Annotated in this window: 205 protein-coding genes (2 of these 205 only partly in view); 131 read left to right on the top strand and 74 right to left on the bottom strand. The window is 59.9% G+C overall.

The genetic code is table 11. The features are described 5' to 3' along the window. Positions 1-37, top strand: partial view of a Phenylacetic acid catabolic protein gene (locus AC1ROR_RS21095; protein WP_498590614.1) — the 3' end only. 725 nt of this gene lie to the left of the window's left edge; the window shows 37 of its 762 coding nt (coding positions 726-762); its start codon lies beyond the left edge, outside the window; its stop codon occupies positions 35-37. A gap of 16 nt (positions 38-53) precedes the next feature. Beyond that, positions 54-2111 carry a phenylacetic acid degradation bifunctional protein PaaZ gene (gene paaZ / locus AC1ROR_RS21090; RefSeq protein ID WP_498590613.1) on the top strand — a complete coding sequence of 686 codons (2058 nt, stop codon included), beginning with the start codon at positions 54-56 and terminating at the stop codon, positions 2109-2111. A 118-nt stretch (positions 2112-2229) separates the two neighbouring features. On the opposite strand, the gene AC1ROR_RS21085 is transcribed toward paaZ, so the two are convergent. The 4 genes from AC1ROR_RS21085 to paaG form a co-directional block, all read right to left on the bottom strand. Further along, positions 2230-2826, bottom strand: coding sequence for a TetR/AcrR family transcriptional regulator (locus AC1ROR_RS21085; RefSeq protein WP_003498136.1), 597 nt, complete (start codon positions 2824-2826; stop codon positions 2230-2232). A gap of 105 nt (positions 2827-2931) precedes the next feature. After that, entirely contained in the window at positions 2932-4242 is a 1311-nt protein-coding gene (gene paaK / locus AC1ROR_RS21080; RefSeq protein WP_003498138.1) for a phenylacetate--CoA ligase PaaK, read from the bottom strand. Positions 4243-4282: 40 nt separating this feature from the next. After that, positions 4283-4723, bottom strand: a complete 441-nt coding sequence (gene paaI / locus AC1ROR_RS21075) for a hydroxyphenylacetyl-CoA thioesterase PaaI (RefSeq protein WP_498590612.1) — start codon at positions 4721-4723, stop codon at positions 4283-4285. Further along, entirely contained in the window at positions 4720-5508 is a 789-nt protein-coding gene (paaG, locus tag AC1ROR_RS21070) for a 2-(1,2-epoxy-1,2-dihydrophenyl)acetyl-CoA isomerase PaaG (protein ID WP_498590611.1), read from the bottom strand. Before paaG ends, paaI begins: the two co-directional genes overlap by 4 nt. Before the next feature lie 101 nt (positions 5509-5609). Here paaG and paaN point away from each other — a divergent pair, with 101 nt between their 5' ends. From paaN to AC1ROR_RS21035, 7 genes are all read left to right on the top strand, one after another. Further along, the gene (paaN, locus tag AC1ROR_RS21065; RefSeq protein WP_498590610.1) at positions 5610-7274 is read left to right on the top strand and encodes a phenylacetic acid degradation protein PaaN; all 1665 of its coding nucleotides are present in this window, start codon (positions 5610-5612) and stop codon (positions 7272-7274) included. A gap of 44 nt (positions 7275-7318) precedes the next feature. After that, positions 7319-8467 (top strand): ABC transporter substrate-binding protein, encoded by a 1149-nt coding sequence (locus AC1ROR_RS21060; protein WP_035227468.1) that lies wholly within the window; start codon positions 7319-7321, stop codon positions 8465-8467. A gap of 72 nt (positions 8468-8539) precedes the next feature. Then, complete coding sequence (locus tag AC1ROR_RS21055; protein ID WP_003498144.1) at positions 8540-9412, top strand: branched-chain amino acid ABC transporter permease; 873 nt, start codon at positions 8540-8542, stop codon at positions 9410-9412. Positions 9413-9414: 2 nt separating this feature from the next. After that, on the top strand, positions 9415-10371 hold the full coding sequence (locus AC1ROR_RS21050) for a branched-chain amino acid ABC transporter permease (protein WP_498590609.1): 957 nt from the start codon (positions 9415-9417) through the stop codon (positions 10369-10371). Continuing rightward, the gene (locus AC1ROR_RS21045) at positions 10368-11153 is read left to right on the top strand and encodes an ABC transporter ATP-binding protein (RefSeq protein WP_003498148.1); all 786 of its coding nucleotides are present in this window, start codon (positions 10368-10370) and stop codon (positions 11151-11153) included. The genes AC1ROR_RS21050 and AC1ROR_RS21045 overlap by 4 nt, the downstream gene beginning before the upstream one ends. Further along, on the top strand, positions 11140-11841 hold the full coding sequence (locus AC1ROR_RS21040) for an ABC transporter ATP-binding protein (RefSeq protein ID WP_498590608.1): 702 nt from the start codon (positions 11140-11142) through the stop codon (positions 11839-11841). Before AC1ROR_RS21045 ends, AC1ROR_RS21040 begins: the two co-directional genes overlap by 14 nt. 4 nt (positions 11842-11845) lie before the next feature. Then, a complete protein-coding gene (locus AC1ROR_RS21035) occupies positions 11846-13891 on the top strand; it encodes a 3-hydroxyacyl-CoA dehydrogenase NAD-binding domain-containing protein (RefSeq protein ID WP_498590607.1) in 2046 nt (681 codons plus the stop codon). A gap of 55 nt (positions 13892-13946) precedes the next feature. Here the strand turns inward: AC1ROR_RS21035 and AC1ROR_RS21030 are convergent, their stop codons facing one another. Then, positions 13947-14399, bottom strand: coding sequence for a MarR family winged helix-turn-helix transcriptional regulator (locus AC1ROR_RS21030; RefSeq protein ID WP_498590606.1), 453 nt, complete (start codon positions 14397-14399; stop codon positions 13947-13949). Between the two features lie 156 nt (positions 14400-14555). Between AC1ROR_RS21030 and AC1ROR_RS21025 the strand changes: the two genes are divergently transcribed. Beyond that, complete coding sequence (locus AC1ROR_RS21025; protein ID WP_498590605.1) at positions 14556-15323, top strand: alpha/beta fold hydrolase; 768 nt, start codon at positions 14556-14558, stop codon at positions 15321-15323. A gap of 167 nt (positions 15324-15490) precedes the next feature. On the opposite strand, the gene AC1ROR_RS21020 is transcribed toward AC1ROR_RS21025, so the two are convergent. The 8 genes from AC1ROR_RS21020 to AC1ROR_RS20985 form a co-directional block, all read right to left on the bottom strand. Then, a complete protein-coding gene (locus AC1ROR_RS21020; RefSeq protein ID WP_498590604.1) occupies positions 15491-16297 on the bottom strand; it encodes an ABC transporter ATP-binding protein in 807 nt (268 codons plus the stop codon). Then, on the bottom strand, positions 16290-17294 hold the full coding sequence (locus AC1ROR_RS21015) for a FecCD family ABC transporter permease (protein WP_498590603.1): 1005 nt from the start codon (positions 17292-17294) through the stop codon (positions 16290-16292). Before AC1ROR_RS21015 ends, AC1ROR_RS21020 begins: the two co-directional genes overlap by 8 nt. Continuing rightward, positions 17291-18295, bottom strand: a complete 1005-nt coding sequence (locus AC1ROR_RS21010; RefSeq protein WP_498590637.1) for a FecCD family ABC transporter permease — start codon at positions 18293-18295, stop codon at positions 17291-17293. The genes AC1ROR_RS21015 and AC1ROR_RS21010 overlap by 4 nt, the downstream gene beginning before the upstream one ends. A gap of 14 nt (positions 18296-18309) precedes the next feature. Further along, a complete protein-coding gene (locus tag AC1ROR_RS21005) occupies positions 18310-19233 on the bottom strand; it encodes an ABC transporter substrate-binding protein (protein WP_498590602.1) in 924 nt (307 codons plus the stop codon). A 58-nt stretch (positions 19234-19291) separates the two neighbouring features. Further along, positions 19292-21436 (bottom strand): TonB-dependent receptor family protein, encoded by a 2145-nt coding sequence (locus tag AC1ROR_RS21000; protein ID WP_498590601.1) that lies wholly within the window; start codon positions 21434-21436, stop codon positions 19292-19294. Between the two features lie 280 nt (positions 21437-21716). Continuing rightward, on the bottom strand, positions 21717-22583 hold the full coding sequence (locus tag AC1ROR_RS20995; protein ID WP_309589151.1) for a MurR/RpiR family transcriptional regulator: 867 nt from the start codon (positions 22581-22583) through the stop codon (positions 21717-21719). A 171-nt stretch (positions 22584-22754) separates the two neighbouring features. Continuing rightward, a complete protein-coding gene (locus AC1ROR_RS20990) occupies positions 22755-24686 on the bottom strand; it encodes a DUF5054 domain-containing protein (protein ID WP_498590600.1) in 1932 nt (643 codons plus the stop codon). A gap of 11 nt (positions 24687-24697) precedes the next feature. After that, entirely contained in the window at positions 24698-25738 is a 1041-nt protein-coding gene (locus AC1ROR_RS20985) for a LacI family DNA-binding transcriptional regulator (RefSeq protein ID WP_498590599.1), read from the bottom strand. 286 nt (positions 25739-26024) lie between these two features. On the opposite strand from AC1ROR_RS20985, the gene AC1ROR_RS20980 reads away from it, so the two are divergent. The 17 genes from AC1ROR_RS20980 (at position 26025) to AC1ROR_RS20900 (ending at position 45966) form a co-directional block, all read left to right on the top strand. Then, positions 26025-27389, top strand: coding sequence for an extracellular solute-binding protein (locus tag AC1ROR_RS20980; RefSeq protein WP_080839433.1), 1365 nt, complete (start codon positions 26025-26027; stop codon positions 27387-27389). A gap of 83 nt (positions 27390-27472) precedes the next feature. After that, a complete protein-coding gene (locus AC1ROR_RS20975; RefSeq protein ID WP_080839436.1) occupies positions 27473-28381 on the top strand; it encodes a carbohydrate ABC transporter permease in 909 nt (302 codons plus the stop codon). Further along, complete coding sequence (locus AC1ROR_RS20970) at positions 28381-29211, top strand: carbohydrate ABC transporter permease (protein WP_142171635.1); 831 nt, start codon at positions 28381-28383, stop codon at positions 29209-29211. Before AC1ROR_RS20975 ends, AC1ROR_RS20970 begins: the two co-directional genes overlap by 1 nt. 15 nt (positions 29212-29226) lie before the next feature. Further along, positions 29227-30327 (top strand): ABC transporter ATP-binding protein, encoded by a 1101-nt coding sequence (locus AC1ROR_RS20965; protein ID WP_498590598.1) that lies wholly within the window; start codon positions 29227-29229, stop codon positions 30325-30327. Between the two features lie 13 nt (positions 30328-30340). After that, a complete protein-coding gene (locus AC1ROR_RS20960) occupies positions 30341-31741 on the top strand; it encodes a CehA/McbA family metallohydrolase (RefSeq protein WP_498590597.1) in 1401 nt (466 codons plus the stop codon). A gap of 420 nt (positions 31742-32161) precedes the next feature. Then, positions 32162-33496 carry an ABC transporter substrate-binding protein gene (locus tag AC1ROR_RS20955; RefSeq protein WP_498590596.1) on the top strand — a complete coding sequence of 445 codons (1335 nt, stop codon included), beginning with the start codon at positions 32162-32164 and terminating at the stop codon, positions 33494-33496. Between the two features lie 89 nt (positions 33497-33585). Further along, positions 33586-34458: a carbohydrate ABC transporter permease gene (locus tag AC1ROR_RS20950; RefSeq protein ID WP_498590595.1), complete on the top strand. Its 873-nt coding sequence runs from the start codon at positions 33586-33588 to the stop codon at positions 34456-34458. 1 nt (position 34459) lies between these two features. Beyond that, positions 34460-35287 carry a carbohydrate ABC transporter permease gene (locus AC1ROR_RS20945; protein WP_080839443.1) on the top strand — a complete coding sequence of 276 codons (828 nt, stop codon included), beginning with the start codon at positions 34460-34462 and terminating at the stop codon, positions 35285-35287. A 10-nt stretch (positions 35288-35297) separates the two neighbouring features. Then, positions 35298-36398: a nuclear transport factor 2 family protein gene (locus AC1ROR_RS20940; protein ID WP_080839444.1), complete on the top strand. Its 1101-nt coding sequence runs from the start codon at positions 35298-35300 to the stop codon at positions 36396-36398. Between the two features lie 3 nt (positions 36399-36401). Continuing rightward, positions 36402-37511, top strand: a complete 1110-nt coding sequence (locus tag AC1ROR_RS20935; protein ID WP_498590594.1) for an ABC transporter ATP-binding protein — start codon at positions 36402-36404, stop codon at positions 37509-37511. Between the two features lie 156 nt (positions 37512-37667). After that, entirely contained in the window at positions 37668-38978 is a 1311-nt protein-coding gene (gene hisD, locus AC1ROR_RS20930) for a histidinol dehydrogenase (protein WP_216331827.1), read from the top strand. After that, positions 38978-39742, top strand: a complete 765-nt coding sequence (locus tag AC1ROR_RS20925) for an SDR family NAD(P)-dependent oxidoreductase (RefSeq protein ID WP_498590593.1) — start codon at positions 38978-38980, stop codon at positions 39740-39742. The genes hisD and AC1ROR_RS20925 overlap by 1 nt, the downstream gene beginning before the upstream one ends. Continuing rightward, complete coding sequence (locus AC1ROR_RS20920; protein ID WP_080839453.1) at positions 39742-40770, top strand: LacI family DNA-binding transcriptional regulator; 1029 nt, start codon at positions 39742-39744, stop codon at positions 40768-40770. Before AC1ROR_RS20925 ends, AC1ROR_RS20920 begins: the two co-directional genes overlap by 1 nt. Positions 40771-40842: 72 nt before the next feature. Next, positions 40843-41814 carry a cupin domain-containing protein gene (locus AC1ROR_RS20915; protein ID WP_142171618.1) on the top strand — a complete coding sequence of 324 codons (972 nt, stop codon included), beginning with the start codon at positions 40843-40845 and terminating at the stop codon, positions 41812-41814. A gap of 101 nt (positions 41815-41915) precedes the next feature. Continuing rightward, on the top strand, positions 41916-42611 hold the full coding sequence (locus tag AC1ROR_RS20910) for an RraA family protein (RefSeq protein ID WP_498590592.1): 696 nt from the start codon (positions 41916-41918) through the stop codon (positions 42609-42611). Positions 42612-42637: 26 nt separating this feature from the next. Then, a complete protein-coding gene (locus AC1ROR_RS20905; protein ID WP_498590591.1) occupies positions 42638-43363 on the top strand; it encodes an alpha/beta fold hydrolase in 726 nt (241 codons plus the stop codon). 659 nt (positions 43364-44022) lie between these two features. Next, complete coding sequence (locus AC1ROR_RS20900; RefSeq protein WP_498590590.1) at positions 44023-45966, top strand: methyl-accepting chemotaxis protein; 1944 nt, start codon at positions 44023-44025, stop codon at positions 45964-45966. A gap of 125 nt (positions 45967-46091) precedes the next feature. Here AC1ROR_RS20900 and AC1ROR_RS20895 read toward each other — a convergent pair whose 3' ends face one another. Both AC1ROR_RS20895 and AC1ROR_RS20890 read right to left on the bottom strand, forming a co-directional pair. Continuing rightward, positions 46092-46697 (bottom strand): class I SAM-dependent methyltransferase, encoded by a 606-nt coding sequence (locus AC1ROR_RS20895; protein WP_498590636.1) that lies wholly within the window; start codon positions 46695-46697, stop codon positions 46092-46094. Positions 46698-46793: 96 nt separating this feature from the next. Next, entirely contained in the window at positions 46794-47774 is a 981-nt protein-coding gene (locus AC1ROR_RS20890; RefSeq protein ID WP_498590589.1) for an alpha/beta fold hydrolase, read from the bottom strand. Positions 47775-47961: 187 nt separating this feature from the next. Here AC1ROR_RS20890 and AC1ROR_RS20885 point away from each other — a divergent pair, with 187 nt between their 5' ends. After that, on the top strand, positions 47962-48402 hold the full coding sequence (locus tag AC1ROR_RS20885) for an RrF2 family transcriptional regulator (RefSeq protein WP_498590635.1): 441 nt from the start codon (positions 47962-47964) through the stop codon (positions 48400-48402). Positions 48403-48485: 83 nt separating this feature from the next. Here AC1ROR_RS20885 and AC1ROR_RS20880 read toward each other — a convergent pair whose 3' ends face one another. Together AC1ROR_RS20880 and AC1ROR_RS20875 are read right to left on the bottom strand one after the other, a co-directional pair. Continuing rightward, positions 48486-49610, bottom strand: a complete 1125-nt coding sequence (locus AC1ROR_RS20880; RefSeq protein WP_498590588.1) for a zinc-dependent alcohol dehydrogenase family protein — start codon at positions 49608-49610, stop codon at positions 48486-48488. A 96-nt stretch (positions 49611-49706) separates the two neighbouring features. Further along, positions 49707-50630 carry a LysR family transcriptional regulator gene (locus tag AC1ROR_RS20875; protein ID WP_498590587.1) on the bottom strand — a complete coding sequence of 308 codons (924 nt, stop codon included), beginning with the start codon at positions 50628-50630 and terminating at the stop codon, positions 49707-49709. A 158-nt stretch (positions 50631-50788) separates the two neighbouring features. Here AC1ROR_RS20875 and AC1ROR_RS20870 point away from each other — a divergent pair, with 158 nt between their 5' ends. The 3 genes from AC1ROR_RS20870 to AC1ROR_RS20860 all read left to right on the top strand — a co-directional run bounded on the left by AC1ROR_RS20870 (position 50789) and on the right by AC1ROR_RS20860 (position 53926). Further along, on the top strand, positions 50789-51970 hold the full coding sequence (locus tag AC1ROR_RS20870) for an MFS transporter (RefSeq protein WP_080839485.1): 1182 nt from the start codon (positions 50789-50791) through the stop codon (positions 51968-51970). A 65-nt stretch (positions 51971-52035) separates the two neighbouring features. Continuing rightward, a complete protein-coding gene (locus AC1ROR_RS20865) occupies positions 52036-53076 on the top strand; it encodes an LLM class oxidoreductase (protein WP_498590586.1) in 1041 nt (346 codons plus the stop codon). 16 nt (positions 53077-53092) lie between these two features. Beyond that, positions 53093-53926, top strand: coding sequence for an aldo/keto reductase (locus AC1ROR_RS20860; RefSeq protein WP_498590585.1), 834 nt, complete (start codon positions 53093-53095; stop codon positions 53924-53926). A 63-nt stretch (positions 53927-53989) separates the two neighbouring features. Here AC1ROR_RS20860 and AC1ROR_RS20855 read toward each other — a convergent pair whose 3' ends face one another. Beyond that, positions 53990-55126: an FAD-dependent oxidoreductase gene (locus AC1ROR_RS20855; protein WP_498590584.1), complete on the bottom strand. Its 1137-nt coding sequence runs from the start codon at positions 55124-55126 to the stop codon at positions 53990-53992. A gap of 86 nt (positions 55127-55212) precedes the next feature. Between AC1ROR_RS20855 and AC1ROR_RS20850 the strand changes: the two genes are divergently transcribed. After that, positions 55213-55656 carry a MarR family winged helix-turn-helix transcriptional regulator gene (locus AC1ROR_RS20850; protein ID WP_498590583.1) on the top strand — a complete coding sequence of 148 codons (444 nt, stop codon included), beginning with the start codon at positions 55213-55215 and terminating at the stop codon, positions 55654-55656. Between the two features lie 60 nt (positions 55657-55716). Here AC1ROR_RS20850 and AC1ROR_RS20845 read toward each other — a convergent pair whose 3' ends face one another. Continuing rightward, complete coding sequence (locus tag AC1ROR_RS20845; RefSeq protein WP_498590582.1) at positions 55717-56406, bottom strand: GntR family transcriptional regulator; 690 nt, start codon at positions 56404-56406, stop codon at positions 55717-55719. Positions 56407-56543: 137 nt separating this feature from the next. Here AC1ROR_RS20845 and AC1ROR_RS20840 point away from each other — a divergent pair, with 137 nt between their 5' ends. The 12 genes from AC1ROR_RS20840 to AC1ROR_RS20785 all read left to right on the top strand — a co-directional run bounded on the left by AC1ROR_RS20840 (position 56544) and on the right by AC1ROR_RS20785 (position 67869). After that, positions 56544-58721, top strand: coding sequence for a N,N-dimethylformamidase beta subunit family domain-containing protein (locus AC1ROR_RS20840; protein ID WP_498590581.1), 2178 nt, complete (start codon positions 56544-56546; stop codon positions 58719-58721). After that, positions 58714-59748, top strand: coding sequence for an Ldh family oxidoreductase (locus tag AC1ROR_RS20835; RefSeq protein ID WP_498590580.1), 1035 nt, complete (start codon positions 58714-58716; stop codon positions 59746-59748). The genes AC1ROR_RS20840 and AC1ROR_RS20835 overlap by 8 nt, the downstream gene beginning before the upstream one ends. Before the next feature lie 34 nt (positions 59749-59782). After that, positions 59783-60211: a GNAT family N-acetyltransferase gene (locus AC1ROR_RS20830; protein WP_035225993.1), complete on the top strand. Its 429-nt coding sequence runs from the start codon at positions 59783-59785 to the stop codon at positions 60209-60211. Positions 60212-60217: 6 nt separating this feature from the next. After that, positions 60218-61369, top strand: coding sequence for an N-methyl-L-tryptophan oxidase (gene solA / locus AC1ROR_RS20825; RefSeq protein WP_498590579.1), 1152 nt, complete (start codon positions 60218-60220; stop codon positions 61367-61369). 100 nt (positions 61370-61469) lie between these two features. Next, on the top strand, positions 61470-62477 hold the full coding sequence (gene lhpH / locus AC1ROR_RS20820; protein ID WP_498590578.1) for a trans-3-hydroxy-L-proline dehydratase: 1008 nt from the start codon (positions 61470-61472) through the stop codon (positions 62475-62477). After that, positions 62474-63394: a bifunctional Delta(1)-pyrroline-2-carboxylate/Delta(1)-piperideine-2-carboxylate reductase gene (lhpI, locus tag AC1ROR_RS20815; RefSeq protein ID WP_498590577.1), complete on the top strand. Its 921-nt coding sequence runs from the start codon at positions 62474-62476 to the stop codon at positions 63392-63394. Before lhpH ends, lhpI (AC1ROR_RS20815) begins: the two co-directional genes overlap by 4 nt. A gap of 141 nt (positions 63395-63535) precedes the next feature. After that, the gene (locus AC1ROR_RS20810; protein WP_498590576.1) at positions 63536-64357 is read left to right on the top strand and encodes a transporter substrate-binding domain-containing protein; all 822 of its coding nucleotides are present in this window, start codon (positions 63536-63538) and stop codon (positions 64355-64357) included. A gap of 195 nt (positions 64358-64552) precedes the next feature. Beyond that, entirely contained in the window at positions 64553-65215 is a 663-nt protein-coding gene (locus AC1ROR_RS20805) for an amino acid ABC transporter permease (protein WP_035225984.1), read from the top strand. A gap of 9 nt (positions 65216-65224) precedes the next feature. After that, on the top strand, positions 65225-65878 hold the full coding sequence (locus tag AC1ROR_RS20800; RefSeq protein ID WP_035225982.1) for an amino acid ABC transporter permease: 654 nt from the start codon (positions 65225-65227) through the stop codon (positions 65876-65878). Continuing rightward, positions 65875-66594, top strand: a complete 720-nt coding sequence (locus AC1ROR_RS20795) for an amino acid ABC transporter ATP-binding protein (RefSeq protein ID WP_035225980.1) — start codon at positions 65875-65877, stop codon at positions 66592-66594. Before AC1ROR_RS20800 ends, AC1ROR_RS20795 begins: the two co-directional genes overlap by 4 nt. Before the next feature lie 32 nt (positions 66595-66626). Next, complete coding sequence (locus AC1ROR_RS20790; protein WP_498590575.1) at positions 66627-67655, top strand: trans-3-hydroxy-L-proline dehydratase; 1029 nt, start codon at positions 66627-66629, stop codon at positions 67653-67655. Between the two features lie 10 nt (positions 67656-67665). After that, entirely contained in the window at positions 67666-67869 is a 204-nt protein-coding gene (locus AC1ROR_RS20785) for a tautomerase family protein (RefSeq protein ID WP_498590574.1), read from the top strand. A 521-nt stretch (positions 67870-68390) separates the two neighbouring features. On the opposite strand, the gene AC1ROR_RS20780 is transcribed toward AC1ROR_RS20785, so the two are convergent. Both AC1ROR_RS20780 and AC1ROR_RS20775 read right to left on the bottom strand, forming a co-directional pair. Beyond that, positions 68391-69383, bottom strand: a complete 993-nt coding sequence (locus tag AC1ROR_RS20780; protein WP_498590573.1) for a transketolase family protein — start codon at positions 69381-69383, stop codon at positions 68391-68393. A 1-nt stretch (position 69384) separates the two neighbouring features. Beyond that, the gene (locus AC1ROR_RS20775; protein WP_498590572.1) at positions 69385-70278 is read right to left on the bottom strand and encodes a transketolase; all 894 of its coding nucleotides are present in this window, start codon (positions 70276-70278) and stop codon (positions 69385-69387) included. Positions 70279-70475: 197 nt separating this feature from the next. Between AC1ROR_RS20775 and AC1ROR_RS20770 the strand changes: the two genes are divergently transcribed. Continuing rightward, positions 70476-71486, top strand: coding sequence for an amidohydrolase family protein (locus AC1ROR_RS20770; protein ID WP_035225969.1), 1011 nt, complete (start codon positions 70476-70478; stop codon positions 71484-71486). Next, positions 71483-71809: a NifU family protein gene (locus AC1ROR_RS20765; RefSeq protein ID WP_237681123.1), complete on the top strand. Its 327-nt coding sequence runs from the start codon at positions 71483-71485 to the stop codon at positions 71807-71809. Before AC1ROR_RS20770 ends, AC1ROR_RS20765 begins: the two co-directional genes overlap by 4 nt. Before the next feature lie 103 nt (positions 71810-71912). On the opposite strand, the gene AC1ROR_RS20760 is transcribed toward AC1ROR_RS20765, so the two are convergent. Next, complete coding sequence (locus AC1ROR_RS20760) at positions 71913-72980, bottom strand: SDR family oxidoreductase (protein WP_498590571.1); 1068 nt, start codon at positions 72978-72980, stop codon at positions 71913-71915. 109 nt (positions 72981-73089) lie between these two features. Here AC1ROR_RS20760 and AC1ROR_RS20755 point away from each other — a divergent pair, with 109 nt between their 5' ends. From AC1ROR_RS20755 to gabD, 11 genes are all read left to right on the top strand, one after another. Beyond that, a complete protein-coding gene (locus AC1ROR_RS20755) occupies positions 73090-74004 on the top strand; it encodes a LysR family transcriptional regulator (RefSeq protein WP_498590570.1) in 915 nt (304 codons plus the stop codon). Between the two features lie 164 nt (positions 74005-74168). Beyond that, positions 74169-74834, top strand: coding sequence for a TetR/AcrR family transcriptional regulator (locus tag AC1ROR_RS20750; protein WP_051796418.1), 666 nt, complete (start codon positions 74169-74171; stop codon positions 74832-74834). Continuing rightward, positions 74831-75775, top strand: coding sequence for a LysR family transcriptional regulator (locus AC1ROR_RS20745; RefSeq protein WP_498590569.1), 945 nt, complete (start codon positions 74831-74833; stop codon positions 75773-75775). The genes AC1ROR_RS20750 and AC1ROR_RS20745 overlap by 4 nt, the downstream gene beginning before the upstream one ends. 73 nt (positions 75776-75848) lie before the next feature. Beyond that, on the top strand, positions 75849-76631 hold the full coding sequence (locus tag AC1ROR_RS20740) for an SDR family NAD(P)-dependent oxidoreductase (protein ID WP_498590568.1): 783 nt from the start codon (positions 75849-75851) through the stop codon (positions 76629-76631). A gap of 120 nt (positions 76632-76751) precedes the next feature. Continuing rightward, a complete protein-coding gene (locus tag AC1ROR_RS20735; protein ID WP_142171576.1) occupies positions 76752-77516 on the top strand; it encodes an SDR family oxidoreductase in 765 nt (254 codons plus the stop codon). Between the two features lie 28 nt (positions 77517-77544). Beyond that, positions 77545-78480 (top strand): sugar ABC transporter substrate-binding protein, encoded by a 936-nt coding sequence (locus AC1ROR_RS20730; RefSeq protein WP_051796414.1) that lies wholly within the window; start codon positions 77545-77547, stop codon positions 78478-78480. A gap of 48 nt (positions 78481-78528) precedes the next feature. After that, entirely contained in the window at positions 78529-80067 is a 1539-nt protein-coding gene (locus AC1ROR_RS20725) for a sugar ABC transporter ATP-binding protein (RefSeq protein ID WP_308400324.1), read from the top strand. After that, positions 80064-81053, top strand: a complete 990-nt coding sequence (locus tag AC1ROR_RS20720; protein ID WP_035225951.1) for an ABC transporter permease — start codon at positions 80064-80066, stop codon at positions 81051-81053. The genes AC1ROR_RS20725 and AC1ROR_RS20720 overlap by 4 nt, the downstream gene beginning before the upstream one ends. Positions 81054-81174: 121 nt before the next feature. Further along, positions 81175-81963, top strand: coding sequence for an SDR family NAD(P)-dependent oxidoreductase (locus AC1ROR_RS20715; protein WP_498590567.1), 789 nt, complete (start codon positions 81175-81177; stop codon positions 81961-81963). A gap of 23 nt (positions 81964-81986) precedes the next feature. Next, positions 81987-82376 carry a cupin domain-containing protein gene (locus AC1ROR_RS20710; RefSeq protein ID WP_051796410.1) on the top strand — a complete coding sequence of 130 codons (390 nt, stop codon included), beginning with the start codon at positions 81987-81989 and terminating at the stop codon, positions 82374-82376. Positions 82377-82556: 180 nt separating this feature from the next. Further along, on the top strand, positions 82557-84008 hold the full coding sequence (gene gabD, locus AC1ROR_RS20705; protein ID WP_498590566.1) for an NADP-dependent succinate-semialdehyde dehydrogenase: 1452 nt from the start codon (positions 82557-82559) through the stop codon (positions 84006-84008). A gap of 204 nt (positions 84009-84212) precedes the next feature. Here gabD and AC1ROR_RS20700 read toward each other — a convergent pair whose 3' ends face one another. The 3 genes from AC1ROR_RS20700 to AC1ROR_RS20690 are packed head-to-tail and all read right to left on the bottom strand — an operon-like array spanning position 84213 to position 87039. Further along, entirely contained in the window at positions 84213-85187 is a 975-nt protein-coding gene (locus tag AC1ROR_RS20700) for a zinc-binding dehydrogenase (RefSeq protein ID WP_498590565.1), read from the bottom strand. A 10-nt stretch (positions 85188-85197) separates the two neighbouring features. Beyond that, positions 85198-85908: an SDR family NAD(P)-dependent oxidoreductase gene (locus AC1ROR_RS20695; RefSeq protein ID WP_498590564.1), complete on the bottom strand. Its 711-nt coding sequence runs from the start codon at positions 85906-85908 to the stop codon at positions 85198-85200. A gap of 33 nt (positions 85909-85941) precedes the next feature. Then, complete coding sequence (locus AC1ROR_RS20690; RefSeq protein WP_498590563.1) at positions 85942-87039, bottom strand: glycerol dehydrogenase; 1098 nt, start codon at positions 87037-87039, stop codon at positions 85942-85944. Between the two features lie 84 nt (positions 87040-87123). Here AC1ROR_RS20690 and AC1ROR_RS20685 point away from each other — a divergent pair, with 84 nt between their 5' ends. Then, positions 87124-87906 carry a shikimate dehydrogenase family protein gene (locus AC1ROR_RS20685; protein ID WP_498590562.1) on the top strand — a complete coding sequence of 261 codons (783 nt, stop codon included), beginning with the start codon at positions 87124-87126 and terminating at the stop codon, positions 87904-87906. 55 nt (positions 87907-87961) lie between these two features. On the opposite strand, the gene AC1ROR_RS20680 is transcribed toward AC1ROR_RS20685, so the two are convergent. From AC1ROR_RS20680 to AC1ROR_RS20660, 5 genes are all read right to left on the bottom strand, one after another. Continuing rightward, a complete protein-coding gene (locus AC1ROR_RS20680) occupies positions 87962-88960 on the bottom strand; it encodes an ABC transporter permease (RefSeq protein ID WP_051796405.1) in 999 nt (332 codons plus the stop codon). Then, a complete protein-coding gene (locus AC1ROR_RS20675; protein ID WP_498590561.1) occupies positions 88950-90443 on the bottom strand; it encodes a sugar ABC transporter ATP-binding protein in 1494 nt (497 codons plus the stop codon). Before AC1ROR_RS20675 ends, AC1ROR_RS20680 begins: the two co-directional genes overlap by 11 nt. 60 nt (positions 90444-90503) lie before the next feature. Beyond that, positions 90504-91745, bottom strand: a complete 1242-nt coding sequence (locus tag AC1ROR_RS20670; protein ID WP_498590560.1) for a sugar ABC transporter substrate-binding protein — start codon at positions 91743-91745, stop codon at positions 90504-90506. Between the two features lie 85 nt (positions 91746-91830). After that, entirely contained in the window at positions 91831-92820 is a 990-nt protein-coding gene (locus AC1ROR_RS20665; protein WP_498590559.1) for a transketolase family protein, read from the bottom strand. Position 92821: 1 nt separating this feature from the next. Then, positions 92822-93685, bottom strand: a complete 864-nt coding sequence (locus tag AC1ROR_RS20660) for a transketolase (protein ID WP_191856157.1) — start codon at positions 93683-93685, stop codon at positions 92822-92824. 102 nt (positions 93686-93787) lie between these two features. On the opposite strand from AC1ROR_RS20660, the gene AC1ROR_RS20655 reads away from it, so the two are divergent. Then, complete coding sequence (locus AC1ROR_RS20655; protein WP_498590558.1) at positions 93788-95284, top strand: aldehyde dehydrogenase; 1497 nt, start codon at positions 93788-93790, stop codon at positions 95282-95284. Between the two features lie 4 nt (positions 95285-95288). Here the strand turns inward: AC1ROR_RS20655 and AC1ROR_RS20650 are convergent, their stop codons facing one another. The 5 genes from AC1ROR_RS20650 to AC1ROR_RS20630 all read right to left on the bottom strand — a co-directional run bounded on the left by AC1ROR_RS20650 (position 95289) and on the right by AC1ROR_RS20630 (position 101379). Next, a complete protein-coding gene (locus AC1ROR_RS20650) occupies positions 95289-95972 on the bottom strand; it encodes a GntR family transcriptional regulator (RefSeq protein ID WP_142171553.1) in 684 nt (227 codons plus the stop codon). A 58-nt stretch (positions 95973-96030) separates the two neighbouring features. Then, the gene (locus AC1ROR_RS20645; protein WP_498590557.1) at positions 96031-97635 is read right to left on the bottom strand and encodes a GMC family oxidoreductase; all 1605 of its coding nucleotides are present in this window, start codon (positions 97633-97635) and stop codon (positions 96031-96033) included. 167 nt (positions 97636-97802) lie between these two features. Beyond that, positions 97803-99797 carry an iron ABC transporter permease gene (locus AC1ROR_RS20640; protein ID WP_498590556.1) on the bottom strand — a complete coding sequence of 665 codons (1995 nt, stop codon included), beginning with the start codon at positions 99795-99797 and terminating at the stop codon, positions 97803-97805. Next, on the bottom strand, positions 99794-100615 hold the full coding sequence (locus AC1ROR_RS20635) for an ABC transporter ATP-binding protein (RefSeq protein ID WP_498590555.1): 822 nt from the start codon (positions 100613-100615) through the stop codon (positions 99794-99796). The genes AC1ROR_RS20640 and AC1ROR_RS20635 overlap by 4 nt, the downstream gene beginning before the upstream one ends. Before the next feature lie 17 nt (positions 100616-100632). Next, positions 100633-101379 (bottom strand): AraC family ligand binding domain-containing protein, encoded by a 747-nt coding sequence (locus AC1ROR_RS20630; RefSeq protein WP_498590554.1) that lies wholly within the window; start codon positions 101377-101379, stop codon positions 100633-100635. 381 nt (positions 101380-101760) lie between these two features. Between AC1ROR_RS20630 and AC1ROR_RS20625 the strand changes: the two genes are divergently transcribed. The 9 genes from AC1ROR_RS20625 to nadE all read left to right on the top strand — a co-directional run bounded on the left by AC1ROR_RS20625 (position 101761) and on the right by nadE (position 114635). Next, entirely contained in the window at positions 101761-103863 is a 2103-nt protein-coding gene (locus tag AC1ROR_RS20625; protein WP_498590634.1) for a TonB-dependent siderophore receptor, read from the top strand. Then, the gene (locus tag AC1ROR_RS20620) at positions 103857-104732 is read left to right on the top strand and encodes an ABC transporter substrate-binding protein (protein WP_498590553.1); all 876 of its coding nucleotides are present in this window, start codon (positions 103857-103859) and stop codon (positions 104730-104732) included. Before AC1ROR_RS20625 ends, AC1ROR_RS20620 begins: the two co-directional genes overlap by 7 nt. Before the next feature lie 139 nt (positions 104733-104871). Further along, the gene (gene fhuF, locus AC1ROR_RS20615; RefSeq protein ID WP_498590633.1) at positions 104872-105486 is read left to right on the top strand and encodes a siderophore-iron reductase FhuF; all 615 of its coding nucleotides are present in this window, start codon (positions 104872-104874) and stop codon (positions 105484-105486) included. Positions 105487-105722: 236 nt separating this feature from the next. After that, positions 105723-108512 carry a bifunctional aconitate hydratase 2/2-methylisocitrate dehydratase gene (locus AC1ROR_RS20610; protein ID WP_498590552.1) on the top strand — a complete coding sequence of 930 codons (2790 nt, stop codon included), beginning with the start codon at positions 105723-105725 and terminating at the stop codon, positions 108510-108512. A 239-nt stretch (positions 108513-108751) separates the two neighbouring features. After that, the gene (locus tag AC1ROR_RS20605; protein ID WP_498590551.1) at positions 108752-109876 is read left to right on the top strand and encodes a hypothetical protein; all 1125 of its coding nucleotides are present in this window, start codon (positions 108752-108754) and stop codon (positions 109874-109876) included. Beyond that, positions 109876-111828 (top strand): asparagine synthase (glutamine-hydrolyzing), encoded by a 1953-nt coding sequence (asnB, locus tag AC1ROR_RS20600; RefSeq protein WP_498590550.1) that lies wholly within the window; start codon positions 109876-109878, stop codon positions 111826-111828. Before AC1ROR_RS20605 ends, asnB begins: the two co-directional genes overlap by 1 nt. Then, positions 111825-112088 (top strand): acyl carrier protein, encoded by a 264-nt coding sequence (locus AC1ROR_RS20595; RefSeq protein ID WP_035225903.1) that lies wholly within the window; start codon positions 111825-111827, stop codon positions 112086-112088. The genes asnB and AC1ROR_RS20595 overlap by 4 nt, the downstream gene beginning before the upstream one ends. 19 nt (positions 112089-112107) lie before the next feature. After that, positions 112108-113640: a class I adenylate-forming enzyme family protein gene (locus tag AC1ROR_RS20590; RefSeq protein WP_498590549.1), complete on the top strand. Its 1533-nt coding sequence runs from the start codon at positions 112108-112110 to the stop codon at positions 113638-113640. Beyond that, positions 113637-114635, top strand: coding sequence for an NAD(+) synthase (nadE, locus tag AC1ROR_RS20585; RefSeq protein WP_498590548.1), 999 nt, complete (start codon positions 113637-113639; stop codon positions 114633-114635). The genes AC1ROR_RS20590 and nadE overlap by 4 nt, the downstream gene beginning before the upstream one ends. 43 nt (positions 114636-114678) lie before the next feature. On the opposite strand, the gene AC1ROR_RS20580 is transcribed toward nadE, so the two are convergent. Genes AC1ROR_RS20580 through AC1ROR_RS20565 form a run of 4 tightly spaced genes read right to left on the bottom strand, consistent with a single transcriptional unit; the run spans position 114679 to position 119280 of the window. Then, complete coding sequence (locus tag AC1ROR_RS20580; protein ID WP_498590547.1) at positions 114679-115632, bottom strand: Csu type fimbrial protein; 954 nt, start codon at positions 115630-115632, stop codon at positions 114679-114681. Beyond that, positions 115629-118067 carry a fimbria/pilus outer membrane usher protein gene (locus AC1ROR_RS20575; protein WP_498590546.1) on the bottom strand — a complete coding sequence of 813 codons (2439 nt, stop codon included), beginning with the start codon at positions 118065-118067 and terminating at the stop codon, positions 115629-115631. Before AC1ROR_RS20575 ends, AC1ROR_RS20580 begins: the two co-directional genes overlap by 4 nt. Next, positions 118039-118758, bottom strand: coding sequence for a fimbrial biogenesis chaperone (locus AC1ROR_RS20570; RefSeq protein WP_498590545.1), 720 nt, complete (start codon positions 118756-118758; stop codon positions 118039-118041). The genes AC1ROR_RS20575 and AC1ROR_RS20570 overlap by 29 nt, the downstream gene beginning before the upstream one ends. 21 nt (positions 118759-118779) lie before the next feature. Beyond that, entirely contained in the window at positions 118780-119280 is a 501-nt protein-coding gene (locus AC1ROR_RS20565; RefSeq protein ID WP_142171531.1) for a Csu type fimbrial protein, read from the bottom strand. 482 nt (positions 119281-119762) lie between these two features. Here AC1ROR_RS20565 and AC1ROR_RS20560 point away from each other — a divergent pair, with 482 nt between their 5' ends. The 6 genes from AC1ROR_RS20560 to AC1ROR_RS20535 all read left to right on the top strand — a co-directional run bounded on the left by AC1ROR_RS20560 (position 119763) and on the right by AC1ROR_RS20535 (position 125425). Continuing rightward, positions 119763-120764 (top strand): LacI family DNA-binding transcriptional regulator, encoded by a 1002-nt coding sequence (locus AC1ROR_RS20560; RefSeq protein ID WP_498590632.1) that lies wholly within the window; start codon positions 119763-119765, stop codon positions 120762-120764. 171 nt (positions 120765-120935) lie between these two features. Beyond that, on the top strand, positions 120936-121970 hold the full coding sequence (locus tag AC1ROR_RS20555) for a sterol desaturase family protein (protein ID WP_498590544.1): 1035 nt from the start codon (positions 120936-120938) through the stop codon (positions 121968-121970). Positions 121971-121978: 8 nt separating this feature from the next. Next, complete coding sequence (locus AC1ROR_RS20550) at positions 121979-122290, top strand: Rieske (2Fe-2S) protein (protein ID WP_498590631.1); 312 nt, start codon at positions 121979-121981, stop codon at positions 122288-122290. A gap of 72 nt (positions 122291-122362) precedes the next feature. Beyond that, positions 122363-123307, top strand: a complete 945-nt coding sequence (locus AC1ROR_RS20545) for a substrate-binding domain-containing protein (RefSeq protein WP_498590543.1) — start codon at positions 122363-122365, stop codon at positions 123305-123307. 58 nt (positions 123308-123365) lie between these two features. Further along, a complete protein-coding gene (locus AC1ROR_RS20540; protein WP_498590542.1) occupies positions 123366-124571 on the top strand; it encodes an NAD(P)/FAD-dependent oxidoreductase in 1206 nt (401 codons plus the stop codon). Further along, positions 124571-125425: a sugar phosphate isomerase/epimerase gene (locus tag AC1ROR_RS20535; protein ID WP_498590541.1), complete on the top strand. Its 855-nt coding sequence runs from the start codon at positions 124571-124573 to the stop codon at positions 125423-125425. Before AC1ROR_RS20540 ends, AC1ROR_RS20535 begins: the two co-directional genes overlap by 1 nt. A gap of 91 nt (positions 125426-125516) precedes the next feature. On the opposite strand, the gene AC1ROR_RS20530 is transcribed toward AC1ROR_RS20535, so the two are convergent. After that, entirely contained in the window at positions 125517-125987 is a 471-nt protein-coding gene (locus tag AC1ROR_RS20530; protein WP_498590540.1) for a heme-degrading domain-containing protein, read from the bottom strand. 411 nt (positions 125988-126398) lie between these two features. On the opposite strand from AC1ROR_RS20530, the gene AC1ROR_RS20525 reads away from it, so the two are divergent. The 13 genes from AC1ROR_RS20525 (at position 126399) to AC1ROR_RS20465 (ending at position 144037) form a co-directional block, all read left to right on the top strand. After that, positions 126399-127445: a LacI family DNA-binding transcriptional regulator gene (locus tag AC1ROR_RS20525; protein WP_498590539.1), complete on the top strand. Its 1047-nt coding sequence runs from the start codon at positions 126399-126401 to the stop codon at positions 127443-127445. Then, entirely contained in the window at positions 127442-128455 is a 1014-nt protein-coding gene (locus AC1ROR_RS20520; RefSeq protein ID WP_498590538.1) for a Gfo/Idh/MocA family protein, read from the top strand. The genes AC1ROR_RS20525 and AC1ROR_RS20520 overlap by 4 nt, the downstream gene beginning before the upstream one ends. Continuing rightward, positions 128452-130065 carry an acyl CoA:acetate/3-ketoacid CoA transferase gene (locus tag AC1ROR_RS20515; protein ID WP_498590537.1) on the top strand — a complete coding sequence of 538 codons (1614 nt, stop codon included), beginning with the start codon at positions 128452-128454 and terminating at the stop codon, positions 130063-130065. Before AC1ROR_RS20520 ends, AC1ROR_RS20515 begins: the two co-directional genes overlap by 4 nt. Beyond that, a complete protein-coding gene (locus AC1ROR_RS20510; RefSeq protein ID WP_498590536.1) occupies positions 130058-130837 on the top strand; it encodes an enoyl-CoA hydratase/isomerase family protein in 780 nt (259 codons plus the stop codon). Before AC1ROR_RS20515 ends, AC1ROR_RS20510 begins: the two co-directional genes overlap by 8 nt. Then, on the top strand, positions 130837-132357 hold the full coding sequence (locus AC1ROR_RS20505; protein WP_498590535.1) for an aldehyde dehydrogenase family protein: 1521 nt from the start codon (positions 130837-130839) through the stop codon (positions 132355-132357). The genes AC1ROR_RS20510 and AC1ROR_RS20505 overlap by 1 nt, the downstream gene beginning before the upstream one ends. Before the next feature lie 83 nt (positions 132358-132440). Then, positions 132441-133682, top strand: coding sequence for an ABC transporter substrate-binding protein (locus AC1ROR_RS20500; protein WP_035225860.1), 1242 nt, complete (start codon positions 132441-132443; stop codon positions 133680-133682). A gap of 229 nt (positions 133683-133911) precedes the next feature. Next, positions 133912-134790, top strand: a complete 879-nt coding sequence (locus tag AC1ROR_RS20495; RefSeq protein ID WP_035225859.1) for a carbohydrate ABC transporter permease — start codon at positions 133912-133914, stop codon at positions 134788-134790. Beyond that, entirely contained in the window at positions 134790-135674 is an 885-nt protein-coding gene (locus AC1ROR_RS20490; protein ID WP_111817593.1) for a carbohydrate ABC transporter permease, read from the top strand. The genes AC1ROR_RS20495 and AC1ROR_RS20490 overlap by 1 nt, the downstream gene beginning before the upstream one ends. A gap of 3 nt (positions 135675-135677) precedes the next feature. Further along, on the top strand, positions 135678-136793 hold the full coding sequence (locus tag AC1ROR_RS20485; RefSeq protein WP_035225853.1) for an ABC transporter ATP-binding protein: 1116 nt from the start codon (positions 135678-135680) through the stop codon (positions 136791-136793). Between the two features lie 16 nt (positions 136794-136809). After that, entirely contained in the window at positions 136810-138315 is a 1506-nt protein-coding gene (locus tag AC1ROR_RS20480; protein ID WP_498590534.1) for an FAD-dependent oxidoreductase, read from the top strand. A gap of 95 nt (positions 138316-138410) precedes the next feature. Then, the gene (locus AC1ROR_RS20475) at positions 138411-140066 is read left to right on the top strand and encodes a GMC family oxidoreductase (protein WP_498590533.1); all 1656 of its coding nucleotides are present in this window, start codon (positions 138411-138413) and stop codon (positions 140064-140066) included. Positions 140067-140142: 76 nt separating this feature from the next. Next, on the top strand, positions 140143-142242 hold the full coding sequence (locus AC1ROR_RS20470) for an FAD-dependent oxidoreductase (RefSeq protein ID WP_080839581.1): 2100 nt from the start codon (positions 140143-140145) through the stop codon (positions 142240-142242). Positions 142243-142348: 106 nt separating this feature from the next. Continuing rightward, on the top strand, positions 142349-144037 hold the full coding sequence (locus AC1ROR_RS20465) for a dihydroxyacetone kinase family protein (RefSeq protein ID WP_498590532.1): 1689 nt from the start codon (positions 142349-142351) through the stop codon (positions 144035-144037). Between the two features lie 65 nt (positions 144038-144102). On the opposite strand, the gene AC1ROR_RS20460 is transcribed toward AC1ROR_RS20465, so the two are convergent. Next, complete coding sequence (locus AC1ROR_RS20460) at positions 144103-145329, bottom strand: MFS transporter (protein ID WP_498590531.1); 1227 nt, start codon at positions 145327-145329, stop codon at positions 144103-144105. 120 nt (positions 145330-145449) lie between these two features. Between AC1ROR_RS20460 and AC1ROR_RS20455 the strand changes: the two genes are divergently transcribed. Then, positions 145450-146043 carry a TetR/AcrR family transcriptional regulator gene (locus AC1ROR_RS20455; protein WP_191856153.1) on the top strand — a complete coding sequence of 198 codons (594 nt, stop codon included), beginning with the start codon at positions 145450-145452 and terminating at the stop codon, positions 146041-146043. A 17-nt stretch (positions 146044-146060) separates the two neighbouring features. Here the strand turns inward: AC1ROR_RS20455 and AC1ROR_RS20450 are convergent, their stop codons facing one another. Next, positions 146061-146381, bottom strand: a complete 321-nt coding sequence (locus tag AC1ROR_RS20450; protein WP_080839594.1) for a 4Fe-4S dicluster domain-containing protein — start codon at positions 146379-146381, stop codon at positions 146061-146063. After that, the gene (locus AC1ROR_RS20445; RefSeq protein WP_498590530.1) at positions 146381-147997 is read right to left on the bottom strand and encodes an FAD-dependent oxidoreductase; all 1617 of its coding nucleotides are present in this window, start codon (positions 147995-147997) and stop codon (positions 146381-146383) included. Before AC1ROR_RS20445 ends, AC1ROR_RS20450 begins: the two co-directional genes overlap by 1 nt. Positions 147998-148086: 89 nt before the next feature. On the opposite strand from AC1ROR_RS20445, the gene AC1ROR_RS20440 reads away from it, so the two are divergent. Further along, on the top strand, positions 148087-148893 hold the full coding sequence (locus tag AC1ROR_RS20440; RefSeq protein WP_035225834.1) for a phosphate/phosphite/phosphonate ABC transporter substrate-binding protein: 807 nt from the start codon (positions 148087-148089) through the stop codon (positions 148891-148893). Here the strand turns inward: AC1ROR_RS20440 and AC1ROR_RS20435 are convergent. Genes AC1ROR_RS20435 through AC1ROR_RS20415 form a run of 5 tightly spaced genes read right to left on the bottom strand, consistent with a single transcriptional unit; the run spans position 148875 to position 154235 of the window. Further along, entirely contained in the window at positions 148875-149849 is a 975-nt protein-coding gene (locus AC1ROR_RS20435; RefSeq protein ID WP_498590529.1) for an oligopeptide/dipeptide ABC transporter ATP-binding protein, read from the bottom strand. The genes AC1ROR_RS20440 and AC1ROR_RS20435 overlap by 19 nt on opposite strands. Continuing rightward, the gene (locus AC1ROR_RS20430; protein WP_498590528.1) at positions 149849-150823 is read right to left on the bottom strand and encodes an ABC transporter ATP-binding protein; all 975 of its coding nucleotides are present in this window, start codon (positions 150821-150823) and stop codon (positions 149849-149851) included. Before AC1ROR_RS20430 ends, AC1ROR_RS20435 begins: the two co-directional genes overlap by 1 nt. Further along, complete coding sequence (locus AC1ROR_RS20425) at positions 150820-151653, bottom strand: ABC transporter permease (RefSeq protein ID WP_035225830.1); 834 nt, start codon at positions 151651-151653, stop codon at positions 150820-150822. The genes AC1ROR_RS20430 and AC1ROR_RS20425 overlap by 4 nt, the downstream gene beginning before the upstream one ends. Further along, positions 151650-152630, bottom strand: coding sequence for an ABC transporter permease (locus AC1ROR_RS20420; RefSeq protein ID WP_498590527.1), 981 nt, complete (start codon positions 152628-152630; stop codon positions 151650-151652). Before AC1ROR_RS20420 ends, AC1ROR_RS20425 begins: the two co-directional genes overlap by 4 nt. A 42-nt stretch (positions 152631-152672) precedes the next feature. Continuing rightward, entirely contained in the window at positions 152673-154235 is a 1563-nt protein-coding gene (locus AC1ROR_RS20415; RefSeq protein ID WP_498590526.1) for an ABC transporter substrate-binding protein, read from the bottom strand. 245 nt (positions 154236-154480) lie between these two features. Here AC1ROR_RS20415 and AC1ROR_RS20410 point away from each other — a divergent pair, with 245 nt between their 5' ends. Then, positions 154481-155452 carry a fatty acid desaturase gene (locus AC1ROR_RS20410; protein WP_498590525.1) on the top strand — a complete coding sequence of 324 codons (972 nt, stop codon included), beginning with the start codon at positions 154481-154483 and terminating at the stop codon, positions 155450-155452. 123 nt (positions 155453-155575) lie between these two features. On the opposite strand, the gene AC1ROR_RS20405 is transcribed toward AC1ROR_RS20410, so the two are convergent. The 6 genes from AC1ROR_RS20405 to AC1ROR_RS20380 all read right to left on the bottom strand — a co-directional run bounded on the left by AC1ROR_RS20405 (position 155576) and on the right by AC1ROR_RS20380 (position 161643). Further along, positions 155576-156622, bottom strand: coding sequence for an isopenicillin N synthase family dioxygenase (locus AC1ROR_RS20405; RefSeq protein WP_498590524.1), 1047 nt, complete (start codon positions 156620-156622; stop codon positions 155576-155578). Between the two features lie 74 nt (positions 156623-156696). Continuing rightward, positions 156697-156885 (bottom strand): hypothetical protein, encoded by a 189-nt coding sequence (locus AC1ROR_RS20400; RefSeq protein ID WP_035225822.1) that lies wholly within the window; start codon positions 156883-156885, stop codon positions 156697-156699. Positions 156886-157207: 322 nt separating this feature from the next. Next, positions 157208-158281, bottom strand: coding sequence for an amino acid ABC transporter permease (locus AC1ROR_RS20395; RefSeq protein WP_498590523.1), 1074 nt, complete (start codon positions 158279-158281; stop codon positions 157208-157210). Continuing rightward, positions 158278-159456 (bottom strand): amino acid ABC transporter permease, encoded by a 1179-nt coding sequence (locus tag AC1ROR_RS20390; RefSeq protein ID WP_498590522.1) that lies wholly within the window; start codon positions 159454-159456, stop codon positions 158278-158280. The genes AC1ROR_RS20395 and AC1ROR_RS20390 overlap by 4 nt, the downstream gene beginning before the upstream one ends. A 19-nt stretch (positions 159457-159475) precedes the next feature. Further along, positions 159476-160507 (bottom strand): amino acid ABC transporter substrate-binding protein, encoded by a 1032-nt coding sequence (locus AC1ROR_RS20385; RefSeq protein ID WP_035225814.1) that lies wholly within the window; start codon positions 160505-160507, stop codon positions 159476-159478. A 251-nt stretch (positions 160508-160758) separates the two neighbouring features. Then, the gene (locus AC1ROR_RS20380) at positions 160759-161643 is read right to left on the bottom strand and encodes a LysR substrate-binding domain-containing protein (protein ID WP_498590521.1); all 885 of its coding nucleotides are present in this window, start codon (positions 161641-161643) and stop codon (positions 160759-160761) included. Between the two features lie 133 nt (positions 161644-161776). Between AC1ROR_RS20380 and AC1ROR_RS20375 the strand changes: the two genes are divergently transcribed. From AC1ROR_RS20375 to AC1ROR_RS20300, 16 genes are all read left to right on the top strand, one after another. Next, positions 161777-163327, top strand: a complete 1551-nt coding sequence (locus AC1ROR_RS20375; protein WP_498590520.1) for an ABC transporter substrate-binding protein — start codon at positions 161777-161779, stop codon at positions 163325-163327. Between the two features lie 23 nt (positions 163328-163350). Beyond that, complete coding sequence (locus AC1ROR_RS20370) at positions 163351-164232, top strand: dihydrodipicolinate synthase family protein (protein WP_498590519.1); 882 nt, start codon at positions 163351-163353, stop codon at positions 164230-164232. 41 nt (positions 164233-164273) lie between these two features. Beyond that, entirely contained in the window at positions 164274-165233 is a 960-nt protein-coding gene (locus AC1ROR_RS20365) for a nucleoside hydrolase (protein WP_082184976.1), read from the top strand. After that, positions 165230-166210 carry a nucleoside hydrolase gene (locus AC1ROR_RS20360; RefSeq protein ID WP_142171484.1) on the top strand — a complete coding sequence of 327 codons (981 nt, stop codon included), beginning with the start codon at positions 165230-165232 and terminating at the stop codon, positions 166208-166210. The genes AC1ROR_RS20365 and AC1ROR_RS20360 overlap by 4 nt, the downstream gene beginning before the upstream one ends. Continuing rightward, on the top strand, positions 166207-167181 hold the full coding sequence (locus AC1ROR_RS20355) for an ABC transporter permease (RefSeq protein ID WP_035225794.1): 975 nt from the start codon (positions 166207-166209) through the stop codon (positions 167179-167181). Before AC1ROR_RS20360 ends, AC1ROR_RS20355 begins: the two co-directional genes overlap by 4 nt. Then, positions 167181-168119: an ABC transporter permease gene (locus AC1ROR_RS20350; RefSeq protein ID WP_035225792.1), complete on the top strand. Its 939-nt coding sequence runs from the start codon at positions 167181-167183 to the stop codon at positions 168117-168119. Before AC1ROR_RS20355 ends, AC1ROR_RS20350 begins: the two co-directional genes overlap by 1 nt. 16 nt (positions 168120-168135) lie before the next feature. Continuing rightward, positions 168136-169941, top strand: coding sequence for an ABC transporter ATP-binding protein (locus tag AC1ROR_RS20345; protein WP_035226021.1), 1806 nt, complete (start codon positions 168136-168138; stop codon positions 169939-169941). Positions 169942-170060: 119 nt separating this feature from the next. Next, positions 170061-170519, top strand: a complete 459-nt coding sequence (locus tag AC1ROR_RS20340) for a DUF1801 domain-containing protein (RefSeq protein WP_498590518.1) — start codon at positions 170061-170063, stop codon at positions 170517-170519. 238 nt (positions 170520-170757) lie between these two features. Then, positions 170758-171795, top strand: coding sequence for an NAD(P)-dependent alcohol dehydrogenase (locus tag AC1ROR_RS20335; RefSeq protein WP_498590517.1), 1038 nt, complete (start codon positions 170758-170760; stop codon positions 171793-171795). Between the two features lie 375 nt (positions 171796-172170). Then, positions 172171-173055: an AraC family transcriptional regulator gene (locus AC1ROR_RS20330; RefSeq protein WP_080839634.1), complete on the top strand. Its 885-nt coding sequence runs from the start codon at positions 172171-172173 to the stop codon at positions 173053-173055. Positions 173056-173151: 96 nt separating this feature from the next. Further along, positions 173152-174063 carry an ABC transporter substrate-binding protein gene (locus tag AC1ROR_RS20325; RefSeq protein ID WP_080839637.1) on the top strand — a complete coding sequence of 304 codons (912 nt, stop codon included), beginning with the start codon at positions 173152-173154 and terminating at the stop codon, positions 174061-174063. Between the two features lie 71 nt (positions 174064-174134). After that, positions 174135-175637, top strand: coding sequence for a sugar ABC transporter ATP-binding protein (locus AC1ROR_RS20320; protein WP_498590516.1), 1503 nt, complete (start codon positions 174135-174137; stop codon positions 175635-175637). After that, positions 175627-176604: an ABC transporter permease gene (locus AC1ROR_RS20315; RefSeq protein WP_035225776.1), complete on the top strand. Its 978-nt coding sequence runs from the start codon at positions 175627-175629 to the stop codon at positions 176602-176604. The genes AC1ROR_RS20320 and AC1ROR_RS20315 overlap by 11 nt, the downstream gene beginning before the upstream one ends. Before the next feature lie 39 nt (positions 176605-176643). After that, positions 176644-177375 (top strand): SDR family oxidoreductase, encoded by a 732-nt coding sequence (locus AC1ROR_RS20310; RefSeq protein ID WP_225338407.1) that lies wholly within the window; start codon positions 176644-176646, stop codon positions 177373-177375. A 90-nt stretch (positions 177376-177465) separates the two neighbouring features. Next, positions 177466-179076: an FGGY-family carbohydrate kinase gene (locus AC1ROR_RS20305; RefSeq protein ID WP_498590515.1), complete on the top strand. Its 1611-nt coding sequence runs from the start codon at positions 177466-177468 to the stop codon at positions 179074-179076. Positions 179077-179133: 57 nt separating this feature from the next. Further along, entirely contained in the window at positions 179134-179859 is a 726-nt protein-coding gene (locus tag AC1ROR_RS20300) for an SDR family oxidoreductase (RefSeq protein WP_498590514.1), read from the top strand. 131 nt (positions 179860-179990) lie between these two features. Here AC1ROR_RS20300 and AC1ROR_RS20295 read toward each other — a convergent pair whose 3' ends face one another. Further along, positions 179991-180287 carry a PRC-barrel domain-containing protein gene (locus AC1ROR_RS20295; protein ID WP_080839645.1) on the bottom strand — a complete coding sequence of 99 codons (297 nt, stop codon included), beginning with the start codon at positions 180285-180287 and terminating at the stop codon, positions 179991-179993. 248 nt (positions 180288-180535) lie between these two features. Between AC1ROR_RS20295 and AC1ROR_RS20290 the strand changes: the two genes are divergently transcribed. The 4 genes from AC1ROR_RS20290 (at position 180536) to AC1ROR_RS20275 (ending at position 185454) form a co-directional block, all read left to right on the top strand. Beyond that, entirely contained in the window at positions 180536-181375 is an 840-nt protein-coding gene (locus AC1ROR_RS20290) for an inositol monophosphatase family protein (RefSeq protein ID WP_498590513.1), read from the top strand. Positions 181376-181428: 53 nt separating this feature from the next. Next, positions 181429-182037, top strand: coding sequence for a dual specificity protein phosphatase family protein (locus AC1ROR_RS20285; protein WP_498590512.1), 609 nt, complete (start codon positions 181429-181431; stop codon positions 182035-182037). Continuing rightward, entirely contained in the window at positions 182031-183713 is a 1683-nt protein-coding gene (locus AC1ROR_RS20280; protein ID WP_498590511.1) for a metallophosphoesterase family protein, read from the top strand. The genes AC1ROR_RS20285 and AC1ROR_RS20280 overlap by 7 nt, the downstream gene beginning before the upstream one ends. 97 nt (positions 183714-183810) lie before the next feature. Beyond that, positions 183811-185454: a Na/Pi cotransporter family protein gene (locus tag AC1ROR_RS20275; RefSeq protein ID WP_498590510.1), complete on the top strand. Its 1644-nt coding sequence runs from the start codon at positions 183811-183813 to the stop codon at positions 185452-185454. Between the two features lie 41 nt (positions 185455-185495). Here AC1ROR_RS20275 and AC1ROR_RS20270 read toward each other — a convergent pair whose 3' ends face one another. Next, a complete protein-coding gene (locus AC1ROR_RS20270; RefSeq protein ID WP_216331913.1) occupies positions 185496-186482 on the bottom strand; it encodes a LacI family DNA-binding transcriptional regulator in 987 nt (328 codons plus the stop codon). A 518-nt stretch (positions 186483-187000) separates the two neighbouring features. On the opposite strand from AC1ROR_RS20270, the gene AC1ROR_RS20265 reads away from it, so the two are divergent. From AC1ROR_RS20265 to AC1ROR_RS20235, 7 genes are all read left to right on the top strand, one after another. Then, positions 187001-188854 (top strand): ABC transporter permease, encoded by a 1854-nt coding sequence (locus AC1ROR_RS20265; protein WP_035226898.1) that lies wholly within the window; start codon positions 187001-187003, stop codon positions 188852-188854. Then, a complete protein-coding gene (locus AC1ROR_RS20260; RefSeq protein ID WP_142171470.1) occupies positions 188854-189987 on the top strand; it encodes an ABC transporter ATP-binding protein in 1134 nt (377 codons plus the stop codon). The genes AC1ROR_RS20265 and AC1ROR_RS20260 overlap by 1 nt, the downstream gene beginning before the upstream one ends. A 44-nt stretch (positions 189988-190031) precedes the next feature. Further along, positions 190032-191159: an ABC transporter substrate-binding protein gene (locus tag AC1ROR_RS20255; RefSeq protein WP_498590509.1), complete on the top strand. Its 1128-nt coding sequence runs from the start codon at positions 190032-190034 to the stop codon at positions 191157-191159. Positions 191160-191219: 60 nt separating this feature from the next. Beyond that, positions 191220-192320 (top strand): ABC transporter substrate-binding protein, encoded by a 1101-nt coding sequence (locus AC1ROR_RS20250; RefSeq protein ID WP_498590630.1) that lies wholly within the window; start codon positions 191220-191222, stop codon positions 192318-192320. 73 nt (positions 192321-192393) lie between these two features. Beyond that, positions 192394-193482, top strand: a complete 1089-nt coding sequence (locus tag AC1ROR_RS20245) for an ABC transporter substrate-binding protein (RefSeq protein ID WP_498590629.1) — start codon at positions 192394-192396, stop codon at positions 193480-193482. 59 nt (positions 193483-193541) lie between these two features. Beyond that, a complete protein-coding gene (locus tag AC1ROR_RS20240; RefSeq protein ID WP_498590508.1) occupies positions 193542-194459 on the top strand; it encodes an inositol monophosphatase family protein in 918 nt (305 codons plus the stop codon). Between the two features lie 49 nt (positions 194460-194508). Further along, on the top strand, positions 194509-195135 hold the full coding sequence (locus tag AC1ROR_RS20235; protein ID WP_498590507.1) for a dual specificity protein phosphatase family protein: 627 nt from the start codon (positions 194509-194511) through the stop codon (positions 195133-195135). Positions 195136-195361: 226 nt separating this feature from the next. Here AC1ROR_RS20235 and AC1ROR_RS20230 read toward each other — a convergent pair whose 3' ends face one another. The 4 genes from AC1ROR_RS20230 to AC1ROR_RS20215 form a co-directional block, all read right to left on the bottom strand. Next, complete coding sequence (locus tag AC1ROR_RS20230; protein ID WP_035226915.1) at positions 195362-196918, bottom strand: TerC family protein; 1557 nt, start codon at positions 196916-196918, stop codon at positions 195362-195364. A gap of 378 nt (positions 196919-197296) precedes the next feature. After that, the gene (locus tag AC1ROR_RS20225) at positions 197297-198313 is read right to left on the bottom strand and encodes a DUF1402 family protein (RefSeq protein ID WP_498590506.1); all 1017 of its coding nucleotides are present in this window, start codon (positions 198311-198313) and stop codon (positions 197297-197299) included. A gap of 131 nt (positions 198314-198444) precedes the next feature. Beyond that, the gene (locus tag AC1ROR_RS20220; protein ID WP_498590505.1) at positions 198445-199323 is read right to left on the bottom strand and encodes a hypothetical protein; all 879 of its coding nucleotides are present in this window, start codon (positions 199321-199323) and stop codon (positions 198445-198447) included. Continuing rightward, a complete protein-coding gene (locus AC1ROR_RS20215) occupies positions 199320-199502 on the bottom strand; it encodes a hypothetical protein (protein ID WP_142171461.1) in 183 nt (60 codons plus the stop codon). The genes AC1ROR_RS20220 and AC1ROR_RS20215 overlap by 4 nt, the downstream gene beginning before the upstream one ends. 35 nt (positions 199503-199537) lie before the next feature. On the opposite strand from AC1ROR_RS20215, the gene lhpI (AC1ROR_RS20210) reads away from it, so the two are divergent. Together lhpI (AC1ROR_RS20210) and AC1ROR_RS20205 are read left to right on the top strand one after the other, a co-directional pair. After that, positions 199538-200500: a bifunctional Delta(1)-pyrroline-2-carboxylate/Delta(1)-piperideine-2-carboxylate reductase gene (gene lhpI / locus AC1ROR_RS20210; RefSeq protein WP_498590504.1), complete on the top strand. Its 963-nt coding sequence runs from the start codon at positions 199538-199540 to the stop codon at positions 200498-200500. Positions 200501-200505: 5 nt separating this feature from the next. Further along, positions 200506-200901, top strand: coding sequence for a RidA family protein (locus AC1ROR_RS20205; RefSeq protein ID WP_498590503.1), 396 nt, complete (start codon positions 200506-200508; stop codon positions 200899-200901). Between the two features lie 74 nt (positions 200902-200975). On the opposite strand, the gene AC1ROR_RS20200 is transcribed toward AC1ROR_RS20205, so the two are convergent. Both AC1ROR_RS20200 and AC1ROR_RS20195 read right to left on the bottom strand, forming a co-directional pair. Next, positions 200976-201626, bottom strand: a complete 651-nt coding sequence (locus AC1ROR_RS20200) for an RraA family protein (protein WP_498590502.1) — start codon at positions 201624-201626, stop codon at positions 200976-200978. 61 nt (positions 201627-201687) lie between these two features. Further along, positions 201688-203007, bottom strand: coding sequence for an MFS transporter (locus AC1ROR_RS20195; RefSeq protein ID WP_498590501.1), 1320 nt, complete (start codon positions 203005-203007; stop codon positions 201688-201690). 548 nt (positions 203008-203555) lie between these two features. Between AC1ROR_RS20195 and AC1ROR_RS20190 the strand changes: the two genes are divergently transcribed. After that, on the top strand, positions 203556-204806 hold the full coding sequence (locus AC1ROR_RS20190) for a Zn-dependent hydrolase (protein ID WP_498590500.1): 1251 nt from the start codon (positions 203556-203558) through the stop codon (positions 204804-204806). A 53-nt stretch (positions 204807-204859) separates the two neighbouring features. On the opposite strand, the gene AC1ROR_RS20185 is transcribed toward AC1ROR_RS20190, so the two are convergent. The 5 genes from AC1ROR_RS20185 to AC1ROR_RS20165 all read right to left on the bottom strand — a co-directional run bounded on the left by AC1ROR_RS20185 (position 204860) and on the right by AC1ROR_RS20165 (position 210847). Next, the gene (locus AC1ROR_RS20185) at positions 204860-205819 is read right to left on the bottom strand and encodes a LysR family transcriptional regulator (protein ID WP_035226938.1); all 960 of its coding nucleotides are present in this window, start codon (positions 205817-205819) and stop codon (positions 204860-204862) included. Positions 205820-205925: 106 nt separating this feature from the next. Then, positions 205926-208007, bottom strand: coding sequence for a mechanosensitive ion channel family protein (locus AC1ROR_RS20180; RefSeq protein WP_498590499.1), 2082 nt, complete (start codon positions 208005-208007; stop codon positions 205926-205928). Then, positions 208004-208621 carry a ParB-like protein gene (locus AC1ROR_RS20175; RefSeq protein WP_498590498.1) on the bottom strand — a complete coding sequence of 206 codons (618 nt, stop codon included), beginning with the start codon at positions 208619-208621 and terminating at the stop codon, positions 208004-208006. Before AC1ROR_RS20175 ends, AC1ROR_RS20180 begins: the two co-directional genes overlap by 4 nt. After that, positions 208605-210236, bottom strand: a complete 1632-nt coding sequence (locus AC1ROR_RS20170) for a SulP family inorganic anion transporter (protein ID WP_498590497.1) — start codon at positions 210234-210236, stop codon at positions 208605-208607. Before AC1ROR_RS20170 ends, AC1ROR_RS20175 begins: the two co-directional genes overlap by 17 nt. A gap of 215 nt (positions 210237-210451) precedes the next feature. After that, positions 210452-210847 (bottom strand): (R)-mandelonitrile lyase, encoded by a 396-nt coding sequence (locus AC1ROR_RS20165; protein ID WP_498590496.1) that lies wholly within the window; start codon positions 210845-210847, stop codon positions 210452-210454. A 301-nt stretch (positions 210848-211148) separates the two neighbouring features. On the opposite strand from AC1ROR_RS20165, the gene AC1ROR_RS20160 reads away from it, so the two are divergent. The 11 genes from AC1ROR_RS20160 (at position 211149) to AC1ROR_RS20110 (ending at position 222814) form a co-directional block, all read left to right on the top strand. Then, positions 211149-212171: a substrate-binding domain-containing protein gene (locus AC1ROR_RS20160; protein WP_003522041.1), complete on the top strand. Its 1023-nt coding sequence runs from the start codon at positions 211149-211151 to the stop codon at positions 212169-212171. A 103-nt stretch (positions 212172-212274) separates the two neighbouring features. Continuing rightward, positions 212275-213768: a sugar ABC transporter ATP-binding protein gene (locus AC1ROR_RS20155; RefSeq protein WP_498590495.1), complete on the top strand. Its 1494-nt coding sequence runs from the start codon at positions 212275-212277 to the stop codon at positions 213766-213768. After that, on the top strand, positions 213765-214709 hold the full coding sequence (locus AC1ROR_RS20150; protein WP_498590494.1) for an ABC transporter permease: 945 nt from the start codon (positions 213765-213767) through the stop codon (positions 214707-214709). The genes AC1ROR_RS20155 and AC1ROR_RS20150 overlap by 4 nt, the downstream gene beginning before the upstream one ends. Position 214710: 1 nt before the next feature. Then, the gene (locus AC1ROR_RS20145) at positions 214711-215679 is read left to right on the top strand and encodes an ABC transporter permease (protein WP_498590493.1); all 969 of its coding nucleotides are present in this window, start codon (positions 214711-214713) and stop codon (positions 215677-215679) included. Positions 215680-215682: 3 nt separating this feature from the next. After that, positions 215683-216705, top strand: a complete 1023-nt coding sequence (locus AC1ROR_RS20140) for a LacI family DNA-binding transcriptional regulator (protein WP_020811084.1) — start codon at positions 215683-215685, stop codon at positions 216703-216705. 33 nt (positions 216706-216738) lie between these two features. Continuing rightward, positions 216739-217788 (top strand): sugar phosphate isomerase/epimerase family protein, encoded by a 1050-nt coding sequence (locus AC1ROR_RS20135; protein WP_498590492.1) that lies wholly within the window; start codon positions 216739-216741, stop codon positions 217786-217788. An 11-nt stretch (positions 217789-217799) separates the two neighbouring features. After that, positions 217800-218969 carry a Gfo/Idh/MocA family protein gene (locus AC1ROR_RS20130; protein WP_498590491.1) on the top strand — a complete coding sequence of 390 codons (1170 nt, stop codon included), beginning with the start codon at positions 217800-217802 and terminating at the stop codon, positions 218967-218969. 131 nt (positions 218970-219100) lie between these two features. After that, positions 219101-219955: a sugar phosphate isomerase/epimerase family protein gene (locus tag AC1ROR_RS20125; protein WP_035226965.1), complete on the top strand. Its 855-nt coding sequence runs from the start codon at positions 219101-219103 to the stop codon at positions 219953-219955. Between the two features lie 148 nt (positions 219956-220103). Next, positions 220104-221789: a GMC oxidoreductase gene (locus tag AC1ROR_RS20120; protein WP_035226967.1), complete on the top strand. Its 1686-nt coding sequence runs from the start codon at positions 220104-220106 to the stop codon at positions 221787-221789. Continuing rightward, positions 221789-222349, top strand: a complete 561-nt coding sequence (locus tag AC1ROR_RS20115; protein ID WP_498590490.1) for a gluconate 2-dehydrogenase subunit 3 family protein — start codon at positions 221789-221791, stop codon at positions 222347-222349. The genes AC1ROR_RS20120 and AC1ROR_RS20115 overlap by 1 nt, the downstream gene beginning before the upstream one ends. Before the next feature lie 69 nt (positions 222350-222418). Further along, a complete protein-coding gene (locus tag AC1ROR_RS20110) occupies positions 222419-222814 on the top strand; it encodes a c-type cytochrome (protein ID WP_498590489.1) in 396 nt (131 codons plus the stop codon). Between the two features lie 53 nt (positions 222815-222867). Here the strand turns inward: AC1ROR_RS20110 and AC1ROR_RS20105 are convergent, their stop codons facing one another. The 7 genes from AC1ROR_RS20105 to AC1ROR_RS20075 form a co-directional block, all read right to left on the bottom strand. Continuing rightward, complete coding sequence (locus AC1ROR_RS20105) at positions 222868-223218, bottom strand: DUF488 domain-containing protein (protein ID WP_498590488.1); 351 nt, start codon at positions 223216-223218, stop codon at positions 222868-222870. 255 nt (positions 223219-223473) lie between these two features. Continuing rightward, positions 223474-225387, bottom strand: a complete 1914-nt coding sequence (locus AC1ROR_RS20100; RefSeq protein ID WP_498590487.1) for a PhoX family protein — start codon at positions 225385-225387, stop codon at positions 223474-223476. Positions 225388-225514: 127 nt separating this feature from the next. Then, on the bottom strand, positions 225515-226228 hold the full coding sequence (locus AC1ROR_RS20095) for a 4'-phosphopantetheinyl transferase family protein (RefSeq protein WP_498590486.1): 714 nt from the start codon (positions 226226-226228) through the stop codon (positions 225515-225517). Positions 226229-226312: 84 nt separating this feature from the next. Then, complete coding sequence (gene dhbA / locus AC1ROR_RS20090) at positions 226313-227068, bottom strand: 2,3-dihydro-2,3-dihydroxybenzoate dehydrogenase (protein WP_498590485.1); 756 nt, start codon at positions 227066-227068, stop codon at positions 226313-226315. 13 nt (positions 227069-227081) lie between these two features. Then, the gene (locus AC1ROR_RS20085; protein ID WP_498590484.1) at positions 227082-227951 is read right to left on the bottom strand and encodes an isochorismatase; all 870 of its coding nucleotides are present in this window, start codon (positions 227949-227951) and stop codon (positions 227082-227084) included. 96 nt (positions 227952-228047) lie between these two features. Then, on the bottom strand, positions 228048-229673 hold the full coding sequence (locus AC1ROR_RS20080; protein WP_498590483.1) for a (2,3-dihydroxybenzoyl)adenylate synthase: 1626 nt from the start codon (positions 229671-229673) through the stop codon (positions 228048-228050). Between the two features lie 19 nt (positions 229674-229692). After that, positions 229693-230686: the 3' portion of an isochorismate synthase gene (locus AC1ROR_RS20075; RefSeq protein ID WP_498590482.1), read on the bottom strand. 182 nt of this gene lie beyond the right edge of the window; the window shows 994 of its 1176 coding nt (coding positions 183-1176); the start codon falls outside the window, past its right edge; the stop codon is at positions 229693-229695.

Here is a 230686-nt window from a genome sequence, read left to right as displayed (position 1 = left end):
CGTCGAGGCGCAATTGTCTGCGCTGAAACTGATCTGACAGGAAGGAAATGACTATGAACGTTCTGGCGTCCCGGCCTCGCCGGCTCGAAAGCTATGTCTGTGGCAGCTGGACCGCGGGGGCCAGGGAAGGGGTTCCGCTTCTTGACGCCTCGACCGGTGCGCCCGTCGCCTTCATCGATTCGAGCGGCATCGATTTTGCCAGCACCCTTGCCTATGGTCGGGAAAAGGCCGGTCCGGCGCTGCGTCGCATGTCCTTCCATGAACGGGCCGCGATGCTGAAGGCGCTTGGCCTGGCGCTGATGGACCGCAAGGAAGAATTTTACGCGCTTTCCGCCGCCACCGGTGCGACCCGTGCCGACAGCTGGGTCGATATTGACGGCGGCATCGGCACGTTGCTTTCCTACGCTTCCAAGGGCCGGCGCGAACTGCCCAATACGCGTGTGCTGCTCGATGGCGATGCCGAGGTTTTGTCGAAAGACGGCACTTTTTCCGCCCAGCATATTCTAAGCCCGCTTCAAGGCGTGGCGGTACACATCAACGCCTTCAATTTTCCCTGCTGGGGCATGCTGGAAAAGCTTGCCCCGACGCTGCTTGCCGGCATGCCGGCAATCGTCAAACCCGCTAGCCAGACGGCCTATCTGACGGAACTGATGGTGCGCCGGATGATTGAGACAGGCCTTTTGCCGGAAGGCGCCGTGCAGCTTATTGCCGGCTCGGTCGGCGATCTACTGGATCATGTCGAGGGTCAGGACGTCGTCACCTTCACCGGCTCGGCCTCCACCGGCCGTAAACTAAAGAGCCATCCTGCCGTTATCGGCAATTCCGTCCGCTTCACCATGGAAGCCGATAGCCTGAACGCTTCCGTGCTCGGCATCGATGCCGGGCCCGGAACCGAGGAATTCGATCTCTTCGTCAAGGAAGTTGCCCGTGAAATGACGTCGAAAGCCGGGCAAAAATGCACGGCCATCCGCCGTGTCATCGCGCCGCGCGCCCATTGTGATGCGCTGGTCGCGGCTTTGGGCGACCGGCTGGGCAAGACGGTGCTTGGCAATCCCACGGACGAAAACGTCCGCATGGGCCCGCTCGCCAGCCTCGACCAGCGCGACGAAGTGCGTGCCCGCATCCGCGATCTGCTCGGCGATGCGGAAATCGTTGCCGGTGATCCCCATATTCCGCGCATCGTTTCCGGTAATGCCGAGGCCGGCGCCTTTCTCAATCCGGTGCTGCTTTATTGCGACCGTCCCTTCGAGGCGAAGGCCGTGCATGACGTCGAGGCTTTCGGCCCGGTCAGCACCGTCATGCCCTATGACAGCGCCGAGGAGGCCGTTGATCTCGCGCGTCGTGGCAAGGGCAGTCTCGTCGCCTCGGTCTTCACCAATGATCCGGCCTTTGCGGAAGAGGTCGTGCTTGGCATGGCGCCGTTCCATGGCCGGGTGATGATCGGCAACCGCGTCAGCGCCAAGTCTTCCACTGGCCACGGTTCGCCGTTACCCGGCCTCGTCCATGGCGGTCCCGGCCGCGCCGGTGGCGGTGAGGAGCTTGGCGGCATGCGCGGCGTCAAACATTACATGCAGCGCACTGCCATACAGGGCTCGCCGACACTTCTTTCAGCCGTCACCGGCCGCTGGGTTGCCGGCGCGCAGACACAGACGGACGGCGAACATCCCTTCCGCAAGTCGCTGGCGGAGCTTCGCATCGGTGACCAGCTGGTCACCGCCGCCCGTCAGGTGACGCTGGAGGATATCGAACATTTCGCCAATTTTACCGGCGATACATTCTACGCACATATGGACGAGGAAGCGGCCAGGGCCAATCCGTTCTTCGAGGGACGCGTTGCCCACGGTTATCTGATCGTCTCCTTCGCGGCAGGCCTGTTCGTCGATCCCGCACCGGGTCCGGTGCTTGCCAATTACGGTGTCGACAATCTGCGCTTCCTCACGCCGGTCAATCCGGGGGACACGTTGCAGGTGCAGCTGACCTGCAAGGAAATCAATCCGCGCGTCGATGCCGAGCACGGGGAGGTGCGCTGGGACTGCAGGGTCACCAACCAGAATGATGTTGCCGTCGCCCAGTATGACGTTCTGACCATGGTGGCGAAAACGAGAAGCTGAACCTTCGGGCACGCCGAGGAGGCCTGATCTTGAGTGCGAGATTGGGCCTGTCGGATCAGGGAGGTGTGGGTGAAGGGCGTCTTGAGCCGCACGCCCTCGAAAAGAACGATGGTTAGCGTCAGCGCACGGCTTTGACGCCTTCGAGGATGAGCGTGGTTGCGATATCCGCATATTCGTCGCGCGTGACAGGGCCGTTCGGCCTGAACCACATATAGACCCAGTTCATCATGCCAAAGAGCGACATGGTCACTGGCATCAGCAATGGCCGGTCCCGGTTAAGGTCGGGGTTGACCTGCTGTATCACGCCGGAGAAGCGCTTGACGATGCGTCTTTCGATCGCCTGCAGCTCTGCAAGCTGTTCCTGCGACAGCGCGCTGGTGCCGTTGAGCTGCACCTTGTGTTCGTTATCGCGGCCTTCGTAGTTCTTCATGACGGCCTTCACGAGAAGGCGCAGGCGCTCCTGCGGCGCCACATCGCTACGATCCGCCGCTTCGATCGCGCCGTCGAGTTCCGTCAGGTGCGTGCGGACGATGTCGAAGATCAACGCGTCCTTGCCGGGATAATAGTGATAGAGAAGGGCCTTGGAGACATTGCTGTGCGAGGCGATCATCGACATGGAAGCCTTCTCCATGCCCACCTCGGCAAACACCGCCGCGGCACTCGTCAGAATGCCACGCTGTTTTTCCTCGAAATCAACTGCCCGCGTCCGTGCCATGGTCTTCCTGTTTCTGCTCATTCCCGGGTGATTGCCGTGGGAGGGTTGCCGCTCCTCCCTTTACACAGTCAACCCGGTGCCGGACTATTCCGGCTTTTCTTTCATTCATTCTTTCGGGCGGTTGTCCACCACCCGCTTCGCCTTGCCTTCCGAGCGCGCCACGCCACCGGGCTCATGCACCGAAATCTTCGTTGAAACGCCAACCACGCTCTTGATGTGGTGGGCAAGCTCTTTCGCAGATCCGGTACGTGCGCCCTCATCGGTCGCGTCCAGCGTACATTCGACGTGAACCGTCATGTTGTCCATACGGCCCGAACGGCTGAGTTCGATCTGGAAATGAGGGGCAAGGCCGCGACATTTCAGGATCTGTTCCTCGATCTGCGTGGGGAAAACATTGACGCCGCGCAGGATCATCATGTCGTCGGAACGCCCGGTTATCTTCTCCATGCGGCGCATGGACCGCGCCGTGCCGGGGAGAAGCCGTGTCAGGTCCCGCGTGCGGTAGCGCACGATCGGTAGGCCTTCCTTGGTCAGTGTCGTGAAGACCAGTTCGCCAAGTTCGCCATCCGGCAGCACGTCACCGGTCACCGGATCGATGATTTCGGGGTAGAAATGATCCTCCCAGATGTGCAGGCCGTCCTTCGTCTCGACGCATTCGTTGGCGACACCCGGCCCCATCACTTCCGAAAGACCGTAGATATCGACGGCGTGCATGTCGAAGGCTTGCTCAATCTCCTGCCGCATCGAATTGGTCCATGGTTCGGCACCGAAAATGCCGACAGCAAGAGAGCTTTCGCGCGGGTCGATGCCATGACGGCGGAACTCGTCGAGGATGGAGAGCATATAGGAAGGCGTGACCATGATGATGCGCGGCTTGAAATCCTGCATCAAGGTCACCTGGCGTTCTGTCATGCCGCCGGAGATCGGCACGACCGTGCAGCCGAGTTTCTCTGCGCCGTAATGCGCGCCGAGGCCGCCGGTGAACAGGCCATAACCATAGGCAACATGGACGATATCGCCGGCGCGGCCGCCCGAGGCGCGGATCGAACGGGCGACGACGGTTGCCCAGGTATCGATGTCCTTTGCGGTGTAGCCAACGACGGTCGGCTTGCCGGTGGTGCCGGAGGAGGCGTGGATGCGGGCGAGCTTTTCGCGCGGCACGGCGAACATGCCGAACGGATAGGTGTCGCGCAGGTCCTTCTTGGTGGTGAAAGGGAATTTAGCGAGATCCGACAATGTCTTCAGGTCTGAAGGGTGAACGCCCACCTCGTCGAAGCGCTGGCGGTAAAAGGGGGAATTCTCGTAGGCGTGGGTCAGCGACCACTTCATGCGCTCAAGCTGCAGCGCGGAAATCTCGTCGCGCGACGCCGTCTCGATCGTGTCGAGGTCGCCGGGGCGGGGGGAAAGGTCTTCCATTAAAATCTCCTCCGAGAATGCGGTGGTACCGGCGTCGGCTTTATTCCGGCAGATGGGTACCCTTGACTGTTCGCGAGTGGCCGCGGAATTCCGCGACGTGCTCGCCCTCCTGATTGGTGATGCGGATATCGTAGATCCCGGCCCGCCCGCGGCGTGACACCTCCCGTGCCGTCGCCGTCAGCCGGTCGCCCTTGAAGGCCGGTGCGATATAGGTCACCGAACAGTGCTGGGCGACCGTGCGCTGGTTATAGGTGTTGCAGGCAAAGGCGAAGGCCGAATCCGCCAGTGTGAAGATGTAACCGCCATGGCAGGTGCCGTGGCCATTTGTCATGGTTTCGGTAATCGTCATCGTGATCGTCGCCTCGCCGGGCGCGACCGCAAGAAGCTCCATGCCAAGATGGCGGGTGGCGTTGTCATCGTCCCACATGGCTTTGGCGCAGGCTTCGGCCAGCGCCTGCGGGGAAAGGCTGGCGGCGCTCATTTGCCTTTGAACTCCGGTTTGCGCTTTTCAAGGAAGGCGGCAACGCCTTCGGCATAATCGGCGCTGCGCCCGGCCTCGCGCTGCAAGTCGCGTTCGAGGTCGAGCTGCTGATCCAGCGAGTTCGTCGCAGCCGCCTGTATGGCGCGCTTCGTCATGCCAAGCCCTTTCGTTGGGCCTGCGGCTAGGCGGGTGGCGAGCGCGGATGCCTCTTCCAGCAACTTGTCGTCATCGACGGAGCGCCAGATCAGGCCCCAGTCGGCGGCGGTTTCGGCTGCAAGCGGTTCCGCGGTGAGCGTGAGCGCCTTGGCACGAGCCTCGCCGATCAGACGCGGCAGGCTCCAGGTGCCGCCGGAATCCGGCACGAGGCCGATCTTGGCGAAGGCCTGGATGAAGCGGGCGGAGCGGGCGGCGAGCGTGATATCGCAGGCAAAGGCGATATTGGCGCCAGCGCCGGCGGCGACGCCGTTCACGGCACAGATGACCGGCTTTTCCAGGCTGCGGATCAGGCGCAGCAACGGATTATAGAAGGTCTCGATGGTGTGGCCGAGGTCCGGCACGCCCTTCTTAGGGTCACGGTCGCCAAGGTCTTGCCCCGCGCAGAAACCGCGGCCGGCGCCGGTCAACAGGACGGCGCGGACATTCGCATCCGCATGGGCGCGCTCGAAACCGGCGCGTAGTGCAAGATGCATTTCCTCGTTGAAGGCATTGAGCCTATCCGGGCGGTTCAGCGTCAGGCTGAGAACGCCATCGGCAAACGCAGACAGAATAGTGTCTGAATCCGACATGTTTCCTCCCTGTCGCCCTTCCCAGCGGCGACCGTAAAAAAGTTCTTGCATAAACCGGCCGGTCAGTCAATTATAAAACAACAGACTGGGAGGAGTGGGACATGACCGGACTATTCGAGCGCCATCATCCGACGCTGCAAGCGGCGACAGATGCTGCGGTCAAGCGCGATTACTGGTCTGCTTATCCGGAAGTTCCAAGCGGCAAGATCTATGGCGAAACCGCCAAGGATGATGGTCTAGCCTCTTACAAGGCGCGCCTCGCGCAGCCGTTCCACCTGCCCGGACACCCGGCAGATAAAAGTCCTGTCGGTGTGGAAATCTCTCCCTTTGGCCCGGCGCTCGGCATTACCTATCCCCCCGCATCCCCTGATCTGCTGATTTCGGCGTCTCGCGCCGCCGCGTCGCAATGGGCATCCGCATCGCCGGAGGTGCGCACCGGCATCTGTCTCGAAATCCTGGCACGACTGAATGCCAGAAGCTTCGAGATGGCGAATGCCGTCATGCATACGACGGGCCAAGCCTTTGCCATGGCCTTTCAGGCCGGCGGCCCGCATGCCCAGGATCGTGGTCTTGAGGCGGTGGCTTATGCCTATGCCGAGATGAGCCGCACGCCTTTGCAGGCGATCTGGACGAAGCCGCAGGGCAGGGGCGAGCCGATCGTCATGGAGAAGCACTGGCGAATTTTTCCGCGCGGTATTTCACTGGTCATCGGCTGCAACACGTTTCCCACCTGGAACAGCTATCCCGGCCTTTTCGCCAGCCTTGCCACCGGCAATACGGTCATCGTCAAGCCGCACCCGGCTGCGATCCTGCCTCTGGCCATCACCGTCGAGATAGCCCGTCAGGTACTGGTGGAAGAGGGGTTTGCAGCCGACATCGTGCTGCTCGCCGCTGACGCGCCCGGCGCCGAGATTACGAGGGATCTCGTGCGGCATCCCGCCATCGCTATCATCGACTATACCGGTTCGAACAGTTTCGGCAGCTGGGTGCGCGAAAACGCCGGCAGCGCCGATGTCTATACCGAAGAGGCGGGCGTCAATTCCATCGTCATCGGCGCCACCGACAATTTTGCCGGCATGTGCGGCAATATCGCCTTTTCGCTGTCGCTCTATTCCGGCCAGATGTGCACGGCGCCACAGGATATTTTCGTGCCGCGCGGCGGCATCGAAACGAATGAGGGTCACAAGAGCTTCGAAGAGGTCGCATCCGGTATCGTCGCTGCCGTCGATGCCCTGCTTGCTGACCCGGCGCGTGCTGCCGGTATCTGCGGAGCGATCGCCAATCCCGACACGCTTGCCCGCATTGCGGCGGCCCGGTCGGTCGGCCGCGTGTTGCGCGAGTCCATGCCGGTCGAGGGACTTGAGGAGGCGCGCACTGCGACACCTCTGATTCTTGCCGTCGATGCGGCCGATACGGATGCTTATGGTGAGGAGCGCTTCGGCCCGATTGCCTTCGTCGTTGCTGTCGATAACGTGACCGAGGCCGTCAACCGCGCTGCTGAACTTGCGGAGCGTAAGGGGGCGATTACGGCGGCACTCTACGAAACAGACGAGGCACGAATTCTCGGCGCAGCCGACCGTTTCGCTGCCGCAGGCGTCAATCTTTCGGTCAATCTGACCGGCGGCGTCTATGTCAACCAGAGCGCCGCTTTCAGCGATTTCCACGTTACCGGTGCCAACCCTGCGGGCAATGCCAGCCTGACGGATGCGGCATTTGTTGCAAACCGGTTCCGCGTGGTGATGTGGCGCCGCCCTGTGGCGGCGTGAGAGGAATTTCGACTTAAACTTTTTCTTTGGGAGGAGAAATCAACATGAAATTTTTGACGACGACTGCGCTCGCAGCTTCGCTGGCCTTTGCCCTCGGCTTTGCCGCGCCCGCTTTGGCTGACATCAAGATCGGCGCCACCGTTTCGGAAACCGGCCCCGCATCGTTTTTGGGCGACCCGGAAGCCAAGACGCTGAAGATGCTCGTGGAAGAGATCAATGCGGCAGGTGGCGTCAATGGCGAGAAGCTGCAGCTTGTCATCTATGATGATGGCGGCGACCCGAACAAGGCCCGCACCTTTGCGACCCGCCTCGTCGAGGATGATGAAGTCGTTGCGGTCATCGGTGGCACCACGACCGGCACATCCATGGCCGTCATCCCGGTCCTTTCTGATGCCGAAGTTCCGTTCATCTCGCTTGCCGGCGCAATCGAAATCATCGATCCGGTCAAGCCCTTCGTCTTCAAGACGCCGCATACGGATCGCATGGCCTGCGCCAAGATTTTCGAGGACATGAAGAAGGCCGGCATCGCCAAGATCGGCCTGATCTCCGGCTCGGACGGTTTCGGCGCTTCCATGCGCAAGCAGTGCCTGGCGATCATCGGCGAATATGGCATCGAGGTTCTGGCCGACGAGACCTATGGCCCGACCGATGCCGACATGACGCCGCAGCTGACCAACATCAAGGGCAAGAATGGCATTCAGGCCGTGCTCAATCCCGGCTTCGGCCAGGGCCCGGCGATCGTCACGCGCAACTATGCGCAGCTTGCCGTCGGCCTGCCGCTCTACCAGTCGCACGGCGTCGCCTCGGACGGCTTTATCGAGCTTGCCGGTGCGCAGGCGGCGGAAGGTGTGCGCCTGCCGGGCACGGCGCTGCTTGTTGCGGGATTGCTTCCGGAAAGCGACCCGCAGCGCGCCGTCGTTGTTGCCTACAAACAAGCCTATGAGAAGGCGACCGGAAAGCCGGTCTCGACCTTCGGTGGCTATGCTCATGACGCCCTGCGCATTCTCGTTGATGCGATCAAGCGGGCTGGCAGCGCCGAGCCGTCGGCAATCCGTGATGCCATTGAAGGCACATCGGGTCTTGTCGGAACGACCGGTACGGTGACGATGTCGGCAACGGATCACCTTGGCCTCGATCTCTCAGCCTTTCGCATGCTGAAGATCGAAAACGGCGGTTGGAAAATCGTCGAATAACCGGACCGTGCCGCCGGTCTGCGCCATCAAGGCGCTGACCGGCGGGAACCGTCGCGCCAAGCGGAGGCCCCCATGCCCGAATTGCTGCAATTCCTTCTGTCCGGGATAACGGTTGGCGCCGTCTATGCGCTGGTCGCCCTCGGTTTCACGATTATCTACAACGCCTCCGACGTTGTGAACTTCGCCCAGGGTGAGTTCGTCATGCTGGGCGGCATGATCACGTTCTTCGCGCATGCCGCAGGCGTGCCGCTGCCGCTGGCTGCGCTCATCGCCATCGTGACGACGGCGGCGATTGGCGTTGCGCTCAACAAGCTGGCGATAGAGCCGGCACGCGGCGCGCCGGTCGTTTCGCTGATCATCATCACCATCGGCGCTTCGATTTTTATCAGAGGCGCCACGCAGCTCGTCTTCGACAAGCAGCTTCACCGTTTCCCCGCCTTTTCCGGCGACCAGCCGATTGCCATCGGCGGTGCGACCATCCTGCCGCAGAGCCTCTGGGTCATTGCCGGTGCGCTGGCCGTCTTCTTCTGTCTCTGGCTGTTCTTCACCCGCACGCTGATCGGCCGTGCGGTGCTGGCAACCGCCAATAACCGCGTCGCCGCGCAGCTTGTCGGCATCAACACCAATTATGTGATGACGCTCTCCTTCGCCATGTCCGCCGCCATCGGGGCGCTGGCCGGCGTGCTGGTGACGCCGATTACGCTGACGGGCTATGATGTCGGCCTTGCGCTGGCGCTGAAAGGTTTTGCCGCAGCCATGCTTGGCGGCATGGGCAACCCGAAGGGCGCGCTGGTCGGTGGCCTGCTGCTCGGTATTCTGGAAGCAATGACGGCTGGTTATATCAGCTCGCAATACAAGGATGCGGCTGCTTTCATCATCATCCTCGCCGTGCTTTTCGCCATGCCACAGGGGCTGTTTGGCCACAAGTCGACGGATCGGGTGTGACAATGCGGTTATCGAACAAGGCAACCACGCTTCTCATCCTCGCAGCAGTCATCGCGATTGCGCCGGTCTTTTTTCCGTCGTCCTATTATTTCCGTGTCGGCTCGCTGATTTTCGTCAACGGCCTTGCCGTGACGGGCCTCGTCATCCTCATCGGTTATGCCGGCCAGATCAGCCTCGGCCATGCGGGCTTTGCGGGTATCGGCGCCTATGCCTGCGCACTCGCGCCTGTCCATCTTGGCCTGCACCCGGCGCTTGCCGCCATCCTCGGCGCGCTTGTCTCTGCGGCCATCGCCTATCTTGTCGGTCGGCCGATCCTGCGCCTCAAGGGATATTATCTTGCCGTCGCCAGCCTCGGCTTCGGCATCCTTGTTTCGATGGTGCTTTCGAACGAGGCCAAATTGACCGGCGGGCCGGATGGCATGGCGGTGCCGGAGCTGGGCCTGCGCGCCATGCTGAAGGCAATCGGCATCGACCTGTCGAACACCGAGTTCTGGTATGCCTTTTCCGGAGTCGTGCTGGTGATCGGTGCCTGGCTGGCGCTCAATCTTTATCACAGCCCGACCGGGCGGGCGCTGCGGGCATTGCACGGCTCGGAAGTCGCCGCCCGCACGGTTGGCGTCGATGTTGCGCACCATAAGCTGGTCGCCTTCGTCATCTCCGCGGTCTATGCCTCGGTTTCCGGTTCGCTGCTGGCGCTGCAGAACAAGTTCATCACGCCGGATGTCGCGGGTTTCATGCACTCCATCGAAATGGTGACCATGACGGTGCTCGGCGGTGCCGGCTCGGTGCCGGGCGCCATTCTGGGTGCTGCGATCCTCACCACGCTGCCGCAGGTGCTGACGATCTTTCAGGAATATGAACAGCTCATGCTCGGCCTCGTTATGATGCTCGTGATGATCTTCATGCGCGAGGGCCTGCTGCCGTCCATCGCGCGCCGTCTCAGAGGGAGGGGAGAATGAGCCTGCTTCAGATAGAGGGTCTCGGCATCGATTTCGGCGGATTGCGCGCCGTCCAGGATGTCGGCTTTTCCCTGAAACCCGGTGAGATCGTCTCTGTCATCGGCCCGAACGGTGCTGGCAAGACGACCCTCTTCAACATGATCTCCGGCGTCTATGCCCCGACGCGCGGCCGTGTCCTGCTGGATGGTGAGGACGTTACCCGCATGTCACCGCACCTGCTCGCCCGCCGCGGCCTGTCGCGGACCTTTCAGAATTTGCAGATATTCCAGTCGATGAGCGTGCTCGAAAACGCCATTGTCGGCCATCATCTGCATGAGCGCGGTTCGGTCTTCGCCGATCTCTTCTCGCTGCCTGCCACGCGTCGCCGCAGCCGGGCGTCGGAGGAAAGTGCGCGGGCCCTGCTCGACCGGGTCGGTCTCGGCCGGGCCGCCGAACAGGAGGCGGGCTCACTCTCCTATGGTGCATTGAAACGCCTGGAGATCGCCCGCGCACTGGCGCTGAAACCCCGTGCGCTGCTGCTCGATGAACCGGCCGCCGGCTGCAACGCCGTCGAGACGGAGGAGATCGATCACCTTATCGCACAGGTCGCGGCCGAGGGCGTGTCGATCCTGCTGGTGGAGCACGACATGAAGATGGTCATGCGCATTTCCAACCATATCGTCGTGCTCGATCACGGTGAGAAGATCGCAGAGGGCGAACCGGCGGCGATTTCGCGCGATCCCCGTGTCGTCGAAGCCTATCTCGGCACCCAGGCAGCGGAGGTCCAGAATGCTGACGGTTGAGGGGCTGCGCTCCCGTTATGGCCGCATTGAGGTGTTGCACGGTATCGATCTCGACGTGGCGTCCGGGGAGATCGTCACCGTGGTCGGCGCTAATGGCGCCGGCAAGACAACGCTTTTGAAGTGCCTCTCCGGCATCCAGCCGGTCTCGGCAGGCTCGATACTGTTTCGCGGTGAAGCGCTGACAACCGTTCCGGCGCATACCCGTGTGAAACGCGGTCTCGCCCAATCGCCGGAAGGCCGCCAGATTTTCACAAACCTCACGGTGGAGGAAAATCTTCGGCTCGGCGCCTATCTCTTCGCCGACGACAAGGTGGAGCGCGACATGCAGGATGCCTTTGCGATGTTTCCGATCCTCAAGGAGAAGCGGAACCTTGCGGCGGGCGGCCTTTCCGGCGGCCAGCAGCAGATGCTGGCGATCGCCCGGGCGCTGATGGCACGCCCCTCCTGTCTGCTTCTGGACGAACCGAGCATGGGCCTTGCGCCCATCCTCGTCGCGCAAATCTTCGACGTGGTGAAGAGCATGAAGGTGCTCGGCGTCACCGTGCTTCTTGTCGAGCAGAACGCCTTTGGCGCGCTTTCCGTCGCCGATCGCGGTTATGTCATGGAGACCGGGCGTATAACCATGTCCGGCCCTGCCGCAGACCTGATTGCGGACGAACGCATCCGCGCCGCTTACCTGGGAATATGAGACAATGACCGTTACCATCGCCCGCGAAGACGCCATCGCAATCGTCACAGTCGACAATCCGCCCGTCAATGCGCTGTCGCAGGCGCTTCGCCAGGCGTTCGTCGACACGGTGGCGGAGCTGGACGCGGATGCGGGGGTGAAGGCCGTCGTGTTGCTCTGCGCTGGCCGCACCTTCATTGCCGGCGCTGATGTCAACGAGTTCGGCAAGCCGCCGTTGCCGCCGCATCTGCCGGCTGTGGTGGCGAGTATCGAAAACGCGAAAAAGCCCTGGGTCGCGGCGATTCACGGCAGCGCGCTTGGCGGCGGTCTCGAAGTGGCTCTCGGCTGCGCCTATCGGGTGGCGCTTTCCACCGCCAGTCTCGGTCTGCCTGAAGTCAAGCTTGGCATCATCCCCGGCGCGGGCGGTACTGTGCGCCTGCCGCGCCTGATCGGTGCCCCTGCCGCTGTCGATCTGGTGACAAGCGGTAACCCGGTCGGGGCGAAGAAGGCAAAAGACCGGGGCCTCATCGATGCCGTGATCGACGGCGAGCTTCGTGCAGGTGCAATTGCGTTTGCGAAGCGTGTCGCTGGAGACCCCCTTCCGCAGCCTATCTCCAGCCGTGCCGTGCCTGCCGTCGAAACCGGCTTTTGGGAAAGCGCTGAAAAAGCCGTGGCCGCCAAGGCCAGACGCGAGGTTGCCCCACTGCGCGCATTCGTCTCCATCCGCAAGGCGAGCGAGGCCGAATTCGCCGAGGCCATGGTCTTCGAGCGGGAGACTTTCCTGGAACTGCGCGGTTCTCCCCAGGCAGCCGCGCTGCGCCACGTCTTCTTCGCCGAGCGGGCTGCGCCACGTCCGCCTGAACTATCCGGCATTACGCCGCATGATATTGGCACCGCAGCCGTCATCGGCGGTGGCACCATGGGCGCTGGCATTGCCGCAGCGTTGCTTGACGGGGGCCTGCCCGTCACCCTCATCGAGCGCGATACGGCGGCGGTCGAGCGCGGGCTTGCAAATATCCGTGCTATTTTTGAAGGCTCGGTGAAACGCGGCCGTATCACACAGGACGTTGCGGACCAGCGCATGGCCGGTGTCACCGGCAGCGACGATTATGGCCTGCTTGCCGATACCGACCTCGTTATTGAGGCCGTATTCGAGGACCTTGCCGTCAAGCGCGCTGTGTTTGAAAAACTTTCCGATGTCTGCCGGCCGGATGCGGTGCTGGCGACAAACACCTCCTATCTCGATCCCATCGCGATCAGCGAAGGCGTCAGCCACCCCGAGCGTTTCCTCGGCCTGCATTTTTTCAGCCCAGCCCACGTCATGAAGCTGCTGGAGATCGTGCCGACGGCGGCAACCGCGCCGGAGGTTCTGGCCACCGGTTTCGCGCTCGCCCGCCTGCTCGGCAAGATCCCGGTTCGCGCCGGCATTTGCGATGGCTTCATCGGCAACCGCATTCTGAAGGTGACGCGTGCTCAGGCCGAACGGTTGCTGCTTTCCGGTGCAACGCCTTCGGCGGTCGATGCCGCCATGCGCGCCTTCGGCCTGCCGATGGGGCCTTTCGAGGCGCAGGATCTCGGTGGTCTCGACATTGCCGCCTTCCAGCGCAAGGCGGCGCGCGCGCGGGGTGAAACGCCTTTCGCGCCCGTGGCGGACCGGCTTTGCGCCATTGAGCGCTTTGGCCAGAAATCCGGCGGCGGCTGGTACGATTACCAGCCGGGCGACCGCGCAGCAAAACCGTCGGAAACCGTGGCTGCGATCATTGCCGAGGAGGCAGCCGGTCAGGTGCAGCGGGTTTGGGACGACGCCTCGATTGCCGATGCGATCATTCTGCCGATGGTCAACGAGGCGATGCGTATTCTGGAGGAGCATATCGCCCTGCGCTCCGCCGACATCGATCTCGTCAAGATCCATGGCTATGGCTTCCCGCGATGGCGCGGCGGACCGATGCTTTATGCCGTGGAGCGCGGTCTTGGCGAGGTCGTGGCCGTCCTCGACCGCCTGTCAGCCGAGGGCCTTGCGGAGCCCCCAAGCAATGGCCTGCGCCGAGCCGCTATTCAGTCAGCGACCTAGAGCCTGAACGTCTGCCACGGCAGGCAATGCGCCGGGCATTTGGATGCGCTTGCGTCTAGGGCTGCTCGGTGCCCGTGCGGGTAAGCCCGTCTCTCAGCGATTGAACCTTCTCGTTCAGATCGATCATCTGGGGTATGGTAAACCCGGAGCGGCGCAGCAGCGCATCCGTGAGGCAGCCGGTTTTCGGATGCAGTTCCGTTCCTTTCGGGGTCAGGAATACCTCGACCAGACGCTCGTCGGTCGTGCTACGCCGCCGTAAGAGGAAGCCGGCGGTCTCCAGCCGTTTCACCGCCGGTGTGATCGTGCTCGGCTCCAGGCCGAGCCTGTCGGCTATGGCGGATATCGTCAGGCCATCGCGTTCCCATAGGGCGCTGAGGGCAAGATACTGGGTATAGGTGACGCCGAGTGCATCGAGCATGGGTTTGTAGGCCCGGTTGATCGCAATCGCGGCGGAATAGATCGAGAAGCACAATTGGCTGTCCAGCGGCAGGGTTGGGGCGTCGGTCACGTCTCATCTCCAAAATTTTCTGCGAGTGTTTTCATTACATTATCACAGAAATCGTTATCGCGATAATAAAAATATGGACAGATAAAGTTTGATGCCGTACAAGATAATTATCGCGATAATGATTATTGCGAAATAAACAAAACAGGAGTTACGCACATGCTCAAGAATGTCCTGCTTGCCGCCGCCTCCATCGTTGTGGCCGCCACCGGCGCCTCCATCGCATCGGCGCAGAATGACGCCGCCGTCAAAAACATCGTCCTTGTCCACGGTGGTTTCGCCGATGGTTCCGGCTGGAAGGGCGTCTATGATATCCTGAAGAAGGATGGTTACACCGTCAGTATCGTCCAGAACCCGACCACCTCCCTTGCCGATGACGTTGCCGTCACCAAGCGCGCCATCGACCAGCTGAATGGCCCTGTTGTGCTCGTCGGCCATTCCTATGGCGGTGTTGTCATCAGCGAAGCCGGCACCCATGAGAAGGTCCAGTCGGTCGTCTACATCGCCGCTTTTGCCCCGGATAAGGGGGAGTCGGTTTCATCGCTGATCGCCAATCCGCCGGAAGGTGCTCCCGTTCCGCCGATCCTGCCTCCGGTGGATGGCTTCCTGTTCCTCGACAAGGCAAAATTTGCGGCTTCCTTTGCCGCCGACGTTGACCCGGAAACTGCTGCTTTCATGGCGGATTCCCAGGTTCCGTGGGGTGTTGAAGCCCTGGCTGGCGCCGTGACCGAGCCGGCCTGGAAGGCAAAGCCGAGCTTCTATCTGGTCGCTTCCGACGACCGCATGATCCCGCCGCCAGCCCAGCGCCTGATGGCAAAGCGCGCCGGTGCCGCCGTCACTGAAGTTCCCGGCAGCCATGCCGTCTATGTCTCCAACCCGCAAGCTGTTGCCGACATCATAGAAAAAGCGGCAAAAGCCAGGAACTGAGACGCGCAAAAGCGAAAGTGAAACGATAACCGGGGAGATGATCCCCGGTTTTCAGGCTGACGCCCCAAAGGAACCAGTCGCCAGCGGTGGTTTCAGGGTTAAGCCCCAAACCTCCCCCCAGAGTACAAAGCGAAGGCTTCGTGCACGGCGCACCGGCCCATTCCCGGTCAGCTATTCGATTTACTGCCGAGAGGCAGACACAGTGGCGTGCCATCGGCGGGATGCGGAATGACCATCGCCTCGACCCCAAAAATGGCGTTGATGAGGTGTGGGGTCAGCAGGGCGGAGGGGCTGCCTGTGGCGAGTATGCCGCCATTTGCAAGGGCAACCAGGTGGTCGGCATATTGTGCAGCGTGGTTGAGGTCATGCACAACCATGACGATCGTTCGGCCTTCGTCTGCGTTCAGCTTTCTCAGGAGGACGAGAATTTCCAGCTGATGGGCGATGTCGAGATAGGTCGTCGGCTCATCGAGCAGGAGGAGCGGAGTCTCCTGCGCCAGTGCCATGGCAATCCAGGCGCGCTGCCTTTGGCCGCCCGACAGCCGATCGAGTTCGCGCTCGGCAAGCTCAAGAAGGCCGGTGGAGGCCAGAGCCTGTTCGACAATCTCTTCGTCGTGCCGGCTTGGGCGCGACAGGATGCCTTTGTGCGGATGGCGACCGAAACGGCAGAGCTGTCTGACGGTCAGCCCATCCGGAGATACCGGGCTCTGCGGTAACAGGGTAAGCGATTGTGCAACCGTTCTTGCGGCCATCGTTCTGATTGGTTTGCCATCAAGATAGACCGTGCCGGAGGAGGGGTGAATGACACGCGCCAGCGTGCGCAGCAGTGTCGACTTGCCGCTGCCGTTTGCGCCGATCAGGGCCGTGATTTTCCCGTCCGGTATGGCGAGATCGACATCGTTCAATACAGGGGCGGCGGCATAGCCGACGGTGATTTTTTCGCAGTGAAGGCGTGTCGGGTGGGCATCAGCCATGGCGACCTGTCTCCTTGATCAATAGAAAGACAAGATAGGGACCGCCGATCACAGCGGCGACGATGCCGGCGGGAATTTCATTCGGCAGGGCGATCACCCGGCCGATCAGATCTGCTGAAGAAAGGGCAAGGGCGCCGACAAGGGCGCTTGCTGGCACAAGATGGCGTGCGCGGCTGCCGACGAGAATGCGTGCGGCATGCGGTGCGATGAGCCCCAGAAACCCCATGCTTCCCACAGCCGCGACGCCGCCGGCGCACAGGAGAACGGATATGAGGATCAGGCCGCCACGCAGGGCAGGTGGTGAAATTCCGATGCTGATCAGCGTATCGTCACCGAAGCCGCCGGCATCCAGCCGCAGCGCAGAGTAGATAACTGCCGGCAGGCAGGCGAGGAGCCAGAGCGAAAGGAAGAGCCCATCGCGTGCCGTGCTGCCATAGACGCTCCCCGCAAGCCAGACCATGGACTGGTCGGTGCGGGAAGGGTGGAGCACCATGATGTATTGCATCAGCGCCTGGGCAAGCATTCCGAGAGCGACGCCCGTCAGCGCGAGCGAGGCAACGCCAGCGAAGCGCCGGCCGATGAAAAGGAGCGCGGCCGCGCCGAACAGGGCGCCAGCGATCACGCCGAGCGGCACCGACCAGCTCACCCAGGCCGGTGGTGTCACGAGCCCGGCGAGAAAAGCGCCGAGACCCGCCCATTTGGTGATGCCGACGACATCCGGGGAGGCGAGTGGATTGCGCAGCGCACCCTGCAGGAAAACGCCGGCGAGGCCGAAAGAGAGACCTGCCAGAAGGGAGACGGCAATCCGCGGCAGACGGTATTGCATCACGATGAAGGCGTTTTTACCGCCGCCGAGCGCGTCAAGAACCTCGCGAAAACCGAGCGTGACGGCACCCGCCATGATGCCCAGAAGAGCGATGGCCGCAAGCAGCAGAAAAAGGATGCCGCAGACGCCGATGGCACGCGCGTCTGCCTGTCGCTCCAGCGCGCGGTTCATGCACCCCTCCGGCGGTTGAGCAGCAGAAGAAAGGCTGGAGCGCCGATCAGGGCCGTCACGATGCCGACCGGCAGTTCAGACGGAAAGGCGGCGATGCGGCCGAGAAGATCGGCGGTGTTGAGCAGGAGCGGGCCACAGAGCAGGGAGAGGGCAAGGACGGTTGCCTGGTCGCTGCCGACGAGACGCCGGACGATATGCGGCACCAGAAGGCCGATGAAACCTATGGGGCCGCTGACGGCAACAGCCGAGCCAGCCAGGACGACGATGAGAACCGCAGCCAGTCCGCCAACGCGCCGCGCATTCTGCCCGAGTGACACGCCGGTGCTTTCATCGAGCGACAGAACGCCGAAATGCCGCCCGGCAACAAGCGCCAATCCACCGCCCACCAGCGAGAACGGCAGGATCGTCCAGACCTTGGACCACTGCGCGCCGTTGACCGAGCCGGCGAGCCAGTAGACGATGTCCTGCGCCGCATTGTTGGCGATCAGGATCGCCTGGACGAGGGCGGACAACACGAGCTGGATCGAGATGCCGGCAAGGGCGAGTTTCATATCGTTCATCGCCCCGGATACCGAGAGCGCCCACATCGCAAAGCCCACGATGGCAGCGCCCACGAAGGCCGGCCAGACTGTGCCTGCTCCCCGAAGCGCCGGAAAGGCGATCAGGCAGACGACGATGGCAAGCGACGCGCCGGCATTGATGCCGAAGGTCTGCGGCGATGCCAGCGGGTTTCGTGTCAGGGTCTGGATCAGGACACCGGCCACCGCCAGATTGGCGCCGACCAGAACGGCAAGAAGGATGCGCGGCAGGCGGATGTCCCAGACAAGCGCGTTTTCTGGCGACCCGTCGGGAGCCACCAGAAGCCGCAGGGCCGTCATTGGCGACAATTGCGACACACCGAAGGCAATCCCGGCGATCAGGCTTGTGGCCAGAAGCACGAAGAGAAAAGCTGCGACGAGAAGTGGCCGCCGTGTTTTGTTGTCCGGGCCTTTGGAGGCCATCGCCGTCACGATCCCTATCCCGCCCTGTAGACCTTGGCCAGCAGCTCCCGGGCGATCATCTCGGCGGTTCGCAATCCGCGGAACCGGGCGAACTGGTTGCGATCGACCTCGAAGACCATGTTGCTTCGGATCGCCGCGATGTTGGCCCAGGCGGCATTGCCCTTCCATTGGTCAAGCGCGGTGCCGCCCGGGTCGGTAGCGACAAGCAGGATGTCGGGATTGACCGCGATCAGCCGCTCAAGGCTGGCCCCGCTCTCCACCGGATCGGAGGAGCGGAGGGCGGGCACGAGGCCGAGAGCCTCAAAAACCGAGCCGGTGAAGGATGACGAGGTATGAAGGCTCATCGAATCCGGCGTCGCCACCGCAAGCAGAATGCGACGCTGTTCACCGGACGGGATGCGTGCGACCAGTGCGGCGATGGTCTCATCGTGCGCTGCAAGCACCTGCTGGCCCCTGTCGTGTTCGCCGAGGGCGTCGGCGATGGTGGCCACGCTCTCCTTGATGGTCCTGTAGTCACCTTCCCAGCTATTCAGAACGATGGTTGGCGCAATGGCACTCAACTGGCCATATATGGCGGCGTGCCGCACCTCATCCGCGATGATCAGGTCCGGCGCAAGGGTGCTGACGAGTTCGAGATTGGGTTCAAGCCGTGTGCCGACCGAGGCGTAATCGATGCTCTTGCCCAGCAGCAGCTCGATGCGCTGGCGCTGGTTGTCGTCGGCTATGCCTGCGGGAACGACGCCAAGTGTATCGAGAGCCTGCACGAAGGAGAATTCCAGTGCCACGACGCGGCGTGGTCTGCCGACGATTTCCGTCGAGCCAAGCTGATGGGCGATGCTTCTTGGTGCCTCCTCGGCGATGCCGGTTCGGGAAAACATCGCTGACGCGATCGTCGAAAGAAGCAGGATGCCTGTTGTTCTGCGAGTAAAGGTAATCATCGATGGTTCCGGAGAGTGCGGCAGGCCGGTACTATACCGGCCTGCAAATTTTACGCGATCAGAATGCAACCGAGGCACTGACAAAGAAAGTGCGTGGCTGGCCGACGAACTTGCCGCCGTTGTTGTCAGTTGAGCGTGTGAAATATTCGTTGTCGAAGAGGTTTTTCACGCCGAGTGCGAATTTGGGGGCGTTCTTGTTGTTTTCCGGCTGGTACGCCAAGCGCAGGTTGACGGTGCCATAGCCCGGTATGTCGCCAAGGCGTCCGGTAGAGTCTTCTTCCGTGACATAGGTCGTGCCGCTTCCAGGAGAGCGCTGCTTCGACTGCGCCGTGACATCCGCATTGATGACCCAGTCTTCATATCGGTAGCTCGCACCGACGGTGCCGAAGTGGCGAGAATAAAAGGGAAGATCTTTCTCCTTGAAATCTCCTGCCTCGTAAACGGCTTCCGTATAGGTGTAGTTCGCATAGACAGAGAGCCCGTCCAGCGACGGGGTGAGGCTGCCGAGATCGTAACGCCCTGCCGCTTCTATGCCCTGGTGGGTGGTTGCGCCGAGATTTGTCCATACGCCTTCACCGACGATGTTGCGGCTGAGCAGCAGTTCCTTGTCGAAATCGATGTAGAAGGCCGTCAATTCCGCGCTCAAGGCATCGCCCTGGTAATGCGTGCCGATTTCATATGTCTTGGCCTTTTCAGGATTAAGGCCATCCGTGGTCGAGGCAAGATGGCTATACTGCTGAGGCCCGAAGGAAACGCCGGCATTTCCAAAGACGCTCCAGGCATCATTGATCTGGTAGGCGACGGAGAGCGTGGGCAGCAGTTCGTTCGCGTCGAATTGCGGCGAGCGCGATGCGGTCACGACACCACCGGTGAGGTCATTGACGGTGTTATTGGTGCTGATCATCTCGTAGCGGACGCCGGGCGTGACGGTCCAGTTGCCGAACTGGATCTTGTCGTCGATATAGATGGCGTGTGCCTTGGTGCCGCCCTCGCTGGTCTGGTAGGTGACCATCGGACGCGTATGGGGATTGTAGCCGGGAACGCGGTCGTAATATGCGGTGCGCGCTGCCACCTCGGAGCTTTCCTCCCAGAGATAACGATAGCCGACTGTCACCTCATGCGTGGTGTCGCCGATGTCGAACAGGCGCGAGTAGCGTGGTTCGATGCCGAAATATTCATAGTCGCGCGGTGCCGAAGTCAGGCGATAGCGGTTTGCGCTTGCCCCTGTTCCCTGCTGTTCGACGAAGCTGCCGCGGAACGAATTCACATAATAGCCGAGGATCTCGAAGTTGTTTTCGCCGTCATTGTGCTGATAGCGCAGCGAGATATCATTACGTCGTCCATTGAACTCGTCGTATTGCCGTGTCGACTGGAATGGGTCTGCCGCATATTCACCCGTTGTAAGGCCCCCTGGCATTTTCCCTTCGCCGCTGTAGTGGTGATATTGCAGGCTCAGCGTGTCCGTATCCGAAAATTCATATTTGCCCTTGAAGATCAGGTCGTCGATATCCGTGCGGTCGTTGCTGTCACGATAGCCGGTGCCATGAATGCCCGAATAGAGAAGCGCGGCCCCAAGCCCGTCATCATTGGTCCCGCCGATCAGGAAACTCGGTGTTGCCTTGGTGCCGCCGCCGAATTCAGCGGATGAAGACATGCGAACGGTGACGTCATCAGGGATCGGGTGTGTCACGAAATTTATGATTCCGCCGACATTCTGCGGCCCATAGCGTACGGAGCCAGCCCCGCGCACCACATCCACGGTGTCGACATTGCCCAGCACGAGCGGGAAAAGCGACAATTGCGGCTGGCCATAGGGAGCGTAGGACAGCGGTATGCCGTCCATCAACACGGTGGAGCGTGGTGACAGGCGCGAGGTGAGGCCTCGAACACCGAGGTTGAGAGAGACATCGCTGCCGCCGGTGCCGGCACTTTCCTGCACCTGGACGCCGGGAATCTGGTTGAGGGCGTCACGAATGTCGACGGCGCCGCGCTCTTCCAGCTCCGTTTTGTCCATGATGGTGCGAGCGCCGGGGTGCTTCAGCACCTTTTCCTTGTTGGGCTGCTCCAGCCAGTTGCCGGTAATGGTGATGGCTTCAAGGACGGTTTCGCCGCCATTGGCGCTATCCTGCGCGAAAACGCTGGCGGGTGCGAAGGCGACCGAAGCGAGGAGAACGGAATTTGCTAATCTACGGTAGGAAATCATCAGGGCCCCAGACTGAAAACAGGACAACAAAATTCCTTCCGTGCCGGTACGGCGCGGTAAAGGGATTATCGGTTTGAAATGGTGTGCGGGAGCGGGTGCTTGCGCGCTTCCGCTAGAAAATGATTTTTCGACTATATTTCATGAGTGCCCCTCGACGGAAAATACGGGATCGGCCGCTGTCGCCCGCGGTTATGTCGTCGTCACTACATTATTGAAGTGCGGATATCAATAAAACATTACTGATATCCTCATCTTTTTGAATGGCGCCTTTCGGGATGCGCTATTGCGGTATCTGTTCGCGCAGCCGCGCGAGGCGTTTTCGGCTCTTGAGCGCTCGGTCCTGATTACGCGTAGCAATGCCGTAGGCAAGAATATCGGAGGTAACGACGGCGCCGAGCGTCCAGCTTGCAAGTCCCGCCGCGGATCCGACGCATGTCAGCACTGCGGAAACCCTGTCGCGATAAAGCTCCGTCAGCTGGACGCCGCATACCAGGATGACACGACAGCCAATGTCGCTGACCTGATTGACGATGAGTCGTAATTCGGCCGTGTCGCGGGCGACGTGGAACAGAATGACGACGTCCTCCTGCCGCAGATCAACCAACTCGTTGGCGAGCGAAAAGCCGGACGATCCGGAATGACGGGTTCTCAGCCCGACGCGGCTGAGTGCTGTCGCGCAATGCCTTGCTTCTACCTCGGATCGTCCCATGCCCAGGCACCACACGGTATCGGCGGCATCGAGCAACTGGATCGCATTCGCAAGCGAATCGATCTCCAGTTTTTCTTCACATGAGGTCATGATCTCATGGGCTGTGGAGAAGATGCGTTTTTTGATCCTGCCAAGATCGTCGCCGGTGGCGCGGAACCGTTGCGACAGCCGTTCCGTGGTTGGAACGCTTTTCGCCATGTTGCGGCTGGAGAGCCGCTTGAGTTCCGGCAGGCCGGTGAAGCCGAGCCGTCGCGCCGCGCGAATGACCGTTGCGTCGCTCGTACCGCTCTTTGCGGCTATATCTTCCGCGCTTTCGAAGATCAGGACATCGATCGGCGTTGCCAGTAAATATTCGGCAACAGCCAGTTCCGAACGGCTGAGTTTTGATTTGTGCTGCTGAAAGCGGTCCCGCAACACCATATGATTGTCGTCGCTCATGCCATTCCCGTTTTGAAAATGAAGTACTCACGACAAACTAGATAGCTGACAAGCCTTTCCATCGAAACAGGAAATCCGTTCACCGATGAGAATGAGCGGCGAAGGGACGAGCGGGCGCCCGCTTCGATCGCGGCGTCCGGCGATTTTCATATTAGTAATCCGAGGCGAAGTTCAGGCGGAAACGCGCAGTCTGAACCGGGCGAGGATATTGCCTTCACACCACATCGGAAAATTGGTGCCCCACTTGTTATTGTGCAAATTGAAGCGGATGCCTTCGGCAAAGCTCGGTCGTTCCCGGCAGAACGTCATGAAATCCCAGCTTGCGGGTGCGACGAGTGGCGTGTCCAGGGGCTCGATCGTGTATTGCGGCCCGTCCGACAATGCTGCGCGAGCAGCGGTGACGGCCTGGAGCTGAGCGCCGCCGCTCTCGGCGGTGTTCTCCGCCTTGTGCCATAGGCCCATCTTCTTGAGGTTCCAGGTGATATCACCCTTCGGGGTGAACGACAGGAAACTTGCCTCGGGCATGCGGTTGGCAGGTTTTTCATGCAGGACGAATGTCAGCAGCAATGCATCCTGATCCTGTGCCAGCCGCAGCGAGACGGTCGGCGGCGCGCCATATTCGGCCGTTGCAAGCGTCGGCAGGGAGAGGAGCAGGCTATCGCCTTCCGCGGCCAGCAGCTTTGGCAGGAAGGTTTTTGACAGGCCGGTGCCGGAGGCGGCAAGGCCGGGCTTGTCATGGTCGAGAACCGCCCATTCCTGCCGGTGCGTAAGATAGGTATCCATATGACGGGCCACGTCTTTGGCGTCGTAGCTTTCATAACGATAGCTGATAAGCGACCCGTCGCCGCCTTCGATGCGATGGCCTGATGGCGCAATGATGGTGACGATATCCCCGGTCGCAGGATCGATCTCGGCCGACCACGCGCCGGCCTTCAGTTTCCCTTCGACGGCGCGTGGCGTGGGCATTGCAGGCGGCGCCACGGCAGTAATGGCCGCCTTCGCCTCGGCATGGTCTTTTTCATCCAGCGCCGACATTGCCTGATCGAGATAATTACGCTGCTCCTGCCATGAGGCTTCGGAATAGGTAAAGCGGTGGTCGCTGACGCGCGCAGCATCGAAATCCTTGCGCGACCAGGCCTTGTCGTCACGCAGATAGGACTTGATGTCGACGCCGCAGGTATGCTCGGCGACCATGGCAAGACCGCGGCCGAAGGCGAGGCGCGAAGTGGTGAGGCCATCGGCGGCGAAACGATCATAGACGCCTTGCAGGGCGAGGAATCGGGATATTTTCTGCGGATCGGTGGCGCTGCCATGAATCCAGCTGTCCGCCAGTTCGAGATCGATGACAGGGAAGCGTTCGCGCTCCTGCCACATCAGCGCGCCGTAATCCTCAAGCGTGGCTGCCTGGATAACCGCCTCGGGTTCGCGGTGGCGCATTTCACGATAAGTTTCAGCCGTCTGCGGCACGCTCTGCGGGCCGATATTGTCGCTGGTATGGGCAAAGCCGAGACCATCCGCCATGCCCTCGGGGAAACAGGTTTCGCCATAGGAGCGCTGGTACATGACGACGATTTCCTCGCCGCCCGGCGCGTGCCAGCGGAAAATGTCGGGAACTTCCGGCGGGGGTGAGGCTGTGTTGACGCCAAGATGCAGGAAACGAATGCCGGCTTCGGCCAGCAGCGGCACCATGCCGAGCGTGTGGCCGGGAACGTCGGTCATCTTCGCTGCGATTGTTTTGGTTGCGAAGCGGCGGTCAAGTTCCTGCGAATAGGAGAGGCCGGCGCGGAAGAGATGGGGCGACATCAGTTCCGTATGGGTGGTGAAAGGCAGGCCGTGCCAGCGGATCAGGCCGCGCTCGATCGCTTCTTCAAGCTTTGCGACATCCGAGGCGGGGCGGGTATTGAGATAGTCCCAGATCAGCCACGCGCCAGTCGTCCAGATGAACTTTGGCGCCTCGGGATTTTCCGCATAAAAATGCGCCCCGGTTTCGATGGCCTGCGGGATGAAACGTTCGTGATATTGCTTGCGGACCTTTTCCGCGTGGTCGGTGAAGCCAATGTCGAGATGGGTCTTGAAGACCAGATGCACGCGCTTTTTTGTCATATCTTTTCCGTTTAGCCCACGGTGCCGCGCACGACGAGACGCGTGCCGAGCGTTTCGACCATGGGGTCTGCGTCGGGGGTTTTGAGCCGCCTCAGGATGAGGCGGACGAGGGCCCGGACGCGATCTTCGAGATCGATCCGGACTGTGGTGAGGTTGTAGCTCTTCCAGTGGGCCTGCGGGATGTCGTCGAAGCCGACGACCTTCACGTCGCCCGGAACGGAAAGGCCGAGATCATGGCGCAGCGCATCGATCGCGCCGAAGGCACCAACGTCATTGGCGGCAAAGATGGCATCCGCACCGTTACCGACGCGGAAGAGGTCGAGTGTCGCGCGGTAGGCGGTATCGTAGGTATAGTCACCGGCAACGACGATCGGTGGCTCCATGCCCCGTTCGGCGAGAATTTCGGTGATCATGCGCTCGCGCTCGTTGTTTGCGAGCGATTGTTGCTTGCCACCCAGATAGGCAACACGGTGTGCGCCATAACCCTGCAGCAATGCAACCGCCTGCTCGATGCCTTCTCTCTGGCGCACCAGCAGACGGTCGTAGATGCTGGAGGTGGGCTTGCCGGAAAACTCCGTGGCGTCGTCATAGATGACGTAGATCGGCACCGCGCGGTCGAGAAAGCCGGTCAGCACGTCAGGCGCGATATTTTCCGTGAACGCGATTACCGAATCCGGGTTGAAGCCGCGCATATAGGTCAGCAGGGTCTGGTCCATGCTGAAGTCGGCCTTGGCCTTGAAAAGCAAGGTGGCGAAGCCCTCTGCCTGCAATGCCGTCGTCAGCGCGTCAATTTCCTGGCTTTCCCATGGGCTGCACACATCAGGCACGATCATGCCGACAAGGTGCGAGCGGCGCGTGACCAGCGACCGCGCGGCCATGTCGGGCGTGTAGTTCAATTCGCGCGCCACCTGCAGAATGCGGTCGCGCTTCTCCGGCTTCAGCGAGGCATTCGGGTTGAATGCACGCGATACAGCGACCCGGGAAACATTGGCTTCGCGCGCCACGAGGTCGGCGGTCGCACGGGCTGTTTTTTTGCTGTTCAGTTCATCCATAGATCGCACTCGGCGCCAAAATGAAAACGTGTTCATTGATGAATTGCCTTTTTGACGATGTCCGTCAAGCTGGATGTGGTGAAATTACGATAAATCTGGTCAAATTCTTCGTTTTTATGGTTCGTATTCAGGTCTGTAATTTTTTCTGACGAACGCCCTGTTGACAAAAATGAAAGCGTGTTCATTCTTGGCGGTGGGATGAGGCGGGGACCGGAGGTGTTCTAGCTTGCCGGATCCTCGAAAAGCGCGCGCCGTCGCGCCGAACTATTTTTTGGGAGGACTTTCAATGCGCAGGAGCATCAAAACTCTGTTGTTGGGTGCCACAGCAGCAATCGCGCTGTCGGGCCCGGTCTTGGCCGCGACGGAGCTCAACATTACCTGCCGCTGCGTGATCGGCGGTGTTAATTCCGGCATGGCGGAATGGATTCAGAAGGCCGTTATTCCCGCCTTCACGGAAAAAATGAAGGCCGATGGCAAGGATGTCACGGTCAAGCTGACCCAGTTTGGCGGCGAGGACGAGCAGCTGACGCAGCAGCTCGCGCTTGATTTCTCCACTGGTGCAGGCCCGGATATTTCCAATTTCGACGGCTTCATGATCCCGAGCTTTGTGCAGGGCGGCCTTTTGAAGTCGCTCGAGGAGATTGCCGGCCCCGCGGCGGCATCCTGGGAGGGCTGGAAGCATATCTCGGAAGGTTCTCAGGCCCTGATGAGCTATCAGGGCAAGCCCTATGGCATCGCGCTTGGCACCGATGCGCGCATGATTTTCGTGCGCAAGGACGTATTCAAGAAGGCTGGCATTGATGCCGACGGCTGGCAGCCGAAATCCTGGGACGAACTCCTCGAAGCCGCCCGCAAGATCAAGGCTGCCGATCCTGAAAGCTTCCCGCTGCAGCTGAATGCAGGCGTTTCCATGGGCGAAGCCACGACGATGCAGGGCTACTGGATGGCGCTGCTCGGCACCGGTGAGCAAGTCACCGATGAAAACGGCAAATACATCGTTTCCAGCCAGGGCATCCTCGATACGCTGAAGCTCTACAAGACAATCTATCTGGACGAGAAGCTTGGAGACCAGCGGGCTCAGCTGCTGGCCGATGGCCGTAACCGCAGCTTTGCCAATTTCCGCAATGGCAAAACCGCCATGCTGGTCGAAGGCGACTGGTTCTATCGCTCCGTCACCAAGCCGGGCGCCGAATTCGAAGTCGCTGACCGCGACAATGTCATGACCTGGAAGAAGATGCCTTCCGAAAAGCCTGGCCGTGGCCTGCGTGGTCAGGATTTTGTCACCATGTCTGGCGGCACCGGTTTTGTCATCAATCCCAATACGGATACGCCGCAGGAAGCCTGGGAACTGCTTTCTTTCATGAACAGCAAGGAACAGCTTGATGCCTTTCAGGCGATCCAGCCTGCGATCCGCATCCGAAATGACGTGCCGATCCCGAATTCACCCTTCCTGACGGAAACCGCCAAGACATTACTGCCGATCACCACCGCGCGCCCGAATGACGCGAACTACAACAAGGTTTCCGCTGAAATTCAGCGCATGACCGAACGCGTGGTTTCCGGCGAGCTCTCGCCGGAGGATGCAATGGCTCAGTTCAAGACCGCCGTGATCGGTATCGTCGGTGCAGAAAATACGGTTAGCCGCCTCTGAGGCATAACGGACTGCGTCTGACCGATTGCCGGTCAGACGCAATTTGCGACGGATCGGTGTGATCCGCCATGAGGTAAAAAAGCATGAAAAACTTCTCGCTGCTTTCCACGCGGGCAGGCGCTGTCTTTTTGGCTCCTGCCGCCGCGCTGGTCGGCATTTTTGTTATGGTCCCGTTTTTCTGGGTGATCTTCGTTTCCTTCACGAACCGAACGCTCATCGGGCGCACGGCAGTCGATCCGGATTTCGTCGGTCTGCAAAATTATTTCACGCTGTTTAATCCGGATACGTTCTTCACCCGCGGCCAGTTCGGTTTTTCCTTCATCCTGACGCTGCAATTCGTGCTGCTTTCCGCACTTGCAGGCCAGGCGCTGATCGGCCTGTTGCTCGCCTGGCTCAGCCAGGCCGTATCGCCGGCATTGAAGTCCTTCCTGCAGACGGCGGTCATTGCCGCTTGGATCTTGCCGGAAGTGGTCATCGGTTTCGCGTGGTTCGCCTTTCTCGACTATGACAATGGCACGCTGAACATGATCATGCGCGGCCTCGGCCTGCCACCCGGCGACTGGCTTCTGCAGCAGCCTTTCTGGGTGATCGTGTTCTTCAACACCTGGCGCGGCGCAGCCTTTTCGATGATGCTCTTCAATTCCGCCTTTCAGTCCATCCCGCCGAGCTATTTCCAGGCAGCGGACGTGGCCGGTGCAACCTCCTGGCAGAAACTTCGCGACATCGCGCTGCCGCTCATCCGTGGCCATGTCGTCACCGACCTCATCCTCATCACAATGTGGACTTTCAACGTGTTTACGCCATTCCTGCTCACCAATGGCGGGCCGTCCTACCGAACGGAACTGCTGTCGATCTATACCTATCGTATCGCATTCAAGGATTTCGAGTTCGGCAAGGGTGCGGCGGTCGGTGTCATCATCATGCTCGTCAACCTCGCCTTTGCGCTTGTCTATCTGCGTATCGCGCGCAAGAAAACGGCGGAGGCTGAGTGATGCAGATCTCCGGAAACGTCTTTAAACGCCGCATTCTCTTTTCCGTGGCAGCATCCCTGCTCGGCGTGGCCTTCGCCCTGCCGCTCGTCTGGTTCATCTTCGCACCGTTCAACGCCCGCGCCGAACTCGGACTTGCAATTCCCGAAGCGTTCACTCTCTCGAACTTCATGACGGTGTTCGAGAACACCTTTGCAATGCGGGCCCTTTTAAACAGTCTGATCCAGTCTTTCGGCGGGGTCATTCTGATCGGCGCGGCAGCGACGCTTGCTGCTTATGCCCTTTCTCGCTCGTCAATTCCCGGTAAAGGGGCGGTCACCTACACGCTTCTGCTGTTTTCTTCCGTTGTGTCGGGTTCGGCGGCGATGGTGCCGATCTTCCTGATCATTTCTGCGGCCGGTCTCATCAATACCCATATCGCCGTCATTCTCGTTTTTGCGGGCGGGCTGCTGCCGACGGCAATGTTCATTCTCCGCGATTTCATCGATGCCATCCCGCGTTCCTACGAGGAAAGCGCCATGGTGGCCGGTGCCTCACCGCTGCAGGCTTTCTTCGACGTGGCATTGCCGGTCATCCGGCCGGGCATTGTGGTCGTCGTGGTCTGGGCATTCGTCAATATCTGGGGTTCATTCCTCATCCCCTTCATCCTGCTGCGCAGCGATAGCCTGATGCCGGCCTCGGTCGCGATCTACTCCTTCTATTCGGAGGCGGGCACACCGATCGTTACGCTGCTTGCTGCCTATTCGCTCATCTATTCGCTCCCCGTCATCGTGCTTTACCTCTTCGTGAACTGGAAGTTTGGTTTCCGGTTCTTTGGTGGCATCAAGTCGTAATCGGAAATCAGTTTCATGGCCTCTGTCGAATTCCAGAATGTCTCCAAGAGCTTCGGTCACTTTCATGCGGTGCCCGACATCAGCTTTCAAATATCGGACGGCGAGTTCGTCTGCCTGCTCGGCCCCTCCGGCTGCGGCAAGACGACGAGCCTGCGCATGATCGCCGGCCTCGAAACGCCGACCTCGGGCAAGGTGCTGATCGGCGGCAAGGACGTCACCTATCTGCACCCCAAGGACCGGCAGATATCGATGGTCTTTCAGGACTATGCGCTTTATCCGCACATGAACCTTGCCGACAACATCGCCTATCCGCTCAAAGTGCGCGGCGAGAGCGAGGAAAAGCGCCACGCGCGCGCCAAGCAGGTGGCCGACGTGCTTAAGATCGGTGATCTGATGAAGCGCCTGCCGAGCCAGATTTCCGGCGGACAGCAGCAGCGTACATCGCTGGCACGTGCGCTTGTTTATCCCAGCCAGGTCTATCTGTTCGACGAGCCGCTTTCCAACCTCGATGCCAAGCTACGTCTTGAAGCGCGCGGCTTCCTCAACCACCTGCAGCGCGACATGGGCATGACGGCGGTCTATGTCACCCACGACCAGGCGGAGGCCATGGCGCTTGCGACCCGCATCGCAGTCATGGACAAGGGCCGCATCGTTCAGTTCGCACCGCCCATCGAGATTTACCGGCGTCCGGCCACCACCTTCGTTGCCAATTTCGTGGGCAACCCGCCAATGAACCTCGTGTCGGCCGATGCCATGGTTGCCTATGGCAAGCTGCAACTGCGCGCCGATGGCCTGACACTGCCGGGCCTGCCTGTCTCCGACGCCATTGCGGCGGCCGCGGGCCGCGGCCGGATGACGCTTGGCGTCCGGCCCGAACATTTGCGGATTGCCCAGGCCGGTGATGAAAACACCATCACGGGCAAGCTTTTCGCCAATGAGAACATGGGCCCGGAAAGCCTTGTCACGATGGAGCGCGAGGATGCCGGCCGGGTGACCGCCCGCATTTTCACGGATGATGAGATTCGGGTGAACGACGTCGTGACGCTCGCCTTCGATATCCGCCACGTCACATTGTTCGATGGCGCCGGCATACGCATTCCGGATGTCGGTGAGTAAGACGGGAAGTGTGATGACCGAAATCAGGGTTCACGTCAGTCGCGCCGACCAGTCGGCCGATCCTTACTTCTATGTTCCTTTCGATGTTCTGAAGGGTGTAACGCGCATCGACGTGACGATGGCCTATCGGAAGGACGAGGATTGCGTCATCGATCTCGGCGTGCTCGACGCTACGGCGACGGACTACCCTTCAGTCGCCGGTTTCCGTGGCTGGAGCGGTGGCGCACGCGATTGCTTCTTTGTTGCGACCGATGATGCAACGCCCGGCTATATCCACGGCGAGATGCCGGCCGGCACATGGAAAGTCATGCTCGGCCTGCATAAATTGCCGGAAAACGGAGCCGATGTCGTCGTGACTATCCGTTGCGACAGCGCGCCGCGCAAACTCGAGCCGCAGCCGGAACGCCGCTTTCCGCGGCGGGAAGGGGCGGGCTGGTATCGGGGCGACCTGCATTGCCACACTTTCCATTCCGATGCATTGGGCTCTCCGGAGCTGCTGCATCAGGCTGCCTCCCAGGCCGGTCTCGATTTTCTTGCCATTGCCGATCACAACACCATCACGCAGCGCCGCTATTTTCATCCGCAATCCTCGCCGGACCTTGTCTTCATCCGGGCGATGGAGATAACGACGGCGACTGGCCACGCCAATGTCTATGGTGTCGATGAGTGGATCGATTTCCGCATGACCAAGCCGGAACATGCCCATACGCTCTCCCGGCTGGTGCATGAGCGCGGCGGGCTTTTGTCCATCAATCACGACAAGCCCACCATTCAATGGGACTACGAACTGCCCGAGATCGACTGCATGGAGGTCTGGCAGTCACACTGGATGGCGTGGAACTGGGTGTCGCTCGGCCGCTATCAGCAGCGACTGGCTTCGGGTCTGAAGATCTCCGCCATCGGAGGCAGCGATTTTCATCAGCCTGCGCAACTCATGCCCGAGGGGCCGCTGGTGCTTGCCCGCCCGACGACGGTGTTCTGGCTGGAGGAGTTGTCGGAAGATGCTATCCTCGCTGCGATGAAGGCGGGTCGCGGTTATGTGACGGAAAGCCCGACGGGGCCGCATCTTGCGCTGACGGTGAACGGCCAGCCGATGGGTTCGACGGTTTCCGGACCGGTCATCGCAGAGGCCGATGTGAGGGGTGCGGATGGCGATCTGCTCGTCTGGATCGATGCAAGTGGCATTCTCACCACGCAGACCATTGAAACAGATGCTTGGACGGGCAGTTTCTCCGGCGAGGCAAAGACGTTTCTTCGTACCGAAATCATCGCTGCGAATAGCCGCGAAAGGCTGGTTGCCGATTTCATGGCGGCACAGGAGGGGCGCTCGCTTCCCTGGCAGCTTCAGGGCGCCCATATGCAGGATCAGCCGATCCGCCGGGCAGTGAGCAACCCGGTTTACATCCAGCCCTAGTTTCCCGGACAGATGACAGGTGGGGCGGGCGGACTTCTCCGCTCGCTCGTGCACTTGCGATATTACGGGCGCGGCAAAGCCCGCACGCCGTCGCGGCCGGTTCTGCCGCATCCTTGGTTAAAGACTATCAGGTGGTCCGGTCGTTTCTCCGCCATGGCACAGGTTTCGGCAACGATGTTATGATGCGTCCGAGAGTGACGTGTATATACAAATGGATGCCGCTGAGGTCATTCGGCCTCCCAGCGCGATCTCCAGATTTCAGGGCAGTTCCGGCGCGCAGATCGCCTGATTTACCGATGTGAGCGTCAGTCGATAAAAGTGCTTCAAGCGGTATTGCATTCGTATGCATTTATGCTACTTTGCATACGAATGCAAAAACTGACGCGACGTCGTTATGAGAAATTTGGGAGGAGCCAAATTATGATTTCGAGGCGTAACTTCACGCAACTGGGTTTGGCGGCGTCGATGGCGGCCACCTTCGGTGTTTCGCCGCGCCGGGCCTCGGCTGCTCTTCTTGAGGGCAAGCCTTTCGCCGGCCAGGCTATCAATATCATGCTGCCGCAATCGAGCCAGTTTCGCGCCCATGAAAAGCGGCTTGCGCAATTTGAAGAATTGACGGGCATCAAGGCTGTTTATACCTATGTTCCCTATGGTCAGGTGCGCGACAAGATCACGACCGAAGCGGTGGCGGGCAGCTCTGAATATGATGTCGTCTGTTATCAGGACAATTGGGGTCCGTCCCTGTCGATTTATCTGCACCCGCTCGACGAATTGCTCAAGCGCGATGGGCTCGACATCAACCGTTACCCGCAAGCCTACAAGCTCGGCGGCCAGATCGGCGGCGTGACCTACGGTCTTCCGGTGCGCGGCCATCCCCAGATGCTGTTTTATCGCAAGGACCTTTTCGATGCCGCGGGCCTCAAGCCGCCGACGACCTGGGACGAGGTTGCTGCTGCGGGTGCCGCCATACAGTCGGCCAATCCCGATGTGTCGGGCGTGGCGATGTATTACGGCAAGGGCAATGGCCAGCAGAACCTCTTCCTCTGGCTCAATCATTTGTGGGGCAAGGGCGGCGACATCTTTTCACCCGACTTCAAGGAAACCCGCTTCACCGATCCGGCTGCCATCGAAGCCACGCAGATGTATCTGGACCTTTTGCTGAAGCATAAGGTGGCTGCGCCCGGTTCCGTGCAGTTCGTCGAAGGGGACGCCGTCAATTCCGTGGCGCAGGGCAAGTCGGCCATGGTCATGGTCTGGTGGTGGGTCTATTCGGTTCTGACTGGCGAAAAATCCTCTCTGAGGCCGGAACAGGTCGGCTTTGCGCCCATGCCGCAGTTCGACAGCGGTGCCCCCGTATCCTATGCACTGTCTTTGCCCTTCGCGGTCAGCGCGCTTTCGAAAAAGAAGGATGCGGCATGGGAATTCATGAAATGGGTTTCGACGCCGGAACTCGAGATCGAATGTGCGATCGACAAATCCGACCCCAAGACGTCCGATATCGTGGTCACCAACACGAAGAGCTTCCTCGACGAAAAGGTGAATGCGGCAAATCACGGCCTTCATAAGGTCGCTGCGAAGAGCCTTGAGGGTTCGCGGATCATGCCGCAGCTCAAGGAATGGCCGCAGATTGCCGTCACACTCGAAAACACCATCTCGGAACTTGCCACCGGTTCAAGGCCGGTAAAGGATGGGCTGGATCAGGCGGCTCAGGACATCGATCGTATCCTGCGGCGTGCAGGTTATCGCAAGGGCTGAGTGAACCGCCTTCACCGTGAATGAAGGCATATGCCGGGTGGAGCAGGCGCTTCCCCTGGCAGGCCTTCCCTGTCGTCAAGGGATTTTCCGTGAAAGACAAACATCTGAAATACTGGCTGATTACACCAGCCTTCGTCGTCATCGCAGCGACGCTTCTCTACCCATTGGGCGCCGCTCTCTGGTACTCGGTCCATGAGTGGAACCTGGCGCAGCAGCCGACGCTCGGGCCTTTCGTAGGCATGGAGAACTATACCCGCGCCATCACGGACGATCCGGATTTCTGGCACAGCATCCGGGTGACGTCGGTCTTCACGGTCTTCTCCGTCTTCTTCACGATGATCCTCGCCATGGGGCTGGCTTTGCTTCTGGCCGGTGCCGATATGATGCGGGTGAGTGTGCGCACGCTGCTCGTGATACCTTTCGCCATGTCGCCTGCATTGCTCGGCATATCCTGGCGCTTCCTGTTCAATCCGGAGTTCGGCGCATTTGCCGCCGTGGTCGGCGCCGTCGTTCCGTCGTTGAAAGGCGTTCCGATCCTTGCTGATCCGACACTTGCGATGGCGACGTTGATAGCCTCGGACGTCTGGCACTGGTCGCCTTATTTTATGCTCCTGTTCATTGGCGCGCTTGCCGCTCTTCCGCAGGAAACGGTTGAGGCAGCCCAGGTCGATGGGGCTTCCAAGACGCGTGTGTTCTTTGAAATCGTGCTGCCGCAGCTGCGGCCGGTGCTTGCCATCGCCCTTCTGCTCAAGGCGATCTTCTCGCTCAAGGTCCTCGATCAGGTCGTCACGCTCACCAATGGCGGTCCGGGAACGGCGACGGAAACGCTGGCGCATTTCGTGTTTCAGACCGCCTTCCGCTGGTACGACCTCGGTTATGCGGCGGCGGTTGCCTATCTGCTTGCGGCTGTCATGGCGGTGCTTGCAGCAATTTATTCACGGTTCGTCATGGAGCGCCAGTGACATGCAGATGAAAACCAGAAACCGGATTTCAAGCCTCGCGCGCGGACTTGCCATCGCGCTCATTCTCCTCGTTTTCATCGGCCCGATCGTGTGGATCGTGGCGACGGCATTCAAGGACCCGCGTGACGTCTACGCGCTGAGGTTCTTCTTCACGCCCACGCTTGAAAACATCCGCACTGCGTTCGAAGCACCGTTTCTTGTCGGCGAGCGCACCTGGAACAGCATCGTCGTGACGATGGGAACGCTGCTGCTGTCGTTGCCGATCGCCACTGCCGCGGCCTACGCCTTTTCGCGCTTCCGGTTCCCCGGTGGCAGCATCTGGCCAATCGGCGTGCTGGCGACCCAGTTCATCCCGCCCGTCATCGTCATCATTCCGCTCTTCATCGCCTTTCGCCAGGGTGGTCTGCTCGACACGCGCATCGCGCTCATCATCGCCAACATGTCTTTCGTGGTTCCCTATGCGATCTGGATGATCAAGGGGTTCATCGACTCCATACCGGTGGACATGGAGGAAGCAGCGCAGATCGACGGCGCGTCACGCCTGAGGGCAATCTGGGATGTCGTCGTTCCAATGGCGCTTCCGGGCATCGCCACCGCCGGCATCTTCTGTTTTGTCGTGGCATGGAACGAGTTCTTTTATGCGCTGGTGCTGACGCGGGAAAACGCAACGACCATCCAGGTAGCGCTGATGAGCGCCAGGACGGAACGCGGCGACGCGTGGGAAATCATGGCCGCCATCGGCCTCGTGATCATCCTGCCGATGCTTGTTCTGTCCCGATACGTCCAGAAATATTTCGTTAAAGGCCTTGTTTCGGGCTCGGTAAGATAGGGAGAAGACAATGAACGATGTATCAACCGCAAAGCGTGACTTGCGCGCAGGCGTGACAACGGTGCGGCAGCGCTCCGTGGAGGAACTGCTTGCACCCAAGGAACGCAATGGCTTTCCCCTGGCGGGCTTCGACGATGCATTCGGCGATATCGTCGACTATATCTTCAAGATAACGCACTGGATCTGGGCTGAAAAATCTGTCGGCAAGATCTACGATTATTACGATCATGCCTGCATGGTTTATACCGCCTTCGATATTACCCGCTCCGTCGAGGAGGTCGTCAACGGCACCGTCTCGATGATGCAGGCCTTTCCCGACCGGGAGAGCCGTTTCCTCAACGTGGCCTGGAGCGGCGACGACAAGGAGGGCTATTACACAAGCCATCTCGGCTTCAGCCAGATGACCAATATCGGTCCGAGCGCCTATGGCGAAGCGACCGGGCGGCGGGTGAACATCCACACCGTGGCCGACTGCGTCTCCAGGGATAACAAGATTTTCCGTGAATGGCTGGTGCGAGACAATGGTGCGATGGTGCGCCAGCTGGGTTTTGACATTCATGAGGTTGCGCGCAGCCTCGCGGATCGGGATGCTGCTGCCGGCCGTGAACCCTGGTTCATCGGCCAGCCCGAGCGCTCCGCAGGCCAGGCGCTGCCTTTGCCCCTCGACCGGCCGAAGAAGACGATCGAAGACAGGCTTGCCCATATGCTGCACGAGGCATGGAACCGCCGGCGGTTCGACGCGCTTCGGGAAGTTTACGACCCTGCCGTCAATGTCCATATGGCCGGCGGCCGCGAAATTACCGGTATCGAAGGCCTCGTCTATCATTTCATCCAGATTGTCGCGGCTTTCCCGAACGCGGTGTTTTCCTTCGATAATTATTGCCACGCGGACGAAGCGGACGGTACGATTGCGGCGGTACGCTGGTCCATCCGCGGACATCATCGCGGTAACGGTCTGTTCGGCGCGCCAAGCGGCAAACCGGTCTATATTCTCGGCATGTCGCATTTCCGCTTCAACGACGACAAGATCATCGAAGAGTGGACCCTGTATGACGAACTTGCCATCCTCCGGCAGATATATGCCCACGGGCCGGTTCGGCAGGAGGATTGAGACGTGGCGTCAGTAAACCTCACCGATATCGAAAAACGCTTCGGGTCCTTCGTTGCCCTGCCCAAGCTCAATCTGTCCATCGCCGACGGCGAGTTTCTGGTGCTGCTGGGACCATCGGGCTGCGGCAAGACGACGACGATGCGCATTGTGGCCGGACTGGAAGAGGCGAGCGCGGGCGAATTGCGGATCGGAGACAAGATCGTCAACAACATGTTGCCCAAGGACCGCGACGTGGCGATGGTCTTTCAGAACTACGGCCTCTATCCGCATATGACGGTGGCAGGCAACATCGCCTATCCACTCAAGGTGCGTGGCGTTCCCAAGGCGGAGCGGGAACGTCAGGTTCAGGCTGCAGCCGAGAAGGTCGAGCTTGGGCCGCTTCTCGGGCGCAAGCCCCGCGAACTGTCGGGCGGACAGCGTCAGCGCGTGGCGCTGGCACGCGCCATCGTGCGCACGCCCAAAGTATTCCTGATGGACGAGCCGCTCTCCAATCTCGATGCGAAACTGCGGGTCACCATGCGCGCGGAAATCAAGCATCTGCAGCATCAGCTTGGCGTGACAACCATCTACGTCACGCACGACCAGATCGAAGCCATGACATTGGCTGATCGGGTTGCCGTCATGAACAAGGGCATCATTCAGCAACTTGCGCCACCGGAAGAAATATACGACCGGCCCGCAAACCTGTTCGTCGCCGGTTTTATCGGCTCGCCCCCGATGAATCTCATTTCGGGCGAAACCACCGATGGCGTCTTCTGTTCGGACGCCCTTTCGCTGGGCCGGCAGAAGCTGCCTGGAAAGGGCAAAATGGTTCTCGGTATCCGCCCCGAAGACATGTCGGTCGCCGAGGGCACGACCGGCGATTTCACCGGCAGCATCTATGCCATCGAGCTCACCGGCGAATCCAACTACATCACCGTCCAGCTGGGCAAGGATCGGATAATCGTAAGAGCGCCGCGGTCATGGCGCGGAAAACCGGGGGATACGGTTGCGATCGACTTGAACGCATCCCGTCTGCACCTCTTTGACGCTGCCACGGGAGAACGCATTGACTTGCCCTCCATGGAACACTCGCTTGGGGCAAATATCAGCCGTCCGCAATTGCAGGGGTAACGACCTTTTCAAATTGCGCTGGATGATAGCAGAGCCTATTGAATACGTATGCATTTGCCGGTAACTACTTGTAGCAGTGCTACTGGAAGGGAAGGCGATTGAAGTTTCCGAGCGGCATTGCGTTTTCGCATGCTGAAACGCCAAGGGAAGAAACACATGACAGTCACCTATCTCAAGCGCGGAAAGCCAGAGGCGCAACGGTCTGAAGACGATGCGAAGGTTCGTACGATCGTGGAGTCGACGCTGAAGGACATCGAGACGCATGGCGACGCTGCCGTGCGCGCGCTCTCGGAGAAATTCGACAAATTTTCACCGCCATCCTTCAAGCTCAGCCCGTCCGAGATTGAGGCCGCAATGTCCAGGGTCTCGGCGCGCGATATGGCCGATATCGATTTTGCCCAGGCGCAAATCCGCCGTTTCGCACAGGCCCAACGCGCCTCGATGACCGATATCGAGGTGGAAACGCTGCCTGGTGTGATCCTTGGTCACCGCAACATTCCGGTTCAGTCGGTTGGCTGCTATGTGCCCGGCGGCAAGTTTCCGATGGTCGCCTCTGCCCATATGTCGGTGCTGACGGCGTCCGTTGCCGGCGTTCCGCGCATCGTCGCATCCGCTCCGCCGCAAAAGGGCGAGCCGCATCCGGCGATCGTGGCGGCCATGCACAAGGCCGGCGCCCACGAGATTTACGTGCTGGGCGGGATGCAGGCCGTTGGCGCAATGGCTCTGGGCACGGAGACGATCAAGCCTGTCGATATGCTGGTCGGTCCCGGCAACGCCTTCGTAGCCGAGGCCAAACGCCAGCTTTATGGCCGCGTCGGCATCGATCTCTTTGCGGGTCCAACCGAGACGATGGTGATTGCCGATGAGACGGTGGATGCCGAGATGTGCGCCACCGACCTGATCGGCCAGGCGGAACATGGCTATAATTCGCCATCCGTCCTCTTGACCAATTCCGAGAGGCTGGCAAGGCAGACGCTGGCCGAAGTCGAGCGCCTGCTGGCGATCATTCCAACCACGGAAACAGCAAGCGCCTCCTGGCGCGACTATGGCGAGGTCATCGTCTGCGACACCTATGAGGAGATGCTGGCGGTTGCCAACGATATCGCCTCCGAACACGTTCAGGTGATGACCGACCGTGACGATTGGTTCCTGGAGAACATGCACTCCTACGGTGCGCTGTTCCTCGGCCCGCGAACCAATGTTGCCAATGGCGACAAGGTGATCGGCACCAACCATACGCTGCCGACCAGGAAGGCCGGCCGGTATACCGGCGGTCTCTGGGTCGGCAAGTTCCTGAAGACTCACTCCTACCAGAGGGTGTTGACTGACGAGGCCGCGGCCGAAGTCGGTGCCTATTGCTCGCGTCTCTGCCTGCTGGAAGGCTTTGTCGGCCATGCCGAGCAGGCCAATGTCCGGGTTCGCCGTTACGGTGGCCGCAATATTCCTTACGGAGAGGCGGCCGCCTGATGCAGATCCCCCGCACGCCCTCCTTCCGTCTTGCCGGCAAACGCGCTCTCGTCGCCGGTGCATCGTCCGGCATCGGCTTCGGCTGCGCGGTCGCGTTGGCGGAGGCGGGCGCGCACGTGGTGCTTGCCGCCAGATCGGCGGAAAAACTCGATGAGGCGGTGGAGGCTATCCGGTCCGAAGGTTTCTCGGCTGAAGCAATGGTGCTGGATATTGCCGATGTCGAGGCGACACAGGCTCTGGTCGATGACCAAGGACCGTTCCAGGTGCTCGTCAACAGCGCGGGTATCGCCAGGCATGGACCCGCGCTCGAGACGACCCCCGTTGACTTCGATGCCGTCTTCTCTTTGAACGTGCGCGGCGCCTATTTCCTGACCCGCGCCGTGGCCAGAGGGCTGATTGACGCCGGCCAGCCGGGTTCCCTGATCAATATTTCTTCTCAGATGGCCCATGTCGGTGGCATCGACCGGGCGGTTTACAGCGCCACGAAACATGCCGTCGAGGGGTTTACGAAGTCGATGGCGATCGAATGGGGCTCGAAAGGCATCCGGGTCAATACGATCTGCCCGACTTTCATCGAGACGCCGCTGACCGAGCAAACCTTTTCGCAACCGGAACGGGTTCAGTGGATAAAGGAGAAAATCAAGCTTGGCCGCATCGGTCGTGTTGAAGACATTATGGCCGCGGTCACCTATCTTGCCGGCGACGCGGCGGCGATGGTGACAGGAACGGCGCTTATGGTCGATGGGGGTTGGACGGCAGACTGATGGCAAACGATAAGATCACTTCGAACGATGTTGCGCGCCTGGCAGGTGTAAGCCAATCGGCAGTCTCGCGGTACTTCACGCCAGGAACCTCGGTTTCCAAGAAGACATCCGAGAAGATCAGGGATGCAGCCGAACAGCTCGGTTACCGGCCGAACGTTCTCGCCCGCTCGCTGATTACCGGGCGCAGCCGCATCATCGGTCTCGTCGTCGCCTATCTGGAAAACTACTTCTACCCGGAGGTTGTCGAGCGGCTGTCGAAAGCGCTTCAGGATCAGGGCTACCATGTTCTGGTCTTCATCTCCTCGATCGCCTCCGAAAACGTCGACCAGATCACCCAGGAAATTCTGGACTATCAGGTGGATGGCATCGTTCTGGCATCGGCGAACATGTCGTCCGAACTTGCGGCGCGCTGCCATGCCTCTGGCGTGCCGATCGTACTGTTCAACCGGTCGCAGGATGATATGCGGCTCTCGGCCGTCACTTCGGACAACCGCGCCGGCGGGCGCCAACTGGCCGATCTGTTCGTGTCGCTTGGTCACACGCGTTGCGGCTATATCGCTGGCTTTGAAGGCGCCTCGACGCAGCGTGACCGCGAACAGGGTTTTCGGGAAGGGCTGGAAGCGGCGGGGCTCACGCTCTTTGCCCGTGAAGTCGGCAATTTCCGTTATGAAGAGGCGCAGGCGGCGGCGCGGCGGATGTTCGCCGGGCCGGATCGCCCCGATGCCGTCTTCGTCTGCAACGACCACATGGCATTTGCCGTCATGGACGTGCTGCGTTTTGAATTGAAGTTGAGCATTCCCGGCGACGTTTCGGTCGTCGGCTTCGACGATGTGCCGCCGGCGCGCTGGCCGGCATACAATCTCACGACCATCCGCCAGAATGTCGACGACATGGTCGGCGAGACGGTTGCGACGCTGATGCAGAGCATCAAGCAGGGCGATGGTGCCGCGCGCCGTGTCGTCCTTGATGGTGCCCTGGTCCTGCGTGGCTCGACCCTCCAAACAGCTCCTACAGAAGTGAGACGCTAAGCCTCCTCATCCCGGAAGGGATGGAGAAGCACTGACCGCAACCCATTTTGCATACGTATGAAAGGCTGAAAAATGCAGATCTCCCAGGAAGAAATGGAAAGACGGATCGTTCGTTATGGCGAGTTGAAGCCATGCCGCACTGCCTTCATCGACGCCCATACGCCGGGCTCGAACAGCAAGGAGAACTTCACGATCATCGGTGGTGGCGTCTCGGAAAGTGCTGATCAGCACGTTCACATCAAGGACACGCCCGGCTTCAATATCGGGGCCGCAGGCCAGCCGCCCAAATGCCGCAACTCGCTGCATTCGCACCGCACCGCAGAGGTGTTCTTCGTCCTCAAGGGGCGTTGGCGCTTCTTTTGGGGCCGCTGGGGCAATGCCGGTGAAGTGGTGCTTGAGGAAGGAGATATCTTCAATATCCCGACCGGCATCTTCCGCGGTTTCGAAAATATCGGAACCGACTATGGGATGATCATGGCGATCCTCGGCGGCGACGATGCCGGCGGCGGCGTGATCTGGGCGCCGCAGGTGATCGAGGATGCCAGGGACCACGGGCTGGTTCTTGGGGAAAACGGTAAGCTCTATGACAGCAAGAAGGGCCACACGCTGCCCGATGGTATCAAGCCGATGCCGCTGCTGACGGACGAGGAACTGAAGGGCTTCCCCGAAACGCCAGTAACCGACGTGGTGCGTGACTATGTTGCCCGTTACTGGGACCTCATGGCGCTCGCCCAGAAGGCTCCGGCCAAGGTGATCGGTGAAAATGCATTGCTGCGGGACAAGCCGGGCTTTGAGGTCGAGCTTCTGACGCGCGGGTCCATTCCGGAAGCCGCCTATGTCAACGAGCGCCATGAGGTGCTGATGGTCATGCGTGGCCACTGGAAGCTTGTCTGGGACGGTGGCACCGCCGTGCTGGCGCCGGGCGATACCTGCGCCGTTCCCCCGGGCCTGAAACACAGCCTCGTGCCTTCGATGACCGGCGAGGCCAGTCTTTATCGCGTCGTTGCCACTGGCGAAAAGGCAGGCCTTACCTGGCGCGGCTGAAATTGGATGCAACGCGGCGGCATACCTGCCGCCGCGGTTCCAGACAAAAGCAGGTATCGGACGAGACGTCTGATTTAACCTGATGCATCGGAGGATGACACTTGGACGACACTCTCCTGGCCCTGCTGCGCAAGGTCGATACACCAACCGTCTGCAATGCGATCGAGGTGGCGCAGGGCAAACGCGGGTTCAATGCATTCACCCGAGGTACGGTGATCTCTTCGGCCCCCGCGGCTGCGCCCGCCGTCGGTTATGCCCGCACGGCGAAGATCGCTGCGGCTGTTCCTTCAAGCGAAGATCCCGCCACTATCAAGGCCCGGCGTCGGGACTATTACCGGCACATGGCAGGTGGCGATGCGCCGTCCATAGCCGTCGTCGAGGATCTGGACTTCCCCCATTGCGTCGGCGCCTTCTGGGGCGAGATCAATGCAACGGTACACCGGGGACTGGGTCTATCCGGGGTGCTGACCAATGGCGTCATGCGTGACCTCGGCGATGTTCCGGACGACTTTCCGATGATTGCCGGTTCGATCGGCCCAAGTCATGCTTTCGTACGTGTCGAGGCAATCGGCACGCCCGTCACGGTCTTCGGAATGACAGTTGCGCCGGGCGATCTCGTCCATGCGGATCGTCACGGAGCCGTCGTCATCCCGCCCGACATCATCCCCGTCCTCGCTGCTGCGATTGATAAGCTGCAGGCGACCGAGCGGCTTATTCTGGAACCGGCTCGGCGGAAAGATTTCGATCTTGCGAAATTCGAAGAGGCCTGGGCCTCATTCGAGGCCGCGCGCACTTGACCGGACAAATCGGCGGGGGACTTGCGTTGGAGAAAGGTCCGAAACACTCAGTAGATGGGCGGCCTCCGCTCCTGCTTCTTCCCGGAACTGCCTGCGACCGGCGCATCTTCCAACCGTTGATCGATCGGCTGGGGGACTACCCCGTTATTGTCGGCGACCTGACGGGTGGCCGGACGATGCCGGATATTGCCCGAAGCGTGCTTGCGGCGGCGCCATCCGTGTTCCTGCTCGCTGGATTTTCGCTCGGAGGCATCTGCGCGCTCGAGATGGTGGCGCAGATGCCTCATCGCGTGGCAAAACTGGCCCTGATCGATTCCACGGCGCGACCAGACCCGCCCGCAAACGCGGAAATTCGGCGTGGGGCAGTGGAGCGGGCAAGAACAATGGGAATGGACACGTTCATACTCGACGGGTGGGAACGGCTCGTCGCTCCGGCTAACGTCGGCGATGTCGGTCTGCGTGAAGAAATTGTGGCGATGGCGCGCGACTGTGGGCCGGACAATCTTGAAACGCAGGCGGAAGCCGCCATTCACCGCGCAGACAGCAGGCCGCGGCTGGCTGCAATCGGCATACCAACGCTGGTGCTGGCCGGCGAGCATGAGCAGATATGCCCGATCGAGGCGCAATACGAAATGGCGAAGGGTATTGCGGGCGCAAATCTGCAATTGATCGCCAATGCCGGTCATTTCGCTCCGCTTGAAAATGCCGAGGCGGTGGCGTTGCATATCGATCGCTGGCTGAAAGGCGCATAGGGGGCATACTTCGTCAGACGGGCCCCGGCACCGCGTTGATCGCTGGCGCAGGAGTGCCGATTGCTGTGAGATGCACGCCACCCAGAACGAAAGATCCGTTGCACTGTTCGCACTATCTCTGCGTCGCCATTTGCGTCTCCTTGGCTGTCGCACCAGCCGGCAGAATTCCTGGCGACGGATGCCATCCGGGACGGCTTGCTCAAGACCGTCCTGAACGAATACCTCGCCGCCCCGGGTCAGTTTTCGATCGTCTGGCCGTCGGCTCGGTTCATGCGCCGCGGCTGCGCGCCTTCATCGATTTTGCAGTCGAAAAGCTGTTTGTCGAAGCCTGAGTGAAAAACGCCGCAGAGAAGATGCCTCTCGGCCCGTACCAACGCTTCATGCATTTTGCGATGCCGCAAATTGTCGCCGGTTACGTCTCCCAGGTAACACTTCATTTAGTGCTTTTGTGAAATCTAAAATACGCAGGTTCCAAGGTTTCATCGGCGGAGCCGGTAGAACAAGTGGACCCATCTCGGAAAGCCCTGCGGCGACCCGGACTGGACATCCGCTTGTCGCCCTATGAGGAGGGGCACAGCTACCCGCAATGTTTCTTTATATGTTTCTTTGGCTTCCCGCACCGGCCGGGCAGCTGGAGAGCGCTTGCCCCGAGGCCATTCATGTCTTTCCTGAAGAATACCAAAATTAAAACGAAGGTCGTTTTCGTCATTTCGCTGATGAGCTTGATGTCGATCTCCGGCATCAGCTACGTCAGCTTGCAATATAAAAAAACCGACGATGTCTACAGCGATTTCATTGCCAATGAGGCGCTTGCCGCGGTGCTGAACGCCCGAACCAGCGGAAATCTCAATGCGCTCGGCATGCAGATGCTGCGCGCTTCTCTCAATGACCCTGCCAGCAGCGATTTCGAATCCGCAGTCAAGACCTTCAAAGCCGATCGCAAGCAGCTGGAAGAGCGGCAGAACAAGATCATCGAGCTGGTTCCAGCCCGCACGGAAGCCGCTCGCGATATCCTCAAGGGGGTTGTCGAAGTCGAGGAAATGGGTAACCAGGTCATTGCCCTGATGCAGGCAGGACAACGTGCGGAAGCACAGCAGATGGCGCTCAATCTGCTTCGGAAAATGACCGAGGTTTCGCCGAAGATCAGCGCGGGCAACGAGCAGCTGATTCAGGTGATGAATGATGGCAGAGAACGCCTCACGGCCAGTACCAACACGACGATCTGGACGGCTCTGGTCAGCATAGCGCTTGTGTCGCTGGCATTGATCGCCCTCGGCCTGTTCATCTCTTCCCGTGGCATAACAACCCCGATCGCACGGCTTCGCGAGCGTATGGGATCGCTGGCGGCAGGTGATACCGCCACGGAAATTGCCGGTATGGACCGCAAGGATGAAGTGGGCCAGATGGCCGCCGCAGTTCAGGCGTTTCGTGAGAACGCCATCGAGCGCGTTCGGCTTGAGAATGAGACGGAGGCCAACCGCTCATCTTCGGAGAAGGACCGGATCGAGCGGGAAAAACAAAAGGCGAATGAGGCTGCCGACGTGCAGTTTGCCGTCGACAACCTTGCGACTGCCCTTTCGAAGATTTCTCAGGGCGACGTTACCTACAGGATCGCTCAACCCTTCGTATCCAGCCTTGATGGCATTCGTGGTGACTTCAACAGGGCGGCGGAGCAGCTGCAATCGACGCTGAGCCAGGTGGCACAGAATGCGCGCGGCATTGATGCGGGTGCGAATGAGATCCGCTCGGCTGCCGACGATCTGGCGAAGCGCACCGAGCAGCAGGCTGCGGCTGTCGAGGAGACAGCGGCTGCCCTGGAAGAGATCACCACGACGGTGAAGGACTCGACGAAACGGGCGCAGGAAGCGGGTCATCTTGTCGGTCGCGCGAAAATTGGTGCGGAACAGTCGGGAGAAGTGGTCCAGAAAGCTGTCGCCGCGATGGAGCAGATTGCGGGATCAGCGAACGAGATTTCCAACATCATCGGCGTGATCGATGAGATCGCCTTCCAGACGAACCTTCTGGCGTTGAATGCGGGCGTGGAAGCAGCCCGCGCCGGCGAGGCGGGCAAGGGGTTTGCCGTCGTCGCTCAGGAAGTTCGTGAGCTGGCACAGCGTTCCGCCGGTGCCGCCAAGGAGATCAAGAATCTCATCACGACATCGAACAGCCAGGTTCAGCAGGGTGTGCAACTGGTGGGCCAGACGGGCAAGGCGCTCGAGTTGATCGTCACGGAGGTGCAGGAAATCAACCGGCACGTGGCGGCGATCGCAGAATCGGCACAGGAGCAATCCTCCGGTCTTCAGCAGATCAATACCGCCGTGAACCAGATGGATCAGGACACGCAGAAAAACGCTGCCATGGTGGAGGAAAGCACGGCGGCAAGCCACGGGCTGGCCCGCGAGGCAGCGTCGCTTAACCAGCTTCTCGCCCAGTTCAAATTGTCGGAAGGCGGTTACAGCGCGGCGTCTGCGCCTGTTCGTGCAGCCTCGCCCGTCGACAGGCCTGCGGCTTCACCCGCTCGCGCGCTTGGCGGAAAAATCAGGGCTGCATTCTCGGGCAATGCCGCACTGAGCACATCCGCTGATAACTGGGAGGAATTTTGATAGTCTCCGCTCCTTCACGCCCCGCGTGAGGAGGAGAGGACTTTCGTAAGGACTGCACCGGAGATCGGGGTTTTTCGCCTCCGATCCCCGGTGCGCTTATTGCCTTTTTGGGAATCTGTATACTTCTAATCGCCAGGCTTGTTTGGTCCGGCATAGGCCACCCAGCCTCTGAAACTGAATGCCGTATAGAAATTGGTGATCCCGTCGAAACCGCTATCGCGGAGAAGTGCCTCTTCCTTCTCAGGGTGTAGAATGGACAGCCTCTCGCGCATCGCGGCCCGCCCGCCCTGAAGTTTCGCAGGATCAGTTCCGTCCATCGCGCCATAGCTTATGTGCCGATCTATCCAGATCGAACGTTCCGGCTCGTTCTGGGGGAAACTGACATGGGCAAGCACGAAGGGTGAGCCGGGCCTGAGGCGTTGCCGCACGCCATTCAGCGTTTTGATGCGTTCCTCCAAACGGAGATGATGAAACACGAGAAGGCACGCCGCGCCATCAAAGGGTTCGTCCGGTGCCGCTGATATATCCCCCTCGTGCAGGTTAATTCGCGCGGCGTAATCTGTGGTCGTTTCGCGAGCGAGGGCCAGCATGTCGGGCGAGGGGTCGACCCCGTCGAAAATCCACCCGTTATTGGCTTTGGCAAGAGCCTTGAGTTCTAGCCCGCCGCCAGCGCCAACGACCAGAATCCGGCCTTTGTCGGGAGCTTTCTCGCCAAGCAGCATCGACGTCATTCGATGCAAGCTTTCAAGGCCGGGGACCTGGCGCGTTGCTCCTTCGATATAGCCAACCTGTCGTCCCTTGAAATCAGTCATGGGATTTCCTTCTTTCTAGATGGAGGCGACTTGATTGAGAAACGACAGGATGAGGCTTGTCACCTCACTCGGCCTTTCCTGCTGGAGCCAGTGTCCCGCGCCGGGAATGATGTGGGATCCGAGCAGATGCGGCACCAGGTCGGGCATGGAGGCGATGATCTGATCCATGCCGGGAATGGCCATGCCGGTGTCACGTTCGCCAATGATAAACAGCGCCGGGACATTGACGCGTTTACCGCTCACTGCCTTCTGCAGTTCCCAGTTGCGATCGAGGTTTCGATAATAATTCAGGCCGCCGGTAAACCCCGATGTCTTGAAATCATTGACGAGCCTGTCGAAGTCGCGGGGAGGCAGCCAGTCAGGCATGCGCGCGGGGAGGGGTAATTCTGCGAGAAAGCCCTTGTCGCGACTGACCATGCCAAAAGGGTTTGGCGTGCCGTCGCCCGGCCGCCGTGCGCCCGCTTCCCCACTTGCGGCGTAGATAATCTTGCTGAGCGTCTGGCTGACATCCCGGTTGAACTCCTCTTCCGCGACGCCTGCCTGCTGGAAATAGAGCGTGTAGAACAGCGATTGCCCGTCCTGCGGAAATATCCTTGAGGGCGGGAAGGGAGGCTGGTCCATCATTGGCACACTCAATGCGACGACGGCCCTGAACCGGTCGGGACGAAGGAGCGCGGCCTGCCAGGCGATGGTCGCGCCCCAGTCGTGGCCGACGATGACCGCTTCGCTTTCACCAAGGGCATCCATGAGGGCGACAAGATCGCCAATGCCGTGGAAGACCGTATATTGATCCACCTGTTCGGGAATATCTGTCCTGCCAAAGCCGCGCATGTCGGGCGCAACGGCGCGAAAACCCGCTGCAGCCAGCGACAGGATCTGGTACCGCCAGGCATGTTTGGTTTCCGGAAATCCATGGCAGAGCAGAACCAGGGGCCCCGTTCCCTGATCAAGGATGCTCATGTCGATCATGCGCGTCTTGATGATTGTTTCAATCATTTTCTCACCCCGGATTTTCTCAATCAGTTGTTACCGCAAGCCAGGGATGGGAACATCCCGGGCCGAAGTGACCAGGAGAAGCCTGCGACGCAGCGCATTGCGCTTCCCTGTTTGTGTAACTATAGATGTTGCGGAAAAGCGCTTGCGTCAAGATAGTGTAACAATTTTTGTTGCGGAAAGGGTCGTGATGAAAACCGACGGCAGGCTTGCCCGAATGCTGCATGTGCTTGTGCACATGGGGCTGCTTGGCGGCAGGGAAACATCAGAACGGATCGCACAGATGCTCAACACCAATCCGGTGGTCGTTCGCCGCACGCTTGGCGGGTTGCGCGACCACGGTATCGTCGCATCGGAAGGTGGCCGGGGTGGTGGCTGGAAACTGGTCAAGCCGCTGGAAAAGGTGACCGTTCTGGACGTTCAGCGCGCCTTGAATGCCGGTCTTATCCTGCCTGCCCCCATATCGCATGACCATCCATCCTGCCCCGTGGAGAAAGCCTCCAACGCGATTATCGCAGCGGCCCATGCCGCGGCCGAAAACGAGCTTGTGGCGCGTTATGCCGAGACGACGCTGGCGCAGATAGCCGGGATGGCATTGCAGGAAAGCCGGAAATCGTCTCCGGCCGGGTGACTTCCATTTAAGCCGGGCATGTCGCCGTTGTAACGACAGGTCGCCACCGGCCGAAATTCAGGCCGGCGGCGGCGGGCGCGGGTTTAGAATTCGATGACCTGCCGCACGGCGCTGCCATCGTGCAGCCGGTCGAAACCTTCATTGATGTCCTCGAGTCTGAGCCTTCCGCTGAGCAGGCGATTGACCGGCAATCTTCCGTCCCGGTAAAGGTCGATGAAACGCGGAATATCCCGGACGGGTACGCAAGTCCCGATGTAACTGCCCTTCAGCGTTCTTTCTTCGCCAACGAGCTGCACGACATTGACCGGCAGGGCAGCGCCGGGCGGTGGCAGGCCCGCGGTCACGGTTGTGCCGCCGCGCTTGGTCATTCTGAAAGCGTTTTCCAGCGCCCGAACCGACCCGGCCATCTCGAAGGCATAATCCGCACCGCCCGAGGTCGCGTCGCGAACCTGTTCGACGACGTCTTCATCGCGCCCGTTCACGACGGCGGTTGCGCCAAGCTCGCTGGCAAGGGCCAGTTTTTCCGCAGAAAGGTCGACCGCGACGATCTTGCTGGCGCCCGCAGCCCGCGCACCAAGGACGGCGGCAAGGCCAACACCACCAAGCCCGACGACGACGGCAGTCGAGCCGGCCTTGACCTCAGCCGTATTCACAACGGCGCCCACGCCGGTCAGGACCGCACAGCCGAAAAGCGCAGCCTCCACGAAGGGGAGATCCCGGTCGATCTTGACCAGCGAATTGCGGGACACGACGGCATATTCTGCAAATGCCGACACGCCGAGATGATGATGGACGGCCTTGCCGCGATAGTTCAGCCTGGTTGCGCCGCCAAGCAGCGTTCCCGCTGCGTTTGCCGCCGCACCCGGCTCGCATAATGCGGGCCTGCCTTCGGCGCAGGGCAGGCAATGCCCGCAGCTTGGCATGAAGACCATCACGACATGGTCGCCGGGCTGAAGATCACGAACACCGTCTCCCAACGCCTCGACAATGCCTGCCGCCTCATGGCCCAGCGCCATCGGCATCGGACGAGGCCTGTCGCCGTTGATGACCGAGAGGTCGGAATGGCACAGGCCGGCTGCACGAATGCGGACAAGGACTTCGCCGGCCCCGGGTGGCGCAAGCTCTATGTCCTCGATAACGAGCGGCTTGTTGACAGCATAAGGATGAGAGGCTCCCGTTCCCTGCAATATTGCGGCTTTGACCTGCATTATTCCCTCCTTCGTGGACTTGCTTCAGCTGCGCGGCAATGGGCCGATCCGGCATGGCAAAGCTATATTTCAGCACGGCGCCGCTCGATAATAGTTTTACGGGAGTGGCTCGGATTTTCCTCTTTCACTGAGGTGTTCCGCCAGGAAGTCGATAAACGCGCGAATGCGTGCCGCAAGATGCTCATGTCCAGCGAAGACGGCATGAATCTGTTCGAGGTCCTCGGGATTATATGCTTCGAGCAATGGAATGAGCCTGCCTGCGTCGATATCCGGCTGTACATGGAATTGTCCCACCCTGCCCAGTCCAATGCCGGCGAGGCAAAGCTGGCGCATGATCATGCCGCTATTGACCGCGGTGTTTCCCGTTACGGGAAGGCGATAAATGTCCGATGTTCCCGGGTTCCGGAACGGCCATTCGTTGAGAGTGCGGCGGAAGTTGAAGCTGAAACAATTGTGGTCGAGCAGGTCCTGCGGTGTTTGCGGTGCGCCCTTTGCTTCGAGATAGACAGGGGACGCAACAATAACTCGCCGGCTTTCGAGAAGCTTGCGCGCCTTCAGGGACGAATCGTCCATGGTTCCAGATCGAATGGCTATGTCGGTTCGCTCCTCGATCAGGCCGATGATGCCGTCGGTTAGCGAGATGTCGAGCTGAACTTCAGGATAGAGTTCGAGGAAAGCCGGGATCAGTGGAAGCAGATGTCGTTCCCCAAAGCCCACGGACGCGTTGATGCGAAGCAGCCCGCGCGGGACCATTTTACCTCCGCCAGCCACGATCTGCTCGGTCTCGGTAATATCAGCCAGGATACGCCGCGCGCGGGAGAGATACACCTCGCCTTCCGGCGTCAGTATCATCGACCGGGTCGAGCGTACCAGCAGGCGTGTTCCGAGACGATCCTCGATGCGCGTCACCAGCTTGCTGACGGCCGATGGAGACATTTTGAGCCGCCGTCCGGCGGCAGAGAAACTCTGCAATTCCGCCGCCAGGACGAAGACTTCCATTTCACCCGTCCGGTTGTCCATCGTTTCCGCCTATGAATGAAATTCACAGGTATTTATCCAATACTCCCGATTATCATTCAAGCCCTCTCCGCTCATATTCCGTCACAGCAATCGTTCAACCAGCAACTCTGCTGTCTCAGCACCCCTCACGTGCATTGTGGGGCGGAAAGGAATTTATCATGCCCTTGGCTATATTTGCTTTGACGATCGCAGCTTACGCGATCGGAACCACGGAGTTCGTCATTGTCGGCCTGTTGCCGACCGTCGCAAACGATCTTCACATCACCCTGCCGCTTGCCGGTCTTATCGTCAGTGTCTATGCGCTTGGCGTTACCTTCGGCGCGCCGATCCTGACCGCGCTTACCGGCAAAATAGAACGGAAGCCGCTGCTGCTCGGCCTCATGGCCCTGTTCATCGTCGGTAACACTGCCGCGGCGCTGTCACCGAGCTACGAGATTCTGCTCATTGCCCGCGTGATTGCCGCTTTCGCTCATGGCGTGTTCTTCTCCGTTGGCGCGACGATCGCTGCCGATCTCGTGCCCGAAAACCGCCGTGGCTCGGCGATTGCCATGATGTTCATGGGATTGACCGTCGCCATCGTCTCCGGCGTTCCTATCGGTACCTATATCGGTCAGGTCTTTGGCTGGCGTGCAACCTTCTGGGCCGTTGGCGCTCTCGGTGTCGTTGCCTTTGTCGCCATTGCCGCCCTTCTGCCGAACACGCTCAAGAAGGCGCCGCCGGCAAGCATTCTTGATCAGGTCCGCGTGCTCGGTTCCGGTCGCCTGCTCATCGTCTTCGCCATGACCGCGCTCGGTTACGGCGGCACCTTCGTCGCCTTCACCTTCCTTGCGCCGATCCTGCAGGACGTCACCGGCTTCTCCGAATCCAGCGTCAGCCTGATCCTCGTGCTCTACGGCATCGCCATCGCTGCCGGTAACATCGGTGGCGGCAAGATTGCCAACAGCAATCCCGTCAAGGCATTGATCGGTCTCTTCCTGGCACAGGCCATCGTATTGCTGGTGTTTTCGTTCACCGCCGTCTCGCCGGTCCTGACCCTGATCACGCTGGTGGCGCTTGGCTTCCTGTCCTTCGCCAATGTCCCGGGCCTGCAGCTCTACGTCGTGCAGCTGGCCAAGGAACACCGCCCCGGCGCCGTTGATGTTGCATCCGCACTCAACATCGCCGCCTTCAACCTCGGCATCGCCATTGGCGCCTGGCTGGGTGGTGTGGTGGTGGAATCGCCGATGGGTCTTGCTGCAACCCCATGGGTCGGCGCCATCCTCGTTGCCGTCGCCCTGCTTCTCACGCTCTGGAGCAGCGCGCTCGACCGCCGCGCTGCCGTATCCCTGAAGACTGCATAACCGCCGACAGGCCCGGTACATGAAGGGCCGGGCCTGTCTGCTCAAACTCATTCCGGAGAATTCTCATGTCCTCGGCATTGAAATCCACGACATCCAAAGTCCAATCGGGTGCGCTCGATCTTATCCGCAAGCCCCAGGGCGGCCTCACGCTTGGCATTGAGCTTCCGCTCGACAACGACTGGGCGCCAGCGCGCGAAGCTGAACGTGTCGCGCAAGGCCGTCCCTTCGGTGTACCGGATCTCACACACTATCCCGATCTCGTCCGCCAGGTCGATCGTTCCGGTTTCGCCGCCGTCTGGACGCGCGACGTTCCGGTCTTCGATCCCAATAATTTTGGCGATGCGGGCTCGGTCTACGATCCCTTCGTCAATCTCGGTTTCCTTGCCGGCATCACAAAGAATGTGGCGCTCGGCACCGCGGCGATCGTGCTGCCGCTGCGTCATCCAATGATGGTGGCGAAGGCTGCGGCTTCCGTCGATCAGCTGTCCGGCGGCCGTCTCATTCTCGGCGTCGCCTCCGGCGACCGTCCGGTCGAATATCCGCTGCTTGGCCTTGATTTCGAACAGCGCGGTGAAGCCTTCCGGGACGCGGTCGGTTATCTGCGCGATGCCTGGAAGACCGAAGGCCTGCCGCTTGGCGACGGGCGCATCGAAGCCAGCCTCGACCTGCTGCCAAAGCCAATGCGGGCGCAGGTGCCGATGGTTATTGCCGGGCAAGGCCGGCAGTCGCCAGACTGGATCGCCGCCAACATGGAAGGCCGCTTCGTTTATCCGAACGGGCTTGAGCGGCTCACCTCCCAGGCAAGAGGCTGGGCCGCCGCGCGCACCGCTCTCGGGCTGGATCGTGGTGTCTTCATAAGCGCTTTCCATCTCGATCTGGCCGACGATCCGGATGAACAGCCGACACCGCGCCGCTTTGGCGCGCGCGTCGGACGCAATGCCTTCATCGACCATCTGCATGCCCTCGAAAACGCCGGGGTCGATCATCTCGCGCTTCTGCTGCGGCCATCGCGACGGCCCCTCAGCGAAGTGATCGATGAATTGTCGCACGATGTTCTGCCTGTAATCGGCAATATCTCTCCCGCCGTCAGAAATGCCGCGGAATAACCAAGGAGAAAGACCAATGCATACTGTAACCGCCAACGGCTCCACCATTCCCGCTCTCGGCTTTGGCACCTTCCGTATCCCCGGCCCGGATGTTCTGCGGATCGTCCCGCACGCCCTGAAGCTCGGCTTTCGCCATGTGGATACCGCGCAGATCTATGGCAACGAGGCGGAAGTCGGCGAGGCGATCGCCGGTTCCGGCGTGGCCCGCGGTGACATATTCCTGACCACAAAAGTCTGGGTCGATAACTACAGGCATGATGCCTTCGTCGCTTCCGTTGAGGAAAGCCTGAAGAAGCTGAAGACCGACTATATCGATCTGCTGCTGCTACACTGGCCGAATGAAGCGGTTTCGCTCGCCGAGCAGATCGATGCGCTGAACGAGGTCAAGCAGGCCGGCAAGGTTCGCCATATCGGTGTTTCGAACTTCAATACGGCGCTGATGGCCGAAGCGGTCAGTCTTTCCAAGGCGCCGATTGTTACCAACCAGATCGAGTACCATCCCTATATCGATCAGACGGTGGTGATCGAGGCTGCCAGGAAGGCGGGCATGGCCGTGACCGGCTATTACGGCATGGCCGATGGCAAGGTATTTACCGATCCGGTCCTGAAGGAGATTGCCGCAAGCCACGGCAAGTCGGTGGCGCAGGTGGTTCTGCGCTGGCTGGTGCAGCAGGATGGTATCATCGCCCTGTCGAAGACCGTCGGTGAGGCACGTGCCGCCGAGAACCTGGCCATCTTCGACTTTGCCCTTTCAGCTGATGAAATGGCTGCCATGCATGGCCTTTCCAGCCCTGCTGGCCGGATCGTCTCGCCCGATGGCCTCGCTCCCCTGTGGGACAAGGCTGCCTGAGACGCAAAGGGGAGGGGTGCAAACCCCTCCCGAGGCTGCACGACAAAACCAGGAATGGATTTCTTACGCCCGCCGGCTGTTCATGTGCTCCACTATGCCGGCGGGCGCGTCTTGCGAAAACATATCTGCAAAGCCCGAGGCGGCATCTTCGGCAATGCTGGCCGCGCGGTTCTGCATCATCGTTTCAAATCGCTCGACGGCCAGAGGCCAATCGGATGCCGAAACCAGAGCCTCGGCCAGATCGGCCGCATCGAGCATGGCAAGATTTACGCCGACGCCGACGGGCGGCATAACGTGAGCGGCATCACCAACAAGCGTAAGACCTGGCCGGTGCGCCCAGCGCAAGCCAGCAGGAAGCGCGATGATCGGGCGGATCGCCGTTATGGCGTCGGCGTTTAAAATCATCTTCAGAAGCTTCTCGGACCAGCCGGAGAACCGCTTCAGGAGCTCGTTTCCAGTGATGCCGGCCAGCGCCATATCCGGTCGCTGGCCTTCTGCGGGGGCGACTGGGATAGCGGCATAGACCCGGACATGTCCATTGCCGTTTCGCTGGGCAATCAGGCCCATTTCTGCATGCAGGGCAAATATGCTGCCGCGGCCGATCATCTCTGCGATTGCTGGATGACGTTCATCGATTGCATCGATCCGCAGTTCGACGAAAGTGGTGCCGGTGTAAACGGGCTGCACATCGGTCAGGGCTGGACGTACACGGGACCAGGCGCCATCTGCGCCGATGATGAGGTCGAAACATTCGGTTCTGCCATTTTCAAAATGGAGAGAATGTTTGCCATCTGAGTGGCTTGTTACCGTTTTCAGCCGGTGATCCCATTGCACGGTTTCAGGTGCAATCGAGGAAAGGAGAAGTTCGCGCAGGGCGTGACGATCAATCTCCGGCCTTTGGCCTTCGCCCGGAGCCGGCAGATCTTCCGCAAGAATTGTCGCCGACCGATAATCGAGCACACGGGTCTCTTGATCTTCGTGGCGGGCGATGCGGTTAAAGCAGGGTAGGAGGCCTGCCTTTTCAAGCGCGAGCTGACCCGTATCGGCGTGCAAATCCAATGTGCCCCCCTGATCGCGAGCCTGTGCCGAGATGTCCGCTTCAAAAACGACAGTTTTCCAATTGTGCCTTTGAAGGATCGATGCTGCCGTGAGCCCTGCCGGACCTGCGCCGACGATGGCGACGATAGGATGTTGTAACATGGGAGACTCTCGCATAATAAAGATAGGTTCCTATGTTATTTATATAGGTGCCTATTTAAATGCAAGCCCCGGGGATGGCTCAAGAAATGAATGAAGAAGCCGAATGGCGACCACAGGAAATGCCGGCGCTGATCATCGGGCGGATTGCACGGATGCTGGCAAGACTTGACGACGAGGGACTTCGGGAAATCCGCATCAGTGTCGCCCAGCTTCCCGTCCTGGTCGCCCTGAAGAACGGCGAAATGCGAACCCAGAAGGAACTGGCCGTCATTGCGGGGGTGGAGCAACCCAGCATGGCGCAGCTTCTGGCCAGAATGGAGCGGGATGGGTTGATCCGGCGTAGCCAGGATCCCAACGACAAACGCAGCAGCCTGATATGCCTGGAGCCGGAGGCGTATCGCAGGCTGGAGCCGGGACGCGATGTCCTGCGTGGCACCAATGAACGTGCGCTCGCCGGACTTGCGCCTGACGAGGTCCGAACGCTGACGGAGATGCTCCATCGAATTCACGCGAACTTGGCAGGTTGCTGACGGTGGTTGTTCCGATCAAAGGACGCTGCGCAACCTCCGGCCGATGCCAATAAAACGCGACTAGCTGGCCGCCTTGGCGCCCCTTACTTTTGGGAGATTGCTCAAGAGGGACTCACAGGCTTTTGTGATGTGGGTGACAAGCAGATCGGTCGCGAGATTAACGTCTCGCTGCCGGCACGCGGCCAGGATCTGGCGATGCTCCCGGTCATCGATGCCAGTGCCGCCTGATAGTGTCAGCTGAATGCGAAGATACCGTTCGATCCGGTCGTTCACCGACCGTATTAGATTGAGCAGGAATGGTTTGTTGGCATCCTCGTAAAGGCAGGAGTGAAACTGCCAATTGAGTTCTGCCCATCGCGCCACGTCGGTCTCGCGTGCGAATTCATTGCAATAATCTTCCGCGCGCTGGAAGGTGTGCTCGGTCATTCTCGGGATCGAGAGTTTCAGGGCATTGGCTTCCAGCATGGCCCTCACTTCAAAGATTTCAGCGATCTCTGGTTCGGTAATGCTTGTTACCACCGCGCCACGGTTGCGTTGGAACTCCACAAGGCCTTCTGCTTCCAGGCGCTTCAAAGCTTCGCGAACCGGGATTTTGCTGACGCCAAAAAGCTTCGCGATGTCATCCTGACGGATCGGTTCGTCTTCATCGAGGACGCCCGTTATGATCGCCTCTCGTATGTGTTTTGCGATAATATCCGACGTCGGCGGGGTGTTGCCAAGAGAGGGTAGGTTTTGAGCTTTTAGCGGCATTTTTACTCCATGGTCAGAACCCGACGCGCAGCGGCAAGATCAAATAACGTAGCTTATATACGATCGGTACTTGCCTGTCTTGCCTCATTATCGTATACGATATCTTGTGAGGAAGAGGCAAGACGGATTCCCGAGCCATGCGCGAGCAAAAAATCCCGAACTTGATCGGTTACGTTACGCCACTAAGCGCTGCGCCGGGCGGCGCTTTGGAATTCAAGATTTCTTCGCGTGGCAATCGAGACGTCAGCGCGCGGGCAATTCGCATAATTTGCTGCGATCCCAATCCGCAAGGACCAGGCGTTAAAGTGGCTTCGGCAGATTTCGGTCTCGCTGCAGAATATACCGCCGTTGAGCAGCCGGCCTATCTCGGTTCCTGCGCGTTCGGTCCCATTCCCATTTTGGGTGACCGCTCCGCAATCAAGGTCGATCTGACGGTGATGCCAACCTTGTCATCCGAGGCTGCTCAGACGCTTTTCTCACTGCAGAATATCGATGCGACCCTGGGATTGGCGATTGTCACTCGCGACGACAGATTGTTTCTCCAGCAACTTGATACGAATGCCTGCCATGACACAGGCATCGAGCTCCCGGGAAACTGCTGGTCGCGGATCGAGGTAATCCTTGGCTTGGAGGGTTTCTCGGTGACTGTCCGTCAGCATTTGCAGATAAAGCAGGAGAAGACGAAAAGCGCGAGTTTCCCGCACCTCACGCGCCGCGCACTTGTGGAAATCGATCATATTTGTTTCGCCGCCGTCTGGCGGGGGCATCCTGAACAGACCTTCAACGGCTCCATCGAAAATCCATCCCTGAGTTCAACGCGTTCGGAACCAGTCCCGGTAGCGGCGTGGGAGGTTATCGCCGAGTGGAATTTCGGCGGGGATGCGCGCGATATCTGGATAGAGGACGAAAAGGACCGTGCGAGACGGTTATGCTTGATCAACATGCCGATGCGCGCGGTCAAATCGTCTGCCTGGTCCGGCCGACATCAGGATTGGAAGCAGGTGCCACAGGAATATGCGGCGATCAGATTTCATTCCGACGATCTTAGTGATTGCGGCTGGGAAACGACTATCCGGATCGATGTGCCAGAGGATATGCGCTCCGGCGTATATGGGCTTGAGGTCGACAATGGCGTCGGAAAGGACACGATCCCGTTCTATGTCATTCCGGGAGAAAGAACGAAACGTCGGCGGATCGTGTTTCTGGCTCCGACATTCACCTATATGGCCTATGCCAATTTCGCCCGTGGCAACTTTGCGGGCGAACTTGCCGACAGGGTAGGTGCGTGGAACGCATATCCGCACAATCCAGACGAAGTCGGTGCTTACGGCTATTCCACCTACAGCCGCCATCCCGACGGCTCGGGCATAAACCTGTCGTCACGGCTGCGCCCGATCCTGACGATGCGGCCGGAATACCTTATCTATTTCGATCCGATGGGATCAGGAATGCGGCATTTCCCGGCGGATTCACATCTCACCGACTGGCTCGAGACTAAGGGATTCGAGTTCGACGTCATCACGGACGAGGATCTTGACCGGGATGGCGTTACCGCCCTGTCGCCTTATGATGTGGTTCTGACGGGAACGCATCCCGAATACCACACCCGACGCACGATGGAGGCGCTGATCGCCTACCGGGAAGCCGGTGGAAACCTCATGTATCTCGGCGGTAACGGTTTTTATTGGAAGATCGGCCGTAACGACGACATGCCCCATATGATCGAGGTGCGCCGCGCCGAAGGGGGCATGCGGGTATGGGCGAGCCAGCCTGGCGAATATTACCATCAGCTCGATGGAGAATATGGCGGTCTCTGGCGTCGCAACGGAATTCCGCCACAAACCGTCGCCGGCGTCGGCTTTACGGCCGAAGGAGCATTCGAGGGCTCGTATTATGTCCGCACCGCTGCCTCCTACGAAGAGGAATTGGCATTTCTCTTTGAAGGCATAGCCGCCAATGAGCGCATCGGCGATTTCGGATTGTCTGGAGGAGGTGCTGCCGGCTTCGAGATTGATCAGGCGGCCATCGATCTCGGTACGCCGGAATATGCATCGGTCATTGCCTTCTCTGAAGGTCATGGTCCGTCTTTCCACACGACATTCGAAGAACTTCTTCTGCCTGACGTGTTCGATGGCAAGCCGCGTCCGCATGGCGGCATAAGCGCCAACATCGTCTATGGCAAATCCGAAACGGGCGGAGGTCTCTTTGCTGTCGGGTCAATCACGTTTTGCGGGAGCCTGTCGCACAATAATTACGACAACAATGTTTCGCGGCTCCTGGAAAATTGCCTGAGGAGGTTCCTGGGCGATGGTTGAAAAGAGCGATGCGCGAGACGAGCTTATCGGTTTTCGTGAACTGAAAACGCTTCTTGAGACGATTTTCGTCAACGCCGGCACTGCCGGGGACACAGCCGGGATTCTTGCGGAAAACTGTGCGGGATGCGAGAGGGACGGTGCCCTCAGCCACGGTATTTTCCGCATGCCCGGCTATGTCGGCTCCCTCAGGTCAGGTTGGGTGGATGGGCTGGCGGTGCCCGATGTCACGGATCTTGGGCCGTCCTTCATTCGGGTCGACGCGCGTAACGGTTTTGCACAGCGGGCGCTTTCTGCCGCGCATCCACTTATCAAAGCTGCCGTCGAGAAAACGGGCGTCGCCATTGTCGCGATCCGCAACTCCCATCATTTCAGTGCATTGTGGCCGGACATCGAACCTTTCGCGCTTTCCGGCCATATGGCCATAACCGCGGTAAACGGACTTGCGAACGTCGTTCCCCATGGCGGCCGGCAGGCGGTTTACGGGACCAATCCCATTGCCTTCGCCGTGCCGGTGGAGAATGCCGCGCCATTGATCGTCGACCAGGCCACCAGCGTGATGGCAAATGGCGAGGTGCGCCTGCACGCACTCGCTGGTAAACCAGTTCCTGATGGAACCGGCGTCGATCGCGACGGCAATCCCACCATGGATCCGCACATGATCCTGTCCGGTGGAGCGTTGAACACTTTCGGCGGCTACAAAGGTTCCTCAATTGCCCTGTTCGTCGAAATTCTCGCCGGCGCCATTACCGGTGGGCAATTCTCCTTTGAAAACGACTTTGCCGGTTTCGCTGGCGCGGAAACCCCGAAGGCGGGGCAGTTCCTCATGGTGATCGACCCGGATTGGGGCGGGTCTACCGGCTTCGCGTCTCGTCTGCAGCATCTATGTGGCCGGTTGACCATTGCCGGACAGGATCGTCTGCCGGGCGCACGACGGTTTGCAAATCGCACGGCAGCAGAGAAATGGGGCATCCCCATCTCGCCGGGCGCGCTGCACCGGCTTCGAACGCTGGCGGGCGAAAAAACGTAAAACCGACAAACAGACTTGAACAGGAGGCCTCGACATGGCGCCCGACAAAAACAGACTTGAATTTCGACGGGACCTCACTCCCGAGCAGGTCGACCAGCTGGTGGAACTGTTTCAGCAGGAGTGGTGGACCAAGGGGCGCGAAAAAGCCGATGTCGAAAGGCTGATGGCGAATGCGGGTCCCATCTTCGCCTTCATCGATCCCCTGAATGGCGAACTGGTCGCCTTCGCACGCGCCATGACGGATGGCGTCTACAAGGCGATGATCTTTGACATCATCGTCAAGGAGACGTGGCGAAACACCGGGCTCGGCCGCCTGTTGATGGATAAGGTCCTGACCGATCCCGTGCTCGTGCGGGTCAAGCATCGTGAACTCTATTGCCTGGAGGAGATGCTGCCCTTCTACGAGAAATGGGGCTTCACCGCCAATCTGCCCGGACTTTTCTTCATGCGCCAATCGTCCTGAGCGCCCATGACCAGTTCTCAAACCATTCTCGAGGTCGATTACGCCGTGATTGGTCTTGGCGTCATGGGTGCTTCAGCACTTTACGCCCTGTCTCAGACGGGTGGGAAAATCGTTGGTATCGATGCCTATAGCCCCCCGCATCCCCATGGGGCCAGTCACGGCGGCTACAAGGTCACTAGAGAAGCTGTTGCGGAAGGCCCCGCCTATCTTCAGTTCGTCCAGCGTTCGAATGCGCTCCTGCACGCGTTCGAGCGTCGGTTTTACATTAGCCTTATGCAGAACACGGGGACGCTGATCATTGGATCGGGGGCGGCGGGTAGTTCCAGCAGTTTTCTGCACGATACCGTTAAGATCGCCGAGGAGAATGGCATTGTCCATCAAGTCCTGTCTTCCGGGGACTTGATGTTGCGTTATCCTCAGCTCATCGGCCTGACGGACATGGACGTGGGTTATTTCGAACCCGCTGCCGGCTTCATTCGCCCCGAACCATTGTTGAACCTGCAGATCGCCCTTGCCAAACAGGCTGGCGCTGAGGTTTTGCCGAATACGGTCGTCAAACGGATCGTGCCAATCACGGGCGGTGTGGAAATAGAGGCCGAGGGCGTGGTGATCCGGGCCCGGCAGGCGGTTGTCGCCATGGGCCGCTGGGTGGGCGGGGTTCTTGGCGGGCAGTTTGCCACTTTATTGTCCGTCAGCCAGCAAAGGACATTTACATTCAAAGCGCGTGATGCGGCTGCCTATCAGCCAGGCAGGTTTCCGACCCTGATGTGGTTTCGCGAAGGTGTTGATAACGCCTGTGCGACGGTCTTTCCGCTCGAAGGGGCGGCTGATGGGGTCAAGTTTTTTGTAGCAGATACCGAGACCGCTCCGCCTGCCGGCATGTCTGGCGATCAATTCTTCCGGCACCACGTCGAGCCGTTCTTCGGAGGTATCTCCTCGGAACTAAAGGCTTCGGAAGCATGCTTCTACACATCAACGCCGGACCACGGGTTCTTGCTCGATTGGCATCCGGATATTCCGGGGCTGTTCCTGGTGTCGGCATGTTCGGGGCATGGTTTCAAGCATGCTTTAGGAGTGGGCGAAGCTGTTGCCGCGCAGCTCACGGGGCATTCCTCGCCCGATCTCTCTGCCTTCAGCCTCGCGCGATTTTCCGCTTAACCCGCCGAGGAATCTATCTTGACAGCTAAAGTAGATCGTATACGATATCGTAAATACTAAAAATCTGATGGCGAGATGGTCGTCAACGAAAGGGAGAAACATGAAATACGATCGGTTCCTAACGACAGTCGAACTGCATACTTGCGGCGAAACCTTTCGTCTGGTCACGCAGGGTCTGCCGAAGATTCCCGGAAAGACGATTGTCGAGCGCATCACCTGGCTCCAGGAAAATGCGGATCACTATCGCCGTGCCGTGATGCTGGAACCCCGCGGTCATAAGGATCTCTACGGGGGATATCTCACGGAACCGGTAAGCCCGGAAGCGGACTTCGGCGTGATCTTCCTTAACAACATGGGTTATAGCCCCCATTGCGGCCACGGCGTTATTGCTCTTGCGACCGCAGCCGTGGAGCTTGGCTGGATCGAGCGACAAGTGCCGGAAACGAAGGTGGGCATCGATGCTCCCTGCGGGTTTATCGAGGCCTATGTTCAGTGGGACGGCGAGCATACGGGTGCGGTGCGTTTCGTGAATGTGCCGTCCTTCATTTTCAGCCACGACGTCACCGTTCATACGCCGACTTTCGGCGAGGTGACCGGCGACGTGGCTTATGGCGGCGCAACCTATTTCTATGTTGATGGCCGTAAGCACGGCGTTGAAATCCGCGAACACGATGCGCAGCGCGTCATGCAGCTCGGCTACGAGATCAAGGCTGCCGTCAATGCCAAGATGCCGTTCGTGCATCCAGAGATTCCGGAATTCAACAACGTCTATGGCGTTATGGTCTATGGCGATCCCCGCCACGAAGGCTCTAGCCAGGCCAATTGCTGCGTCTATGCCGATCGCGCGGTTGATCGTTCGCCCACTGGCTCGGGAACCGCCGGTCGCGTTGCGCAGCTCTACCTTCGGGGCGAGATGACCGCCGAGGATACGCTGATCAATGAATCGATCATCGGTACGATCTTCAAGGGGCGGGTACTCTCCAAGGCAAAGGTTGGAAGTTTCGATGCGGTCATCCCGGAAGTGGAAGGTACCGCATCCATTTGCGGCTTCGCCAATTGGGTGATCGATGAAGCCGATCCGCTCAAGTACGGTTTTCTGGTGGCATGACGATGGTTAAGCACTTCAACGCAACATCGACCGAGGCCCTGCTGCCTTTCGCTCTGCTGGTAGCGGAACTGGAAAAAACGGTTGTGGAATATGCGGACGGAAAGATTGTCAGCCCGGAACGGCTGGTGGTTCCCCTGGCGGCCGGCGGCGTCATGCTTTCCATGCCTGCGAGCGCTCAGGACATTGCAAGCCACAAACTGGTCAATGTCTGCCCATCGAATGCTTCGCGTGATCTCGCGACGATCAACGGGGAAGTCGTCGCCTATGATGCTCTCACAGGGGTTTCCCTGTTTGCGCTCGATGGGCCGACCGTCACTGGGCGGCGAACGGCGGCGGTAACCCTTCTGGCGATCAGCCGGCTGCGGAAAGAACCGCCGAAGGTCGTTGCGATCATCGGCACTGGCAAACAGGCGTCCACGCATGCACAGGCGCTTTCGTCTTTCTTTCCCGGGGTAGATCTGGTCGTCGCCGGCATTTCCCGGGAGGAAGAAGAGCAGTTTTGTGCACGGCATGTCGACTGCGCCGTCAGGCCATTTGTGGATCGTGACTGGTCCCGCGTCGACGTGGTCGTGACATTAACCACCAGCAAGACGCCGGTTTACACGGAACCTGCGTCGCAGGAGCGGCTTGTCATAGGGGTAGGGGCCTTCACGCCGGATGCCGCGGAAGTTGGGAGCGAGACCGTGTTGGCGAGCACCCTCATTGTCGATGATCCTGCTGGAGCGCGGCACGAGGCGGGCGATCTCATCCAGGCCAATGTCGACTGGTCCGCTGTGATTTCGCTCAGCAGCGTGCTGAAGGGAACGGCAGATGTCTCCTCAGGCCCGGTGTTCTTCAAAAGTGTGGGCTGTGCCGCCTGGGATCTGGCGGCTTGCCGCGTGGCCAGGGAGATGGTCGTACAAATGACCAAAGACTGACGGCAATATTGACTCAAATTGACTATCGTATACGATATTTAGCGTAAGCTTATGGGTCGCTTCGTCAGGTCAAATGAGCGCTTCAAATAGTATACGATAGTCGATATTCCAACGTTAACCTATAAAAAGAGAGGAACTGACATGAAAAAATTTATCCCCCTTATGGCACTCGCTGCAGTAGCGATGTCTGGTGTGGCCGCGCAGGCTGACCAGCTCGACGATATCATCAGCGCCGGTAAACTTCGCTGCGCCGTGCAACTCGACTTCCCGCCGAACGGATCGCGTGATGCGAACAACAATCCGATCGGTTTCGACGTCGATTATTGCAAGGATCTTGGCGCGGCACTGGGTGTCGATGTTGAAATCGTTGATACGCCTGAAAACGACCGTATCCCGGCGATCCTGTCGGGTCGCGCGGACGTCGCCGTCGCCGTCGCTTCCGATACATTGGAGCGCGCCAAGACTGTAGGCTTCTCAATCCCCTATTTTGTGTTCGAGACGATCGTGCTGGCGCGCGAGGATTCGGGCATCAAGGCGCCGGACGACATCAAGGGGCATACGGTCGGAGGGCCCGCAGGTGCTTATGAAACGCTTGCTCTTGCCAAGGAGGTCGAGAAGAAGAGCGATACCGGCGCAAAGATGCTGACGTTCCAGACCCAGTCGGACACATTCCTGGCACTCGGTCAGAAGCGCATCGATGCGACTTATACGACCTCGACGATTGCAGCGGCTATCATCGAATCCGGTAAATATCCTGGCCTCAAGGTCGTCGGTCCCGCACCCGTTGACGCCGACTATTGCGCGCTGATTGTCAAGCGCCAGGAACAGGGCTGGCTCAACTATGTGAACCTGTTCCTGAACCGTCAGGTGCGCTCCGGCCGCTACGCAGAGCTTTACAAGAAATGGATTGGTGAAGACGTCGGTGCGGCGCCTAACCTGACCGTGCCCGGCGTCTATCGCTAAGCGGTTCTCCTGTCATCAATGGCGCTCGATCAGGATTGACGAGCGCCATTCAAGAGCCCGGTGCCGCCTCGGCAGATGCTGCTATCGCCAACGAATGGACGCGGTGGCCGCTGCCCCCTGAGACTTTCCGGGCTCGTAGATTCCTTCTTGTACGCATGGCTGCGCCGCGTGCGTTGACAGAGAATGAGGTCACAAATGGACTATCAATTTCAATGGAGACCTGTGCTGCGGGCTCTTCCGGAGATGCTGTGGGGCGCTTTGGAAACGATTGAGATCGCGGGCCTGGCCATGATGCTTGGAACGATCCTTGCTATTTTCCTGGCACTCGCCAAACGCTCCGGAAAAAAATACCTGTCCCTGCCTGCGGATATGTGGATCGAGACCGCCAGAAACACTCCAGCGCTCTTCCAGATCTACATGCTCTATTTTGGCCTGGGGTCGCTCGGTCTTCAGGTCGGTTCCTATGCCGCGCTGCTGTTCGGCATCACCTTCAACAATGCCGGCTATCTTGCCGAGACGTTTCGCGGCGGCTTTGCAGCCGTTCCGGAAACGCAGACGCGGGCGGCACGCTCGCTTGGCCTGGGGGCGGTGCAGACGCAGTGGCATATCGTGATCCCGCAGATGCTGCGCGCTGTCTTCCACGCCATGACAAACCAGATGGTGTGGTCCGTTCTGATGAGCTCTCTCGGGGTTATCGTCGGCCTGACCACGGATCTTACCGGCGTCACCCAGGAACTCAACGTCGTGACCTATAGAACCTTTGAGTATTTCTTCGTCGCGGCATGCCTCTACTACGTCATTTCCAAGGCCTTCACGCTGTCGTCGCGCATCGTGGCCTGGCGCCTGTTTCGATACTAGGAGGTCGCGATGTATTTCGGTGGATCATTTTCGTGGGGCGACCTTCAATTCCTGTTGTCGGGAGCCGTGACCACACTTTCAATCACCCTTGTTGCGGTTGTCATCGGCACCGTCCTCGGTGTCCTTTTCGGCCTTGTCCGGGCCGGGGCGCCATGGTGGATCGGCAACTCGCTAGGCGCCGTCCTCGACGTCTTCCGGTCGGTGCCGCTTCTTATCCAGCTCGTGTTGTTCAACTCGTTCAACAGCATGCTCAAGCTCAACTGGCCGACCTTTGTCGTCGGCTGCGTTTGCCTTGGGATTTACGCTTCCGCCTTCTGCACCGAGATCGTCAGAAGCGGTGTCGGCGCAGTCCCCCAGACGACGCGCCGCGCGGCACGGTCTCTCGGCCTCAGCTGGCGGCAGGAATTGACGTCGATAACGCTGCCGATCGCCACCCGGATCGTCTTTCCGAGCTGGATCGGTCTCACGCTTGGCGTGATGAAGGATACCGCGCTCGTTCTCTGGATCGGCATAGTCGAACTTCTGCGAAGCTCGCAAATCGTAACATCGCGCGTTCAGGAGCCACTGCTGATCCTCGGCATCACCGGCCTGATCTACTTCGCGATGAGTTTTCCAATCGCCAGGCTCGGCAATCAACTTGAGAAGAAGTGGGGCACGCAATGATCGCCATCGAAAACGTACACAAACAATTCGGTACGCTGCATGTCCTCAAAGGCGTGGATCTGACGGTTCAGAAGGGCGAAGTCCTGTCGATGATCGGCGGTTCGGGGTCTGGAAAGTCGACGATGCTGATGTGCATCAACGGCCTTGAGGGAATTCAGCAGGGACGTATTACCGTCGATGGCGTGGAGGTTCACGCCAAGGCTACCGACCTCAACAAGCTGCGCAGGCGCATCGGTATCGTCTTCCAGCAGTGGAATGCCTTTCCGCATCTTACCGTCCTCGAAAACGTTACGCTGGCTCCGCGGAAGGTTCTTGGGAAATCACGGGAAGAGGCTGAGGCCATCGCAATCGAGCAATTGTCGCATGTGGGGCTGAAGGAAAAGCTCGGCGTATTTCCGTCGCGCCTTTCCGGCGGCCAGCAGCAGCGCATGGCAATCGCGAGGGCGCTTGCGATGTCTCCTGACTACATGCTGTTCGATGAGGTTACATCGGCGCTCGATCCGCAGCTTGTTGGCGAAGTGCTCGATACGATGCGCATGTTGTCGAAGGAAGGCATGACGATGATCGTCGTCACCCACGAAATGCGTTTCGCCCGCGAAGTGTCCGATCGCGTTGCCTTCTTCCGGGAGGGGCGCATTCACGAGATCGGCTCGCCGGAGCAGATTTTCGAGAATCCCCAGAAGCCGGAAACCGCGGCTTTCCTGAAGTCCATCTGAACCGCTCCGGTTGTAATCGAGGAAACTGAACAGTGCGCTCATCCAAGATCGTTCATGTCGTCAGCTGCCATGCTGAAGGCGAAGTCGGCGACGTTATCGTCGGTGGCGTCGCTCCTCCTCCGGGATCCACGATCTGGGACCAGGCGCGCTGGATTGCCGAGGACGAAACCCTCCGCAACTTCGTTCTCAACGAACCGCGCGGCGGCGTGTTTCGGCACGTCAACCTGCTGGTGCCGCCGAAGGACCCGAAGGCACAAATGGGCTGGATCATCATGGAACCGGCCGATACGCCGCCGATGTCGGGATCGAACTCGATGTGTGTCTCGACGGTTCTGTTAGACACGGGGATTATCCCGATGCAGGAACCGATCACACGTCTGGTCCTCGAGGCGCCAGGAGGACTGATCGATATCGAGGCTGAGTGCCGAAACGGCAAGGCTGAGCGTATCCGCGTCCGCAATGTGGCCTCTTTCGCCGACAAGCTCGACGTCAAGCTGGAGGTGGAAGGGATCGGTACGGTAACCGTTGATACCGCCTATGGCGGCGACAGCTTCGTTATCGTCGATGCGGGTTCGCTTGGTCTCAGTCTCAGTCCCGATCAGGCACGTGACATTGCTCACATGGGCATGAGGATTACGGATGCAGCCAATGAACAACTCGGGTTCAAACATCCTGCGAATGACTGGAATCACATCTCATTCTGCCAGATGACCGACCCGGTTTTCATGAAGGACGGCGTTCTACATGGCAAGAACGCCGTTGCAATCCGGCCGGGCAAGGTTGACCGCTCGCCCTGTGGCACGGGTTGTTCCGCACGGATGGCGGTCCTCCATGCCAAGGGATTGATGAAAGTCGGTGACAGGTTCGTGGGCACCTCACTGCTCGACAGCGAGTTCCATTGCAGCATCGATGAGGAGAGTGAGATCAACGGCGTGCCGGCAATCAGACCTATCTTGTCTGGTCGCGCCTGGATCATTGGCACCAAGCAGCTGATGGTGGATCCGGCCGATCCGTTCCAGAGCGGTTATCGCGTCTCCGATACCTGGCCAATGGATCATTGAGGTTGCCAGGATGCCAATTGTAAAAGTCGAACTCTTTCCGGGCCGTAGCCCCGAGAAGAAGGCGGAACTCGCCAAGGCTATCACCGACACGCTTGAAAGGGTGGGTGGGATCAGGCCGGAGGCGACAGTCGTGTTGTTCGTTGATATTGCGGCCGACAACTGGTTCGTTGCTGGTGCGCCGCTGGCGAGCAGTGGATTTGTTTCAAATAACTGATGCTGGCAAATCCTGTCCGTCGCGACAGGATTTGCCATTCTTTGGTTGGTAGACTCAAAGTCCCGTTGAACAGGACCATTGCCCGCCATTACGCGCGCGGCTGCGAACGGAAACAGGCTTCATTGGCTCGCAGAAAAGACCGTTTCAGCGAGTGTCGCAATCCCTTGCCTATTGTGAAACCATTCGCATCACCGCCGGATTTATGCGGGTCACCCGCGTGGCGAATAACAATGGTACCAGATGTTGGCTTTTCCAAGCAGGACCATGATCGTCTCTGCCCACGACAGGGCAGGCTCTTTCGTTCCACTGAGTATAGTTGTCGGCATTTTTAATCCTCCCAATTAAAGTGCTGTTTCGATAACTCATGATGACCTTAAGCCATTTTTTGGGAATTATTCCTCGGTAACTCCGAATACAGAATTCACAATATCGGTGAGCCTCCACGAGCCGCCATTCCTCCTGCTGCCGGCGATGAATGCCCGCAGCAGGAGTGTTTTCGAGTTCCTGTGCGACGCGTTTGATCAGCTCTTCGGATAATCTTCGATGAAGCTTCCAGCGACGGACTTGATGCCGGCGGCGTCGAGCTTGTAATGGGCATAAAGGTGTGTCGGTGGAGCGATCAGGCTGTATTCATCGTATATGCCGTGCCGCTTCAGATATACGGGCATTCCCTCATCCGAAAGAACCTCTGCGACCGCGCCGCCAAGGCCGCCGAGAACATTGTGCTCCTCAACGGTCAGAATGCGTCTGCACTGGGCGGCGGCGTTCAGGATCGCGTCCCTGTCGATCGGCTTGACGGTCGCCATGTCGATGAAGCCAACGCTGTGCCCTTCCGCCCGCAGGGTTTTCGCGGCCTCCAGACCCGGATGGACGGTGGAGCCGGTCGCGATGATCGTGAGGTCCGTTCCCTTGAAGTGTTCGATGGCCTTGCCGAACGTAAAGGGCAGGCGCTGCGGATAGACCACAGGATCGCGCCCGCGCTGGATTCTGATATAGATCGGGTCAGGATAATCGTTAGACGCCTTGATGACCTCCATCAGCTGGTTCCCATCGGCGGGCGCCACGACGGTCAGATTGGCGATGGACCGTGCAATGGCAAGGTCTTCCGTGGCGTGGTGCGATGTCCCATAGAAGCCAAGCGAAATGCCCGCATGATGGCCGATAAGACGGACGGGCAGCCGCGAATAGGCTACGTCCATGCGGATCTGCTCGCAGCACAGCAGGGCAAGGAATGAGGCGAATGTCGCGACATAAGGTTTCATCCCGACCGCTGCCATGCCGGCGGCGGCCGACACCATGTTCTGCTCGGAAATCCCGAATTGCACGAAGCGCTCCGGATGCAGCCGGTGGAACTTCGAAAGACCGTTGGAATATTGCAAATCGGCGGTGCCGGCGACGATCGGTTCTCCGAGTGCCACCAGTTCAAGCAGCGCATCGGAGAGGGCATCGAGGCCCGGGGTGACGGCGTTCAACTGGCGATACTGCCAGGACTTGTCGGAAAGCGGCTTGTTCATCTCAGATCTCCATGGCCTCAATTTCGGCAATCGCCTTTGCGGCGTCGGATGGGTCAAGGTATCCCAGATGCCAGCCCGGCTCTGTTTCCATGTAGGATACGCCCTTGCCCTTTACGGTCTGGGCAATAACCATAACCGGCTTTGTCCGATTGACATCTCGCTTCAATGTCCGCAGCAGGGTCGTGACCGCGGCCACGTCATGGCCGTCGACGACGTGCGTTTCCCAGCCGAAGGCGCGCCATTTTTCCTCGATGGGCTCCACGCCGATGACGTCATCGACGGAGCCATCCAGCTGGTAGCCGTTGCGGTCGATGATGCCCACAAGGCGTCCAAGCTCATTGTGAGCACCAAACAGTGCGGCCTCCCACACCTGTCCTTCCTGAAGTTCGCCGTCGCCGATCATGACGAATGTGAAGAAGTCCTTGCCGAGCATTCGCGCCGCCAGCGCCATGCCGCAGCCGGCGGAAAGAGCGTGGCCGATCGAGCCGGAGCTGAAGTCGATTCCCGGCACCTTGGTCATGTCGGGATGATCTCCGAGGGGGCTGCCGAGCCGCGTGTAATCGTCGAGAAGAGCCGGATCGATAAAGCCCAGATCCGCAAGGATCGGAAACAGGCCGACGGCCGCGTGCCCCTTGCCCATCATGAAGCGGTCCCGGTCTTCCCATTTCGGCTCGCCGTGCCGCAGATCCATCACACCGTAATACAGTGCAGAGAAGAGTTCGGCCGCCGAGAAGACCGATGTGTAATGGCCGACCTTGGCGATCTCGATCAGCCGAATGGTCTCGAGCCGGCAGAATTTTGCCCTGTCCTTGAGATAGGCGATTTCGTCTTCGGTGGGATGGAGCAGCGCATCGTTCGAACGCTCGCTGGCCTTGGCTAAGTCGGGTCTGGTCACGTCAAATCCTCGTCATTGCGCGCTGCCGGATAGAGGCAAACGCGATTTCGAATACTAAAGACTTAACAAGTCGGGCGCCCGCCCGCTGCCGCTTTTCTCTGAAAACAATCTTCGAATTTTCCAAAGAAAATAATGGGTTCGCGTGTGTTACTCACCGGATATCCATCGTGCAAAAATTCCAAACGAGGAGATATCGAATGAAAGACGGGATGTTCGTTTTCGATGCCGCGGTCCACACGCAGGACTTCGGCGACAATCAGATCAAGGACGGAAGCGACGGGAGACGGGTGCGTCTGCTGCGATCGCAGATCGCGGGTTTCATCAACCTGACGGGCCGCAGGGGGCCGCCGCCGGAAACCTCGACCTTCTCCAATCCGGACCTGGAGTGGGGCAACAAGATGCTGTTTGAGAACTCCGATACCGACATGGCCTCTGCCTGCTCGGTGCCCCTCTTTTCACACTGGCGGGCCGGGCTCGGCCCGGTCGAACTGAGCGACGCTTTCGCCAAGTCAAACCCGAAGCGTGTCGTCCTCACCGGTGGCGTGGACCCTGCCTATCACGGGCTGGATTTCGCGCTTGCGGAAATGGAGCGGCAGGTCAAGGAACTGGGTGCCGTCAGCATGAAGTTCTATCAGTACCAGCGCCGTGGATGCTCCTGGCGCGCAGACGACCGCGACATTGCCTATCCGCTATGGGAGAAGGCGATTGATCTCGGGATCAAGATGGTCCAGTTCCACAAGGGCTTTCCGCTGGAGCTCGGCCCCGTGGAGGCGTTCAAGCCGAATGATATCCAATATGCCGCTGCCGATTTCCCGGAGTTGAATTTCGGCATCCATCATCTTGGTGACCCCTATGTCGATGAGACGATCTCCATCGCCAGCCGTTTCGACAATATCTTCCTGATCCTGCCGCTGTGGTTCAATCAGTACTATCTGCAGCCCTGGAAAATGCTCGAGCGGCTCGGCGAAGCCCTCCTTTATGTCGGCTCCGATCGGATCTGCTACGGATCGGAAGCTTTCATCTGGCCCCACGTGCAGACCTATATCGATACCCTGGCCAATCTCGAAATGCCCGAAGAGCTCCAGGAGCGCTACGGCTACCCCGAGATTACCCGCGAAATGAAGGAAAACATACTCGGCAAGGCATTTGCGCGGGGCATGGGCATAGACATCGAAGCCAAGAAGATCGAACTGGGGCTGGTGGCATGATGCAGTCATCCCACATCTCGCCGGAAGCACTTGAGGCCGCATTCGCCCGGGTGCGTCCTCTTATTCTGGGCCATGGTGGAGATATCGAGGTTTCCGATATCTCCGCTGACGGTGTCGTCAGCATCAGGCTTCTGGGCGCCTGCAAGGCGTGCCCGAATATGGCGATGACCTATGTGGGTCCTATCCGGTCGTACCTGATGGATGTCGAGGGTGTGACGGATGTGCGTTGCGAGCAGGTCAATGTCGGGCCGAAAGCGCTCGACCGGCTTGCCCGCAGACTGGGAGCGCGCCCTGTCCTGGAGGCTGCTTCCTCAGCAGGCTAGGCTCTGCATTTCTGGATACACGATCAACAAAAAATGCGGGAGCCCCGGCTCCCGCATCTCTTTTTTGTGGGAGCCACGACGCTGGCGTCGCGGCTCCGCATTTTCAGGGAATGATTTTCTCGGCTCGCAGACGGTCGAAGACGTCGATGAATGACTGTTCGGTGTCCTGCGTTTCGGTAAAGCCCAATGCCCGCGCCTTGGCCGTGGAATGCACGCACTCCATGGGGCGACCGAGATCGAGATCGGTGTGCCAGGCGGAGGCAAGCTTGTCGAGCTTGTTGGGCTGGAGGTTGTGCGTCTTGACGAGCTCGTCCCAGGCGTCGGACGAGTTCTTCATCTGCTCTACCAGCGAATTGAACTCACCCGGATATTCGGCAACGGGGATATCGAAATAATCGGCAATACGCTGCCACAGCTGTTCCCACCGGAAGACGTCGCCGTTCACGGCGTTGAATGCTTCGTTGCGGGCATTGGGTTCGGTACCTGCCCAGACGATCTGCTTGGACAGAATCCGGGCGTCCGTGATGTCGTTCAGGCCGCGATAGGCCGTGGCGCTGCCGGGAAAGCGGAAGGGCTGCCCGGTCGCCTTGCAGATCGAGGCATGGGTTGCCAGCGTGGCGCCGATGTTCATCAGATTGCCGACTGCATAACCGATGATGGTGTGAGAGCGATGCACGGACCAGCCGAAACCATATTTCGCGCCATAGGCCATCACCACATCTTCAAGCTCGTAATAGAAGTTCTTCTTGGGAAGGCGGGGTGCCGTTTCACGGAACGGCGTAACGGGGGTGACCTTGCCGTAATCCTCGAAGGGACCAAGATAGTGCTTGGTGCCGGTAACGACGCCTACATGCTCCACGCTGCCCTTCTCCGCGAAGGCATCGAGCACCGTGCGCAGCATGTCGCCGTTCAGCCGGATGTTTTCGTCTTCGTTGGAGCCGAGCGTCCAGGAGCAGTAAAAGATGTGGGTAGGGGCGAGATCGGAGAGTGCGGCGATGGCTGCGTCCCGATCAAGGAGATCGACGCTGCGGGACTGGATGTAGGAGGCGCCGACAGGCGGCCGCCGCGACAGGCCATGAATCTCCCAGCCACCTTCGCTGCGAAGATGCTCGGCCACATTCAGTCCCACGATCCCCGTTACGCCGACAATCAGCGCGCGCTTCTGGTACATTTTACACCTCTCATGTTTGGAAAGAGGGTGAAGATGGCTGCTGTGGCGCTTGTCGGAAATCCCATCCACGGAATAAGTAAAGTGAAAATTGTTCACAGATGGAGCCGTCATGCAAAACCGCGCCTTTGAGATGGAGGTATTCGTCTGTGTTGCCGAGTCCGGAAGCTTTTCGAATGCGGCAGATAAACTCGGCCTTTCTCCCTCCGCAATCAGCAAGCTCGTCGCGCGGCTTGAACAGCGGCTGGGCGTCCAGCTCGTCGTTCGTTCCACGCGTTCGCTGCGCCTGACATCGGAAGGGGAGGCATTTCATTCCCTCTCCAGATCCATCCTGCAGGACATTGCCGAGGTGGAAACCCAGATCGCCCGGCAGTCAGAAAGCGCCGTTGGTGTTCTCAAGGTCAGTTGCAACGTTCCTTTCGGAATTCACGCCGTATGCCCTCTCATTCCGCGATTCCTGGCCGAGAATACGGGCATGAAAATCGACCTGGAACTGAGCGACGAACCGGTGGATCTCATCCTGGAACGGACCGATCTGGCGATCCGCACGGGAAGCCTTCAGGATTCATCCATGAAGACCAGGCGTCTTTTGAATTCGCCCCGGTATGTGGTGGCCAGCCCGGAATATCTGCGCCTGCAGGGCAGCCCTGTTCATCCAAATGACCTGAGAAAGCACAATTGCCTGACCATTGCCGGCAAACCGCAGCACTCGGTCTGGAATTTCAGGGATGTCGACGACAGCGGCGTCGGGATTGTGGTTTCGGTTGCCGGCAATCTGGCGGTCAATAACGGCGAGACGCTCAGAGGTTTTGCGCTTGCCGGGCTAGGCATCGCCAGGCTCTCCGAATTCCACATCGGCAAGGATCTGGAAGAGGGGAGGCTGGTGGCACTTCTGCCGGCCTATGATGCCCAGGAATCCGAACCCATCAGCGCCATCTATTCCGCCCAGTCGCACGTTCCCCAGCGAATCCGACGTTTTCTCGATTTTCTCGTCACCAATCTCGGGGATGCAAGACGGCACAAATGATCATTTGATAATTTATCACTTGATCATTTGTGGGGCTGGTGTTATCTCTAATCCTGCTCAGGGAGTGGGCGCGGGTGGTTTTTCGATCCCGGATGAAATCCGGGTCAATATTGTTTCGATAGCGGGAAGGACGGTGGCGGTAACGCTGCCGAAACTGGCGAAACATGCAAAAAGTTGTCAAAAAATATCTCGATGCGGCTGATCGGGAACAGCAGATTCTCGATTTTGCGATCACCTACGTGGCGCAACGCGGCCTGAGCTTCACGACGCGGGAGCTCGCTGACGCGCTTGGTGTGTCCCAGCCGCTTCTCTATCGGTATTTCAAGAACCGCGATGAACTTCTGAAGAAAATCTACGATGAAGTATATTTGAAACGCTGGGACCAGAACTGGAATGCCCAGCTATCCGATCGTAGCATTCCGATACGCGATCGCCTGATCCGCTACCTCAAGGCCTATACCCTGGCTATTCTCGACGAGCGGTGGATTCGCATTTTCATCGCATCCGCGCTTGAAGATCCGCAGATCAGCAAGCGATATCTCGGGCTTCTCCATGAAACGACATTTCCCCTGATCTACAGGGAGATCGCTGCCGAAGCGGGAGTAACGCCTCCGACGGGCGCTGCCGCAGATGAGCTGGCGGTTGAGATCGTCTGGGGGTTTCACTGCAGCTTCTTTTATTTCGGCGTGCGCAAATACATTTACCGCAACAGGATTCCTGAAAAACTCGATCCTGTCATCGAGGCGCGCGTTGATGTCTTCGTCACGGGGCTTTCCGAAAGCATGCGCCGCATGGGCACGTATGTTTCCAAGATGGAGGGTTCGAAATGAGCAGCATTCAAGACCTTCGCGTCTTTTCCGAGATCGTCAAATCCAACAGCTTCTCGATGGCGGCTACCAAGCTGGGTCTTTCGCCGGCGACGATGAGCGGACGCCTGAAGGCGCTCGAAGACCATTTCGGTGTCGCATTGTTGAAACGGACGACGCGCTCGCTCAGCCTCACGGAAGAGGGCAGGTATCTGTTCGAAACGTCGAAGGCGATCATTGATGATTTCGAAAAACTCGACAAGACGATGCGGGCCCGCAAGGGATGTGCTTTCGGCACGGTGACGATCGCAGCACCGGCGGATTTCGGCCGCAAATACCTGGTTCCGCTGACGAATGAGTTTGGCAAGGATCATCCGGAGGTTGGCTTTCGGCTGATCTTTGGCGGGGAGGATATAAACCTCGTGGAGAACGAGTGCGATATGGCGATCCGTTTCGGCGCAATGCCGGACAGCGCTCTGACCACCCGAAAGCTTGGTGCCAACCCGATCGTCACCTGCGCGTCACAGGCCTATCTCGATCGGTTCGGGGTACCGGAAACACCGCAGGATCTGGTGAACCATAACTGTCTTATCTACCTCGACGGCAAACTTCCGAACGACAAATGGACGTTCGCAGCCGACGGGGAGCAAAGCGCGGTGCGGGTCAGCGGCAACCGGCTGGTGTCGGACTGGACGGCGCTTATCGACCTTGCGCAGGCCGGGCAGGGCATCATCCATGCATCGTCCTGGGATGTCTGTCATGCGCTCGAGGCGGGTACGCTGGTGCCGGTGCTGCTGGAGTTCCAAGAGGAGCCCGCGATTATCCATCTCCTGTCCGAACAGCGGCACAGACTGCCGCTCAGAACGGTGGAGTTCATCGATTTTCTCGTTCATCGGGTCAAGCGGATGAGCCGTAGCGTGGAGCTTAGCCTCAAAGGGCCACTTCAGCTCTGCGGCGCAGCCTAACAGAAATCGCCCAACTCAAATTTTTTACCGGCAGCCTCGCGGTTTTGCCGAACGATCAACCGTGGAGTTTCGAATGGATTATGGCCTGAAAGACAAGCACGTCCTTGTCACGGGTGGTGCGACCGGCATCGGACTTGCCATAGCAAAAGCTTTCGCGGCCGAGGACGCAATTGTCACGGTCAGCGGCCTGAATGATGCCGAAGTTGAAAGCGCCTGCGCGACCATTGGTTCCCAATGCCGAGGCCGAGCCGGCGACCTGACGGCTGATGGTGAGGCGCAGGCTCTCTACACATTCGCCCTCAGCCGCAAGCCGGTGGACATTCTGGTCAACAGCATCGGGATTTTTGAAGTCCGGGATTTCTTCGAGACGACCGACGAACACTGGTTTCGCTATTTCGACGTCAATGTCATGACCGGCGTGCGGATGTCCCGCCTTGTACTCAAGGACATGCTGGCGCGCGGCGAGGGCAGCGTTGTCTTCATCGGCAGTGAAAGCGGCGTGAAGCCGCAGGCCTGGATGCCGCATTATGGCGCGATGAAAACCTGCATCCTCGGTGTCTCGAGGGCGCTCGCCGAACTGACCAAGGGAACACGCGTGCGCGTGAATACCATCCTTCCCGGTCCGACCGACACGGATGCCGTCAAGCGGTATCACGAAGAGATTGCGCGGGATCGCGGGGTAACGCGCGCGGATGTGGTCGCCCAGTATTTCGATGACACGGAACCGACCTCGCTGATCCGCAGGATGATCGAGCCGGTGGAGGTGGCTCGAAGCGTGGTCCATCTGGCGGCTTCAGCACATCTCAACGGCATGGCGATGCGGGCCGAAGGCGGCACGATCCGGTCGATTCTGTAACGTCGGATAGATATCCGAACCCTTCTTCAGCATTGCTGAACAGTGAATTCAAAGGCAGGCCATCAATGTAAATAAGCATTTGCGCTATCAAGGGCTTACGCAGATTTCGGGAGGAGCTTCGTGAACCAGTTTGACCTTACTGACAAAAAGGCCTTCGTCACCGGTGCGGGCAGCGGCCTTGGTCAGGCGATCGCCATAGCCTATGCCGAGGCCGGCGCGGATGTGGCCTGCCTGGATCTCGGCTCCAGCGCCGGTCTTGATGAGACAGTCCGGTTGATTGGCGCTCTGGGGCGCACGGCAATCGCCCTTGAAGGTGATGTAACCGATCCGGACTCCATCGATCGCGCTTTTGACAAGGCTGAAGAGGTTCTTGGACCTGTCGTTATCGCTGCCAATAGTGCGGGTGTCGTTGACGTCTCTCCGGCCGAGCATCTGCCCAGGGCGCAATATCTGCGGCTGATGGAAATCAACCTCAACGGATTGTTCTGGTCCTGTCAGGCGGAGGGGCGGCGAATGCTGCAGCGGGGCTGCGGCTCCATCCTCAACATGGCGTCGATCTGTGGCTCGACGGCCATCAATGGCCTTGAACAGGTTCACTATGATGCCAGCAAGGCAGGCGTTATCCGCCTCACCAAAAGCCTGGCAGCCGAATGGGCGCCGCGGGGCGTAAGGGTCAATTGCCTGAGCCCGGGCTTCATGGCGACGCCGATGAACAGTCGCTCGGAGGTTGCGGAACATGTCAGCCGGTTCGCATCGATGACGCCGATGCAACGTCTGGGCCAACCCCGGGAGGTCGGCGGTCCGGCGGTCTTTCTGGCAAGTGATGCTGCAAGTTACTGCACCGGCGTCGATCTCAACGTCGATGGCGGCTTTCTGTCGACCTGACCAACAAACAACAAAGGAGGAGAAAAACATGCATAGGCTTTCCAAACTGACGGGCACGCTATTCGTATCGATGCTCATTTCCGGCACGGCGTTCGCGCAACCCCTCAAGATCGGCTGGATCCAGGGTAATGCTGCATTCCAGGCCGAACAGCGCACAGAGGACGGGTTCAAGAAGTACCTGACCGACAACAAGATTTCCGACTGGGAAATCACCTATCTCGATTCCGCCGGCGCGGCCGAGAAGGTTGCAAACAACATCGACGATGCGGTCAATCGCGGTGTTGACGTGATTTACATTACCTATGCCGACCTGCGCGCCTCCAGCAATGCGCTGAAGAGCGCCGAGGCCGCCAAGATCCCGGTTTATACGGTCGATTCAGGCTGGATCCCCGGATCTACGGCCGACATTACGACCAACAACTGGCAGATGTCGGCCGAGGTCTCTCTCAGCCTTATCAGCCAGATCAAGGGCAAGGGCAACCTGATCATCATCACCACCGACAAGATCAAGCCCGTGCGGGAACGCACGGACACGCTGAAGGCGATCCTGAAGGAGTATCCCGAGGTCAAGATCATCGGCGAATATAATTTCGACGTCGCCAATTTCTATCAGGAGACGCTTAACGCCGTGCAGGATTTCGCAACGCGTTACGGCAACGACATTACCGCGGTGTGGACGCCGTGGGACGAGCCGGCGCAGGCGGCCATCACCGCTCTGCAGGGAGCTGGCCTTACCGTGCCGGTCTCCGGGATGGACGGGCATCCTGAAGCGATCAAGGCCGTATGTGCCAAGGATTCGATGTTTGTCGCGACGGGCCGTCAGCAATTCGAGGAATGGGGCGCGAAGCTGGCCGAATATGCCAAACGCGCAAAGATCGATGGTGAAGACCCCAAGTCGGTCACGAACGGCAAGGATATCGTCTATTACGGCGCCACGCTGTTTACCAAGGATAATTGCCAGTAACTCCTCCCAGGCGGGCGGCGAAAGCCGCCTGCCGAACTCTATAGGTGAATGATGGCGATCGCGCTCGAAAACATCTCTAAGCAATGGCCGGGTACGCTCGCGCTCGACAACGTTTCGATCGAGATCCGGGAAGGCCGGGTGCACGGCGTTGTCGGCGAGAACGGCGCCGGAAAATCGACCCTCATGGGTGTCTTGAGCGGTGCTGTAATGCCGACAACAGGGACATTGCGCATGGCAGGGCAGGCGATCACTTTCGAGAACCCCGCCGTTGCGGTGGCCACCGGTGTCTCGCTCGTTTCGCAGGAGGGGAACCTTGTGCCCCACCTGACCGCCGCAGAAAATATATGCCTTGGATTTGAACCTGCCAAAGGCGGTTTCTTCATCAACAGGGGTCAGGTCGTGCGCCAGGCCGAAGAGCTGGCGCGGCAATGGTTTCCCGATACGCCCATCCAGCTGAACCGCCGGGTGGACGAACTGCCTTACGCTGACCAGAAGGTGGTGGAGATCCTGCGGGCGCTGCATTCGCGTCCCAAGGTGCTTATTCTTGATGAGCCGACAGCGACACTGCCGGCCAAGCAGAAACAGAGCCTCTGGAATCTGATCCACACGCTCTCTCAGGCCGGAATGTCCGTTGTTCTGATCAGCCACTTCCTGCAGGAAGTCATCGATCTGTCAGACGAAATCACCGTGCTTCAGGACGGGCGCAAAGTAAGCCACCTCGTCAAGAGCGACGGCGAAATCACGGAGCGGCAGCTGATTGATCTCATGCTCAACCGGGCCAAGAGAGGCGAGACCGATTATCATTTCGATACGTCGGCGATGACCAACCGGGAAAACAATCTCGGAGAAACCGTCGTGAACGTCTCGGGCTGGGCGGGAGACAATTTTTCCGTTTCGCAAATTGCGGTCCGCCGTGGCGAAATCCTCGGTCTGATCGGCCTGACGGGTTCTGGCCACTTCGAGTTCGCCCAGTCGCTGTTCGAGCCCTCTAGGGCTGCTTCCGGTCAATACGAGTTCATCGGGCGGGATGTCGGAAGGGCGTCCGTGCGCGACATGAAACGCGCCGGGGCAGCACTCGTGCCGGATCACCGGATGATCAACGCCATGGTGGCGGATTGGACCGTGCGGGAAAACATGTCCATGGCGGGCGTGCGCGAAACGAGCATCAAGCCATTCGGGCTTATCCAGCGGCGTCGGGAAAATGACGAGGCGCTGCGTCTGGTCAAGCGCCTCAACATCAAGACCTCCTCTGCAGAAGCAAAGATCGTCGAACTCAGCGGTGGCAACAAGCAGAAGGTCTCGGTCGCAAAGTGGCTGTTCGCCGCCGAGGGACGCTATTCGCTCTTCATTTTCCTCGAACCCACGGAGGGTGTGGATGTCGGGGCTAAACGCGAGATCCACGAACTGATCAAGAAACTGGCCGATCAGGGTGCTGCTGTCGTGGTCGCATCCAGTGATCTTCTCGAAGTCGCCTATGTGGCCGATCGCATCGTGCCGTTCCGCCAGGGCCGCAATAGCGATGAGATCGAACGCAAGGATTTCAATGAGGCGGCCTTCATCAATGCAATTGCGGGAGTGACACAATGACCATTACAGCAACCTCCGAACGGGACATTACCGTGAGAAAAATCAGCTTCGGCATGCTGGCGCAGAAATACAGCACGCTGGTCGTGCTTGTCCTGCTGTTCATCGGATTTTCGGTGGCGACGGACAGGTTTTTCACGAGCACGAACCTCGTCAATATCCTCCAGCAGATATCGATGCTGACCATTGTTGCCATCGGTCTGACATTCGGCTTTGCGGCGAAGGAAATGGACCTTTCCGTTGGCTATGTGGTCGGCCTTGCAGGTCTGCTTTGTCCGCTTCTCTTGGTCGCGGGAACGCCGATACCCCTTGCGATCCTTGCGGCGCTGGGTGCCGGTCTTGCCGTTGGACTGATCAACGCCTCGCTCGTCGTGGGCATCGGCGTCCCCTCGTTGATCGCGACACTTGCCGCGGGATCAATCCTCTGGGGCATCAACTTCATCATCTCCGGTGGACGGGCGATCTATGGCGGAATTCCCGGCGGATATCTCGTCCTGGGTCAGGGGAAAATCGGCGCATTCTTTCCCTATCCGGCGCTGATCATGCTCCTTCTCGTCGCTTTCTCCTGGTTCGTCATGGAGCGCACGACCTTTGGGCGTTACCTCTATGCGGTCGGCGGCAACGCCCGCGCAGCCGAACTGTCCGGCATCAACGTCAGATCCTATCGGGTCTATGGCCTCGCCCTGAGTTCTTTCTTTGCGGCGATCTCCGGAATCATCCTGTCGGCACGGCTCGGATCTGGCCAGCCCAATGGCGGTGAGACCTATCTCCTCGACGGCCTTGCGGCAGTCTTTATCGGCATGACGATGCTGCGCCCAGGTACGGCCACGGTCATGGGAACGTTCTTCGGCGCGCTGCTCATCGGCATCATGAATAACGGCCTCAACCTGATGGGCATGGACACATATATTCAGAGCATCGTCAAAGGCGTGATCATTGTCATTGCCGTTTCCATCGTGTCCCGCTCGACCAAGTTGAGGCTTCTCTGATTGGTCGCCGGCCGATGCGAATGCTGTCCGCCATCCTGCAATGGTCCTGCTTGACTGCTCTTCATGCCTTTGTTGCATTGTGCCTGTCACAGCGCCGCAGAGTGCAACGGAGGAGACTGCAATGGATCTGAAACTGACGGACAAGGTTGTTATCGTGACTGGTGCGAGTTCGGGCATAGGGTTTGAGACCGCCAAGAGCTTCTTGTCAGAGGGAGCATTCGTCGTCGGCGTCAGTCGGGACATGCAGCCGCTTGCCGCGGTGGCTGATCCCGACCGCTGCGCCACGATCGAACTGGATCTTGCCGTGCGGGGGTCGGAGGCTGTGGTTGCCGCCCATGCTTTGGAACGTTTCGGCCGGATCGACATCCTGTTCAACAATGCTGGGATATGCCCGACACGAACAGGATTCCTCGATGTAAGCGATGATGACTGGGACGAGACGCTCAACCTCAATCTGGGTGGCTATATTCGCATGTCGCGTGCGGTTTTGCCGACCATGTTGCAACAGGGAAAGGGTGTCATCGTTCATTGCGGGTCGGAGGCCGGGCGCATGCCGCATCCGCTCCTTCCGGATTACAGTACGTCGAAAGCCGCCATAACCCTGCTTTCGAAAGCACTGGCCCGTGAGTTTACATCCCAGGGTGTTCGTTCCAACGTGGTCGCGCCTGCGCATATTCGCACTGAACTCTGGGACCGGCCCGGCGGTTTTCTGCATGCGCTTGCGGAGCGCTACGGGACATCGCCCGACGCCGCGGTCAAGGCATTTTTGCAGGAGGCCCGGCTGCCGGCGGGGCGACTTGGTACAGTGGCGGATGTTGCCTCCGCGGTTCTGTATCTCGCATCAGAACTCTCCGATTTCATCAGTGGCGACGTCATCAACGTCGATGGTGGCGTACTGCCCACCACATGAGATCAAACCCAAGAGGAAACGCCATGACGAACTTGGCTACCGATAAGCACATCAGCGATCTGCAAAGGGAGTTCGCTGAAGCTCAAACCAACGGAAATGTTGGGCAGGTTCTCGAGACCGAAACAAATGACGTCCGGATATGGAAAATACGTCTCAAACCAGGCGAGCGCGTCGGCTATCACCGGCACGTATTGAATTATTTTTGGGTCGCGGTGACGTCGGGAAAATCGCGTTCAAGGCTGTCCACGGGAGAAATAGTGGAGACAGAATATAGCCCGGGCGATTGCAGGTATTTCAGTTTCGGGGCCGGCCAGCATATGATCCATGACCTCACGAATATCGGTGACACCGATCTCATTTTTACGACCGTGGAGTTGAAAGGGTCAGCGAACCCGCCATTGGCGTTGAAATGAGCTGGGTTTGGGACCATCCTCCATCGTCGGTCGGGCGTCGTCCTTTGCACTGTTGCCGGGCCAGATCGCACTAGCCAAAAATAAAAATATAATGCATCATATATCATGCATTATTAAATGCTCGATATTTGGCGGATGTAAAGCCGCGAAGCTACCACAGGAATACTGGAGATCAGTCCAATGCAACTAAAAGACCTGACATTGTTCCGGCAGGCGGCATATGTGGCCGGCGAATGGATCGAGGCGAATGCTACGGCCATCGCCGTGACGAACCCCGCGACGGGTGAGGTGATCGGCCACGTGCCGAAGCTTGGCGCAGCCGAGACCAAGACGGCGATTGCCGCGGCAGAGAAAGCCCAGAGGGAATGGGCTGCCCGCACCGCAAAGGAACGCGCCGGTGTCCTGCGGAAATGGTTCGAACTGATGATGGCGAACCAGGATGATCTGGGCCGGATACTCACTGCGGAGCAGGGCAAGCCGCTTGCCGAAGCCAAGGGCGAAATCGCATATGGCGCGAGTTTCATCGAATGGTTCGCCGAAGAAGCCCGCCGCATCTATGGCGACATCGTTCCGGGGCACCAGAAGGACAAGCGCATCCTGGTCCTGAAGCAGCCGATTGGAGTCGTTGCGGCGGTCACGCCGTGGAACTTCCCGAATGCGATGATTACCCGCAAGGCAGGGCCAGCCTTTGCGGCCGGCTGCGCCATGGTGCTGAAGCCGGCAAGCCAGACACCCTTCTCGGCGATTGCGCTGGCGGTTCTCGGCGAACGCGCTGGTCTGCCCCCGGGTCTCTTTTCGGTTGTGACCGGCTCGGCACGCGAGATCGGGGCGGAGATGACGGCTAATCCAATCGTGCGGAAGCTGACTTTCACCGGTTCGACCGAGGTGGGTGCGGAGCTTTACCGGCAGTCGGCCCCAACCATCAAGAAGCTCGGTCTGGAACTCGGCGGCAATGCGCCCTTCATCGTCTTTGATGATGCCGATCTTGATGAGGCGGTGGAAGGCGCGTTGATTGCCAAGTTCCGGAACAATGGCCAGACCTGCGTCTGCGCAAACCGGCTTTACGTCCAGGACGGTGTCTACGATGCCTTTGCGGAAAAGCTCGCGAAAGCGGTTGGCGGCCTCAAGACCGGTAATGGTTTCGACGAGGGCGTTGTGCTCGGGCCGCTCATCGACGACGCGGCGTTGAAGAAGGTGGAGGAGCATGTCAGCGATGCGCTCTCCAAGGGGGCCAGAGTTCTTCAGGGCGGCAAGCAGCATCGTCTGGGCGGAACGTTCTATGAAGCGACCGTGCTTGCCGACGTCACGAAGGATATGGCGGTGGCCACCGAGGAAACTTTTGGCCCGGTTGCGCCGCTCTTCCGTTTCGCACACGAAGCCGATGTTATCGCTCAGGCGAATGACACGGAGTTCGGTCTCGCATCCTATTTCTATGCGAAGGATCTCGCCCGTGTGTTCCGGGTAGCGGAGGCGCTGGAATATGGGATGGTGGGTGTCAATACGGGGCTCATCTCGACGGCGGAAGCACCCTTCGGAGGCGTAAAATCGTCGGGTCTGGGCCGCGAAGGTTCGAAATACGGTATCGATGACTTCGTCGAGATCAAATATGTCTGCCTCGGTGGCGTCGCCTGAGCGACGCCAGAGTGGACCTTCCCCGATGGCGGGAGTTCGCTCTTCCGGTTCTGAATGGCTGCCTGACCTCACGGTCGGGTGGCCATTTTCCTGTCGGGGCAACATTGGCTGCCAATTGCCGTGCGATTGGAAGTGAAACGCTCGAAGCGGCGATTGTCGTGCGCCGCTTCGATAATGTCGTGTGTATGGTGCAGGCGCCGTCCGCTAGAGGACGACCACCCGGTTGCCCGGGTTCGGCCCCGCTTTCAGGCGTGAAAGTGCAGCGGGCAGATCCTCAAAATTCGCCGTTTCGATAAGCTGAGGATCGAAGGTTCCTTCGCAGATATGGCGTGCCATTGCGGCACCGGCTGCGACCAGCCGTCCCCATTGATGATCGCATGCATGGGCGTGCATCGCGTTGAGGCCAACTTCATGCAGTGAGATCGTTGTGGAGAAAGCTGGAAGCGGCGCTGCTTCCTGCCGGTCCTGAATGCAGACAAGATGACCATTCGCCGTCAAAAGCGGCGCAAGGCTGGTGGCGTGAGCGCCGCTCACCATATCGAACACCGCATGGATTGGCTGATGCAGCACCCGTTCCCTGAAGTCACTCTTCCAATGTTCGTTGTGATAGTTTGTGACGGTCGCCGCGCCGAGCTTCAGCAGGCGGTTTGCCTGTGCGGCAGAGGCGACCGCATGGACGACCCAGCCTTTGTCGCGCGCGAGCTGGAGCAAAGCGCCGCCGACGGCTCCGGAGGCGCCGGTGACGAGCACATGGGCTCCGGGCCAGAGCGGCACCTTGTCGATGGCCTGCTGCGCGGTGAGGCCAGGGCAGGGAATTGCGGCGGCTGCGGCGAAGGGCAGGCTTGCCGGCAGAGGAATGGCCGCGCGCGCGGGGATAACCGTGTATTCAGCAAACGAACCGGGGCGTGTGAGGTCGTTGTGATAGGCGACGCGTGCGCCGGCCGCGATGTGACTGACATCTTTCCCGACTTCTTCTACTTCGCCGGCCCCGTCGACACCTGGAATATGCGGCCACGTCCAGGCGTCATGGCCCCAGAGTATGAATTTCCAGTCGACAGGGTTGAGACCGATCGCCCGGTTACGGACGAGCAGTTCACCGCGCCCGGGACGCGGCTTTGGCATTTCGCGTAATTGCAGGACGTTCAGGTCGCCGGTTATGTCATGAACCCAAGCTTTCATTTTTTACCCCTCAGCAGATTGAATAGCCGCCGTCGATCGGAATCATCGCGCCAGTCACATAACCCGCGTCGGGCGACAGAAGGAAACGGACGACAGATGCGACTTCGGCGGGTTTGGCCCAGCGTCCCATCGGAATGCGGGCGCCGATACGTTCGGCGCGTGCTGCGTCGGTCCGCGCATTTTCCGAGATACGGGTCTCCACCCATCCCGGCGCGATTGAATTCACCCGAATGCCGCGTCCGGCCCAGGCGACCGCCTGTGACCGGGTCATCGCGGCGACGGCGCCCTTGCTGGCCGTATAGGCCGGGGCGCCCGGGGAGCCGAAGATCGCCCACATCGAGGCAACATTGACGACGGCGCCACCGGCAGCCTGCAACCTGTCGAGCAGGGCGGCGGAAAATGCAAAGCCGGCGGTGACATTGACGCGCATGACCTGTTCGAAGGCGTCGGTCTCCCATTCCTGCTGGTGGCGCAGCATGCCAGCGCAGTTTACGAGGCCAGCGACGGGCTGTCCCTGCGGCAGCGCCGCGATACTTGCCTTGGTGTCGGTCAGGTCCACCTTGTGAAAGGCGATTGCGGCGCTCAGATCCGCATCGCGATCCAGCCCCAGCGCGATGACCTGATAGCCGCTCTCGGCGAGAAGTTCCGCCACGGCCCGGCCAATGCCGGTTCCGCCGCCGGTCACCACCGCAAGGGGTTTTGCCTGGTCTTCATTGGGCATCATGTGCTCCTGCCTTTTCTGTTTGATATAACGTCATGCGTCCTCGACCGAATGCATTGCCTCCACGAGGTCCTCGACCGTGAGCGGGCGGGGGAAATTCAGCATGTGAGGTACGGTGATGGATGCCTGAGCGACGGCGAGAAACTGGTCCTCGGTGATGGGGTGTCCGGCAAGCGCACGCAGGCTGAGCGGAAGTCCCGTATGCCGGTAAAGGGCGGCAATAGCCGGTGGCAATACCTCACCCAGAAGCTGATGGTGAACCAGAAGCCCATAGGCGACCTGAAATCCATGCGGTTTCGCATTGACGCCCGGTACATGCGGCAGGCCGCGGGTGAGCGCGTGGGGAACGGAGAGGCCACCGCTTTCAAAACCGAGCCCCGCCATCAGTATCATCGCCTCAACGGCCGCGTCGAAAGCCTCTGTCGGCAGACCCGAACCCGCCGCATCGAAAGCGGCAATGCCGTGCGTTACGAGTGTGTCGTAACAATGGGTGGCGATCACGCCTGAGAGGCGGGTCGGCCGGGCGCGAAACATGGTTGTGCCGCAACCGCTCGCGCAGGCGAGCGCCTCGGCCTTCTTCGACAGGGCGTCACCCAATCCGGCTGCGAACATGGACTTCGGCGCTCCCGCCAGCAACGCGGTATCGACAATGACAAAATCCGGATTACGTTTCAGGTGCCTCACTTCAAGGAGGAGGTCGTTGGTGTCGTAGAGCACGTAGTTCTTGCTTGTCGGTGCATCATTGGAGGCGACGGTCGGTACGGTGATCAGCTTGATGTCGCGCTCGCCCGCCAGTGCCTTGCCGGCATCGATGGCGCGACCGCCGCCCGCGGCAATGACGATTTCAGGTGCGTTTTCGCCGAGCGCGGCGGAAAGCCGCTGCGCGGTCTCTATACCGATCTGGCCTTCGAACGGCAGGATCACCATGGAAACGCCGGCTTTTTCCAGGGACTGGCGAAAGGTGTCTTCAACGAGAGGGAGGACGTGAACGTCTGCCACGAGGACGGCGCTTTTTCCAATCTGCGCGGCGAAGCCGCCGATCCGGTCGAGGATCTTACGGCCCTGGACATAACGCGACGGCGCGCCGAAGACTTTGAGTTGGTTGTCGAAAATAGTTAAGGGATCAGACATTTTTGCTCTCAGACAATTTTCATATATGATATATGATTGTTTGGAAGGCGCAAGCGTCTTGTCGCCGTTTTAAGGAAGAACCGCATGATTTCCGGAAAAACCCGTTTCGTCCCGTTGCTCGCCCACCCCGCCCAACATGTCCGCACGCCGTCACGTTTTAATGCTGAATGCGAGCGGCAGGGGCTGGATATGATCATGGTGCCGCTTGATGTGCGGCCCGACATGCTGGACCAGACGGTCGCCAGCTTCCGGGCTATTGCGAATATTGCCGGCATGGTGATCACCATTCCACACAAGGCTTCCGCCGCAAGGCTATGCGACCGGAGAGTTGGGGCTGCCACTCTTGTCGATGCCTGCAACATCATTCGCCGGGAAGCGGACGGCAGCCTCACGGGCGGCATGTTCGATGGCGAGGGTTTCGTCGCCGGGCTTCGCCATCAGGGGCATGATCCGGCGGGTTTTCGCACGCTGCTCATCGGTGCCGGCGGAGCGGCGAGCGGTGTGGGACATGCTCTTCTCGGGGCTGGCGTGATGGACCTTACAATCGCAAATCGCTCGCTTCACAAGGCCGAACATCTGGCAAAACAGCTTGCCGGCGCCTTCCCGGATGCCCGCGTGGTGGCGGCTGCGGCGGATGCGGCGGGCTATGACCTTGTTGTCAACGGCACGGCGCTCGGCATGCATGAGAACGACGCCCTGCCCATCGATGTCGACAGGCTCGACAAAGGCACTGTCGTCGCTGAAGTGGTGATGCAACCTGACATGACGCCTCTGTTGATCGCGGCTGAAAAGCGGGGATGCCACATACATAAGGGTATCCACATGATCGAGCAGCAGGTGCGCCTGCTTGTTGATTTCCTCAAGTGACGCAAAAAAGGTCCGCATCGACTTGCGATGCGGACCAGGTGCGGCGCCTGGGAGGTCAAACACGTCTTTTTGCGTGGGCGCCGATGCCTTGCATAAGAACTGCCAGAATGATGATGACACCCTTGATGATCTGCTGCGGATAGGCTGGAACGCTCATCAGGTTCATGATGTTGCCGATCAGTCCCAGAATGAGGACGCCGATCATCGTGTTGATCACCGTACCCCTGCCGCCGGACAGAAGGGCTCCACCAATAACGCAAGCGGCAATGGCGTCGAGTTCGAGGCCGATGCCGGTCACCGGTGTTCCGACGGCGGTACGGGCCGTCACGAATATGCCGGCGAGGGCCGAAAGCGCGCCGCAAAGCATGAAGGCGAGGAACTTGTAGCGCCAGACGGGAAGGCCAGCGAGGCGCACCGCACTCTCATTGCTGCCGGTTGCGACGGTGAGGCGTCCCCAGTTGGTCCGGCGCAACAGGAAAATGAACAGGGCAATGAAGAGGAAGACGGCCAGGACCGGCCAGGGAAGGCCGAGACCGGGCACGCCCTTGCTGCCGAATGCCGTCAGAATCTGAGCCGTCGATAGGTCGCGGGGAAAGCGTACGGGCTGGCCATTGGAGAGCATATAGGCGAGGCCGCGGGCCATGGTCATCATGGCGAGCGTCGCGACGAAGGAGGCCATGCCGAAGCCGGCGACAAGAACGCCATTGATCGCGCCGAGCAAAGCGCCGAACAGCACGCCACCCAAGATGCACAGGACAAGTGCGGTGCCGCCGTCAAAGGGCAGCGCCGGCATGACCATCGCCACGCTCATGCCGCCGATCGCCGCGACTGAACCGACCGAGAGGTCGATTCCTCCCGTCAGGATCACCAGCAGCATGCCGATGGCGACCAGGGCAAGCGGTGCAAGTTGCCGCAGGAGATTATATATGTTTTGAAGTGTCAGGAAATGTTCTGACAACAGCGTGGAAACGACGATGAGCGTCACCAGCATAATATAGATGTTATAGGTGACCAGGTTGGAAACAAGGCCGGAAGCCTTTGAATTAGTGGACATTCTCGCGCCCCATTGCCAGTTCGATAATACCTTCCTCGGAAATGTCTGTGCCGGTCAGTTCACCGGCGATCCGGCCGGCGCGCATGACAAGCACGCGATCGCACATGCCGATCAGTTCCAGCATTTCGGAGGAGACCATGATTATGGCGGCGCCATTGGCCGCCAGTTCGTTGATGACGCGGTAAATCTCGACCTTCGCCCCGACGTCGACGCCGCGGGTGGGTTCGTCGAGCAGCAACACCTCGCAACCGGAAACAAGCCATTTCATCAGCGCGACTTTCTGCTGGTTGCCGCCAGAAAGCGTTCCAGCTTCAGCGTCGATGCTTTCGGCCTTGAGGTTGAGCTGTCTGCGCAGGCTTTCGGTTGCGCCGCGCTCCCGGCGATCGCGCAGCAGGCCCAAAGGCCCCAGATGCGGATTGACCGGAGTCATCATTGCATTGGTAAGAATGGGCATGTCGAGAAGACATCCCTGATGTTTGCGATCTTCGGGCACCAGGCCGATGCCGGCGCGCACGGCTTCCCCGGGTCTGCTGATGCTCAGCACTTTGCCATCGAGACGCACTTCACCCTGTGTAAGGGGATCGGCACCGAAAATTGCGCGCAGTACCTCGGTTCGTCCCGCACCGATGAGGCCACCGATGCCGAGCACTTCGCCCCTTCTAACTTCGAAGGTGACGCCGGAGACGAGCGGTCCCGTTGCCAGGTTTTCGACGGCAAGAGCAACCGGGCCGGGCGTCACGTCCCGTTCGGGAAAGAAGTCCTTCAGTTCACGACCGATCATCAGGTTGACGAGGCGCTTGTGGTCAAGTGTGGCGATCTCCCACGTGCCCACGATTGCACCGTCCTTTAGTACGGTGGCGCGGTCACATAGGCTGAATATCTCGTCCAGCCGATGGGAGATGTAGATGATGCAGACACCGTTCTCCCGCAGCTGCCGTATGAGCTTGAACAGTTTTTCCGTCTCGTGGTTGGTGAGGACGGCGGTGGGTTCGTCAAGGACGAGGATCGAACATTCCCGGGACAGCGCCTTGCATATTTCGATGACCTGCTGGTGCGCGACCGTAAGGTTGCCGGTAAGCTCATCCGGATCGATATCGTCAAAACCCATGCCGGCCAGCAGTTCGGCGGCGCGCGCCCGCATTGCTCGTTTGTCCAGAAGGAAGCCGTGGCCGAGCTTTTCAATGAGAATGTTTTCGGCCACCGTGAGGTGGCGGGCGAGCGAGAATTCCTGGTAAATGATCGAGATTCCCCTGCGCATCGCGTCCTGCGGACTGGTGATGGTCACGGGCGTACCGTCGATGTGGATCTCGCCTTTGTCATGGGTGTAGGCGCCCGCGAGGATTTTCATCAGCGTCGATTTGCCAGCACCGTTCTCGCCCATGAGAGCGTGAACTTCTCCGGCACGCGCGGAAAACCGTGCGCCGCTGAGCGCTGTGACACCTCCGAACTCCTTGGAGATGTTAAGCATTTCTAGACGGTCCATCTTATCTTCCTCTCAAATGGGCAGGCCCCGGAAAGGCCCGCCGTGCTTGCTGGCCGTCGGTCAGCCCTTGAGTTCGCTGATCGTCTTGAAAGGCGGAACGGTGTAGCGGAAGAAGGGGTTTGCCGTGTCCGGATCGATGAACTCATCGACGTTCTTTTCCGTCACGATCTGCGAGGGGTAATATGAGCCGAGCGGCAGATTGCTGGCATCGAGGCCCTTGTCGAATATCTGGTTGATAAGTGCCAGGACGCCTTCGCCGGTATGCGAGCCGGAGCAAAGGCCGGTGACCAGCATGTCGCCGGATTTCACGAGATCGAGGGCGGTACGGAAGCCATCTGCCGCATTGGCAACGGCTATCTTGCCCTTAAGGCCCTGGTTTTCGAGAGCGCGCAGGGCGCCCATGCCCATGAAGTCGTTTTCGGCAAGGATGATGTCGAGCTTGGAGGAGTGAGCGGTGAGGATGTCTTCAGCGGCATCGAGGCCGCCTTCTTCTGTCCAGAGACCGACGCCCATCGAAACCACACCGAATTTGGCTTCCGGATAATCGAATGAACCGCTCGTCTTCAATTGCTGGAACTTCTTGAAGCCGGCAAGCATGGCATCTTCCCTGGAGAGATTGAGGCCAAGCTGTTGCGAACGCTCATAGATGATGCCGGTGATCATGCCGTTGACGCGGCTTTCAGACGTGGAATTCCCGACGGTGCCGAGGATAGCCGCTGCGGTGATCTGTTTGTCGGCACCATAATGCTGCGCGACGTAACGGCCGGCTTCAAAACCGTTACCGTAAGGGTTGAACAGAACGGTGGTGACGATCGGGCTTTCATCCGGCACGGTGCCAAGGGCAATGACGGGAATGCCGGCATCGACGGCACGCTGCGCGTCGGCAGCCGCTGCGGCGAGATCGGTCGGGTCCATGACGATGACGTCGACCTTCTTGGCGATGAAGGCGTCGATATGGGCCGAGGTCTTGGCCGGATCGCCGTCCGCGACCTGGACGTCCAGTTCGTAGCCATAGTCCTTCGCCTTGGCCTTCGCGGTGTCGATGACGCTGACGAACCAGGGATTGCCGAGCGTGATTTCCGTCCAGCCGATCACCAGTTTTTTGCCGGGCTCGCGGGTGGTTTTAGGCAGCGCCTTCTCCACATCGGTACGATCCGCCATGTTGGGGTCGATGACGCCTGAAAGCGCCGAGTTCGGCAGGAGCGTGTAGATCTCGTGTTTTTCGGCAGCGTTTGTCGTTGTGGCGGCAAGGGCCAGCGCTGCGGTGCATAGCATGGGCAATGCGGATTTCAGGAACCTCATGGTCTCACTCCCTCTGTTGAAGTTCTATGCATTTGTCGCTCCTGCGAGCGGAAGTCGTGCGCCTCCCTGCGCACGACGGGGCCTGTCAGCGAATGATTTCGCGGACAACCGTTTCGATACCGGCCTGGTCGAGCCGGTAGTGGGCGTAGAGATGTGTCGGCGGTGCAATCAGCGCGTATTCATCGCGGATACCGTGGCGCACAAGCCTTGCGGGGCTGCCTTCTTCGGCAAGAACCTCGGCAACGGCGGCACCGAGGCCACCGAGGATATTGTGCTCCTCGATCGTCAGGATGACCTTCGAACGGGCGGCTGCTGCAAGGATGGCATCGCGATCGATCGGCTTGACGGTCACCATGTCGATGACGCCGATACTACGGCCTTCCGTCTTGAGTTTCCGGGCGACCTGCACCGATGGATGGACGGGAAGGCCGCAGGCAATGATCGTCAGTTCTTCGCCGACAGCATGTTCGATCGCCTTGCCGAAAATGAAATCGCTCTTGGGATCGTAGAGATCGGGCTCGCGTCCGCGTCCCGTGCGGAAGTAGATCGGGCGATCATGGTCGGCCGAAGCGCGAATTGCCGCTTCAAATTGCGGGCCATCGGCCGGCGAAACGATCGTCAGGTCGGCGATCGAACGCATGGTGCCGATATCCTCCGTCGCGTGATGTGACGTGCCGTAGAAACCCATGGAGATGCCGGTATGGTGTCCGATCAGCCGAACGGGCAGGGCGCAATAGGCGACATCCATGCGAATCTGCTCGCAGGTGAGCAGGCCGAGGAAGGAAGCAAAGGTTGCGACATAGGGCATCGTGCCCGTTGTCGCGATGCCGGCGGCGGCCGATACCATGTTTTGTTCGGAAATACCGAAGCTGAAGTAACGGTCCGGGAAACGGGCGGCGAAGCGGTTGAGCCCGTTGGAGTATTGAAGGTCCGCGGAGCCGGCGACGATGTCGCGGCCCGCCTCGACAAGCGAGATCAGCCCGTTGGACAGGTGGTCCAGACCGGGGTTCTTCATGTTCAGCTCGCGGTAGTGCCACGAATTCGGCGAATTTGGCCGCAGATTGACAGTGCTCATCTCAAATTACCTTGGAAAGAATTTCTTGACGTGCGGCTTCCGCATCGGATGGATCGAGGTAGCCAAGGTGCCAGCCGGGTTCGGTCTCCATGTAGGAGACGCCCTTGCCCTTGAGCGTGCGCGCGATGATGCAGCATGGCTTTTCGCGGGTGTTGTCGGCTTTGACGCGACGCAGGAGCGCGGTCAGCTCGGCAATGTCATGGCCGTCGACGATATGCACTTCCCAGCCGAAGGCGCGCCATTTCTCATCCAGCGGCTCGATGCCCATGACGTCATCGACGGCGCCGTCGAGCTGGTAGCCGTTGCGGTCAACGATTGCGACCAGCCGCGACAGCTTGTGATGGGCCGCGCCGATGGCTGCTTCCCAAACCTGGCCTTCCTGCATCTCACCATCGCCGAGCATGACGAATGTGGTGAAGTCACGGCCCTGGCGGCGTCCGTTGAGCGCCATGCCGAGACCGTTGGACAGGGCGTGTCCGATGGATCCGGAGGAAAAATCGACGCCCGGCACCTTGCGCATGTCGGGATGGTCACCGAGCGGATTGCCGAGGCGGGTGTAGCCGTTCAGCACCTCCGTCGGAATGTAGCCAAGCTCGGCAAGAATGGGGAACAGCCCCACCGCCGCATGACCCTTGCCCATCAGGAAGCGGTCGCGATCCGGCCATTTGGGATCGGGCGAAAGCCGCATCACATCATAGTAGAGCGCTGCGAAAATCTCGGCTGCGGAAAATACCGAGGTGTAGTGGCCCACCTTGGCAATTTCGATAAGCCGGATGGTCTCCAGCCGCACGAACTGCGCGCGGTCTCTCAGGCGCGCTATCTCGGTTTCGGTGGGACGAAAATCGTTTCTGATGGGCTGCGCCACGCGCTCCTCCTCCAATTTGCCAAAGGGTCGGCAACAACTGCTTGCGATGATGCGAGATAACATGATATATGATATATGTCACGAACAAAAATGGAGGATAACGTGAATCTTGCACTGACGCAGTCGGATGTGACTGCCATCCGCAACCGGATCACCATCAGGGGGCAGGCCTTCATAGACGGTCGCTTTACCGACGCCGCTTCGGGAGAGACGTTTGACGATATCTCGCCTCGCGACGGCACGGTCATCGCGCGCGTTGCAGCCTGCGACAGGGAAGATGTGGACCGCGCCGTTGCGGCTGCGCGCCGGGCTTTCGAGGCAGGCGTCTGGCGCGACCGGTCACCAAAGGAGCGCAAGAAAGTGCTTCAGCGCTTTGCGGCGCTGTTGGAAAAGCACATGGATGAGCTTGCGGTGCTTGAAACGCTCGACATGGGAAAGCCGATTTCCGAGAGCCGCAATATCGATGTCAACGTCGTGCTGGATACGTTGCAATGGTATGCCGAGTGCCCGGACAAGCTCTATGACGAGATCGCGCCCACCGGTCCCGGCCAGCTTGCCATGATCACACGCGAACCGATCGGCGTCGTCGGTGCGGTCGTGCCCTGGAACTTCCCCATGCTGATGGCGACGTGGAAATTCGCGCCGGCGCTTGCCATGGGCAACTCCGTCGTCCTGAAGCCTGCGGAACAATCGCCGTTGACAGCGCTGCGGCTGGCGGAGCTTGCGGCGGAAGCCGGTATTCCGGCCGGCGTCTTTAATGTTGTGCCGGGTTTCGGCCCGACAGCCGGCAAGGCGCTCGGCCTGCATATGGATGTTGACTGCCTTGCCTTCACCGGCTCCGGCGAAGTGGGAAAACTGTTCCTGCAATATGCCGGTCAGTCCAACATGAAGCGTGTTTTCCTCGAATGCGGCGGAAAGTCGCCCAACATCATTCTCGACGATGTGCCCGAATTGCGTGTCGCGGCCGAGCGGGCGGCGACAGCGATCTGCTTCAACCAGGGCGAAGTCTGCGTTGCGCCGTCACGGCTGATCCTTTCCAGACGTATCCAGGAGCAATTTCTCGACATCGTCATCAATACCGCCCGGTCGATCCGGCCGGGCGACCCGCTCGATCCGGCGACCAAGCTTGGCGCCCTTGTCGAAAGCAGTCATCGCGACCGTGTTGAAAGCTACATCGAAAAGGGCAAGGCGGAAGGCGCGCGGCTGGTGCTCGGCGGTGACCGTCCGACCGACACGCCGGACGGCTATTACGTCAATCCGACGATCTTTGCGGATGTTCGCAATGACATGACAATCGCGCGGGAAGAGATTTTCGGCCCCGTATTGTCGACCATTACGGTTGAGGATGACGAGGAGGCCGTCCGCGTCGCCAATGACAGTCCCTATGGGCTGGCTGCAGCCGTCTGGACGCGCGATCTTTCCCGCGCTCATCGCATGGCCCGCAAACTTCGGGCAGGCACGGTCTGGGTCAATTGCTATGATCACGGTGATACGACGGTGCCGTTTGGCGGGTTCAAGCAATCCGGCAATGGCCGCGACAAGTCGCTGCACGCAATCGACAAATATACTGAGCTGAAAACGACGTGGATAGAGCTTTGAAAGATCAGGGGGCGGCTTCGGCCGCCCCCTTCGCTTCCAGCCATTCGACCATTACGACGCCAACGCCGATATCGGCCTGGATCGCCTTTCGGCATCCTTCGGGGTCGCGGAGGGTAAGGGCACGCAGCACATCATAGTGGCCGTGGTCGCCACTCGCCAGGATACGGGTTGGTGTGTTGAGATGGTAAAGGTGGATGAGCGGTCCCATCTGCGCCCACATGCCCTCGATCGTTGCATAAAGCATTGGCATTTGTGCTGCTTCAGCAAGCTTGAAATGGAACTCGCGGTTGACGCGGGAGGCTTCCAGCGGATCGCTGGCTGCCGCCCTGGTAAAATCCCCCTGCAGAGCTTCGAGAGCCGCCAGTTCTTTTTTCGAAATCTTGACGGCCGCCTGGGCGGCCGCCTCGCCTTCGAGATGATGGCGTATGAGTTGTATCTCACGCAATTCCGAGGGCGTCAGGCTTCTCACCTGGATCGAGGTTGCCGCCCTCATCTCCAGCGCGCGCTCGGTCACGAGCCGGAAGATCGCTTCGCGGACCGGCGTTATCGATACACCGAGCTGCTCGGCCAGGCTTGCGATTGTCAGCCGTTCACCCGGCTCGTAACGCCCATCCATCAGCGAGGAACGGATCGTGCCGTAAACCTGCTCGGAAAGGTTGCCTTTGTTGATTTTTTGCAGCTGGTTCATCTAAGGGTCCGTCGCGTTTCTTTGATCTGAGATTCGACAAGTCAACGCATAATGCGCATCACGCGTTTGAGGGTGCAAGTGGCGTGAGGCCGCGCATCATATCTGACGCTTTCTCGCCGATCATTATAGCCGTTGCGTTGGTATTGCCCGAAATGAGTGTCGGCATGATGGAGTTGTCCACAATGCGCAGATTGCGAAGGCCGTGAACGCGTAGTTGCGGATCGACCACCGCCATCTCGTCATTGCCCATGCGGCAGGTGCCCACGGGATGGTAGACCGTCTTGCCTTTCGAGCGGATATAGGTTTCGAGCGCCGCTTCGTCCGCGACCACCTGTCCGGGATAGGCCTCTGTTTTCTCGACATAACCTGCAAAGGAAGGCTGCGCCAGGATTTCCCGGGCGAGCTTCAGTGACTTTACGGAGAGACGCATATCCTCCGGGGCTGTCAGATAACGCGGGTCGACGATGGGATGGTCTGCCGGGTTGGTGGATTTCAGGCGGATTTCACCACGGCTTTCAGGACGCAGCACGCAGGGGTTCACTGTTGCGCCGGCGCGCTTGATCGGTTGCTGGTCGCTGTCCATGAAGACGATCGGTACGAAATGCATCTGGACGTTCGGCTCGGCCTCCATGTCGTCCACATTGACGAAGGCGCAGGCCTCCGTAACGTTCGACATGACCGGGCCGGACTTGAAGAGCAAATATTGCAAACCGTTGCGGATGGAGCGCAGGAAGCTATCCTCTCCGTAGTAGCCATAGCGGCCGGTACAAAAGCGGATGGCGGGGAATTCGAGATGATCCTGGAGATTCTGGCCGACCCCTTCCAGCCGGTGCCGGACGGTGATGCCATGCTGGCGAAGCTCCGCCTCGGGGCCGATCCCTGACAACATCAGAAGCTTTGGCGTCTGCACCGCGCCGCCCGACAGGATGACTTCCTTGTCGGCCCGGACAGTTTCCAATTTACCGTTGCGAACATATTCGACGCCCGTTGCGCGGTCCCCTTCAAAGAGAATGCGCGTCACAAGGCAACCGGTGCGGATCTCCAGATTGCCGGACTTCATGGCGGGACGAAGATAACCGACAGCCGCGCTGCAGCGTCGCCCGTTGCGCGTTGTGGTCTGGTTGAAGCCGACGCCACGCTGCCGCAGGCCGTTGAAATCCGGGGTGAACGGAATGCCCGCCTCTTGCGCGCTGCGCACGAAGGCACGCGTTAGGTCATTCACCTGCCTGAGGTCGGAGACGCCAAGCGGGCCGCCGGTTCCGTGATAGGCGTCGGAGAGCCTGTCATTGTCTTCGGCGCGGCGGAAATAGGGGAGCACGTCACCATAGCTCCAGCCGTCAGCGCCAAGACGCGCCCAGTCGTCATAGTCGCGGCGTTGGCCGCGGACATAGATGGCGGCGTTGACCGACCCGCCGCCGCCGAGGACTGCACCCTGCGGCATGACCGGCGCACGGCCGTTCAAGGCTGCCTGCTGCACCGTCTTGTAGTGGTAGAGCAGATCGCTATCCAGCAGCTTCACAAAGCCGGCGGGGATGTGAATGAGCGGATTGCTGTCGCGCGGACCGGCCTCGATTACAAGCACCTTTCCGGCATCGGCCATTGCCAGTCGCCCTGCCAGAGCACTCCCTGCGGACCCACCTCCCACAACAATATAATCGACCATTCGCTTCTTCCTCCAATAAAAATATATCATATATCTTATTTTGGACGTAAGCCTGCGTCAATCGGGAGAATGGGCGAGCGGATCAGGAAAATTATTGCATGGCTGGTTTCCACGGCGACGGGCGCGGATCACGTGTTGGGGGATGAGCCCAACTCCTCATGCGGAGACTAAGCGCCTTGCGTCCTTATCCTCAGTGTCTTCGGGCGCAACAGAAGCAGGAAAACCGGTGCGCCGATGACTGCGGTGACGATGCCCGCCGGTAGTTCAAGAGGAGCGATGATGCTGCGTCCTGCAAGATCTGCGAAAACCATCAGCAGCGCACCGAGCGCCATCGCTACTGGCAGGCTGCGTCCATGTCGCGACCCGACCAGGAGCCTTGCGGCGTGAGGGGAGAGGAGGCCGACGAAGCTGACAGCGCCGATGGAGGAAACGGCAATCGCCACAACGCAGGCGGAATAGAGAATGGCCAATGTTCTCGCCCTGCCGGTCACCATGCCGAGCGAGCGCGATTTTTCATCCCCCAGCGAGAGCGTGTCCAGATGGCGGCTGCACAGGATGCCGATCGCCATCAAAATAATCACCCACGGGAAAAGGATAAGAACGTCGGCATAACCGCGCCCATGGGTCGAGCCTGTCAGCCAGGACAGGGCCTGTGCCGTCTGCAACCGGGCTTCGACCACGACAATGGTCCCGGCTGCACCGAAACTCGCGGCGATGGCAACGCCTGCCAGAATGAGTCTTTCCGGCGCGTTTTTGGGTCCGAAAAATCGCAGAAGGAGAACGGCGGCTAGAGCGCCTATAAACGTTACCGCCTGGAAAATCAGCGTTCCGGGTATGAGGCCGGATAAAAGCCCGACAAGGCTGAACAGGGCGGCCCCCTGCGTGAGGCCGAGCGTTTCGGGGCTGCAAAGTGGATTGCGCGTCACGGCCTGTAAGACCGTACCGGCTGCTGCCAGCAGGGCGCCGCAACCAAGCGCCACAAGTAAACGCGGTGCGCGAATATCGAGGTTCGCAGTGATGTCCGTCACCGACAGGGACACGCCATCGCCAATCGCCAGCGCTGCGCCGATACCCCCCAGCGAAATTACCGTCAAAACCGTGACCAGCAGGGGAATGGAAGGCAGCCGTAGCGCCGAAGGCGAGCCGATACGGCGCTCCGCCCCCAATCTCGAAGTCCGCAGCAGGAGCAGCATGACCGGCGCGCCAAGACAGGCGACGACAACGCCTGTCGGGACAATGGTGCCGTTGGTGCCGAAAAGCTGCGCAATGACATCGGCAAGGAGCAGGGTATTGGCCCCCCAGATCAGCGATAGCGGCAGATGAAAGCGGTGCCTGATGATGCCAAGCGCGCGAAGAATATTCGGTATCGCGAGCCCTATGAAACCAATCGGGCCTGCGAGTGTAACCGCAGCGCCGGACAACAGGATGCCGGCAAAAATACCGGACAGTGTCAGGCTTCGTGTCAGGCCGAGACTGGCTGATGCCTGATCGCCGAGGCCGAGCAGGTCGAGCGGCCGCGCGATCAGCATCAGCGCCAGAAACGATAATAGAATGGCCGGACCGGCGACCAAGACTTTCGACCATCCGGTCTGGTCGAGAATACCGGAAGACCAGAGCACCAGACCGGAAGCCCTGTCGTCGGCGAGAAGGACGATTGCGGAAGAGACTGCGGCAAAGCAGAGGGAAATCGCAACGCCCGCCAGAGCCAGCCGCCCCGGCGGAGCACGGAACCCGCCGGCCAGCGCGATGCAGGCCGCGGCTCCTGCCAGGCCGCCCAATGTCGTTGCCATGATCGGCGGCATGGCTATCGGCAACAACAATGTGGATATGACCAAAACGAGCTGGGCGCCGCTGGTGACGGACAGAATATCCGGTGCCGCCAGAGGATTTCTGAGCACGCTTTGCAAAACCGAGCCTGCCACAGCCAGAGCGGCTCCCGTCAGGATCGCCGCCACCACTCTCGGGGCGCGGCTCGTTTCCAGAATCGCCTGGGCGAGCGTGGTGGGGCGTGTCGGGAAGGCAAATATGTCGTGCCAGCCGATCAGCTTGCTTCCCAGCCGCATATCAAGTGCCGCCAGGACGAACAGAAGCAGAAGGCCAAAGGGTAAAAGGAGCGTCGAGGTGAGACGGTTCGAGCCGATGGACGGCAGCGGCATTTTCATTCGGATACCTGATGCTCGCGCGGCCTGCCGGCTGCGCCGATCCAGTCGATCAGGCAATAGGCACGGTCGGCACCGCCGGGATGCGCCACCAGGTCGACCTTGCAGCTAAAGGCCGCTTCCAGCAGGTCGGCTGTCAGCACCTCCCTTGCGGGACCCGTCGCCAGCACTTCACCCTTGCGCATCAATATCACGTCATCTGCGATATCCATGACCTGATTGAGATCATGAAGCACGGCGATGATCGTCAGGCCCTCCGTCCGGTTGAGCTGTCTCAGCAATGTCAGTAGTTCGGCCTGATGGCGAATGTCGAGAAAACTGGTTGGCTCGTCCAGAAAAAGCACGCTCGGTTGCTGGGCCAGCGCCATGGCGACCCAGGCACGCTGCCTTTCGCCTCCGGACAATGTTGCGAGCTGGCGTGCGCGCAGGTGCTGCAGGTCGACCCTCTGGATGGCGCTGTCGATGATGTCGCGGTCAGTGGCTGAAAGGCGCCCAAGCCAGGGGCGGTGTGGATACCGACCCTGCTCGACCAGTTCTTCGACCGTGAGACCGACCGGAATTTCGGGCGATTGCCCCATGACGGCGACCTGTCGGGCAATATCACGGCGGCGCAATTCCGATAGCTCTCGCCCCAGGAGCAGCACCTTGCCGTCCGTCGGCACTTCCAGCCCGGCGAGGCATTTGAGAAGCGTACTTTTTCCGGAACCGTTCGCCCCGCAAATGACGGTGACGCGCCCCGTCTGCACCTGAATGTCGACGTTGCGTAGAGCATAGGCCTGATCGTAGGCGACACTCAAACCGCGCGCGTGCGCAGCGGGCATATCAGCTTGGGTCCTGTTCAAACCGCAACCTCGCGCATGGCCTTCCGTAGTGATGACAGGCTGCGATAACCGACATCCGCTGCCGCTTCCTCCAGCCGTGCGCCTTCCGCCTGCCTGCGCATCACATGCGCCATGCGCAGCCGGCGGCGCCACTCGGCAAAACTCATGCCGGTCTGAGTGCGGAATTTTCGGGTCATGGTCCTGCGGCTCATACCGAGATTGTCGGCCCAGTGGTCGATATCGAGGTCGATCGCCGGCGTTTCGGACAGGTCCCGGCACAGGCGCTGCAGGCGTTTGTCGCTCGGCATGGGAAGTGCGAAGGGACCCTCCTGCGCATCGGCAATCTCTTCGAGGATCAGGGCGGCCAGATGCCCGCCGCGACCATTTTCGTCATAAAGCGTCGGTTGTTCGAGAAAGGATCCAACCGCTGCGGACAGGAGAACGGATGTGGAGATGACGCGTGTCGGCTCCCAGCGTAATGTCAGGCCGGGTTCGGGCTCGATATAAAGCGACTGCATGGAGACACGTCCATGGGACCTCACCGCATGGGGAATGTCGGGGGTGATGAGCAGGCCATATCCACTCGGAATGATGAATGAGGTATCGGGGGTGCGAGCGGTCATGAAACCGTCGACAATTTGCAGCAGTTGGCCGCGCCGATGGCTGTGCCAGCCGAAATCGACGCTCTTTTCATATATGCGCGCCATTGCCGCGACGGGCCTTGGCAGGTTTTGAAGGTCCACGGCCTTTTGCGGCTGTTTCATCGTATCTCCCAATGCAGCCGGACCAGAAACCTGGTGGGCATTGTCATGAACGGAGCAATAGCCGCACGCATCTGTTTTTTCAAAAGGAAAAGATGGCCCGGTTATGGGTTGATTTGCGTATTTCGATCATTCGGGCCATTTAATGGCCCGTTTGCGATCAAGTTTGACCTGACAATGATGATAAAAAAAGTCTAGTTAAGCGGCCGAATGCGGCGGGATAGAGCTTTATGGCGGAAACTCCGAGGTCTTTACCCGCCCCGGCAGTCCTCACATCACAGGTTCCCCATAATGCAAAATTCCCGCCTCACAACGCGCAAGCCATCTGATTTCCTGCCCAGACGCGCGCGGTTTCTGATTTTGACGTCGGGCGTTGCATTGGGCGTGATCGCAGGCCAGGGAGTGGCGATTGCGCAGCAGGCCAACGGCTCCACGCAACTTGAAACCATCGTGCTACAGGGAAAAGCCGCTGCCAAGGGGGCACGTGTCGAGCAGCGCGGCTATGTCGCCCGGGATTCCGCTTCCGCCACGAAAACCTCCACGCCCGTCGCCGAAACGCCGCAGTCCGTCTCCGTCATTACGCGTGGTGCCATGACCGATCGTGCCGTGCAGACCGTGGCGGACAGCCTGCTCTACAGTTCTAACGTCAACGGTCAGCGTTACGGCAATGATCCGCGCTCTGACTATTTTACCATTCGCGGTTTTGCCGCCGATCTTTACCTCGATGGGCTGAGGGTGCCGCAGATCGCCAACCAGACCGGCGGTTATGCGGGCTTTCGTGTGGAGCCGTATTTTCTGAACCGTGTGGAGGTCCTGCGCGGACCGAGTTCGGCGCTATTCGGCCAGACAAATGTTGGCGGCGTCGTCAACATGATCAGCAAGGACCCGAAAGACGTTGCCGGCGGCGAACTCTACACGCGTTTCGGCAGCTATAATCAGAAAGAGATCGGTTTTGACGCGACCGGTCCTATCGGTACTGGTTCCGGGCTCAGCTACCGGTTGGAGGGTGTTCTGCGTGACAGCGACGCCATGAACGATTTCGGCAAGAACGACCGTGTCGCCATCAGCCCCACGGTAAAGTGGTCGCCGGATGAGGATACCAGCCTGACAGTATATGGCGCCTATATGAAGGATGATGCCGGCCAGGTGCCGTCGCTCATTCCGGCCGCAGGCAGTGTCTATCCGAACAGGCTTGGACTGACGATCCCCCGCAATTTCTCCGATGGTGATCCATCGCTTGCGATCTATGACAAGGAAACGGCCTATGTCGGTTATCGTTTCGAACATGCTTTCAGCGATGATCTCGTGCTGCGGCAGAATTTCCGCTATTCCTATCTCGACGTGAACTACCAGAACCTGTTCGGCAATGGTCTCGCCGCCAATCAGCGCACGCTTTCCCGCCTGGTTTACAATGCGCAACCGACACTCAATGCTGCCGCACTCGATACCAATCTCGAATATAAGTTCGATACCGGCGCGGTCAGCCACACCCTGCTTGGCGGTGTCGACCTGCAATGGCAGAACCTGGTCAACGACACCGGTTCCCGGGCGGGTCCGACACTTGATCTTTTCAACCCGACCTACAATATCGGCGTCACCCCGGCGACATTGACGACGCGCCTCGACCAGACACAGCGTCAGATCGGCATCTATCTTCAGGATCAGATCGAGATCGGCGGCTTCAGGCTGACAGCCGGCGGACGTCAGGATTATGTGGACAACGATTCCGATAGCACGGCGCTCTCCAGCGGCATCACCACACAGTACAGGCGAAATCACAGCGCCTTTACCGGCAGGGTAGGGGCTGCCTATGTCTTCGACAATGGCATCATTCCCTACGCCGTCTATTCCACCTCATTTGCTCCTGTTCTGACACTGGCAGCGGATCCGCTCAAGCCGACGACCGGAGAGTTGAAGGAAGTGGGCGTCAAATACGCGCCTGAGGGCGAAGATTTCAGCCTCACGCTTTCCGGTTTCGAGGCAACCCAGCAAAATGTGGTGAACCGCATTGCGGGCGTTTATTACCAGACTGACGAAGTGCGTGTCCGCGGCATTGAGCTCGAGGCAAACGCGACGCTCTGGGATCGTATCAATCTGACGGCTGCGGCCAGCTGGCAGGACCCGGAAGTCACCCGGAGCGAGACTGCAACCCAGGTCGGCAAGATGCCATATACGGTTCCAAAGCAGCAGCAGTCGCTTTTCGTCAGCTATGATGTCCCGATGCCGGATGCCTGGGACGGGAAGCTGACCCTGGGCGTCGGCGCCCGTCACGTCGGCAAGACGGCCGGGGATACGGCGAATTCCTTCTTCGTGCCGGGCTACACATTGGTGGATGCGTTTGCCCGTTATGAACATGATCGCTATTCTTTCCAGCTCAATGGTTATAATCTTGGCGACAAGACCTATGTCGCCGGCTGCAACACGACCACGCAGTGCTATTACGGTCAGGGATTGACCGTGGTCGGCACGGTGAGTGTGAAATGGTGACAGCAATTCGAAGACGATCTTTCGTAACCGGCGTGGTGGCTCTGGCCACCACGCCGAAATCGTTTGCGGCGCCTGCGCCCAAACGTGTCGTTACGCTTGAATGGACTTCGACCGAAATTGCGCTCTCCCTAGGAATTTCGCCGGTTGGATGTGCAGAACCTTCTGGTTATCGCACCTGGGTGGATGTCGATAACGACCGGCTTGGTGATGTTGTCGATGTCGGACGGCGGCAGCAGCCGAGCCTTGAAGCCATTCGCAAGCTGCAGCCCGATCTCATCCTGTCTTCCCGTTTCCGCCACGCATCACTCGCTTCAGCGCTTGGCGATATCGCGCCGACCCATCTGATCGACGATCAGGCTGCCGATGGCGACATGCTGGCGGGCGTCTATCGCAGCGTCACTCAGGCTGGCGCTGCACTTGCGCGGGAGAGTGAAGCTGCAGCACTGCTGGCGCGGCTGGACGAGAGCATGGAGATTTTGAAGGCCCGGTTCCACGGAAAGGTTTCGGGGCGCAAGCTGATCGTGGCTCAGCCCCTGCCGGGCGTGCCGCGGCTGCGGATATTCGCGCCCAACTCGGCCATCGCGGGATTGCTGCACAGGATAGGGTTTGCCCCCGCCATGGACCTGCCGCCGCAACCATTCGGCTTCACGACGATCGACCTTGAAGGGCTCGCCGCCCTTGACGGTCAGGGCACCCTGTTCCTCCTATCGGAGTCGATACCGGATGACCTTCGCAATGCCGCGCTCTGGCCGGTTCTCCCGATCGTTGCGCAAGGCAATGTCATGGTGACAGGTGCCACGACCTGGCCATTCGGCTCAACAACATCATTGCAGAAGCTGGTCCGTGAGATTACCAGCCGGTTCGATTGACATTGCTGGACGGCTGATGCTGCGAACAGAAATACTGAGCTGCCTTTTTGAACAATCGACACCCGTCGGTTCCCGTTCATTTTTTCAGCGAAAACGGCGCGGCGATCTTCTCCTTGCCGAGCTTCTGGAGCCGCGCCGCATCGAGAGGGTACTGAGGAATTATGGTTGTAGACATGGGCGCGAGCCGCTCCGTGAAGCAGTCGCAAGTGAATGGTCCAAACGGTATTTCGCTTCGATTGTGAAGCCAGCGGTCGCTGCGGCGATCCTGGTCGACTGGCGGCTGCCGCTCACGCCGGAGAAGATCGGCCTTGATGTGAATGATGATGGTGACATCGTTTCGGTGCTCCTCTCGTCTTTTGGTCGGCCTGTTGCTGCAGCGTTGCCGGAAGAGCGCTTCGATTTTCTGATCAGGGACAATCTGGCCGTGGTCGTGAATGCGATCGCCAATGCCAGCGGCCTTTCACGGAACGTTCTGTGGAGCAATGCCGGCAACATGTTCGAGGGAACCGCACGCAGTTGCGAGGCGCTTTTGCAGTTGAGAACAAGTGGCCTCGATCACGCCTTCGAAATTCTCAAGACAGAGCTTTTGCCTGACGGCGCGCGTAACCCGCTCTTTCGGCCTATTATCTATCCCGTGGAAGGCGGCCAGCCCAAACGCAGGCGCCGGGTATGCTGTGTGCGCTATCTTCTGGATGCGCTGGATTATTGCACTACATGCCCCGTTCCAGAGAGATGTAAATCCAGTCAGAACTGACGCTTGAAGCCCGTGCGACCGCTTGCTTGTCGAGGGATGGCGGCAGGATATGCGGCGCTCATTTTTTAACCGATGGGCGCTCAATCCGATCTACCACTTTTTTACTGAAATACGGTATCTTGTCATCCGGCCTCGGTTGGCGTACTCGAAACCGATAAAAGACCCTGTGCCTATTAACAATACGGTGCGGTGGCGCTGCGTTTCGGCGCCATACACCTCATGACGTTGGGATTGCGATGAACCTTTACTTGGATTACCTGGCTGAGATCAAAAGCAGAGAAAATCAAGGGCTAGCTCCCAAACCGATCGATGACGGCGGACTGACTGGCGAAATCATTGAACTGATCAAGGATGCCGGTAACGAGCATCGGGCGGATGCCCTCAAATTCTTCATTTACAACACCTTGCCCGGCACCACGAGCGCCGCGGGCGTCAAGGCTGCCTTCCTGAAACAGATTATTCTGGGTGAAGTGGTGGTCCCCGAGATCACCCCGACTTTCGCCCTCGAATTGCTGTCGCATATGAAGGGCGGCCCGTCCGTCGAAGTGCTGCTGGACGTTGCCCTTGGCAATGACGCTTCTCTTGCCACGCAGGCGGGTGACGTGCTGAAGACGCAGGTCTTCCTTTATGACGCCGACATGTTCCGGCTGCGCGATGCCTTCAAGGCTGGCAATGCCGTCGCGAAGGGCGTTCTGGAAAGCTATGCGAAGGCCGAGTTCTTCACCAAGCTTCCGGATGTCGAAGACGAGATCAAGGTCGTGACCTTCATCGCCGCCGAAGGCGATATCTCGACCGACCTTCTCTCCCCCGGCAACCAGGCGCATTCCCGTTCGGACCGCGAATTGCACGGCCAGTGTATGATCACGCCTGAAGCGCAGGCGGAAATTGTTGCGCTGCAAAAGCAGCACCCGGACAAGCGGGTGATGATGATTGCCGAAAAGGGCACGATGGGCGTCGGCTCGTCGCGCATGTCCGGCGTGAACAACGTGGCGCTGTGGACCGGCAAGCAGGCCAGCCCCTATGTGCCTTTCGTCAACTTCGCCCCTGTTGTCGCCGGCACCAACGGCATCTCGCCGATCTTCGCAACCACCGTCGACGTGACGGGCGGTATCGGCATCAACCTGAAGAACTGGGTGAAGAAGACCGGTGAAGACGGCAAGCCGATCCTCAACAATGATGGTAACCCGATCCTCGAGCAGAAATATTCGGTCGAGACCGGCACCGTCCTCAAGATCGATGCCAAGAACAAGAAGCTGTGCGACGAGAACGGCAAGGAACTAGTCGATGTCGCCGCCGCCTTCACGCCCCAGAAGATGGAGTTCATGAAGGCCGGCAGCTCTTACGCCATCGTCTTCGGCAAGAAGCTCCAGACATTTGCCGCCCAGACCCTCGGTGTCGAGCCGACCCCGGTCTTTGCCCCGAACAAGGAAATTTCGATCGAAGGTCAGGGCCTGACCGCGGTCGAGAAGATCTTCAACCGCAATGCCGTCGGCGTGACCCCCGGCAAGGTGCTGCATGCGGGCTCGGACGTTCGCGTGACGGTCAACATCGTCGGTTCGCAGGACACCACCGGCCTGATGACCGCCCAGGAACTTGAGGCGATGGCGGCCACCGTCATCTCGCCGCTCGTGGATGGCGCCTACCAGTCGGGCTGCCACACCGCATCCGTCTGGGACAAGAAGGCCCAGGTGAACATTCCGAAACTCATGTCCTTCATGAACAATTTCGGCGTTATCACCGCCCGCGACCCGAAGGGCGTCTATCATTCGATGACGGACGTGATCCACAAGGTGCTGAACGACATCACCGTGGATGACTGGGCGATCATCATCGGCGGCGACAGCCATACCCGCATGTCCAAGGGTGTGGCCTTCGGTGCCGACTCCGGCACCGTGGCGCTGGCGCTCGCCACCGGCGAGGCAACGATGCCGATCCCGCAATCGGTCAAGGTTACCTTCAAGGGCACGATGCGCCCGCACATGGACTTCCGCGACGTGGTCCATGCCACCCAGGCGCAGATGCTCAAGCAATGTGGCGACAACGTCTTCCAGGGACGTATCATCGAAGTCCACATCGGCACCCTGCTCGCCGACCAGGCCTTCACCTTTACCGACTGGACGGCTGAGATGAAGGCCAAGGCCTCGATCTGCATTTCGCAGGACGACACGCTGATCGAGTCTCTGGAAATCGCCAAGGCGCGCATCCAGATCATGATCGACAAGGGCATGGACAATGCCGTCGGGACGCTGAAGGGCCTGATCGCCAAGGCGGATGCGCGCATCGCCGAAATCCGCTCGGGCGAAAAACCCGCTTTGACGCCTGATGCCAATGCGAAATATTTCGCCGAGGTTGTGGTGGATCTGGACGTGATCGACGAACCGATGATCGCCGACCCCGACGTGAACAATGCCGATGTATCGCGGCGCTATACCCATGACACGATCCGCCCGGTTTCGTATTATGGTGGCACCAAGAAAGTCGACCTCGGCTTTGTTGGCTCGTGCATGGTGCACAAGGGCGACATGAAGATCGTCGCGCAAATGCTCAAGAACATCGAGAAGAGCGAAGGCAAGGTCGAGTTCAAGGCGCCTCTGGTCGTCGCTGCCCCGACCTATAACATCATCGATGAGCTGAAGGCCGAAGGTGATTGGGAAATCCTGCAGAAATATTCGGGCTTCGAGTTCGATGATCTGAAGCCCAAGACCACCAACCGTACCGAGTATGAGAATATCCTCTATCTCGAGCGTCCGGGCTGCAACCTTTGCATGGGTAACCAGGAAAAGGCGGAGAAGGGCGACACGGTTCTCGCCACCTCCACCCGCCTGTTCCAGGGTCGCGTTGTTGAAGACACCGCCGAGAAGAAGGGTGAATCGCTGCTGGCTTCCACACCGGTGGTCGTGCTTTCGGCGATCCTTGGCCGCACCCCCAGCATGGACGAGTACTTGAACGCCGTCGACGGAATAGACCTGACAAAGTTCGCGCCGCCGAAAACTACTCCGATCGATTCCCTGTCCGTCCATTACTAAGGTCTGACCTTTGAATATTGTGCACCGCGATGGCCTCGCCTTCGCGGTGCACTGTAAAGTCATCTCAATCCTTCACATTCATTGCCTTGAAGGGTTCTGATTACTGTCAAATATTTGAAAAACACCCTGATCAACGAGAAATTGCAGCGACACATAACTTCTGATTAATACGCCTGCGGCAGAATAGCAGTGATATTACTATTCTCGATTAAACGCCTGTCCGGCAAGAAGCGTCGATCATGCCTCAGATACGTTCATTTATTGCGGACGATCTTGTGTCCGTGGCCGACATGTTTCACCGTGTTTTACGGAAGAAGGATGGCGCCGCGACGGGTGATCTGACCTCATATCTGCGCGCGCTTTTCCTCGACGGTTCAAACACAAATCCGGATATCTGCTCCAAGGTCCATGTGCTCGATGACGGGCGCGTGTCCGGATTTCTGGGCGTATTGCCCATGATGATGGAACTCGGCGACCGGAACATTCAGGCTGTCGTCTGCTCCTCCTTTGTCGCCGAGGATCGCGAGACTGATCCTTTTGCCGGCGCGCGTTTGCTGCGCGAGGTTCTGGCGGGCCCGCAGGAGCTGACCTTCGGTGAGACGATCAATGACGTTTCCACCGAAATGTGGAAGACGATGCGCGGCCACCTGCTTTCCACCTATAGTCTTGACTGGTTGCGGATATTGCGCCCGGCTTCATTCGCAACGGAACTTTCTGCGACGCGTATTTCAGGCGCTTTCCGCGCGCTGGCGCCCATCAGCACGATGATCGACCGGACCATTTCGGCGCGCGGCCACGGGCGCGCCTTGTCCTATTATGCATCACATCCGGACAAGGTGGACAGTTTTACCGATGAAGAGGCGAGCGATGCCGAATTCGCGCATCTGGCTCTCGAACTCATCGGGCACTTTTCGCTCCGTCCGGTATGGAGCGAGGAAGGCCTGCTGACCATGCTTCAGCATGCCAGACGCAAACGTCTGCATGGTGAGCCGGTGCAGCGGATCGTGCGGGCCCGAGGCGGCAGGGCGGTGGGTCTTTTCCTCTACCACGGCAATCCGAAGGGAATTGGCCGGACCTTGCAGATCATGGCCCTGCCGGGGCAGGAGCAGATCGTTATCGACCGGCTGATCCGCAACGCCTATGAGCGTGGCCTCGTCGCGATCAGGGGACGCACCCAGCCGGCAATTCTGCAGGCGATGATCGGCAGGAAATGTTCGTTTCTCCACGCGGCGTCGACCATCGTGCATTCCCGCGATGCGGAACTCATCAAAGCCGCGACGGATGGAAAAGCGTTCTTCAACGGTTTTTCCGGTGAAAGCTGGACACGCCTTATCGGCGACAGTTTCGGACAGGCGGGCGAGTAATGTGCGGAATTGCCGGGTTTTATAAACATAACATGCCGGCCGATCGTGCAAACGAGCGCCTTGCGCTGATGGCGTCTTGCCTCAGGCATCGCGGTCCAGATGCGCATGGAACCCTGCTGCGCGGGGATGTCGGACTTGCCCATGCCCGGCTGGCCATTGTCGGCATCGCCGATGGCGCGCAACCCATGCGTACGGTGGAAGATGATCTCGCCGTCTCCTTTAACGGTGAAATCTTCAATCACATCGAATTGCGCGAAATGCTGTCCGCACGCGGCCATGCCTTCCGCACACATTCCGACACCGAAGTCATTTTGCATCTTTATCGCGAGAAGGGCCTGGATTGCCTTACCGAATTCAACGGTGATTTCGCCTTCGCCCTTCATGATGCCCGCAGCGACACACTGGTACTTGCCCGCGACCGGATGGGTGTGCGGCCGCTTTATTATACCTGGCACCAGGGCACGTTCTATTTCGCATCCGAGATCGGGGCGCTTCTGGCTCTGCCGGGAATGACGGCCGAAATCGATCCGGTGGCGCTGGATCAGATTTTCACCTTCTGGTTTCCGGTGCCGCCGCGCACCGCCTTTCGCGGTATCCACGAGTTGCCGCCCGGCCATATGATGGTTCTCCGCGACGGCGTGTCCACCGAGCGGCGCTGGTGGCAGCTTTCCTATCCTGACGCCAAGGATGCGGCGCCGGCCGCAGAGTTTGAAACCCAGGTGGAGGAATTGACGGCGCTGCTGGCCGACGCGACGCGGATCCGGCTACGCGCCGACGTGCCGGTCGGCTCCTATCTGTCGGGCGGGCTGGACTCTTCCCTTGTTTCGGCCCTCGCCGCAAAAAATGTCCGCCAGGGCTTGCGCACCTTTTCCCTGGCTTTTGAAAGCGCGGAGCACGACGAACGTGTCTGGCAGAAGGCGATGAGCCAGCATCTCGGCGTCGCATCCGAGACCACGGAATGCTCGACTGAGGACATAGCGCAATACATGCCGCAGGTCATGGACCATGTGCAGACGCCCGTTCTTCGTACCGCGCCGGTGCCGCTTTACCTGCTTTCCCGGCTTGTGCGCGAACGCGGCATGAAGGTGGTGCTGACGGGCGAGGGCGCCGACGAGCTGTTTGCCGGCTACGACATTTTCCGCGAGGCGCGGGTAAGGCGGTTTTGCAGCCGCCAGCCGCAATCCTCCCGCCGCCCGAAACTGTTCCAGCGGCTATATCCCTATCTGCCGGGGCTGAAACAGCAGACGCCGGATTATCTGGCCCGCTTCTTCTCCTTCGGCGCTGAAGCCTCCGACGAACCGCTGTTTTCCCACAGGCCCCGCCTGCGCTCGACAGCGGCGGCGAAAATCTTCTTTTCCGCCGAATTGAGGGATGCGTTGGGTGACTATGATGCGGCGGCTGACCTTGCCGCGCAATTGCCGGAAGATTTCCGCCGCTGGCATCCGTTGCACCAGGCGCAATATCTCGAAACCGCATTTCTCTTGCCCGGCTATATTCTTTCCAGCCAGGGTGACCGGGTGATGATGGCCAATGGGGTGGAGGGCCGGTTTCCGTTCCTTGATCCTCGTGTGGTGGATTTTGCCGCCGCGCTTCCGCCCGAGGCGAAACTGCGCGGTCTCAAGGAAAAATACATCCTCAAACGGGCGGCAGCCGAATTGGTGCCCGATGCGATCCTCAATCGGCCCAAGCAGCCCTATCGCGCGCCGGACGCGGAGGCCTTTGCGGATGCCGGCTATCTCGACACCGTGCTTTCTGCCGATAAACTCAAAGCAGCCGGCCTGTTCAACGCCCAGGCGGTCGAAAAACTTAAGGGCAAGGTGCGTCAAAAACAGGCGACCGGCTTTCGCGACAACGCCGCCTTCGTCGGAATATTATCAACACAGCTCATACATGCCGCCACGGCTTCGAATTCCTCAACACCATCGCAAAATATTGAAGGAAGCTCCAAATGACCACTGAAAGCACCGGCACGAAAGCCGAAATTCGCGGTTTCATTATCGAAAACTTTCTGTTCGGTGACGATAGCCGGCCGTTTGGCGACGATCTTTCGCTGATCGACAATGACATGGTCGATTCCACCGGGATTCTGGAATTGGTAAGCTTCATCGAGGAACGTTATGGCATCCGTGTTGCCGATGCGGATCTCGTGCCGGCCAATCTCGACACGATCGATAACATCGCCGCCTTCATCGGTCGCAAGCAGACCGTCTGAGAATTTCGGGAAGCGCCCATTGCGTATTGACCACTACCTGCATCGAAGTGCGGAGCGACACCCCGGCAAGACGGTGGTGGTGGCTGGTGAAACGCGCCTGAGTTACGGCGAACTCAAGACGATGAGCGAGGCTTTTGCCGCTGCCCTGATCTTTCGTGGTGTGACCCCGGGAGACCGTGTCGTCCTTGTGCTGGACAATGGCTGGCGCATGGCGGTGGCGATTTTCGGCTGCTGGATGGCGGGCGCTGTCGTCTGCCCGGTTAATCCATCGACGAAGGAAGCCCGACTTTCGCAAATTCTGGACAGTTCCACGCCCTTTGCCGTGGTTGCCGAGGCGCGGCTGGAGAAGGTGGTTTCAGAGGCCGCCGGTCCTTCCGCGCTGTTGCGTATCTTTTCCGGCGCTTCGAACGCATCCGGCGATAGTGTCGATTTCGACGCGCTGCTCGAGGAACGGCCCGACGTGCTGCCGCAGAACCTGTCCAAAACGGATCTGGCGGTGATCATCTATACGTCGGGTTCCACCGGCGAGCCGAAGGGTGTGATGCTGGCGCATGATAATCTCGATGCGGCCGTCCGTTCGATTACATCCTATCTCGGCAACACCGCCGACGATATCCTTCTTGGCGTATTGCCGCTTTCATTCGGGTATGGCCTCAACCAGTTGCTTTCCAGCGTCTTTGTCGGCGGCACGCTGGTGATCGAGAAATCCTTCGCCTATCCGCATCTGATTTTCGAGCGTATCCGCGAAGAGCGGATTACCGGCTTCGCGCTGGTGCCGACCATGCTTTCCATCATGATGCAGACGCGCGATCTGTCGCCAACGTTGTTCGAAAGCCTGCGTTACGCCACCGCCGCCGCCGCACCTTTGCCGACCGTCCACGCCGACTGGCTGCGCAGCTTTCTGCCGCATCTCCGGCTGTTTTGCATGTATGGCCAGACGGAATGCACCCGCATCAGCTTTCTGCCGCCGGAAGACCTCGACAGGAAGCGCGGTTCGGTCGGCATCGCCATTCCCGGCACGTCCATCGAGGTGGTCAACGAGGCGGGCGGCAGTGTAGCGCCCGGCGTTGCGGGCGAACTCGTCGTCAGCGGGCCGCATGTGATGCGCGGCTATTGGAGAAACGAGGCGGCAACGGCCCGTGCGTTGCGCATTGACGCCGCAACCGGCAGGATGCGTCTCCACACCGGCGATCTCTTTACCTGCGATGCAGAAGGTTATCTGACCTTCGTCGCCCGCAAGGACGATATCATCAAGTCACGCGGTGAAAAGGTTGCGCCGCAGGCGGTCGAGGCCGTGCTGCAAGCCATGCCAGGCGTATCGGACGCTCTGGTTGTTGGCGTCGCACATGAGGTTTTCGGCCAGGCGATCAAGGCGATCGTCATCGCTCCCGGTGCGGCGATTACCGAAAAAGACGTCATGCGCCACTGTGCCCGGTATCTGGAAGTCCATATGGTGCCGACACTGGTTGAATTTCGCGATTTCCTGCCGACGACGGATACCGGCAAGGTCAGCCGTCGTCTCGCTGCTCAAGATACGGAGAACAATCGATGACGAATAACGCACACAGCATGCCTTTCTCGCCGCTTGAACTCGATGCGGCGGCGGAGGTTGAACGTATCGCCGAAAAAATCCGCCAGTCCCTTCGGTTCGACCTGCGCAAGCGCGGCCTGGTGCTTGGCCTTTCCGGTGGCATCGATTCCAGCGTCAGCGCCGCACTCGCCGTTCATGCGCTCGGGGCTGCGAATGTCTTTGGCCTGTTCATGCCGGAAAACGATTCCGACCCGGAAAGCCTGCGGCTTGGAAAGGCGGTAGCGACAATGCTCGGCATGGATTGTGTGCTGGAGGATATCGGGCCCTCGCTTGCCGCCATGGGTTGTTATGAAAGGCGCGACGGTTTCATCCGCGAGGTCGTTCCGGAATATGGTCCGGGCTGGACCTCCAAGATCGTTTTCGACAATGCCATGAGCACCGGCGCTTATAATATCTCTTCGCTGGTCGTTCGTTCGCCATCAGGTGAAACACGCAAGATTCGTCTCACGGCAAAAGCCTATCTGGGCATCGTCGCGGCAACGAACATGAAGCAGCGCACCCGCAAGCAGTTCGAATATTATCACGCCGACCGCCTGAATTTTGCGGTGCTCGGAACTCCGAACCGGCTGGAATATGACCAGGGCTTCTTCGTCAAGAATGGCGACGGCGCAGCCGACATCAAGCCGATCGCCCATCTTTACAAATCGCAGGTCTATCAACTCGCGGCCCATCTCGGTATTCCGCAGGAAATCCGCGCCCGCCCACCGACCACCGATACCTATTCCATGCCGCAGACGCAGGAAGAATTCTATTTCGCCCTGCCTTACGACAAGATGGATATCTGCCTCTATGGTCTCGAAAACAACAGGCCTACGGCCGAGATTGCGACGGCGGCCGGGTTGAGCGAGGACAATGTCCGCTTCGTCTGGACCGATATCGCCGCCAAGCGCAAGGTGGCGTATTACCTGCACCATGCGCCTATCCATCTTCATGAGGGGGTTCAGGGCAAGTCCTGAGACGTTTCATCCGGCTGAGCGCTGTATCGCACGGCGCACAGCTTCAATAACTCACCGTCACAACGACAGTGTCGGAGTAATTTCCCGGTGCCGGCGTATTCTGCGCCGGCACGCGTCCATAGACGGTCAGCGTCTGCAGGCTACCTGTGCCGGTGCCGGTGGCTATCTGCCCGGCGGCATTTCCCCAGACATTCGTGCGGCTGATGTCACGGTAAAGACCGTAGGTGATCGACGCGCCGCCAAGCACCATTCGCCGCGAAGCCGGCGGGCTGTTGCTCAGGCCGCCATTGAGAGCAACGCTATAGGCGAGGTTCGCCGTGCAGGTCAGCGCAATCGAGCCGGTCGCATCGACGGCGGCGCTGAGAACGCCGTGATTGCCGAAATTGATGGGTTGGGCTGTGACAAGACAGGTCGGCTCCACCGCGGCCGTGACGTTGAAGGGTACTTGAGTGGGATTTTGGGTTACAGTCGAGCAACTCGGTGCAAGTAGAAGATACGAGGCATAGGTGAAGTTGGTCTCGGCGCCAGCAAAGCTGGAGAGGTATGGGCCTCGCGCTGCAGATGCCTGACCAGCGGCAATCCTGCCGTAAACGACACGGCTTGTACTGTTCAACAGGAGCGGTAGCGCCAGATCGATCGGTGGAGGCGATCCGAGCGCAGGTTGAGCGAGAGATCCCCAGGACGTCGTCCGCCCGGAATTTTGATATAGTTGATAATTGAGCACGTTGCTGCCCTGCAGCATCCTGCGAATTCCGCCCGACTGGCCTCCACTGCCCGCATTGATGTTCGGGCAGATGCGAATAGAAAGACCCAGCGTCAACAATGGGTTGGAACAGGTTATGTTCAGTGTCGCGGTACTGTCCACCGCACTGCCGCTTGTGAGGTTGACGAAACCGAAATTCATATCCGACATGCTGAAACTGCAGCTCTGCGCCAATACGGGAGAGGCAAAAAGAAAAGCGGAGAGGGCAAGGCCCGCACGGGTCAGCATCATCATTGAACGCTCCTGCAGATGGCTTCAACAGTTGTGCGTGTTTCGGAAGCGGCGCCAAGAACGATCTGCGCTTCACAGTCTCCTCTCATCGGCTGCGTGATGAGGAGCCGGTGCTTCTCGGAAACATTGTCGAGATAGGCCTGCCCATCATAACCTACCACGAAATCGCCGCTGCCATCGATGGTGCCGGTCGATCCCGCCTCGATGAAGTCGCCGCTTTCGTTCTTCAAGGTTACCAGCGCCACACGTCCCTCGGTCTCCACCTTGAAATCGACAACCGCCCCGCCACCTTCCGCCGGAATGACGGTCTGCTTCGTCCTGTCGATACGTGCATCGACAGGAAGATTGCTCGGGTCGAGGGTAATCGTGTTGACGTCGTAGGAATGCAGGTTTGGAAGCAATATCTTGCCACGGCGGTTGGTCTGGCCGATGGGGCGGTTTTCAAGTGAAATCTCAACGCCTGGCGCACCCGCGTCGACAACCGCAAAGGCGTCATCGATACGGTTGCCAAGGAAAACATCCCCGCCGGCAATCGCGATCGATCCGTCCACCTGCGCATAGGCCTGCGTGGTTCCATTGAACTGATCAACACCCGCCGCCACACGCGCGACGCTGCCGCGATAACTGCCCGAAGCGGAGACGATATTGCTGTTGCCCATGGAGCCACGCAAACGCCAGCCATAACTGCCTTCGGTCTGCTGTTCGGATTTTGCTATGTCGGCTGTCGCTGAATATCCGTCGGCATTGGAAGACAAACCGACAGAACTGGAAATGCCGCCCCCGAATGTCCAGGAAAGACCGGCATAAAAGCCATAGGAACCATCGTCTTCCAGGTCCTTGTAGGCGGTGATGAAGATATTGCCGTTTTCGCCAAACCGGCGCGTTGCGGAAAGACCCAGCAGCCGGGATTTCCTCTCATCGAAGGTCTCAAGCTGCGTGTAGGAGAAGTTCAGGCTCGTCTCATCGAAAGCCAGCTGGGTGGAGGCGGATATCTGATCGAGGGAACGCGGCGCACGGGCGCTGAGCAGGCCTGAGATTTTTCTGTTTTCCGAGGTATTTGCGGAAACGGATGCGATATCGTGATAGTCACCAAACGTGCGTTGTGAGCGGGCAACGAACTGAACGCCGAGCAATTCCGCCTCGACGCTTGCGGAAAGCTGATAACCGCTTTCCTCCCGGAAATGGCTGGTTGCGCCGGAAACCGTGCCCAATCCGAAATCGCCGAGTGTAAAGACACCGCCAACCCCGACATTATAAAAATCCTCACCGCCTTCCGCATGGCCTTCCAGTGTCAGCTTATCCGAAAATCCGTAGCGCACTGTTGCTGACCCCAGCAGCCTTTCATCGTAGTCGAAAGACGAGGTGCCGTAGTCGCGCCGGGCAAAGCCGAGTTCGGCGGAAAAATCGATCAGCCCTTTCGCCAGCAAGTCCGCCGAGGCGAAAAACGGCGTTTCCGACACCGTCTCGCGACCGAGGGCATCGCGCACCACCAGCCGCGCATTGCCCGCACCGCTGACGACGGGAAGATTGGTGATGGAGAATGGCCCTTCCGGAACGTCCTGCGATATGCGGCGAATATTGTCGACATAGACATCGACAGTCGATGGCACCGCCGCGGAGCCGGAAAATGCCGGCATCGGCATCGTCACCATGTCTGGCCGAAGATCGAAATTTCTTCGTATCTGTAGACCACCCAGCCGCGTCGGGCGCGTCCAGGCAAGCCCGCCTGTAATCAGATCGCCTGCCCGATAGGTCGTCAGCGTGTCTTCATCGGAATAGCTCCAGGTGGTGTCGAGCCGTCTCGTATCAAACTGGTCGAGTTGCGATGTGCTGAGCACCTGAGACGACGACAATACCCCGAGCGGGCCGAAAACGCGGCCTTCCAGCAAGGCGGAAACGCCGTTGAAGTCGGCAATATCCGACCATCTTTCGCCACCGGATGATCCGTAAATCGTGTAATTCACCAGACCTCCCCAATTGCTTAGCGCCCTGTCCTGCGCCTCTTCGTCCTTGTCCCGGTCATTTTTGCCGGATGCGTCGATGACCTTGCTGGCCCGCGCCGCGGTCGGGAGCGTGAAATAGACGGATTGACTGCTCTCGTCGTAACGTGCCGTCACATCGGGCAGTCTGGAAATATCGACCCAGCCATCACCGCCAACCGCACTGTCAACGGGTGTAATTCCGACATTTCTCAGCTGGACCGGCTCTATGAAAAGTGTACCGGCGTCGTCTTGACGAAATGTGGCGATCAGTTCTGTCGAAACATCGTTGATGTAGACTTCGAGCTGCAATTGTCTCGGCTCTTCTGCGGCAAAAGAGGCCTGTGATGCCGCAGGGGGTAAATCCTGCGCCATGGAAAAACTGCTCGATGAAATGATCGTCAAACCTGCAATCGTCAAAACGGCGAGGCTATCCGCCGGTGACGCGCGCCGTCGCATTGACAGGGCCGCCTTCGCTGTCCGCTGAAATCTTCACCGTGCCGCCGGCTCTCTTGCCATTCGGTGCCGGAACGACCCAGCTCGTGCCCGACTGGCCGAGCACATAGCCCACCAGCCCCTGTTGCTGGGCGACTGGCTGCCCGTTGCCACCGAGCAGTTTGAGATTGGCGATCCGCAGCCGCTTCAGGCCCCTGTTGGAAACCGTCACGCGATAACCATTGGCCTGCGGTGTCACTGACCACGTTGCCTCGGCGTCACCCGCGGTCGCATTCGAGAAGAAAACGGGTATGGAGTGACGCACGACAAGATTGATGGTGCCGGATGGGGATTTGGTCCTTGACGGCAGTTCATCGACGATGACGCGGTAGCTCTCTTCCGCCTTGATCGGCGTTTTCGAGAGCCGGACGATGCGGACAAGGTTTTCCGCCCCCGGTTTCAGTTGGGTCATGGGCGGGCTGGCAACCACATCCTGTGCGGCGGTCAGGACATCCTCTCCGTTTTGCTGGGTCCAGCGGAAAATTCTGACCTGAACGTTGATGGGCGTTTTCGCATCATTCCATATTCGAAGACTGGATGCTGCCGCCGGCGCCTTGAGATCCAGGATAACGGGTGAGACCCGCAATGATGTGGCGTGTGACGGTGAAACATACAAACCGGCAATAAACGCAGCCGCTAAGGTAAAAAGACGCATGCGCGATCCTCCCTCTGGCGATCAATAGGTAAGCGTGGCCCTCACTGTGTCCGTATAAACGCCGGGCACGGGTGTCGTCTGGGGAGGCACTTGCCCGTAGACGGTATATGTCTGTGCCCCGCCCGTTCCCGTTCCCGTCTGCCTGTCCGTGCCGATCGTATTTCCCCACAGCAGCGTGTGGGCGGAATCCCGATACAGGGAGTAGGAGACGGTTGCACCGCTCGGGCCGGTCATCAGGCGATTTGCAACGGTAGCGCCGGTGCCCGCTCCAGCGCTCAATCCCAGCGAGTATGGCGTGCTTGACGTGCATTGCACGACAATCTGGCTGGTGGCATCCACGTTACCCGTGATGAAGCCACTATTGCCGAAATTGAGCAAACCGGCGGAGTTGATCTGGCATGCCGCCTGAATGGTTATCTGTACGGTAAAGTCTGCCGTCGTGGATGTCTGCGCGAGGCTTGACGCTGGCGCGGAGATCAGTGCTGCAAGCAATGCGATATGGCGTGATTTCACGAACCTCATGCTCTCTCCCCATGCTGTCGCACCGTTGAATTCGCTGGCGGTACGCAACAAATTATCACCCGAATAGCGGGTAATAAGAATATGCTAATGTTCGCTTCGATTGAGTTAATAAATCCTTAACGCGGCGGCCTGAAAAACTACCGGGCGAAATGCAATAGGAAGCACAACCTGATGTGGTTTGGCTGAAAGTCCAGATAGTTATAAAAACTGTTGTAAATCAAAATCTTGATTGCAGTTTGCCAGCGTAGGCCTTTTGCAGGTGGAAAGCGGGCTGTTTGGGGAGCGGGCCAGCCGCTTGGCTACTCCGTGGTGTGTGGAGCAAGTGATTCGGTATCCTGTGCGCGGATGCGCCCGGCCACATCCATTGCGATCAGAAGGATGCGGGATGCCATGTTAATCCACCCGCTATCGTGTAAATCAACAATGGCGAGAGAATTGGGCGAGACCAGATATGTCGCCCAGGTATCGGGGGGATGGCGAAGGTGGGCAAGGCGAACTACAGGGACATTGCACGTCTTGCCGGGGTGGGGACCGCAACTGTCGAGCGGGTTCTGAACGGAAGGGGTGGCGTTCGGCCCGAACTGGTCGAGAAAGTCGTTATCGCTGCACGCAACCTTGATTACCCACGCACGCTGCCGGACGCGCATCGCGGGCTGCTGCGCATAGACGTCTTGATGGTTCGCCCCGAAACGACATTTTATCGGCGGCTTTCCAAAGCCTTTGAGAGGATTGCCCAGACGCTTGATCCTCTCCTTATCGTTCAGCGCAGCTTTGTTGAGGAAATGAAGCCCGAGGAGATTGCAAAGCGCATCCTGTCGACGGATGTGGCGCGCGCCGGCCTGATCCTGGCGGTTCCCAGCAGCCCTTTGGTTGGCGCAGCGGTGGAGGCGGTTATGAAGCGGGGTGTTCCGGTCGTCCATGTGGTCACCCGTGCCTCCGAGGATCGGGGAGATTTCGTCGGTATTGACAACTATGCCGCCGGGCGGACGGCGGCACACTTCATCGCCCGGATGAGCCGCAGGCAAGGCCCGATCGTTGCGCTGTGCCACCCCATCTACCAGGTGCACCGCGAACGCATTCGCGGTTTCTCCGATTACTTTCTCGAACATCCTGGCCCTGTCGCCTTTGAATGGCTTGGTTTTACGCGTGACGACGAACTCTACAGCGCGGAATATCTAAGTTCGGCACTCGAAATCTATCCGGATCTTGTCGGCCTTTATAATGCCGGCGGCGCGAATTCCGCCCTCATCGACGTCCTGCGCCGTCAGCGTCCCGCCCGCGACCTGATGTTCGTCGGGCATGAGCTGACGGACTATACGCGGGCGGCCCTGCGTGATGGCTTCATGGACGTGGTGCTGGATCAGGCGCCCGAGGCGCAGGCCCAGCGCGCGCTCGATCTTGTCCTGCGTCGTCTTGGACTGACCACCATCGAACCGGATTCGGCTCCCATACGCTTCATCACCATTACCCCCGAAGGGCTTTGATCTGATTTGATCAAACCAAGCTTCGCCGCCCGTCTCGCCTTCTGATAGATTTTTGTCATGGAGGAGGCGGAGTTCCGGGGAAACCCGAACTGATCACCGTGCCGAATGCGCGCTCCTCCCATCGTGACATCACGCGGCCGCAGACAGATGCGATCCGCCGGGAGGAGAGCTATGGACGATCTAAAATATGGAACGCGAAACAAGCGCGGCGACTGGGCTCCCAACGAGCCGATTGAAACGGCGCCGCTTTTTGCCTTTCCACCAAAGCTGGTTGCGCTGGTGAAATGGCTGCCCCATTATTTTTTTCCATGGAACGCGATCTTTGCGGCGTCTGCCGTCGCCTATTGGGCCTGGGTCATTCCGCCAATGGAGACCATGCAGGTTTTCGGGATCGGCTGGATTGCCTGGCTTTACGCCGTCAACGCGATCTGCGTCCTGCTTTTCTACGGCGCTTTCGAGCTTCACCTCTATGTTCTGAAGCGGCAGGAAAACCGCTTCAAATATAACGGCAAGTTCCCGGCCGATAACAAGAGCAATGCCTTCTGGTTCGAAAGCCAGAACCTCGACAATATTTTGCGCACCTTCCTGTCGGGCGTCACCATCTGGACTGCCATAGAGGTTGTCATGCTGTGGTCCTATGCCAAGGGTTATGCGCCGTGGCTGAGCTTTACGGAGAACCCCTGGACACTCGCCGTTGTCGCACTCGTGGTCCCGATCATTCACGAGTTCCATTTCTTCTGCATTCACCGGCTCATTCACACACCGCTTCTTTATAAATGGGTGCATTCCGTTCACCACAATTCGGTGAATCCGTCGCCGTGGTCGTCGCTGTCGATGCACCCCATCGAGCACTTTCTCTATTTCGGGACCGCCTTCTATCACCTGATCCTGCCGTCAAACCCCATCCTGATGCTGTATCAGCTTCACTACGCCGGTTTCGGCGCCATTCCCGGCCATGTCGGCTTCGACAAGGTGGAAGTCGGGGAGAACGGGCTGGTCGATAGCCATGCCTATGCGCATTACCTGCACCACAAATATTTCGAGGTGAATTACGGCGATGCGCTGATCCCGCTCGATCGCTGGTTCGGCACCTGGCACGACGGCTCTGCCGAGGGCGAGGCGCGGATGCAGGAACGTTATCGCAAACGGAAGGAAAAAATCGCGGCCCGCAAGGCGCGCAACACAATCGGGGAGGCAGCTGAATGAGCAATCTGTTGACCTGGATTTCGGCCTGCAAACTTGACGATATCGAACAGGAAGGAGCCATCCGCTTCGATCACGGCGGTCGCACTTACGCGATCTACCGCGGCCCGGACGATAGCGTCTACTGCACCGCCGGCCTTTGCACCCACGAGGCGATCCATCTTGCAGACGGGCTCGTCATGGATTTCGAGGTGGAATGTCCCAAGCATTCCGGCGCCTTCGACTATCGCACCGGCGAGGCCCTCAGGCTTCCCGCCTGCGAAAACCTGAAAACCTATCCGACGGAAGTGGTCGATGGGGAAGTCCGCATAACCATCGGATAGGCGAGATCACGCGGGCCTCTTGAGCCCCCGGAATGCGATCGGGCGGCCCGGCGCCTATTGGGAGGATGACATATGAGATCAATCTGTACGATCGCCGTTCTGGCGGCTCTCATGGCGGGCGGGGCATCGGCCGAAACGATCGGTGTTTCGATGCAAAGCTTCGACAACAACTTTCAGACGCTTCTGCGGGAGGGGCTTAGCGCAAGAGCATCCAAAATGGATGGCGTCAAACTGCAGGTCGAGGATGCGCAGACGGATGTTTCCAAACAGCGCAGCCAGGTGGACAATTTCATCGCTTCCAAGGTGGACGCGATCATCGTGACCTTGACGGATACGTCCGCCGCACCCGGTATAAGCGAAGCAGCGCAGAAGGCCGGCATCCCGCTCGTCTATCTTAATATCGCACCCGAAAATATCGGTCGGCTACCGGAAAAGCAGGCCTATGTCGGCTCGAAGGAGACCGATGCGGGAAGGCTCGGTGCCGAGGCGGCCTGTGATCTCTTGAAGCAGAAGAACAAGGCAGGTGATGCACAGGCCTTTATTTTGATGGGTGATCTGGCGCATCAGGCCTCGCGCGATCGCACCTCGTCGGTCAAGGAAACGCTGGCGGCGGGTGATTGCAAGGGAGCAGCCATCGCCGACGAGCAGTCCGCGGCCTGGACGCGAACGAATGCCATGGACCTGACCACAAACTGGATTACCGCCGGACGGCCGATCGATGTGGTTTTCGCCAATAATGATGAAATGGCAATCGGTGCAATCCAGGCCTTCAAGGCGGCGGGCGTGCCGATGGATGATGTGATCGTCGTCGGCATCGATGCCACGCAGGATGCTCTTGCCGCAATGGCGGCGGGCGATCTGGATGTGACCGTGTTCCAGAACGCCGCCGGACAGTCGGCGAGCGCAGTCGACGCCGCCATTGGGCTGGCCCGTGCAAAGAGCGTCGACAAGGAGGTCTGGGTGCCGTTTGAACTGGTGACGCCAGGCAACATGGGCGAGTACAGCCGAAAGAACTGATCCTCCCGGCCGGCGCTTCCATCCCGAGGTGCCGGTCCATCTCAACACGGAGAGAATTATGGACCGTATCGTCATTGTTGGTGCCGGCGAATGCGGCACCCGGGCGGCATTTGCCTTGCGCGAGTCGGGTTATTCCGGTTCCGTCACGCTGGTCGGGGCCGAACCGCATCTGCCCTATGAGCGCCCGCCGCTTTCCAAACCGCTCAACGGTGCGGTGCACATGCAACAGATCTGCGCGCCCGAGGCGTTCGAGGCCGCTCGGATTTGCTATCTTCAGGGTGTCTCGGCGCAGCGTATCGACGCAAATATGCGAACCGTAGCGCTAAGCGATGGCCGGGTGCTGGACTATGACAAACTGCTTATGGCAACGGGAGCGAGCCCCAGAAAGCTGGCATGTCCGGGTGCGGGGCAGGCTCTGGACTTCCGAACCTATGCAGATGCGGCAGCGATATTCTCCCGCGCCGAAGCTGGTAGTCGCGTCGCCATTATCGGCGGCGGTCTGATCGGCATGGAGCTTGCGGCAGTGTTGTGCAGCAAGGGTGTCGCCGTCAGCATTGTCGAGGCCGCGCCAAAGCCGCTCGGACGCGCCGTTCCGTCGCATTTTGCGGCAAAGATACATGCACGGCATATTGACGAAGGGGTGCAGTTTTACCTGGGGCAGGGCGTTGCCGAGATCGCGCCTGACGCCGTTGTGCTCATGGACGGCGGCAGGGTGCCCGCAAATCTCGTCGTCTCGGCAATCGGCGTCCTGCCTGAAACAGGATTGGCCGAAACGGCCGGTCTGGCGGTGGGTAACGGCATTCTGACCGACCGCCACCTGCGGACCAGCGATCCGCATATATTCGCGGCGGGCGATTGCGCGGCTGTATCCCAGCCCGGTGGGGGCCATATCCGTTTCGAAAGCTGGCGCAATGCCCGCAACCAGGCGGAAACGGCCGCCCGCAACGCTCTCGGCGCCACCGAGATTTTCGCCGCTATTCCATGGTTCTGGTCGGATCAATATGATCTCGGCCTGCAGGTTGCCGGGTTGCCGCAGCTGGATCATCACAGCGTCATTCGCCCGCTCGCAGGCGGGGAGCTGGCGTTTTTTCTGGATGATGGACGGCTCGTGGCCGCCGCCGGTCTTGGAACAGGAAACGCGGTTGCGAAAGACATCAAGCTCGCCGAAATGCTGATCGCTGCGGGCATCAGCCCCGATCCATCGGTGCTGGCCGACCCGACGGTAAACCTCAAGGCACTTCTGAAAAGCGCGCGGGCAGCCTGATGCAGAAGCTGCTTGTTTTTCAGTCGCTCTGGGCCATGGAACGTCGTCACACGGATGGCTTGGAACGCAGTCTTGATGAAAATATCGAGATGATCGTGGCGGCCGGTTTCGATGGCGTCAGCGCGCACTACACCAATCGGGAGGATGTTGTTCGCCTGAACGAGGCGATCCGCGGCACTGGCCTCAAGATCGAGGGTGTGTGCTTTCCGCGCACCGTTGAGGATCTGCGTCTGTCGCTGGACTTGGCGATGGAATTTCCGGTCAGCCACATTGATCTGCAGGCGGATGTCCGCCCGCGCCGGGTCGAGGATTGCCTGCCGCTTCTAGACGGGTGGATGCGGCTGGCCGAAGACGCTGGCGTTGCCGTATTCATCGAGACGCATCGCCACCGCATCACCAGCGACCTGCTGCTGACGCTGGATTTTCTCGACCAGCGCCCCGCATTGCCCCTGTTGGCAGACCTGTCGCATTATCTGGTTGCCCGCGAATTCGCTTTCCCGGTCGAGGACGAGAGCCAGGCGCAGATCCGCCGTATCCTTCAAAATGCGCAGGCTTTTCACGGCCGTATCGGTTCGTGTGAACAGATCCAGATCGAGATTTCCTTCCCGCACCATCGCCCCTGGGTCGATCTCTTTCTTGAGTGGTGGGACTATGGTTTCCAGCACTGGCGCTCCCGCGCCGCGCCGGACGCCGAACTGGTCTTCACCTGCGAACTGGGTCCGCAACCCTATGCGATTACGGGGCGGGACGGCAATGATTCGACCGACAGGTGGACGGAGTCCCTTCTTCTTCAGGCGATGGCGCGCGAACTCTGGGCCGGGATCGCATCTGATCCGGTCGCAGAAAAAAGGTAACTCCCGGTACTCTCGTTTTATAGCGGCAGATGCGTCATCACGATTGGCGCAAGCTTGCCGCGCATCCGGGAGCCAGCGGCACTGCCGTTTGTCAGCCTGCGAGCATCTCCGTCAGGCAGAGTGTAACCAGCTTGTGGTCTTCCACGTCAGGCAATCCGCTGACACCCACCGACCCGATCAGCGTGCCTCCACGGATGGTGAGCGGAAACGCGCCGCCGCTCGCGACGTAATCGCTCGTCGGCAGGCCAAATCGGGTGTTGAAGTCATACCCCTTCAATTCGGATTCGAGCCGGACCTGAAGCGAGCTGCGATGAAAGCGATGAACGACGGCACATTTGCGCCGTGTCCACCCAAAGTTGTCGATGGTCGCGCCGGGCAGGAGAGTGGCAAAGACCACGTCTGTGCCGTGCCTTATCTCGATTGCGACGGGAAGCTCCTGTGATGCCGCGCGCTGTCTTATCAGGCTGCCCAGTTTCCATGCGAAATCGTAATTGAATGTGTTGAGCTGGAGCGCTGCGAGTTCTGCCCGCAAGGCGTCAAGTGAAGGCGTTTCTATTGTCATTCATTGCTCCGGAATGAGGGTAGATCGCTCATCAGGCTGAGCGCTTGACGGTAAACTACTGTCCATAGTGACTGAAGGGCAAGCATTGTCGCTTGGGCTCGGTCTTGCATTGCTGAACGTCGCGTTCGCCCGGCATTGCAGGCCTGATAAACATTGCTCCTGTTGGGAAGAAACATTAGCGTATTTTGGAACGTTCCATTTTTCAAGCGCATGCCGTCGCAAATTTCGAAGAGTTCACGGAAATTACAAGAATCAAAAATTTCCTATAATGCATTGAAATAAATAAATTATTTGATGATTTTTATTCTCTGTCCCGTTGTTTTCATTTTTGGTTCGGCAATGTCGCTTGACAAAATTGGAACGTTCCAATTAATTAGCCTCAATTTCGAGGAAAGGCATGGGAGGGCTTCAATGACTGGCGGACGGGTAACCGTTATAGATATCGCGCAGGCTGCGGGCGTGTCGAAATCGACCGTCTCGCTGGTCCTGCGGGGGTCTCCGCTCGTCAATGAGGGAACGCGGGCCAAGGTCAATGCGGCAATGCGCGAACTTGGTTATGTCTATAATCGCGGCGCTGCGAACCTGCGCCAGACCAGCGCGAAATCGAAAATCATCGGGGTCGTCGTCAATGATCTGACGAACAGCTTTTTTGCGGAACTTGCCGTCGGCGTTGACACGGTCGTGCAATCGGCCGGCTATGTGCAATTTCTCGCCAATACCAGTGAAAGCATCGACCGGCAGCGCGAGGTGATTGCCTCGATGCGCGAGCATGGCATTTCCGGGCTGATCGTGTCGCCCGCCCGTGCGACCGATCCGCTCGATTTCAAGCCGCTGACAGCCGCCGGCATTCCCGTCGTGGTTGTTGTTCGCAGCCTGCCCGGAGCGAAAGTCTCGTCAGTGGCATCGGATAATCAGTCTGGTATGGCGCAGGCGGTGGCCCATCTCGCCTCGCTCGGCCACACCCGCATCGCCTTCATGGGTGGCTTTCCCGATACGGCGGTTTTTCACGAACGGGTCAGCGGCTTTCGGGATGCCCTGGCTGTCGCCGGTCTGACTTTTCAGGAAACGGCGGTTGTTCCCTGCGCGCCCTCGCGTGCCGGCGGTGTAGAGGCGATCGGACGCGTGCTCGAAGCAAGCGATCCGGTCACGGCCGCCGTCTGCTTCAACGACGCCGTGGCTTTTGGTGTTTGCGACGGGCTGCGCGCCCGGCAGATGGAGGCGGGGCGGGATTTCGCGGTTGTCGGCTTTGACGATGTCATTGAAGCCAAGACGACGGTGCCGGCCCTGACCACGATTGCCGTCGACCCCCAGGGGATTGGCAGGCGGGCAGCACAGCTGCTTCTCAAGCAGATCAATTCGGAGAAGGCCGATGCGGAGGCGGTGACAACGGCGGTTCGGCTCGTTGTACGGGAGAGCTGCGGGGCAGGGCGGAATGAAGTCGGGAGGACGTTGGCATGACGGTGCGTTGGGGATTGATCGGTGCAAGCACGATCGCCCGTGAATGGGTGATTAGCGCAATTAGAAAAAGCGGCGGTGAGGTCGTTTCCGTTCTGAGTTCCAACCCTGTTCGCGGGGCGGAATATGCGGCGGAAAACGGCATTCCGAATGTTGCCGCGGATCTGGCGTCGCTTCTTGCCGATCCGGCCATCGATGCGGTCTATATTTCGACGACGAATGATCTGCATTGCGAGCAGGCGCTTGCCGCCGCCCGCGCAGGGAAACATATCCTTTGTGAAAAGCCTCTGGCCATGTCGCTCGAAGAGGCGCACGCAATGGCGGAGGCGGCGCGCAAGGCAAATGTCGTTCTGGCGACAAATCATCATCTGCGTAATGCGCCAACCCACCGTGTGATGCGCGATGCGATAGCGGCCGGCAGAATCGGAAAACCGCTGAGCGCGCGCGTTTTTCATGCGGTTTACCTGCCGCCGCATCTGCAGGGCTGGCGGCTGGACAAGCCGTCTGCGGGCGGTGGTGTCATCCTCGACATCACCGTCCATGACGTCGACACGCTTCGCTTCGTGCTGGGTGCCGATCCGGTCGAAGTCATCGCATTTTCGCAAGCTGGCGGCATGAGCCGGGAGGGACTTGAAGACGCCGTCATGGGTGTCATTCGTTTCGAAAACGGTCTTATCGCGCAGTTCCACGATGGCTTCACGACCAGATATGCCGAGACCGGTTTCGAGGTTCATGGCACCGAAGGCTCCCTGATCGCCAGAAATGTGATGACCCAGAAGTCGGTCGGCACTGTGGTGCTTCGAACCGAGGCTGGCGAGGAGGAAATCCAGGCGGGTTCCGACAATCTCTATGAGGTCGCGCTCAAAGCTTTCCACGCGGCCATCACCGGCGGCAAACCTTCCGCGACTGCTGAAGACGGCATCTGGTCGCTGGCGACCGGGCTTGCCGTCGTCGAAGCTTCAAAAAGCGGGGCCGCTGTTCGGGTCAAAACGGGAATCGAGAGCCGGTCATGAAAAAACACATTACTCCAGCACAGGCAGCGGATCTCATTCCAGATGGCGCAATCGTGTCCGTTTCGTCGTCAAGCGGTCTGGGTTGCCCCGATCTGATGTTGAAGGCGATCGGTGACCGCTTCGATGCGACCGGACATCCGAAGAACATCACGACACTTCATCCGATTGCCGCCGGTGACATGAGCGGCATCAAGGGTGTCGATCACATCGCAAAAAAAGGCCTGTTGAAAAGGATCATTGGTGGTTCATACCCGTCCGGCCCTTCCAGCGCAGAGCCGCCGCTGATCTGGCAGATGGTCACCGGAGATCAAATCCCGGCCTATAATATTCCATCCGGCATCATGTTCGACATGCATCGCGAGGCGGCCGCAAAGCGTCCTGGCGTCTTGACCAAAATCGGCCTCGATACCTTTGTCGATCCGGCCCGTCAGGGCTGTGCGATGAATGCTTTGGCTGCGGCCGAGCCTGTCGTCAAACGGGTGATTTTCGAGGGCGAGGACTGGCTCTATTTCCCCTCGATCATTCCGCAGGTGACGATCATTCGGGCGACGACCGCCGATGAGCGCGGCAATCTCTCCTACGAACATGAGGGCGCTTATCTCGGAGGTCTCGATCAGGCGCTCGCCGCCCGCAACAATGGCGGCATCATCATTGCGCAGGTAAAGCGCATCACCAAGGAAGGCTCGCTCAAGCCGCACGATGTGCGGGTGCCCGGCATGCTGGTGGATTATGTGGTGGTCGATCCCGATCAGAAGCAGACGACCCAGACGGCCTATGATCCGGCGATTTCGGGAGAGGTTTTCCATCCGCTCGATTCATTCGAGGTTCCGGAATTCAACATCCAGAAAGTGATCGCCCGCCGTGTGGCGCAGGAACTTGAGGCTGGAAGCTGCGTCAATCTTGGTTTCGGCATTTCCGCCAATGTGCCGAGAATTCTGCTGGAAGAAGGGCTGCATGGCGCCGTGACCTGGGTGATCGAGCAGGGGGCGGTCGGCGGGGTTCCGCTACTGGATTTCGCCTTCGGCTGCGCCTCGAATGCCGACGCCTATATGCCGTCGCCCTATCAGTTCACCTATTTCCAGGGGGCGGGCTTCGACGCGTCGCTTCTGTCCTTCCTCGAAATCGGCCGGGACGGCTCCGTCAATGTCTCGAAGCTTTCCTTCCGTCCGCATGTGACCGCCGGCGCGGGCGGCTTCGTCGACATCACGGCGAGGGCGAGAAAAATCGTCTTTTCCGGCATGTTCAATGCGGGGGCAAAGCTGTCGATCAATGATGGCAAGCTGATTGTCGAAAAAGAAGGAAAGCTGAAGAAGCTCGTCAATGAAGTCGAACACGTGACCTTCTCCGGCCGCAGGGCAATCGAACAGGGTCAGGACATCACCTATGTCACCGAACGCTGCGTGATGAAACTGACGCCGCAAGGCATCGTGCTGACGGAAATCGCGCCGGGCATCGATTTGCAGACCCAGATTCTCGACCAGTCCGAATTCGAGCTTATCGTCGCCGACGATCTCAAGGTGATGGACGGCTCGCTTTTTACCGAAGCCAATATCGGACTTGCGCTGCCCAAAAAAAGCGCCCGCGTGCTGGAGGGAACCTTCCATGGCTAACGGCACGGTCCGCGTCGAGGTCGACGGTCACATCGCGATCCTGACGGTATCGCGGCCGGAAAAACGCAATGCTCTCGATCTCAATATGCTCGAGGCGCTGATGGCCTCCGCCGATGAGGTCGAGGCAAACAGCGCGGTCCGTGTGGCGATCCTGACCGGCGAGGGGCAGGGTTTCTCCGCCGGTGGCGACATCAGGGCATGGGGCGGCATGCAGCCTCAGGAATTTGGCCACGCTTGGGTTCGCCATGGTCACCGGGTCTTCGAACGGCTTGCGACCTTGCGGGTGCCGTTGATCGCCGCGCTGAACGGCCATGCGCTTGGCGGCGGCCTCGAACTGGCGGGTATCGCGGACATTCGTATTGCCGAGGAGCAGATCAAGATCGGTCTGCCGGAAACCAGCCTCGGCATGGTGCCGGGCTGGTCGGGTACGCAGCGGCTGGTCAGGCGGTTCGGCGCGCAGCCCGTGCGCCGGATGGCGCTCGGCGGTGAGACATTCAGCGCGCAGGAAGCGCTCGCGCTTGGGATTGTCGATGCCGTCACCCCGACTGGCAATGCTCTGACCGCCGCGAAAGATTATGCGCAGCGTATTGCCGCGCGTGGCCCTGCTGCGTCCGAGATCGTCAAACTGATGATCGCTTCGGCAAGCGGTGAAGACAATGGCACGGCGGTCGAGGCATTGGGTTCCATCCTGGCTGCCAAGACCGGCGACCTGAAGGAAGGCGTGGCGGCATTTAGCGCAAAGCGTCCGGCAATATTTAACGGAGAATGGTGATGACGGTTCTGATCAATCCGAAAATGCTGAGCGACCAGTCCGCCAGGGATTTCAAGATGTTCATCGACGGCCAATGGGTCGAAGGCAACGTCGATCCGATCGAGCGGATAGCGCCTGGCCATGGCTCCGTCGTCAGCCGCTTTCAATACGGAACCAAGGCCGATGCGGAACGGGCGATAGCGGCGGCACGGACCGCTTTTGATACCGGGCCATGGCCGCGCATGACTGCCTCCGAACGCTCGGCAATTCTGTTGAAGGCTGCCGACCTCATTGCCGCGCGATCCGAAGAGCTTGCCTATCTCGATGCCATCGAGGCTGGAAAGCCGATTACGCAGGTGCGTGGTGAAATCGCCGGTTCCGTCGATATCTGGCGTTATGCAGCCGCACTTGCCAGAGATTTGCATGGCGAAAGCTATAATACGCTCGGTGACGGCACGCTCGGTGTTGTTCTGCGTGAGGCGATCGGTGTCGTGTCTATCATCACGCCCTGGAATTTCCCTTTCCTGATTGTCGGTCAGAAGTTGCCTTTCGCGCTGGCGGCCGGCTGCACCACGGTTGTAAAGCCCTCGGAACTCAGTTCCGGTTCCACGCTCGTTCTCGGCGAAATCCTGCAGGAAGCCGGCGTGCCGAAGGGTGTCGTCAACATCGTGACCGGAACAGGCGCCGAGGTCGGTTCGATCATGACCTCGCATCCTTCAGTTGACATGGTCTCTTTCACGGGTTCCACGGGCGTCGGCAAGCTGACCATGGTCAATGCCGCGCAGAGCCTGAAAAAGGTCTCGCTCGAACTGGGCGGCAAGAACCCGCAGATCGTTTTCCCTGATGCGGATCTCGATGCATTCATCGATGCGGCGGTCTTCGGAGCTTATTTTAATGCCGGCGAGTGCTGCAATGCCGGGTCGCGCCTCATTCTTCACAAAAGCATCGCGGCGGACGTGGTCAAGCGCGTCGGCGAGCTTGCCAGACATGTCAAGGTAGGTGATCCTCTGGACCCGACGACACAGGTCGGCGCAATCATTACGCCGCAGCATCTTGAAAAAATCTCCGGTTACGTTTCAGATGCGAAAAACAGCGGCGCACAGATCGCTCATGGGGGAGAAAAGCTGGACTTGGGAATGGGTCAGTTCATGGCGCCTACCATTCTATCGGATGTCACGCCGGCCATGGCCGTTGCGCGTGAGGAAGTTTTCGGACCGGTCCTTTCGGTTCTGACATTTGAGACAACCGCAGAAGCTATCGAGATCGCCAATTCCGTCGATTACGGCCTGTCCGCAGGGGTCTGGAGCCGCGATTTCGATACATGCCTGACAATCGGGCGCCGCGTGCGGGCCGGTACGGTGTGGATGAATACCTTCATGGATGGCGCGAGCGAGCTGCCGTTCGGAGGCTACAAGCAGTCCGGTCTCGGCCGGGAACTCGGTCGCCATGCGGTCGAGGACTATACGGAAACCAAGACCCTGAACATGCATATTGGCGGCCGAACCAGCTGGTGGATGCCGCAGACTGAAAAACCGGCCTAGCCGGTTAGACTGACTGCGTCTGAGGAGGACGGGTGACGGGGCGGGGATCTCCTCGCTTTAATTTGCGACAATGGGAGGAACATATGCGCAAATTTCTGACAACCACTGCATTGGCAGTGTCAATGATGGCCGGCGCTGCACAGGCGGCGGAAAATGTCGAAGTTCTGCATTGGTGGACATCCGGCGGCGAGGCTGCCGCACTCGACGTCCTGAAGAAGGACCTTGAGGCAAAGAACATTACCTGGACCGATATGCCTGTCGCCGGCGGCGGCGGCACGGAAGCCATGACGGTGCTGCGCGCCCGCGTTACCGCCGGCAATGCGCCGACCGCCGTTCAGATGCTTGGTTTCGACATTCAGGACTGGGCGAAAGAAGGGGCTCTCGGCAACCTCGATGAGCTGGCGGCCAAGGATGGCTGGGACAAGGTCATTCCGAAAGCGCTGCAGCGCTTCTCGAAATATGACGGCCATTGGATTGCCGCACCTGTAAATGTGCATTCCACCAACTGGATGTGGATCAACAAGGCGGCGCTCGACAAGGCTGGCGGCAAGGAGCCCAAGAACTGGGACGAGCTGGTCGCCATGCTCGACAACTTCAAGGCGCAGGGCATCACCCCGATCGCTGCCGGCGGACAGCCATGGCAGGACGCAACGATCTTCGACGCGGTCGTGCTGTCGCTCGGCACCGATTTCTACAAGCAGGCATTCATCGACCTCGACCCGGCAGCCCTTGGCGGCGAGAAGATGAAGACCGCTTTCGAGCGCATGACGAAACTTCGTACCTATGTGGATGACAATTTCTCCGGCCGCGACTGGAACCTTGCTTCCGCCATGGTCATCGAAGGCAAGGCCGGCGTTCAGTTCATGGGCGACTGGGCGAAGGGTGAATTCGTCAAGGCGAAGAAGGTGCCGGGCACGGACTTTGTCTGCGTCCGTTATCCTGAAACGCAGGGCGCGGTGACCTTCAACTCCGACCAGTTCGCCATGTTCAAGGTGGCCGCCGACAAGGTGCCGGCGCAGATGGAAATGGCGGCGGCAATCGAAAGCCCAACCTTCCAGTCGGCATTCAATGTCGTGAAGGGTTCGGCTCCGGCCCGGTCCGACGTGTCCAACGAGGCCTTCGACGCCTGCGGCAAGAAGGCGATTGCCGATCTTGCCGAAGCCGACAAGAGCGGCAAGCTCTTCGGCTCGATGGCCCACGGTCACGCCAACCCGGCTGCCGTCAAAAACGCGATCTACGACGTCGTTACCCGTGAGTTCAACGGTGAACTGACACCGGATGAAGCAATCGTCGAACTGCCTGCTGCCGTCGCAGCCGCAAAGTAAACGCGCAAAAATGCGGTGGGGGCATGCCCCCGCCGCACCAATGCTCGCATGAAATCGCAGTCGAACCGTCCGGGCGCCGTGCAGGCAGCCTGTCGCCTTCGGCTACCTAAACTCTTTGTTTTGTCGCATTTCCGAACGGAAAACCGGGGTCCACTTTTCCTGGAAATGCTCTCATTGACGGAAACGGCAAGCATCGGGCGCTGTTTCAAGGATCAAGGATATCTGCGCGATGACTGGTCGTAGTCGACTTCAGGAGCTGTTACCGAAGCTTGTTCTGGCTCCAAGCTTCGTCGTCATAATCATTTTCGTCTATGGCTTCATTGCCTATACGGGCTTCCTGTCGTTGACGGACAGTAAGATGCTGCCCTCCTATAATTTCGTCGGGCTGATGAATTACCAGCGGCTCTGGGCGCTACCGCACTGGTGGCGGGCGATCAGCAACCTCGCGATCTTCGCGTCCCTTTACATCATCATCTGCTCGGTTCTCGGCCTGTTCCTGGCGATCCTGCTCGACCAGAAAATCCGCGGCGAAGGCTTTCTGCGGCCGATCTATCTTTATCCCATGGCGCTGTCTTTCATCGTTACGGGCACGGCGTGGAAATGGTTTCTGGATCCCGGCATCGGCCTGCAGAACACCATGCATCTATGGGGATGGGAAAGCTTCCAGTTTGCGTGGATCAAGGATCGCAACTACGCCATCTACTGCGTGGTGATCGCCGCCGTCTGGCAGTCGTCGGGCTTTGTCATGGCGATGTTTCTGGCCGGCCTTCGCGGTGTCGACAATGAAATCATCAAGGCGGCGCAGATCGATGGCGCCTCGACCGTCATGACCTATCGCCGCATCATCATTCCACTGATGCGGCCGGTCTTCCTGTCCGCATTCGTCGTTCTCGCGCACCTCGCCATCAAGGCCTACGACCTTGTGGTCGCGTTGACCGGTGGCGGGCCGGGGCAGGCGACCGAGCTGCCGGCGACATTCATGTATTCCTACACGTTCACGCGCAATTCCATGGGCATCGGTGCATCCTCGGCGATCATCATGCTCATCATGATCTTCTCGATCATCGTCCCCTATCTCTATTCGGAAATTCGCGGAGGGAAACGCTGATGAGCGGTGCTCCAAACCAGCAAAATGCAATCAGTCACGGTCATCTGACACGCGCGCTGATCTATCTCGCACTGATATTCTTCGCGCTCTATTACATGCTGCCGCTTTATGTGATGGTGGTGAATTCGCTGAAACCCCTGGACGAAATCCGCCAGGGCGGCATGTTGAACCTGCCGCAGGTGTGGACCGTCGAGCCGTGGCTTTCCGCCTGGTCCACGGCGCAGATCGGTGTTCAGCCGACAGGTCTGAAGCCGTTCTTCATCAATTCGATCCTGATGGTCGTTCCGGCTGTCGCGATCTCCACCATCGTTGGTGCGCTGAACGGTTACGTTCTGACCAAGTGGAGTTTTCGCGGTTCGAACGTCTTCTTCGGGCTGCTTTTGCTTTCATGCTTCATCCCGTTCCAGATCGTGCTGATCCCCATGGCGCGCATCCTCGGAACGCTGGGTCTCGCTGGTTCGATCTGGGGTCTGATCATGGTGCATGTGATATATGGTCTCGGCTTCACCACGCTCTATTTCCGCAACTACTATGAGGCCTTTCCGACGGAACTCGTCCGGGCGGCGCAGATCGACGGGGCAAGTTTCTTTCAGATTTTCCGACGCATCCTGCTGCCGTCATCGGGACCGATCATCGTGGTCTCGGTCATCTGGCAGTTTACCAATATCTGGAATGACTTCCTGTTCGGCGCCTCGTTTTCGGGTGCGTCTTCGACCCCGATGACGGTAGCGCTCAACAATCTCGTCTCCTCGTCCACGGGGGTGAAGGAATACAATGTCCATTTTGCGGGCGCGATCCTCGCCGCCCTGCCAACCCTCATCGTTTACATCGTCTCCGGCCGCTATTTCGTCCGGGGTCTCATGTCCGGCGCTGTGAAAGGATAAACCATGTCGTTTCTCGAAATCTCGCATCTGCGCAAGTCTTACGGCGCGCTGGAAATTCTAAAGGACATCAATATCGAAATCGAGGAGGGCGGTTTTCTGGTGCTCGTCGGGCCTTCCGGCTGCGGCAAGTCCACCCTGCTCAACACCATTGCCGGGCTGGAACCCATCACATCGGGCACGATTTCGATCAACGGGCGCAACGTCGCCGGTCTGCCGCCCTCCCAGCGCGATATCGCCATGGTGTTTCAGTCCTACGCGCTTTATCCCAACATGACCGTTGCCGGGAACATCGCCTTTGGAATGGAGATCCGCAAGGTTCCGAAGGAAGAGCGCGAAAAGGCGATCAAGCAGGTTGCCGATATTCTCCAGATCGGCCATCTCCTCGACCGCAAACCGAGCCAGTTGTCGGGCGGCCAACGGCAGCGCGTCGCCATGGGCCGCGCGCTGGTGCGCAATCCCCAGGTCTTTCTTTTCGATGAGCCACTGTCCAACCTCGATGCCAAGCTGCGCGTCGACATGCGCACCGAGATCAAGCGCCTGCACCAGCGGATGAAGACCACGATTGTCTATGTGACGCACGACCAGATCGAGGCGATGACGCTGGCGACGAAAATCGCGGTTCTGAAGGACGGCGTTCTGCAGCAATTCGGGTCCCCCGCCGAGATCTACAACAATCCGGCCAACATGTTCGTCGCCGATTTCATGGGCTCGCCCGCCATGAACCTTCTGACCGGCACCATCGAACAGGACGCGGCCGGACTTTCCGTTTCCCTTGCGAGACCCGATGGGGCGCCGATGCGCCTTCCCGTCGCTGCCGGCAAGGAGGCGCTCGCGTCCCATGCGGGCCGGCAGGTCATTTTCGGCATCCGTCCTGAGGCTCTGACCGACCCGGAAGGGGCGGACAGGAACGCCCGCACACTTGCCGAAGGCGAGTGCCACATCGAGGTCGTGGAGCCGGCCGGATCGGATACTTTCGCCGTCACCAAGCTCGGCGGCAAGGAGGTCGTTGCCCGCCTGCGCGCCGACGCCCGCATTCACGCCGGCCAGAACGCCCGCCTTGCCTTCAATCTGGACAAGGCCGTGTTCTTCGACCCGACGAGCCAGGCGCGTATCGCCTGAAGTACTTGGTAAAAGCATGATGAAGAGCCCAGACATTATCATTATCGGCTCCGGTATCGGTGGCGCGACGGTTGCCGCAGGTCTTGCGGCGACAGGCGCCGACATCCTGATCCTCGAAGCCGGTGATTATATCGCCGACAGCCCGGTCAATCGCGACCAGCGCGCCATTTTTCAGAAGGGTCATTTTCGCCCCAAGGAGAGCTGGTACGAGGCCAATGGCGCTGCGTTCAATCCCGGCAATTATTACAATGTCGGCGGAAATTCGAAATTCTACGGCGCGGTGCTGTCGCGCTATCGCAAGGAAGATTTCAGCGAAATCAGGCACAGGGAAGGCGTTTCGCCCGCTTGGCCGTTCCCCTATGAGGAATTAGAACCCTGGTACAGCAGGGCGGAGGTGATGTATCAGGTGCGCGGCGAGCTGGGCGCGGACCCGACCGAACCCGAGCATTCTGCTGCATATTCATTTTCCCCCGTGGCGGATGAGCCGCCGGTGGCGGATGTCCGGGCGCGCCTGAAGGCGAAAGGCCTGCATCCTTTCTCGCTGCCTCTGGCCATCGATATTGAGAAATGGCTCTCGAAAGGCCGGACCCCATGGGATGCCCATCCAAACTCCCGGGATGGCAAGATGGATGCGGAAACTGCGGCGCTCCTCAAAGCCCTAGAATATCCGAACGTCAGAATCGAAACCTCCGCCAGGGTAACCAGACTTGAGGCGGGACGGAGCGGCAACATCGAGCGCGTCCATTATCAGCAGAATGGCGAAAACCGCTCGGTGACGGCGAAACTGGTAATCCTGTCTGCGGGGGCCGTACAGTCAGCCGCACTTCTGCTGCGCTCGGCGGATGAGCGACATCCGAACGGTCTGGCGAATTCGTCCGATCAGGTCGGGCGAAACTTCATGAACCACAATTCCTCGGCTGTGATCGCCGTATCGCCGAGTTTCCGTAACACGGCCGTTTATCAAAAGACATTCGGTTTCAATGACTTCTATCTGTCTGACGGCGAGGGCGGGCCGCCTCTTGGCAATGTTCAGCTGCTCGGCAAGATTTCGCCGGCGATCCTGAAGGGGGCAATGCCCCGCGTGCCGGAATGGCTGCTTCAGCGGCTGACCGCACATGCGATCGATTTCTACGCGATGAGCGAAGATATTCCCCATCCCGACAGCCGGATAATGATCGACGGAAACCGCATCGTCCTCCATTGGCGGCGAACCAACTGGGATGCTCATCTGGCGCTGGTTGCAAAGCTGAAAGGCATTCTCAAATCTGTCGGTTTTCCGATCGTCCTGTCGAAACCTTTCGACAAGCGTACGCCCTCGCATCAGTGCGGCACGATCCGCATGGGCAACGATCCGGCTGCTGCGCCGCTCGATCCCTTCTGCCGCTCTTATGACCACCGCAACCTTTTCGTTGTCGACGCCAGCTTTCTGCCGACCTCCGCCGCCGTCAATCCGGCGCTCACCATTGCGAGCCAGGCGTTGAGAGTTGCCCACCATATATCGACGGAGGATCTCGCTCCATGAGGCTGAAGCCCCTGACACCCTCGCATGTCATGACCGCGATGTCGCTTTATGCCGGCGGCGGCCATCAGATCCCTCTAGTGTAACAGGATAGTTCGATGCGTTTCGACTATATCATCACCGGTGCCGGCCCCGCTGGATGTGTGCTCGCCAACCGTTTGAGCGAAGACCCCGATGTGAGCGTCCTGCTGCTCGAAGCCGGCGGGGGGGACTGGAACCCGCTTTTCCACATGCCGGCCGGTTTTGCCAAGATGACAAAAGGCGTGGCGAGCTGGGGCTGGGAGACCGTGCCGCAAAAGCACATGAAGGGCAGGGTGTTGCGTTACACCCAGGCGAAGGTTCTGGGCGGCGGTTCATCGATCAATGCCCAGCTTTATACGCGCGGCAATGCGGCTGATTACGACACATGGGTTTCCGAGGATGGCTGCGATGGCTGGAGCTATCGCGATATCCTGCCTTATTACAAACGGGCGGAAGACAATCAGCGTTTTGCCGATGACTATCATTCCTATGGCGGGCCGCTTGGGGTCTCCATGCCGGTTTCGGCCCTGCCCATCTGCGATGCCTATATCAGGGCCGGGCAGGAACTGGGCATTCCCTATAATCACGATTTCAACGGACGGCAGCAGGCCGGCGTCGGCTTCTATCAGCTCACGCAGCGCAATCGCCGCCGGTCGTCGGCATCGCTCGCCTATCTCAACCCGATCCGGCATCGCAAGAACCTGACGATCAAACTTGGCGCCCGCGTTTCCCGCATCGTGCTGGAAGGAAACCGCGCCACAGGCGTTGAGGTGGTCGGAAAGTCCGGCTTTGAGATCATCCATGCCGAAAGGGAAGTCCTCGTTTCTTCCGGCGCCATCGGTTCGCCCAAGCTTCTGCAGCAATCGGGTATTGGCCCGGCGGATCATCTGACATCCGTAGGCGTAAAGGTGCTGCATGACCTGCCCGGCGTCGGTTCGAATCTTCAGGATCATCTCGATCTTTTCGTGATTGCCGAGTGCACTGGCGACCATACCTATGACGGCGTCGCCAAGCTTCACCGGACGATATGGGCGGGGCTTGAATATGTCCTGTTCCGCACCGGCCCGGTCGCTTCCTCGCTGTTTGAAACGGGCGGTTTCTGGTATGCGGACCCGGATGCGCGCTCGCCGGATATCCAGTTCCATCTGGGATTGGGGTCGGGTATCGAGGCGGGTGTGGAGCGGCTGAAAAATGCCGGTGTTACGCTGAACTCTGCCTATCTTCACCCCAGATCGCGCGGAACCGTGCGGCTTTCATCCTCCGATCCCGCCGCCGCGCCGTTGATCGACCCCAATTACTGGTCCGATCCCCATGACCGGAAGATGTCGCTGGAAGGCCTCAAGATCGCCCGCGAGATATTCCAGCAGGCGGCATTGAAGCCCTATATTCTGGCGGAACGTCTTCCGGGTCCCAAGGTCATGACGGATGACGAGCTTTTCGATTACGGCTGCGCCAATGCCAAGACCGATCACCATCCCGTCGGCACCTGCAAGATGGGCAACGGGCCGGAATCCGTCGTTGGCCTCGATCTCAAGGTGCATGGCCTTGAAGGGCTGCGGGTCTGCGATTCCTCCGTCATGCCGCGCGTTCCCTCATGCAATACCAATGCGCCGACGATCATGGTCGGGGAGAAGGGTGCTGATCTGATAAGAGGACTTGGCCCCCTTGCGCCCGCGATTTTCTCGCATGAACGCAATGAAACGCGTCCAAGGGCGCGCGCGCAGGTTCGGTAGTCATTCCGCGATCGGACGGTCCCGATACGAAGCTGAGACAAAGCCTGAAAGCGAATTTACGAGGAGTACAACGCTCATGGACGCGACCGTCCCGCAGCATATTCTTGACGCGCTCACGGATGTGAACATGCCGCGTTTGCCGAATGCGCCCGGCCCCAGGGAGATGATCGCGCGCGGCGGCATCGATATCCCGGTTCATCGGGCAGGTTGCGTCGTGGTCGGTTCCGGTGCCGCCGGGCTGCGGGCCGCAGTGGAAATGAAGCGGCGCGGCGATGATGTCATCATCCTCAGCCAGAGCGCCTGGGGCGGAACGTCGGCCTGTTCCGGATCGGACAAACAAACCCTCCACACCGCAAACACGGCCGATCAGGGCGACAACTTCAAGGCGATGGCGCACGCCATCCGCAGCGGCGGTGCGATGGATGAGGATACCGCCTATGTCGAGGCGGTCGGCTCGGCGCGCATGATGGCCTCCCTGCAATTCCTCGGACTGCCCCTGCCGCAGGACCCGCTGGGCGGGACGCTGCGATATCAGACCGACCACGACGAAGTCGGCCGGGCGACGAGCTGCGGTCCGCGCACATCGCGGCTGATGGTCAAGGTGCTTGCGGATGAAGCGATCCGTCTCGATATCCCGTTTCACAATCACACGACCGTCGTCAAAATATTGACGGAAGGTTCTGGTGATAAGAGACGGGTCGTCGGCGTCCTCGCCATGCAGCCCCATGAGCGCAGCGACACCAACCCGTTCGGGATCGCCCTCTTCGTGTGTCCGGTGATTGTCCTTGCAGCCGGAGGACCGGGCGAGCTTTATCGCGACAGCGTCTATCCCAATGGCTGTTTCGGTTCGCTGGGGTTGGCGCTGGAGGCTGGTATAGACCTCGTCAACCTCACGGAAAGCCAGTTCGGCATCGGCACGCGGCGGGAGGGATTTCCCTGGAACCTCTCGGGAACCTATGTGCAGGCCATCCCCCACATCTATTCGCTGGATGCCGAGGGCAAGGAGCATCATTTCCTGGCGGGCTATTATCGCACGACGCAGGAAATGGCCTCCAACATTTTCCGGAAGGGCTACCAATGGCCGTTTCATTCGACCCGCATGCTCGATTTCGGCTCGAGCCTGGTCGATCTTGCGATCTTTCGTGAGTCTGCGGCCGGGCGGCGGGTCTTCATGGATTTCAATCGCAATCCGCTGGCGGTTCCCGGCGACCTTCCGTTCAGCCTCGATCGCCTCGCCCCCGATGTCAGCGGCTACATCGAAAATGCCGGTGCGATGAAGGAACAGCCGATCGACCGGCTGCGGCATATGAACCCGCTCGCGATCGAACTCTACCGGCGTTACAAGATCGACATCGCCAGCGAGCCGCTGGAATTCGCGGTGAACAACCAGCACATGAACGGCGGTATCATGGTCGATACCTGGGGGCGGACCAATCTGGCGGGGTGCTATTCCGTGGGCGAGGCGGCCGGTACGCATGGTGTCACGCGGCCGGGTGGGGCGGCTCTGAATGCAGGGCAGGTGTTTGGCACACGCGCAGCCGAGCATATTGGCGCAAGTGGTCGGGCAAGGTCCCCGTCATCGGCAAATATTGACGCGGTGGCCCTCGCAGGCATCAACAATATTCTCGCAATTCTGAAAGAGAACAGTCACCTGTCGGCCAGGGACATCCGCACCGAAATCCAGTCCCGTATGAGCGACAAAGCGGGGATGATATGCGATGCCGCAAGCGTCTCGCAGGCGCTTGCCGAGGCGCGTTTACTCAATGCGACAATCCGTTCGAACGGGATCGCTTACGGACGGGTTGCAGAGGCGGTTCGTGCCGTTCAGTGGCAACAGATGGCAATCGCGTCCGAGGCCGTACTCACGGCCTTGGATCACTTCATTCGCAGCGGCGGCGGCAGCCGAGGCGCTCGCGCGATCTGCGATGCGGACGGTGAACTTGTTCCGGACATTACCGCAGGCCCGTTGCAGGAATTTCGTTTTCGCAGGGAGAAAGACGACCATCGGAGCGAGCAGATCGTTGTCCGGCTTGAAGGTGAGGATATGGCGATATCGACGCGGCCCAACCGCGTATTTGATGAAAGCCGGAAATCCTTCTTTGAACGGGACTGGCCCGCCTGGCTGACCGGGCGCATCTATGATCTCGGCGAAAGAGAAGGATGCGTCGGGGACTGATTTCGTTTTGAATTATGTCCGGGCAAGGCCCATTCATGCCTTTGACACGGCCGATCAGCACTCTATCCTCGCGCTCGCAAAGTGAAGCGTCTTTCGGGAGAGAAAAATGAAGAAGCTGATCAACGATCCGTCCACCGTCGTTCGCCACATGCTGGAGGGCGTGGTGGCTCTCAGCCCGGCCAGTATTCTTCTCGCCGACGAAAACGTGGTGATACGATCTGGTCTTCCGGACGCGGATCAGCGGAAAGTCGCGGTGCTCTCGGGTGGCGGCAGCGGTCATGAACCGGCCCATGCCGGTTATGTCGGGGCAGGTATGCTGACGGCGGCCGTGGCCGGAGACGTCTTTACGTCGCCGAGCACCGATGCCGTGCTGGCGGGAATCAGGGCGGCTGCAGGTCCGGCGGGTGCGCTGGTCATCGTCAAGAACTATACGGGCGACCGGCTTAATTTCGGCCTTGCGGCGGAGCTTGCCCGGGCGGAAGGAATTCCCGTGGAGATTGTTGTCGTCGCCGACGATGTTGCCTTGAAGGATACCGTGCCCGTCGATCGCCGCCGCGGCATCGCCGGAACGGTGCTGGTGCACAAGTTGGCCGGTGCTGCTGCCGAACGCGGGTTGCCGCTCGATGAAGTCGCACGGGTGGCGCGCGCGGCGGCGGCCGGGCTTTCGTCGATGGGAATTTCGCTCGGTTCCTGCACGCTGCCGGCTGTCGGTAAGCCCGGCTTCACGCTCGGCGAGCGGGAAATCGAGGTCGGTCTCGGCATTCACGGCGAACAGGGTGTCCGCAGAATGGAGATCGCTTCGGCGGATGATCTGACGTCGCTTGTGCTCGGCACGATCGAAGCTGATGGAAAGCTCAAGGGCGGTGATCGCGTCGTGCTGCTTGTCAACGGCCTGGGTTCGACGCCTCCCATGGAGCTGTCGATTGTCGCCCGTTCAGCCCTTAACATTCTCGAGGCGAAAGGGGTGGCCGTCGAACGCGCATGGGCAGGCACCTTCCTGTCGGCGCTGGACATGCCGGGCTTTTCGCTCTCCATCATGCATGTCGATGAGCAGACGCTGGAACTCATCGACGCGGCAACCGATGCGACCGCCTGGCCACGGGGCGGGGCGGTGAACCGGCATCGCATGCTTGCCGCTTCAAAGCTGCCGGAGGGCGTGCCTTCAGATCGGGAAATGATCGCCGCAGGTGCACGTCTTCGGCAGGTGGCTGAAGATGTCGCAAAGGCCCTGATTGCCGCTGAACAACAGCTGACGGATCTCGACAGTATTACAGGTGACGGCGACCTTGGGGCCAGCATGAAGCGCGGCGCCGAAGCGATCCTAGCACTTCCGGCTCAGGCGTTTGCGGATGTTTCGAGCGGGCTGTCGGCCATGGGCGATGCGATGCGCAAAGCAATTGGCGGTAGCTCGGGGCCGTTCTACGCTACCGGCCTCATGCGAGCGGCCCGGCAACTCGCCGGTTCCGATGCGCCGACGGCAAGGGAGCTTGCCGATGCCTTCGTCGCCGCTGTCGAAGCGGTATCCGAGTTAGGCGGTGCGAAGCCCGGTGACCGAACGATGGTCGATGCCCTTTATCCTGCTGCCACCACATTCCGGGACAGGCTGGCCGATGGGCAGTCTGCCGAGGCTGCATGGAGTGAGGCCGTCGCAGCCGGTCAGGCGGGCGCCGAAGCGACGAAGACCATGACGCCGCGCCTCGGGCGTGCGAGCTATCTTGGCGATCGTGCAAAGGGACACGCGGATGGCGGTGCCGTGGCTGTCATGATCTGGATGAGGCAGATAGCCGCCAAATGAACACCGGGAGGGCGGGCGTGAGACGGACTGCCGCGAGGATCGCGGCAGTCAACGGTTGAGGATTGTTATTCAGCGGGTTGCGCCACGGATTCTGCACCAAAGTGCCGCCCCTCCGCAGCGAGGCTGCGCTGGCCGAGGCCGATGATGGTGACTGTCGAGAGGCTGGCGACAACCGACACCCAGAAGCCGTTGCCTGCGCCGAAATTGTCGATCACCCAGCCGGAGATGAAGGCGCCGAGCGCCATGCCGATACCGATGCCGGTCATCACCCAGGTCACGCCTTCCGTCAGCATCGATTCCGGTACGCGGCGCTCGATCAGGCCGAATGCGGTGATGAAGATAGGGGATATTCCAACCCCGCTGAGGAACACGGCGAAGGCGAGCAGGCCGACTGCCGTGGTAGCGAAGAGGAGCGGCAGGGCCGTCAGTGCGAGGACGCTCACGGCAATCAGCAATTGACGATGCAGCGGTATTTTGGGGTTGATCGCGCCAAGCAGCAGGCCAACGACGAATGAACCTATGGCATAGACACCGATGACGAGGCTGGCGGCCTCCGGCTGGCCGAGTTGCTTGGTGATGGCAACGGCGCTCACTTCGGCCGTGGCGAAGGTTGAGCCGACGAAGATTAGGGCAAGTGTGATGATCTGGACCGGGCGAAGGAAGATCGCGGAACGCTGCCGCTGTCCGCCCTGCACCGGGCGCACCTTGGGTTCTGTCGACCGTTGCAGAAGGAAGGCAAAGGTGCCAAGCGCGAGGAAGGTGGTGCTGATCATCATCCCGGCTTCCGGAAAGAACGAGACCGCAAGGCCGACGGAAAGCGATGCGCCGGAAATGTAAACCAGCTCGTCGGCGGCGGATTCAAAGGCGAAGGCCGTGTTAAGCTCAGGCCTGTCACGGAAAATCTCCGTCCAGCGGGCGCGCATCATGGCCGGAATGCTTGGCATGGCGGCGGCGAGGAAAGCGGAAAGGAACAGTGTCCAGACCGGCCATTTCTGGTTCGTGGCGATGATCAAAATCGCAAAGGCGATGACCGACAGGGTGGTTGCCGGGATGAGGACGCTGCTCTGGCCCCTGCGATCCACCAGACGGGAAATCTGCGGCGCAACGGCGGCATTGGTCAGCGCGAAGGTTGCCGAGACGGCGCCGGCAAGCCAGTATTCGCCGTGGGTCTGGGAAAGCATGGCGACGATGCCGATCGGGGCCATCGCAATCGGAAGGCGGGCGAAGAAACCGGCCGCGGAAAAGCCTTTGGCGCCGGGAGCCCGGAAAATTTCTCTGTACGGATTAGACATCGGATGCACCTTGTTTAGGGAGTATCCACCACACACATACGTGGCGTATGCAAATTAGATAATTGCATACGCCACGTATGTCAACTAATATACGTGGCGTATGTCGAGCAAGGAGAAAAAATGCGCAAACCCCGTAGTGAAATGATTACCGAGACGCGGGCGAAGCTTCTGGCTGCCGGCCGCAAGGCGTTTGGCAGCATTGGATATGCCGAAGCGTCGATGGACGACTTCACTGCAGAGGCGGGGCTGACCCGCGGTGCCCTCTATCACCATTTCGGTGACAAGAAAGGCCTGCTGCTGGCGGTTGTGGGTGAGATCGATGCGGAGATGACGAAGAGGCTCTGCGAGATATCATCAAGGGCCGAGACGCGGTGGGAGGGTTTCATTGAGGAGAATGTCGGTTATGTCCGCATGGCTCTCGAGCCGGAAATCCAGCGCATCATGTTTCGCGACGGACCGGCCGTGCTGGGCGACCCCTCCCGCTGGCCAAATGCCAATGGCTGTATCTCGGCCGTTGCACGCAGCCTGGATGCGCTCAGGCAAGAGGGTACTATTGGCGATATTGACCCGGAGGCATGCGCCCGTTTCATCAATGCGGCGAGCAGCAGTGCGGCCCAGTGGATCGCGAATTCCGACGACCCGGAAACGACCTCCAGACGCGCCGTGTCGAGCTTCCGGGCCTTTCTGGAAGGATTGCGGATCAGGAACGCCTGATACCGACCGGCAGCAACTCATTGCGGAAGCCGAAAGTGATCGTCGATGTGGCGGCGGTTGCGCGTGTCCTTGTGCCAGCCTATGGCCTTTCTATAGCTGCCGAAAAGGTTACTCTCCCGCACGCCGTCCAGTGTCAGGCCATGCACGGCCTCGGCATCCGGATCGACGTAAAGAGCATCCACCGGGCAATAGGCCTCGCACATGAAACAGGTCTGACACGAATCCTGCCGTAAAATGACGGGCGGGCCTTCCGGCATCGCCTCGAAGACATTGGTTGGGCAGACCTGAACGCACAGATTGCAATCCGTGCAGGCGTCTGTATCCAGAACCTCGATCATTATTCCGCTGCCTCCTTGTAGATGCCGGGATCAACAGGCTCCCGCCGGATGGCGATTGCATCGAGGCCGCTGAGAATGAGCCGGTGATGCTGGGCGGGATCCTGCTTCGGGAAATCGTCGCGCCGGTGCATGCCGCGTGTTTCCGTGCGCGCAAGGGCGGCGCGATACATGAAGCGCGCAGTGGCGAGCATCGCCTGCGCCTGACGCAACGGCAATATCTGGCTCTCATCGGCAACCGTTGCCGAGACCGTCTTCGTCCACAGAGCATCCAGCCGCGCCAATGCTGCTGAAAGGCCGGATTCCGTGCGGAAATAATTGATGTCGAGGGGAAAGACCTCGTCCTGTACCGCCTTGATGATGCTTGCCGGGTCGGTGAACTCCGTATGCGATGCGGTCTGCGTGTTGGGCTGTGGAAGGTCACTTCGCGGCATCCCCGCCTTCTCGCGGGCAAAGGCTGCGGCCGAGGCGCCGGCGAAGGCGCCCGTGGAAATTGCCCAGGCTGCGTTGTGGCTGCCGCCGCCGGTGAAGCCGCCACAGATCGGCTCGCGCGTGGCGTTGTCGCCGGCGGCATAAAGACCGGCAACCGTCGTTGCACAGTCGAGCCCGGTCAGCCGCAGCCCACCGGTGCCGCGCACCGTGCCTTCCAGCCGAAGCTTTACTTCGAAGAATTCGGTGAAGGGATCGATGCCCCGACGGTCGAACGGCACGAAGAAATTCGGCTGGGCGCGCCGCAGGATCGCCTTCACCTCATCGGTTCCGGCAAGGTCAAGCCGGGCATAAACGGGTTGCGAAAGCAGCGTGCGGGCGATGATCGAGCGACCACGGGCCGAGCCTGCGCCTTCTATCAGGCTATGGTCCTTGCGATAGAATTGCGCGAAACGGTAAAGGGCGGTCTTGGTGATGGAGGCGAAGGCCGGTGAAATTGCGTAGGCCGACGAAAATTCCATGCCGGACAGTTCAGCACCGGCCTCGGCGCCCATCAAATAGCCGTCGCCGGTCAGGACATCGCAGCCGAGCGCCTTGCTCATGAAGGCGCAGCCGCCCGTCGCCAGTACCACCGCTCCGGAGGCGACACGCCAGTTCCCGCCCTGTTGCCGCCGCAGACCGGTTGCGCCAGCAACGCGTGCGCCTTCTGTCAATAGCCTGATTGCGGGGTGATGATCGAGAATGGTGACACCGGCATTTTTTACCCGGCGACGCAAGAGCCGCATATATTCCGGCCCCTGAACGGAGATGCGCTGCTGTTCGCCCTTGTCGTCGCTGGGGAACGGATACCCCCATTCCGCCAGCCGGTTGACGCTTTCGAAAGTCTTGTCGAGGACCGGCGCCATCCATGACCGCTCGGAAAGATAGCCGCCCATTGCCTCACGGCTTGCCATGGCGGCATCCCGTGCGGCTTCATCCGGCGGCACATACCAGATCTGCGTGCCAGCGGAGGCCGTTGCGCCCGAACTGCCGCAATAACCCTTGTCAACCAGAACAACGCGTGCTCCGGCACCCACGGCCTCCAACGCCGCCCAGCAGCCGGCCGGACCGCCGCCGATGACAAGCACGTCGCAGGTGATATCGGTGATGGCCGAAGGCGAAGAGTGGGTGTCTTGCAGGGGCAGGTTCATCGCAGGCTTCCTTTCGATGAAGAAATCGCATTGCACTTTAAATCTATGTATTGCATAGGTTTTCCAGTTGCCGTTCTGGAGTTTCCCCGATGTCGCTTGCCAGCCTTGCCATGTATGTCAGTCCTTCGCCGGTCAAGGAGGCGACGGCCCTGTTCTGGACCGCGCTCGGCAAGCGTCTTCGTGCTGCTGGCGTTGATGCGCCGCAGACGCTGGATGCGGAAATCCGCTACAATGAGGCTTGGCTCAGGCCCGATCTGCTGTTCGGCCAGACCTGCGGATATCCTTATGTGCAGCACCTGCGTGGCAAGGTGCAGCTGGTGGCAACCCCGGTTTACAATCTGCCCGGCTGCGACGGTCCGCTCAAATGCAGCTTCATCATTGTCAACGCGGCGTCGCAGGCGCAGTCGATCACGCAATTGCGGGGCGCGCGGGCTGCCATCAATGAACCCGGCAGCAATTCCGGTTATAATCTGTTCCGCGCTTTCGTGGCGCCACATGCCGATGAGGGGCGGTTCTTTTCGTCCGTGCAGGAGACAGGCGGTCATCTGGCGAGTATCGATGCGGTGTCGAGAGGCGAGGCGGATGTCGCTTCCATCGACTGCATTACCTTCGGCAACACCCTGCGCTTCGATCCGCAACGGGTTGCGGGTGTGCGCATCCTTGCCGAAACGGCAAAGGGACCGGGTCTGCCCTTCATCACGGCCGCTGCGACACCGGCAAGGGAGCTGGTGATATTGCGACGGGCTCTGGCGGAAACCATCGCCGACCCCGAACTTGCCGACGTCTGCGATACGCTGTCTTTGCGCGGCATCAGCCTGCTTGGCGATGCCGATTATGAAGTCCTGGCCGAGTTTGATCGGGATGCCGCGCGTCATGGTTACCCCGCTATCGCCTGAGGCGGGGTTTCCGCTTCCGCAGTGAGCGGGAAGTGGCAGGCGACACTGCGGCCGGATGAGCCGGCGGAAACAAGCAACGGCACCTCGCTTGCGCAGCGTGGGCGCGCCAGCGGACAGCGTTTGTGGAAACGACAGCCGGAGGGCGGGTTGCCCGGGCTTGGCAATTCTCCGGAAAGCACGATGCGCTCACGCCGGCGGCCGGGATCGAGTGTAAGATTGGCCGAGAGCAGTGCCTGTGTGTAGGGATGCGCAGGACTGTGAAACAAGTCGGCCGTCGGCCCGCTCTCGACGATCTGGCCAAGATACATCACGGCGACACGATCGGTGACGCGGCCGACGACATTGAGATTGTGGGAGATGAGCAGATAGCTGAGCTTCAGACGATCCCGAAGCACGCGCAGGAGATTGAGCAATTCGCCCTGAATGGAGATATCGAGGCCAGCCGTTGGTTCATCGGCGACGATGATCGAAGGTTCGGCGGCAAGCGCCCGCACCAGCGCAACGCGCCGCGCCTGCCCGCCGCTCAGCTGATGCGGATAGCGTGAAAGAAGCTGCTCGCCGAGGCCTATGCTTTCCGCAAGGGCAGAGATGCGCGCCCAGCTCTCGGCCGAATGCACCCTGCGTATTTTTAGCGGTTCAGCCAGAAGCGCGCGCACTTTCATGCGTGGAGAAAGCGAGGCGGCGGGGTCCTGGAACAGGAGCTGGATGCGGCGCTGCAGATCGTTGCGGCGCGCCTTTGTCACATCAGTAAGTGTTTCTCCTCCGACCGAAAGCGTACCGGCGGCAAGCGGCTGAAGCCCGACAATGGCCCGGGCAAGGGAGGATTTTCCGCATCCGCTTTCCCCGACAAGGCCAAGGGTTTCGCCGGGGAACAGATCCAGCGATACGCCATCGACGGCGGTCAGCCGGTCATAACGGATCACCGCATTCTTCAGTGAGAGGGCAGGGGTGCTCATCATGCCGCCTCCAGCCAGCAGAAGTAGGTCTGTCCGCTCCCGGCCTGTCGGCGAGGTGGCCTTTCCACGCAGCGATCATGGCGGGAAGGACAGCGCTCGGCGAAGATGCAGCCCTGTGGTCGGTGGGATGGATCGGGAACCGTCCCGGGAATCGTGGCAAGATCCTGCAGGCGGTCGAAGGCGGCGTAAGGGTCGATCTCGCAGTTCAGCAAGGCTCGGGTATAGGGATGGTGCGGGCGATGCAGAACATCCGCCACCCGGCCGCTTTCCACCACCGTTCCCGCATACATCACGATGACGCTGTCGCAGAGCTCGGCGATAAGCCCCATGCTGTGACTGACGACCAGCATCGAAGCGACGGTCCGTTGCCGCAGCCGATGCAGCATCTCCACCACCTGGGCTTCAACCGTCGCGTCAAGCGCGGTCGTCGGCTCGTCGGCAATCAAAAGCTTCGGTTCGACCAGCAGCGCCATGGCGATGACAACACGCTGTCGCATGCCGCCTGAGAATTCGTGTGGATAGCGGTGCATCCGCAGGGCCGCATCCTGCAACCCCACATCCGAGAGCACCGCTTCCGCCCGCGCCCACAGCGCCCGCCGGCTTTCCTTTGGAAATCGCCGGCGCTGGATGTCGACGAGCTGTGTGCCGATCGTGAACATGGGGTTAAGCGCGGTCATGGGGTCCTGAAAGACCATGGCTATATCGGTGCCGCGCAGGCTTGCCGTTTCCCCTGATGCCAGATTTGTCTCACGTCCGTTGAAGGCCGCGCGATTTGCCGAAATTTCCGCATTGTCGGCAAGCAGGCCGAGCAGGGTGAAGGCAACCGTTGACTTGCCGCTGCCGCTTTCACCGACGAGGCCGACGGACTGGCCGCGGCCGATGGTGATGTCGACGCCGTCGAGAATATGCGCACTATGCCCGGCGCTCTTGTAAGACACGTTGAGGTTTTCGATGAGGACGAGGGCGTTTGTCACAGGCTTTTCCTCAGCTTCGGGTCGAGTGTGTCGCGCAGGGCTTCACCGAGAAGCGCAAAACCGAGTGTCGCGAGGATCAGCGCCAGCCCGGAAAAAGTGGCGAGCCATACCGACTGGTCGAGATAGGTATAGCCGTCGTTCAGCAGGTTGCCCCAGCTTGCAAGCGGCGGGCGCACGCCAAGACCGAGGAAGCTCAACCCCGCCTCGATGGTGATGACGACGGGGATATCCATGCACGCCAATACGAAAATCGGGCCGATGATATTGGGCGTGACGTGATGCAGGACGACCCGCCAGGTCTCGGCGCCCAGAACCCTTTCCGCCTCGATGAAGGGACTGTTGCGGATTGCGATCGTCTGGGCGCGGGCGACACGGCCGAAATGGGGAATGAAGACGATGCTGACGAGCAGGACGACATTGCCGAGGCCGGGGCCGAAAACGGCGACGAGCGCCAGAGCGAGGATGATGCTTGGAAACGAGGTCACGACATCGAAGATGCCGACGATGAAGAGGTCGACGACACGGGAGGAGAGGGCTGCCGCCACGCCGAGGGCGACGCCGGTCGTCAGCGAGATCGCGATGACGGAGAGTGAGATGCCGAGCGCTATGCGCGTACCGAAGATAAGGCGGCTTAATATGTCACGCCCGAGATGATCGGTTCCCAGAAGATGTTGCAATGATGGGTCCATGAAGCGGCTGGCCGGTGCAATCGCGTTCGGACCATAGGGCGCGATCAGCGGAGCAGCGATTGCCACCAGACAGAGCAATGTAACCGCAAAGATTGCGAATGTGCCGCCGGGGCGGCGGGAGAGGTCGCGCAGGACGGTCATTGCCGTTGCCTTCCAGATACGAGCCGTGCGCGCTCGCGCGGATCGAGCAGGCTCTGGGAGAGGTCTGCAATGAGATTGGTGAGCACGTAGAGCAGCACGATGACAAAGACGCCGCCCTGAACCACCGGATAGTTGCGGGTGCGAATGGCGTCATAGATCAACGAACCGAGCCCGGGACGGTTGAAAATGACTTCCGCGAAGACCGCTCCGCCCAGAAGCTCGCCAAAACCCATGCCAAGCACCGCGACGGTAGGCAATATTGCCGGTTTGAGGGCATATTTTATGAGGATTTTCGTTTCGCTGACACCATAGGCCCGCAGCGTGCGGATCTGGTTTTCACCGAGCACCTCCAAAAGGGAGGCGCGCAGCAGACGGGCGATATAACCGATCCAGCCGGCGGCGAGCGCCGCCGTCGGCAAGGCGAGATGCCAAAGCTGGTCGCCGATATCGCCGCTCTCTCCGGCCCCCAAGACCGGAAACCAACGCAGCTTTACCGAAAACATCATCAGGAGGAACACCGAGACGACAAAGCTCGGCGTCGAGATAAAACCGACGCTGAAGAAAGCGATAAGCCGGTCCACCCTGCCGCCGGGCCAGCGGGCAGAGATGACGGCAAGCGGAACCCCGAGCGCGATGGCGAAAAACATGGCGGAAACGGCCAGAGCCACCGTATTCGGTAACGCCGCCGCAACAAGGGTGAGGACCGGGCGGCCGTTAAAGACATCCTCTCCGAGATCGCCGGAAAGGAGCTGGCCGAAAAAGGCAAAAACCTGTTCGATCAGCGGTTTGTCGAGGCCAATACGGGCGTTGAGTGCCGCCACGGCCTCGGGCGTCGCGCGTGAACCGAGGATCACCGTTGCTGGATCGCCGGGAATGAGCCGAGTGAGAGCCATCAGCAATATGACGGAGCCAGCAACGGCGAGAAGCGCCGTAGCCAGCTTGAAGGCGAGATGAATTTGCAGGGATGCGCTCCTCATCGCAGCGCATCCCGACCTGTCATTGCAACAACACGCACGGGGTCAGGCCGTCGCTTCCGTAAAGGCGGTGTAGAGCCAGTTGTTGCCATTCGGAAGAACACCGGGCTTCAGCCATTTGCGTGAGGCAAAAGCATTCAGATTGTGCGTGATCCAGATGAAGGCGGCGGATTCGTCGAGCAGTTTCTGAGCCTGGATATAAATCTTTTCGCGCTCGGCGGGATCGACGGTGACGCCGCCCTTTTCATGCAGCGCATCGTATTCCGCATTCTTCCAGCGCTGCCAGTTCCACTGGCCGACCTGTTCCGAGGTGAACCATTGCGTCTGGAAGCCGGGGTCGAATTTTCCGTTGAATTTGACAAGCGACAGTTCGATATCCTTGCTGGCGTCATTTTTGCCCAACGCCCAATAGGCAGCGGATTCCAGCGCCTCGATCTCCACCTCGATACCGACTTCGGAAAGGTTGGCCTGAATGATCTGGGCAATCGCCTCGTAACGTGCCGTCGCTTCGATGGTCAGCTTGGTCTTGAAGCCGTTTGCATGGCCGGCTTCGGCCAGCAATGCCTGCGCCTTTTCCAGATCCCTTGCGTAGACGGGGGCCTCTTTCCAGTATCCGAGCAGGCTTGGCGCGAGCAGCGAATTGGCGCGCGGATAGATGCCGGAATAGGCGCCCTGAAGGATCGCGTCGATATCAACGGCATAACGGATCGCCTGGCGAACACGGATATCATTGAAGGGGGCCTTCTCGATATTCGGGCCGAACCAGACATAGTCGATGGCAGGAATTTCCGTCACGCTCGCATCCGGCAGGTTCGCCAGCGTCTTTCCGTTTTCAGGGTCGATCGCGGTGAAGTCGATCTCGCCGGACTGGAAAGCGATTTCCGAGGTCTTCTGTTCTCCGATCGGCTTGCCGACGATCTGCTGGAAGTGCGGCTTGATCGGTCCCTTGTAGTCAGGATTTATTTCGAGCGTGAAATGCTCGCGCGGGACCCATTCCTTGAGAACATAGGGGCCGCTGCCGATCAGTTTCGTGGCGATATCCTTGCCGAGTGCTTCGAAGGCCTTTTTCGAAATGATACGCCCCGATCCATCGGCCAGTGCAATCGTGTAGAGCGCCGGCGCCGGCTGCTTCAGGATGATGCGGCCTTCAAGGGGGCTGGTGATCTCGACGCGATCAAGGGCCGACCAGTCCTTGGCATAGGTGACTGGCTTGCCGTCGGCATCGGGCTTCAGGAAACGCTCGAAGGAGAATTTCACGTCTTCCGCCGTCAGTTCGCCATAGCCGCCGGTGAACTTGAGGCCGCTGCGCAGTTTGAAGCGGATTTCGGTGTCGCTCACCTGTTCCAGCTCTTCGGCGGCATCGAGTTCCCAGTCCGTCGAGCCCGGCTTGAAGGAGATCAGACCCTGCTGCACCGACCAGAGGACGTTGAGATCGATCGGGCCCGAACGATTGGCCGGATCGAGATTTGAAAGGTCCTTCTCGACGCGGACGACGATCCTGGAACGGTCGGCACCGGCAAAAACGGGATCAATGCCGCCAAGGGCGACGAGACCTGCAATGGACGCGCCGCCGAAGAGCACCTGCCTGCGTGTGGTATTGAATGTCAAGAAATGTCCCTCCGGTCTGGAGCGCCCGCTCACACGATGCGGGCGGCGCTCATCAATTCGATGGGGATTAAAACCAATAACACACAAATTTTATAGAATAAATATTTTACCTAGAGCGCTGTTACACAACCATTTTTCCCTTTTTTGCGGTTCTGTTGCAAAGCCGTGCGGCGCGGCATCCTGTACCCGGCTTTATAGTGGCGGGCGAAATCCATCGCTTTTACGTTTCAGCCGGAACCTGCTTCATGTCCCGTCTTCCGCCTTCCGATATTTTCCCTTCGCCCGTCAGTTCCTTGGCCATAGCGCGCATCGAATGGCAGACGGTAGCCCTGGCGGTTGTCATTTACGGCGGCTTCCTGGTGGTGACCTGGTTTTGGCAATCTCTGCCTGTTGTTGTCGTGATCGCCATTGGCGGGTGGCTGATTGCCTGGCACGGATCGCTCCAGCATGAGGTCATCCATGGGCACCCCACCCGCTATCGCACCATCAATGACGCGATCGGCTGGCCGCCTTTGTCCCTGTGGTTGCCCTATGCCATTTACCGGGAAGGGCATCTGACCCACCATCGCGACGAACACCTGACCGATCCAATCGAAGATCCGGAATCCTCCTATTTCACCCAGGCCGCCTGGGAGAAGATGGGCCTGGTCGGTCGATATCTCGCACTCTGGAACACCACCCTGCTAGGCCGGTTGACACTTGGCCCGCTGGTCATGATTGTTAATTTCCTGGCGCAGGAGGCGTCTCTGGTCTTGAAGGGCGACAGGCCGCGGGCGGCGCTCTGGGCGCGGCACGCTATTGGCGTTGCGGCTGTTCTGATCTGGGTGGTGGGGATTTGCGGAATGCCGCTGTGGCTCTATCTCTTCGGCTTCGTTTATGTCGGCGCGGCGCTGAGCAGGCTCCGCTCCTATGCGGAGCATCGTTATGCCGACCATCAGGATGAGCGCACGGCGATCGTCGAGAACAGTCCGTTGTTCGGGTTGCTGTTTCTCTACAACAATCTGCATGTGCTGCATCACAAATTGCCGGCCGTCCCCTGGTACAAAATCCCCTTGCTCTATCGCCGCCATCGAAACACCCTTGTCGAGATCAATGGCGGTCTGGTCTATGACGGCTATCTCGATGTCGCCCGCCGCTTCTTCCTGAAACCCCACGACGATCCCCGTCATCCTCGCCATCTTGAATCGGCGGACGATGCTGCGGCGAAGGAGCCTTAAAAGTATCGAAGGGGGAGAGATTGTCTGGCCCGACGGGCGGCATCAAAACCGATGCGCGCCCATGCCTTTCCGGGTTGCCGATGGGGCCACGCCTTCCGAAATGGCCTGCAAAATCACGGCTGATCAGGCGTTTTGCTGTTCCGGAGACAGAAGATCGGCGTGATGCGCAAGCGCGACGTCGGGATGCGAGCGCAGGCGGCTTTTCAGGTGGTTCTGCCCGACTTCCCTGAAGATCGGATTCAGCGGATCAACCGTGATGCCACGTTCAGAGCGCTTCAACTCGTCCGGCAATGCGATGACCGGTATGGTGGCGTCATAACGCGAGCCAAGGAAAAAGGCGACGGAGAAACGCTCCACACCCGCCGGCGGCGCTACGACGTCATGCACGTCTGCCCGGACGAAACCATTGGTGGCGAGTTCCAGCAATTCGCCGGTATTGATGATAAAAGTGCCGGGCACTGGCGGCGCGTCGATCCAGTCTCCTGCTTCGGTGCGTACCCGCAGCCCGGCCGTCGTATCCTGAAGAAGCACGGTGACAAAGCCGCCGTCCTTGTGAGCGCCAACGCCCTGATCGGTTTCGGCCACGTCGCGCCCAGGGTAACGGATGATTTTGAGAAGCTGCGTGGGCTGTGGTTCATAAATCTCGGCAAAGACATTTTCCGGCTGGCCAAGAGCGGCGGCAATTGCCTTGAGGAGATCAATACCGATCCGCGTCACCTCCGCCTGATAGCGCAGCAGCAGTGGTTTCAGCGCCGGCAAAGCTTCAGGCCATTGGTTCGGGCCAAACAGCCGCTTCCACGGCGGCGAGTCTGGACCGATCTTTGCAGGCACGCCTTCGGTATTGATATCGAGCTGTTCACGCCAGTCCTGCTCGCCCCTCGTCCGCTCCTGACCGGCACGGTTATAGCCACGGAAATGTGGTGACTTCACCATTTCGATCTTGAGCTTTTCTTCGAGCGGCAAGGCGAAAAACTGCTTCGAGATCGACAGGACGTCTTCAACCAGCCGTGGGTCGACACCATGGCCGGTGAGATAGAAGAATCCATGATTATGGAGCACGTTGCGCAGGTCGCGGACAAAAGCGGCGCGCTCTTCCGTCGCATGGAAGCGGGAAAAATCGAGAGTTGGCAACGAGGCCGTATCTTTGAGGGGAGCGGTTTGAAAGGCCATGTCCTGTTTCCGGTTTTTGGGAATTACGTGATTGGCCGGTAAACGGCACGCGCAAGGATTTCGTCTTGGATAAGTCAGGCTGCCAGGGCCTGTTCATTGCCCAGATGCGCCCTGATCGCCGACTTCAGCTCCGCGACGCTGGAAAACTGGAGGTTATCCAGATCGATGACGTGGAATTTAACCGCGATGAACCGCAGCTTGTCGTTATTGGGAACGGCAATGCCGACCGGCAGTCCCTGATATTCGATTGTTTGTCTTTGCATTTCGCTTCTCCGCCAATTTTGGCTTTGTGGGTTGGCTCGGTACGGGTCGTCTTTTGACGACGCCCGCATTCGGGGCAGGGAGAAGCGACAACACGGCCGGGAGCGACGGATATGGTCCGGTGTCAATGCAGACGAGGCGGATGCAAAGCTCATATCCGAAGTCCCTTATGGCGATAATTCTCTACAAAAAATATATACAAACCTTGCGCAAAAAACCACCGAATTTAACCGAATTTCGGAAGAAAAATCTATATTTCTCAAAAATAACGAGCGTAAGTAGGTATCTATCTCAAAAATAGCCGATACGAGAATTTCCATTCCTCTATGTGGGGCTCTTTCGCAGAAGGCGCTCCAGCCACAGGCTATAGCGGGATGCACCAAAGCAGATGGCAAAATAGACAAGAGCCACAAGCAGATAGGCTTCGTTATAAAAGCCGAGCCAGCCCGGATCGGTTGCCGCCGCGCGGGCGGCGTTGAGCAGGTCGAAGACACCGATAACGGCAAGCAGGGACGTTGCCAGCAGGAAGCCGATTGCCAGGTTGACCATGCCGGGAATGACGATGCGCAACGCCTGGGGCAAGACGACGAGATGCATCGTCCGCCAGTATCCGATGCCGAGCGCGGTGGCTGCTTCCTGTTGGCCGGATGGTATCGCCTGCAGGCCGGCACGCACGACTTCGGCTATATAGGCCGCCCAGAAAAGGGTGATCATGATCATCGCCCGGATCATCTTGTCGAACTGTGCTTCCGGCAGCGCCATGGGTAGTATCAACATGGCGATATATAGGATCGCGACCATGGGCGTGCCGCGCATCACCTCGATATAGACGACGGAAAGGGTGCGCAGCCCTCCAAGGTTCGAGCGACGGGCGAGCGCCAGAAGGATCGCAATCGGCGTCGCGGCCGCAAAGCAGATGGCCCAAACGAAAAGTGTCACCGGCAGCCCGCCCCACTGGTTGGATGGAACCGGTGAGCTGCCAAAACTGCCCGTCAGCAGCATCCAGGACACAAGGACCGCAATCGGCCAGACAAGCAATAGTTCCCTGCGCCAGAAGCGGGGGAGAGCGCTTGTGACAAGCAGGGCAGCAAGAATGACTACGACGAGGGCCGGGCGCCATTGGAGTTCCGGCGGATAAAAGGCAAACAGAATGAAACGCAGCTTGGCGGCAATGAAGGCCCAGCAGGCGCCGTCGCGCGCAGCGCAATCCGCCGACGTTCCGCTCCATGTGGCGTCAAACAGGGCCCATCTGAAAAAGGGCGGCAGCAGCCAGCCCAATGCCGCCAGTGTCAAAAGCGTGATGGCCGAGTTGGCGATGGTGCCAAAGAGGCCGGTTCGCAGCTTGCCAAGCCGACCCTGAACCGGCTGTCGGGAGATATTTTCGGCCGGCTTGCTCATCTTACCGTCCCCTTCAGCGCCACCCTCTTGTTGTATTGGTTCATGAGGGCGGAAACGGCCAGATTGATGCCGAGATAGGTGCCGATGAGGATCATGAGGGCTTCCAGAGACTGGCCGGTTGTGTTGGCGGTGGTGTTGACGATGCTGACGAGATCCGGATAACCGATCGCGACCGCCAGGCTGGAATCCTTTGTCAGATCGAGATAGCTCGATGTGGCGAGCGGGGTGATGACGCGCAGCGCCTGCGGAAGGACGATCAGCCGCATGATCTGCCCATTGTGCAGCCCAAGCGCGCGGGCGGCTTCCCACTGGCCTCGATTGACCGACTGGATGCCCGCCCGGACGATTTCTGCGATTGCCGCGGAAAATTTGATGATCAGACCGGTTAGCAGTGCTGCGAATTCCGGCGTCAGATTATAACCACCCCGGATATTGAAGCCGGCCAATGCCGGTGTTTCAAACGTGAAGTTCGCTGCCAGGGCGAAGAAAGTGGCAATTGCCACTGCGGGAATGGCGGCGATGCCGATGCGCCATCCGTTCAGTTTTTTCAACTTCAACAGCACAAAAAGCATAAGGCCAACGGCAAGCAGAATGGTGAAAACAAACACTGGTCCGGCGAGCGGGAAACCTTCCACCGAGACCGTCGGAACATAGACGCCGCGATTGGTGAGGTAGATCGATCCGAACAGGGCGCCCGCCTGACGCGGTGCCGGAAATGCCTTGGCGAGCGAGATCCAGAAGAAGAGTTGCAGCAGGAGCGGCGTATTGCGGATCAACTCCACATACCACCGTACCAGTGAGGCGAGGAGCAGGTTTCCGGACAGGCCGGCAACGCCGACCGCCACTCCCAGAATGGTTGCGAATATGCAGCCGAACAGCGAGACTTTCAGCGTATTGAGCAGGCCCGCAAGCATGGCGCGAAGATAGGGGTCGCCGGCGGCAAAAGCGATCGGGCTTTCACCGATTTCAAAGTTTGCCGAACGCCAGAGAAAGTCAAAACCGGGTGAAACGCCGATGCGCGCCATCGTCGCCGTGACGTTGATCCCGAGATAGATGAGCAATGCGACGAACGATGCGATGATTGCCAATTGAGCGATGGGGCGATGACCCCACCACATGAGAAGCCGACGATAAATGCCGGGCCTGCGAGGGCCCGGCGTTGTGATTGTGGACATCTGTGAAGGCTCGGTCTTCTCAGCGGAACGGTGGCGAATAGAGCAGGCCGCCATCCGTCCAGAGACGGTTATAGCCGCGATCCCAGCCAAGCGGCTTCAGATGCCGGTCGAAGATTTCGCCATAATTGCCGACCGTCTTGATGATGTTATAGGCCCATTTGGGATCAAGGCCGATCGCCTCTGCAAGCGAAGGGTCGACGCCGAGGAAACGCTGGATCGCCGGGTCGGAAGACTTCAGAAACTCATCGACGTTCTTGGACGTAATGCCCCATTCTTCCGCCTGGATGGTGGCGTTGACGGTCCAGTTCACGATTTCGAGCCAGCGGTCGTCACCGCCGGCGATGGCGGGCGCCAGCGGCTCTTTCGACAGCCGCTCCGGCAGGACGATATAGTCGTCAGGCTTCTTCAGCTGGGTGCGCTTGCCGACCAGATCGGACGAGTCCTGGGTGATGGCGTCGACGCGGCCGGATTCCAGCGCAGCGATAAACTGTCCGGTGTCTTCGATGGTGACCGGTGTGAATTTCTTGCCGGTCTTGCGGAAGAAGTCGGCAACGTTGAGTTCGCCGGTCGTTCCGCTCTGGGCGCCGATGGTGGCGCCGTCCAGATCGGCTGCCTTGGTGACGCCGAGATCCTTGCGGACCAGAATGCCCTGGCCGTCATAGAAAATCGTCGGACCGAAGTGGAAGCCGAGCTTGAAGGCACGGGTAACGGTTACCGTGACGCCGGAAAGAAGAATGTCGAATTCACCGCTCTGCAGGGCAGGCAGGCGCTGCTGCGGAGAGGAATTGGTAAATTCCACCTTGTCCGGATTACCGAAGACGGCAATCGACAGCGCGCGGCCGTAATCGATGAAGAAACCCTGCCACCGGCCATTGCTGTCCGGGGAGAAAAAGCCCGGCGTAGTGCCGACGCCGACCTTGATCGTGCCGCGCTGATTGATCTTGTCGAGTGTTGGACCGGCATGAGCGGTTCCAGACAATGCTGCGCTCGCAAGCAGTGCCGCGGCGATGGTCGACTTTATGAAGCCGCCGATAAATCCCTGAGATGACATTAAAAATGCTCCTGATGATGATCAGGTTTACCGTCCGTCGTTAATCCCCCGATGGCCGGAACCTAATATCATAGTAATTTTATGGATTTTATAAACTAGGGATCGATTGCCCAAATTTCGACCATTTGGAAAAGGCAATTGCTTATTTCTTGAATTGTCGGCACGGCATTGCTCCGAGCCGCTTATGAGCCTGCGTGTGGCGCGGGGCCGGAAGACGATCCTTGATCTCAACCAGCTCTTTTTCATCGCGGTCATTCCGCTCGCAACATCTCCTGCATCCGTCCGACGATGTCGTCGAGGATAGCGATCCTCTGGCCGCCGCTTGGGCGTATTGCGAAATAAGAGACCTCGATCCTCGGTTCGAACGGAATTGCAACCACCTCGGCCCCGGCGGAGCGAAGGCTGGTATGATCGACGATGCCGACGCCCATGCCGGCGGCGGCGAAGTGGCAGCAGTTCAGCATCGATGTTTCCATGGTGCTGACAGGTTGGTGATCTTCACGGGAGAAGGCCCTGTCCAGCGAAAGCCTCAGCGGCGAATTCCGGCCGGGAATAAGTACACGTTCATCGATGAGATCGGCCGGCGTTATGACGTTGCGCCCGGCGAGCCGATGGCCGGGGGCCATGGCGGCGACGGCGCCGGCGCTATGCAGGCGGAAGGCATTTTTTTCCACCATGCGCGGCGAGCTGAAGACGAGGCCGAGATCGTAACGGTTCTGCTCGACCATGTCCCAGATATATCGGCTATTCTCAACGTCGATCACCAGTGGAATATCCGGCCGGTCGCCGATCGTGTCGATGATTGCCCTATGCAGATAGGGCCGCACCAGGGATGTGACGCTGGCGATGCGCAGGACGGTGTTCTTGTGCAGGCGGATGTCGGCGGCGGCCTGTCCGATCTGGTCGAGCCCGAGATAGAGGCGTTCCACCTCGCGATAGAGCTTTGTCGCTTCCGCCGTCGGCACCAGCCGGGCGCCCACCCTTTCAAACAGGGTCATCTGCACGATGTCTTCGAGATCGCGGATCAGCCGGCTGACCGCCGGCTGCGTCACGTTCATGGCCTCCGCCGCAGCCGTAATGCCGCCGGTCATCATGACGCTGCGGAAAGCTTCGACCTGCCGTGGTTTCAACCGCAACCTTTACTCCTCCCATAACATTCAGGCATGAACTCTGTACCAAATGCAATTTTTCTTTTCCATAGAGAAGCGTTAACTCCTTTTGATCGCGCAGGGAGAGTGCGCGCTGGAACAACCCGGAGGAGTCCTCATCATGAAGTTTTCTGCTTTCGCAGCCGCATTGGCAGCGTCTGTTTTCGCCATGCCGCTCGCAAGTCAGGCAAAGGACCTCACCGTTGGTCTTTCCGCTTCGACAACGTCCATGGATCCGCAATTTTACGTCGTCGGTCCGAACAGCGCGATGGCGCGCAATATTTTCGATGGCCTCGTCAACCAGGACGAGAAGCAGCAGATACAGCCCGCACTCGCCACTTCCTGGAAAGTCGTCGATGACAAGACCTGGGAATTCAAGCTGCGCGAAGGCGTGAAATTCCATGACGGCAGCGATTTTACCGCCGAGGACGTGGTTGCCAGCATCAAGCGCATTCCGCTGGCCTCGACCAACAGCCCAAGCTCGTTCGCGGCCTATGTGAAGGCGATCACCGAGGTTACCGCCGTCGATCCGCTGACGGTGCGCATCACGACGGCCGGCCCGACGCCGCTGCTGCTCAACAACCTCAGCCGTATCGCCATTCTGCCGGCCGAAATGGAAAAGGTAACGACGGGCGAGATGAATACCGGCAAGGGCGTCATCGGCACCGGCCCGTTCAAATTCGTCTCCTGGTCGCCGGACGACAATGTCGTGGTTGCCCGGAACGACACCTATTGGGGCGAAAAGGCTGCCTGGGACAAGGTGACCTTCCGCGTCTTCAAGAACCCGAGCGCGCGCGTTGCCGCCATGCTTTCGGGTGATGTCGACATGATCGAAAGCATTCCGACGGCCGATACCCGCCGGCTTGAGGCATCCGACAAGCTGAAGGTTGTCAATATTGCCGGCAACCGCATCATGTATCTGCACATGGATCAGGCCCGTGAAGAATCGCCCTTCGCCAAGGGGCCGGATGGCAAGAATCCGCTTCTGAAGCCGGAAGTGCGTCGTGCCTTGTCCCTGTCGATCAACCGTGAAGCACTTGTTGACCGCATCATGGATGGACAGGGCGTTCCGGCCGGTCAGGTCGTTCCCGAAGGTTATTTCGGTTACGATCCGGCAATCAAGGTCGATGCTTATGACCCGAACAAGGCCAAGGAACTGTTGGCGAAGGCCGGTTATCCCGACGGTTTCCAGCTGACCTTCCATGCTTCGAACGACCGTTATCCGAACGATAGCAAGGTCGCGCAGGCAATCGGCCAGTTCTTCAGCCGCGTCGGCGTCAAAACCGAAGTCGCGACCCTGCCGGGCAGCGTTTATTTCACCCGTGCCTCGAACCTCGAATTCAGCTTCATCATGGGTGGCGCCGCTGTCGAAACTGGCGAAGCCTCCGGCGTGCTTGGGCCTATCCTCGAAACCTATGGCGAGAAGGCGGGGCAGGGCAATCGCGGCCGCTATTCCAACCCGGAATTCGACAAGGATCTGAATGAGGCGCGTGCGACGCTTGACGATGCCAAGCGCGAGGAACTGCTGCGCAAGGCAACCGAAGTCGCCATGGGCGATCTCGGCGTTATCCCGGTCTTTTATCTGGCGAATACGTGGGCGGTGAAGAGCGACATCAGCTATGCCGGCCGTTCGGATGGCTACACGCTTCCCTACTACGTGAAGCCGAACTGATCCGAAAAAAGGAGCGATCCGCCATGTCTTTCAGCGGTGTATTTCCCTATCTCGTCTCGCCGGTCGATGCATCCGGCAAGGTGATGCAAGGTGTGCTGACGGATCTGGTGGATCATCTGATCGGCGAGGGCGTTCACGGCCTCGCCCCGCTCGGCAGCACGGGCGAATTTGCCTATCTCTCCCAGGAGCAGAGACGCTGCGTCGTCGACACGGTGATTTCGGCCAATCGCGGCCGGGTCCCCGTTGTCGCCGGCGTGGCGTCGACCTCGACCGCCGATGCGGTGGCCCAGACCGAATATATGGTGGAAGCGGGGGCGGATGGCATTCTGGCCATTCTCGAAGCCTATTTCCCTGTCAGCGACGAGGGTGTGGAAGCTTATTTCACCGCAATCGCGAAAGCGGCCAAAGGGCGGCCGGTGGTGCTCTACACCAATCCGCAGTTCCAGCGTTCTGATCTCTCTCTCCCGGTGATCGAGCGGCTGAGCCACATCGACAATATCAGCTACATCAAGGACGCCTCGACCAATACTGGCCGCCTGCTTTCCATCATCGAACGAACCCGTGGACGAATGCAGGTCTTTGCCGCCTCCGCGCATATTCCGGTCTGCGTGATGATGATCGGCGGGGTGGGCTGGATGGCGGGACCCGCCTGCATCGTGCCCCGGCAGAGCATCGCGCTCTATGAAGCGGCAAGGGCTGGAAACTGGATGCTGGCGATGGAGATGCAGCGGCCGATGTGGAAGGTCAACGAGATCTTCGCGAAATATTCGATTGCCGCCTGCATCAAGACGGCGCTTGAGCTGCAGGGTTTCGCCGTTGGGGCACCGATCCATCCGCAGTTGCCGCTCAGTGAAGCCGCGCGGGCGGAGATCGCCGACGTGCTGCGCGATGTCGGCGCGCTCTGAGTTTTTTCCCATCCCACACCACACATTGAAGGCATTTGAGAATGAAGCCGATTTCGATCATCGTCGATTGTGATCCCGGTATCGATGACACCATTGCGCTCCTCACCGCATTCGTGTCGCCGGAACTCAAGATCCTTGGCATCACGCCGGTCTGTGGCAACCAGCCGCTGGAGCGGACGGTGCGCAATGCCCTGCAGGTCTGCGAGCTCGGTGGACGAACCGATATTCCGGTCTATGCCGGCTGTTTCCGCCCGATGCTGCGTGAGCCGATCCATGGCCAGTTCCACGGCAAGACCGGGCTCGGAAACACCGTTCTGCCGGAGCCTGCCAAAAAGGTGGAAACCATGTCCGCCGTCGATTTCCTGATCGAAGCGCTGGGCGGGGCGGCTGAAAAGGGCGAGCGTATCACGCTCTGCTGCCTTGGCCCGATGACCAATGTCGCGGTCGCGTTGCGCATGAAGCCGCAGATCGCCGAGGGCATCGAGCGTATCGTGATGATGGGCGGCGCCTATCGCGAACCTGGCAATCGCACGATGACCTCGGAATACAATGTTCTGGCCGATCCGCACGCCGTGCATGTTGTGTTTTCAAGCGGCATCCCGATTGTCGCGCTGGCGCTTGATGCCACCCATCAGGTGATGCTGAAGCCGGAACATGTCACCGAGTTTTCACGCGTCAGCGGTCGCATTTCACAGACGCTGGCAGAGCTGATGGCCTTCTGGGACCGCAATGACGTTCCCCGCTACGGTTCGCGCGGCGGCCCGCTGCATGATCCGCTGGTCATGGCCTATATCCTTGCGCCGCATCTGTTCGAAACGCAGAAGGCGCGGGTCTTCGTCGAATATGAAAGCGAACTCTGCATGGGACAGACGATTGCCGACTGGTACGGCAAGAGCGGTCTTGAACCCAATGCCGACATTGTCACCAGGGTTGATGCCGAGGGCGTCATCGCCTTCTTCCTGGAACGGCTGTCGCGTTACGCCGAAAAGGTGGTGGCATGAAAGCGCATAGGGTCATCATCGATGCGGATCCCGGCGTCGATGACGCCGCCGCCATCCTGATGGCGCTCGCCTCGCCGGAGATCGAGGTTCTGGGCCTGTCCATCGTTGCCGGCAACGTGCCGCTGCACGACACCGTCGTCAATGCCTGCAAGCTGGTGGGCCTGAGCGGCAGGCGCGGCGTACCGGTTTATGCCGGTGCCGGCGGACCGCTGGTGCGCGAGCAGGTGCTTGGCAAATATGCCCGTATCGGCGCTTTCGATGACGCGCTGGTCAAGGCCGGCGGGGTCGTGCCGGAAGAAGAAAATGCGGTGCAGTTCATCGTGCGAACCGCACGCGCCGCAGTAGATGCCGGCGAACAGATCACCATCTGCGCCATCGGGCCGATGACCAATATTGCGCTGGCGCTCGTCCAGCATCCGGATGTCGCGCGCGGCATCGGCCGGATCGTTGCCATGGGCGGTGCCTTTACCGCGCTCGGCCACCGCACGCCATGGGCGGAATTCAACATCTACGCCGACCCGCATGCCGCCGAAATCGTCTTCCAGTCTGGTGTGCCGATCGTGCTGATGCCGCTCGACATGACGTTCAAGGCGCTGTTCACGGCCGAACATTTTGAAAGATTCCGCGCCGGCGGTGAAGCGGGTGGTGCGCTCTTCAACCTGTTCTCCACCTTTGACCGTAGCGACGTCAAACGCTTCGGTCGCCCGGGCGGGCCGATCCACGATGCGACCACGATCGCGTGGCTGATCCGCCCTGAACTCTTCACCAGTTGCGAAGCTTTTGTCGGCGTACAGGTCACAGGCCTGACAATGGGTTATACCTATGCCGATTTCTACAGGAAGATGGACCGGGCGGCCAATGCCACCGTCGTCACCGATATTGACGAGACCGGTTTTATCGAATTGCTGATCGAGCGCATCGCCCGTCATGGCGGCGAAGCACTCGGCGGACAAACACCGGGAGGCTCAAGATCATGAGCGGATATATCCTAAGCCGGTCGATGCAGACCGTGCTCACCCTTCTCGTCATGTCGGTTCTGGTCTTTGCCGGCCTCTACCTCGTCGGCAATCCGGTCGACGTGTTGCTGAGCCCGACCGCGACGCCGGCTGAAAGGCTGCAGGTCATCCAGTCCTTCGGTCTCGACAAGCCGGTCTGGGAACAATACTGGCTGTTCCTGACCCGCGCGCTTTCAGGCGATCTTGGCAATTCCTTCGTGTTCAACCAGCCGGCGCTGACGCTGATCCTGAACCGCATGCCCGCCACGCTGGAACTTGCCTTTGTTGCGCTGTTCATGGCGCTCGTCATCGGCATTCCACTCGGCGTTTATGCCGGCCTGAAGCCGAAGGGCCTCATCTCCAGGTCGATCATGACCTTCTCCATCCTCGGCTTCAGCCTGCCGACCTTCTGGATCGGTCTCGTCATGATCATGTTTTTCAGCGTCTATCTGGGCTGGCTGCCGGCATCCGGCCGCGGCGACACCGTGTCCGTGCTCGGCGTGCCGCTCAGCCTCTTCACGCTGGACGGCCTGTCCCATCTTCTGCTGCCGGCCTTCAATCTGGCGCTGTTCAAGATTTCGCTCGTCATCCGTCTCACCCGCGCCGGCGTGATGGAAACCATGCAGCTGGATTTTGTCCGTTTCGCCCGGGCCAAGGGTCTGACGGAGCGCCGTATCGTTACCGTGCATGTCATGAAGAACACGCTGATCCCGCTGATTACCGTTATCGGCCTCGAACTCGGCTCGCTGATAGCCTTCGCCGTCGTCACCGAAACGATCTTCGCGTGGCCGGGCATGGGCAAGCTGATCATCGACGCCATCGGCGTTCTCGATCGCCCCGTCATCCTCGCCTATCTGATGATCACCGTCGTGATGTTCAGCGTCATCAATCTTCTGGTCGACATTCTTTATTCCTTGGTCGACCCCCGCGTCCGTCTTGAGGGGAATTCGTGATGACCGACAGCAAGTCCCCGACCGTTTCGGTTCACGCCACCGCAAACACCGATACCCGCGCGACCTCCCGTTCGCCGGGCCGGGAAGTCGTTTATGCGCTGCTGCATGACAAGCTCGCCTTGATCGGCATCGTGCTGGTGACGGTCTTTATCCTCGCCGCCGTTTTCGCGCCGATGATCGCGCCGCAGAACCCTTACGATCTCGCCCAGCTCGACATTATGGACGGCCGCCTGCCGCCGCTTTCGAAAAGCATGTCGGGTCTGACCTATCTGATCGGCACGGATACGCAGGGCCGCGACCTGTTCAGCGCCATTCTTTATGGCCTGCGCACCAGTATTCTCGTCGGCCTGTCGAGTGCGGCGATTGCACTCGTCATCGGTGCGTCCATCGGCCTTATCAGCGCCTATGCCGGTGGCCGGCTGGATTCCATCCTGATGCGTATCGTTGACATTCAGCTGAGCTTCCCGGCCATTCTGATCGCGCTGATCTTCCTCGCCATCCTCGGCCAGGGCGTCGACAAGATCATTCTGGCGCTGGTGGTCACGCAATGGGCCTATTATGCGCGCACAATCCGCGGCTCCGCGCTGGTGGAGCGCAAGCGCGCCTATGTGGATGCGGCCCGCTCGATGGCGCTGCCGGACCGCAGCATTCTCTTCCGGCATATCCTACCCAATTGTCTGCCGCCGCTGATCGTTGTCGCCACCATGCGTGTCGCCTATGCCATCATGCTGGAAGCGACCCTGTCCTTCCTCGGCATCGGCCTGCCGGTGACGGAGCCGTCGCTCGGTCTGTTGATCTCGAACGGGTTCGAATATCTGCTTTCCGGTGACTACTGGATCAGCTTCTTTCCGGGCCTTGTCCTGCTGTTGCTCATCGTCGCGATCAACCTGATCGGCGATGCCCTGCGCGACATTCTCAATCCGCGACGGGAGGGCTGATGCCATGACCGCACCAATGACCAATCCGATCCTGTCGATTTCAAACCTCAACACGGCCTTCCGCGTCGGCGGTGAATGGCGCAATGTCGTCAACGATGTCAGCTTCGACATCAATGCGAAGGAGACCGTCGCCGTCGTCGGTGAATCCGGTTCCGGCAAGAGCGTCACAGCCATGTCGATCATGCGGCTTCTGTCGCCCGGCAATTCGCGGGTGACCGGCCGTATCGATTTCGAGGGCAAGGATCTCCTGTCTCTCCCGCTCGAGGCCATGCAGAAAATCCGCGGCAACCGCATTGGCATGATCTTTCAGGAACCGATGACATCGCTCAATCCGGTCCTGAAGATCGGCCAGCAGATCACCGAAGTTCTGGTGCAGCACCGCGGCATGTCGCATGCGCAGGCGGAAGCAGAAGCCGTGCGGCTGCTGGAGAAAGTACGCATTCCATCAGCAAAATCGCGTCTCAACGAATATCCGATGAATTTTTCCGGCGGCATGCGCCAGCGCGTCGTCATCGCCATCGCACTTGCCTGCGACCCGAAGCTGCTGATTGCCGATGAGCCGACGACGGCGCTCGATGTCACCATTCAGGCGCAGATCCTCGAACTGATCAAGACCCTGCAGGAAGAGGAGGGCATGTCGGTTCTCTTCATCACCCACGACATGGGTGTTGTCGCCGAAATCTCCGACCGCACGGTGGTGATGTTCCGCGGCGAGCAGGTTGAAACCGGCACGACGCATGATCTATTTGCCGGCGCCAGCCACCCCTATACGCGTGCGCTCCTTTCCGCTGTGCCGCAGCTCGGTTCGATGACCGGCATGGACCGGCCGCTGCGCTTCCCGCGCGTGGACATGGCGACCGGCGAGATCGAGCCCGTCAAGCCCACGGAGGATACGGTCAAGCGGGATACGCCGCCGATCCTCAAGGTCGACAATCTGATCACGCGCTTCCCGATCAAGCAGGGTTTCCTGCGCAAGACGATCGGCCGCATTCACGCTGTCGAGGGCGTCTCGCTGGAGTTGCGGCAGGGCGAAACCCTCTCGCTTGTCGGCGAATCCGGTTGCGGCAAGTCCACCACCGGCCGCTCGATCATCCGGCTGACGGATCCCGTCTCCGGTAAGGTCAGCATCGGCGGCAAGGATGTGCTTAAAGCCGGCAAGGGTGAGCTTGCCGATATTCGCCGCCAGGCGCAGATGATCTTCCAGGACCCGTTTGAAAGCCTCAACCCGCGCATCCGTGTCGGTCAGGCGATTGCGGAACCGATTATCGCGCATGGGTTGGCGACTGCTTCGCAAGCCCGTGAGCGCGTCGGTAATCTCCTGGAGCGCGTAGGGCTTTCCGCCTCGATGGCCGATCGTTTCCCGCATGAGTTCTCCGGCGGCCAGCGCCAGCGCGTGTGCATCGCGCGCGCATTGGCACTGGAACCGAAGCTGTTGATCGCCGATGAATCCGTTTCCGCGCTCGATGTGTCGGTAAAGGCGCAGGTCATCAACCTGATGCTTGACCTGCAGGAAAAATACGGTCTCGGTTATCTCTTCATCAGCCATGATATGGCCGTTGTGGAGCGTATCAGCCACCGCGTTGCCGTCATGTATCTCGGTGAGATCGTCGAGATCGGCTCACGTCAGGCCGTGTTCGAAAACCCGCAGCACGACTATACCAAACGGCTGATGGCAGCAGTGCCGATTGCCGATCCTTCACGCCGGCAGACGCGGCGGATTTCCAATGAAGAGATCAAAAGCCCGTTCCGCCCCGCCGATTACGTGCCGCCGAAGCGCGTTTACGAAGAGGCCGGTGAAGGGCACTTCGTGCTGGTTGCATAGGCGCGCTGAGCTCGATTCCGTGCTGGCCCGTGTTGACGGCCATGTGTACATTGCCTGGCTCTGGCGGGGTCGCGCTGGCCCAATGGCCAGCGTGATCGTCAATGCACGAGGTAAGCGTGATGGTCGACAGAAAATCGGAGAAAGCTGCCAGTACCGCCGGCGCCAAACGTCCGGACACGGCGCCGAAACTCCTTTCGGGCGGCAATCCCCAGATTGCCAAAGGTTATGGCGATGCGCCGGTGCAGGCCTATATCGCGGCCATGCCGGAGTGGAAAAGTGCTATCGGAGCCCGCATCGACGCATTGATCGAGAACATCGTTCCCGGCGTACACAAGGCGGTGAAGTGGAACTCGCCTTTTTACGGGAGGGAGGGGGATGTCTGGTTTCTCGCCCTTCATTGTTTTACGAAATACGTCAAGGTTACCTTCTTCGACGGCGCATCGTTGCAGCCGATGCCGCCCGGCACCTCCAAACAACAGAAAGTTCGCTACCTCGATATTCACGAGGGCGCATTCGATGAAGCGCAGTTCATCGAGTGGGTGAAGCAGGCGAGCCAGTTGCCCGGCGAAAAGATGTAGGTGGCTCGGCGCTTGTTTGGCGGGCTAAGGGCTGCCGGCGAATCACGTCATTTTTCGCGCTCTGAAAAAGCGGCAACTGGTTGCGGATGATGAGAAATTCCGGCCACCTCGATACAGTTTTTCCGCTGTGAAGAAAAACCGGACGATCCGGCGGATTTCTGTTTACTTTTGCCGAAGTTGCACCACATCACGCTGTTTGAATTCGCTGCGAAGCGCATCGCAAACGACGGAGAATGAGATGAAAGCACTGGTGCTCGAAGAAAAAGGAAAGCTCTCGCTCAGGGAGTTTGATATTGCCAGCAAGCTCGGGCCGAAGGATGTGCGCATCCGCACCCATACGGTCGGCATCTGCGGTTCGGACGTCCATTATTATACCCATGGCAAAATCGGCCATTTCGTCGTGAACGCGCCGATGGTGCTTGGCCATGAAGCCTCCGGAACGGTTGTCGAGACCGGTGCCGAGGTGACCCATCTGAAGGCCGGCGACCGTGTCTGCATGGAGCCTGGCATTCCCGACCCGACATCGCGTGCCTCCAAGCTTGGCATCTACAATGTCGATCCGGCCGTCAGCTTCTGGGCGACCCCTCCTGTCCATGGTTGCCTGACGCCGGAAGTCATTCATCCCGCAGCCTTTACCTACAAGCTGCCCGACAATGTTTCATTTGCCGAGGGCGCCATGGTGGAACCCTTCGCCATCGGCATGGAGGCAGCGCTGAGAGCGCGCATCCAGCCCGGCGATATTGCCGTGGTGACGGGTGCCGGCCCGATCGGCATGATGGTGGCGCTGGCGGCGCTTGCTGGCGGTTGCGCCAAGGTGATCGTCGCCGATCTCGCCCAGCCGAAGCTGGATATCATAGCCGCCTATGACGGGATCGAAACCGTCAACATCCGCGAGCACAACCTCGCCGAAGCGGTTGCGGCTGCGACGGACGGCTGGGGCTGCGATATCGTCTTCGAATGCTCCGGTGCCGCACCTGCCGTGCTCGGAATGGCGAAACTGGCGCGGCCCGGCGGTGCAATCGTTCTCGTCGGCATGCCGGTCGATCCGGTTCCGGTCGATATTGTCGGCCTGCAGGCCAAGGAGCTTCGGGTGGAGACGGTTTTCCGCTACGCCAATGTCTATGACCGGGCGGTCGCCCTCATCGCCTCCGGCAAGGTTGACCTGAAGCCGTTGATTTCCGCAACCATTCCTTTTGAAGACAGCATCGCCGGTTTTGATCGCGCGGTGGAGGCAAGGGAGACGGACGTGAAGCTGCAAATTCTGATGCCGCAATAAGTCGCTGCGGCTCATTGCCCGCTGATGATCGAGCGGCAAATACCCTGCGGAAAAGTATGAGCGCGAACTGCCGGTGACAGGTGGATCGCGCTCTAAAAATTCATCATCTCTTTCTGTTCCATGCGCATTATATAGGCGTATCACGCAAAATTGCGCAGGAAATTCGGCATAGCGGCGGCCATCGTTGGCGCCTTCCGCATCGGACTATTCAATTCCCGACAAAAAACAGTCAAAAAAGTATCAGCAATTTCCCCGGCATGATGTGGAACTATACGCGGCAAGCCATATGCTCTCCGCCAACGCCTGGGACGAGCCATAATGAGGAATGGCTTTGTTCCGTAAATGCGGCGGACGTGACTGAAGGGAGGAATATTGATGCAGCCCGATCTGGAACTGGTGCACATCCGCAAGGGCGAGTCCTTCGCTGCCTGGCGGCATGGCTATCCGTTCCGCACCGTGCGCTGGCACTACCATCCCGAATATGAAATTCATCTGGTCGTGGCGACATCCGGCACGTTTTATATCGGTGACTTCGTCGGTCGCTTCGGCCCCGGTCAGCTCATCATGACCGGTCCCAATCTCCCCCAGAACTGGATCAGCGAGATCGAGCCGGACGAGATCGTACCGACACGCTCTCTCGTGATCCAGTTTCCGGAGAGCTTTATCGAGGATGCCTGCGCTTCCATGTCGGAGATGGATGTGGTGCGTGCGCTGCTGGATCGCAGCCGCCGCGGCATTCTGTTCGACGACGAGACGAGCGACCGTGTTCGCCCGCTGATCCTTCGGTTGATCGAAGCGCAGGGTCTGACGCGTCTGGCGCTTTTCTGGGAAATTCTCGACCTCCTGGTCAATGCGCCGTCTTCCGAGGTGCTGGCAAGCCTGAGCTACGAACTTGATCTGACTGGCATCGGTGACAGCGGTATCAACCGCGCTCTGTCGCATCTGCGCCAGCACCTGACCGAACAGGTCGAGGAGATCGACCTGGCCGACATGGTGGGCCAGAGCCCGAGCGCCTTTTCCCGCGCCTTCAAGCGTCACACGGGGACGACCCTGGTGCGGTATCGCAATCAGTTACGCATCGATCTCGCCTGCCAGATGCTGCTGGCGGATCAGGAGGTGAAGGTGGCGGAGGTCTGCTATGATGTGGGCTTCTCCAACCTTTCGAATTTCAACCGGCATTTCCTGAAGCTGAAGGGAATGTCGCCATCGAGGTTCCGGACCATATTCGCGGCCCAGAAGGCGGCAGTCATGGCGGACTAAACCAGCGAGACATCACGAATTTTCACCAATTCGGGCAGAGGACTGTCCGGAAACGGGCCCTTATTGCCCAAACTTTCCAAACGGGAGGAAGTTACAATGACGATGAAATCGAAACTGCTGATGGCGACAGCCGCAATTGCAATGATGGCCGCTCCGGCGCTGGCGCAGGAAAAGCTGAAGATCGGCATGACGTTCCAGGAACTGAACAACCCCTATTTCGTGTCGATGCAGGAAGCGCTGAAGGAAGCTGCGGCAAGCATCGGCGCTGACGTCGTCGTCACCGATGCCGGCCATGATGTGGCAAAGCAGATTTCCGACGTTGAAGACATGCTTCAGCAGAAGATCGACATCCTGCTTCTGAACCCCACCGACAGCGCCGGCATCGAAGCCGCCGTGCATGCCGCCAAGGCTGCGGGTGTGACGGTTGTTGCCGTCGACGCCAATGCCAATGGCCCGGTCGATACCTTCGTCGGCTCCAAGAACCGTGATGCAGGCTACAAGTCGTGCAAATACCTCGGTGAAGCGCTCGGCGGCAAGGGCGAAGTCGCAATCCTCGACGGCATTCCGGTTGTTCCGATCCTGCAGCGCGTTGAAGGCTGCAAGGCAGCGCTTGCCGAATTCGCCGACATCAAGCTGGTCGACACGCAGAATGGTCGTCAGGACCGCTCCGTTGCTCTTGGTGTTGTCGAAAACATGATCCAGTCGCGTCCGAACCTTGCCGGTATCTTCTCGGTGAATGACGGCGGTGCGATGGGCGCACTCGCTGCGATCCAGGGTTCCGGCAAGGACATCAAGCTGACCTCGGTTGACGGTGCTCCGGAAGCGGTGAAGGCGATTGCCGATGGTGGCCCTTTCATCGAAACCACCGCGCAGTTCCCGCGTGACCAGGTCCGTGTCGGCCTTGCCATGGCGCTTGCCCAGAAGTGGGGCGCCCGCGTCGTGCCGAAGGAAGTGCCGATCGACGTTATGGTCGTCGACAGCAAGAACGCCGGCGAGTTCAGCTGGTAAGAACTCCTCCCAGGCCCCGTCCCCGTCTTGTACGGGGGCGGGGTTAAATCCCGACCATCGAGGAGGGTGAAATGCTGGAACTGAATGGAATAAGAAAAAGCTTTGGCAAGATCGAAGTCCTGCGCGGCGTCGATCTTGAGGCGCGCGCCGGTGAGGTGCATGCGCTTCTGGGCGAAAACGGCGCGGGCAAGTCGACTTTGATGAAGATCCTGTGCGGCATTTTGCAGCCATCGGAGGGAACGATCCGCATCGACGGGCAGGATCGCCGCTTTGCCAATTATGACGAGGCGATTGCCGCCGGCATCGGCATCGTATTTCAGGAATTCAGCCTGATCCCCTATCTCAATGCCGTTGAAAACATGTTTCTTGCCCGCGAGATCCGCGGGCCGCTGCGCCTTTTGAACAAGGGCGCCATGCGCAAGCGCGCGGCCGAGATCATGAGCCGTCTGGCGGTGGATGTACCGCTCGACGTGCCGGTGCACCGCCTCTCCGTTGCCCAGCAGCAATTTGTCGAAATCGCCAAGGCACTGTCGCTGGATGCCCGCATTCTCGTGCTCGACGAGCCAACGGCGACACTCACGCCCTCCGAGACCGAGCATCTCTTCAAGGTCATGCGCGAGCTGCGGCGTCAGGGCGTGGCGATCATCTTCATTTCGCATCACCTCGAGGAAATATTCGAGATCTGCGACCGCATCACCGTTCTGCGCGACGGCGAGTTGATCGGTTCCTGCCTGACGTCGGAGGTCGATAATGACCGTCTGGTCGAGATGATGGTCGGCCGGCGCATCGAAGCCAGTTTCCCGCCGAAGCCGCAGCTCGATCCTTCCGCCGCGAAGGTGATCGAAGTCGAAGAGCTGCAGTTGAAGAAGGGTGGCCCCGTCTCACGCTTTGCGTTGCGCAAGGGTGAAATTCTCGGCTTTGCCGGACTTGTCGGCTCGGGCCGCACGGAAACGGTTCTCGCCATGCTGGGCGCGCATTCCGCCTCGCGCCGCAAGATCAAGCTCGACGGCGTGGACACGCGTTTTTCCGGACCGGATGAGGCGCTGATGCGCGGCATCGGCCTGCTGCCGGAAAGCCGCAAGGAGGAGGGGCTGATTACCAGCTTCTCCATCCTGCAGAATATTTCGCTGAACAATTACCGCAAATACCGCAAGGCCCACTGGTTCCTCGATCTCAAAAAGGAACTGGAATACACGACAAAGGCCATGGCGCAGGTGCAGGTCAAGGCGCAGGGTCCCTTTGCCCGCGTCGACACGCTTTCGGGCGGTAACCAGCAGAAGATCGTGATTGCCCGCTGGCTGAACCACGACATGCGCGTGCTGATCTTCGACGAGCCGACACGCGGCATCGATGTCGGCGCGAAGGCGGAAATCTATTCGCTGATGCGCGAATTCGCCGCGAAGGGCCATTCGATCATCATGATCTCCTCGGAGCTGCCGGAAGTGATCGGCATGTCGGACCGCGTCTGCGTGTTCCGCTCCGGCGGCATCGTCGCCACCGTCGAGGGCGCAGACATCAATTCAGAAACAATAATGACAAACGCCACCACCGGGAGGGTTGAACATGTCGCTTGATGCAAACACCGGCGTTGCCGCGAAAACGGGCGGTTTCAGTCTCGGCAACCTGCTGCGCTCACCATTGGCCCTGCCGCTGGCGGGCCTGATTGTCGTATCGATCCTCATGGGTCTTGCGAGCGACAATTTCTTCAGCGTCAACAACATCATGAACGTGCTGCGGCAGGTGTCCGTCGTCGGCATCCTTGCCGTCGGCATGACCTTCGTCATCCTCACCGGCGGCATCGACCTGTCGGTCGGTGCGGTCATGGCGCTTGTTGGAACGCTGTCCGCCGGCCTCATGGTGAATACTGGCCTGTCGCCCGCAGTTGCCCTGCCGGCTGGCCTCTTCATCGGGTTGGGCATCGGCATCTTTAACGGGGCGCTTGTCGCCTGGGGCAAGATGCCGGCCATCATCGTCACGCTCGCCACTATGGGCATGGCACGCGGCCTTGGCCTTATCTACTCCGGCGGTTATCCGGTCAGCGGCATTCCGAGCTGGATTTCCTGGTTCGGCGTCGGCCGCGTCGGTGTGGTTCCGGTGCCGGTCATTATCATGGTGGTGATTTATGCGGTGGCATGGGTGCTGTTGCAGCGCACGGCCTTCGGCCGTCACGTCTACGCGCTTGGCGGCAACGAGTTGGCGGCCCGCCTTTCAGGCGTGAAGACCCGGCGCGTCAAACTTGCCGTCTATGGCATCTCTGGCGTCACAGCAGCACTTGCGGCCCTCATCCTTACCGGCCGCCTGATGAGCGGTCAGCCCAATGCCGGTGTCGGCTTCGAACTTGATGCCATTGCGGCCGTCGTTCTCGGCGGCACGGCGATTGCCGGCGGCAGGGGTCTCATTCTCGGCACGCTCATCGGTGCGGTGCTGCTCGGTATTCTCAATAACGGCCTCAACCTGATGGGCATCAACCCCTATCTGCAGGATGTCATCAAGGGCGGCATCATCCTGCTGGCCATCTATATCGGGCGCGATTGGCGCTGAGCCGGCCCGGAAACATCTTCATAAACGCAGGAGAATTAAATGTCTGAATCGCTGCAAGGCAAGATCGCGGTCATCACCGGTGCCGCATCCGGAATCGGGCTTGCCACATCAGAAGCGCTTCTGGAACAGGGCGCAACCGTGGTCATGGTCGACTGGAACGAGAAAGCCTTGAAAGATCTGGCCGCCAGGCTTGGCGACCGCGCCATTCCGCAGGTCACCAACCTCTTGGATGCCGACAGCTGCAACGCCATGATCCCGGAAATCCTCGGAAAGGTCGATCATATCGACATTCTCTATTGCAATGCCGGCACCTATATCGGCGGTGAGCTGACCGAAACGACGCCTGAGGCCATCGACAAGATGCTGAACCTCAACGTCAACGCCGTCATGAAGAATGTGCAGGCCGTCGTGCCGCATATGTCGGAGCGCAAGACCGGTGATATCATCGTCACCTGCTCGATCGCCGGCCATTTCCCGACCTATTGGGAACCGGTCTATTCGGGCTCGAAATGGGCGATCACCAGCTTCGTGCAGGGCATGCGCCGCCAGATGATCCCGCACGGCGTGCGCGTCGCGCAGGTCTCTCCCGGCCCGGTTGTCTCCGCACTTCTGGCGGACTGGCCGGAGGAAAACCTCCGCAAGGCCAAGGAATCGGGTAGCCTCATCGATGCGAGCGAAGTGGCCGATGCCGTTATCTACATGCTGACGCGCAAGCGCACCGTCACCATCCGTGACATGCTGGTGCTGCCGACCAACTTCGACCGCGTCTAAAAACTTCAGGGGCGGCTGGGAAAATCGGAACCGGTCCAGCCGCTCCACATCGTTCAAGCACCGGATGATCCGCTCCGAGGAGTATTGCAAATGGCTTCCTACCTTGTTGGCGTCGATGTCGGGACAGGCTCGGCGCGGGCCGGTGTCTTCGATGTCGCGGGCAAGCTTCTCGCTACCGCCAAGCGCCCGATCAGCATGCACCGCGAGGATGGCGGCATTGCCGAACAATCGAGCGGTGAGGTGTGGCAGGCGGTTTGCGATAGTGTCCGTGAAAGCGTTTCGCGCGCCGGTATCGATCCGGCCGAGGTTGCCGGTATCGGTTTCGACGCGACCTGCTCGCTCGTCGTTCGCGGGCCTGATGATGAGACCCTGCCGGTTGGCGCGCCGAATCATCCCGAACGCGATATCATCGTCTGGATGGACCACCGCGCCGTTGAACAGGCGGAACGCATCAATGCCGGCGAACATGCCGTCCTGAAATATGTCGGCGGCCGCATTTCACCGGAAATGCAGACGCCAAAGCTGCTGTGGCTTCGCGAAAACAGGCCGGATATCTATGCGCGCGCCGAGCATTTCTTCGACCTGACGGATTTTCTGACATGGAAGGCTTCCGGCGCGCTTGATCGTTCCGCCTGCACGGTAACCTGTAAGTGGACCTATCTTGCCCATGAAAACCGCTGGGATGCGGAATATTTCAACCACATCGGGCTTGGCGACCTCGCCGAGCAGGACTTCCGTCGCATCGGTGAAAGCGTCGTCCATCCCGGCACGGCGCTGGGTAATGGCCTGACCGAAGAGGCGGCAAAAGCGATGGGTCTGGTTGCCGGAACCGCCGTTGCCGCAGGCTTGATCGACGCTCATGCAGGCGGCGTCGGAACCGTGGCTGCGGGCGGCGATGCATCGCGATGCCTCGGCTATGTCTTTGGCACCTCTTCCTGCACCATGACGACCACCGCCGAACCCGCCTTCGTGCCGGGTGTCTGGGGCCCCTATTATTCCGCCATGGTGCCGGGCGCCTGGCTGAATGAGGGCGGCCAGTCCGCCGCCGGCGCCGCCATCGATTATCTGGTGCAGTTGCACCCGGCTTTTGCCGAGGCGAAGGTGCTTGCCGAGAAGGAAGGCAAAGCCTTGCCGGTGTGGCTTGCCGACCGCGCGCTCAGCCTTGCCGCATCCGCGTCCGCCGCAGCTGAAGTCGCCGAAGATTTTCATGTGGTGCCGGAGTTTCTCGGCAACCGTGCGCCCTTTGCCGATCCCCATGCCCGCGCGGTCATTGCCGGTTATGGCATGGAGACCGGCGTCGATTCGCTCGTCGCGCTCTACGTCGCGGGGCTTCTCGGCCTCGGTTACGGGCTTCGCCAGATCATCGAAACGCAGGCCCGCAACGGCGCGCCGGTGGAAACCATCAGTGTCAGCGGCGGGGCCGGCGCTCATCCGCTTGCCCGGCAGTTGCTGGCCGATGCGACTGGCCTCCCGGTCGAACTCACCGAATGCGAAGAGCCGGTGCTTCTCGGATCTGCGATGCTTGGGGCCGTTGCCGCCGGAACCTATCCGGACCTGATGGCGGCGATGCCCGCCATGTCGCGCATTGCCAAATGTGCTTCGCCCGATCCTGCTTTTCAAAAGGTTCATCAGTCGCGGTACGACGCGTTTCTGGCGCTCCAGAATGCGGCGCGCGCCATTCGCTCCGCCAGCCATTCCTGAGACGCGTCACAAGTTTAGATCATCCGGCCTTATCGGCCACAAAATAACGAGGATTCCATGCAGTTTTCCGGAAAGTCCGTCATCATCACCGGCGCAGGAAAGGGTATCGGGCGCGCCTGCGCTCTCCTGATGGCCGCGCGCGGCGCGGAAGTCGTGGCGATCAGCCGCACGCAGTCCGATCTCGACAGCCTGAAAAGCGAAATCGGCGGCCGTTCGATCCGCGTCGATCTCGCCGATGTGGCCGCAACGCGGGCGGCCATGATCGAGGCGGGGCCGTGCGATTTCCTGATCAACAGCGCCGGCATCAACGTGCTCGAAAGCGTGCTCGATATGAGCGATGAAGGCTATGAGGCCGTATTGGGCATCAACCTGCGCGCCGCTCTCGTCACCTGCCAGGAATTTGCCCGTGCCCGCGTTGCGAAGGGCGGCGGCGGTGCGATCGTCAACATCACCTCCATTGCCGGTCACCGTGGTTTTCAGGATCACCTCTGCTATGCGGCGTCGAAGGCCGGACTTGAAGGTGCGACCCGGGTTCTCGCCAAGGAACTCGGTCCGCATGGCATTCGTGTCAACGCTGTCGCGCCAACCGTCACGCTGACGGAACTGGCTGCGGAAGCGTGGAACGATCCGGCCAAGAGCGAACCGATGATGGTTCGCCATCCCTTGAAGCGCTTTGCCGAGGCCGAAGATGTTGCGCAAAGTATCGCGCTGCTTCTGTCGGATGATAGCAGCATGATCTCCGGTGCCGTACTGCCTATCGACGGCGGTTTCCTTGCCGTCTGAAACGGCCACGTCTCGCAAATTTTGCCAATAAAATGCGAAAACCTCTCCCCCTAAATCTTCGGTACGAGGCCGAACGGGGAGAGGCTTGTCGTTATTCTCGGCCCGGCTGTTTGCCGGGCCTTGTCTGAATATTAATGGCGGTGTTCAGGCATGTCCTTGAGCTGGTCCTTGGTCCATGAGGTGACCGCGTGGACATCACCATCCTCGTCCCGCATGAAATCGAGATCGCTGAGCGGTACTGCGACCGGCTTTGCGCCGATACCGAGAAAGCCACCGACATCAATGATCGCGGTGCTGCCAGCGCCGACGCCGTGGACATGATCAACCTTGCCGACCTTGTGGTTATCCGCGCCATAAACAGTCGCGCCTTCCAGAACGGACGAAACCAGTTCGGTTTTGACGAGGCGTACATGATTGGTGTGATCCACTTTTCTTTCTCCTGCTTGGGGTTACAGAACAGGAACTCGTGCATGGCGAAACCGTTCCATCCGCATCGTTCCAAAATGGCATAAGCACCGTCAATCCGGTGTCACCAAACCGGAATAACGTTTCAAAGCGATATTATCTGTTGGGCTTGATTCGATTGAGCCAATTCCCTCAAAAATCGTGCTTGAAAAGATTGAACACGCGTGCAATATGAACGCGTGTTCAATTTTTCTAGAGATGGTTATTTCGCATGGACCTGATGCCCTATCCGGATACGTTGGCAGCCCGTGCCGAACTGTGCCGCAGCATTATTCTTTCCGCAGGCGAACTGGTGCTGAAAGGCTTTGAGGGTGAGGCGACGCGCAGCTTCTCGATGAAGGGTCCGCAGGACTTTCTGACGGTGACGGATGCGGCCTCCGAAGCGCATATTCGCGGTGCGATCTCGGCCTGCTTTCCCAATGACAGTTTTTTCGGCGAGGAGGGTGGTGGTGTAATCGGTGACCGTGTCTGGGTCGTCGATCCCGTGGACGGCACCGCGAATTTCGCCCGTGGCATACCGCATTTTTGCATCTCCATCGCTTATGTTGAAAATGGGCGAACCGAAATCGGCGCGATCTACAATCCCGCGCTCAACGAGCTTTATTTCGCCCGCCGCGGCGAGGGGGCGACACGTAACGGGCAGCCGATCCGGGTTGCGGAAACGCAACGTTTCGATGCTGCATCAATCGAAATGGGCTGGTCGACCCGTATAGCCAATGCCACCTATCTCGATGTCGTCAAGAACCTGCTCGATATGGGCACCAATGTGCGCCGTGCCGGTTCCGGCGCGCTGGCGCTTGCCTATGTGGCCGATGGCCGTTCCGATGCCTATCTCGAATTGCACATGAATTCATGGGATTGTCTTGCGGGACTGTTACTCGTCAGCGAAGCTGGCGGCGATGTCTGCCCTTTCCTGGAGATTGGTAGTCTTGAAGATGGTGGGCCAGTGCTGGCCGCAGCTGGCGGCGTTGCGAGGGGCGTCAGCCAGGCATCGAAGATACCATTGGCAGAGCGGCAGCCTTCGGATCGGCAGCAGGCCCTATCGGCCTGAATTTAGACGGGCACCCGCCCGTGACGGGTGCTTGGTGTATGTGGAGGAATGACATGGATGGACCCGTTTATGCCCGGCCTGCGATCAGCCTGATTGCGGAAGGGCTCGGCCCGCATAACGCTGCGCTTTATATCGGCGGCAGCGATGGTGCGAGCGATCTTGGGCTCCTGCGCCGACACGGCATTACCACCGTCGTTAATTGCGCCGTCAATCTGGATATCAATCTCGTGCAGGCTACGGCGGAAGAGGGCGAGAGGCGCGCCGTGGGTTATGGCGATATCCGCTATTACAAGCTCGGTCTCATCGATGGCGAAGGCAGCCCCGACACCATGATGCTGGGGGCCTACTACATCCTCGACGGTGCGCTTCGCCAGACCATGCCGAAGCGGGAAACCTATCCCTTCCCCGATGGTGGCAATGTGCTCGTCAATTGCCGCAGCGGCCGCAGCCGGTCCGTATCATTGGTCGCGCTCTTCCTGCACAAGCAGCAGCCGCATCTCTATCCCACGCTTGACGATGCACTGGCCGTGATCCGCACGAAGCGGGAATTGCGCCCGGATGAATGGTTCGAGACGCCGAAACCGATGCTCTATGCCGCAGCCCGCCGTGCTTCCGAATGGATTGACATGGTCGAGGGCAGAAAGACTGTTCAATCATGCTGAAACGCACGCTTCCCTCCGTCGCCGTCATTGCCGATGCCCATTTTCATGACACGGCGGCCGATTTCGGTTTCCCCGGCATAGAGATCGGTGGTGAGCGCATCACCATGCGCAGCTGGTCGGATACACGCGAATCCACCCGGGTTTTCAACGAAAGCGCCGATGCGTTGCATGCCGCGCTCGAAGAGGTGCGGCAGCGCGGCATTCGCCACGTGGTGCTGCTTGGCGACTATACCGACGACGGCCAGCGGGCGACCTCCGAGACGCTGAAGGGTATTCTGGAGCACCATCGCGATGCCCATGGCACCGCCTTTTATGCATTGCCCGGAAATCACGATATTTTCGGCCCGCGTGGCCGGCACCATACCAAGGAGTTCCTGACGGAGAACGGCAAATGCCTTTCCGTTTCGAGCGATGCGCGGCGGGCCGGCGACCGGGTCGTGATCAGCGACCGGATGTATTGCGAAGGTTATCCTGCGGGCCTTGAGCCAATGGCGGCCTTCGGTTATTTCCGCCGGCCGGACTACCTGCATTGGGAAACACCCTTCGGGCTTTCCGATGCGGCGGAAGACCGGCTCTACGAGGTGCGCTCGCCCGATGGCCGCAATGTCTACCAGCTGATGGACGCTTCCTATCTGGTGGAACCGGAACCCGGCCTCTGGCTGCTGATGATCGACGCCAATATTTTCGAACCGCTCGACGGCGCTTTCGAGCGGGGTGAAGAAGCGGCCTTTACCGACAGCACCTCCGGCGGCTGGAATGCGCTATTGCGCAGCAAACCCTTCATCATCGACTGGATTGCCGATGTGCGTGAGAGGGCAGAGGCGCTCGGCAAGACCTTGCTCGGTTTCTCCCACTATCCGGCGCTCGATCCCTTCGATGGCGCAAGCGGTGCCGAAAGCGCGCTGTTCGGCGAAACCAATGTCGTCCGCCGCACGCCCCGCAAGGCAGTTGAGGATGCGCTGCTTGAGGCCGGACTCCAGGTCCATTTCAGCGGGCATCTGCATGTGGAAGGCGTGACCCGGCGCGGGGAGGGCGAAACCTCGCTCACCAATATCGCCGTGCCGTCTCTGGTCGCCTTTCCGCCCGCCTTCAAGATTGTGCATCCTTCGCAGCACGAAGTTTCCGTCGAAACGGTGGAAATGGCCGCCCTGCCGATCAACGATCGCATTTGCCGGGGTTATGCGCAGGAAACCGCACTTGCGGGCGAGGACGACGATCCGGCGTTTGCGGCGGGAAATTACGGTGATTTCCTGCTTGGCCATAAGCGCGCGCTGATCAGGCATCGTTATTTCACAAAGGAGTGGCCAGCCGGGATCGTGGCGGCGATTGCGGATAAAACCGTATCGGAGGTCATCGGTCTGCTGGGAGAGCAGAATATTGCCCCGCATGATGCCGTCCTGTCCTCCGGGCTGCCGATGTTCGAGCTGATTGCCGACTGGTATTGCCTGCGTCAGGGCGCGGGCCTGGCGCTTGCGCATATTGAGCCTCAACGGCTTTCCCTTTACCGGGTGCTGGCGGCGCGTTTTGGCCGCGAGCCCGATCATCATGACGGTTCGGTTAAGAGTTTTATCGAAATCTTCTTCGGCGCCCTCGGGCTGTTTCTAGAGCGTGCCGAAGGCGGTTCGCAGCATCTGGAACTGCGTCTCACACCGCAACGTCAATCCATGGCGGTGTGATACGAAGATTTTTTCGCCGCAATCGGCGATGTGAACGGGGCGTCTCAGCGGCCCCTCGGGGAAGAGTGGCGGCAGGCAGGACAGGCGAGGTGATCTAGTGGAATCGGTCGTTGTCAGCATCAATCTGTTCGGTGCGGTGGCCCTGCTGCTTTTCGGCCTTGGGCAGATCAAGGACGGGATGTCCCGTGCTTTCGGCGCTAGGCTTCGCATCGGGCTGGCGGCCGGTACCCGTGGCGGGTTTCGCTCCTTCATCGCCGGCCTCGTGGCGACGATCGCCCTGCAGAGTTCGACTGCCACGGCGCTGATGGTCGCCTCCTTCGTCGAAAAAGACCTCATCGCACCGGCGATGGCGCAGATCGTGCTGCTCGGCGCCAATGTCGGCACCGCGACGACGGCGTGGATTGTCGCACTCGGGCTTGGCTGGTTGTCACCCATGTTGATCCTTGCCGGCGTCATTTTGCTGCGCGGAAAATCGGTGCAGCGACAGGGCGCGGGTGCGGCCCTTGCCGGCGTCGGTCTGATGCTGCTTTCCCTGCATCTTCTCTCGGCGGCCACGGATCCCATCCGGCAGTCGCAGTCGCTTAACCTCTTCATTTCCATGCTTGGCAATGCCTGGCCGGTTGCACTGATCTTTTCGGCGGTACTGGCCGTGCTGGCATCCTCCAGCCTCGCCATCGTCGTTCTCATCCTGTCGCTTGCGGCAAGCGGCGGCATCGAAACGAGCCTCGTCATCGTGCTGGTGCTCGGCGCCAATCTCGGCGGCGCGGTTCCGCCGGTGCTGGCAACGCTGAAGGCGCCGGTTGCGGCGCGCCGGGTGGCGGTCGGCAACCTCATCGTCCGCACGACCGGCTGTGTCGCAGCCCTGCCGCTTGCGGGATATGGCGCGGCACTGCTCGACATGTCGCCTTTCTCGCACGCCAATCTTGCTGTTGATGCGCATCTCATCTTCAACCTCACGGTTGCCGTCATGGCATGGCCGCTATCGCCCCTGCTGCTGCGGGTGACGACCGTGCTGCTGCCGGAAAAAGAGGGAGCCGAAAGCAGCCGCAGCTATCTCGACACGCACGATCTGAACCAGCCGGTTGCGGCTCTTGCCGGGGCGAGCCGCGAAGTGATGCTGGTCGGTGACCTGATCGAGCGCATGCTGCGTCAGGCGAGCGACGCCATGCGCGACAGCGATCTTTCGAAACTCAATGATATCAGCGCGCTGGAAGGCCGGGTCGATCGTATCCAGCATGCTATCAAGGTCTATGTCCTCAAGGTTGGCCGGGATGGATTGTGCCAGAAGGACCAGCGGCGCGCGATGGATATCGTCGAATATGCCATCAATCTGGAGCATATCGGCGACATCATCGAGAAGGGCATCCGCCCGGAAATCGCCAAGAAAATCGATCTCGGTCTCAGCTTCTCCGATGACGGCAAAAGCGAACTGGAGCGTCTTTTCTCCATCACGCTCGACAATATCCGCATGGCGCAATCGGTTTTCGCAACCCGCAATGCCGATCTTGCCCGCCGGCTGGTGGAGGTGAAGGAAGATGTGCGGCGGCTGGAAAAGCAGTCATCGGACCGTCATCTCCAGCGTCTGCGCGATGGCCGGGCCGACAGCATCCAGACAAGCTCCGTGCATCTCGACATGCTGCGCGACCTGAAGCGCATCAATGCCCATATCGCCGCTGTCGCCCATCCAATTCTCGATGAAAGCGGTCTTCTGATCGAAAGCCGGATCAAGCAGGCGGGTTAGAGCAAAATCGCGCAGCAATTTTATGCCCTATGTGCATCTGTCTAACGCGCGGTAATGCGCTCGACCATCGCAACGGGCACGACCTGAAGCCGCGTTTCCGGCTCGTCGCTGTCAAGCGCGGTCAGAACCTTCTCGGTCAGCGCGTCGAAGGATTGGGCAACGGTCGTCAGCTGATAGCTTTTCCAGCCGGCCTGCGGAATGTCGTCGAAACCGACGATCGACACGTCTTCCGGCACCCGGCGGCCCATTTCCAGCCGCGCCGCATCCATGAAGCCGAGCGCGAGCAGGTCGTTCACGCAGAAGGCCCCGTCTATCGTCTTGTCGACCAGCAATTCGCAGCCGGCCTGATAACCGCTGTCATAACTCGTCGACCCGCCCGACCAGGGGACGACCTCGATGCCTTCGATGCTCATGCGCTGGGTGAAAGCGCCAGCGCGGCGCAACTGTGCCGGCGTCTGGCTACCGCTGGAAACGACCGCGACCTTCCTGCATTTTGCCTCCACAAGCCGCGTGGCGGCGAGATCGGCACCGTGGGAATCGTCGCTCAGCACCATGTTCGTATCGGTCCGGTCGAGGAGCCTGTTGATGAGGATGAGACGTACGCCGTTGGCGATGCACTCGTCGACGATCGAGGCCGGCGGTTCGCCGGACAGGACGATAATCGCCTGAGCGCGAAACTCGAAGAGCAGCTCGATCAGCGGCGCGATATCCTTGCGCGCATCCGCCGCGTTCAACAGCAGGCATTGCAGACCGCGACGCAAAAGGCCGATACTGAGCAGATCGAGCTGCTTTGAAATGAATGGCGAGCTGAGATTGGCCCCAACGACCCCGATGAGATTGGAACGGTCATTGTTAAGACCCTGGGCCAGACGGTTGACGCGGTAGCCAAGTTCGTGTGCGGCCTTCAACACCTTGCGCCGGACAGCCTTCGATACGCTGCCGCCGGGGGTGAAAGTGCGCGAGACGGCGGAGCGCGAGACCCCGGCTTTTTTCGCCACTTCTTCGGCGGTCACGAACCCTCGCGTCATTCAACTCCCCCTTGTGAAACCTCATGTCTGATATCACAGGCCATAGGGGATCGACTATTCCAATCGTAATATTTCTGCTGCCAGGCGCTCCTGTGCAGGAACGGTGATCCCTGCTTTTGCCAGCAAATATATCGTCCTCTTCATCATCATTTTGCCGGAAAAGACGATTGTGCACGGGCCGGCGTAAAAATTTGCAAAAATGAATCAATAAAATCATTTAAAAACAATATGATAAACTAATGATCGCGTGTGCATTTTTTCGTTGACAAAATGCCGTTTAGGATCGATCATGCATTCCAAGGTCAGGCATTTTATGGAATTTTCATTCTATATTTTGCTTGCCGGCGATGTTCCCAGGAGGAGCTGGATCATCGTTGCTTGCGGGCCTGATATGCCCGCTGCTGAAGCATTGACACATTGCTCATGTTCGACGCACGCGCCGCCTGTATCGCAGGTTGCGCGCAGGCAGATGCTTGCCCGCGTGTCGGAGTAATGTTGCGGCCATATGGGGAGGAATAATGGCTCTTTTAAGCGAATCAACGAAGGCGGAGGCACTGGGGCGTCCCCCGACGACCGCGCCTTCGGCATGGCAGGCCTGGCGATATCGCCTCAAGGTCGCGCTCAGGGAGCCGACGACGCTCATCGGCGTGCTGACGGCGTTGCTTTTCACCTATCTGATCGTGGTTCCGATCATCTCGATTGTGCTCGATGCCGTCCGCGTCCAGTTCGGTCACGAACGGCGTCTCGGCAAGGATGTCGGTGATCTCACGCTTTATTATCTCGACAGGGCGTTCTTCTCGCCCGTCGCAACGGATCTTTTCTGGCATCCGCTCTTCAACACACTCACCGTTGCTTTGGGGGCGATTGCGCTTTCGCTGGTTATCGGCACGGTGCTTGCCTGGCTTATCAGCCGCACGGATATGTTCGGTCGCCGCTGGTTCGCGACTGCGCTGATCGTGCCCTATATGCTGCCCGCCTGGACCTTCGCTCTTGCCTGGACAACGCTGTTCAAGAACCGCACCGTCGGTGGTCAGCCGGGCTGGTTCGAGGCGATGGGGCTGACACCGCCGGACTGGGTGGCCTATGGGCGCTTCCCGATCACCATCATCCTTGCCCTGCATTACACACCTTTCGTCATCCTGCTGTTCGGTTCGGCACTGCGCCGTTTCGACTCGCAGCTGGAGGATTCGGCCCGCATTCTTGGCGCCCATCGTTACCAGGTGGCTTTACAGGTCATCCTGCCGCTGATGCGCCCGGCGCTGCTCTCTTCCATGGTGCTGATCTTTGCAAAGTGCCTCGGTGAATTCGGCGTACCCTATGTTCTCGGCCTTCCCGTGAAGTTCGAGGTGCTGTCGACATCGCTGTTCCGTAGCATTGCCTCGCGCCAGACCGGTGTTGCCGGTGTCGTTGCGGCCTCGATCATGCTCATCGGCATCATCACGCTGATGATCGATGCCCGCCTCGTTCGCGAAGCCCGGCGTTTCGTGACGATCGGCTCGAAGGGTTCCATGAACCGGCAAAGCCGTCTCGGCAGAATGCGTCTTCCGGCAACGGGCTTTGCGGCCGCCGTCTTCATTCTCAGCGTCGGCCTGCCTTTGCTTACACTCGCTCTCTCGACCGTCATGAAGATGCCGGCCAAATTCACGTTCGACAATTTCACGCTCGACTACTGGATTGGCAGCAATCTCAACACGGTGGCCTTGCAGACCGGCGTTCTTCTGAGCCCCGATCTCTGGGCGGCTGCGAAAAACACGATGATGATCGTCGGTCTTGCCTCGCTCACATCAGGCGTTCTCGGCCTGCTGGTCGGTTACGTCGTCATCCGCACGCCGGTGCGGGCGCTCTCGGTCTATCTGCGTCAGGTCACGTTCCTGCCCTATCTGGTGCCGGGCATCGCCTTTGCCGCCGCCTATCTCTCGCTGTTTGCGGTGCCGCGCGGGCCGATGCCGGCACTCTACGGCACGGTGACGATCCTTATCCTGGCGCTGATTGCCGACCAGATGCCCTATGCTTCACGTGCGGGTATCTCGGCCATGACACAGCTTGGAAAGGACCCGGAAGAGGCGGCGCAGATTGCCGGTGCCGGCTGGTTCCGCCGCATGATCTCGATCGTCATTCCGATCCAGAAGGGATCGCTGGTGACGGGGGTTCTCCTGCCCTTCATCTCGGGCATCAAGGGCCTGAGCCTGTTCGTGATCCTCGCGGTGCCGAGCACGGATGTTCTGACCACCTATTCGCTGCGGCTGGTCGATTACCACTATACGCAGGCCGCCAACGCCGTGGTGCTGATCATCGCTGGCATCGCCTATTTCGGCACCCTTTTGGCCCAGAAGCTGACCCGCACAAATCTTGCAGAAGGACTTGGAAGCTGATGCCTACCATCAACCTGCGCGGGGCGCAGAAGAACTACGGTGTGAATTCCGCAAATGCGGTTTCCGATCTCGATCTCGAAATCCGCGACGGCGAATTCATGTGCCTGCTCGGCCCTTCCGGCTGCGGCAAGACCACGACGCTGCGCATGATCGCGGGCCTTGAAAACCTTTCCGGCGGGGAAATCCGTGTCGGCGACAGGGTGATAGACTCGGTCAACGACGGCATCTTCGTGCCGCCGGAAAAGCGCGAAATGGGCCTCGTCTTCCAGAGCTACGCGCTCTGGCCGCATCTGACCATCGAGCGCAACACGGATTTCGGCCTGCGCCTGCGCAAGCTGCCGAAGGCTGAGCGTGAAGCACGCGTCGAGCGCGTCATGCAGGCGCTAGACATCGCCAAGTACCGCGACCGTTATCCGTCGCAGCTTTCTGGCGGGCAGCAGCAGCGTGTGGCGCTTGCCCGCATGCTTGCCGTCAATCCGGGTGTGCTGCTTCTGGATGAGCCGCTGTCTAACCTCGATGCCCGGCTTCGGCTGGAAATGCGCGCCGAGCTGAAGCGGCTGCATAAGGAGTTCAAGACCACCATCGTTTTCGTGACGCATGACCAGTGGGAAGCCATGACGCTTGCCACGACCATCGCCGTCATGAATGAGGGCACCCTCCAGCAGATGGGCACGCCGAACGATATTTACGATCGGCCGGCCAACCGCTTCGTCGCCGAATTTGTCGGCAGTCCGCCGATCAATATCCTGACCTTCGGCCAGCCTGGGGTGTCCGATATCGCCGACAATGCGGAGGCCTATTTCACAACGCGTTATCCGCAACTGCGCGGCATTGCCTCGATCGGCATGCGGCCGGAGGCGATGGGTTATGCGGCAAGGCGGGAGGATGTGCCGCAGGGCAGCTTCTTTGGAGAAATGACGGTGACGGGCGTGCTTCCGACAGGTGGCAGCTGGATTCTCGAATTGAGGAGCGAGAACCACACGCTGTTCCTGACCACCCATGCCCTGCCGCGCATCGACAGCGGCGACCGCGTGTTTTTCCACGTGCCGCCGGAGGCCCTGCATGTCTTCGACGCCAAGGGGCAGCGGATCACCGAGGCGGACACGGTGCTGAGGAGCAGTTCCTACAACTGAAAACGACGAAAAGACTGACAATCGCTTGCTGAAGGAGGAGCAGTATGAAGCGGAAAATGACGGGCGGCCTTTGCCGTCTCCTGTGTGCAACGGCAATTGCCGCAACGCTTGGCGGCGTGGCGAAGGCGGGGGAGCCTTTCGACCTCAATGCCCTGATCGAGGCTGCCAAAAAGGAAAAGCCGATCACCGTCTATGACAGCACGGGCAAGATCGTGGAAATGGCGAAGAACTTCGCCGCAAAATATGGCGTGGGCGCGGAAGGCGCGAAGGTAAAGGCGTCCGCGCAGCTGGAAATGGTCATTCGCGAGGCGCGGGCCAACAATATTCAGGGTGACGTCTCGATCATCAGCGATGCGCCGGCGGCGATGGCGCAGCTTATTCCGATGGGCTTTGTCGAAAGCTGGCTGCCGCCGGATCTCGCGGGCAATATTCCGCTGGAATATCAGGATCCGCTTACCGTCGTCACCAGCGCCAATGTCTGGGCTTACAATACCGAGCTTTTCGACAAATGCCCGGTTTCCAACATCTGGGAACTGACCGACCCGAAGTGGAAGGGCAAGGTGGCGATGCAGGACCCGCTCGGCAAGGCATCCTATGTCGACTGGTTCAACCAGATGGCAGCGCATGGCGATGGCGAGGTGAAGGCCGCCTATAAGGCGCTTTACGGCAAGGAGCTGGAGACCGCAGAGGCAAGTGCGACGGCGGCCTGGGTCAAGGCGCTGGCCGCCAACGCGCCGCTTCTGACCGATGCCGATGCGGCGGCGGCCGAGGCCGTTGGTACGCCCGGCCAGAAGGAGCCATTCATGGGCCTCATCAGCTCGGCGAAGTTCCGCGACAATGCCGACAAGGGTATGAAACTCGGCCTCTGCAAGGAGCTGAAGCCGTGGATCGGCTGGCTTTATCCGGGCGTCGGCCTGATCACCAAGGGCACCGATAGCCCGAACGCGGCAAAGCTCTTCATTCACTATGTCATGACCGCGGAAGGCATCGCGCCACAGGCGATCGACGGCAAGATGTCCACCAATAAAGACGTGAAACTGCCCGCCGACGAGCCTTCCGGCATCGGCGCCGTGCTTGATCGCGTTCTGCCCTACAGCATGGCCACCAGCCTTGAAGACTGGGATGCACGCGAAACCTGGCAGGACTTCTGGCGCGTGAACTACAAAAAATAACGGGGGAACGACGCAGTGACTATCATGACCAAGAACCGATATGGCGGCGGGCGGCGGCGGATGGCCGCCTCCGCACTCAGCCTCATCTTCTCGCTTTCGCTTGGCGGCGCTGCCCATGCGCAGGACGCCTTCAATCTCGATGCGCTTATCGACGCTGCGAAGAAGGAAAAACCGATCACCGTCTACGCGGTGACCGGCAAGATCGTCGATACCGCGCAGGCCTTCACAGCCAAATATGGCGTGCAGGCGAGCGGCAAGAAAGTGAACGAGGCAACGCAGGTCGAGCTGATGATCCGCGAACATCGCGCCGGCAATGTCGTCGGCGATGTCAGCGTCGCAACGGATGTCGCCTCCGCCATGGGGGAACTCCTGCCGGAAGGCATCGCCACCAGTTGGTCACCGCCGGATATGGAAGGTGATATTCCGCAAAAGCTGCGCGATCCGCTGGTGGTCGTCTCGGATCCGCATGTCTGGACCTACAACACCGAGAAATACGAAAAATGCCCGGTCACCAACATCTGGCAACTGACGGAGCCGCGTTGGAAGGGCAAGCTTGCCATGCTCGATCTTTTCGACAAGCCGCTTTATGCCGACTGGTTCAACCAGATCGAAACCCATCACGATGCCGATGTCGCCAAGGCTTATGAGGACCTTTACGGCAAGAAGCTGGAAACGGGCGAAAAAAGCGCGACGGCGGCCTGGGTGAAGGCCTTTGCCGAAAACGCTCCCCTGTTGACGGATTCGAGCACGGTTGCCGATGCGGCTGGCGCTCCGGGGCAGACCGATCCCTTCTTCGTCATCACCTCGGCGGCGAAATATCGTGACAATGAGGCCAAGGGGCTGAAGCTCGGTCTTTGCAGCGGGGTCAAGCCGTTTTCCGGTTTCCTTTATCCCGGCTTCGGCCTGATTGCCGGGCAAACTAAAAGCCCGAATGCGGCGAAGCTTTTCCTGCATTACCTGATGACGCAAGAGGGCATCGCACCACAGACGGTCGACGGCAAAATCTCCGGCAACACGAAAATCGCCCTGCCGGCGGATGAACCCTCGAAGGTTGCCGATCATCTCGACGAGCTGATGGCTTTCGATGCTGCAACGGCGGCCGACGATCTCGACAAGCGCGAAGGCTGGCAGGATTTCTGGCGCGTGAACTACAAAAAATAACGGCAGGGCGGGCGCGAGCCTGCCTCGCCTTTTCCTTGGGAGGGGAACGATGAGAAGAAGCAGATTTTTACCGATGACGGCGATGGCGACTGTCATTGCAGGCTTATCCGCAATGAGCGCCATGGCCGAAGAAACCTTCGATCTCGATGCGATCTTGGCGGCAGCGAAGCAGGAAAAGCCGATCAATATCTACGACAGCACCGGCAAGATCGTCGAGATGGCGGACAAGTTCAGCGCCAAATACGGGCTGAAGGCGACAGGCGTGAAGGTTTCCGCCAACAGCCAGCTGGAAATGATCATCCGCGAAAGCCAGTCCGGCAACGTGCAGGGCGATGTGGTGCTGATCACCGATGCGCCATCGGCGCTCGCGCAGCTTCTGCCGGCGGGTTTTGTCGAGAATTATCTGCCGGGCGACATGGCCTCGAAGATCCCGGCGCAGTTCCAGAACCCGCTGGCAATCTCCACCAACGCCAATGTCTGGGCCTATAATACGGAAGCCTATGACAAATGCCCGGTGAGCAACATCTGGGAACTGACCGAGCCGAAGTGGAAAGGCAAGGTCGCCATGGTCGACCCCTTGAGCAAGAGCACCTATACGGACTGGTTCAATCAGCTCGAAGCCCATGGCAACGAGAAGGTGGCGGCCGCCTACAAGGCGCATTTCGGCAAGGACATCGAAAAGGACGCAGCCGCAGCCTGGATCAAGGCGCTGGCGCAGAACGGCCCGCTTGCCACCGATGGTGACGACCCCGTGGCGGAAGCCGTCGGTGCGCCCGGCCAGAAGCAACCCTTCTTCGGCCTGCTCAGCTCGGCCAAGTTCCGCGACAATGCCGACAAGGGCTACAAGCTCGGCCTCTGCACCGGTCTCGATCCATGGGTCGGCTGGACCTACATCAAGCTTGGGCTGATCGCGTCGAAGACCAAAAGCCCGAATATGGCGAAGCTTTTCGTCCATTACGTCCTGACGGAAGAGGGCATCGCCCCGCAGATGAAGGACGGCAAGCTGCCGACCAACATCGACATCAAGATGCCGGCTGACGAGCCTTCGGGACTGATGAAGGTTGCCGACAGGCTGATGGGGTATGATTCCGCCACGGGCCTCAACGATTTCGATCGTCGCGAGGAATGGCAGGATGTCTGGCGCGTCAATTACAGGAAATGATCCCGGCTGGCGCGGCCCCTGCCGCGCCGGTCCCTCCTTTGAGAACGAACAGACTGGATATGCCGATGCAAAGCCCTTCTTCGACCGAACAGAAACCTGAAAACGAGGAGGCGCTTTCCCGCTCGGTGCGGCTGATGAAAATAGCCGAGGCGGCGGCGCGTGCCGTGCGCGATCCGCTGCTGGCGGCATTCCGCTCGGACATGGCTGTGGACTACAAGGTCGATCTCCACGATATCGTCACCATTCACGACAAACGCGCCGAAGCCGCGATCCGCGCCGTCATTCTTGAACAGGAGCCCAATTCGGCGATCATGGGCGAAGAGGGCGGCCAGATAGGCAGCGGTGATGTGCAATGGTATGTCGATCCCATCGACGGCACGGCGAATTTCGCACGCGGCCTTGCCTTCTGGTGCGTATCGATTGCCGCCGTCATCGACGGTAAGGCCGTTGCCGGCGTGGTCTATGATCCCGTGGCGGACCAGATGTTTTCCGCCAATCTTGAGGCTTCCTATCTGGACGGAGACAAGCTGCGCTCCCGCAGTGTTGCAGACGAGACCCGGGCGACCTTGATCACCGGTTATCCTGTCTCGCGAGATTTCCGGCTGGATGGGCGGGAAGCGGCGCTTGCCAATTTCGGCGCTCTTGTCGAGACCTTCTCGACATTGCGCCGGCCTGGCAGCGCCGCGCTCAGCATCGCCCATGTTGCGGCGGGCTGGACGGATGCGGCTACCGGTTTCGGCGTTAATGCCTGGGATGTGGCCGCAGCCATCCTCATTCTGAAGAATGCCGGCGGAACCTATGAAGCGCTGACGCTCGGCAAGGTGGCGGAGGGTTCTGCCGATTTTCTCTGCCCCGGTTATATCGCCACGGGCGAGGGGGCGAACTACCCGACATTGCAGCGGGTGGCGCGGTCCATATCCGCAAGCCGCATCGCCAAGGCAGCGATCCGGCAAAGCCAGACGGCTGCCAACGCCTGAACAAGCAAAGACATGACGGCGGCCATATCGGCGCCGATGGAGACATGACATGCCGCAACCGGAAAAGACCCTATCCCGAGAACAGGAAACCGGCGAGTTGCCGAAGCTCAGCCGCATCTATGAGCGACATCCGCTTTATGGCGTCGATCTTTTCATCTCGGGCAAGGAAGGCGCCAGTGATCTCAAGCTTCTGCGTGAGAGCGGCATCACCACCGTCGTCAATTGCGCCGTCAATCTGGACTTCAATTTCGTAGAGCAGCCGCAGATCGTTTCCGATCATGAAGGCAGCATCTATGGGCCCGGCGAAATCCGCTATTACAAGATCGGCCTGATCGACGGCGATGGAAATCCCGATACCCAGATGGTTGCGGCCCATTACATCCTGCGGGCGGCGCTGGAGCAGATCCTGCCCGACAAGCCGTCTTATCCCCGGCGGGAGCGGGGCAACGTGCTGATCAATTGCCGCGGCGGCCGTTCGCGCTCCGTCGCCGTCGTTGCGCTCTTTCTGCACCTGACGCTGCCAGTGGAATTCCCGACGCTCGATGATGCCATCAGCTTTGTTCGCGTGAAGCGCGAATTGCCGGAAAACGAATGGTACAAGGCCCCGAAGCCCGTGCTTGCGGATGCCGCCCGCCGTGCCGCCGGGTGGATTACCATGATCGATGCCGCGCATTGAAGATGGCGGCGACTGCTGATTAGGTTCAGCAGGACTCATGCGTTTGGCAAAGCCGTAGCATCCGCACCCCGTCACCCCGGACTAAATCCGGGGTCCAGTGCGATCAAGTCCTTGATCGCAAAAGACTTGTTTCTCACGACGCAGACGCGTCGTGACTGGATGCCGGGTCAAGCCCGGCATGACGGAAGAGAGATTTTCCTCGATCTGAGTACCGGGTTCCCCCGGCTCACGCCTCATGAAGCGCATTGTTCCACGCCCGGACTTTCTCGATGTTCCTGTCGGAACGGGAAACGATCTCGAATTCAAACCCGTCTCCGGCAACACGCTCACCGACCTCCGGAAGGCGATTGAGACGCCACAGAATGTAGCCCGCGACGGTGGAATAACGGTCGGCATCGTCCACAAGGTCGATGTCGAGAAGGTAGGATGCCCTTCTGACATCGACGGCGCCGTCGATAAGCCAGGAACCGTCTTCGGCCTTTTCCGAAATCAGCAGTTCCTCGCCTTCGTCCGGAAACTCGCCGGCGATCGCCTCGAGAATATCCGTCGGGGTGGTGATCCCCTGAAGCGTGCCATATTCATCGATGATGACGGCCATCTGCAGCGGCGATTTGCGCAGCTGTTCCATGACCTGCAAGGCGGTGGCGCTCTCGTGTACGACAAGCGGCTGCCGCAGAGAGCTTTCGAGGTTCAGTCTTCCGTCCCGCAGAAGATCGCGCAGCAGGTCCTTCGTGGCGGCGACGCCGAGGAAGGAGTCCAGTCTGCCCTGTGCAAGCATCAGACGGGAATGGTCGAGTTCGAGCAGGCGGTTTCTCAGAGTGTCGGGATCGGCATCGACATCCAGCCAGTCTATTTCCGTCCGTGGCGTCATGATCGAAACGACAGGGCGTTCGGCAAGCGTCAGCACGCCGCGGATCATGTCTTTTTCCTCGGATTTGAACAGATCGCTTCGCGCCGCCTGTTCCGCAATCACATCGGCGGTGTCGCCGAGGGGCTGTTCACCGACCCGGCCGCCCAGAAGCCGGAGAATGGCGTCTGAGGTCCGCTCGCGCATGTCGCCGGCGGTGATGCGTTTTTCACGGTTGCGCCTGCCGAGCTGGTTTGCCGCCTCGATCAGCACGGAAAAACCGATGGCCGCATAGAGATAACCCTTGGGCAGGTGGAAACCGAAACCTTCGACGATGAGGCTGAAGCCGATCATCAGGAGAAAACCAAGGCAGAGAATGACCACGGTCGGATGTTTCGACACGAATGTCATCAGCGGTTTCGATGCCGCCATCATCACGGCCATGGCCACGCAGACGGCGGTGATCATCACCCAGAGATTATTGACCATGCCGACGGCGGTGATGACGCTGTCCAGCGAGAAGACGGCATCAAGCACGACGATCTGCACGATGACCTGCCAGAAGACCGCATGGACCACCTTGCCCTGTTTCGGTTTGTGGTCACCCTCCAGCCGCTCGTGCAGTTCCATCGTTCCCTTGGCGAGAAGGAAAGCGCCACCGAGAATGAGGATGAGATCACGTCCGGAGAAGGAGAATTCCGCGATGGTGAAGAGCGGCCTTGTCAGCGTGACGATCCAGGAAATCGAAAACAGCAGCAGGACGCGCATGATAAGCGCCAAGGACAGGCCGATAAGCCGCGCCCTGTGGCGCTGGTGCGGAGGCAGCTTGTCGGCGAGGATCGCAATGAAGACGAGGTTGTCGATGCCGAGAACAACTTCGAGGACGATAAGGGTGACGAGGCCGATCCAGATGTTCGGATCTGCGAGGAATTCCATGGTCAGGGGCCTTTATGGGAACGGGTGCGAACGCGCAAAGCCCCGGACTGAACATCCGAGGCTGAAACCCGTTTCGTTGAGGAAAACAAGAAAGGACGAGGCTGGCTTCGCTTTACGCAAGCCAGCCTCGTTCGGTGTCGACTATCGTCGCTACTGTCGCCTTCGTCAGGCATATCGCGGAATTATCCCACTATCAGTCAATTCTTGTGCAGCCGGAACTAGCAGGTTTTCAGTGGATGGAAAAGTGTTTTTGCATGATTTAGCCGTGTGTCGGCAGGGGATGGCAATCTTTGCGTGCAAAAAAGGTGATATCCGGTGCAAAGATGCCATGTACGGCGCTCTCTATGCGATTGCCGATCATCAAGAAAAACCAGGCGGTTACCGGGTTTTTTCGCCGATATCCGAGGTCGTCCGTCGGTCAATCACCTTGCCATCGAGAATATTCTTCAAAATGTCGAGGCGGTCGTTGATCAGCCATCCATAATAGTTTTCGACCGGCAGACGGTTTTTGGCACCCGCATCCACAGCGGTGCGCAGGCGTTCGGCGCGACGCCGGGGCTGGCCGACATTGTAGAGGGTGGCAGTAATGCCCGGATTGCCGGAAATGTCGAAGCCTTTTTCCCGATAGGCGTCGATCGCGTCCCGCAAAATGGCGGCGATGTAGATGATGCTCCGATCCGGATCCATGACGTCGCGGTAAATATCCGCCGGTTTCTCCGCAGAAAGTTTCGGCAGGCCGCTGGTCCTGTTCACCAGGTCGGTCACCTGCAGGGCCGTCAAGGGGCTGATCTGACCAAGGCCGAAAGTCTGTCCGGCATAGAAAGGCTGGAAGAAGGCCCGCTGGAACGATATTGCCTCATAACTGACCCCCTCGACCACCTTGCCCCGGAAATCTTCGTCCCAGACCGTGTCGCGGCAGCTCCACTGTTCGGACGTGGTGGCGAGTGTTTCGCAGGAACGGAACTCCGGCCGCTCGAGAAACGACTTCAAGGAAACGCCCTGATAGCTGAATTTTATATCGAGTTCCGCATAGGAAATGGCCTTGATGTAATAGGTCTGCAAGCGATCCACGGCCGAAACATTGAAGGTATGTTCGCCGACAATCGCGCCAACGATGTGGATCGGGTCGATGCCGTAAGCAGCCGCGGCCTTCCTGATCTTGCCGAGCAGAGCGGGCTCGCTGTTTAAAAGATCGATCGTCTTGCGGAATTTTTCCTCATAGGTCGTGTAGAACGCCTTTGTCCTGATTGCCGAAGTCCGCGGTATTTCCGGCTGTTCGGCTGAACGGTTTCCGGCGGGCACGACGGTTATCTGTTGCGCCACCACATGGGAAGGAAGGCAGGCCAGTGTCAGGATGACGGCGGCCGCGCGGGTGGTCTTCGCAAACAGGCTCATGCATCGTTCTCTATGGTAGGAATTGCTCTTGCGGCGATGGCTCCTTCATAGGCAGGCGGTCCGCGCATGGCAAGTTTTTGCCGCTCACTTTACCGTTGCCGGCCGCACGGGACCGCCAGATTGCTCCCATGTCACAGCTTGTAATCCCGCACGGTCACGACACCGAACGGATTGAATTTATACTCATCTTCCTCGTACCGGGTATCGTCCGACAATCCGAGGTTACGATCTTTCAGGGCCGTTTCGACGCCGTCGCGTGTCATCTGATCGGCGATATCGTCAATCAGCTTTGCGATCACCAGCTGCTCGGAATTGGTTGAGGGCTTCTGCTCGTCTTTACGGGTGAAGTGCACCTGCACGTCGGGCAATCCGACCAGATGAAAGCCGACGCTTCCCATTCCGTCCGCATCGCCGCCGATGGGACGGCGCGCGAAGGCCAGGCGGCAGGTTCTGGCGAATGCCATCAGATCATCGGAAGCCGCTTCACGGCGCGATTGCTCGAAGAGTTTTTTCCACCGTCGCGCACCATGGGCGACGCCGGCGCTTTCGCCCTTCACCGCAACCGCCCCGTGGTCGAGCATGTGCTGCACGAACATCAAGGCCTTTGCGGATGTCGTCACGGTTGTGTCCGCCGCCATGGATGGACCAAGCACATAAAGAACCGAACCGTGCCCGGCGACGGCGTCCTCGTCAGCCTCCTGATAGGTATCCGGGTGGACACGATCCCAGCAGACATTGAAGGACCGCTCCATCCGGTCGTCCGGCTCATCCTGCGAATAATCCTCGTCGAGACTGAAATCGGCGGCAAAGGTGTCGACGGCGGCGCGAGCGCTCTGCTGAAGTGCCGCCAATCCATTTTCTTCACCGAGAAAACAAAGGACATGGCGTGGCTCATATTCGGAGCGGGATTGGGCAAATGCCGGTTTCTTGCCCGATGCCCTGCCAAGAGAGGGCCTCGTCAGCACCAGACCGCCCAGAAGTGCGAGAACGCCGCGACGCCCTGAATTCATCCTATGTCCCCTTGGTTTCTATCGGCAGGATCAAAAACGTTTTTAACGACATAAACAAGAAGAGCCATCTCGCCTCTGGCCGTCTTTACCAAAAAAGCTTTCGCCACAGCGCCCGGACGCTCCAGCCTATTTTTATCATAGCGAGATTCGGCGTTATAAAGTGCGGCCGCTTGCGCCATTTTGACCTCCGCCAGAAAACCCAGGGGAGGCGCATTTGCTTACGATCAATTCACAGGAAACAGCCGGTCTTTTGCCTTTTGACGGGCTGATCAAGGCGCTTTCCATCGCTTTCGCGGAAGGCTGCGAGATGCCGGTCCGGCATCATCATACAATCGACGTGGCAAATGAGGCTGCCGCGACCCTGTTGCTGATGCCGGCGTGGCATGGCGCACAGCGGTCGTCACGTTATCTGGGGATCAAGATCGTGACTGTTTTTCCCGGAAATGCCGGCAGAAACCTGCCGGGGCTGACGTCGACCTACATGCTTTATGACGCCCAGACCGGTATTCAGCTTGCCACGCTGGATGGCAATGTCATCACCGGCCGCCGGACAGTGGCGGCATCCGCACTCGCGGCGGATTATCTGGCGCGCAGGGATGCCAAACGGCTTCTGGTACTGGGTGCCGGCCGTGTCGCCAGCCTCATTCCGGATGCTTACCGCGCCGTCAGGCCGCTCGATCATGTTGCCGTCTGGGACATAGATCGCGGCAATGCCGAGCGACTGGCGCAGTCGATAGAGGCTTCAGGGCTTGCCGCTTCCGTGGTGGAGGACCTGGAAAAGGGGGTCGCCGAGGCTGATATCGTCAGCGCCGCGACGCTCGCCACCACACCGATCATCAGGGGGGAGTGGCTGCGTCCCGGCACCCATGTCGATCTCATTGGCGGCTTTACGCCCGGCATGCGCGAGGCGGATGACGAGGCCATTCGCCGGGCTTCTGTATTTATCGATACGGAAGAGGCGCTGCACGAGGCTGGCGATCTCGTTCAGCCAATCAAGGCGGGTCTGTTTTCGCAGGAAAACGTCAGGTCGACCCTTGCCGCGCTTTGCAGGGCAAATCGTTTCGCCCGCAGTTCCGACACGGAAATTACGCTTTATAAGGCTGTTGGAACGGCGCTTGCCGATCTTGCCGCCGCAACCATGGTTTATGAAGCTGCGGCTTCAAATGCAGAAAGGTGAGAGATATGGCCAAACGCGAAATCGTGGAAGTGCCGGTGGTTTCAGAGGCGATCCGCCGGCTCGGCGCGCCGACCTCCGCTCTTGTCCGTTCGGGTAACTTCATTACGACCTGCGGCATGCCGCCGGTGGATATTGAGACCGGCGACATCGTCAAGGGCGATATCGCCGCCCAGACGCGGGCATCGCTTGAAGCGCTCAGGGTGACGCTGGCCGCGGCCGGAGCGACATTCGAGGACGTCATCAAAACCACCATCTATGTGACCGACGGGTCGATGATGGCGACGGTGAACGGGATATACCGCGAATATTTTGCCGGTGGCTTTCCGGCGCGCACCTCGGCGACGATCAAGCCGTGGTCGTTGCCCTTCGATATCGAGATCGAATGCCTCGCCGTCATCTGAAGCGAGGTCGATCCGGGCAGGGCGCGGCGGGCGGATCGGCTCACGCGCTCGCGTCGCTACCCTAGCGCTCAAAATTACTGAGCGCTTTTATCGGAAGGCTCCAGCGGCGAAAGCCCATAGACTTTCACGATATCCTCGCCTTTTTCGAGCCTGGCAATGATGCCGGGCTCTTTCGCCTGAATGACGAGCGCCTCTTTTGCCGCCGCCAGCGCGTCGCCGGGCGGCAGGATGCAGACGCCGTTTTCATCGGCCAGCACGATATCGCAATTGTTCACCACCACGCCACCGCAGACGACCGGTGCTGCGATATCGCCGCCACCACCCGGTTTTGTCGTCACCGGCGAACGGCCGCGACACCAGACCGGCAGGCCGGCGCTTCGGATCGCGCCGATATCGGTTACGTAGCCGTCAAGGATGACGGCGGCAACGCCACGGGCGAGTGCCGCAGCGGTCATTACCGCGCCCCAGCAGGCGTGCCTGTCATCATTCGGTCGCTCGATGACAAGGATGTCTCCAGGCATGGCCCGGGAAAGGGCGTGAATAAGCGCTGTTCCGTCATCTCCCGGCAGGCTGACCGTCAGCGCTGGGCCGGCCACGCGGACGCCGTCGATGACGCATTGTATCGCCCGCTCCATGAAACCTTCCGATCTGAAATGGCCGATCGTCGCCGTCTCGACATCCAAGAGCAGTTCGAGCGCTTCGTTGATTTTGTCGGGATTTTCCATGTGTCTCTCCAAAAGAAAAGACGCCGACGCGGGCCGGCGTCTTGTGATAGATCGATTGGGATCAGTTGGTTTTGGCCAGGTCGCGTTTTACGGTCTCGGTGAGCGCCAGCAGGGCGACGGCCGAGAGCAGGGCGGAGCCGATCATGTACCAGGCGACGGATGCGCCGCTGCCTGTCACCGAAAGCAGCCAGGTGGTGATGACGGGGGTGAGGGCGCTGCCCAGAACACCCGACAGCATATAGGCGATCGACAGTCCGGAATAACGAACCTTCGTGCCGAAGAGTTCGGCAAGGAAGGTGGCGATCGGGCCGTAATTGGCTGCAAAGGCCGTCATCATCAGCAGGTAACCGACGAGGGCACCGGCAAAGGTGGCCGTATCCATCAACCAGAACATCGGGAAGGCGACGAGCGCTTCGGCGAGAATACCGCCGAGGATAACCGGCCGGCGGCCGATCTTATCGGAAAGCAGGCCGAAGAGCGGCAGAAGGAAGATACACGCCGTGCAGGAAATCAGCACGATGATCAGCATTTCGTTGCGGGCGATGTTAAGCGCCTGGGTGCCGTAGCTCAGGCCGAAGGCGACGATGAGATTGAAGGACGAGCCGGTGGACATGGTGGCGATGCCGCCGAGAACGACTGTCTTCCAGGATTTCGAGAGCAGTTCGATGAACGGCATGCGTACCGTCGCCTCTTCCGTTTTCACCTTGGCGAAGGACGGCGTTTCGGCGGTATTGAGGCGAATATAAGCACCCACGCCCACCAGCAGAATGCTGACGAGGAATGGAATGCGCCAGCCCCAGGAAATGAGATCCTCGGGCGACATGAGGAAGCCGATGGAGAGGAAAGCGAGGTTTGCAATCAGGGTGCCGGCCGGAACGCCGATCTGCACCCACGATCCGTAAAGGCCACGCCGGTTCTGCGGTGCATGTTCGACGGCCATCAACACCGCGCCGCCCCATTCGCCGCCGAGCGCCAGACCCTGCACGACGCGTAGCGCCAGAAGCAGAATGGGAGCCCAGACGCCGATCTGGTTGTAATTGGGCAGAAGGCCGATAGCGAAAGTCGCGACACCCATCATCACGAGCGATACGAGCAGCATCGATTTGCGGCCGATCCGGTCGCCGAAGTGGCCGAAAAGCGCGGCACCGACGATACGGGCAAGATAGGCCGAGGCGAAGGTGCCGAACGCCAGAAGCGTGCCGACAATCGCATCGAAGCTCGGAAAGAAGACCTTGTTGAAGACCAGCGCGGAAGCGGTGGCGAAGACGAAAAGATCGTACCATTCGACGGTGGTGCCGATGACGCTTGCGACGGCAATCCGGCGAACATTGACCGGCTGTTGTTTTCCGACGGCGCCCATGAGAGCGGTTTCCCCTTGCATGAACATTCCCCTTTTATGTTGCTGTGAAGGAAAACGGGGAAACGACGAAGCGGAACCGGATGCATGCCGAGGCATAAGCCTATGGGCATCCCTTGCGGAGAAACCGTTGCTGGTCTTCTCCGTCAATTCGATACGCCGCGATGTTCCCCTGTTTTGCGCAATGATGGAAAACGGGGAGGCTCCCGACAAATAGATAATGCAGATTTCTTCCATAGAGCCGCGCTATAGACCAAATCATGGGCATGTTCCGGCATGTCGATCTCGCCGGCGGATTTTGAAATAGATAATGAAATCATGGCAATATCGCGGTTGCGGTTTTTGTTTGCCGGCCGGTTGCGCAGTCTCTGCCTGTCTTTTGACCGGCTGAATTTTCTTTTTTGGCGGGGAAAAATGCCATTCTTATTCTAAGTATTGAATCTATCTATTTTTGAATTTTCCGGTTTGGTCTTATCCCCTTTGCCATCATTCCACGGATTGAGAAGAGGTCGTGTGCGGGCTGCCGGCCACGCCGGGGCATTGCCGCAGCGAACCCATAACAGGGGACCGAAATGAAGAATTTGAGCAATATCCGGCCGGACATGTCACGCCTGTGGGCGACGTTGATGCGCTCCGCCGAAATCGGCGCGACTGAAAAGGGCGGCCTGAAGCGGCTTGCGCTTTCCGACGAGGACGCGGCGATGCGCCGCCAGTTCATTGACTGGTGCGAAGAGGCAGGCCTGACCATACGGATCGACGCCGTGGGCAATATCTTCGCCGAGCGCGCCGGAACCGACCCGGATGGCAAGCCGGTTCTCGTCGGCAGCCATCTCGACACCCAGGTTCACGGCGGCCGTTTCGACGGTATTCTCGGCGTGCTTGCCGGGCTGGAGCTTGTGCGCACCCTGAACGATCATGCGCTCACGACACGCCGGCCGATCACGCTTGTGAACTGGACCAATGAAGAGGGTGCCCGTTTCGAGCCGCCGATGATCGGCTCGGCAGTGTTTACCGGGGCGAAGGCGGCGGAATTCGCCTATTCCCGCAAGGACCGCGACGGCCATACGCTGGGTGGTGAGCTGGAACGCATCGGCTACAGGGGCAAAGATGCCGTTTCGGCGGAGGCTTTCGATAGTCTTTTCGAGCTGCATATCGAGCAGGGGCCGAGGCTTGAAGCGGCCGGAAAGCAACTCGGCATCGTAACCGGAGCCTTCGGTGTGCGCGGTTTTGTGGTGGAAGTGCATGGCGAAACCGGCCATGTCGGACCGACGCCGATGCCGGCGCGCAAGAACGCGCTGGTGGGTGCTGCGGAAGTGACGCTGGCGATCAACGAGATCGGCTGGGCCAATCACGAAACGGGTGGCAAGTCCACGACGATGCGCATCAGGGCGGAGCCCAATCTCCTCGGTGCGCTGCCGAACTTCGTGGAAATGACCTGCGACATGCGCCACCCCGACGACGCCGTGGTCAGCACCATGTTCGCGGCCTTCAAGGCGAAACTTCCCGAGCTAGAAGAGCGGTCGCGCTGCAAGATCGTTGTCAAGGAAGGCTGGGAATATGGCGGCATGCATTTCGATGCCGACTGTATCGAACTCATTCGCAACGCCACCGGCGCCTTCGGTTATTCCTCGATGGACCTCCTTACCGAGGCCGGACATGACGCCATGCATGTTGCCGATTATCTGCCGACGGCGATGATCTTCACCCCGTGCGAGGGCGGTCTCTCCCACAATGAGGCGGAAAATGTCACGATCGCTGATATCGAGCCCGGCGTGAACGTGCTGGTTCAAGCTGTGCTGGAACGTGCGAACCGCGCCGACTGAAATAAAAAATCAATGGGATGGCGAAAGGTTTTCATTCCTTTTGCCATCCTTTTTTATTCGCCGCCGGTTTCCAGCAGGGCCGCTGCGGCCTGGGCGTCGAAAAGCTCGTTTTCGAAAATCGTCAGAAAGGCCCGCTCGGCACCGCCCAGTTCCATATCCGGATTACGCAGGAAATAGGCGTCTGCACCCAGGGAATCCTGAAGCAGCGGTATCTGCCAGATCTCATCTTCGGCAACGCCGCGCGCAGCGTCCACCGGCAGAATTCCGACCCCGATGCCGGCGATGATCATCCGCCGGACCTCTTCCATATGCGGGCTGGAGCCGACGGTCCATTTGCCAAGTCCGACACCGTCGCGTAGCGCGATCATCGGCTCAAGTGCGCCGCCTTCCTGGCTGCAGGTGAAGGCGACGAAGGCCTCCTGCCGCAATTCCTCCATGGTGATGTCGCCACGGCCGTAAAAGGGATGCGAGGCGCCGCAATAAATCCCGAATGTTTCCCTGAGCAGGAATTTGCAATCCATTCCGGCAAGCGGTTTCGGCAGCAGGCAAATGCCGAAAGCGGCCTGTTTCTGGCCGATGGCGCGAACGATATCCTGCGTATTGGCGACATCGATGCGAATGGTGACGGACGGATGGCGCCGCCGCAGCTGGCGAAGCGCCTGATCGAGTTGCGGGAGAACGAGATTGGTGACGATCAGGACGCGGATCTGGCCCGTCAGATCATCCGCTTCCGTCGACAGTTTTTCACCGATGCGCTCGACGCGGAGGAAGATTTCGGCGCATTCCTGGCGCAGCATCTCGCCCTGTACCGTCAGCACGAAACGGCGGCTGTCGCGCTGGATCAGCTGGCACCCCAGGGTTTCCTCCAGCTTCTGCAGGGCGGCCGTGACGGAGGGCTGGCGCACGAAGAGCCGGTTGGCGGCCCGCGTAATGCTGCCCTCCTCGACGATGACCAGAAAGGTCCGCAGCAGGTTCCAGTTCAGATGCTGGATGCGGGGGGCATAACGTGACAACGACGCGTTCCTCGAATGAATTGCGGGCTGCACCTTATAGCCATTTTCTCCGGCGAAAAACGGTTGCCGGTTTTAAAAACAGCACGTTTTGCCGGCCTAATGGATTTTATTCTTCCACCGGCCCCATCTCGCCGCCCGCCTCATGCTCCGGCGGCCGCGCGGCGCGTGATGCAGCGGGATAAGCGCCCGCCATGCTGGCAAACTGGATGTCGTTTTGTGCAAAGGCATCCTTCAGCATCGAATAGGCTTTCCGGCGCACCATCGAAGATTGGCCGCCGGCGCGCAGCATCATGCCGAAGCCGAGCGTCATGCCGTATTCACCGAATTGCTCCACGCCTTTGAGCTTGACGGTCTCGATCAGGAACGGCCCGAATTCTGGGTCTTCCTTCAGCGCCCTGCCGATTTCCTTGGTGATGGCTTTGACCTTGGCGATATCGGTATCGAAGGCGACGGTGACCATGAATTTGTCGATCGACCAGTCACGGCTCATGTTTTCGACGGCGCCGAGCGATCCGAACGGTACGGTGAAGATCGGCCCGCGATGGTGCCGCAGTTTGACCGAGCGGATGCTGAAGGATTCGACGGTGCCGCGATAGGAACCGCTCTGGATATATTCACCGACGCGGAAGGCGTCGTCGATCATGTAGAAGACGCCGCTGATGATGTCCTTGACCAGCGTTTGCGAACCGAAACCGATGGCGATGCCGAAAATGCCGGCGCTTGCCAGCAGCGGCCCGATATTGACGCCGAGTTCAGACAGCGCCGTCATGACCGCGACAGCGGCAATGATGATGCCGAGCATGTTGCGAAGGATCGGCAGGATGGTCAGTAGCCGGTCATCCTGTGGCTGGCCGCCCGGTTGGTCGGGTGCCGGAGCGCTCAGTTCCAGCCGCCGCGCGATCATCGACTTGATGGCGATCCAGACGAGATCGGCAAGAAGCAGGATCAGCGCCCCGTGCAGGACGCCAACGACGATCGAGGTCAGCAAAGTGCCATCCGGCAGGGAATCCGGATGGGCGCGGACGAGGAAGATCAGCCATACTATCGCGGTTCCGACGATGGCGAGCCGCATGCCGCGCTCGGCCAGAACCGGGCGAAGGTCGCTCTCTCCATAGCCGCCTATATCGGTCGCGAGTTTTCGCGCGGCAATGCCGAGCGTGGTGGCGAGGCCGGGCAGAACGAGCGCATAAAGCCCGATCCAGAACAGGACGCCGGCTCCGGCGAGCCGTAGCCCGAAGAGAATGATGAGGCTGAAGATCAGCGCGACGTCGATCGCCCTTGTGCGTTCCAAACCCGGCTCGCCGCCGGGGCGCCGCCAGATCCAGATGCCGGCGAGCACGAACAGGAGGCCGACCATGGCGGCGGATAAGAGCCCGAGCGTGTCGCGTGGGACACCGAGATTTTCCAGTGTCCGGAGCAGCGCCCAGAAAATCCCGGCAAGCGTCAGCAGCCATGTCCAGCGGACAATCCAGAAATCGCGCCGGACATTGGCCTCACGGCCGACGACCTGCCGCAGCAGCCCAGTGAAGGCAAAAAGCAGGGGCAGGATGACGCTGAGCGCGAGCCAGGGCAACAGAACGGCGCTCAGCAGGGGTGGCCACTGGATGGCAAGGAAAACGGTTACGGCGACAAGGCCATAACCGAGGACTGGAAGAAGTTTTCGCGACACGACAGCCGAGGCTTGCTTGCCGATATCCGCGCCGTTTTTGCGGGATGCCTGCATCACGATGATCCGGTTCGTGGCGATGCCGCCGGCAATGCCTGCGCCGAACAGGATCAGCATGTGCAGCAGGAAGACGAAGGAACCATAAGCGACAATCTCGTCACCAAGCTTTGCCATCGCCGAGGTTAGTTGCGTCGACATGACGGGCAGGTCGCCCGCAATGCGGGCCAGATGCTCCCGTCGTTTGCTCGCCCACTCGTCGAGATCGCTCAACTGGCTCTGCGGCGTCAGTTGCGGCGCGGGTTCAACCCCTCTCGCGGCAAGCTTTTGTGTGAGCAGCGCGCGAACATCATCCTGTCCGAGAAGCTGCAGCAACTGGTCGACCTTCTGCTCCGTCGTCGGTTGCGGGGAGGGTGCTTGTACCGGGGGCGGCAGTTCCTGTGCGGACAGGCCGGCGGTGCCCAGCACGAAAAGCGTGATGATGGTGCAAGCAATCGATTTGAAAAAGCAGGAAAACGTGGTCATCGATCCGCTCCGCACCATCCAGGGAGATGCCGGGCATCGCGCGAGCGCGCCAGTTCCATCGCTTCCGTCACCGCGTCTTCGAAGGAATGCCGTAACTCTTTGCGGTCAACCCGGCGCCGCAGGAAATCCGCCCAGAGAAATTCGCTGAAAGGCGCCTCGATCTTGGCAAAACCGCCGGCCTCGCGCACGGCGCCGGCCAGCGAGCGGAAAGGGTCGTCTTCGAGGTCCACGATCTGTTTCGGAAGATCGTCCGTGGGACGGCGCTCGCCGTCCGCATCGAAGGGATAAACGAGGCTGCGGTGGTCCATGACCGACCAGAATTCCTGCCTGCCGAGATGGGAGAGATCGGCAACGATGCTCGTCAGCACATGTTTCACCCCTTCATTGTGCAAGGCCAGGGCGAGGTGGTGATGATCGACAAGGTAAAGGCGCTGCTTGTAGCCGACAACGACGGGCACCATGTGGTGGCCGAGGAAGTCGGCCCCCTTTTCCGCCTGGATGGCGGCCCATTGCCGGCGCTTGGTTTCAACCTCCCGCAGGCCGACGGTCATCTGGGTTGGCCTGAGCGAGAGGACTTCAACCGGGCTGAGATGCGGTTCAAGGTTGTTGGGCATGGCTCTCCTCTCGGCGCATGGCCGCCGTCACGGCATCATCGACGCTGAAATTGCTGCGCGCAACCAGATCGTTTCCGCCGCCGGCAAGCAGCAAATCCCGCACATGATCATGCACGCGCGCATAATAAACCACGATACCCCCGTGCTGCATCGAGGCATCGAACTCCAGAAGCGCATCGAGTGCGGTGGAATCCAGTTCGAAGCTTTCCTCGAGGCTGAGGACTGCGATACGCAGTTCCGGCCGGGCGGCGATGCGTTTGGTAACGGCGGCGAGGATCGGTTCCGCATTGCCGAAAAAAAGCGGCTGGGCAGGCCGCAGGATAATCATGCCGGATACATCCGTTGCATCCGGGTGGCGTTCCATATCGACGAAGTCGTGGCTGTCACCCAGCCGGCCAAGATGCATCACATGCGGCAGGGAAAGTCGCCGGACGAAGACGGCGAAGGAAAGGGCGACGGCGACGAGCATGCCGTTCAGCACGCCGAAGGCAAGCACGCTGGCTGCGGCGGCAAGCGCCAGATAGGCATCGTTACCAAGCCGCCAGAGACGGATGATCGGTGTGGGATCGAGCGCGTGCAGAAGCGCCACGGCAATGACGGCGGCAAGAACCGCTTGCGGAATGAAGGCGAACCAGCCGGACGCGACGAGACTGAAGGCCGCAAGACCGATTGCGGCGATGGCCGAGGCGAGCCGGCTCTGCGGGCCAACCGCCTCGCTTGCCGCCCCTGCGGAAAAACCTGCGCCGACCGGCATGCCCTGCACGGCGGCGCTGGCAATATTGGCAAGTCCGAACGCTCTGAGTTCGCGATTGGAATCGACGTTCTCGCCATGTCGCAGCGAGAAGCTGCGCACCGTGCCCCATGATTCCGCAAAGAGAATGAGGACGAGCGGCGGCGCGAAACGGGCGACATGCGCAACGTCGTCGAGCGAGACCGAGAGCGGCCCGGCCCATATGCCGGCAAGATCGATGGTGCCGACGACGGCGACGCCCTGGCTCTCCAGGTTGAGCAACATCGAGACGGCAATACCGGCCACGATGACAACGAGGCTGCCGGGAATGGCGGGACGCCTGCGCAGGAGAAGCAATAGGGCAAGGGCGGTTACGCCAATCGCGATGCTGTCAGGGTTCCAGTCCTGCGGCTGGGAGAGGATTTGCAGGAGGATGGCCAGCGGCTCGCCGGTGGTCTCCTTTATTCCGAACAGGCTGGGCAATTGCTTGACCGTGATCAGAATGGCGAGGCCGAAGGCAAAGCCACGCAGCACCGGGCGCGAAATCACACTCGACAGCGCACCGAGCCGCGTGACGGCGGCAAGAAGAAACAGCACGCCCACCAGAGCGACCGTAATGGCAACGAGCAGCATCTTCTGGGCGGGGGTGACAGATAATGTCGCCAGCATCGCCGCCAGAATTGCGGCGGAGGAGGATGTGGGTGAGACGACCGCAAAACGGCTCTGGCCAAAAAAGGCGTAAACGATGCAGCCCATGATGGCGGCGAGGATGGCGTGCTGGGCCGGAACGCCGGCAATGCCCGAATAGGCGATGGCTTCCGGCAACATCAGGCCGGCGATCGACAGTCCCGCAATCACATCACGCCGGTTCAACGTTACGCGCATGGAATGGCGGCCGCATTGGCGGTGATAAAGGCAAGGGAGCTTGCATCCGGTAAGACCACGATTCTCCACCATGTTCCCGCAATGGGATAGAGGTTTCACCCATTGCGGATACAAGTCAAAGTTTAAATCATGCGTCCAGACTATTTTGCCACCTTCCGGTGCGCCTTGACGCTGTCAAACGCTGGAAGGCATGCGCTTATCCCGGCCTGGCCGTCTCAGCCGCGGTACTGGTCGTCCGTGACGTGTTCCATCCAGTCCACGACCTTGCCGTCTTTTGCTTCCTGAAGCGCGATATGGATCATGGCGACATTCGCCGCCGCCCCGTGCCAATGCTTTTCGCCCGGTGCGAACCACACGACATCACCGGGGCGGATTTCCTCGACAGGGCCACCCTCTCGCTGGGCCCTGCCAAGCCCTGACATCACGATCAGCGTCTGGCCGAGTGGATGCGTGTGCCAGGCGGTGCGGGCGCCCGGCTCGAAGGTGACCTGCGCGCCCTGCACCCGCTCTGCGTCAAAGGGGTTGAAGAGCGGATCGATGCGGACCGTACCCGTGAACCAGGCGTCAGGCCCCTTGGCCGATGCCCGTGTTCCTGCGCGCAATATTTCCATGTCGTTCTCCTGCCTGATATCGTGCTGCGATTTGATGCGGGAATTCCCCTCTTGTCCACAGGGGAGTGAAGGCTGATCTGGCGGCCAGGCTCAACGCCCTTTTCTGAAACCACAGTGCTGATTGTATACGGGGATCATCGCGCTTTTGTGAGTATTTCCGGGCGCCTACAACGCTTTTTTGACTCCTTCACACCGTCGCAACAAAAATCATTCTCGGGATTGACTCATTTATGAAACCGGTTACATTTGCGCATGTAAACGGTTTCATTGGTTAAAAACCGTGCTTGGAGGAGCAAATTTCATGTTTAGACATTTGATGGCTGCTGCCGCTATGGTGCTGGCGGCGGGCACGTCGGCGCACGCCCAGGAACAGAGTTTCAAGATCGGTCTTTCCAATTCTTTCGTCGGCAGCGAATGGCGCACGCAGATGATCGAAGAGGCCCAGGCTGCCGCCAAAGCGTGGGGCGAAAAGGGCGTCAAGGTCGAAGTCGTCGTTCAGAGCGGTAATGTCGATGTGCAGGGGCAGATCGGTCATATCCGCAATTTCATGAACCAGGGCGTCGATGCGATCCTCATCAACCCCGGCAGCCCGACAGCCTTCGATCCGATCTTCGCGCAGGCCAAGGCACGCAATATTCTCGTCATCGCAACCGACGCCGAAGTGTCCTCGAAGGATGCGCTCTATGTCGGCATCGACCAGAAGGCATGGGCGGCGCAATCCGCGCAATGGCTTGCGGATGCGCTGAAGGGCAAGGGAAGCGTCGTCGCCATCAATGGCATTGCCGGCAACCCGGCCAACGAAGCCCGCGTCGCCGGTTATCGCGAAGTGTTCAAGAAATATCCTGATATCAAGGTGCTGAACGAAGCCAATGCGAGCTGGGATCAGGCGCAGGGCCAGCAGGCCATGCAGAACCTGCTCGCCACCTATCCCGATATCAGCGGTGTCTGGGTGCAGGACGGCATGGCGGACGGCGCATGGCGCGCCATCGAAGCCGCCGGCAAGACCAAGGACATTGCCGCGACCGGTGAAATCCGCAAGGACTTCATGACCCGCTGGGAAAAGGAAAAGTTCAATTCCGGCGCTTCGGTCAATCCTCCGGGTGTCATGGCCAGCGCGCTCAACGTTGCTGTCCTGAAGCTGCAGGGCAAGGAATTCAAGGACGGCATTTTCGGCGGCACCTATGGTAACGCCATCTATATTCCGATCCCCTTCGTCAGCAATGACAACCTTGCCGACAATATCAAGGCTGCCGATGGCAAGCCGGGCTACTGGTCCGTCACGGCGACCGTGACGCCGGAACAGGCCGGCGAGTTCTTCAAGTAAGAGCCGTTTCGGGTCGGCGGCGAACGCCGGCCCGAACCAGAATTTCGAGTGCGGACCGGGCCTTGGCCGGCCGCCTGTGACAAGCATTATTCGGGGACATGCGATGGCGAACGCTTTGGAAGCGGCCGGCATAACGAAGAATTTTGGCGCGGTGCGCGCGCTTTCCGACGGCAGGCTGACGGTTGGTCGCGGTGAAATTCACGCATTGCTGGGCGCCAATGGCTGCGGCAAGAGCACGCTTTGCAAGATCGTTGCGGGCGCGGTCGCGCCGACCAGCGGCACGATCAGGTTCAACGGCGAAGACGTGCGCTTCAAAAGCCCGAGGGACGCCGAAAATGCCGGTATTGCGCTGTTTTATCAGGAACTCAGCCTCGTTCCGCAGCTTTCCGTCGCCGACAATATTTTCCTCGGTCGAGAGCCGAAACGTGGCATCTTTGTCGACGGCAAGGCGCTGAAGGCCGAAGCGGCGAGACTGATCGCGCTGTTTGACGGCGTGGCGGGCGAGGGATTGGAGCCGGACGCAATCGTTGGCAATCTGCCTCCCGATCAGCGCCAGCTTGTCGAAATCCTCAAGGTCTTCGCCCAGAATGCCAGCCTGATGATCATGGACGAGGCGACGGCGGCGCTCGATGGCCGCCAGTCCCAGCGCTTTTTTGAGATACTCCGGGCCAAGAAGGCCGACGGTGTCTCCACCATCATGATTTCCCATCGTCTCGACGAGGTTTTCGCCGTCTGCGACCGCATCACCGTGATGCGCAACGGCGCGACGATTTCCGAACTCGATACGGCAGCCACCACCCGCGAGGCTGTCGTGCACGACATGGTCGGCGATGTTCGGGCCGCTCCTGCCCGTCAGAACGGGCGTTCGGCTGCTGCGCCGAGCCTGAAGCTGACGGATGTGGCGGGTGAGGGCGTGCGCGGTGTCTCTCTGGAAGCTTATCCGGGCGAAATCGTCGGTCTGGCCGGCCTGCAGGGTCAGGGCCAGTCGGCCTTGCTGAAGGGTCTTTTCGGTGCCAGCCCATTTGCTGTCGGCCAAATCCGGTTTGAGGGCCGTGAAATCACCATCGGCAAGCCTTCGCAGGCGGTTCATAGTGGTTTTGCCTATGTCTCTGGCGACCGTGGCCGCGACGCGTCCCTTCAGGGTCGGTCAATCTTCGAAAATCTCGTCGCGGCGCTGATGGTGCGCGAAAAGATGCGGCTGGTCCGTCCCGCGACGCTGAAGCCGCGCGTGCAGAAGGTCGCGGATGACATGAAGACGAAGTTTGCCGGCCTGGATATGCCGATAGGCACGCTTTCGGGCGGCAACCAGCAGAAAATCTTCATCTCCCGCTGGCTCGCCACGGCACCGAAACTGCTGCTGCTCGACGATCCGACCAAGGGCATCGATCTTGGCGCGAAGGCCGATCTCTTCGCCCTGATGCGGCAGCAGGCCGATGCCGGCGCGACCATCCTTCTTTATTCCTCGGAGGATGCGGAAATCCTCGAATATGCCGACCGCATTCTTGTGTTCAACGGTGGACGCATTTCTGCGGAACTGACCGGAGCCGACATGACATCCGTAAACATGACCCGCGCCGCCTATGGAGATGCCGCATGAGCGCCTCCGGTTTTCTGCGCAGGCAGCCATGGGTCATCACCCTCGTCGTACTGGCGCTTCTCATCGCCGTGAACACGTTTCTGCAACCCTCCTTCGTTCAGCCCTCTGTGCTGCAATCGAACCTGACGACATTTCTGCCACTGATCCTGGTCGCCATCGGCCAGACCTATGTCATTCTGGCGGGCGATATCGATCTGTCAGTCGGCAGCATCGTGGCGCTTGCCAATGTCGTTACCGTCAGTGTCATCGCAGCACTCGGCGGCACGACGGGCGCCGTCTTCGCCGGCATGGCGGCGGGTGCGGCTGTTGGGCTGCTCTGCGGACTGGTCAATGGCCTCTTCATATCCGGCCTGCGCTTCCAGCCAATCGTCACCACCTTCGCAACCGGCATCATCTTTGCCGGGCTGGCGATCTGGGTTCTGCCGCAGGCCGGCCTTCCCGTGCCGGAAGCCTATTGGCAGACCTATTCCGGCAGCTTCGTCGGTTTGCCCTTCGTGCTGTGGGTGCTCTTGGCCGGTATCGCTTTCACCCTCATCGTGTCGCGTATTCCGTTTCATACGCACCTGTTGGCCGTCGGCGGCAATCGCACCGGCGCCTTCCAGACGGGTCTGCGCCTTTCGGGCATCCGCATCGGCGCATACATGATCTCCGGCCTGTTCTCGGCGCTGGCGGCGCTGTGCCTCACGGGGGAGACGGCCTCGGGCGACCCCTTGCTGGGTGCAAGTCTGGCGCTCTCCTCCATCTCGGCCGTGGTTCTGGGCGGTACCGCGCTTTCCGGCGGCTTCGGCAGCTCGACAGGGTCGATTGCCGGCGCGCTGGTGCTCGGCATGATCGGTAATGTGATTTTCTTTGCGGGCCTGCCCTTCGAGTATCAGACACTGGTGCAGGGTTTGATCGTGCTGACGGCGCTGGCCGGCGGTGTTCTGGTGACGAGGCGTTGATATGACCAATCCCGGCTTGCAACTCAAAACCCTCCTTACCGATCCCCTGACCATCGCCATTGGCGCATCGGTCTTCCTGCTGCAGGTCGGCGAACTGCTGTCCCCCGGCTTCGCGCAAGGGTCGCAGATCGTGCGGCTGCTGACGATTGCTGCCATTCTCGGCATCGTCGCGGCGGGCCAGAACCTCGTCATCCTCGGCGGGCGCGAAGGCATCGATCTTTCCGTCGGCGCGATGATCTCACTCGGCGCGGTCCTTGCCGGCAACATGATGAACGGCCAGAATGCGGGCATTCCGCTCGCCATTCTCGTCGCGGGCGGCGTTCCCTTCCTGATCGGCCTCATCAATGGCCTCGGCATTACCTTCGTGCGCATTCCGCCGCTGGTCATGACGCTCGGCATGACGGCGGTTATTCAGGGTGGGCTGGTCGTCTATTCGCAGGGCGTTCCATCAGGTGCGGCCGCGCCCCTGCTGGCGGGTTTCATCAACCGTCCGCTCATCTTCGGCATTCCCGGTGTGCTTTTCGTCTGGCTGGGCATCGCCGCGATCATGCTGTTCGTCCTGCGCCGCACGGCCTTCGGTTTCGCCATCTACGCCATCGGCTCGAACGAGCGGGCGGCGACGCTCACCGGATTGCCGGTTTCCCTGATCCGCACGCTGCTTTACGGGTTTTCCGGCCTGTTTGCCGGGCTGACCGGGGTGTGCGTGATCGGTTATACCGGCACCTCCTTCATCTCCGTCGGCGATCAATATGTGCTTCCGTCGATCATCGCTGTTGTCATCGGCGGCACCTCGCTTGCCGGCGGTGCGGGCGGATATGTCGGAACCATGGCCGGGGCAGTTGCGCTCACCATTCTGCAAAGCGTACTGATAACGCTCAACCTCGATGTATGGGCACGGCAGATCATATTCGGTGTCACGTTGCTAGCGCTGATGCTGCTTTATGGCCGCCAAAAGCAGTTGCGTGTGTGACAGATGAGCAAAGACCAAGGTTCGAATATCAGGGAAGTGGCAGCTCTCGCGGGCGTTTCCATCGCGACCGTATCGCGGGCGCTGCAGCAACCCGACAAGGTTCGCCCGGAAACCCGAAAGAAGGTTTTCGACGCCGTCCGGCAGGCGAACTTCGTTCCCAATGCGCAGGCGGCAAGCTTCCGCCGTCAGTCCAATAATACCGTCATTCTTCTCGTTCGCGATATCGGCAACCCGTTTTATCTTGAAATCTACAAAGGCGTTGAGGAAGCGGCGGGCGAAGCGGGTTTCAAGGTGCTGATGGGTGACGCCCGCAACGACGAGAACCGCGTGGCGACCCATATCGACATGGTACGCCAGAAACATGCCGACGGCCTGATCCTGATGACCGGCCAGTTTCCCGCCGAGCTTCTCGATCAGGGCGATGCGCTGCCACCGATTGTCATCGCGTCGGAAACGGTGCCGGGCCTCGCGCTGCCGACCGTCAAGGTGGACAACCGCGCCGCCTCCAAAAACGCCATGCGCCACCTCATCGAGGCGGGACATCAAAGGATCGTGCATCTCGCCGGTCCGGTCCCGGAAAGTCTGGCGCAGGAGCGTTTCGATGGTTATCGCGCGGCACTTGCCGAAGCCGGCATCGCTTATGCCGACGAACTTGTCGTGACGGGCGATTACAGCATCGAGGCCGGCCGTCAGGCAATCGGCAGCCTTCTTGAAGGCGGTATTGCCTTCACCGCGATCTTCGCCTCGAGCGACCAGATGGCGATTGGTGCGATCAGCGAATTGCGCGCGCGCGGCGTTTCGGTTCCGGCCGATGTCTCCGTCATCGGCTTCGACGATATCATTTTCGCCAATGCCTTCGAACCGCCGCTGACCACGGTGCGTCAGCCCCGGCAGGAAATGGGCCGCAGGGCCATGGCGCTGATGGTGGATCGCCTGAACGGAAAACGCACGGCCGAGACCATCGTGCTGGATACGGAACTGGTGGTGCGCGGCTCGGTCGCGCCCTGCCGCCCGCCGCATCGGTAGCGGCCAGACTGTGAATGCAAGGAGTGTAAGGACATGAAGACGATCAAAGGCCCGGCGATTTTCCTCGCGCAATTTGTCGGGGACAAGGCCCCCTTCGACACGCTCGACAATCTCGGCCAATGGGCGGCTTCCCTCGGTTACAAAGGCATCCAGGTGCCATCCGATCCCAGGCTCTTCGATCTTGAGAAAGCCGCTGCATCCAAGACCTATTGCGACGATATCAAGGGCCGTCTGGCGGAAATCGGTATCGAGATCACCGAGCTTTCGACCCATATTCAGGGCCAGCTTGTCGCCGTTCACCCGGCCTATGACGAAATGTTCGACGGTTTTGCACCAGCTGAACTGCGCGGCAAACCCAGGGCGCGGCAGGAATGGGCGGTCAACCAGCTGAAATATGCGGCGAAAGCCTCGCAGCATCTCGGTCTCAAAAGCCACGCCACCTTCTCCGGCGCACTCGCCTGGCCCTTCGTTTACCCTTGGCCGCAGCGCCCGGCGGGTCTTGTCGAAATGGCCTTTGCGGAGCTGGGCAAGCGCTGGACACCTATTCTCGATACATTCGAGGAGAATGGCGTCGATCTCTGCTACGAACTGCATCCGGGCGAAGATCTGCATGACGGCATCACCTTCGAGCGTTTTCTCGAAGCCACCGGTAACCACCCGCGCGCCAACATCCTCTACGATCCCTCCCATTTCGTCCTTCAGGCGATGGATTATCTCGATTTCATCGACATCTACCACGAGCGCATCCGCGCCTTTCACGTCAAGGATGCCGAGTTCAATCCGACCGGCCGTTCCGGCGTTTATGGCGGTTATCAAGGCTGGGTCGACCGGCCGGGACGTTTCCGCTCGCTCGGCGACGGGCATGTCGATTTCGGCGCGGTGTTTTCCAAGCTCACCCAATATGACTTCGACGGCTGGGCGGTGCTGGAGTGGGAATGTGCGCTGAAGCACCCGGAAGACGGCGCGCGCGAAGGCGCCGGCTTCATTGAAAACCACATCATCCGCGTGACCGAACGGGCTTTCGACGATTTCGCCAAAAGCGGTGTCGATGATGCCGCCAATCGTCGCCTTCTCGGTCTCTGAAAGGAAACTTCATGTCCTCCACGATAGCAAAATTCGATAGCCGCCGTATCCGTCTTGGCATGGTCGGCGGCGGTCAGGGCGCCTTCATCGGGGCGGTGCATCGCATCGCGGCCCGGCTGGATGACCGTTACGAACTGGTGGCCGGCGCGCTTTCTTCCGATGCTGCGCGTGCTGCCGCTTCGGCAACCCTGCTTGGCATTGCACCGGAGCGGTCCTATGCCTCGTTCGAGGACATGGCGGCATCCGAGGCTGGTCGGGAAGACGGCATTGAGGCAGTCGCCATCGTGACGCCGAACCATCTGCATTTTGCTCCGTCCAAGGCATTTCTCGACGCCGGCATCCACGTCATCTGCGACAAGCCGGTGACCGCGACGCTGGAAGAGGCGAAGGCGCTTGCCGAGATCGTCAGGGCATCCGGCAGGTTGTTCATCCTGACGCATAATTACACCGGCTACGCGATGCTGCGGCAGATGCGCGAGATGATCGCTGATGGAGCCATCGGCAAGCTGCGCCACGTTCAGGCCGAATATGCGCAGGACTGGCTGACCGAAGCCGTTGAAAAGACAGGCGCAAAGGGAGCGGAATGGCGCACCGACCCCAGCCGTTCCGGCGCGGGCGGGGCAATCGGCGATATCGGCACGCATGCTTTCAACGCCGCCGTCTTTGTGACGGGTGAAATCCCAAGCAGCCTTTATGCCGATCTGACGTCGTTCGTTCCGGGCCGGCAGCTGGATGACAGCGCCAATATTCTGCTGCGCTATGCAAGCGGCGCAAAAGGCATGCTCTGGGCGAGCCAGATCGCCGTCGGCAATGAAAACGCCCTGTCGCTGCGGGTCTATGGCGACAAGGGTGGGCTTGAATGGCACCATCGCGTGCCGGATGAGCTGTGGTTCACACCTTACGGCGAGCCGAAGCGTCTGATCACCCGCAATGGCGCGGGTGCAGGCGATGCCGCCAACCGTGTCAGCCGCGTGCCATCAGGGCACCCGGAAGGATATCTCGAGGGTTTTGCGACGATCTACCGCGAAGCCGCAGATGCAATCATCGCAAAGAGGGAGGGAAAAACGGCCGCCGGGGATGTGATTTACCCCGGCATAGAGGACGGCCTTGCGGGTCTCGCATTCATCGATGCGGCCGTCCGGTCCAGTCGGACCTCGTCCTGGGTCGGGATCGACATCTAGCTCACCCAATATCGGGCACGGAGACGACGCAGGGCACAGGAGGCAGTGCCCGGCATGACCCGGCCAGACGGCCGGGAAAGGCGTGGGCACGCGTGTCGTCATATTGATCAAACGGAAAGGGAGTTACGCGTTTGAAAACGTTCAAGTCAAAATTCGCTGGCATGGCATTCGTGGTTGGACTGGCGGCCGGTTTCGCAAATCCGGTTTTTGCCGATGACAGCAAGGTGCTGCCGATTGCCGCGCAGATGTACACGCTGCGCAATTCCGGAACGCTGGAAGAACAGCTTGCCATTCTCAACCGCGCTGGCGTTTCCGCCGTGGAAACCGTGGATATGCAGAAGGTCAGCGCCGGCGAACTGAACACGCTGCTGGAAAAGCACAAGATCAAGGTCATTTCCTCGCACGTGCCGATCGACAAGCTGCGCGGCAATCTCGATGAGGTCATCACCGAGCAGAAGGCCGTCGGCAATCCCGTCGTGACCGTGCCGTTCCTGAAGCCGGAAGACCGCCCGAAGGACGCTGCCGGCTGGACCGCCTTCGGTAAGGAGCTTGGCGGTTACGCGGACAAGCTTTCGGCGGCGGGCCTCTCCATGGCCTATCACAACCACGACTTCGAGATGGTCAAATTCGACGGCAAGACGGCGCTCGAACTGCTGCTCGATGCGGCAGGACCGAAACTGCAGGCCGAAGTCGATGTCGCCTGGGTGGCGCGCAGCGGCAATGATCCGGCAGAATTCCTCGGCACCTTGGAGGGCAAGGTTTTCGCCATCCACGCCAAGGACAACGCACCGGCCGGCACGGCGGAAAACGAGCGCGGTTTCGCGACGCTCGGCACCGGCACGCTCGACTGGAAGACAATTCTGCCGGCGGCCAAACAGGCCGGCGCAAAATGGTTCATCCTTGAGCATGACCTTCCGCTCGATGCCGAAGCCGTCGTGACCAAGGGCAATGCGTTCCTTAGCGAACACCTGCCGACCATTCAGTAAACACTGCCAGTAAAACCAGAACCGCTCCCCGGCGGCCGGTTTCGGCGGGGAGCATGAGGTTCGACAGACGCATATCCATTTTCCGCCGCGTTGCGACGGGAAGCGCTTCGTCCTGTCGTTTTTTCAAGCACATATCGGAGGAGTTATCATGGCAGACAATCATTATGATGCGATTGTTGTCGGCTCGGGCATCAGTGGAGGCTGGGCTGCAAAGGAACTCACGCAAAAGGGCCTGAAGGTCCTGATGCTGGAGCGCGGCCGCAATATCGAGCACATCACCGACTATCAGAATGCCGACAAGGAAGCCTGGGATTATCCCCATCGCAACCGTGCCACGCAGGAGATGAAGGCGAAATACCCCGTTCTCAGCCGCGATTACCTGCTGGAAGAGGCGACGCTCGGCATGTGGGCCGATGAGCAGGAAACGCCCTATGTCGAGGAAAAGCGCTTCGACTGGTTCCGCGGTTATCACGTCGGCGGTCGCTCGCTGCTCTGGGGCCGCCAGACCTATCGCTGGTCACAGACCGATTTCGAGGCCAATGCGAAAGACGGCATCGCCGTCGACTGGCCGATCCGCTATGAAGACGTCTCCCCTTGGTATGACTATGTCGAACGTTTTGCCGGCATCTCCGGCAGCCGCGAGGGGTTGGATATTCTCCCCGATGGCGAATTCCTGCCGCCCATTCCGCTCAATTTCGTCGAGCAGGATGTGGCCAGCCGGCTGAAAAAGGCGTTCAAGGGCACGCGCCACCTCATCAATTCACGCTGCGCCAACATTACCCAGGAACTTCCCGATCAGGAGCGGACGCGCTGTCAGTTCCGCAACAAGTGTCGGCTGGGCTGTCCCTTCGGCGGCTATTTCAGCACGCAGGCCTCGACCCTGCCTGCGGCGGTCGCCACCGGCAATCTGACGCTCAGGCCTTTCTCCATCGTCAAGGAAATCTTGTACGACAAGGACACGAAGAAGGCGCGCGGCGTCGAGATCATCGATGCCGAGACGAACCTGACCTATGAATATACCGCCGACATCATCTTCCTCAACGCCTCGACGCTGAACTCGACATGGGTGCTGATGAACTCCGCCACCGATGTATGGGAAGGCGGCCTCGGCAGCAGCTCCGGTGAACTCGGCCACAACGTGATGGACCACCATTTCCGCATGGGCGCGACCGGTCAGGTGGAAGGCTTCGAGGACTTCTATTTCAAGGGCCGCCGTCCGGCGGGCTTCTACATTCCGCGTTTCCGCAATACCGGCGACGACAAGCGCAAATATCTGCGCGGTTTCGGTTATCAGGGTTCTGCCAGCCGTTCGCGCTGGGAGCGGGAGATCGCCGAACTCAATATCGGCGCCGACTACAAGGAGGCCCTGACCGAGCCGGGCGGCTGGACCATCGGCATGACTGCCTTCGGAGAAATGCTGCCCTATCACGACAACCGCGTGAAGCTGGATCATGACAAGAAGGACAAATGGGGCCTGCCGGTCCTGTCAATGAATGTCGAGATGAAGCAGAACGAACTCGACATGCGCGAAGACATGGTCAATGACGCCGTCGAGATGTTCGAGGCGGTTGGCATCAAGAATGTCAAGCCCTCCAGGGGCAGTTACGCCCCCGGCATGGGTATTCACGAAATGGGAACGGCCCGCATGGGACGCGACCCGAAAACCTCCGTCCTCAACGGCAACAACCAGGTCTGGGATGCACAGAACGTCTTTGTCACTGACGGTGCCTGCATGACATCGGCCTCCTGCGTCAATCCGTCTTTGACCTACATGGCGCTGACGGCGCGTGCCGCCGATTTTGCCGTTTCCGAACGCAAGAAGGGGAACCTGTGATGAACAGACGCGAACTGCTGAAACTGATAGCCATTGCCACCGGCCTTCCGCTGATCGGTGCGGATGTCCTGACAGCCACGGAAAACGCCGCCAAACCAGCCGGTGCTGCCCACGTCTTCACCCCGGAGGAGATCCGCTTTCTGGACGAGGTGGCGGAAACCATCATTCCGCGGACCTCCACGCCGGGGGCGAAGGATGCCGAAGTGGGGGCCTTCATGGCCGTCTATGCGGCCGATTGCTACACCGACGAGCAGCGGACACTCTTCCTTTCCGCAATCCCTGAAATCGAAAAGCGCAGTCAGGCCGAACACAAAAAGGCCTTTCTGGAACTGACGCCGGAACAGCGGCAGGCGCTGCTTGCCGCGCTGGACAAGCAGGCCAAGGCGGAACAGACACCGGCAAAACGGCACGCCTTCACGCTCGTCAAACAGCTGACGCTGCTCGGTTTCTTCACCTCGAAGATCGGCGCCACGGAAGTTCTCGTCTACGACGAGATTCCCGGCGGTTTCGAAGACCGCGTTCCCTACAAGAAGGGCACGCCCGCCTGGGGCACGACCTGAAGAGAGAACCATCGGCCCGTCCGCATTTGCGGGCGGGCCGCATTCATACGGCAAGACAAGGATGACATGATGCGCAAGACACTCATCATCGCGGCGGCTATGCTGACCGCAAGCACCGTTCCCGCTCTTTCGGAGGGCGATGTTGCCAAGGGGGAGGCGGTCTTCAAGCGCTGTTCCGCCTGTCACGCCATAGGCGAGGGCGCGAAAAACAGGGTCGGCCCACAGCTTAACGGCATCATCGGGCGTGCGGCAGGCGGTGTGCCTGACTATACTTATTCGGCTGCGATGAAAAAAGCGGGAGAGGACGGCCTTGTCTGGACACCGGAAGAATTGCGGGATTTCCTGAGTGCACCCAAGAAGAAAATACCCGGCAACAAGATGGCGCTGGCCGGCATCAGCAAGCCGGAAGATCTGGACAATCTCATCGCCTATATCGAAAGCGCGGCCTCCAAACCGGCTAAATAAGGCCACACCTTGCCAGGCAGACAGCGCCCGGCCTGCGGGCGAGACGGCAAGATTCAGTGCGAACGGAGATAGTCGGCGAGAACGAGGGCGTGATTATGTTCGGTGTCATGGGCGGCATAAAGCAGCGTCACGCGCCCCTCGGCCATAAATGCCTTCATGCGCGCCACGGCGTCCAGATTGGCTGACAGTTCCGCGTCATAGTGGCGGGTGAATTCCGCAAAGCGTGACGGCATATGGGAAAAATTCTTGCGCAATTCGTTGCTCGGCGCGATCTCCTTCAGCCAGATGGAAAGCTGTGCAGTTTCCTTGCGCATGCCACGGGGCCAGAGCCGGTCCACCAGGATGCGCGCGCCGTCATCGTCGCTGGCAGGCTCATAAATCCGCTTGACCCTTATATCGTGCATGGGCGTCCTCCCTCGCTTGGCAAGCCGACGATTTACAATATTTTTTCCGGAATTGCGCCGGAAAATCATCCTGCTTAAAATCTTGTCGTCGGAGCGTGCGGGCGTTGCGAGCCTTAGAGACAATTGCCGGGAGTGCTGTCAGCGACGTATCGAGATCGCTGATAACAAAACGCCGTGCGTCCTTCGGGCGCACGGCGTTTATAGAGTGGAACCGGACGGCCATTTGCCGCCATCCGGTTCGCTTATGTCAAAACGTCAGCCGATCTGCGCGTTGTCGTCACGCTTGATGGCGATGACGGTCGAGCGCGGCAGCTTGCCTTCGCCATCCGGGAAGGGGGCGTCGGGGTGCTGGATGCCGACGAAGTGGGTGCGCTTGTCGCCGGACCATGTCTGGCCGGTGACTTCGGAACCCTTCGGGGCGGTGAGGAAACGCTCGATACGGCCGGTGGCCGGGTCACCCGCCAGCATCTGGTTGTTGCCCTGGCCGGCGAAGTTGCCTTCATTGCTGTCTTCGCCGTCGGTCTGGATCCAGAGGAGACCGGTCGAGTCGAACATCATGCCATCAGGCGAATTGAACATGTTGCCTTCGTTGATGTTCGAGGAGCCGGCAAAGGCGTCCTTGTGAACGGAAGGGTTGCCGGCCATGCAGAACAGGTCCCACTTGAACTTGCCGTCCGCATGGTCGTCATTTTCCGGATACCAGCGCACGATCTGGCCGTATTCGTTCTTTTCGCGCGGGTTGGCGGCGTTGATGGCCATGGCGTCGCCGCCGGCATTGGCGCGCAGCTTGCCGTCCTTCATTTCGCCGCGGCGACTGTTGTTGGTCAGCGCGCAATAGGCTTCGATGGCGACCGGGTTGATGGCGACCCATTCCGGGCGGTCCATGGTCGTTGCACCCACCTTGGAAGCGGCCTGACGGGTGAAGACGCAGATTTCATCGATCTTCATGCCGGTGGTCTCAGGTGTGAGAGCCACCCATTCGCCGGCGCCGTCATCGGCGAATTTGGCGACGTGAAGCGTGCCTTCGTCGAGCAGTTTCGAGGTGTCGCCGCCCGGCACGTAAATGCCGTTGGAGACAAATTTATAGAGGAACTCGCCACGCTCGTCGTCACCCATGTAAACGACGACACGGCCGTCACGGGCAATCACCACGGCGGCGTTCTCGTGCTTGATGCGGCCAAGCGCAGTGCGCTTGATCGGGGTGGAGGAGGCATCCGAAGGATCGATCTCGACCACGTAGCCGGCGCGGCGCGGCTCGTTGGGGTTCTTGGCGACGTCGAAACGCGCGTCGAACTTCTCATAGGCGTAGCGGGTTTCGGCGACGATGCCATAACGCTTGTAGTCGTCAGGCAGCTTGAAGGCGGCGTCCGTGGTGCCGAAATAGCCGTTGAAGTTTTCCTCGCAGGTGAGATAGGTGCCCCAGGGCGTGCGGCCGGCGCCGCAATTGTTGAAGGTCCCGAGACAGTCGATGCCCTTCGGATCGGCGGCGGTCTTGACGAGATCGGAGCCGGCGGCCGGGCCGGAAAGCTTCATCGGCGTGTTGTGGTGGATACGGCGGTTGAAGGGGCTGTCGAGAACGATTTCCCAGCCCTCATTGCCTTCCGCGACTTCCATGACGGTGACGCCCTGCATGTTCTGCAGGATTTTTACGTCGTCGGCCGTCTTCGGGTTGCCTTTTTCGGCGTGCGGCAGGTTGGTTTCCGGGTTCACATATTCATGATTGACGGCGATCAGCTGATGAGCGCCGACCATGAACAGTTCCATGCCGTCGGTGTTTTCGCCGAAGACCTTGTCGGAGTTTTCAACGCTGACGCCCTTGGCGGGGTCGAGATCGGGAACGTTGGAGAACAGCGGCTGGCCCCATTTGGCGACCGGCTTCCAGCTGTAGCCTTCCGGCACGTGGATGGTGTGGTCGGTGGCAGCAGCGACCGGCTTGAAGGGGAAACGGCCGGCGGCAGCTTCCTGCGCCTCGGCGGAGGTGCTGGTCATCAGGTTGCCGAGCGTGCCCATGGCGGCCGCGGCCGAACCGAAGGCAAGCACGCCGCCAAGAAAGCCGCGGCGGGAAATCGCGGTTTCAACCACCCGGTCGAAATCGGTTTCGGCCGGCGGCGGGTTCTGCAGTTCGTCCCATTCGTCCCAGGACAATTTGCTTGTATCGATGTCGGTCATAGTCTGTCTCCACCGTTGCTTGTTTGGAATCATTCCAGCAAGGTGCCTACCGTCTCAATATTTCATGCGAATGACGGGAAGGGCAGTGGAACTGGTCATTTTCCCTTCAACGAGGCCGCTTTCTTCGTTAGCGCCCGATCAGGATGCGGGTGACGAGAAAGCCGTCGAAGCGGCAGAAACGGAAGGGAATCTCCGTTCCCCTGCGCCATTCACCGCCGATGTCGGCGGTCAGCCGCAGCGAGGCGGTGCCGTTGTCGTCTAAGCCGGATAGTTCGGCCGCGTCGAAAAAGAAAAAACGTTTCACTGTCGGATAAAGCGCCTTGAACAGGCTTTCCTTGGCCGAAAAGATCAAGCCGGTCATGAACGGATCGATGTCATTCCCGAGGCTGTGGCGTTCGTTTGCCGTCAGGGCCTGCGCGGCGATATCGCCGGCCTCCTCCTCGGTCAGGCGCCTTTCAATATCGATGCCGATGCCGCAGAACCGCTCGGAAGAGCCGGCGAGGGCAATCGCCCGTTCATGGCTGTGGGAAATCGCGCCGATCACGCCTTCTGGCCAGATCGGTGCGCGGTCCTCTCCCATGCCTGGAAAGGTGGAGCGGCCGGTGAGGCGGCGGATGGCCTCGGCCGCGCATCTGCGCCCGGCGATGAATTCTGCCTTGCGTCTGGGCAGGGCGTGTAAAAGCTGCGGCGGCAAGGGAGGGACCTCGCCGCCGCAGCCTTCCTCGGCGCTGTAACAAAGGGTGAGGCAATGGCAATCGCAGCTGTCGTCCGGCCAAGGCCAGATGGCCTCCGGTGGATCGCCGGAGACGGCTTTGCGATGAAACGCCGTTGCAATGGCCATGTCCGTCACCTTCATCCAGCGGCCTAGATCATGATGTGAGCGGGCTGGCGATACCGCTCACGCTTTTCGCCATCCCGCTCCCGTTTAGGCCGCAAGCGTCGCGCCGCCATCAACGACGATCTGCTGCATCGTCACATGGCCGGCCTGATCGGAAGCGAGAAACAGCACCGTATCGGCGATATCGTCCGGCCTCGCGATCTTGCCGAGCGGAATGCCGAGCTTGAACTGCTCGGGCAGGCCGGCGACCAGCCGGTCCTTGCCGGAAGGATCGCTCAGCATGCCGGCAAGCATCGGCGTATCGGTGGAACCGGGGGAGACGACATTGCAGCGCACGCCATAGGGCGCAAGCTCAAGGGCGGCGCAATGGCTGAGGCTGACCAGCGCCGCCTTGGAGGCGCAATAGGCCATCATGCCGATGCGCGGCACGACGGCGGCGTTGGAGCCGACATTGACGATTGCGCCGCGCCGCTGCCGCTTGAAGGTGCTGCTCCATTGCCGCAGCATATAGAACGGCCCGGCGGCGTTGACATCCATGCAGGCCTTCCAGTCCGCCGGCGTCAGGCTTTCGCTGTCGCCGAGCCGCAATATGCCGGCGGCATTGACCAGAATATCGAGCCCGCCCCATTCGCTCTCGATCGCCTTGCAGGTCGTCTCCACCGCCGCTGCGTCGGTGATGTCGAGCGCGATCTGGCGGAAGGGAGCCCCCACTGTGTCGGCCAGAAGGTCGAGGCCGATGACCTCGGCCCCTTCCTCGATGAAACGTTCGGCGATGCGGCGGCCGATGCCCTGGGCCGTGCCCGTCACCAGCACGCGCCGCCCGGTAAATCTCTGTTGCGTCATCTTGTCCGTCCGCTCAGGCTGCGAGCCGCTTTTCGTCGATCAGCGCCCACCAGGCGGAAAGTGTCGGCACACGGGCAAGCTCATCGAAGCCGACGGTGACACCGCGCTCCTTCAATTCGCCGGCAAGCTTCATCACCTGCAGCGAATCCAGCCCGTAGAAGATGAGGTTCTCATCGGGGTCGATGTCGCTTTCATCCTCCACCATCTGCAGGACACGGGCTTTCAGCCATTCGCGGGTGCCGGTGGCTTCGCCCGCGCCGACGAGGCTTGCGGTGTCGATCACCACGCCGCAACGCGTCGCCACATATTGCAGCGCCATGCGGTGCTCGGCCTCGGAAAAATCGGCGACGCCGTCACCGATCATGAAGGGCTGGATATCCTTCATAAAGGCTTCCACCGCCGTCATCATGCAGCCGATATGGGCGTAAACCCCGCCGACGATGATCTGGTCTCGGCCCCAGCCTTTTATGCGCTCTTCGAGGTCGGAACGCTGGAAGGCGCTGTAGCGCCATTTGGTCAACACCACGTCGTCAGGTGTCGGCGCAAGCTTGTCCACCACCTTCTGCAATTCGGGATCGACGACGGTGAGACCCGGTCCCCACATGTCGTTCAGGAGCGCGCGGTCGCCGGGTGGCTGGTTATGTGGCTGGGCGGTATAGATGACCGGCACGCCGTTCTGAACGGCCCATGCCTTCACCTTGGCGAGATTGTCAATGAGGCTGGTCATCAACTTGCCGTCGGCCTCGTAGAACCGCAGGAAATAACGCTGCATGTCGTGAATGAGCAGTACGGCGCGTTTCGCATCGGGCTGCCATTTTGTCTTGTTGGCCGGAAAGCTCGCGGCGACCGGCATCGGATAGTCGGAAATGGTGGGGATCGTCATGATGACCTCGGTTTTTTGCTGCGCCGGCTCGGGCAGCGCGTAATCTTTGGAGTTGGGGACGCCCTTTTGAGCGTCCCTTTCGATTGGCGCTGCGTGTCAGGCGCTGATGGCAACGGGGGCTGTCAGCAGGTCGCGCAGGCGCTTTTTGTCGATCTTGCCGACGGCGGTGAGCGGCATGGCCTCGATGAAGCGCACGCGGTCCGGCAGCTTGTAATCCGCGACGCCGAGGCCGGCGAGATGCTGGCGGATGGCCGGCGCCTTGAGCGCGGGATTGCGCGACACGACGAAGACGCAGCTTTTCTCGCCAAGAAGCTCGTCCTGCATCGCCACAAGCGCCGCGTGCGTCACATCCGGATGCCGCAGGATCAGGTTTTCCACCTCTTCCGAAGCCACCTTTTCGCCGCCGCGATTGATCTGGTCCTTCACCCGGCCAACGACCCGCAGATAACCTTCGGGCGTGCGCTGCACGACGTCGCCGGAATAATAGAAGCCGTCCTTGTCGAAGACCCGGGCGCTGTGTTCGGGGGCGCGGTAATAGCCCCGGAACGTATAGGGACCACGGGTCGCCAGCATGCCGGCTTCACCCTCGGGCACGTCGTTGCCGTCCTCGTCGACGATACGGATTTCGTCGTCCGGGCTGATCGGCCTGCCTTGCGTGGTGAAGACGATATGGTCGGGATCCCCGGCGCGGGTGTAGTTCACCAGACCTTCCGCCATGCCAAACACCTGCTGCAAATCGCAGTCCAGCACCTCCGGCACCTGGCGGGCGAGCGCTTCGGCGAAGCTTGCGCCGCCGACCTGCAGGAGCTTCAGCGACTTCAGCCGTTCGCGATGGGCGGGAGCCGCCTGCAGCCACAGGGCCACCGCCGGCGGCACCAGCGGCACAATGTCGACGCCGTGTTTTTCGATCAGATCGAAGCAGGCAAGCGGCTCCGGATTGGCGGCCATGATCAACGCGCCGCCGGCGTGGAACACACCGAGCGCGCCGGGTGAACTCATCGGGAAATTATGCGCCACCGGAATGGCGCATAGGAAACGGGTCTCAGGCGAAAGTTCGCAAATCTCCGCGCTGGCCCGGGCGCTGTAGTCATAGTCGTTATGCGTCCGGGGGATCAGTTTCGGCGTTCCGGTGCTGCCGCCGGAAAGCTGGAACAGCGCCACCTCATCGGCGGCGGAAGGGGCGTAAGCCGGTGGATTTTCTGCCGGAGCGGCCAGCTTCTGCTCCAGGCTGCGCTGCGGATCGGTTTCGCCGAGCAGCAGGGTCACGGCAAGCTTTGGAGAGACCGCCTTCAGCGCCTCCACAAATGTGTCATCGGCAAAAAGTTCGTGGGAACGCGAGCCGATCACCAGCTTCGGCGCGATCTGCTCCGCATAGGAGGTCATTTCCAGCCGGCGATGGCTGAAAAGCGCATTGACGGGGGCAGCGCCGATTTTGATGAGCGCGAAAAAGACGAGGTAGAACTCGGCGATGTTAGGCAATTGCACCAGTGCGGTGTCGCCGGTGCCGATGCCGGCGGCGGAGAGATGCCCGGCAAGATTGGAGGATTGCCGGTCGAGATCGGCATAGGTGAAGCGGCGTTCGCCGCAGATCAGCGCTGTCGCATCCGGCCGACGCTTCACCTGTTCGGTGAGAATGTCGCTCAGCGGTCTGTCGATCCAATAGCCGCGGTCGCGGTATCGGCGCGCCAGATCGTCGGGCCAGCGTTCAAATTCGATTGTCATGGTTTGTCCCCGGGAGAAATCAGGCAGAAAGACCGCAGGCGTTCAGCATGGTCTTGAGCTTGGTCTGCACTTCGGCCCATTCGGATTCGGGTTCCGAGGCCTCAACGATGCCGGCGCCCGCAAAGAGCCGCACGGTTTCCCGCTGCACGGTGCCGCAACGGATTGTCACCACCCATTCGCCATTACCTTGCGCATCCGTCCAGCCGACCATGCCGGTGAACAGCCCGCGCTCGAAAGGCTCGACGAAGCGGATAAGACGATGGGCGCGTTCGGTGGGAAAACCGCAAACGGCCGGTGTCGGATGCAGCAGGCACGCCAGCTGCAGCGCATTGGTGTCGGGATCGGCAAGCCGGCCCTCGATACGCGTCGAAAGATGCCAGAGAGCCGCGGTGCTGATGAGGGAGGGCTTTTCTGGAACGTCGATTTCAGCGCAGCAGGGCGAAAGCAGCGAGCGGATATCCTGGATCACCAGGCTATGCTCGTAATGGTCCTTTTCCGAAGCCGCAAGACGGTCGGCATTGGCCTTGTCCGCCACCGGGTCGGTCATGCGCTTTGCCGATCCCGCGAGCGGGTTCGAGATGACTTTTTCGCCCTGCTTGCGGATGAGAAGCTCGGGGCTGACGCCGATCAGATCACCGCCGTCTGGCAGCGGAATGCGGAACTGATAACCCTCGCGGTTCTGCTTGGCGAGGCTGGCGAGCAACCTTTCGACATTGACCTCGGAGGCGAAGGTCAATTCGCGCATCACCGAAAGCACCGCCTTGCGGACCTCGGAGTGGCGGAAATTGACGATGGCATGTTCGACGGCATGCTTGAAACCGCTCTCGTCCGGCAGGCTGTTCTGCCCCACAAGTGCCGGCATCGCCGAATCAGTCGAGGCCGCAGCGGTGCCCTTTGTGCTCCACTCATAGTTGTCCGGGATATAAAGGCATGACGGTTCGCTGACATCGAAGGGGATTGCGCCAATGGCGATGGGATTGTCCTGTCCTGCCCTGCGCGCCCGCTCAAAAGCG

The sequence above is a fragment of the Agrobacterium sp. GW821-FHT14E08 genome, from assembly GCF_058803865.1.
Note: the sequence above shows the minus strand (reverse complement) of the source record. Positions and strands in the feature narration are given on the sequence as shown.

Coding starts and splice junctions, on each gene's coding strand:
- paaZ (WP_498590613.1), top strand. CDS start 54: ATGAACGTTCTGGCGTCCCGGCCTCGCCGGCTCGAAAGCTATGTCTGT.
- AC1ROR_RS21085 (WP_003498136.1), bottom strand. CDS start 2,826: ATGGCACGGACGCGGGCAGTTGATTTCGAGGAAAAACAGCGTGGCATT.
- paaK (WP_003498138.1), bottom strand. CDS start 4,242: ATGGAAGACCTTTCCCCCCGCCCCGGCGACCTCGACACGATCGAGACG.
- paaI (WP_498590612.1), bottom strand. CDS start 4,723: ATGAGCGCCGCCAGCCTTTCCCCGCAGGCGCTGGCCGAAGCCTGCGCC.
- paaG (WP_498590611.1), bottom strand. CDS start 5,508: ATGTCGGATTCAGACACTATTCTGTCTGCGTTTGCCGATGGCGTTCTC.
- paaN (WP_498590610.1), top strand. CDS start 5,610: ATGACCGGACTATTCGAGCGCCATCATCCGACGCTGCAAGCGGCGACA.
- AC1ROR_RS21060 (WP_035227468.1), top strand. CDS start 7,319: ATGAAATTTTTGACGACGACTGCGCTCGCAGCTTCGCTGGCCTTTGCC.
- AC1ROR_RS21055 (WP_003498144.1), top strand. CDS start 8,540: ATGCCCGAATTGCTGCAATTCCTTCTGTCCGGGATAACGGTTGGCGCC.
- AC1ROR_RS21050 (WP_498590609.1), top strand. CDS start 9,415: ATGCGGTTATCGAACAAGGCAACCACGCTTCTCATCCTCGCAGCAGTC.
- AC1ROR_RS21045 (WP_003498148.1), top strand. CDS start 10,368: ATGAGCCTGCTTCAGATAGAGGGTCTCGGCATCGATTTCGGCGGATTG.
- AC1ROR_RS21040 (WP_498590608.1), top strand. CDS start 11,140: ATGCTGACGGTTGAGGGGCTGCGCTCCCGTTATGGCCGCATTGAGGTG.
- AC1ROR_RS21035 (WP_498590607.1), top strand. CDS start 11,846: ATGACCGTTACCATCGCCCGCGAAGACGCCATCGCAATCGTCACAGTC.
- AC1ROR_RS21025 (WP_498590605.1), top strand. CDS start 14,556: ATGCTCAAGAATGTCCTGCTTGCCGCCGCCTCCATCGTTGTGGCCGCC.
- AC1ROR_RS21020 (WP_498590604.1), bottom strand. CDS start 16,297: ATGGCTGATGCCCACCCGACACGCCTTCACTGCGAAAAAATCACCGTC.
- AC1ROR_RS21015 (WP_498590603.1), bottom strand. CDS start 17,294: ATGAACCGCGCGCTGGAGCGACAGGCAGACGCGCGTGCCATCGGCGTC.
- AC1ROR_RS21010 (WP_498590637.1), bottom strand. CDS start 18,295: ATGGCCTCCAAAGGCCCGGACAACAAAACACGGCGGCCACTTCTCGTC.
- AC1ROR_RS21005 (WP_498590602.1), bottom strand. CDS start 19,233: ATGATTACCTTTACTCGCAGAACAACAGGCATCCTGCTTCTTTCGACG.
- AC1ROR_RS21000 (WP_498590601.1), bottom strand. CDS start 21,436: ATGATTTCCTACCGTAGATTAGCAAATTCCGTTCTCCTCGCTTCGGTC.
- AC1ROR_RS20995 (WP_309589151.1), bottom strand. CDS start 22,583: ATGAGCGACGACAATCATATGGTGTTGCGGGACCGCTTTCAGCAGCAC.
- AC1ROR_RS20990 (WP_498590600.1), bottom strand. CDS start 24,686: ATGACAAAAAAGCGCGTGCATCTGGTCTTCAAGACCCATCTCGACATT.
- AC1ROR_RS20985 (WP_498590599.1), bottom strand. CDS start 25,738: ATGGATGAACTGAACAGCAAAAAAACAGCCCGTGCGACCGCCGACCTC.
- AC1ROR_RS20980 (WP_080839433.1), top strand. CDS start 26,025: ATGCGCAGGAGCATCAAAACTCTGTTGTTGGGTGCCACAGCAGCAATC.
- AC1ROR_RS20975 (WP_080839436.1), top strand. CDS start 27,473: ATGAAAAACTTCTCGCTGCTTTCCACGCGGGCAGGCGCTGTCTTTTTG.
- AC1ROR_RS20970 (WP_142171635.1), top strand. CDS start 28,381: ATGCAGATCTCCGGAAACGTCTTTAAACGCCGCATTCTCTTTTCCGTG.
- AC1ROR_RS20965 (WP_498590598.1), top strand. CDS start 29,227: ATGGCCTCTGTCGAATTCCAGAATGTCTCCAAGAGCTTCGGTCACTTT.
- AC1ROR_RS20960 (WP_498590597.1), top strand. CDS start 30,341: ATGACCGAAATCAGGGTTCACGTCAGTCGCGCCGACCAGTCGGCCGAT.
- AC1ROR_RS20955 (WP_498590596.1), top strand. CDS start 32,162: ATGATTTCGAGGCGTAACTTCACGCAACTGGGTTTGGCGGCGTCGATG.
- AC1ROR_RS20945 (WP_080839443.1), top strand. CDS start 34,460: ATGCAGATGAAAACCAGAAACCGGATTTCAAGCCTCGCGCGCGGACTT.
- AC1ROR_RS20940 (WP_080839444.1), top strand. CDS start 35,298: ATGAACGATGTATCAACCGCAAAGCGTGACTTGCGCGCAGGCGTGACA.
- hisD (WP_216331827.1), top strand. CDS start 37,668: ATGACAGTCACCTATCTCAAGCGCGGAAAGCCAGAGGCGCAACGGTCT.
- AC1ROR_RS20925 (WP_498590593.1), top strand. CDS start 38,978: ATGCAGATCCCCCGCACGCCCTCCTTCCGTCTTGCCGGCAAACGCGCT.
- AC1ROR_RS20920 (WP_080839453.1), top strand. CDS start 39,742: ATGGCAAACGATAAGATCACTTCGAACGATGTTGCGCGCCTGGCAGGT.
- AC1ROR_RS20915 (WP_142171618.1), top strand. CDS start 40,843: ATGCAGATCTCCCAGGAAGAAATGGAAAGACGGATCGTTCGTTATGGC.
- AC1ROR_RS20900 (WP_498590590.1), top strand. CDS start 44,023: ATGTCTTTCCTGAAGAATACCAAAATTAAAACGAAGGTCGTTTTCGTC.
- AC1ROR_RS20895 (WP_498590636.1), bottom strand. CDS start 46,697: ATGACGTCGATGCTGCTTGGCGAGAAAGCTCCCGACAAAGGCCGGATT.
- AC1ROR_RS20890 (WP_498590589.1), bottom strand. CDS start 47,774: ATGATTGAAACAATCATCAAGACGCGCATGATCGACATGAGCATCCTT.
- AC1ROR_RS20885 (WP_498590635.1), top strand. CDS start 47,962: ATGAAAACCGACGGCAGGCTTGCCCGAATGCTGCATGTGCTTGTGCAC.
- AC1ROR_RS20880 (WP_498590588.1), bottom strand. CDS start 49,610: ATGCAGGTCAAAGCCGCAATATTGCAGGGAACGGGAGCCTCTCATCCT.
- AC1ROR_RS20875 (WP_498590587.1), bottom strand. CDS start 50,630: ATGGACAACCGGACGGGTGAAATGGAAGTCTTCGTCCTGGCGGCGGAA.
- AC1ROR_RS20870 (WP_080839485.1), top strand. CDS start 50,789: ATGCCCTTGGCTATATTTGCTTTGACGATCGCAGCTTACGCGATCGGA.
- AC1ROR_RS20865 (WP_498590586.1), top strand. CDS start 52,036: ATGTCCTCGGCATTGAAATCCACGACATCCAAAGTCCAATCGGGTGCG.
- AC1ROR_RS20860 (WP_498590585.1), top strand. CDS start 53,093: ATGCATACTGTAACCGCCAACGGCTCCACCATTCCCGCTCTCGGCTTT.
- AC1ROR_RS20855 (WP_498590584.1), bottom strand. CDS start 55,126: ATGTTACAACATCCTATCGTCGCCATCGTCGGCGCAGGTCCGGCAGGG.
- AC1ROR_RS20850 (WP_498590583.1), top strand. CDS start 55,213: ATGAATGAAGAAGCCGAATGGCGACCACAGGAAATGCCGGCGCTGATC.
- AC1ROR_RS20845 (WP_498590582.1), bottom strand. CDS start 56,406: ATGCCGCTAAAAGCTCAAAACCTACCCTCTCTTGGCAACACCCCGCCG.
- AC1ROR_RS20840 (WP_498590581.1), top strand. CDS start 56,544: ATGCGCGAGCAAAAAATCCCGAACTTGATCGGTTACGTTACGCCACTA.
- AC1ROR_RS20835 (WP_498590580.1), top strand. CDS start 58,714: ATGGTTGAAAAGAGCGATGCGCGAGACGAGCTTATCGGTTTTCGTGAA.
- AC1ROR_RS20830 (WP_035225993.1), top strand. CDS start 59,783: ATGGCGCCCGACAAAAACAGACTTGAATTTCGACGGGACCTCACTCCC.
- solA (WP_498590579.1), top strand. CDS start 60,218: ATGACCAGTTCTCAAACCATTCTCGAGGTCGATTACGCCGTGATTGGT.
- lhpH (WP_498590578.1), top strand. CDS start 61,470: ATGAAATACGATCGGTTCCTAACGACAGTCGAACTGCATACTTGCGGC.
- lhpI (WP_498590577.1), top strand. CDS start 62,474: ATGACGATGGTTAAGCACTTCAACGCAACATCGACCGAGGCCCTGCTG.
- AC1ROR_RS20810 (WP_498590576.1), top strand. CDS start 63,536: ATGAAAAAATTTATCCCCCTTATGGCACTCGCTGCAGTAGCGATGTCT.
- AC1ROR_RS20805 (WP_035225984.1), top strand. CDS start 64,553: ATGGACTATCAATTTCAATGGAGACCTGTGCTGCGGGCTCTTCCGGAG.
- AC1ROR_RS20800 (WP_035225982.1), top strand. CDS start 65,225: ATGTATTTCGGTGGATCATTTTCGTGGGGCGACCTTCAATTCCTGTTG.
- AC1ROR_RS20795 (WP_035225980.1), top strand. CDS start 65,875: ATGATCGCCATCGAAAACGTACACAAACAATTCGGTACGCTGCATGTC.
- AC1ROR_RS20785 (WP_498590574.1), top strand. CDS start 67,666: ATGCCAATTGTAAAAGTCGAACTCTTTCCGGGCCGTAGCCCCGAGAAG.
- AC1ROR_RS20780 (WP_498590573.1), bottom strand. CDS start 69,383: ATGAACAAGCCGCTTTCCGACAAGTCCTGGCAGTATCGCCAGTTGAAC.
- AC1ROR_RS20770 (WP_035225969.1), top strand. CDS start 70,476: ATGAAAGACGGGATGTTCGTTTTCGATGCCGCGGTCCACACGCAGGAC.
- AC1ROR_RS20765 (WP_237681123.1), top strand. CDS start 71,483: ATGATGCAGTCATCCCACATCTCGCCGGAAGCACTTGAGGCCGCATTC.
- AC1ROR_RS20760 (WP_498590571.1), bottom strand. CDS start 72,980: ATGTACCAGAAGCGCGCGCTGATTGTCGGCGTAACGGGGATCGTGGGA.
- AC1ROR_RS20755 (WP_498590570.1), top strand. CDS start 73,090: ATGCAAAACCGCGCCTTTGAGATGGAGGTATTCGTCTGTGTTGCCGAG.
- AC1ROR_RS20750 (WP_051796418.1), top strand. CDS start 74,169: ATGCAAAAAGTTGTCAAAAAATATCTCGATGCGGCTGATCGGGAACAG.
- AC1ROR_RS20745 (WP_498590569.1), top strand. CDS start 74,831: ATGAGCAGCATTCAAGACCTTCGCGTCTTTTCCGAGATCGTCAAATCC.
- AC1ROR_RS20740 (WP_498590568.1), top strand. CDS start 75,849: ATGGATTATGGCCTGAAAGACAAGCACGTCCTTGTCACGGGTGGTGCG.
- AC1ROR_RS20730 (WP_051796414.1), top strand. CDS start 77,545: ATGCATAGGCTTTCCAAACTGACGGGCACGCTATTCGTATCGATGCTC.
- AC1ROR_RS20725 (WP_308400324.1), top strand. CDS start 78,529: ATGATGGCGATCGCGCTCGAAAACATCTCTAAGCAATGGCCGGGTACG.
- AC1ROR_RS20720 (WP_035225951.1), top strand. CDS start 80,064: ATGACCATTACAGCAACCTCCGAACGGGACATTACCGTGAGAAAAATC.
- AC1ROR_RS20715 (WP_498590567.1), top strand. CDS start 81,175: ATGGATCTGAAACTGACGGACAAGGTTGTTATCGTGACTGGTGCGAGT.
- AC1ROR_RS20710 (WP_051796410.1), top strand. CDS start 81,987: ATGACGAACTTGGCTACCGATAAGCACATCAGCGATCTGCAAAGGGAG.
- gabD (WP_498590566.1), top strand. CDS start 82,557: ATGCAACTAAAAGACCTGACATTGTTCCGGCAGGCGGCATATGTGGCC.
- AC1ROR_RS20700 (WP_498590565.1), bottom strand. CDS start 85,187: ATGAAAGCTTGGGTTCATGACATAACCGGCGACCTGAACGTCCTGCAA.
- AC1ROR_RS20695 (WP_498590564.1), bottom strand. CDS start 85,908: ATGCCCAATGAAGACCAGGCAAAACCCCTTGCGGTGGTGACCGGCGGC.
- AC1ROR_RS20690 (WP_498590563.1), bottom strand. CDS start 87,039: ATGTCTGATCCCTTAACTATTTTCGACAACCAACTCAAAGTCTTCGGC.
- AC1ROR_RS20685 (WP_498590562.1), top strand. CDS start 87,124: ATGATTTCCGGAAAAACCCGTTTCGTCCCGTTGCTCGCCCACCCCGCC.
- AC1ROR_RS20680 (WP_051796405.1), bottom strand. CDS start 88,960: ATGTCCACTAATTCAAAGGCTTCCGGCCTTGTTTCCAACCTGGTCACC.
- AC1ROR_RS20675 (WP_498590561.1), bottom strand. CDS start 90,443: ATGGACCGTCTAGAAATGCTTAACATCTCCAAGGAGTTCGGAGGTGTC.
- AC1ROR_RS20670 (WP_498590560.1), bottom strand. CDS start 91,745: ATGAGGTTCCTGAAATCCGCATTGCCCATGCTATGCACCGCAGCGCTG.
- AC1ROR_RS20665 (WP_498590559.1), bottom strand. CDS start 92,820: ATGAGCACTGTCAATCTGCGGCCAAATTCGCCGAATTCGTGGCACTAC.
- AC1ROR_RS20650 (WP_142171553.1), bottom strand. CDS start 95,972: ATGAACCAGCTGCAAAAAATCAACAAAGGCAACCTTTCCGAGCAGGTT.
- AC1ROR_RS20645 (WP_498590557.1), bottom strand. CDS start 97,635: ATGGTCGATTATATTGTTGTGGGAGGTGGGTCCGCAGGGAGTGCTCTG.
- AC1ROR_RS20640 (WP_498590556.1), bottom strand. CDS start 99,797: ATGAAAATGCCGCTGCCGTCCATCGGCTCGAACCGTCTCACCTCGACG.
- AC1ROR_RS20635 (WP_498590555.1), bottom strand. CDS start 100,615: ATGCCCGCTGCGCACGCGCGCGGTTTGAGTGTCGCCTACGATCAGGCC.
- AC1ROR_RS20630 (WP_498590554.1), bottom strand. CDS start 101,379: ATGAAACAGCCGCAAAAGGCCGTGGACCTTCAAAACCTGCCAAGGCCC.
- AC1ROR_RS20620 (WP_498590553.1), top strand. CDS start 103,857: ATGGTGACAGCAATTCGAAGACGATCTTTCGTAACCGGCGTGGTGGCT.
- AC1ROR_RS20610 (WP_498590552.1), top strand. CDS start 105,723: ATGAACCTTTACTTGGATTACCTGGCTGAGATCAAAAGCAGAGAAAAT.
- AC1ROR_RS20605 (WP_498590551.1), top strand. CDS start 108,752: ATGCCTCAGATACGTTCATTTATTGCGGACGATCTTGTGTCCGTGGCC.
- asnB (WP_498590550.1), top strand. CDS start 109,876: ATGTGCGGAATTGCCGGGTTTTATAAACATAACATGCCGGCCGATCGT.
- AC1ROR_RS20595 (WP_035225903.1), top strand. CDS start 111,825: ATGACCACTGAAAGCACCGGCACGAAAGCCGAAATTCGCGGTTTCATT.
- nadE (WP_498590548.1), top strand. CDS start 113,637: ATGACGAATAACGCACACAGCATGCCTTTCTCGCCGCTTGAACTCGAT.
- AC1ROR_RS20580 (WP_498590547.1), bottom strand. CDS start 115,632: ATGATGATGCTGACCCGTGCGGGCCTTGCCCTCTCCGCTTTTCTTTTT.
- AC1ROR_RS20575 (WP_498590546.1), bottom strand. CDS start 118,067: ATGCGACGGCGCGCGTCACCGGCGGATAGCCTCGCCGTTTTGACGATT.
- AC1ROR_RS20570 (WP_498590545.1), bottom strand. CDS start 118,758: ATGCGTCTTTTTACCTTAGCGGCTGCGTTTATTGCCGGTTTGTATGTT.
- AC1ROR_RS20565 (WP_142171531.1), bottom strand. CDS start 119,280: ATGAGGTTCGTGAAATCACGCCATATCGCATTGCTTGCAGCACTGATC.
- AC1ROR_RS20555 (WP_498590544.1), top strand. CDS start 120,936: ATGGACGATCTAAAATATGGAACGCGAAACAAGCGCGGCGACTGGGCT.
- AC1ROR_RS20545 (WP_498590543.1), top strand. CDS start 122,363: ATGAGATCAATCTGTACGATCGCCGTTCTGGCGGCTCTCATGGCGGGC.
- AC1ROR_RS20540 (WP_498590542.1), top strand. CDS start 123,366: ATGGACCGTATCGTCATTGTTGGTGCCGGCGAATGCGGCACCCGGGCG.
- AC1ROR_RS20535 (WP_498590541.1), top strand. CDS start 124,571: ATGCAGAAGCTGCTTGTTTTTCAGTCGCTCTGGGCCATGGAACGTCGT.
- AC1ROR_RS20530 (WP_498590540.1), bottom strand. CDS start 125,987: ATGACAATAGAAACGCCTTCACTTGACGCCTTGCGGGCAGAACTCGCA.
- AC1ROR_RS20525 (WP_498590539.1), top strand. CDS start 126,399: ATGACTGGCGGACGGGTAACCGTTATAGATATCGCGCAGGCTGCGGGC.
- AC1ROR_RS20520 (WP_498590538.1), top strand. CDS start 127,442: ATGACGGTGCGTTGGGGATTGATCGGTGCAAGCACGATCGCCCGTGAA.
- AC1ROR_RS20515 (WP_498590537.1), top strand. CDS start 128,452: ATGAAAAAACACATTACTCCAGCACAGGCAGCGGATCTCATTCCAGAT.
- AC1ROR_RS20510 (WP_498590536.1), top strand. CDS start 130,058: ATGGCTAACGGCACGGTCCGCGTCGAGGTCGACGGTCACATCGCGATC.
- AC1ROR_RS20505 (WP_498590535.1), top strand. CDS start 130,837: ATGACGGTTCTGATCAATCCGAAAATGCTGAGCGACCAGTCCGCCAGG.
- AC1ROR_RS20500 (WP_035225860.1), top strand. CDS start 132,441: ATGCGCAAATTTCTGACAACCACTGCATTGGCAGTGTCAATGATGGCC.
- AC1ROR_RS20495 (WP_035225859.1), top strand. CDS start 133,912: ATGACTGGTCGTAGTCGACTTCAGGAGCTGTTACCGAAGCTTGTTCTG.
- AC1ROR_RS20490 (WP_111817593.1), top strand. CDS start 134,790: ATGAGCGGTGCTCCAAACCAGCAAAATGCAATCAGTCACGGTCATCTG.
- AC1ROR_RS20485 (WP_035225853.1), top strand. CDS start 135,678: ATGTCGTTTCTCGAAATCTCGCATCTGCGCAAGTCTTACGGCGCGCTG.
- AC1ROR_RS20480 (WP_498590534.1), top strand. CDS start 136,810: ATGATGAAGAGCCCAGACATTATCATTATCGGCTCCGGTATCGGTGGC.
- AC1ROR_RS20475 (WP_498590533.1), top strand. CDS start 138,411: ATGCGTTTCGACTATATCATCACCGGTGCCGGCCCCGCTGGATGTGTG.
- AC1ROR_RS20470 (WP_080839581.1), top strand. CDS start 140,143: ATGGACGCGACCGTCCCGCAGCATATTCTTGACGCGCTCACGGATGTG.
- AC1ROR_RS20465 (WP_498590532.1), top strand. CDS start 142,349: ATGAAGAAGCTGATCAACGATCCGTCCACCGTCGTTCGCCACATGCTG.
- AC1ROR_RS20460 (WP_498590531.1), bottom strand. CDS start 145,329: ATGTCTAATCCGTACAGAGAAATTTTCCGGGCTCCCGGCGCCAAAGGC.
- AC1ROR_RS20455 (WP_191856153.1), top strand. CDS start 145,450: ATGCGCAAACCCCGTAGTGAAATGATTACCGAGACGCGGGCGAAGCTT.
- AC1ROR_RS20450 (WP_080839594.1), bottom strand. CDS start 146,381: ATGATCGAGGTTCTGGATACAGACGCCTGCACGGATTGCAATCTGTGC.
- AC1ROR_RS20445 (WP_498590530.1), bottom strand. CDS start 147,997: ATGAACCTGCCCCTGCAAGACACCCACTCTTCGCCTTCGGCCATCACC.
- AC1ROR_RS20440 (WP_035225834.1), top strand. CDS start 148,087: ATGTCGCTTGCCAGCCTTGCCATGTATGTCAGTCCTTCGCCGGTCAAG.
- AC1ROR_RS20435 (WP_498590529.1), bottom strand. CDS start 149,849: ATGAGCACCCCTGCCCTCTCACTGAAGAATGCGGTGATCCGTTATGAC.
- AC1ROR_RS20425 (WP_035225830.1), bottom strand. CDS start 151,653: ATGACCGTCCTGCGCGACCTCTCCCGCCGCCCCGGCGGCACATTCGCA.
- AC1ROR_RS20420 (WP_498590527.1), bottom strand. CDS start 152,630: ATGAGGAGCGCATCCCTGCAAATTCATCTCGCCTTCAAGCTGGCTACG.
- AC1ROR_RS20410 (WP_498590525.1), top strand. CDS start 154,481: ATGTCCCGTCTTCCGCCTTCCGATATTTTCCCTTCGCCCGTCAGTTCC.
- AC1ROR_RS20405 (WP_498590524.1), bottom strand. CDS start 156,622: ATGGCCTTTCAAACCGCTCCCCTCAAAGATACGGCCTCGTTGCCAACT.
- AC1ROR_RS20400 (WP_035225822.1), bottom strand. CDS start 156,885: ATGCAAAGACAAACAATCGAATATCAGGGACTGCCGGTCGGCATTGCC.
- AC1ROR_RS20395 (WP_498590523.1), bottom strand. CDS start 158,281: ATGAGCAAGCCGGCCGAAAATATCTCCCGACAGCCGGTTCAGGGTCGG.
- AC1ROR_RS20390 (WP_498590522.1), bottom strand. CDS start 159,456: ATGTCCACAATCACAACGCCGGGCCCTCGCAGGCCCGGCATTTATCGT.
- AC1ROR_RS20385 (WP_035225814.1), bottom strand. CDS start 160,507: ATGTCATCTCAGGGATTTATCGGCGGCTTCATAAAGTCGACCATCGCC.
- AC1ROR_RS20375 (WP_498590520.1), top strand. CDS start 161,777: ATGAAGTTTTCTGCTTTCGCAGCCGCATTGGCAGCGTCTGTTTTCGCC.
- AC1ROR_RS20370 (WP_498590519.1), top strand. CDS start 163,351: ATGTCTTTCAGCGGTGTATTTCCCTATCTCGTCTCGCCGGTCGATGCA.
- AC1ROR_RS20365 (WP_082184976.1), top strand. CDS start 164,274: ATGAAGCCGATTTCGATCATCGTCGATTGTGATCCCGGTATCGATGAC.
- AC1ROR_RS20360 (WP_142171484.1), top strand. CDS start 165,230: ATGAAAGCGCATAGGGTCATCATCGATGCGGATCCCGGCGTCGATGAC.
- AC1ROR_RS20355 (WP_035225794.1), top strand. CDS start 166,207: ATGAGCGGATATATCCTAAGCCGGTCGATGCAGACCGTGCTCACCCTT.
- AC1ROR_RS20350 (WP_035225792.1), top strand. CDS start 167,181: ATGACCGACAGCAAGTCCCCGACCGTTTCGGTTCACGCCACCGCAAAC.
- AC1ROR_RS20345 (WP_035226021.1), top strand. CDS start 168,136: ATGACCAATCCGATCCTGTCGATTTCAAACCTCAACACGGCCTTCCGC.
- AC1ROR_RS20340 (WP_498590518.1), top strand. CDS start 170,061: ATGGTCGACAGAAAATCGGAGAAAGCTGCCAGTACCGCCGGCGCCAAA.
- AC1ROR_RS20335 (WP_498590517.1), top strand. CDS start 170,758: ATGAAAGCACTGGTGCTCGAAGAAAAAGGAAAGCTCTCGCTCAGGGAG.
- AC1ROR_RS20330 (WP_080839634.1), top strand. CDS start 172,171: ATGCAGCCCGATCTGGAACTGGTGCACATCCGCAAGGGCGAGTCCTTC.
- AC1ROR_RS20325 (WP_080839637.1), top strand. CDS start 173,152: ATGACGATGAAATCGAAACTGCTGATGGCGACAGCCGCAATTGCAATG.
- AC1ROR_RS20320 (WP_498590516.1), top strand. CDS start 174,135: ATGCTGGAACTGAATGGAATAAGAAAAAGCTTTGGCAAGATCGAAGTC.
- AC1ROR_RS20315 (WP_035225776.1), top strand. CDS start 175,627: ATGTCGCTTGATGCAAACACCGGCGTTGCCGCGAAAACGGGCGGTTTC.
- AC1ROR_RS20310 (WP_225338407.1), top strand. CDS start 176,644: ATGTCTGAATCGCTGCAAGGCAAGATCGCGGTCATCACCGGTGCCGCA.
- AC1ROR_RS20305 (WP_498590515.1), top strand. CDS start 177,466: ATGGCTTCCTACCTTGTTGGCGTCGATGTCGGGACAGGCTCGGCGCGG.
- AC1ROR_RS20300 (WP_498590514.1), top strand. CDS start 179,134: ATGCAGTTTTCCGGAAAGTCCGTCATCATCACCGGCGCAGGAAAGGGT.
- AC1ROR_RS20290 (WP_498590513.1), top strand. CDS start 180,536: ATGGACCTGATGCCCTATCCGGATACGTTGGCAGCCCGTGCCGAACTG.
- AC1ROR_RS20285 (WP_498590512.1), top strand. CDS start 181,429: ATGGATGGACCCGTTTATGCCCGGCCTGCGATCAGCCTGATTGCGGAA.
- AC1ROR_RS20280 (WP_498590511.1), top strand. CDS start 182,031: ATGCTGAAACGCACGCTTCCCTCCGTCGCCGTCATTGCCGATGCCCAT.
- AC1ROR_RS20270 (WP_216331913.1), bottom strand. CDS start 186,482: ATGACGCGAGGGTTCGTGACCGCCGAAGAAGTGGCGAAAAAAGCCGGG.
- AC1ROR_RS20265 (WP_035226898.1), top strand. CDS start 187,001: ATGGCTCTTTTAAGCGAATCAACGAAGGCGGAGGCACTGGGGCGTCCC.
- AC1ROR_RS20260 (WP_142171470.1), top strand. CDS start 188,854: ATGCCTACCATCAACCTGCGCGGGGCGCAGAAGAACTACGGTGTGAAT.
- AC1ROR_RS20255 (WP_498590509.1), top strand. CDS start 190,032: ATGAAGCGGAAAATGACGGGCGGCCTTTGCCGTCTCCTGTGTGCAACG.
- AC1ROR_RS20250 (WP_498590630.1), top strand. CDS start 191,220: ATGGCCGCCTCCGCACTCAGCCTCATCTTCTCGCTTTCGCTTGGCGGC.
- AC1ROR_RS20245 (WP_498590629.1), top strand. CDS start 192,394: ATGACGGCGATGGCGACTGTCATTGCAGGCTTATCCGCAATGAGCGCC.
- AC1ROR_RS20240 (WP_498590508.1), top strand. CDS start 193,542: ATGCCGATGCAAAGCCCTTCTTCGACCGAACAGAAACCTGAAAACGAG.
- AC1ROR_RS20235 (WP_498590507.1), top strand. CDS start 194,509: ATGCCGCAACCGGAAAAGACCCTATCCCGAGAACAGGAAACCGGCGAG.
- AC1ROR_RS20230 (WP_035226915.1), bottom strand. CDS start 196,918: ATGGAATTCCTCGCAGATCCGAACATCTGGATCGGCCTCGTCACCCTT.
- AC1ROR_RS20225 (WP_498590506.1), bottom strand. CDS start 198,313: ATGAGCCTGTTTGCGAAGACCACCCGCGCGGCCGCCGTCATCCTGACA.
- AC1ROR_RS20220 (WP_498590505.1), bottom strand. CDS start 199,323: ATGAATTCAGGGCGTCGCGGCGTTCTCGCACTTCTGGGCGGTCTGGTG.
- AC1ROR_RS20215 (WP_142171461.1), bottom strand. CDS start 199,502: ATGGCGCAAGCGGCCGCACTTTATAACGCCGAATCTCGCTATGATAAA.
- AC1ROR_RS20205 (WP_498590503.1), top strand. CDS start 200,506: ATGGCCAAACGCGAAATCGTGGAAGTGCCGGTGGTTTCAGAGGCGATC.
- AC1ROR_RS20200 (WP_498590502.1), bottom strand. CDS start 201,626: ATGGAAAATCCCGACAAAATCAACGAAGCGCTCGAACTGCTCTTGGAT.
- AC1ROR_RS20195 (WP_498590501.1), bottom strand. CDS start 203,007: ATGCAAGGGGAAACCGCTCTCATGGGCGCCGTCGGAAAACAACAGCCG.
- AC1ROR_RS20190 (WP_498590500.1), top strand. CDS start 203,556: ATGAAGAATTTGAGCAATATCCGGCCGGACATGTCACGCCTGTGGGCG.
- AC1ROR_RS20180 (WP_498590499.1), bottom strand. CDS start 208,007: ATGACCACGTTTTCCTGCTTTTTCAAATCGATTGCTTGCACCATCATC.
- AC1ROR_RS20175 (WP_498590498.1), bottom strand. CDS start 208,621: ATGCCCAACAACCTTGAACCGCATCTCAGCCCGGTTGAAGTCCTCTCG.
- AC1ROR_RS20170 (WP_498590497.1), bottom strand. CDS start 210,236: ATGCGCGTAACGTTGAACCGGCGTGATGTGATTGCGGGACTGTCGATC.
- AC1ROR_RS20165 (WP_498590496.1), bottom strand. CDS start 210,847: ATGGAAATATTGCGCGCAGGAACACGGGCATCGGCCAAGGGGCCTGAC.
- AC1ROR_RS20160 (WP_003522041.1), top strand. CDS start 211,149: ATGTTTAGACATTTGATGGCTGCTGCCGCTATGGTGCTGGCGGCGGGC.
- AC1ROR_RS20155 (WP_498590495.1), top strand. CDS start 212,275: ATGGCGAACGCTTTGGAAGCGGCCGGCATAACGAAGAATTTTGGCGCG.
- AC1ROR_RS20150 (WP_498590494.1), top strand. CDS start 213,765: ATGAGCGCCTCCGGTTTTCTGCGCAGGCAGCCATGGGTCATCACCCTC.
- AC1ROR_RS20145 (WP_498590493.1), top strand. CDS start 214,711: ATGACCAATCCCGGCTTGCAACTCAAAACCCTCCTTACCGATCCCCTG.
- AC1ROR_RS20140 (WP_020811084.1), top strand. CDS start 215,683: ATGAGCAAAGACCAAGGTTCGAATATCAGGGAAGTGGCAGCTCTCGCG.
- AC1ROR_RS20135 (WP_498590492.1), top strand. CDS start 216,739: ATGAAGACGATCAAAGGCCCGGCGATTTTCCTCGCGCAATTTGTCGGG.
- AC1ROR_RS20130 (WP_498590491.1), top strand. CDS start 217,800: ATGTCCTCCACGATAGCAAAATTCGATAGCCGCCGTATCCGTCTTGGC.
- AC1ROR_RS20120 (WP_035226967.1), top strand. CDS start 220,104: ATGGCAGACAATCATTATGATGCGATTGTTGTCGGCTCGGGCATCAGT.
- AC1ROR_RS20115 (WP_498590490.1), top strand. CDS start 221,789: ATGAACAGACGCGAACTGCTGAAACTGATAGCCATTGCCACCGGCCTT.
- AC1ROR_RS20110 (WP_498590489.1), top strand. CDS start 222,419: ATGCGCAAGACACTCATCATCGCGGCGGCTATGCTGACCGCAAGCACC.
- AC1ROR_RS20105 (WP_498590488.1), bottom strand. CDS start 223,218: ATGCACGATATAAGGGTCAAGCGGATTTATGAGCCTGCCAGCGACGAT.
- AC1ROR_RS20100 (WP_498590487.1), bottom strand. CDS start 225,387: ATGACCGACATCGATACAAGCAAATTGTCCTGGGACGAATGGGACGAA.
- AC1ROR_RS20095 (WP_498590486.1), bottom strand. CDS start 226,228: ATGGCCATTGCAACGGCGTTTCATCGCAAAGCCGTCTCCGGCGATCCA.
- dhbA (WP_498590485.1), bottom strand. CDS start 227,068: ATGACGCAACAGAGATTTACCGGGCGGCGCGTGCTGGTGACGGGCACG.
- AC1ROR_RS20085 (WP_498590484.1), bottom strand. CDS start 227,951: ATGACGATCCCCACCATTTCCGACTATCCGATGCCGGTCGCCGCGAGC.
- AC1ROR_RS20080 (WP_498590483.1), bottom strand. CDS start 229,673: ATGACAATCGAATTTGAACGCTGGCCCGACGATCTGGCGCGCCGATAC.